The organism is Streptomyces sp. NPDC001920, assembly GCF_053594495.1.
The window spans coordinates 113811-344496 of the sequence record NZ_JBSFEP010000006.1; the positions used below are offsets into that span (position 1 = coordinate 113811).

At 69.7% G+C, this 230686-nt stretch carries 199 protein-coding genes, 7 tRNA genes and 8 pseudogenes (2 of these 214 only partly in view); 117 read left to right on the top strand and 97 right to left on the bottom strand.

From position 1 onward, the window contains the following. From ACWCPI_RS12020 to ACWCPI_RS12030, 3 genes are all read right to left on the bottom strand, one after another. A protein-coding gene (locus tag ACWCPI_RS12020) for an ATP-binding protein (protein ID WP_451038014.1) crosses the window boundary here: on the bottom strand, positions 1-558 show its 5' end (the start). It extends 1014 nt beyond the left edge of the window; 558 of the gene's 1572 nt are visible here — the first part of the coding sequence; it begins with the start codon at positions 556-558; its stop codon lies beyond the left edge, outside the window. Next, positions 555-1295, bottom strand: coding sequence for a response regulator transcription factor (locus ACWCPI_RS12025; RefSeq protein WP_451038015.1), 741 nt, complete (start codon positions 1293-1295; stop codon positions 555-557). Before ACWCPI_RS12025 ends, ACWCPI_RS12020 begins: the two co-directional genes overlap by 4 nt. A 174-nt stretch (positions 1296-1469) precedes the next feature. Beyond that, complete coding sequence (locus tag ACWCPI_RS12030; protein WP_451038225.1) at positions 1470-1736, bottom strand: ATP-binding protein; 267 nt, start codon at positions 1734-1736, stop codon at positions 1470-1472. Between ACWCPI_RS12030 and ACWCPI_RS12035 the strand changes: the two are divergent. From ACWCPI_RS12035 to ACWCPI_RS12050, 4 genes and pseudogenes are all read left to right on the top strand, one after another. Continuing rightward, positions 1719-2411: pseudogene (locus ACWCPI_RS12035) on the top strand (DUF5753 domain-containing protein); the annotation flags it as partial. The gene ACWCPI_RS12030 and the pseudogene ACWCPI_RS12035 overlap by 18 nt on opposite strands. Positions 2412-2416: 5 nt before the next feature. Then, the gene (locus ACWCPI_RS12040) at positions 2417-2605 is read left to right on the top strand and encodes a DUF397 domain-containing protein (RefSeq protein WP_451038016.1); all 189 of its coding nucleotides are present in this window, start codon (positions 2417-2419) and stop codon (positions 2603-2605) included. 152 nt (positions 2606-2757) lie between these two features. Further along, complete coding sequence (locus ACWCPI_RS12045; protein WP_451038017.1) at positions 2758-2925, top strand: hypothetical protein; 168 nt, start codon at positions 2758-2760, stop codon at positions 2923-2925. Positions 2926-2928: 3 nt separating this feature from the next. Beyond that, positions 2929-3111, top strand: a complete 183-nt coding sequence (locus ACWCPI_RS12050) for a DUF397 domain-containing protein (protein ID WP_451038018.1) — start codon at positions 2929-2931, stop codon at positions 3109-3111. Here the strand turns inward: ACWCPI_RS12050 and ACWCPI_RS12055 are convergent. From ACWCPI_RS12055 to ACWCPI_RS12090, 8 genes and pseudogenes are all read right to left on the bottom strand, one after another. Continuing rightward, positions 3102-3509: an antibiotic biosynthesis monooxygenase family protein gene (locus ACWCPI_RS12055; protein ID WP_451038019.1), complete on the bottom strand. Its 408-nt coding sequence runs from the start codon at positions 3507-3509 to the stop codon at positions 3102-3104. The genes ACWCPI_RS12050 and ACWCPI_RS12055 overlap by 10 nt on opposite strands. Positions 3510-3591: 82 nt before the next feature. Next, a pseudogene (locus tag ACWCPI_RS12060) lies at positions 3592-3822 on the bottom strand (DUF1266 domain-containing protein); the annotation flags it as partial. 33 nt (positions 3823-3855) lie between these two features. Continuing rightward, positions 3856-4068: a bacteriocin immunity protein gene (locus tag ACWCPI_RS12065; protein WP_451038020.1), complete on the bottom strand. Its 213-nt coding sequence runs from the start codon at positions 4066-4068 to the stop codon at positions 3856-3858. A gap of 28 nt (positions 4069-4096) precedes the next feature. Beyond that, the gene (locus tag ACWCPI_RS12070; RefSeq protein WP_451038021.1) at positions 4097-8890 is read right to left on the bottom strand and encodes a putative T7SS-secreted protein; all 4794 of its coding nucleotides are present in this window, start codon (positions 8888-8890) and stop codon (positions 4097-4099) included. Next, positions 8890-9492, bottom strand: a complete 603-nt coding sequence (locus ACWCPI_RS12075; protein WP_451038022.1) for a hypothetical protein — start codon at positions 9490-9492, stop codon at positions 8890-8892. Before ACWCPI_RS12075 ends, ACWCPI_RS12070 begins: the two co-directional genes overlap by 1 nt. Then, positions 9489-9938, bottom strand: coding sequence for an SseB family protein (locus tag ACWCPI_RS12080; RefSeq protein WP_451038023.1), 450 nt, complete (start codon positions 9936-9938; stop codon positions 9489-9491). Before ACWCPI_RS12080 ends, ACWCPI_RS12075 begins: the two co-directional genes overlap by 4 nt. A 318-nt stretch (positions 9939-10256) precedes the next feature. Then, a complete protein-coding gene (locus tag ACWCPI_RS12085) occupies positions 10257-11135 on the bottom strand; it encodes a DUF2797 domain-containing protein (protein WP_451038024.1) in 879 nt (292 codons plus the stop codon). Between the two features lie 73 nt (positions 11136-11208). After that, on the bottom strand, positions 11209-11613 hold the full coding sequence (locus tag ACWCPI_RS12090) for an HGxxPAAW family protein (protein WP_451038025.1): 405 nt from the start codon (positions 11611-11613) through the stop codon (positions 11209-11211). A gap of 79 nt (positions 11614-11692) precedes the next feature. Between ACWCPI_RS12090 and ACWCPI_RS12095 the strand changes: the two genes are divergently transcribed. After that, positions 11693-12178 (top strand): MarR family transcriptional regulator, encoded by a 486-nt coding sequence (locus ACWCPI_RS12095; protein ID WP_451038026.1) that lies wholly within the window; start codon positions 11693-11695, stop codon positions 12176-12178. Positions 12179-12224: 46 nt separating this feature from the next. Here ACWCPI_RS12095 and ACWCPI_RS12100 read toward each other — a convergent pair whose 3' ends face one another. After that, complete coding sequence (locus ACWCPI_RS12100; RefSeq protein WP_451038027.1) at positions 12225-12629, bottom strand: winged helix-turn-helix transcriptional regulator; 405 nt, start codon at positions 12627-12629, stop codon at positions 12225-12227. A 97-nt stretch (positions 12630-12726) separates the two neighbouring features. Here ACWCPI_RS12100 and ACWCPI_RS12105 point away from each other — a divergent pair, with 97 nt between their 5' ends. Further along, positions 12727-13590: an NAD(P)H-binding protein gene (locus ACWCPI_RS12105; protein WP_451038217.1), complete on the top strand. Its 864-nt coding sequence runs from the start codon at positions 12727-12729 to the stop codon at positions 13588-13590. Positions 13591-13763: 173 nt separating this feature from the next. Beyond that, positions 13764-16664 carry a SpoIIE family protein phosphatase gene (locus ACWCPI_RS12110; RefSeq protein ID WP_451038028.1) on the top strand — a complete coding sequence of 967 codons (2901 nt, stop codon included), beginning with the start codon at positions 13764-13766 and terminating at the stop codon, positions 16662-16664. A gap of 61 nt (positions 16665-16725) precedes the next feature. Here the strand turns inward: ACWCPI_RS12110 and ACWCPI_RS12115 are convergent, their stop codons facing one another. The 5 genes and pseudogenes from ACWCPI_RS12115 to ACWCPI_RS12135 all read right to left on the bottom strand — a co-directional run bounded on the left by ACWCPI_RS12115 (position 16726) and on the right by ACWCPI_RS12135 (position 20628). Then, entirely contained in the window at positions 16726-18003 is a 1278-nt protein-coding gene (locus ACWCPI_RS12115) for a hypothetical protein (protein WP_451038029.1), read from the bottom strand. Between the two features lie 139 nt (positions 18004-18142). Continuing rightward, positions 18143-18463, bottom strand: a pseudogene (locus tag ACWCPI_RS12120) (MOSC domain-containing protein); the annotation flags it as partial. Positions 18464-18665: 202 nt separating this feature from the next. Next, complete coding sequence (locus ACWCPI_RS12125) at positions 18666-20093, bottom strand: FG-GAP repeat protein (RefSeq protein ID WP_451038030.1); 1428 nt, start codon at positions 20091-20093, stop codon at positions 18666-18668. 155 nt (positions 20094-20248) lie between these two features. Continuing rightward, positions 20249-20321 (bottom strand) — tRNA-Arg (locus tag ACWCPI_RS12130). 216 nt (positions 20322-20537) lie between these two features. Next, positions 20538-20628: transfer RNA gene (locus tag ACWCPI_RS12135), tRNA-Ser, on the bottom strand. A 209-nt stretch (positions 20629-20837) separates the two neighbouring features. Here ACWCPI_RS12135 and ACWCPI_RS12140 point away from each other — a divergent pair. Beyond that, entirely contained in the window at positions 20838-21344 is a 507-nt protein-coding gene (locus ACWCPI_RS12140; protein ID WP_451038031.1) for an SSI family serine proteinase inhibitor, read from the top strand. 299 nt (positions 21345-21643) lie between these two features. After that, positions 21644-26344 (top strand): PAS domain-containing protein, encoded by a 4701-nt coding sequence (locus ACWCPI_RS12145; RefSeq protein ID WP_451038032.1) that lies wholly within the window; start codon positions 21644-21646, stop codon positions 26342-26344. 45 nt (positions 26345-26389) lie between these two features. Here ACWCPI_RS12145 and ACWCPI_RS12150 read toward each other — a convergent pair whose 3' ends face one another. Next, positions 26390-26968, bottom strand: a complete 579-nt coding sequence (locus ACWCPI_RS12150) for a TetR family transcriptional regulator (RefSeq protein WP_388803155.1) — start codon at positions 26966-26968, stop codon at positions 26390-26392. A gap of 153 nt (positions 26969-27121) precedes the next feature. On the opposite strand from ACWCPI_RS12150, the gene ACWCPI_RS12155 reads away from it, so the two are divergent. Then, positions 27122-28327: an MFS transporter gene (locus tag ACWCPI_RS12155; protein ID WP_451038033.1), complete on the top strand. Its 1206-nt coding sequence runs from the start codon at positions 27122-27124 to the stop codon at positions 28325-28327. A 290-nt stretch (positions 28328-28617) separates the two neighbouring features. Continuing rightward, the gene (locus ACWCPI_RS12160; protein ID WP_451038034.1) at positions 28618-30084 is read left to right on the top strand and encodes an FG-GAP and VCBS repeat-containing protein; all 1467 of its coding nucleotides are present in this window, start codon (positions 28618-28620) and stop codon (positions 30082-30084) included. Positions 30085-30211: 127 nt separating this feature from the next. Here ACWCPI_RS12160 and ACWCPI_RS12165 read toward each other — a convergent pair whose 3' ends face one another. From ACWCPI_RS12165 to ACWCPI_RS12190, 6 genes and pseudogenes are all read right to left on the bottom strand, one after another. Then, positions 30212-31888 carry a long-chain fatty acid--CoA ligase gene (locus tag ACWCPI_RS12165; protein ID WP_451038218.1) on the bottom strand — a complete coding sequence of 559 codons (1677 nt, stop codon included), beginning with the start codon at positions 31886-31888 and terminating at the stop codon, positions 30212-30214. A 128-nt stretch (positions 31889-32016) separates the two neighbouring features. Continuing rightward, positions 32017-32577: a SigE family RNA polymerase sigma factor gene (locus tag ACWCPI_RS12170; RefSeq protein ID WP_451038035.1), complete on the bottom strand. Its 561-nt coding sequence runs from the start codon at positions 32575-32577 to the stop codon at positions 32017-32019. A gap of 412 nt (positions 32578-32989) precedes the next feature. Then, positions 32990-34156: a lipid-transfer protein gene (locus ACWCPI_RS12175; protein ID WP_451038036.1), complete on the bottom strand. Its 1167-nt coding sequence runs from the start codon at positions 34154-34156 to the stop codon at positions 32990-32992. A gap of 212 nt (positions 34157-34368) precedes the next feature. Continuing rightward, positions 34369-34746, bottom strand: a pseudogene (locus ACWCPI_RS12180) (MaoC/PaaZ C-terminal domain-containing protein); the annotation flags it as partial. Continuing rightward, entirely contained in the window at positions 34743-35744 is a 1002-nt protein-coding gene (locus tag ACWCPI_RS12185; protein ID WP_451038037.1) for a bifunctional MaoC family dehydratase N-terminal/OB-fold nucleic acid binding domain-containing protein, read from the bottom strand. The pseudogene ACWCPI_RS12180 and the gene ACWCPI_RS12185, both read right to left, overlap by 4 nt. 287 nt (positions 35745-36031) lie before the next feature. Further along, positions 36032-36358: a hypothetical protein gene (locus ACWCPI_RS12190; protein WP_451038038.1), complete on the bottom strand. Its 327-nt coding sequence runs from the start codon at positions 36356-36358 to the stop codon at positions 36032-36034. 376 nt (positions 36359-36734) lie between these two features. Between ACWCPI_RS12190 and ACWCPI_RS12195 the strand changes: the two genes are divergently transcribed. The 4 genes and pseudogenes from ACWCPI_RS12195 to ACWCPI_RS12210 all read left to right on the top strand — a co-directional run bounded on the left by ACWCPI_RS12195 (position 36735) and on the right by ACWCPI_RS12210 (position 39058). Continuing rightward, positions 36735-37601, top strand: a complete 867-nt coding sequence (locus ACWCPI_RS12195) for a bifunctional DNA primase/polymerase (protein ID WP_451038039.1) — start codon at positions 36735-36737, stop codon at positions 37599-37601. Between the two features lie 102 nt (positions 37602-37703). Next, positions 37704-38135, top strand: a complete 432-nt coding sequence (locus ACWCPI_RS12200) for a hypothetical protein (RefSeq protein ID WP_451038040.1) — start codon at positions 37704-37706, stop codon at positions 38133-38135. Between the two features lie 69 nt (positions 38136-38204). Then, positions 38205-38583, top strand: a pseudogene (locus ACWCPI_RS12205) (hypothetical protein). Positions 38584-38686: 103 nt separating this feature from the next. Continuing rightward, positions 38687-39058, top strand: coding sequence for an amphi-Trp domain-containing protein (locus ACWCPI_RS12210; RefSeq protein ID WP_451038041.1), 372 nt, complete (start codon positions 38687-38689; stop codon positions 39056-39058). Positions 39059-39275: 217 nt separating this feature from the next. Here ACWCPI_RS12210 and ACWCPI_RS12215 read toward each other — a convergent pair whose 3' ends face one another. The 4 genes and pseudogenes from ACWCPI_RS12215 to ACWCPI_RS12230 form a co-directional block, all read right to left on the bottom strand. Continuing rightward, positions 39276-39707 (bottom strand): hypothetical protein, encoded by a 432-nt coding sequence (locus tag ACWCPI_RS12215; protein ID WP_451038042.1) that lies wholly within the window; start codon positions 39705-39707, stop codon positions 39276-39278. Positions 39708-40058: 351 nt separating this feature from the next. Beyond that, positions 40059-40448 (bottom strand): hypothetical protein, encoded by a 390-nt coding sequence (locus ACWCPI_RS12220; RefSeq protein ID WP_041670841.1) that lies wholly within the window; start codon positions 40446-40448, stop codon positions 40059-40061. A 125-nt stretch (positions 40449-40573) separates the two neighbouring features. Next, positions 40574-40972 (bottom strand): annotated as a pseudogene (locus tag ACWCPI_RS12225) (tyrosine-type recombinase/integrase); the annotation flags it as partial. Then, a pseudogene (locus tag ACWCPI_RS12230) lies at positions 40966-41303 on the bottom strand (helix-turn-helix domain-containing protein); the annotation flags it as partial. The pseudogenes ACWCPI_RS12225 and ACWCPI_RS12230, both read right to left, overlap by 7 nt. A gap of 56 nt (positions 41304-41359) precedes the next feature. On the opposite strand from ACWCPI_RS12230, the gene ACWCPI_RS12235 reads away from it, so the two are divergent. Next, positions 41360-42070 carry a hypothetical protein gene (locus ACWCPI_RS12235; RefSeq protein ID WP_451038043.1) on the top strand — a complete coding sequence of 237 codons (711 nt, stop codon included), beginning with the start codon at positions 41360-41362 and terminating at the stop codon, positions 42068-42070. 941 nt (positions 42071-43011) lie between these two features. On the opposite strand, the gene ACWCPI_RS12240 is transcribed toward ACWCPI_RS12235, so the two are convergent. The 3 genes from ACWCPI_RS12240 to ACWCPI_RS12250 all read right to left on the bottom strand — a co-directional run bounded on the left by ACWCPI_RS12240 (position 43012) and on the right by ACWCPI_RS12250 (position 45254). Continuing rightward, positions 43012-43096 (bottom strand) — tRNA-Ser (locus tag ACWCPI_RS12240). 301 nt (positions 43097-43397) lie between these two features. After that, the gene (locus ACWCPI_RS12245) at positions 43398-44315 is read right to left on the bottom strand and encodes a diacylglycerol/lipid kinase family protein (protein WP_451038044.1); all 918 of its coding nucleotides are present in this window, start codon (positions 44313-44315) and stop codon (positions 43398-43400) included. Between the two features lie 252 nt (positions 44316-44567). Then, positions 44568-45254, bottom strand: coding sequence for an HdeD family acid-resistance protein (locus tag ACWCPI_RS12250; RefSeq protein WP_451038045.1), 687 nt, complete (start codon positions 45252-45254; stop codon positions 44568-44570). Positions 45255-45573: 319 nt separating this feature from the next. Here ACWCPI_RS12250 and ACWCPI_RS12255 point away from each other — a divergent pair, with 319 nt between their 5' ends. Continuing rightward, the gene (locus ACWCPI_RS12255; RefSeq protein ID WP_451038046.1) at positions 45574-46809 is read left to right on the top strand and encodes a SpoIIE family protein phosphatase; all 1236 of its coding nucleotides are present in this window, start codon (positions 45574-45576) and stop codon (positions 46807-46809) included. 307 nt (positions 46810-47116) lie between these two features. On the opposite strand, the gene ACWCPI_RS12260 is transcribed toward ACWCPI_RS12255, so the two are convergent. Further along, entirely contained in the window at positions 47117-48634 is a 1518-nt protein-coding gene (locus tag ACWCPI_RS12260; protein ID WP_451038047.1) for a trypsin-like peptidase domain-containing protein, read from the bottom strand. Between the two features lie 280 nt (positions 48635-48914). Between ACWCPI_RS12260 and ACWCPI_RS12265 the strand changes: the two genes are divergently transcribed. The 3 genes from ACWCPI_RS12265 to ACWCPI_RS12275 all read left to right on the top strand — a co-directional run bounded on the left by ACWCPI_RS12265 (position 48915) and on the right by ACWCPI_RS12275 (position 51778). Further along, positions 48915-49742, top strand: coding sequence for a glycerophosphodiester phosphodiesterase (locus ACWCPI_RS12265; protein WP_451038048.1), 828 nt, complete (start codon positions 48915-48917; stop codon positions 49740-49742). A gap of 214 nt (positions 49743-49956) precedes the next feature. Beyond that, positions 49957-50595 carry an ATP-binding protein gene (locus tag ACWCPI_RS12270; protein WP_451038049.1) on the top strand — a complete coding sequence of 213 codons (639 nt, stop codon included), beginning with the start codon at positions 49957-49959 and terminating at the stop codon, positions 50593-50595. Between the two features lie 193 nt (positions 50596-50788). Next, entirely contained in the window at positions 50789-51778 is a 990-nt protein-coding gene (locus tag ACWCPI_RS12275) for a DUF5926 family protein (protein ID WP_451038050.1), read from the top strand. 241 nt (positions 51779-52019) lie between these two features. Here ACWCPI_RS12275 and ACWCPI_RS12280 read toward each other — a convergent pair whose 3' ends face one another. Further along, a complete protein-coding gene (locus tag ACWCPI_RS12280; protein ID WP_451038051.1) occupies positions 52020-52637 on the bottom strand; it encodes a hypothetical protein in 618 nt (205 codons plus the stop codon). Between the two features lie 56 nt (positions 52638-52693). Continuing rightward, positions 52694-53353, bottom strand: coding sequence for a bifunctional DNA primase/polymerase (locus tag ACWCPI_RS12285; RefSeq protein ID WP_019757995.1), 660 nt, complete (start codon positions 53351-53353; stop codon positions 52694-52696). Between the two features lie 503 nt (positions 53354-53856). On the opposite strand from ACWCPI_RS12285, the gene ACWCPI_RS12290 reads away from it, so the two are divergent. The 5 genes from ACWCPI_RS12290 to ACWCPI_RS12310 all read left to right on the top strand — a co-directional run bounded on the left by ACWCPI_RS12290 (position 53857) and on the right by ACWCPI_RS12310 (position 61439). After that, positions 53857-55362 carry a PP2C family protein-serine/threonine phosphatase gene (locus ACWCPI_RS12290; RefSeq protein WP_451038052.1) on the top strand — a complete coding sequence of 502 codons (1506 nt, stop codon included), beginning with the start codon at positions 53857-53859 and terminating at the stop codon, positions 55360-55362. Positions 55363-55526: 164 nt separating this feature from the next. Continuing rightward, complete coding sequence (locus ACWCPI_RS12295; RefSeq protein WP_451038053.1) at positions 55527-56993, top strand: aminopeptidase P family protein; 1467 nt, start codon at positions 55527-55529, stop codon at positions 56991-56993. Between the two features lie 103 nt (positions 56994-57096). Next, a complete protein-coding gene (gene pdxR, locus ACWCPI_RS12300) occupies positions 57097-58443 on the top strand; it encodes a MocR-like pyridoxine biosynthesis transcription factor PdxR (RefSeq protein WP_451038054.1) in 1347 nt (448 codons plus the stop codon). Positions 58444-58511: 68 nt separating this feature from the next. Next, complete coding sequence (locus ACWCPI_RS12305; RefSeq protein ID WP_451038055.1) at positions 58512-59741, top strand: MFS transporter; 1230 nt, start codon at positions 58512-58514, stop codon at positions 59739-59741. Positions 59742-60137: 396 nt separating this feature from the next. Further along, positions 60138-61439, top strand: a complete 1302-nt coding sequence (locus ACWCPI_RS12310) for a phospholipase D-like domain-containing protein (protein ID WP_451038056.1) — start codon at positions 60138-60140, stop codon at positions 61437-61439. A gap of 13 nt (positions 61440-61452) precedes the next feature. On the opposite strand, the gene ACWCPI_RS12315 is transcribed toward ACWCPI_RS12310, so the two are convergent. After that, a complete protein-coding gene (locus ACWCPI_RS12315) occupies positions 61453-61902 on the bottom strand; it encodes an ATP-binding protein (protein ID WP_388803215.1) in 450 nt (149 codons plus the stop codon). A 260-nt stretch (positions 61903-62162) separates the two neighbouring features. Between ACWCPI_RS12315 and ACWCPI_RS12320 the strand changes: the two genes are divergently transcribed. The 9 genes from ACWCPI_RS12320 (at position 62163) to ACWCPI_RS12360 (ending at position 72273) form a co-directional block, all read left to right on the top strand. Further along, a complete protein-coding gene (locus ACWCPI_RS12320; protein ID WP_451038057.1) occupies positions 62163-62996 on the top strand; it encodes a hypothetical protein in 834 nt (277 codons plus the stop codon). A gap of 185 nt (positions 62997-63181) precedes the next feature. Further along, positions 63182-63919 carry a YcnI family copper-binding membrane protein gene (locus tag ACWCPI_RS12325; RefSeq protein WP_451038058.1) on the top strand — a complete coding sequence of 246 codons (738 nt, stop codon included), beginning with the start codon at positions 63182-63184 and terminating at the stop codon, positions 63917-63919. A 75-nt stretch (positions 63920-63994) separates the two neighbouring features. Continuing rightward, on the top strand, positions 63995-64648 hold the full coding sequence (locus ACWCPI_RS12330) for an SCO family protein (RefSeq protein WP_451038059.1): 654 nt from the start codon (positions 63995-63997) through the stop codon (positions 64646-64648). Continuing rightward, positions 64645-65091 carry a copper chaperone PCu(A)C gene (locus ACWCPI_RS12335; RefSeq protein WP_451038060.1) on the top strand — a complete coding sequence of 149 codons (447 nt, stop codon included), beginning with the start codon at positions 64645-64647 and terminating at the stop codon, positions 65089-65091. Before ACWCPI_RS12330 ends, ACWCPI_RS12335 begins: the two co-directional genes overlap by 4 nt. 13 nt (positions 65092-65104) lie before the next feature. Beyond that, positions 65105-67276 carry a copper resistance CopC/CopD family protein gene (locus tag ACWCPI_RS12340; protein ID WP_451038061.1) on the top strand — a complete coding sequence of 724 codons (2172 nt, stop codon included), beginning with the start codon at positions 65105-65107 and terminating at the stop codon, positions 67274-67276. Positions 67277-67284: 8 nt separating this feature from the next. Next, complete coding sequence (gene efeB, locus ACWCPI_RS12345) at positions 67285-68628, top strand: iron uptake transporter deferrochelatase/peroxidase subunit (RefSeq protein WP_451038062.1); 1344 nt, start codon at positions 67285-67287, stop codon at positions 68626-68628. A gap of 79 nt (positions 68629-68707) precedes the next feature. Further along, positions 68708-69640, top strand: a complete 933-nt coding sequence (pheA, locus tag ACWCPI_RS12350) for a prephenate dehydratase (protein WP_451038063.1) — start codon at positions 68708-68710, stop codon at positions 69638-69640. A 555-nt stretch (positions 69641-70195) separates the two neighbouring features. Beyond that, on the top strand, positions 70196-71473 hold the full coding sequence (gene serS, locus ACWCPI_RS12355; RefSeq protein ID WP_451038064.1) for a serine--tRNA ligase: 1278 nt from the start codon (positions 70196-70198) through the stop codon (positions 71471-71473). Next, on the top strand, positions 71470-72273 hold the full coding sequence (locus tag ACWCPI_RS12360; protein WP_451038065.1) for an HAD family hydrolase: 804 nt from the start codon (positions 71470-71472) through the stop codon (positions 72271-72273). Before serS ends, ACWCPI_RS12360 begins: the two co-directional genes overlap by 4 nt. 125 nt (positions 72274-72398) lie before the next feature. Here the strand turns inward: ACWCPI_RS12360 and ACWCPI_RS12365 are convergent. From ACWCPI_RS12365 to ACWCPI_RS12390, 6 genes and pseudogenes are all read right to left on the bottom strand, one after another. After that, positions 72399-72486, bottom strand: a tRNA-Ser gene (locus ACWCPI_RS12365). A gap of 328 nt (positions 72487-72814) precedes the next feature. Next, positions 72815-73056: pseudogene (locus ACWCPI_RS12370) on the bottom strand (SGM_3592 family protein). A 112-nt stretch (positions 73057-73168) separates the two neighbouring features. Further along, entirely contained in the window at positions 73169-73888 is a 720-nt protein-coding gene (locus tag ACWCPI_RS12375; RefSeq protein WP_451038066.1) for an ABC transporter permease subunit, read from the bottom strand. Positions 73889-73898: 10 nt separating this feature from the next. Next, on the bottom strand, positions 73899-74810 hold the full coding sequence (locus tag ACWCPI_RS12380; protein WP_451038067.1) for an ABC transporter ATP-binding protein: 912 nt from the start codon (positions 74808-74810) through the stop codon (positions 73899-73901). After that, a complete protein-coding gene (locus ACWCPI_RS12385; protein ID WP_451038068.1) occupies positions 74807-75724 on the bottom strand; it encodes an ABC transporter permease in 918 nt (305 codons plus the stop codon). The genes ACWCPI_RS12380 and ACWCPI_RS12385 overlap by 4 nt, the downstream gene beginning before the upstream one ends. Then, positions 75714-76691, bottom strand: coding sequence for an ABC transporter ATP-binding protein (locus ACWCPI_RS12390; protein ID WP_451038219.1), 978 nt, complete (start codon positions 76689-76691; stop codon positions 75714-75716). Before ACWCPI_RS12390 ends, ACWCPI_RS12385 begins: the two co-directional genes overlap by 11 nt. 271 nt (positions 76692-76962) lie before the next feature. Between ACWCPI_RS12390 and ACWCPI_RS12395 the strand changes: the two genes are divergently transcribed. From ACWCPI_RS12395 to ACWCPI_RS12425, 7 genes are all read left to right on the top strand, one after another. Next, complete coding sequence (locus tag ACWCPI_RS12395; protein WP_451038069.1) at positions 76963-77814, top strand: M24 family metallopeptidase; 852 nt, start codon at positions 76963-76965, stop codon at positions 77812-77814. Positions 77815-77822: 8 nt separating this feature from the next. Beyond that, a complete protein-coding gene (locus tag ACWCPI_RS12400) occupies positions 77823-79580 on the top strand; it encodes an SDR family oxidoreductase (protein WP_451038070.1) in 1758 nt (585 codons plus the stop codon). Positions 79581-79860: 280 nt separating this feature from the next. After that, positions 79861-80838 (top strand): MerR family transcriptional regulator, encoded by a 978-nt coding sequence (locus tag ACWCPI_RS12405; protein ID WP_451038220.1) that lies wholly within the window; start codon positions 79861-79863, stop codon positions 80836-80838. Between the two features lie 123 nt (positions 80839-80961). Continuing rightward, on the top strand, positions 80962-81510 hold the full coding sequence (locus ACWCPI_RS12410; RefSeq protein ID WP_451038071.1) for an RNA 2'-phosphotransferase: 549 nt from the start codon (positions 80962-80964) through the stop codon (positions 81508-81510). 25 nt (positions 81511-81535) lie between these two features. Beyond that, complete coding sequence (locus tag ACWCPI_RS12415) at positions 81536-81982, top strand: hypothetical protein (RefSeq protein WP_451038072.1); 447 nt, start codon at positions 81536-81538, stop codon at positions 81980-81982. 41 nt (positions 81983-82023) lie between these two features. Next, positions 82024-82926 (top strand): LLM class flavin-dependent oxidoreductase, encoded by a 903-nt coding sequence (locus tag ACWCPI_RS12420; protein ID WP_451038073.1) that lies wholly within the window; start codon positions 82024-82026, stop codon positions 82924-82926. 119 nt (positions 82927-83045) lie between these two features. After that, the gene (locus ACWCPI_RS12425) at positions 83046-83933 is read left to right on the top strand and encodes an HAD hydrolase family protein (RefSeq protein WP_451038074.1); all 888 of its coding nucleotides are present in this window, start codon (positions 83046-83048) and stop codon (positions 83931-83933) included. A 22-nt stretch (positions 83934-83955) separates the two neighbouring features. Here the strand turns inward: ACWCPI_RS12425 and ACWCPI_RS12430 are convergent, their stop codons facing one another. The 4 genes from ACWCPI_RS12430 to ACWCPI_RS12445 all read right to left on the bottom strand — a co-directional run bounded on the left by ACWCPI_RS12430 (position 83956) and on the right by ACWCPI_RS12445 (position 91275). Next, entirely contained in the window at positions 83956-85032 is a 1077-nt protein-coding gene (locus tag ACWCPI_RS12430; protein WP_451038075.1) for a M23 family metallopeptidase, read from the bottom strand. Between the two features lie 100 nt (positions 85033-85132). Continuing rightward, positions 85133-88663, bottom strand: a complete 3531-nt coding sequence (cydD, locus tag ACWCPI_RS12435) for a thiol reductant ABC exporter subunit CydD (protein ID WP_451038076.1) — start codon at positions 88661-88663, stop codon at positions 85133-85135. Positions 88664-88726: 63 nt separating this feature from the next. Continuing rightward, on the bottom strand, positions 88727-89746 hold the full coding sequence (cydB, locus tag ACWCPI_RS12440; protein ID WP_451038077.1) for a cytochrome d ubiquinol oxidase subunit II: 1020 nt from the start codon (positions 89744-89746) through the stop codon (positions 88727-88729). Between the two features lie 20 nt (positions 89747-89766). Further along, a complete protein-coding gene (locus ACWCPI_RS12445; protein WP_451038078.1) occupies positions 89767-91275 on the bottom strand; it encodes a cytochrome ubiquinol oxidase subunit I in 1509 nt (502 codons plus the stop codon). A gap of 142 nt (positions 91276-91417) precedes the next feature. Between ACWCPI_RS12445 and ACWCPI_RS12450 the strand changes: the two genes are divergently transcribed. Continuing rightward, complete coding sequence (locus ACWCPI_RS12450; protein ID WP_451038079.1) at positions 91418-91810, top strand: cyclophilin-like fold protein; 393 nt, start codon at positions 91418-91420, stop codon at positions 91808-91810. Positions 91811-91875: 65 nt separating this feature from the next. Here ACWCPI_RS12450 and hisC read toward each other — a convergent pair whose 3' ends face one another. Then, entirely contained in the window at positions 91876-92955 is a 1080-nt protein-coding gene (hisC, locus tag ACWCPI_RS12455; RefSeq protein ID WP_451038080.1) for a histidinol-phosphate transaminase, read from the bottom strand. 427 nt (positions 92956-93382) lie between these two features. Here hisC and ACWCPI_RS12460 point away from each other — a divergent pair, with 427 nt between their 5' ends. The 3 genes from ACWCPI_RS12460 to ACWCPI_RS12470 all read left to right on the top strand — a co-directional run bounded on the left by ACWCPI_RS12460 (position 93383) and on the right by ACWCPI_RS12470 (position 96967). Then, positions 93383-94495, top strand: coding sequence for a LacI family DNA-binding transcriptional regulator (locus ACWCPI_RS12460; protein WP_451038081.1), 1113 nt, complete (start codon positions 93383-93385; stop codon positions 94493-94495). Positions 94496-94825: 330 nt separating this feature from the next. Next, positions 94826-95902, top strand: a complete 1077-nt coding sequence (locus ACWCPI_RS12465) for a metallophosphoesterase (RefSeq protein WP_451038082.1) — start codon at positions 94826-94828, stop codon at positions 95900-95902. A 192-nt stretch (positions 95903-96094) separates the two neighbouring features. Beyond that, positions 96095-96967, top strand: coding sequence for a hypothetical protein (locus tag ACWCPI_RS12470; protein WP_451038083.1), 873 nt, complete (start codon positions 96095-96097; stop codon positions 96965-96967). 111 nt (positions 96968-97078) lie between these two features. Here ACWCPI_RS12470 and ACWCPI_RS12475 read toward each other — a convergent pair whose 3' ends face one another. Both ACWCPI_RS12475 and thiC read right to left on the bottom strand, forming a co-directional pair. Further along, positions 97079-98182 (bottom strand): hypothetical protein, encoded by a 1104-nt coding sequence (locus ACWCPI_RS12475; protein ID WP_451038084.1) that lies wholly within the window; start codon positions 98180-98182, stop codon positions 97079-97081. Positions 98183-98319: 137 nt separating this feature from the next. Then, positions 98320-100104: a phosphomethylpyrimidine synthase ThiC gene (gene thiC / locus ACWCPI_RS12480; RefSeq protein ID WP_388803300.1), complete on the bottom strand. Its 1785-nt coding sequence runs from the start codon at positions 100102-100104 to the stop codon at positions 98320-98322. Positions 100105-100579: 475 nt separating this feature from the next. Here thiC and ACWCPI_RS12485 point away from each other — a divergent pair, with 475 nt between their 5' ends. Continuing rightward, positions 100580-102316 carry a YibE/F family protein gene (locus ACWCPI_RS12485; RefSeq protein WP_451038085.1) on the top strand — a complete coding sequence of 579 codons (1737 nt, stop codon included), beginning with the start codon at positions 100580-100582 and terminating at the stop codon, positions 102314-102316. 216 nt (positions 102317-102532) lie between these two features. On the opposite strand, the gene ACWCPI_RS12490 is transcribed toward ACWCPI_RS12485, so the two are convergent. The 4 genes from ACWCPI_RS12490 to ACWCPI_RS12505 all read right to left on the bottom strand — a co-directional run bounded on the left by ACWCPI_RS12490 (position 102533) and on the right by ACWCPI_RS12505 (position 104819). After that, a complete protein-coding gene (locus ACWCPI_RS12490; RefSeq protein ID WP_356582019.1) occupies positions 102533-102970 on the bottom strand; it encodes an SsgA family sporulation/cell division regulator in 438 nt (145 codons plus the stop codon). Between the two features lie 97 nt (positions 102971-103067). Continuing rightward, positions 103068-103865, bottom strand: a complete 798-nt coding sequence (locus ACWCPI_RS12495; RefSeq protein ID WP_451038086.1) for an IclR family transcriptional regulator — start codon at positions 103863-103865, stop codon at positions 103068-103070. 261 nt (positions 103866-104126) lie between these two features. Continuing rightward, on the bottom strand, positions 104127-104339 hold the full coding sequence (locus ACWCPI_RS12500) for a DUF5326 family protein (protein WP_388803309.1): 213 nt from the start codon (positions 104337-104339) through the stop codon (positions 104127-104129). A gap of 162 nt (positions 104340-104501) precedes the next feature. Continuing rightward, entirely contained in the window at positions 104502-104819 is a 318-nt protein-coding gene (locus ACWCPI_RS12505; RefSeq protein ID WP_019755167.1) for a cupin domain-containing protein, read from the bottom strand. A gap of 61 nt (positions 104820-104880) precedes the next feature. On the opposite strand from ACWCPI_RS12505, the gene ACWCPI_RS12510 reads away from it, so the two are divergent. The 5 genes from ACWCPI_RS12510 (at position 104881) to ACWCPI_RS12530 (ending at position 108685) form a co-directional block, all read left to right on the top strand. Next, positions 104881-105258, top strand: coding sequence for a phage holin family protein (locus ACWCPI_RS12510; protein ID WP_451038087.1), 378 nt, complete (start codon positions 104881-104883; stop codon positions 105256-105258). A 7-nt stretch (positions 105259-105265) separates the two neighbouring features. Further along, positions 105266-105757: a low molecular weight protein-tyrosine-phosphatase gene (locus ACWCPI_RS12515; RefSeq protein WP_451038088.1), complete on the top strand. Its 492-nt coding sequence runs from the start codon at positions 105266-105268 to the stop codon at positions 105755-105757. Beyond that, complete coding sequence (locus ACWCPI_RS12520) at positions 105754-106911, top strand: cystathionine gamma-lyase (RefSeq protein ID WP_451038089.1); 1158 nt, start codon at positions 105754-105756, stop codon at positions 106909-106911. The genes ACWCPI_RS12515 and ACWCPI_RS12520 overlap by 4 nt, the downstream gene beginning before the upstream one ends. A 230-nt stretch (positions 106912-107141) precedes the next feature. After that, positions 107142-108047, top strand: a complete 906-nt coding sequence (locus ACWCPI_RS12525; protein WP_451038090.1) for a LysR family transcriptional regulator — start codon at positions 107142-107144, stop codon at positions 108045-108047. A 155-nt stretch (positions 108048-108202) separates the two neighbouring features. Further along, positions 108203-108685, top strand: a complete 483-nt coding sequence (locus tag ACWCPI_RS12530; protein WP_388803324.1) for an NUDIX domain-containing protein — start codon at positions 108203-108205, stop codon at positions 108683-108685. 15 nt (positions 108686-108700) lie between these two features. Here the strand turns inward: ACWCPI_RS12530 and ACWCPI_RS12535 are convergent, their stop codons facing one another. Together ACWCPI_RS12535 and ACWCPI_RS12540 are read right to left on the bottom strand one after the other, a co-directional pair. After that, a complete protein-coding gene (locus ACWCPI_RS12535) occupies positions 108701-110473 on the bottom strand; it encodes a globin domain-containing protein (protein ID WP_451038091.1) in 1773 nt (590 codons plus the stop codon). 395 nt (positions 110474-110868) lie between these two features. After that, positions 110869-111501 carry an HAD family hydrolase gene (locus ACWCPI_RS12540; RefSeq protein ID WP_451038092.1) on the bottom strand — a complete coding sequence of 211 codons (633 nt, stop codon included), beginning with the start codon at positions 111499-111501 and terminating at the stop codon, positions 110869-110871. 169 nt (positions 111502-111670) lie between these two features. On the opposite strand from ACWCPI_RS12540, the gene ACWCPI_RS12545 reads away from it, so the two are divergent. Further along, positions 111671-112537, top strand: coding sequence for a GNAT family N-acetyltransferase (locus ACWCPI_RS12545; protein ID WP_451038093.1), 867 nt, complete (start codon positions 111671-111673; stop codon positions 112535-112537). 103 nt (positions 112538-112640) lie between these two features. Here the strand turns inward: ACWCPI_RS12545 and ACWCPI_RS12550 are convergent, their stop codons facing one another. After that, positions 112641-113063 carry a GlcG/HbpS family heme-binding protein gene (locus tag ACWCPI_RS12550; RefSeq protein ID WP_451038094.1) on the bottom strand — a complete coding sequence of 141 codons (423 nt, stop codon included), beginning with the start codon at positions 113061-113063 and terminating at the stop codon, positions 112641-112643. Between the two features lie 89 nt (positions 113064-113152). Next, positions 113153-114364, bottom strand: a complete 1212-nt coding sequence (locus ACWCPI_RS12555) for an MFS transporter (protein ID WP_451038095.1) — start codon at positions 114362-114364, stop codon at positions 113153-113155. Between the two features lie 139 nt (positions 114365-114503). On the opposite strand from ACWCPI_RS12555, the gene ACWCPI_RS12560 reads away from it, so the two are divergent. Both ACWCPI_RS12560 and ACWCPI_RS12565 read left to right on the top strand, forming a co-directional pair. Beyond that, complete coding sequence (locus ACWCPI_RS12560; RefSeq protein WP_451038096.1) at positions 114504-114962, top strand: MarR family winged helix-turn-helix transcriptional regulator; 459 nt, start codon at positions 114504-114506, stop codon at positions 114960-114962. A 9-nt stretch (positions 114963-114971) separates the two neighbouring features. Further along, entirely contained in the window at positions 114972-115424 is a 453-nt protein-coding gene (locus ACWCPI_RS12565) for an N-acetyltransferase family protein (protein WP_451038097.1), read from the top strand. A 46-nt stretch (positions 115425-115470) separates the two neighbouring features. On the opposite strand, the gene ACWCPI_RS12570 is transcribed toward ACWCPI_RS12565, so the two are convergent. Next, positions 115471-116862, bottom strand: coding sequence for a serine hydrolase domain-containing protein (locus ACWCPI_RS12570; protein ID WP_451038098.1), 1392 nt, complete (start codon positions 116860-116862; stop codon positions 115471-115473). 61 nt (positions 116863-116923) lie between these two features. Then, the gene (gene dnaB, locus ACWCPI_RS12575) at positions 116924-118402 is read right to left on the bottom strand and encodes a replicative DNA helicase (RefSeq protein WP_388803347.1); all 1479 of its coding nucleotides are present in this window, start codon (positions 118400-118402) and stop codon (positions 116924-116926) included. A gap of 453 nt (positions 118403-118855) precedes the next feature. Here dnaB and ACWCPI_RS12580 point away from each other — a divergent pair, with 453 nt between their 5' ends. Continuing rightward, positions 118856-120199 (top strand): MATE family efflux transporter, encoded by a 1344-nt coding sequence (locus ACWCPI_RS12580; RefSeq protein WP_451038099.1) that lies wholly within the window; start codon positions 118856-118858, stop codon positions 120197-120199. A 143-nt stretch (positions 120200-120342) separates the two neighbouring features. Here ACWCPI_RS12580 and rplI read toward each other — a convergent pair whose 3' ends face one another. The 4 genes from rplI to rpsF all read right to left on the bottom strand — a co-directional run bounded on the left by rplI (position 120343) and on the right by rpsF (position 122086). Then, positions 120343-120789 (bottom strand): 50S ribosomal protein L9, encoded by a 447-nt coding sequence (gene rplI / locus ACWCPI_RS12585; protein WP_019760035.1) that lies wholly within the window; start codon positions 120787-120789, stop codon positions 120343-120345. Between the two features lie 18 nt (positions 120790-120807). Continuing rightward, positions 120808-121044: a 30S ribosomal protein S18 gene (gene rpsR / locus ACWCPI_RS12590; RefSeq protein ID WP_003949403.1), complete on the bottom strand. Its 237-nt coding sequence runs from the start codon at positions 121042-121044 to the stop codon at positions 120808-120810. An 80-nt stretch (positions 121045-121124) separates the two neighbouring features. Next, positions 121125-121718, bottom strand: a complete 594-nt coding sequence (locus tag ACWCPI_RS12595) for a single-stranded DNA-binding protein (protein WP_451038100.1) — start codon at positions 121716-121718, stop codon at positions 121125-121127. 77 nt (positions 121719-121795) lie between these two features. Next, positions 121796-122086, bottom strand: a complete 291-nt coding sequence (rpsF, locus tag ACWCPI_RS12600) for a 30S ribosomal protein S6 (protein WP_003991486.1) — start codon at positions 122084-122086, stop codon at positions 121796-121798. Between the two features lie 286 nt (positions 122087-122372). On the opposite strand from rpsF, the gene ACWCPI_RS12605 reads away from it, so the two are divergent. The 3 genes from ACWCPI_RS12605 to ACWCPI_RS12615 all read left to right on the top strand — a co-directional run bounded on the left by ACWCPI_RS12605 (position 122373) and on the right by ACWCPI_RS12615 (position 125150). After that, a complete protein-coding gene (locus ACWCPI_RS12605; protein ID WP_451038101.1) occupies positions 122373-122684 on the top strand; it encodes a hypothetical protein in 312 nt (103 codons plus the stop codon). Between the two features lie 217 nt (positions 122685-122901). Next, positions 122902-124020: a lipid II:glycine glycyltransferase FemX gene (locus tag ACWCPI_RS12610; protein ID WP_388803358.1), complete on the top strand. Its 1119-nt coding sequence runs from the start codon at positions 122902-122904 to the stop codon at positions 124018-124020. 98 nt (positions 124021-124118) lie between these two features. After that, positions 124119-125150 carry an alanine racemase gene (locus ACWCPI_RS12615; RefSeq protein ID WP_451038102.1) on the top strand — a complete coding sequence of 344 codons (1032 nt, stop codon included), beginning with the start codon at positions 124119-124121 and terminating at the stop codon, positions 125148-125150. A gap of 116 nt (positions 125151-125266) precedes the next feature. On the opposite strand, the gene ACWCPI_RS12620 is transcribed toward ACWCPI_RS12615, so the two are convergent. Both ACWCPI_RS12620 and ACWCPI_RS12625 read right to left on the bottom strand, forming a co-directional pair. Continuing rightward, the gene (locus ACWCPI_RS12620; protein ID WP_451038103.1) at positions 125267-126766 is read right to left on the bottom strand and encodes a glycosyltransferase family 87 protein; all 1500 of its coding nucleotides are present in this window, start codon (positions 126764-126766) and stop codon (positions 125267-125269) included. A gap of 193 nt (positions 126767-126959) precedes the next feature. Then, positions 126960-129653, bottom strand: coding sequence for a transglycosylase domain-containing protein (locus ACWCPI_RS12625; RefSeq protein WP_451038104.1), 2694 nt, complete (start codon positions 129651-129653; stop codon positions 126960-126962). Between the two features lie 352 nt (positions 129654-130005). Between ACWCPI_RS12625 and ACWCPI_RS12630 the strand changes: the two genes are divergently transcribed. The 4 genes from ACWCPI_RS12630 (at position 130006) to ACWCPI_RS12645 (ending at position 133773) form a co-directional block, all read left to right on the top strand. Next, complete coding sequence (locus ACWCPI_RS12630; RefSeq protein WP_388803370.1) at positions 130006-130689, top strand: PadR family transcriptional regulator; 684 nt, start codon at positions 130006-130008, stop codon at positions 130687-130689. 44 nt (positions 130690-130733) lie between these two features. Further along, entirely contained in the window at positions 130734-131816 is a 1083-nt protein-coding gene (locus tag ACWCPI_RS12635) for an inositol-3-phosphate synthase (RefSeq protein WP_451038105.1), read from the top strand. Between the two features lie 89 nt (positions 131817-131905). Further along, positions 131906-133168 carry an MFS transporter gene (locus ACWCPI_RS12640; RefSeq protein WP_451038106.1) on the top strand — a complete coding sequence of 421 codons (1263 nt, stop codon included), beginning with the start codon at positions 131906-131908 and terminating at the stop codon, positions 133166-133168. A 122-nt stretch (positions 133169-133290) separates the two neighbouring features. Next, positions 133291-133773, top strand: coding sequence for an LppU/SCO3897 family protein (locus ACWCPI_RS12645; protein WP_451038107.1), 483 nt, complete (start codon positions 133291-133293; stop codon positions 133771-133773). Positions 133774-133875: 102 nt separating this feature from the next. On the opposite strand, the gene ACWCPI_RS12650 is transcribed toward ACWCPI_RS12645, so the two are convergent. Beyond that, a complete protein-coding gene (locus ACWCPI_RS12650; RefSeq protein ID WP_451038108.1) occupies positions 133876-135342 on the bottom strand; it encodes a CCA tRNA nucleotidyltransferase in 1467 nt (488 codons plus the stop codon). 270 nt (positions 135343-135612) lie between these two features. On the opposite strand from ACWCPI_RS12650, the gene ACWCPI_RS12655 reads away from it, so the two are divergent. The 7 genes from ACWCPI_RS12655 to trxA all read left to right on the top strand — a co-directional run bounded on the left by ACWCPI_RS12655 (position 135613) and on the right by trxA (position 145651). After that, a complete protein-coding gene (locus tag ACWCPI_RS12655) occupies positions 135613-138021 on the top strand; it encodes a DUF6049 family protein (RefSeq protein ID WP_451038109.1) in 2409 nt (802 codons plus the stop codon). A gap of 45 nt (positions 138022-138066) precedes the next feature. After that, positions 138067-140316, top strand: coding sequence for a murein biosynthesis integral membrane protein MurJ (murJ, locus tag ACWCPI_RS12660; protein ID WP_451038110.1), 2250 nt, complete (start codon positions 138067-138069; stop codon positions 140314-140316). A gap of 137 nt (positions 140317-140453) precedes the next feature. After that, positions 140454-142154, top strand: coding sequence for a protein kinase family protein (locus ACWCPI_RS12665; RefSeq protein WP_451038111.1), 1701 nt, complete (start codon positions 140454-140456; stop codon positions 142152-142154). Between the two features lie 312 nt (positions 142155-142466). Continuing rightward, entirely contained in the window at positions 142467-143204 is a 738-nt protein-coding gene (sigM, locus tag ACWCPI_RS12670) for an RNA polymerase sigma factor SigM (RefSeq protein WP_451038112.1), read from the top strand. Further along, positions 143201-144127, top strand: coding sequence for an anti-sigma factor family protein (locus ACWCPI_RS12675; RefSeq protein WP_451038113.1), 927 nt, complete (start codon positions 143201-143203; stop codon positions 144125-144127). Before sigM ends, ACWCPI_RS12675 begins: the two co-directional genes overlap by 4 nt. A 169-nt stretch (positions 144128-144296) precedes the next feature. Continuing rightward, positions 144297-145265: a thioredoxin-disulfide reductase gene (gene trxB, locus ACWCPI_RS12680; protein ID WP_451038114.1), complete on the top strand. Its 969-nt coding sequence runs from the start codon at positions 144297-144299 to the stop codon at positions 145263-145265. 53 nt (positions 145266-145318) lie between these two features. Further along, entirely contained in the window at positions 145319-145651 is a 333-nt protein-coding gene (trxA, locus tag ACWCPI_RS12685; RefSeq protein ID WP_007492540.1) for a thioredoxin, read from the top strand. Between the two features lie 109 nt (positions 145652-145760). Here trxA and ACWCPI_RS12690 read toward each other — a convergent pair whose 3' ends face one another. The 9 genes from ACWCPI_RS12690 to rpmH all read right to left on the bottom strand — a co-directional run bounded on the left by ACWCPI_RS12690 (position 145761) and on the right by rpmH (position 152686). Continuing rightward, positions 145761-146378, bottom strand: a complete 618-nt coding sequence (locus ACWCPI_RS12690) for a GNAT family N-acetyltransferase (protein WP_451038115.1) — start codon at positions 146376-146378, stop codon at positions 145761-145763. 319 nt (positions 146379-146697) lie between these two features. Then, on the bottom strand, positions 146698-147795 hold the full coding sequence (locus ACWCPI_RS12695; RefSeq protein WP_451038116.1) for a ParB/RepB/Spo0J family partition protein: 1098 nt from the start codon (positions 147793-147795) through the stop codon (positions 146698-146700). Then, on the bottom strand, positions 147792-148865 hold the full coding sequence (locus tag ACWCPI_RS12700; RefSeq protein WP_451038221.1) for an AAA family ATPase: 1074 nt from the start codon (positions 148863-148865) through the stop codon (positions 147792-147794). Before ACWCPI_RS12700 ends, ACWCPI_RS12695 begins: the two co-directional genes overlap by 4 nt. Before the next feature lie 298 nt (positions 148866-149163). Further along, on the bottom strand, positions 149164-149880 hold the full coding sequence (rsmG, locus tag ACWCPI_RS12705) for a 16S rRNA (guanine(527)-N(7))-methyltransferase RsmG (RefSeq protein ID WP_451038117.1): 717 nt from the start codon (positions 149878-149880) through the stop codon (positions 149164-149166). Between the two features lie 125 nt (positions 149881-150005). Next, positions 150006-150518 carry a Jag family protein gene (locus tag ACWCPI_RS12710; RefSeq protein ID WP_388803412.1) on the bottom strand — a complete coding sequence of 171 codons (513 nt, stop codon included), beginning with the start codon at positions 150516-150518 and terminating at the stop codon, positions 150006-150008. Positions 150519-150533: 15 nt separating this feature from the next. Continuing rightward, positions 150534-151802, bottom strand: a complete 1269-nt coding sequence (gene yidC / locus ACWCPI_RS12715; RefSeq protein ID WP_451038118.1) for a membrane protein insertase YidC — start codon at positions 151800-151802, stop codon at positions 150534-150536. 3 nt (positions 151803-151805) lie between these two features. Beyond that, positions 151806-152159 carry a membrane protein insertion efficiency factor YidD gene (yidD, locus tag ACWCPI_RS12720; protein WP_019758624.1) on the bottom strand — a complete coding sequence of 118 codons (354 nt, stop codon included), beginning with the start codon at positions 152157-152159 and terminating at the stop codon, positions 151806-151808. Continuing rightward, entirely contained in the window at positions 152156-152527 is a 372-nt protein-coding gene (gene rnpA / locus ACWCPI_RS12725; protein ID WP_007492554.1) for a ribonuclease P protein component, read from the bottom strand. Before rnpA ends, yidD begins: the two co-directional genes overlap by 4 nt. Positions 152528-152548: 21 nt before the next feature. Then, positions 152549-152686 (bottom strand): 50S ribosomal protein L34, encoded by a 138-nt coding sequence (gene rpmH / locus ACWCPI_RS12730; RefSeq protein WP_003956500.1) that lies wholly within the window; start codon positions 152684-152686, stop codon positions 152549-152551. 383 nt (positions 152687-153069) lie between these two features. On the opposite strand from rpmH, the gene dnaA reads away from it, so the two are divergent. From dnaA to ACWCPI_RS12755, 5 genes are all read left to right on the top strand, one after another. Continuing rightward, the gene (gene dnaA / locus ACWCPI_RS12735; RefSeq protein ID WP_451038119.1) at positions 153070-155004 is read left to right on the top strand and encodes a chromosomal replication initiator protein DnaA; all 1935 of its coding nucleotides are present in this window, start codon (positions 153070-153072) and stop codon (positions 155002-155004) included. 868 nt (positions 155005-155872) lie between these two features. Then, a complete protein-coding gene (gene dnaN, locus ACWCPI_RS12740; RefSeq protein ID WP_388804570.1) occupies positions 155873-157003 on the top strand; it encodes a DNA polymerase III subunit beta in 1131 nt (376 codons plus the stop codon). A gap of 187 nt (positions 157004-157190) precedes the next feature. Next, a complete protein-coding gene (gnd, locus tag ACWCPI_RS12745) occupies positions 157191-158066 on the top strand; it encodes a phosphogluconate dehydrogenase (NAD(+)-dependent, decarboxylating) (protein WP_451038120.1) in 876 nt (291 codons plus the stop codon). Between the two features lie 137 nt (positions 158067-158203). Further along, positions 158204-159325 (top strand): DNA replication/repair protein RecF, encoded by a 1122-nt coding sequence (recF, locus tag ACWCPI_RS12750; RefSeq protein WP_451038121.1) that lies wholly within the window; start codon positions 158204-158206, stop codon positions 159323-159325. Continuing rightward, positions 159322-159870 carry a DUF721 domain-containing protein gene (locus ACWCPI_RS12755; RefSeq protein ID WP_451038122.1) on the top strand — a complete coding sequence of 183 codons (549 nt, stop codon included), beginning with the start codon at positions 159322-159324 and terminating at the stop codon, positions 159868-159870. The genes recF and ACWCPI_RS12755 overlap by 4 nt, the downstream gene beginning before the upstream one ends. A 209-nt stretch (positions 159871-160079) precedes the next feature. Here the strand turns inward: ACWCPI_RS12755 and ACWCPI_RS12760 are convergent, their stop codons facing one another. Next, on the bottom strand, positions 160080-160463 hold the full coding sequence (locus ACWCPI_RS12760; RefSeq protein WP_451038123.1) for a hypothetical protein: 384 nt from the start codon (positions 160461-160463) through the stop codon (positions 160080-160082). Between the two features lie 606 nt (positions 160464-161069). On the opposite strand from ACWCPI_RS12760, the gene gyrB reads away from it, so the two are divergent. From gyrB to ACWCPI_RS12795, 7 genes are all read left to right on the top strand, one after another. Further along, positions 161070-163142 carry a DNA topoisomerase (ATP-hydrolyzing) subunit B gene (gene gyrB / locus ACWCPI_RS12765; protein ID WP_388803432.1) on the top strand — a complete coding sequence of 691 codons (2073 nt, stop codon included), beginning with the start codon at positions 161070-161072 and terminating at the stop codon, positions 163140-163142. A gap of 42 nt (positions 163143-163184) precedes the next feature. Further along, positions 163185-165782 carry a DNA gyrase subunit A gene (gyrA, locus tag ACWCPI_RS12770; RefSeq protein ID WP_451038124.1) on the top strand — a complete coding sequence of 866 codons (2598 nt, stop codon included), beginning with the start codon at positions 163185-163187 and terminating at the stop codon, positions 165780-165782. A gap of 18 nt (positions 165783-165800) precedes the next feature. Continuing rightward, entirely contained in the window at positions 165801-166589 is a 789-nt protein-coding gene (locus ACWCPI_RS12775) for a DUF3566 domain-containing protein (RefSeq protein WP_451038125.1), read from the top strand. A gap of 124 nt (positions 166590-166713) precedes the next feature. Then, a tRNA-Ile gene (locus ACWCPI_RS12780) sits at positions 166714-166790 on the top strand. Between the two features lie 145 nt (positions 166791-166935). Next, positions 166936-167268 (top strand): hypothetical protein, encoded by a 333-nt coding sequence (locus ACWCPI_RS12785; RefSeq protein ID WP_451038126.1) that lies wholly within the window; start codon positions 166936-166938, stop codon positions 167266-167268. 229 nt (positions 167269-167497) lie between these two features. Continuing rightward, entirely contained in the window at positions 167498-168928 is a 1431-nt protein-coding gene (locus ACWCPI_RS12790; protein WP_451038127.1) for a PA14 domain-containing protein, read from the top strand. 143 nt (positions 168929-169071) lie between these two features. Continuing rightward, positions 169072-169827, top strand: a complete 756-nt coding sequence (locus ACWCPI_RS12795) for an AAA family ATPase (RefSeq protein ID WP_451038128.1) — start codon at positions 169072-169074, stop codon at positions 169825-169827. Between the two features lie 233 nt (positions 169828-170060). Here the strand turns inward: ACWCPI_RS12795 and ACWCPI_RS12800 are convergent, their stop codons facing one another. Beyond that, positions 170061-170441 (bottom strand): DUF6344 domain-containing protein, encoded by a 381-nt coding sequence (locus tag ACWCPI_RS12800; protein WP_388803447.1) that lies wholly within the window; start codon positions 170439-170441, stop codon positions 170061-170063. A gap of 347 nt (positions 170442-170788) precedes the next feature. On the opposite strand from ACWCPI_RS12800, the gene ACWCPI_RS12805 reads away from it, so the two are divergent. Beyond that, positions 170789-170917, top strand: coding sequence for a DLW-39 family protein (locus ACWCPI_RS12805; RefSeq protein WP_003999697.1), 129 nt, complete (start codon positions 170789-170791; stop codon positions 170915-170917). 346 nt (positions 170918-171263) lie between these two features. After that, entirely contained in the window at positions 171264-172556 is a 1293-nt protein-coding gene (locus ACWCPI_RS12810) for a hypothetical protein (RefSeq protein WP_451038129.1), read from the top strand. Between the two features lie 129 nt (positions 172557-172685). Here the strand turns inward: ACWCPI_RS12810 and ACWCPI_RS12815 are convergent, their stop codons facing one another. Together ACWCPI_RS12815 and ACWCPI_RS12820 are read right to left on the bottom strand one after the other, a co-directional pair. Beyond that, positions 172686-174575, bottom strand: a complete 1890-nt coding sequence (locus ACWCPI_RS12815; RefSeq protein ID WP_451038130.1) for a protein kinase domain-containing protein — start codon at positions 174573-174575, stop codon at positions 172686-172688. A 291-nt stretch (positions 174576-174866) separates the two neighbouring features. Next, positions 174867-175415, bottom strand: coding sequence for a helix-turn-helix domain-containing protein (locus ACWCPI_RS12820; protein WP_019753195.1), 549 nt, complete (start codon positions 175413-175415; stop codon positions 174867-174869). Between the two features lie 182 nt (positions 175416-175597). Here ACWCPI_RS12820 and ACWCPI_RS12825 point away from each other — a divergent pair. The 4 genes from ACWCPI_RS12825 (at position 175598) to ACWCPI_RS12840 (ending at position 177793) form a co-directional block, all read left to right on the top strand. After that, a tRNA-Ala gene (locus tag ACWCPI_RS12825) sits at positions 175598-175670 on the top strand. A gap of 407 nt (positions 175671-176077) precedes the next feature. Continuing rightward, the gene (locus ACWCPI_RS12830; protein ID WP_388803457.1) at positions 176078-176251 is read left to right on the top strand and encodes a hypothetical protein; all 174 of its coding nucleotides are present in this window, start codon (positions 176078-176080) and stop codon (positions 176249-176251) included. Between the two features lie 38 nt (positions 176252-176289). Continuing rightward, positions 176290-176895 (top strand): RNA polymerase sigma factor, encoded by a 606-nt coding sequence (locus ACWCPI_RS12835; RefSeq protein ID WP_451038131.1) that lies wholly within the window; start codon positions 176290-176292, stop codon positions 176893-176895. Continuing rightward, positions 176879-177793 (top strand): hypothetical protein, encoded by a 915-nt coding sequence (locus ACWCPI_RS12840; RefSeq protein WP_451038132.1) that lies wholly within the window; start codon positions 176879-176881, stop codon positions 177791-177793. Before ACWCPI_RS12835 ends, ACWCPI_RS12840 begins: the two co-directional genes overlap by 17 nt. Before the next feature lie 105 nt (positions 177794-177898). On the opposite strand, the gene ACWCPI_RS12845 is transcribed toward ACWCPI_RS12840, so the two are convergent. Next, the gene (locus ACWCPI_RS12845; protein ID WP_451038133.1) at positions 177899-178609 is read right to left on the bottom strand and encodes a DUF5324 family protein; all 711 of its coding nucleotides are present in this window, start codon (positions 178607-178609) and stop codon (positions 177899-177901) included. A gap of 328 nt (positions 178610-178937) precedes the next feature. On the opposite strand from ACWCPI_RS12845, the gene ACWCPI_RS12850 reads away from it, so the two are divergent. Both ACWCPI_RS12850 and ACWCPI_RS12855 read left to right on the top strand, forming a co-directional pair. After that, complete coding sequence (locus ACWCPI_RS12850; protein WP_388803470.1) at positions 178938-179471, top strand: peptidylprolyl isomerase; 534 nt, start codon at positions 178938-178940, stop codon at positions 179469-179471. A 121-nt stretch (positions 179472-179592) separates the two neighbouring features. Beyond that, entirely contained in the window at positions 179593-180480 is an 888-nt protein-coding gene (locus tag ACWCPI_RS12855; protein WP_451038134.1) for a rhomboid family intramembrane serine protease, read from the top strand. 304 nt (positions 180481-180784) lie between these two features. Here ACWCPI_RS12855 and crgA read toward each other — a convergent pair whose 3' ends face one another. Further along, the gene (gene crgA / locus ACWCPI_RS12860) at positions 180785-181039 is read right to left on the bottom strand and encodes a cell division protein CrgA (RefSeq protein ID WP_019756195.1); all 255 of its coding nucleotides are present in this window, start codon (positions 181037-181039) and stop codon (positions 180785-180787) included. 142 nt (positions 181040-181181) lie between these two features. On the opposite strand from crgA, the gene ACWCPI_RS12865 reads away from it, so the two are divergent. From ACWCPI_RS12865 to ACWCPI_RS12890, 6 genes are read left to right on the top strand one after another with little or no spacing between them, the layout of a single operon-like run. After that, positions 181182-181958, top strand: a complete 777-nt coding sequence (locus tag ACWCPI_RS12865; protein ID WP_451038135.1) for a DUF881 domain-containing protein — start codon at positions 181182-181184, stop codon at positions 181956-181958. Between the two features lie 18 nt (positions 181959-181976). Then, complete coding sequence (locus ACWCPI_RS12870) at positions 181977-182690, top strand: class E sortase (RefSeq protein WP_451038136.1); 714 nt, start codon at positions 181977-181979, stop codon at positions 182688-182690. Between the two features lie 17 nt (positions 182691-182707). Beyond that, positions 182708-182905, top strand: a complete 198-nt coding sequence (locus ACWCPI_RS12875) for a hypothetical protein (RefSeq protein ID WP_451038226.1) — start codon at positions 182708-182710, stop codon at positions 182903-182905. Continuing rightward, on the top strand, positions 182902-183540 hold the full coding sequence (locus tag ACWCPI_RS12880; protein WP_451038137.1) for an aminodeoxychorismate/anthranilate synthase component II: 639 nt from the start codon (positions 182902-182904) through the stop codon (positions 183538-183540). Before ACWCPI_RS12875 ends, ACWCPI_RS12880 begins: the two co-directional genes overlap by 4 nt. Next, positions 183537-184715 (top strand): class E sortase, encoded by a 1179-nt coding sequence (locus tag ACWCPI_RS12885; protein WP_451038138.1) that lies wholly within the window; start codon positions 183537-183539, stop codon positions 184713-184715. The genes ACWCPI_RS12880 and ACWCPI_RS12885 overlap by 4 nt, the downstream gene beginning before the upstream one ends. A gap of 13 nt (positions 184716-184728) precedes the next feature. Beyond that, a complete protein-coding gene (locus ACWCPI_RS12890) occupies positions 184729-185502 on the top strand; it encodes a class E sortase (protein ID WP_451038139.1) in 774 nt (257 codons plus the stop codon). A gap of 204 nt (positions 185503-185706) precedes the next feature. On the opposite strand, the gene pknB is transcribed toward ACWCPI_RS12890, so the two are convergent. The 6 genes from pknB to ACWCPI_RS12920 all read right to left on the bottom strand — a co-directional run bounded on the left by pknB (position 185707) and on the right by ACWCPI_RS12920 (position 193938). Continuing rightward, the gene (gene pknB / locus ACWCPI_RS12895; protein ID WP_451038140.1) at positions 185707-187743 is read right to left on the bottom strand and encodes a Stk1 family PASTA domain-containing Ser/Thr kinase; all 2037 of its coding nucleotides are present in this window, start codon (positions 187741-187743) and stop codon (positions 185707-185709) included. Between the two features lie 169 nt (positions 187744-187912). Further along, complete coding sequence (locus tag ACWCPI_RS12900) at positions 187913-189385, bottom strand: peptidoglycan D,D-transpeptidase FtsI family protein (protein ID WP_451038141.1); 1473 nt, start codon at positions 189383-189385, stop codon at positions 187913-187915. Further along, the gene (locus ACWCPI_RS12905; protein WP_451038142.1) at positions 189382-190833 is read right to left on the bottom strand and encodes an FtsW/RodA/SpoVE family cell cycle protein; all 1452 of its coding nucleotides are present in this window, start codon (positions 190831-190833) and stop codon (positions 189382-189384) included. The genes ACWCPI_RS12900 and ACWCPI_RS12905 overlap by 4 nt, the downstream gene beginning before the upstream one ends. A gap of 27 nt (positions 190834-190860) precedes the next feature. Next, the gene (locus tag ACWCPI_RS12910; RefSeq protein WP_451038222.1) at positions 190861-192438 is read right to left on the bottom strand and encodes a Stp1/IreP family PP2C-type Ser/Thr phosphatase; all 1578 of its coding nucleotides are present in this window, start codon (positions 192436-192438) and stop codon (positions 190861-190863) included. 98 nt (positions 192439-192536) lie between these two features. Continuing rightward, complete coding sequence (locus tag ACWCPI_RS12915) at positions 192537-193049, bottom strand: FHA domain-containing protein FhaB/FipA (RefSeq protein WP_451038143.1); 513 nt, start codon at positions 193047-193049, stop codon at positions 192537-192539. Positions 193050-193059: 10 nt separating this feature from the next. After that, complete coding sequence (locus ACWCPI_RS12920) at positions 193060-193938, bottom strand: FhaA domain-containing protein (protein WP_451038144.1); 879 nt, start codon at positions 193936-193938, stop codon at positions 193060-193062. Positions 193939-194435: 497 nt separating this feature from the next. On the opposite strand from ACWCPI_RS12920, the gene ACWCPI_RS12925 reads away from it, so the two are divergent. Then, positions 194436-194519 (top strand) — tRNA-Leu (locus ACWCPI_RS12925). Positions 194520-194828: 309 nt separating this feature from the next. On the opposite strand, the gene ACWCPI_RS12930 is transcribed toward ACWCPI_RS12925, so the two are convergent. The 4 genes from ACWCPI_RS12930 to ACWCPI_RS12945 all read right to left on the bottom strand — a co-directional run bounded on the left by ACWCPI_RS12930 (position 194829) and on the right by ACWCPI_RS12945 (position 198198). Further along, positions 194829-195593 carry a ribosome-inactivating family protein gene (locus ACWCPI_RS12930; RefSeq protein WP_451038145.1) on the bottom strand — a complete coding sequence of 255 codons (765 nt, stop codon included), beginning with the start codon at positions 195591-195593 and terminating at the stop codon, positions 194829-194831. A 145-nt stretch (positions 195594-195738) separates the two neighbouring features. Beyond that, entirely contained in the window at positions 195739-196578 is an 840-nt protein-coding gene (locus ACWCPI_RS12935; protein WP_451038146.1) for a WD40 repeat domain-containing protein, read from the bottom strand. Positions 196579-196954: 376 nt separating this feature from the next. Beyond that, positions 196955-197317 carry a DUF1304 domain-containing protein gene (locus ACWCPI_RS12940; protein ID WP_451038147.1) on the bottom strand — a complete coding sequence of 121 codons (363 nt, stop codon included), beginning with the start codon at positions 197315-197317 and terminating at the stop codon, positions 196955-196957. A 230-nt stretch (positions 197318-197547) separates the two neighbouring features. Beyond that, positions 197548-198198 carry an FMN-dependent NADH-azoreductase gene (locus tag ACWCPI_RS12945; protein ID WP_451038148.1) on the bottom strand — a complete coding sequence of 217 codons (651 nt, stop codon included), beginning with the start codon at positions 198196-198198 and terminating at the stop codon, positions 197548-197550. 139 nt (positions 198199-198337) lie between these two features. On the opposite strand from ACWCPI_RS12945, the gene ACWCPI_RS12950 reads away from it, so the two are divergent. The 4 genes from ACWCPI_RS12950 to ACWCPI_RS12965 all read left to right on the top strand — a co-directional run bounded on the left by ACWCPI_RS12950 (position 198338) and on the right by ACWCPI_RS12965 (position 202221). Next, entirely contained in the window at positions 198338-198700 is a 363-nt protein-coding gene (locus ACWCPI_RS12950) for a winged helix-turn-helix transcriptional regulator (RefSeq protein WP_451038149.1), read from the top strand. 228 nt (positions 198701-198928) lie between these two features. Then, positions 198929-200353: a DUF2252 domain-containing protein gene (locus ACWCPI_RS12955; protein ID WP_451038150.1), complete on the top strand. Its 1425-nt coding sequence runs from the start codon at positions 198929-198931 to the stop codon at positions 200351-200353. A gap of 275 nt (positions 200354-200628) precedes the next feature. Then, positions 200629-201531, top strand: a complete 903-nt coding sequence (locus ACWCPI_RS12960; RefSeq protein ID WP_451038151.1) for a hypothetical protein — start codon at positions 200629-200631, stop codon at positions 201529-201531. A 342-nt stretch (positions 201532-201873) separates the two neighbouring features. Then, the gene (locus ACWCPI_RS12965) at positions 201874-202221 is read left to right on the top strand and encodes a rhodanese-like domain-containing protein (RefSeq protein WP_451038152.1); all 348 of its coding nucleotides are present in this window, start codon (positions 201874-201876) and stop codon (positions 202219-202221) included. A 56-nt stretch (positions 202222-202277) separates the two neighbouring features. Here ACWCPI_RS12965 and ACWCPI_RS12970 read toward each other — a convergent pair whose 3' ends face one another. Then, positions 202278-203411: an acyl-CoA dehydrogenase family protein gene (locus ACWCPI_RS12970; RefSeq protein WP_451038153.1), complete on the bottom strand. Its 1134-nt coding sequence runs from the start codon at positions 203409-203411 to the stop codon at positions 202278-202280. Positions 203412-203656: 245 nt separating this feature from the next. Here ACWCPI_RS12970 and ACWCPI_RS12975 point away from each other — a divergent pair, with 245 nt between their 5' ends. Genes ACWCPI_RS12975 through ACWCPI_RS12985 form a run of 3 tightly spaced genes read left to right on the top strand, consistent with a single transcriptional unit; the run spans position 203657 to position 206399 of the window. Beyond that, positions 203657-204442 (top strand): DUF5819 family protein, encoded by a 786-nt coding sequence (locus ACWCPI_RS12975; RefSeq protein WP_451038154.1) that lies wholly within the window; start codon positions 203657-203659, stop codon positions 204440-204442. Then, positions 204439-205665, top strand: coding sequence for an HTTM domain-containing protein (locus tag ACWCPI_RS12980; protein ID WP_451038155.1), 1227 nt, complete (start codon positions 204439-204441; stop codon positions 205663-205665). Before ACWCPI_RS12975 ends, ACWCPI_RS12980 begins: the two co-directional genes overlap by 4 nt. Next, positions 205662-206399: a TrmH family RNA methyltransferase gene (locus tag ACWCPI_RS12985; protein WP_451038156.1), complete on the top strand. Its 738-nt coding sequence runs from the start codon at positions 205662-205664 to the stop codon at positions 206397-206399. Before ACWCPI_RS12980 ends, ACWCPI_RS12985 begins: the two co-directional genes overlap by 4 nt. Here ACWCPI_RS12985 and paaN read toward each other — a convergent pair. Then, positions 206396-208090, bottom strand: a complete 1695-nt coding sequence (gene paaN, locus ACWCPI_RS12990; protein ID WP_451038157.1) for a phenylacetic acid degradation protein PaaN — start codon at positions 208088-208090, stop codon at positions 206396-206398. The genes ACWCPI_RS12985 and paaN overlap by 4 nt on opposite strands. A 160-nt stretch (positions 208091-208250) precedes the next feature. Here paaN and ACWCPI_RS12995 point away from each other — a divergent pair, with 160 nt between their 5' ends. Continuing rightward, on the top strand, positions 208251-209777 hold the full coding sequence (locus tag ACWCPI_RS12995) for a 3-hydroxyacyl-CoA dehydrogenase (protein ID WP_451038158.1): 1527 nt from the start codon (positions 208251-208253) through the stop codon (positions 209775-209777). A 19-nt stretch (positions 209778-209796) separates the two neighbouring features. Further along, on the top strand, positions 209797-210387 hold the full coding sequence (locus ACWCPI_RS13000; RefSeq protein WP_388803548.1) for a TetR/AcrR family transcriptional regulator: 591 nt from the start codon (positions 209797-209799) through the stop codon (positions 210385-210387). A gap of 155 nt (positions 210388-210542) precedes the next feature. Here the strand turns inward: ACWCPI_RS13000 and ACWCPI_RS13005 are convergent, their stop codons facing one another. Continuing rightward, positions 210543-211028, bottom strand: coding sequence for an Lrp/AsnC family transcriptional regulator (locus ACWCPI_RS13005; protein ID WP_451038223.1), 486 nt, complete (start codon positions 211026-211028; stop codon positions 210543-210545). Positions 211029-211218: 190 nt separating this feature from the next. On the opposite strand from ACWCPI_RS13005, the gene pdhA (ACWCPI_RS13010) reads away from it, so the two are divergent. From pdhA (ACWCPI_RS13010) to ACWCPI_RS13035, 6 genes are all read left to right on the top strand, one after another. Beyond that, positions 211219-212355 (top strand): pyruvate dehydrogenase (acetyl-transferring) E1 component subunit alpha, encoded by a 1137-nt coding sequence (gene pdhA, locus ACWCPI_RS13010; protein WP_451038159.1) that lies wholly within the window; start codon positions 211219-211221, stop codon positions 212353-212355. Next, a complete protein-coding gene (locus ACWCPI_RS13015; RefSeq protein ID WP_451038160.1) occupies positions 212352-213356 on the top strand; it encodes an alpha-ketoacid dehydrogenase subunit beta in 1005 nt (334 codons plus the stop codon). Before pdhA (ACWCPI_RS13010) ends, ACWCPI_RS13015 begins: the two co-directional genes overlap by 4 nt. Next, positions 213356-214753 (top strand): dihydrolipoamide acetyltransferase family protein, encoded by a 1398-nt coding sequence (locus ACWCPI_RS13020; protein WP_451038161.1) that lies wholly within the window; start codon positions 213356-213358, stop codon positions 214751-214753. The genes ACWCPI_RS13015 and ACWCPI_RS13020 overlap by 1 nt, the downstream gene beginning before the upstream one ends. A gap of 113 nt (positions 214754-214866) precedes the next feature. Then, positions 214867-215802 carry an NTP transferase domain-containing protein gene (locus tag ACWCPI_RS13025; RefSeq protein ID WP_451038162.1) on the top strand — a complete coding sequence of 312 codons (936 nt, stop codon included), beginning with the start codon at positions 214867-214869 and terminating at the stop codon, positions 215800-215802. After that, entirely contained in the window at positions 215799-217169 is a 1371-nt protein-coding gene (locus ACWCPI_RS13030) for a molybdopterin molybdotransferase MoeA (protein WP_451038163.1), read from the top strand. Before ACWCPI_RS13025 ends, ACWCPI_RS13030 begins: the two co-directional genes overlap by 4 nt. Continuing rightward, the gene (locus tag ACWCPI_RS13035) at positions 217166-218275 is read left to right on the top strand and encodes a potassium channel family protein (RefSeq protein WP_451038164.1); all 1110 of its coding nucleotides are present in this window, start codon (positions 217166-217168) and stop codon (positions 218273-218275) included. Before ACWCPI_RS13030 ends, ACWCPI_RS13035 begins: the two co-directional genes overlap by 4 nt. A 34-nt stretch (positions 218276-218309) precedes the next feature. Here ACWCPI_RS13035 and ACWCPI_RS13040 read toward each other — a convergent pair whose 3' ends face one another. Further along, entirely contained in the window at positions 218310-219158 is an 849-nt protein-coding gene (locus ACWCPI_RS13040; RefSeq protein ID WP_451038165.1) for an ABC transporter permease, read from the bottom strand. Then, positions 219155-220168, bottom strand: a complete 1014-nt coding sequence (locus ACWCPI_RS13045) for an ATP-binding cassette domain-containing protein (protein WP_451038166.1) — start codon at positions 220166-220168, stop codon at positions 219155-219157. The genes ACWCPI_RS13040 and ACWCPI_RS13045 overlap by 4 nt, the downstream gene beginning before the upstream one ends. A gap of 204 nt (positions 220169-220372) precedes the next feature. Between ACWCPI_RS13045 and ACWCPI_RS13050 the strand changes: the two genes are divergently transcribed. Next, the gene (locus ACWCPI_RS13050; RefSeq protein ID WP_451038167.1) at positions 220373-221359 is read left to right on the top strand and encodes an NAD(P)H-quinone oxidoreductase; all 987 of its coding nucleotides are present in this window, start codon (positions 220373-220375) and stop codon (positions 221357-221359) included. 28 nt (positions 221360-221387) lie between these two features. Here the strand turns inward: ACWCPI_RS13050 and ACWCPI_RS13055 are convergent, their stop codons facing one another. Further along, a complete protein-coding gene (locus ACWCPI_RS13055; protein ID WP_451038168.1) occupies positions 221388-221981 on the bottom strand; it encodes a hypothetical protein in 594 nt (197 codons plus the stop codon). 656 nt (positions 221982-222637) lie between these two features. Between ACWCPI_RS13055 and ACWCPI_RS13060 the strand changes: the two genes are divergently transcribed. Beyond that, complete coding sequence (locus ACWCPI_RS13060) at positions 222638-223180, top strand: bacterial proteasome activator family protein (RefSeq protein ID WP_388803585.1); 543 nt, start codon at positions 222638-222640, stop codon at positions 223178-223180. A 66-nt stretch (positions 223181-223246) separates the two neighbouring features. Here ACWCPI_RS13060 and ACWCPI_RS13065 read toward each other — a convergent pair whose 3' ends face one another. Then, positions 223247-224893: a protein kinase domain-containing protein gene (locus ACWCPI_RS13065; protein WP_451038169.1), complete on the bottom strand. Its 1647-nt coding sequence runs from the start codon at positions 224891-224893 to the stop codon at positions 223247-223249. 352 nt (positions 224894-225245) lie between these two features. Between ACWCPI_RS13065 and ACWCPI_RS13070 the strand changes: the two genes are divergently transcribed. The 4 genes from ACWCPI_RS13070 to ACWCPI_RS13085 form a co-directional block, all read left to right on the top strand. Next, positions 225246-226805 (top strand): protein kinase domain-containing protein, encoded by a 1560-nt coding sequence (locus tag ACWCPI_RS13070; RefSeq protein WP_451038170.1) that lies wholly within the window; start codon positions 225246-225248, stop codon positions 226803-226805. Between the two features lie 473 nt (positions 226806-227278). Next, positions 227279-228457: a pyruvate dehydrogenase (acetyl-transferring) E1 component subunit alpha gene (pdhA, locus tag ACWCPI_RS13075; protein ID WP_451038171.1), complete on the top strand. Its 1179-nt coding sequence runs from the start codon at positions 227279-227281 to the stop codon at positions 228455-228457. Between the two features lies 1 nt (position 228458). Continuing rightward, entirely contained in the window at positions 228459-229439 is a 981-nt protein-coding gene (locus tag ACWCPI_RS13080) for an alpha-ketoacid dehydrogenase subunit beta (RefSeq protein WP_451038172.1), read from the top strand. Between the two features lie 10 nt (positions 229440-229449). Further along, positions 229450-230686, top strand: the 5' portion of a protein-coding gene (locus tag ACWCPI_RS13085; protein ID WP_451038173.1) for a dihydrolipoamide acetyltransferase family protein. It continues 176 nt past the right edge of the window; 1237 of the gene's 1413 nt are visible here — the first part of the coding sequence; its start codon is at positions 229450-229452; its stop codon lies off the right edge, out of view.

Consider the following 230686-nt stretch of genomic DNA (forward strand, 5'->3'; position numbering starts at 1 on the left):
GATCTCCACGAGGACGAGGGTGTGGAGGGTGTTGGTGACCGTCTCGGTCGGGAGGGCCACGTAGTAGCCGCCCTCGAAGCCGTGGACGTACGTCACGCGGTACTCACCGAGGCCGGGCAGTGTCACGGTGTGGGGGCCGCCGTCCGTGGGAACGGCGGAGAGCACGTCCTTCACGGCGTCGTCGAGCTCGGCGGCCCGGCCCTCGAAGCCACTGGCCTCGTCGGACTGCCGCTCCGCCATGACGGCCCTGGTGACCTTGCCGTCCGCGCCGACCTCGGCCGCGACGGTCTTCTCCTGCACGGGCCCCTTGGTGACGAAGCCCTCGATGCGGTCCTCCGTCGCCGGGGGCGCGTCCCCGCCGCCCGGTTTGAAGGGCACCGACAGACGCTTGCCGGCGTCCTCGACCTGCCCGTCCAACTGGTCGTTCAGGTGCTGGCGCAGGGCGAGGGCGGTCACCGTCCCGATCACCGCGCACACCACGGCGATCAGCACCACGGACGCGACGACGAGCCGCGTCCGCAGGGTCCGCGGCTGTCCCGCCCGCCGCCGCCCGCTCATGATGCGGCAGGCTTGATCAGGTAACCGGCACCGCGCCGGGTGTGGATCATCGGCTCCCGGCCGGCGTCGATCTTCCGGCGCAGATAGGAGATGTACAGCTCGACGACATTGGCCTGCCCGCCGAAGTCGTACGACCACACACGGTCGAGTATCTGGGCCTTGCTCAGCACCCGCCGCGGGTTGCGCATGAGGAACCTCAGCAACTCGAACTCGGTGGCGGTGAGATGGATGTTCTCCCCGGCCCGCGCCACCTCGTGACTGTCCTCGTCGAGGCTCAGATCCCCGACCACCAGCACGGAGTCCGACCGCCGGTCGGCGGCCCCGGACCGCCGGATGAGCCCCCGCAGCCGGGCCACGACCTCCTCCAGGCTGAACGGCTTGGTGACGTAGTCGTCCCCACCGGCCGTGAGCCCGGCGATACGGTCCTCCACGGCGTCCTTGGCGGTGAGGAAGAGGACGGGAACGTCCGGCACCTCACGGCGCAGCCGCCCCAGGACGGCCAGCCCGTCCATGTCCGGCAGCATCATGTCCAGGACGACCGCGTCGGGCCGGAACTCCCGCGCGGCCCGGACGGCTCCCGTGCCGTCCCCCGCACTCCGTATCTGCCATCCCTCATAGCGCAGGGCCATGGACAGCAGCTCGGTGATCGACAGCTCGTCGTCCACCACCAGCACCCGCACGGGGCTCCCGTCCGGCCTGAGCAGTTCGGTGCGCCCGTGGGGCGAGGTCGTGGTCATGGTCCCCACGGTGTCGGCGCCCTCTGAGAACACGCTTTCCGCAGCCTGTGATTTGCCTGAGAAACGCATAGGGGGTTCTCAGGGGGTGGTTGGGGGTCGGGGCGTCGCGGGGTCGAGGAGTCGTGGGATCGGGGGTCCTTGCCGCGGCAGCAACCGGACACGCGGCTCAGCACGCTATGCGTGCAGGCCCCTCGGGACGTCGAGTTCGAGTTCCGCCCAGACCGTCTTGCCCACGGTGAGCTTCTCGACCGCCCATCGGTCGGCGTACGTGCGGACGAGCAGGAGCCCACGGCCGAACTGGTCGTCGAGGTCGGCGGTGCGGGTGGCCGGGAGCCGCTCGCCCCTCGGGTCGCTGACGGCCACCCGGAGCGCGGTACCGGTGAGGGACGTCTCGACCCGGAACAGACGGTCCCGCAGGCAGCCGTCAGGGCACTGTGCCACCTCTACGGTGAACACGACGAGGCCGCGATCGGAAATCTGCTGGCGCTGGCGAAGGCGGACCGCGAGCGGCGCAAGGCGCACGGCTGGTGGAACCAGTACCCACAGCTGCAGGGGATGGTCGAGTACGTCGCGCTTGAGGACAGCGCAACCAACATTCGCACCTGGCAACAGGCCACGGTCCCCGGCCTGTTGCAGACGGCCGACTATGCGCGAGCACTCGCCGTCGGCAACGGCCACTGGGAGGACCCGGACGAGATCGAGCCGTTCGTCGAGTCCCGCATGGCCAGGCAGGCTCGACTGGACGGCGAAAACCCTCTGGAACTCTGGGCGGTCGTCCACGAGGCGGCCCTGCGTCAGCTGGTCGGTGGGCGGGACGTCATGCGGGCCCAGTTGGAGCACCTGCTGGACGCGGTACGGCGACCGAATGTGAAACTGCAGGTACTGCCGCATCTCGCGGGCGCCCATCCGGGCATGAACGGGGCCTTCACCATCGTGTCGTTCGCTGAGCCCGGCGCGCTGGACGTGGTCCACGTGGATACCACCTCGTCAACTGTCTGGTTGGAGAGCAATACTGATGCCGACCACCACAGGGGGCTCTTCGAGCGCATCACGCGACTGAGCCTCGCTCAGCGCAACTCGGTCAAACTGATCGACGAAATCCTGAAGGAGATGTAGTCGGCATGCCCGGATACGAGTTCATCAAGTCCAGCTACAGCGGCGGCAACGCCGGCCAGGAGTGCGTCGAGGTCGCCCGCAACATACCCGGCACCATCGCCGTCCAGGACTCCAAGGCCACGGACGGGCCGGTACTCCGACTCACGCCGGGGTCCTGGACGGCCTTCCTCCGCGTGGTCTCACCTCACCGCTGAGGCACCTTCCGGCCAGTTGCCTGCGGACACAGCAACAACCGGGAGGCTCACCCGCCCGCCGCGCCAACCCTCGATGTCGAGAGGCCCAGTTGAAGGCGAGCAGTGCCTACCGCCAGGTGGGTCACCGATGGCTTTGCCGTGCTGTCGCCTCAATGCAGCGCACCACACACGGCAGCGCTCCCGCCCGGCTGCCGCTGTCGGACATCACAGACTCAACAGACAGCACGCCGAGGATCACCTTCTCAGGCACGTCGGTGAGCCTCCTCAGCAAACTGAGCGATTCCGTCGCCCTGATCGAACCCATCCGCAAGGAGCTGTGAGCCGTGCCGAACTTCGAGTTCGTGAAGTCCAGTTACAGCAGCGGTAATGGCGAGTGCGTGGAAGGCGCCCGCAACGTCCCCGGCACCATCGCCGTCCGAGACTCCAAGGACCCGGACGGACCGATACTCCGGCTCGCGCCGGGCAGCTGGACGGCCTTCCTTCGCTCGGTCTCACATCACCGCTGAACGCCATCCGGCGAGACCGCCTCGCAGGGCCCGACGGTCGGGGCGCCCCTCCGATCGAACCCATTGCTGTGCTCGACCTTGGCGATGTGCAGCGAGTAGCGCTCGTACCAGTGCGCACGCCCCTGCGCCTTGGCCACGCGATGCTCAGCATGGTCGCGCCACTGCTCGATGCCGGCGAGGTCCCGGAAGTAGGCGACGGTGATCGAGAGACCGCCCGGGGAGCGGGCAGAGTCCTCTCCGAGGAACCCGGGAATCTCCTTGACCAGTTCGCCCATGCGCTGGGCGGTCGCACCGTATCCGCCGTCCCCCTCGGTGCGGATGGAGGTGAACACAACGGCGTAGTACGGAGGTTCATGGGCGGGAACAGGGACGACGGGTGTAATGCAGTGATCGCTCATGTCACCGAGGGTCGGTGTCCGCGCCCCACAGCGTCCAGCTTCCTTGCCAAAAGGAATCCCGCAGGGACCCAACTCTTTACCGTCACCACCCACTCCGCCTGACGTGCAACCCTGCGGATTCTGGAATGCGCACGACAGGGACTACCGGAAGGGGATGTTGAGCCTCGTACCAGCTGCCGAACTGTTCGTTGTCGAACTGTAGGCAGCGGCCGAGGATGAAGCCGGCGGAGAAGTCCTGCCAGGGCTCGTAGCAGAGGGCCGCATGCTGCCCGGCCTCGATGACGGCGGCCCCTGCCTCCGGCAGGGTGCAGTAGCGGGTGCTGAACTGACGTACTGGCGGAACGCTTTACAACTCAATGGGACGATAAGCTAGGGCCCTGTCCACCACTTCTTCAGCCGTAAGTTTGGGCGTGTTGTAGTAGATCAGATCCGTAACGCGTGGATGCAATACGCTCAGCTTCAATTCCTCGACGATACGATCTTCCTCATCCTCGGGGAGATTTGCATCAATGAGCTGTTGGACCATGTGAATCAATTCTTCGCGTGACTTCTTTGACATTGCGCACCTTTCCTTCCAGAGGCGAGACCTAGCCACTCCCGAAATGATAGCTACCGTCAAGTATCTCTTTATGGTACCTCGGTGTGACCACAACTAGATTGTCGAGATCATACACGCCACCGCCGTGCTGAATGGGATATACGTGATGCAGAACATACCTCCCCTGTCCGTGGTGCTGGGATGCCGGAGCGAAGGGGGCCTTACCGTTCGACATTGCGGTTTGCCCCGAATTATCAAATTGTCTGGCGAGCTCCTCATGCCGAGAAACTTCTTCCCAGAAGGCTTCCCGGAACTTATTAAAGCTCTCGAACTCTCGTCCTTGCAGCTCTCTGGCAACCTGTCCGGGGATCTTTCCCGCATTCCCCTCTGACCCTCTGAGCCATTGCCCACTTACGTCTGGCAATGAACTGCCACCGGTCGCCACGCCAGGAGAATTCCTTAGCTGCTTTGCGCTTTTGGGGCCTTCTATCTCGCACGGAGTGAGACCCAAGGGATCCGCCCACGCATGCGGATTTGCTACATACGTCGCGGGGTTGGGGGCGGGCGCAAGACCGAGTGGGTCGAGGGTGAGGTAGCGCGCGGTTTCAGGGTCGTAGTGGCGGAAGTAGTTGTAGTGGAGGCCCGTTTCAGGGTCGTAGTACTGACCAGGGAAGCGTAGGGGCGTGTAGGCCCTTGCGGTGCGATTCCAGGCTGTGGTGCCCCAGAGGGTGGTGCGGGTGTGCCAGGCGATGACGCCGTGTTCGTCGACCAGTTCGGTGGGGGTGCCGATCAGGTCGGTGACGATGGCGTAGAAGCGGGAGTCGATCTCCTCCTGCGAGGCGTCGGAGGCGAGGGCCGGCGTCGTCTTGCGTTCGGTCTGTGTCAGGGGGTGCAGGCCGTGGTGGTCCCAGGTGAGGGTGACGGCCGGACCGTTGGTACCGGGGGTGTCCGTGGTTTGTTCACACAGGGTCGTGCCGTCCCAGGTGAAGTCGACCTGCTCCAGGAGCGTCTCGCTGTCGGTGGCCAGGCGCTGCTTGGCGATGCGCCGTCCGAGGGGGTCGTACCGGTAACGCCAAGTGGTGCCATCCGGAGTGACCACGGACGTGAGGCGGTCCTCGGCGTCCCAGATATAGCGCCAGGTACCCGGCCTGCGGGACAGGCGGGTCTTCTGGCGCAGGATGATGCGGCCGGCCTCGTCGTGTTCGTAACGGACGTTGCCCGCGCGGGTGATGCGGGTGCCGGTGTAGGTGCGGTCACCTGTCGCCTCCTGGCCCGGCATGGAGGTCGGCCAAGTGGCGTGAGTCTGGTTGCCCGCCGCGTCGTAGGCATAGGACTCCGCCCAGTTTGCGGCGTGTACGGCGGTGACGCGGCCCGCTGCGTCCAGGTCGAAGCGGCGGCTGCCGTTGAGGTGGTCGTCGATGCCGGTGAGGTTGCCGTCGGCGCGGTAGGTGTAGGCGCGGCGCTGCAGGCGCTGGTGGGCAGGACCGGTGAGTTCCTGCTTCGTCAGGCGACCCAGGGGGTCGTAAGCGCTGGTGAGGGTCAGGGTGTCGCCGATGTGGCGGGTCAGTTCGCGGCCTGCCGCGTCGTGGGTGAAGGTGAGGGTGTGGCCTGCGGTGGTCAGTGCGGTGCGGTTGCCCGCCGCGTCGTAGGTCCATGTGCTGGTTGCGCCGGTCGGGGTCGTGCGGCCGGTACGGCGGCCCAGTACGTCGTACGTGTAGGTGAGGGTGCGGCCGTTGACCGTCTCGGATGTCAGGCGGCCTGCCTCGTCCCGCTGCAACGTCAGGACGGCGTCCTGGTTGGTTGCCTGGGCCAGGCCACCGGTCACGTCGTACGTGTAGGTGGTGACGGCTCCGGCCGCGTCCTTGCGCACCACACGACCCAGCACGTCACGCTCGAAGCGAATGGTCTGGCCCAGGGCCGTGACAGTGGCAGCCAGCTGGCCTGCCTCATCGTGCTCGTAGGCCACGGTGCGGTCGTCGAAGTCCGTCTCCGCGACCAGGCGGCCCGCCGGGTCGTATGCGTAACTCCAGGTCAGGCCCTGTGGGTTCGTGACCTGGGTGAGGCGCAGTTCGGTGTCATGGTCGAACGTGTAGCGCACGCCGTCCGGGCCGGTGCGGGCCGCCAGCAGGTCGAAGTGGGTGTACTCGTAGCGGGAGACCGCGCCCATGGCGTCGGTGTGGCTGGTGCAGTTGCCTTCGCCGTCGTACGTCCAGGACTCCGTGCTGCCGTCCGGGGCGGTGCGGCGGGCCGGTTTGCCCTCGACCGTCCACTCCAGGCGGGTGACCGCGCCGAGCGGATCCGTGATCGTCGTCGGGCGGCCGAAGGCGTCGCGGTCGTAGCGGGTGACGGCGCCCAGTGGGTCCGTGATCTCCACAGGCAGGCCCGCGGTGTTGCAGCGGACCGTCGTGGTCGCGCCCGTCGCGTCCGTGATCGACGCCAGATTGCCGAGATCGTCGTACGTGAAGCGGGTTGTGGCCCTGGAGGAGTCGGTTACCGCCGTGCGGTTGCCGAACTCGTCGAACTGCTGGCTGACGTGTGTGCCGTCCGGACTGGATATGGAGACGGGCAAGCCCTGGTCGTCGTAGCCGATGCTGGTGTAGCGGCCGTCGGGGCGGACGACCATGATCGGGCGGCCCGCCTTGTCGTAGGCGTAGCTCGTGGTGCGGCCGAGCGGGTCGGTGATCGTCAGGGGGCGGTCGTAGCGGTCGTACGTCCTGCGGGTCGTCGCCCCGTCGGGGCCGGTCTCGGCCACCACGTGGAGGTCGCCGTCGACCTGGTAGCGCGTGCTGTGGCCAAGGGAGTTGGTCGCGGTGATGGTCCGGTGGCCGGTGTCGGGATCGATGTCGCCGTAGACGAACGTGTTCCGAAGGTGGCCCGCTTCGCCCGACTGGGAGGTGCAGCGGCCCTGGTCGTCGTAGACGTAGCTGTACGACGAGTCGTTGGTGTCGGTCCAGGCGGTGATGCGGCCCAGCTCGTCGTTGGTGAACCGGGTCGGTGTGCCGGAGGAGTTCGTCACCGCCGACAGGTGGCCGTGGTCGTCGTAGCCGAAGCGGACCAGTTCCTGGTCGCCGCCGTCCGGGGCGGCGTGGGCGAGGTACAGGGCGGTGATTCGGTCCTCAGCCCGCTCGATCTTCAGGTGGTAGCCGGCCGAGTGCACGATCGCTGTGGGGGTGCCCTCGTGGTCGTACTGGAAGGTGAGCCACTGCCCCGAGCGGTCGGTGATCTGCTCCAGCAGGGCGATGCCGTCACCGTCGCCGCCCGGCGCCGCGAAGTACCAGGCGCGGCCGGATTCGGGGTCGGTGACGGCGTAGTCGCCATGGGCGTCGATCGTGAGGGGATGGCGGTCGCCGTCCAGGGGCAGCACCGGGGCCCCGGGCGCGGGGTGGGGGTAGGCCAGCAGGGAACCGTCCTCACGGACGAAGATCAGGCCCTCGGCGTCGATCTCCAGGCGCTGGTCCGCCGTAGACGTCCACTTGGGGCCGAACCAGCGGCCTGCTTCGTACGACGACTCGAACTGCCGCGAGAACACCAGCGGCAGCTTGGCGGGCAGGGACACGTCGGTCTGCGGCAGCGACATCCGGCCGGTGGCCAGGTCGATCGGGTCGCCGCCGAACAGCCTGCACCACAGCTTGCGGGAGAAGTTCCGCATCGCCCCGCTCACACCAGTGCGCGCGGCGTTGGTCGCCGCGCCCTTGGCGGCCCCGCGTGCCGCCCCCCGAGCCGCGCCGCCCGCCCCCTTGCCCCCGATCAGATTGGACGCCAGGTACCCCGCGGCGTCCCCCGGGTCGCTGCTCCAGCCGCTGCCGATGATGGCCTTCGGCAGGCGCTCGGGATGGGCGGCCGTGCCCACCAGGCCGGCCAGCAGCATGTTGGAGTTCTTCCACCAGTCGCCGGGGTGGGTGATGTTGTACGGATCCATCGGGTTGACGGTGCGGACCAGCTTCACCATGTCCGCGGCGCCCTTGAGGAGCCCGCCCACCACGTGGGCCTGGTTCAGCTGCGCGCCCACGACGGCGTCCACGGCGTCGGCCTTCAACCGGTCGGTGAACTCCGGCTTCGGTGGGGCTTTCTCCAGAGCGGCGGCGACCCGGCGCTGTGCGTCACGGGCGGCGTCCGTGCGCTGGCGGCGTGCCTCGGCCAGGATCTCCTCGGCCTCCCGTCGGCCGGCCGCCCCCGGGTCGGTGAAGGCACCGGGCTCGGTCGGTCTGCGGCCGGGGTTCTGTCCCGCGGCCAAGGCCGCGTTGTACTGGTCGGCGGCCTGGTTGTACGCCTTCACCTGCGCGTTGTGCGCGTCCACCGCCTGCCGGCTGATCTGCTGCGCGCTGCGGTGGGCGTCGATCGCCAGCTGTGCCTGGCCCTGCGCCCAGCGCACCGTGTCCGCGTACGCCTCCAGCGCCCCGGCCGCGCCCTCGCAGGCGTCTGCGGCCGTCAGCCACTGCTTGGGATGCATGTCGAACTTCTCGCGGAAGGCGTCCGCGGCCTGACCCTGCCAGCCCTCGCCGTCCAGCGAGCGCATCCCCTGGCCGACGTTCTCGAAGGCACGGCTGAAGTCGCGCAGATGCCGGGCCCTGGTCTCCAGCGCCTGCGGGCTGCCGTGGACCAGTTCCTTGGGGTCCTCGCTCTCCCCCAGCGCCCGCTCGGCGACATCACCGCCCAGCCGGTTGTTCACCCCCTCCCCGAAGTCCCGCACGCCCTCGGCCGCCCGGTCCGCGCCGACCGCCGACAGGCCGTCCGCGGCCTTGTCCGTGCCCCAGTTGACGGCCTCGCCGACGCCCTCCGTCACGCCGTCGACGGCACTGTCCAGGCCGTCGCCGACGTCGTTGAACAAGTCCCCCAGGCCCATCAGCGCTCGGCCTCCCCGGACATGGAGGTCTGTGCAGGGCCGTCCCACTGCCAGTCCGTCCTGGGGTCGAAAAGCGCGTCCGGGGTCACCGTGGAGGTCTCCACGTCCTGCGCGGCCTGGTCCCACGCTTCCCGAGCCGCCGCGTCGCCCTCCCGTACGGATTCCGCGCTCCAGTCGGGGTTCATGCCATGGGAGACGGGATTGTCCTTCAACGTGTCCGACCAGGAACGCCCCTCGACCTCCTCCTTGGACAGGTAGGGGTTGCCCGCCGCCGCAGTCCACACCGTCTTCAAGGTGTCGGAGACGTACTGCTCCTGGTCGTGGTACAGCCCCGCGGAGAGGTTCAGCCGCCCGGCGAACTCGTTGGCGTCCTGCATCAACGAGCGAACCCCCCAGCCCCACCGCTCGCAGAAGTCCGCGAAGACCTGGCGCAGGCTCCCGTCCCCCACCTCCAGGCCGGCCAGCTCCAGATCGTCGAAGCCCCGCCCCAGGTTGGCCTCGATGTCGAAGCCCAACTCCTTCAGCTCGTCCATCGCCTGGTTGATGCCCCGGGTGATCCGGGCCAGCGCCTCGGGATCGACCTGGTAGCCACCGCCGCTCACGCGTCCGCCCCCCGTCCGTCCGCCCTTGGCCCGTCCGCCCCTCGTCCGCCCGTGCCCTGCACACCCGTGGGCACCGCCACCGCCTCCGGCACGATTCCCGCCGCTGGCGGCAGGACCATCCCCGCGGTACTGCCGGCGTCGACCGCGATGCCGACCGGCACGTCCACTCGGGGGATCACGCGATCCAACAGCCATGCGCCGTGCACCGGGACACGCTCGTCGATCGTCTCGCCCCGCGCCTCGGCGAAGCGTGACAGCGCCGCGTCGTCCGTGAACGCGAACAGCCAACGGACACCGCCCGACTCGACCGACAACAGCGAGTCGTCCACCACCGGCACCAGCACCTCGCTGCGTCTGAACTCCCCGACCAGCGCGGGCAGGTGGCTCTGCCCGGTAGCCGCCAGATCCGTCAGTCGCGTCCGCAGTTGTGAGGCATCGGTGCTCATGTCATCCCCCGTCGCACAGCTCACCGTTGATCGCACAAGCGAACGATGACGTTACTCGGGTGAGTGCGAGGGGTGCCAGTTATCGCGTTTCGGCCAGCGTTGGCCGAGTTGGGCACGGTGATCGGTGGCTGCGGGGCCGCCGTTGGGGAGAATGACGGCCCGGCGCGGGGCGGGTGCTCCTGGAAACCGTCCTGGGGACAATGGCCGGTTCACGGCCTGGACGGGCACGTACAAGCCGCCGTACGGCCGCGTCCGCGACGGTCAGGGCGACAGCCGCTGCCGACGAGCCGCTCCGCTGCCGAGGCGTCGACGGCCCTGTCAGAAAAGCCCGTCCTGCACCCCTGCGTCCGCTTGCCTGAACTCCCTCACCGGGACCTTCAGTTCCTCGCCCCCACCCGGCGCCACCAGCTCCCACCCCGTCATCAACCTCGTATCGACGACGACCACCCCACCGCCCGTCTCCACATGCAGGTCCGGCCCCGCGGCGGCCGCCAACCGTCCGCTCACCGCGCCGCCCGCGACCAACTCGGTGACCTCCCCCAAGGCGTTCGGCAGGTCAGTGAGCCCGAACGTCTCACTGTGGTCGACCGGGCGGCAGGGCTCGGGCGTGAGGGAGTTCGGCCAGGCGGGCAGGGCCACCGCCCGGCCGTGCAGTTCCTCGATCTCGGCCGCCCGCTCGGCCGCCGAGAGCGGCAGCGCCGCCCGCACCGCGCGCTTGTCGGCGTACGGAATCCGGTCCGGCACGCGCAGGGCCGCCCGCAGCAGTTCCTCGGTGCGCCGTGCGGCCATCAGCGGGCCGGTGCCCAGCCAGGTGAAGCAGACCGCCCCCTGCTCCAGCAGCCGGGCCGAGCCACGCTCAAGGGCGGTGATGCCGACCTTGGTCATGCCGGGGCCGAACCACGCCAGATACACGTGGTACGGGCGTGGGTCGTCGGCGATCGTGTCCGCGGCCACCGAGTGCGCCCGGTCCAGCCGCGCGCACTCCTCGCACCGCGCGCCCGTGCTGCGCCCCGGAACGACCGCTCGCACCGGACACGCATGCCCCCGCGCTCCCACACATGTCCGCACGCCCCCTTCCGCGACCCCGAAGGCCACGCGTTTCCCCCAGGTCAGCGCCGAGCGCCGGCCTCCCTCCCATGCCAGCACGGGGCCGGCCGCCGACCATCGCAGTCCCGAGCATCTCCACGCCTGTGCCATCGCTCTTCGAGACTAGAGGCAGGCACTGACACCGACAGGGGCGTCACCGCGGCTTCCGCGAGCGTCGGCGCCCTCAACGACCGGCCTCGGCGGCGGCGCGCTCCGGCTGACCGTGCCCGGCCGACGGGGCCACCCCGGCCACCACCCCGGCCACCACCTCGGCCGGCACCGTCACGGGGGCACGCCGCCCACGCCCCGCGAGCCGGCACCCCCAGCAGTCCGGATGTCCGGCCCGTGCGGTCAGGTCGCGCGTGCCCATCCGCCACTCACCGCGCGGCCGCACACCCGGAGGCTTGCCCCACCCGGACAGATGCAGGGTCCAGGTGACGAGCACGCTCGCCGCCACGATCGCGAGCCCGCCCCCTATGAGTACGGCCGAGACCGTGCAGACCCCCGCCCCCAGCACGGTGGCTCCGATGCTCGCGATCGCGGTTCCGGTCCACCCCGCGACCGTGTGCCCCTCGTCATACTGGCTCACGATGCTCTCCTCCCGAGAATCCCTCACTTCGTAAGAAGTTTAGGCGCTAAATCTCTCACAAGCTAAGGTAATAAGGAAGATGCAAGCCACGCCGCGCCCCACCGCCACCCCGGCCCAGGCGCTGGAGGCGATGGACTCCCTCATCGCGGCCCACCTGCTCGGCCAGCAGGAGATGGCCCAGCGGCTGGGCCTGAACATCACCGACCTGCTCTGTTTCGCCTGCGTCCTGAAAGCCGGCGAGAACCTGCTGACGGCGGGCGAGCTCGCCGAGCACGCGCACGTCACGACCGGCGCCATGACCGGCATCCTCAACCGCCTGGAGCGGGCCGGTTACGTCACCCGGCGACCGGATCCGGCCGACCGCCGCCGCGTCCGCGTGGCCGCCGTCCCGGCCGCGGTCGCCCGCGCCGAGGAGCTGTACGGCCCGTACTACGCCCGTCTGAACGAGGTGTTCGCCTCGTACTCCGCCGACGAGATCGCCGTACTCACGGACTGGTTCACCCGCACGACCGGTCTCGCCCAAGGCTACATCGACGAACTCCGCGAAAAGGACAGGACGGCCTGACCTCGCCGGGCCCGCCCCGCCAACGGCCCCGGCCGAGCCCGCCCCGTCAACGGCCCCGGCCGCGCCCGTCCTGCCGGGCGTCGTAGGCCACCCGTGCCGCGTCCACCCGGTCCAGGTTCACCGACCACTCGGAGAGCGCCGCGAACAACGGCGCGAGACTGCGCCCCAGTTCGCTGATCTCGTACTCCACACGCGGTGGGACCTCGGCGTGATACGTGCGCACGACCAGCCCGTCCCGCTCCAACTGCCGCAGCCGCTGCGTCAGCACCTTCGGCGTGATCGTGGCGATACGGCGTTCCAGTTCGACGAAGCGCTGCCTGCCGTACTCGTGCAGCGCCCACAGGATCGGTGTGGTCCAGCGGCTGAAGACTATGTCGACGACGGGGGCGATCGGGCAGGCGGTCGCGGGGGCACCCCCACGCGGGCCCTGCTTCACTGTGTCCTCGGTCACTTCCGGCCCCCTACGTCAATACTTTCCTCTAGGTACCTACTACCCCAGCAACAGTAGCGTCACCGTACGAGATCCGAACTCGGAACGGAGACCGATGATGATCGTGGTGACCGGAGCAACGGGCAACGTGGGACGGCCACTTGTACAGGCACTCGTAGAAGCGGGGGAGCGGGTGACCGCCGTGTCCCGCCGCATCTGCGCGCAGGACGTGCCGGCAGAAGCCGGCCACCACCAGGCCGACCTCGGCGAACCCGAGCACCTGAAGCCCGCGCTCGACGGAGCCGACGCGCTGTTCCTGCTGACCTCCGGCGACTTCATGGCGGCGGGCGGCGACCTCGGGCCCGTCATGGACGTCGTACGGGGCGCGGGCGTCCGGCGTGTGGTGCTGCTGTCGTCCCAAGGGGTCGGCACCGGTGACCTCCCTCCCGTCCTGGAGGACGCCGTACGGGCGTCGGGTCTGGACTGGACGATCCTGCGCTCGGGCGGCTTCCACTCCAACGCCCTCCAGTGGGCCGACATGATCCGCGCGCGCGGGGAAGTGGCCGCGCCCTTCGGCGACGTGGCCCTGCCCACCGTCGATCCGGCCGACATCGCGCAGGTCGCTGCCGTCGCCCTGCGCGAGCCCGGTCACGACGGCCGGATCCACGAACTGACAGGCCCTGCGCCCGTCTCACCCCGGCAGCAGGCGGCCGCGATCGAGGCGGTGCTCGGTACGGCGGTGCGGTTCGTGGAGCTGAGTCGCGCGCAGGCCCGGGAGCGGATGCTGGGCGTCATGCCCGAGCCCGTCGTCGAGAGCACTCTCGACATGCTGGGTGCGCCCGCGGCCGCGTTGCGGCGGGTCGGTCCGGACCTGGAGCGCCTCCTCGGGCGGCCGGGACGTACCTTCGCGCAGTGGGCGGCGCGCCATGCCGGCGCCTTCGAGCGGCAGAGGGTGGAGCCTGCCCCACCCTCGTCGCGGTAGACCACCCAGGCGCCCTGAGCGGCGCCGGGCCGCTACCGGCTCCGCACGGCCGTCCGGGGGCAACTCCGGCTCGGCATCCCACCGTTGCCTTCGAGGTCAACGGCCTGACGGAGGGAGGTGAGGATCTTGCGAACCACCGATCAGGTGCCGACCGTGACGGTACAGTCCACGACATGAACGCTCGGCTGACGCTGCTCGGCGCGGTGGCCCCCGGTGTCGCGGAGAGCGAGGTCTTCCGGCTGGCCCTGCAGCACGCGGTGGGCGAGCTGGGCGCTCTCGGCGGCATGATCCACCTTCGTGGACCGCTGTCCGCGCTGCGACTGGTCTCGTCGGTCGGGCTGCCTTCCGCGCTCACCCGCCCCTGGGAGATCATCGAGCAGGAGGTCCCGCTCGCCCCGGCCCGCGCGCTGCACGAGGGCAACGGCCTCTGGGTGCCGCTGGCCTCCACCCGGCCCGACTGCCCCGCCGCCGGACTGCCCGGCACCGGCCTCGCGGTGCTGCCGATGTACAACGGCGCCCGCGGCACCGGCGCCCTGACCATCCTGATGGGTGACGGAGGCGAACCGCCCCGCGGGCAATGGGAGTTCCTCCGTGCCGTCGTCGCCTGGACCGAGGAACGCATGGCCCAGGCGCCGCCACCGGCCCGCCCGGCGCGGCCGGGCCCGCCCGAGCGGCACGGCGAGCGCCTGCGCCGGGCGTTGCGGGAGGTACGCGTCGGCTCCTGGGACTGGGACATCCGCACGGGCGACCTGATCTGGGACGAGCCCGCCCTGGAGCTCTACGGCACCCGGCCGCAGGACCACACCGGCAAGATCGGCGACTGGATGCGGTGCGTCCACCCCGACGACCTCGCGCCGACGCTCGCGGCGGTCGACCGGGCGATCCGCGGCGGCGGCGTCTTCGAGGCCGAGTACCGGGTGCGCAAGCTGGACGGCACCTGGGGCTGGACACAGGCCCGCGGCAGAGCGACGTACGACGACACCGGCGAGCCCTGCCGGATGATCGGCGTCGGCTGGGACAGCAACGAGCCGCGGTCCGCCCGTGACGCGCTCAGCCGGGCCCTGCGCCATATGAGCGACGGCTTCCTCGCGATGGACGACGACTGGCGGATCACCTTCGCCAACCTGGAGGCCGAACGCACCCTGGGCTACTCCGAGAAGGAGCTGATCGGCCGCCTGCTGTGGGACCTGCCCGCCGCCGAGCAGGTACCCGGCCTGGAGATCCGGTGCCGGCAGGCCGCCGCCGCGGAGAAGTCGGTCAGCTTCGACGTACGGCTGCCCAACGGCCGCCTGTGCCACCTCCGGCTCGTCCCCGGCCCCGACGGCCGCACGATCTACTTCACGGACGTCACCGAGAAGCGGCGCCTGGAGGAGGACCGCCGCTCCGCCGAACGGGCCGCGTCCGAACGGGCCACCCGGATAGCGGAGTTGACGACCGCCCTGGCCAAGGCGACGACCTCGAAGGACGTGGTGGACGCGGTGGCCCGCCGGGTGCTGCCGCCGTTCGAGGCGACCGGCCTGGTGGTGCAGGCCCTGGAGGGCGACCGCCTCCACACCGTCGGATCCGTCGGCCACTCGGACGACGTCCTGGCCCTGATCGACGGCCGCGAGCAGACGGCGTACCACCCCATGTGGGACGCGATACTGGTCGGCGAGCCGTTGTTCCTGTCCTCCCGCGAGGAGTTCGCCGCGCGCTGCCCCGCGGTGTCCGACCTGCCCGCCTACGACGGACAACAGGCCTGGGCGTTCCTCCCGCTGACCGCCTCGGGGCACACCTTCGGCGTCTGCGCGGTCACCTTCGACCACCCCCGCCGCCTCACCGACGAGGAGCGCACCCTGCTGACCGCGACCAGCGCCCTGGTCGCGCAGGCCCTGGAACGCGCCCGCCTCTTCGACGCCGAACACACCCGCTCCCGCGAGCTCCAGCGCAGCCTGCTCCCGCGGGACCTGCCCGACCTCCCCGCCTGCACGACCGCCGCCCGCTATCTGCCGGCTGGGCCGGGCATGGACGTGGGCGGTGACTGGTACGACATCATCCCGCTCTCGGGCGGTCAGGTGGCCCTGGTCGTCGGCGACGTCATGGGCCACGGGCTGCCGGAGGCCGCGACGATGGGCCGGCTGCGCACCGCGGTCCACACCCTGGCCGACCTCGAACTCCCTCCCGACGAAATCATGAGCCGTCTCAACGACATCGTCGGCGCCATGGGCGAGGAGTCGTACGTGACGTGCCTGTACGCGCTGTACGACTCCACGACCCGCGTCTGCTCCATGGCGCGCGCGGGCCACCCGCCCCCCGCCCTGCTCCACCCCGACGGCACCGTGGTCTTCCCGTCCCTGTCGGCCGACCCGCCCCTGGGCGCGGCGGAGCCCCCCTTCGAGACCACGGAGGTCCCCGTCCCCGAAGGCAGTGTGCTGGTGCTGTACACCGACGGCCTCGTGGAGTCGTCGAAGCGTGAGATGGACGAGGGCATGGCACAGCTCGCCGACGTCCTGCGCGCCTCCCACGCGGACGGCACGGCGAAGGACCTGGAGCGGCTGTGCGAGCGGGTCACCTCCGCGCTCCTCCCCGCCGACCACCAGGCGGCCGACGACGCGGCCTTCCTGCTGGCCCGCCTGCACGCGCTGCCCACCGCCCGTATGGCGTCCTGGTCCCTGCCCGAGGACCCCAGGGCGGCGGGCCGGGCGCGCGAACTGATCCGTGAGCAGCTCGCGGCCTGGGGCCTGCAGGACCTGACCCCCACGACCGAACTGCTGGCGAGCGAGCTGATCGGCAACGTCGTCCGCCACGCCAGGGGCCCGCTTCGGCTACGGCTGCTGCACGGCGCCGACCTGATCTGCGAGGTGTTCGACGGCAGCCTGACGATGCCGCGCATCCGCCGGGCGACGGAGACGGACGAGGGCGGCCGGGGGCTTCAGCTGGTGTCCGCACTGTCACAGCGGTGGGGGACGCGGTACACGCCGACCGGCAAGTGCATCTGGACCGAACAGGCCCTGCAGGCACCGGAGTCGGCGCGGGCGGACCGGACGCCCTCGGCCGGCCTGCTGGAGCTGATGTTCCTGGACCAGGGTTCGTAGGTACGGCGACGCGGAGGCCCTGGACGGCTGGCGCACCCGCTCCAGGGCCTCGGCACGACGGTCAGGAACCGTCGGCGCGGACGGCGTAGACGTACCGCCTGCCGGTGTACTCACTGACGTTCCAGATGACGGACTCGGCGAAGGCCCAGCCGGAGGCACCGCTGCTGTGGTAGCTGAGGTCCTCGCAACCCACGGCCAGGTCGCACACGACGCTCGCGGTCGAGCCGCCGGTGTTGAAGGTGCGCAGGGTGCCCTTGGCGCTGGGCCCGTTGCTGACCGCGAGGTAGTGCTTGTCCTTGCGGGAGACGACACCCTGGATCTTCTCCTGGGCGACGGTCATGGCCTGCTTGGCGTTGAGCGAGGCCAGGCGCCGGTCGGTGTAGTCGAGTTCCCAGCGGACCACCTTGGGCGTCGTGGTGAGCTCCACGGTTCCGTTGAAGTCGCCGTCGCCGTAGTCGACGGTGCCGGACTTGGAGTACTCGCTGATCACCAGGCTGTCGGGGGTGCTGGCGCGGTCGAGCCCGATGGTCGTGTAGCGCAGGTACTTCCCGGCGTTGTCGTAGGCGTGGCTCTGCGGCAGGACGTACTGGTAGCCGTAGCCGTAGTAGGCCCCGTCGGTGTGCAGACCGCACACGTCCTTCTCCGCGGTGGCGACCTTGAAGAGGGTGTTCAGGTCGAACACCCGCAGCCCCTTGAACGTGTCGACGACGTACAGCAGGTTGCCGTACCACATGATGCCGCCGGCGTGCTTGCGGACGGGGTTGAAGGAGTAGGCGCCGGTGCTGGTCCGGGCGGGCTCGACGAGCAGCACATGCCGGTAGGTGGGCGCGCTGGGGTTGTTGTAGTCGACGAAGGTGAGCCGCATGCCCTTGTCGAGCGTGTACTCGTCCGGGGGGAGATTGTCGGGGTTGGTCTCGAAGTACCAGGAGACGAGGATGACCTTGTTGCTGCCGCCCTCCGGGTAGAGCCCGTTGCCGTAGGCGTCGGCGCTGGTGGTGACGCCCTGCGGGATCCAGTAGTCGACGCTCTGGTCGTCGGCGTCGAAGGCGAACCCGGCCTGGAAAGCCTCGGCCGTGCTGGGGGCGCTGGTGAGCCTGGGGGCGTTGCGGTTGGTGTCGGCGACGACGGCGGTCGCGTCCACCTTGGGGAGCCTGGTCGCCAAGCCGGCGTTGAGGGCGGCGAATTCACCGTGGCTGTTGGAGGAGCGGCTGGTGAGGGAGAAGTGGCCCGGGTCGAGCGTCGCCGCATGGGCGGGAGTTGCGGCGAGCAGACCGCCCGTGGCTGCGGCGAAGGGGGCGGTGGCTATGCCCTTGATGATGGTTCTTCGTGACATGGTCATGCGCGAAAGCTAGAGCCATTCGAACACAAGCCACAAATACGTTTGTTCGCATGCAGGTTGGGGGGCGACCGGCCCGACGTCCGGTCGCCCCGCTCACGGAAGGCGGCCCGAGCGGGCCCCGCACTCGATCCGGACGGGCCTACGCGCCCGAACGCCTGCGAGCGATGTCCCTGATCTCCTCCGGGAGCGCCTCCGCGGCCAACAGCGCGGGAAGCAGCTCCGATTCGAGGGTCATGGCACGGAAGGTGAGCGCGACGGTCACGTCGTGATCGGGCCGATGCACGATCCGGACGGGGTCGGCGGCACGGATGTCACCGGGTTCGATCACCCGCAGATACGTGCCCGGCAGGGCGGCCCGGGTGAACCGCTTGATCCACCCGTCCTGCTCCAGCCACCCCTGGAACGTGCCGCACGGGATCGGCGGGCACGACACCTCCAGCACCACGTCGTCCCCGATGCGTCAACGCTCCTCGTGGCGACACGTTTTTTCACGCCACCCCGGTACGACGAGCCTCGCCTCCCGTCACGCCGGTATGGCAGCCGCTCGACCGCGGAGGACGAGAACGACAAGCCCTGTGGATCACCTCCCCAGGGCTTGCGGCGTCGGTGCGCCGGCCGCGGAGCGCAGGGGTCCTCCCGTCGCGCTCCTGCCGGTGCCCGGCTCAGTCGAGCATCGACTCCCCGAACCGCGATCCGTTCGCGAGGCCGTAGTCGCCGGAGGTGAAGACCTTGGAACCGGAACCGGTGAGGCCCGAAGAGGTGCCCGGCAGGGACCACAGGGCTCCGCTGCGGGCGTTCTCGAAGGACGCGGTGACGGCAAGGTCCGCCTTGCCGTTGCGGTTGTAGTCGACGAGCCGGACCCTGGCGCCGAAGAGGTCGTCGGTCTCGGGGCCGCCCGGCACCGCGGTGGTGTCCTGGGAGACGCGCACGACCCCGGACATCGACACTCCGGAGGCGGAGCCGCGGAACACCGTCACGTCGCCGGCGTTCTTGACGCTGCCGAGGTCCTCGCCGTTGGCGCCGACCACCAGCTCGGCCCGCCCGTCACCGGTGATGTCGCCGAACGCCAGGGAGCAGCCGAAGCCGTCGGAGTCCTCGTTCGCGCCGGGCACGCCCGTGCTGTTCTGGTGGATGACCACCGGAGCACCCACACCCGCCTCGCTGCCGTACCGCACGGTGACGTAGCCGGCACCGCCGCTCGGGTCGGCGGCGGAGTACAGCTCCGGCCAGGTGAGGGACGCCGCCATGTCGTCGTAGCCGTCCCCGTTGACGTCGCCGAGGGCGACGGCCGTGCCGCCGCCGGTCACCCGCGCTCCCGGCTGCGGCCTGCCCGTCGCGCCGTAGAAGACGTCGACGGCCGGCCGGTCGTTGCCGTAGTCGCTTCCGGTGACGGCCAGGTCGTCCTTGCCGTCACCGTCGATGTCACCCACGGCCGCCTCGCTGTTGCCGAGCTGTCCGCCGGGCCCGGTCAGGCCGGTGTACGTCGGTGCGGGCCGGCTCCCTCGGGCGAGACCCCCGGCGTACACGGCGACGGAATCCGAGTCGATCACGGCGAGGTCCGCGCCGCTGTCCCCGGTGAAGTCCCCCACGGCGACGTCCCAGCCGTGGCCCTGCCACTGGTGCGGGTCGGCCACCACGGTCGTGGTGCTGCTGGTGAACGGCCGGGTGCCGCCCCAGAGGATGGTCACGCTGCCCTGGCCGTCGTTGCTGCCCACGTCTTCGCCGTCGGCGCCCACGACGAGGTCCGCGTATCCGTCCGCGTCCAGGTCCCCGCTGGCGATCGATATCCCGAAGTGGTCGCCTTCCTCAGGCGTCCCCGGCACCCCGGACGAACTCTGGGTGAGCCCGACCTTCTTGGTGGTCAGACCGGTGGCGGAGCCGAAAGCCACGACCACGCCGCCCGCGGCCGAGGCACCGTCGACGCTCTTGTAGGGCGCGCCGATCGCCAGGTCGCGGTGGCCGTCACCGTTGAAGTCGTCGGCGTACTTGGCGGCGGCGACTGCCGGTGCCGCGGTGACAGCCGTCAGCAGGCCACCGGCCAGCGCGACGGCGGTCGCGGTGGCGACGACGGTGCGGAGCTGCAAAGACATGGCGGTGTTTCTCCCCGGAACGCGTTTCGGACGGTTCGTAGACAACGCGAATGACCGAAGGGTTGTACGAGACGGGCGTGACACCTCCCTCGATGTCCGCCGCACGTCCCAGAAACGCAAGAGGCCCCGGATCTCTCCGGGGCCTCTCACCTGTGTGCACTCGGCAGGATTCGAACCTGCAACCTTCTGATCCGTAGTCAGATGCTCTATCCGTTAAGCTACGAGTGCTTGTTCTGTTTTTTCGCCGCTCCCGGCCCTTTCGGCCCGCTCGCGGCGACAGGAAGAACATTACATGACCGGCGCCGCCATGTGAAATCCGTTTGGCACACCCCTTGCGACCTGCGGAAATGCCCCTGAAGGGCTGGATGTGGCGGGAGCGGCAGGAAGGGGCCGGAGGGAACGACGAAGCCCCGGTCCAGGGAACCGGGGCTTCGTGACTCAGCGCGGAGGCGGAGGGATTTGAACCCTCGATGGGCTTTAAGGCCCAAACCGCATTAGCAGTGCGGCGCCATAGACCGGACTAGGCGACGCCTCCAGCACAGCCGCTCGCGCGAGCGCGATCGGTGCGTGCAGATGATGACACAGTCGAGCGGGGTGTCACCAATCGACGTCCACGGTACTAGGCAGGCGGGCCGCAGGGCAAAGCCCTTCCCGGCGTGCTGCGAGGTCTTCGGGACGGAAGGAACGGGTTCGAGGCGGGGCCGCGGGCCGCAACGTCCGCGGGTGTGCGGCGTTGGTCAGGTCATGTTGCAGGTCAGTCGTTCCGCCACGGACGGGCGTCTTCGGCGGGTGCTCCTCGTCGCCGTCTCCCTCGTCGCCGCCGCTTCCGCCTCCGTCACGCCCGCCTCGGCGTACGCCCCCACCGCGCCGCTTCCTCTCACGCCCCCGTCCCTCCGCGACCCCCATCGCTCCGGCGACCACCTCACCATCACCGTCCGCGACGCCGGTGACGGCTTCGACGGGACGTACGAGCTGCACTGCCACCCCGGTGGCGGCACCCACCCGGACCCCTCCGGCGCCTGTGCCGCGCTCGACCGCGGCACCCGGTGGGGCAAGGACGCCTTCGCCCCCGTACCGAAGGACAGTCTGTGCACCATGCAGTACGGGGGGCCGGCCACCGCCCATGTCACCGGGACCTGGGCAGGGCGACCGGTGGACGCCCGGTACGACCGCGGTGACGGGTGTCAGATCGGCCGGTGGGACCGGCTCGTGCCGGTGCTGCCCGATCTGCGGCGGGAGGGGCGGCCGTAGCCCCGGCGCGGGAAGCAGGGGCTCCGGTACGCCCTCGTACAGGTTTCCAAAGGGGAAGCACCGGCTCCGTAAATGTCCCGCGAAGGTCTCGCGAAAGCGGAAGGCAGCTGGCGGGACGCCGGAAGCACGTCTGTACAGGCGGTCATACGTTCTGGGTCACTTCGTCGTGCGACCTCCCTCTCATCCGGCGTCGCGAGCGCAACCCCAGCCCTTAGACTCCCTCGCGTGACACGCTGCGGGCCGGTTGGCAAGATGGCCCGAGCGGTCGGCAAGGTGCGGTAACAGGGAGGAAGCGTCTCGTGAGCAGCAGGCCATCCCGAGGCGCTGCTCGCCTCGCAGCCATACTCGACGCGCTGCCCGACGCGTTGGTGCTGGTCAACGCCAATGGGACCGTCGTCAACGCCAACACCATCGCCCTGGAGACCTTCGAGGCGCCCGGGACCGCTCTGGTCGGGCGCGGGCTGCTCGATCTGCTGCCGCACTTCGACTCCAAGCTCATCCCGGGGTCCATGCGGCGCCCCGACCACATGGACCCGCAGGGACGGACCAAGCCGACCCGGATGATGGCCCGGCGCACGGACGGCGGCGAGTTCCCGGTCGAGGTCACGTCCGCGAATCTGGAGAACGGCCAGCAGGCCTACGACGGCTACGGCTACACCGGTGACGAGTTGCTCATGCTCGTCGTACGGGACCTCTCCGGGACCGTGGACACCGAGGCCGAGCTGGCCCGTTCGCAGCGGCAGACCGAGATGATCCTGCGGGCGGCCTCCGAGGGCGTCGTGGGCACCGACACCGACGGACGGATCGTCCTGGTCAATCCGGCCGCCGCTCAAATACTGGGCTATCGGGCCAGTGACCTGGGCGGACGCGAGCTGCACACGCTCGTGCTCCACTCGCGGGCCGACGGCTCGCCCTTCCCGTACGAGGAGTCCGCGCTCGCCGACACCCTGCGCTCCGGGCGCAAGCACCGGGTCCGCGGGCAGGTGCTGTGGTCCAAGGGCGGCGACAAGGTGTCCGTCGACCTGACGACCGCGCCCGTGCGCGACGGCGATCAGCTCGTCGGCGCCGTCATGACCTTCACCGACCGGCGGCCCTACGACGCTCTCGCCGAGGAGAAGGACACCGCGCGGAAGCGTCACGAGGAGGAGCTGGAGCGCCTCACCGAGGAGCACGCCTCCGAGCTGACCGCCCTGCGGCAGAAGCACGTGACCGAGATCGAGGAGCTCCAGGAGCGGCACCAGGAGGAGCTCGCCGCCGGTGAGGAGCGGTACGCCGCGCTCGGGGAGCGGGAGAAGGACCGGTACGAGGCGCTGGCGGGGCGGCACGAGCAGCTGCTGACCCTGCTCGGGAGCTCGCTGCGCGGTCCCCTCGACGAGCTGCGCCGGGAGCTGGCCGCGCTCGCCGCGGACGACGCCGGGCAGTTGTGGCCCGAGGCCAACCAGGTGCTGCACCACCTGTCGGCCGGCTACTCGCGGATCACGACGCTGATCGACAACGTCCTGCAGTACCAGCGGCTCGACTCCGGTGGCGAAGCGGTCTCCCGTACGAAGGTGATGCTCGACGCCGTCGTCGCCGCGGGCGTCGAGGGGGCCGTCGAGCTGATCGGGCCGGGGCGGGTGCAGTTCGCCGTGCACGCGCCGCCCATCGAGGCCGAGGTCGACCCGCAGCGCCTCGCGACCGCGCTCGCGCATCTGGTCGCGGATGTCGCCGGTGTCGACGCGACCGGCAACTCGCCCGTGTCGGCGGGCGGTTACCTGGACAACACCGTCGTCGTCGCGGCGGCGCAGCGCGGCGAGGTCGTACGCATCGAGGTGCGCGGGCCGTACGCCGGCGGAGACCCGGTGCACGAGCCGATCGTGCGCGGGATCGTGCGGGCCCACGGCGGGGTGCTCCAGACGCACGAGGTGCCCGGGATGAGCGGCAGCGCGTACGTCCTGGAGGTGCCGATCGGCGGTGGGGCCGGAGCCGTTGCCGCCGCCCCCGACGAGGCCGCCGCGGCTGTGACCGGTGACCCGGCCGATGACGGGGCCGCCGGCGCCGTGGCCGTCGTGGCTGCCGAGCAGGGTGCCGGGGGCGGGCGGCGACGCGCCCGGCGGTCCTCCGTCGACGCGTTCCTCGACGGCGACACGCCCGGCGCCGAAGGCGAGGAGGGCGGCACGGTGACCGCCGACGCCGAGGGCACCGCGCCCACCGGTCGGCGGCGCAGGCGCGCGGCCGTGTCGGAGCTCCCGCAGGGTGCGGGTGACGGCGGGGAGGCCTCCGGCGGGACCGGAAGGCGACGCGGACGGCCGGCCGAGGACGCGGCGGACGGTGTCGCCGAAGGCGCCGTCGTCACCGCCGCCGAGCATGCCGCGGGGGCCGCGGCCGTCGGCAACGGGCTGGGCGGGACCGTACCGCCGCAGGGAGTACCCGCGCCCACCGGGCGACGCGCCCGGCGTGACGGCGGGGAGCAGCACGCGTTGCCGCCCGCACTTCCCGCGGCCGGTGACGGCGTCCAGTCGGCTCCCGGGGCCGGTACGGCCGAGGGCGCTCAGCAGAACGGCGGTCCGCAGCCGACCGGGCGGCGTCGACGTGCCCTGGCCGCGGCGTCCGAGCGTGGTGCCGCGCAGGCTGAGGACGCGGGAGCCCGCAAGGTCTTCGCGCTGCCGCCCGCCGACGCGGACCGTGCCGCCGCGGGTGGAGCGGAGGGACCGGGCGGCGCCGGGGCGGCTGCGGCTGCGGCACCGGGCTCGGTGACGACTCCGGCGGTGCCTGTCGATCCGGCTGCCGCGGCCGCGGCCGTACCGATCGTTCCGGGGCAGGCTCCGGGGCCGGTTCCCGGGCAGAATCCGGTTCCGGTTCCGGTTCCGGTTCCTGTTCCGGTCGGTGCTCCGGTCGCGGGGCAGGAGCCGGCTCCTGTGCCGCCTCAGGCGGAGGTTCCTGGGCAAGTCGAGGTTGCGGGGCAGGCCCAGGTTGCAGGGCAGACCCAGATTCCGGGACAGACCCAGGTTCCGGGACAGGCCCAGGTTCCAGGACAGATTCAGATTCCGGGGCAGACCCAGGTTCCGGGACAGGCCCAGATTCCGGGACAGGCCCAGATTCCGGGACAGGCCCAGATTCCGGGACAGGCCCAGATTCCGGGACAGGCCCAGATTCCAGGGCAGGCCCAGATTCCGGGGCAAGGTGCGCCCGGTGGCGTGGTCGTCGACGAGGGGCGGCACGATGCCGTGCCCCACGACCAGGCCGCGGACCACACCCCGCCGCAGCCGCATCCGACGAGTGCGCCGACCGGACGTAGGCGGCGCGCCGTGGCCCAGCCGCCGGAAGCCGCCGGGACGCCCGCGCAAGGAGTGCAGGGAGTACAGGGAGTACAGGGCCAGGTGGCTCCCGAGCAGCCGGTGCCGGTGCCTCAGCCGGTCCCCGGTCAGCCCGCCTCGGTGCAGCCGGTTCCCGACGCGCCCCTTCCCGCCGGGGCGACCCCCGGGCAGGGTGTCCCCACGCAGGGCACCCCACCGCAGGGTGTCCCGGCACAGGGCACCCCGGCTCAGGGCGTCCCCGCGCCGCAGCCGTGGCCCGCTGCCGACGACACTTCCGGAGCCGGGGCCGCCGTGACGGTGAACGGCGCCGCCGCCCCCGTGCCGCCGCAGCCGAACGCCCCCCAGCAGGCCACGCCCCCTCCCGCGGCGCAGCCCGCATCCGGCACCCCTGCTCCGGGCACCCCGCTGCCCCCCGAGACGCCGGCGCAGGCGCCCGCCGCCCCGCAGCGTGCGGCTCAGCCCCTTCCCGCCGAGGCCGCGGCTCCTGCCGCGCCGGCCGCTCCTGCCGCCGCTGTCGACCCGAACTCGACGCAGGGTCGGGCGATCAGTGTGCGGACGTTGGGGCAGGGGGTGCCGTTCACGCGGCAGGCGGCTCAGGTGCAGCAGGCCGCCCAGCCGTCGGCCACGCCGCCCCCGCACCAGACGAGCGGCGGTGGCCGGCGCCGCAAGCTGGGTACGCCGCCGGACCCCGCCGCGCGGGCGGGTGCCTCGACGGAGCAGGCGGCGCGGCCGCATCCGCCGGCCGAGCAGCCGGTGCCCGCACAGCCCGTTCCGGCGGCGCCGCAGCCGTCGCTCGGCGGACAGCCCCAGGCCTCGTCGGCCGGTCAGTCGCGGCTGTCACCGATGACCGAGGGCGCCGGACGGTCGTACGCCATAGGCGCCCCCGACGAGAACGCCGCCGAGGGCCCCGAACCGCTGGACGGTCCGGGCGGGGCCGTCGAGGTCGCCGACACCCCGCGTCCGCAGCCGATGGACGACGAGCTGCCGCCGGAGCCGCTGGACAACCCGCGGCGGCTGCTGGTGTGGCCGGCGCCGGACGTGACGACCCAGCAGGCGCTCAGCGACCGCGGCTACCGGCCGGTCATCGTGCACTCGCGGGAGGAGGTCGACGCCCAGATCGCGGCGTTCCCGGCCGCGCTGTTCGTGGACCCGTTGACGGGGCCGATCACGCGGACCGCGTTGCAGTCGCTGCGGCAGGCGGCCGTCGCGGCCGAGGTGCCGGTGATGGTGACGGCCGGGCTCGGACAGGCGTCGCGGGAGGCGGCGTACGGCGCCGACCCCGCCGTACTGCTGAAGGCGCTGGCGCCCCGGGACAGCGAGCAGCACCCGCCGCGCGTGCTGCTCATCGAGGAGCACGCGGAGATCGCGTTGGCGCTGACCGCGACGCTGGAGCGGCGCGGGATGCAGGTGGCGCGGGCCGCGAGCGACGCCGACGCGGTGGTGCTGGCGGGTGACTTCCGGCCGAACCTGGTCGTGATGGACCTGATGCAGGTGCACCGGCGCCGGGCCGGAATCGTGGACTGGCTGCGCGCGAACGGGCAGCTCAACCGCACCCCGCTCGTCGTCTACACGGCCGCCGTCGACCAGGCCGACCTGCCGCGGCTGGCCTCCGGCGAGACGGTGCTGTTCCTGGCGGAGCGGTCCACCAGCGGCGAGGTGCAGTCGAGGATCGTCGACCTGCTGTCGCGGATCGGGACCAACTGACGGAGGCGGGCGCGCGGTCGGCCCGCCTCGCGCGCTCGCCCCTTCTCAGCGCGCGACGAGCCTGCGTGCCGCCTCCTTGACGGAGGCGCGCAGGCGTTCGCGGTCGTCGTCCTCACCGCCCACCAGGATGCGGCTCATCTGCGGTACGACGGTGGCCCAGTTGGCCATCGCGACCAGCAGGAACAGCAGGTCCTGGGCCGGGATCGCGTCGGTGACCACACCCCGGTCCTGGCCGTCCCGGACGGCGGCGACCTTGTGGGCGTAGTGGGCCTGCCGCTCGGTCTCGTCGGGGAGTTCGGCGGTGCCGTACTGGATGCCCTCCCAGTAGAGGAGGCGCAGCAGCTCGGGGTGGGCGGCGTGGTAGTCCATCAGCCGGTCGAGCCAGCCCTCGATGTCGTCCGTGTCGACGGGGACGGCCGCCGCGAGGTCGACCATGCACCGGCCGAGGACCTTGGAGAACAGCTCCGCCTTGTTGCCGTAATAGGCGTAGATCAGCTGCTTGTTGGCCTTCGCCTCGGCCGCGATGCGGTCGACGCGGGCACCCGCGATGCCGTACCGGGCGAACTCGGCCACGGCCGCGTCGAAGATCCGGGCCTTGGTGGCCTCGGGGTCCCTTACTCCCATGGGTCAAGGGTAGCCGGGCAGGTAACCAACTGTTTGGTTGACGGGAAGGGGTGAAGAGCGCACACTGGTCGGGCATTCTCCAACCAACTAGTTAGTTACTAGAGCGGACTCAAAGGGGTCACTCCTCTCATGTCGTCGTCGATGCCGTCAGCGATGCCGTCAGCACACACAAACCCGCAGGCCGGGCCGGCACGTCGGCCCACGGATCCGTCCGGCGGCGTATCCCGCCTCTTCCTCCCCCTGATCGCGCTGTGCTCCGCGGTCACGGCCGCCAACATCTATCTCGCGGCCCCCCTGCTCGCCGACATCGCCGCGGACTTCGGCACCGAGCCCTCGGCCGTCGCCTGGATCGCCTCGGTCGCGCAGTTCGGTTACGCCGCCGGCCTGCTCTTCTTCGCCCCGCTCGGCGACCGGGTGAGCCGGCGCCCGCTGGTCGCCGGCCTGTCGCTGGCCACGACGGCGGCCCTGGCCGTGGCTGCCGCGGCGTCCGGTACCACCGCGCTCGCGGCCGCGGTCCTCGTCGCCTCCGCCGCCACCGTCGTCCCGCAGCTCCTCGTCCCGCTGGTCGCCGAACGCGCCCCCGCCGACCGCCGCGCCCGCCATGTCGCGGCCGTCATCGCCGGGCTCTTCACCGGCATCGTCGCGGCCCGTGTCCTCGGCGGTCTGGCCGGACAGGCCTTCGGCTGGCGATGGGTGTTCGCCGGGGCGGCCGCCCTCACCGCCGTGCTCGGTCTGCTGACCTCGACGGTCCTGCCCGCCGAACGCCCTCGCCGCACCGGCGGCCTCTTCTCGGGCCTCACCTCGATGCCGGGCCTGGTGCGCCGCTCACCCGACCTGTGGCGCGCCTGCGTACGGCAGGCCGGCATGTACGGCGCCTGGAGCGCCCTGTGGACGACCCTGACCCTGCTGCTGACGGGTGAGCCGTACGGCCTGTCGACCGCCACCGCCGGGCTCTTCGGCCTGTTCGGCCTGGCGGCGAGCCTCGTCGCCCCGCTCGCGGGCGGCCTGGTCGACCGCTTCGGCGCCGCACGTGTCGTACGGTCCGCGTATCTGCTCGCCGCCGTCTCCGTACCGCTGTTCTGGCTGGGCGGGCAGGTGATGGGCGCCCTGTTCGTTGCCGCCGTCGCCGTCCACGCCGCGCTCGTCGCCTCCCACGTCGCCAACCAGACCCTCGCCCTGACGACCACGACCTCCCCCGCGACCGCCAACAGCGCGTACGTCGTCGCCGGTTTCGCGGGCGGCGCCACCGCCTCGGCCCTGGCGGGGGTGGCTTTCAGCCACTGGGCGTGGGGTGGGGTGTGCGCGGTGGCGGGCGTCTGGCTGGTCTTCGGCTGGGTGACCACGGCCGTGCGGCGGTGATGCGGGCGGGGGTGGCGGGGGCACGGGAGAGGTGCGGGCGGGCAGGGCAGAGGTGCGGGCGGGCACGGCGGTGGTGCCGACGGGCACGGCAGAGGTGCGTGTACGGCGATGGTGTCGGCGGGCAGAGGTGCGTGTACGGCGATGGTGTCGGCGGGCACGGCGGATGTGCCGGTGTCGTGGAAAGTCCCGTCACCCGTACAACCGTCGCCCCCTGCCACAGGTCTCTTTCAGGCCACACCGCCCCACCCACGCCCTCACGGGCCAAGCGCAGGGAACGCCGTATGTCCCGTATGCCCAGACGCATCCGACTCGCCCTCGCCACCACCGTCGGCCTGGCGCTGACCGGTGGCCTGATCGCCGCCACCACCGGACCGGCCGGTGCCGCCACGGCCTCCGCGGCCTCGGCCACCACTGCCGGAGGCGGGCCGGGCGGTGACTTCAACGGGGACGGCTACCGTGACATCGCCATCGGCGTCCCCGACGGGACCGACGGCTATACGAACGCAGGCTGGGTCGCCGTCGTCTACGGCACGTCCGCCGGGATCGACCCCGCCAAGCGCAAGATCCTCACGCAGTCCGGGAGCGTCAACCCGGGATCGCCCGAGGGCAACGACCAGTTCGGGGCGGCGTTCTCCGTGGCCGACTTCGACGGCGACGGCTACAGCGACCTCGCGGTCGGCGCCCCCGGTGAGACGTACAGCCCGAACGCGAACCAGGGCTCGGTCACCCTGTACTGGGGCGGTCCGGGCGGGCTCGGCTCCTCCGCGGCCATGGTCAAGGACCCGGTGGCCAAGGACGGCAACGAGTTCGGCAGCGCCCTCACCGCGGGCGACTTCGACGGCGACGGGCACACCGACCTGGCCGCCTACAACGGTCTGCTGTCCACCGTCTCGGTCCTCAAGGGCCCCTTCAGCCGCTCGGGCGCCTGGACCTCCGCCGCGACCGTGACCCTGCCGACGTCCTCGGCGTACGCCACCGGCTTCCTGTCCACCGGGAACGTCTCCGGCGACGCCGCGGACGACCTCGTCGTGCAGTACCGGGCGCTGCGCGGCGGCACCCAGAGCGCCTGGTACTTCGAGGGGTCGGCATCCGGAGCCGGACTGGTGCGCAAGGCGATGCTGCCGCACACGCACACCTCCGCGATCGGGGACATCGACGGCGACGGCTACGACGACATCGTGGTGGCCGACGCCTACGAGTCGTTGGCGCTCGGAGGCGCCCTCTGCGTCCTCTACGGCGGCACGGACGGACCCACCGCGCCCGTTCCGCTCACCCAGAACTCGCCCGGCGTGCCGGGTGCTTCGGAGAGCGGGGACCGGTTCGGGGCGTCCCTGTCCGTCGCCGACGTGACCGGCGACGGCTACGCGGACGTCGCCGTCGGCGTCCCCGCCGAGGACCTCGGCAGCCTCACCGACGCGGGGTCGATCGTCCTGCTGCGCGGCTCGGCGACCGGCGTCGCCGGCAGCGGCCACCAGACCGTCAGCCAGAACACCTCCGGCGTCCCCGGCACCGCCGAGAGCAAGGACCGCTTCGGCTCCTACGTCCTGCTGTCGGACATCGACGGCAACGGCAGGGCCGACCTCACCGCGGCCGCGATCGGCGAGGTGCCCCCGAGCCCGAGCACGGGTGCCGGCGCGGTGTGGCGGCTGCGCGGCACGTCGGCCGGCTTCGGCAGCACCGGGGCGCTGAGCTTCGGCAGCTCGGCGGTCGGACGGGCGGGGTCCGACGCCCCCTTCGCCCAGGCGCTGGGCGGCTGAGGGCGACGCGGGGCGAGTGAGGCAGCAGAACGCCGGGCCAGGGTGGCTTCCCCTGGCCCGGCGTACGACGTTCTCCTGACCGCGGCCGTCAGTACCGCTCCTTGCGCCGCACGGTCACACGGGCGCCTCAGAGCCGGGTGACGTCCAGGTCGCCCTCCGCGTACTGTCGGCGCAGCACCTTCTTGTCGAACTTGCCGACGCTCGTCTTCGGGACCGCCTCGATGACCGTCCAGCGCTCCGGCAGCTGCCACTTGGCGATCTTGCCCTCGTCGGCGAGGAAGGCGCGCAGGGTCTCGAAGTCCGCGGAGGCGCCCTCCTTGAGGACGACCGTGGCCAGCGGACGCTCGCCCCACTTGTCGTCGGGGACCGCGACCACGGCGGCCTCGGCGACGGCCGGGTGGGACATCAGGGCGTTCTCCAGCTCGACCGAGGAGATCCACTCGCCGCCGGACTTGATGACGTCCTTGGCGCGGTCGGTGAGGGTGAGGAAGCCGTCGGGGGAGATGATGCCGACGTCACCGGTCTTCAGCCAGCCGTCCTCGCTGAACTTGTCGGCGGGACGCAGCGGTTCGGCGTCGGGCCCGTTGTAGTAGGCGCCTGCGATCCAGGGGCCGCGCACCTCCAGCTCGCCGGCCGCCTCGCCGTCCCACGGGAGGCGCTCACCGCCGGGGCCGGTGAGACGGGCCTGGACGCCCGCCGGGAAACGGCCCTGGGTGAGCCGGTACGCGAACTCCTCCTCCGTACCGGCCACATGGGCCGGTGGACGGGCGATCGTGCCGAGCGGGGAGGTCTCCGTCATGCCCCAGGCGTGGCAGACCCGCATGCCGAGCTTGTCGAAGGCCGCCATGAGCGCGGGCGGACAGGCCGAGCCGCCGATCGTGACCTGGCCGAGGGTGGAGACGTCCCGGGGCCTGGCGGTGAGCTCGGCGAGCAGACCCTGCCAGATGGTGGGCACGGCGGCCGCGTGGGTCGGCTTCTCGCCCTCGATCATCTCGGCGAGGGGCGCGGGCTGCAGGAAGCGGTCCGGCATCAGCATGTTGACGCCGGTCATGAAGGTGGCGTGCGGCAGGCCCCAGGCGTTCACATGGAACTGGGGGACCACGATGAGCGAGGTGTCCTGGTCGGTCAGACCCATCGACTGAGCCATGTTCACCTGCATGGAGTGCAGGTAGACCGAACGGTGGGAGTAGACGACACCCTTGGGGTCGCCGGTGGTGCCGGAGGTGTAGCACATGGCGGCGGCCTGGCGCTCGTCCAGCTCCGGCCAGTCGTACGCCGTCGGCTTGCCGGCGATCAGCTCCTCGTACTCGTGCACCCGCGCGGTGGCGCCCGCGAGCAGGGAACGGTCACCGGGCCCCGACACCACCACGTGCTCGACCGTCTTGAGGTGCGGGAGCAGCGGGGCGAGCAGGGGCAGGAGCGAACCGTTGGCGATGACGACCCGGTCCGCCGCGTGGTTGACGATCCAGGCGAGCTGCTCGGCGGGGAGGCGGAGGTTGAGGGTGTGCAGGACCGCGCCCATGGAGGGGATCGCGAAGTAGGCCTCGACGTGCTCGGCGTTGTTCCACATCAAGGTCGCGACCCGCTCGTCGCCGGACACGCCCAGGTCCTCACGCAGAGCGTGCGCCAGCTGCGCTGCCCGGGCACCGACCTCGGCGAAGGAACGACGGTGCGGCTCCGCCTCGCCGGTCCAGGTGGTGACCTGCGATGTTCCGTGGATCGTGGACCCATGGCTCAGGATCCTGGAGATCAGCAGCGGTACGTCCTGCATGGTGCTCAGCACGGCGTCCTCCCGGGGCGACATTGCCAACGCGGTGGTAAGGGTTGCGCAGATTCTGCGCGCATACCGCGCGGTATGTCACTAGGCACGGGCGATCGATCATGTCACGTTGCGTTCATGCGGCCGTGCCGGTAACGGGCCGCACCTCCTCGCTAGCGGACCAGCCCCAGCTCAGGGTCCTCGCGCAGCTTCCCCAGCGCTCGTGAGACGGCCGACTTCACCGTACCGACGGACACCCCGAGCACCTCGGCCGTCTGGACCTCGCTGAGGTCCTCGTAGTACCGCAGGACCACCATCGCCCGCTGCCGCGCCGGCAACCGCATGATCGCGCGCCACATCGCGTCGTGCAGCGCCTGCTGTTCCGCCGGGTCGTCGTCGCGGCCGGGCAGGGGCTCAGGCTCGGGCAACTCGTCGCAGGCGAACTCGTCGACTCTGCGCTTGCGCCACTGGGAGGTCCGCGTGTTCAGCAGCGCCCTGCGCACATAGCCGTCGAGCGCACGGTGGTCCTGGATGCGCTCCCAGGCGACGTATGTCTTGGCCAGCGCTGTCTGCAGCAGGTCCTCCGCGTCACTGGGGTTCGCGGTCAGCGACCGTGCGGTACGCAGCAGCACTGGCTGGCGAGCCCGCACGTACGACGTGAAGGAGGGGTACGTCGCGTTCGGAAGGGACCGCGTCGCGGCGTCGGAGGCGCTGGTGCAGACGGGTGTGGTCATGGCTCCACGCTATGAGCGGCCCCTGCTTCGGCGGATCGGCCGCAAGTGCCGAAGCGACGTCCGCCTCAGGTTGTAGGGGTGGGGCTCACTCCACCTCCTGAAGGTGGACGAGGGAGTGACATCTCCTGCGGGATCACCCCTGGGGGTCGGCCTCCTGCGGGCGGCTCACATCAGCCTCCCGCGGCCTGCTCCCACCAGCCCCCGCAGCCTGCCCGGGACGGTCGCCTGCGGCCACCAATCCCCACAGCCTGCCCGGGACGGTCGCCTGCGGCCACCAACCCCCACAGCCTGCCCGGGCCGGTCGCCTGTGGTCCAAGCTGGGCCGGTCGCCTGCGGTTCAAGCCGGGCCAGCCGCCCGCAGCAACCCGTGTCAGTCACCCCTGGCCGGTCCGGGCCCCCTGGCCGACCCACGTCAGCCGCCCGCAGCAAGCACCAGCCCCGATGTGGGCACGCCCGTGCCCGCCGTCACCAGCACGCGCTCGGCCCCGGGTATCTGGTTCACGGACGTACCCCGCACCTGCCTGACTCCCTCCGCGATTCCGTTCATCCCGTGCAGATACGCCTCCCCCAGCTGCCCTCCGTGCGTGTTGATGGGCAACCGCTCCTCGCGCACGAAGTCGCCGCCCTCCCCCTTTCCGCAGAACCCGAACTCCTCCAGCTGCATCAGCACGTACGGCGTGAAGTGGTCGTACAGGATCCCCACGTCGATCTCCCCCGGCCCCAGCCCCGCCGTCCGCCACAGCTGCCGTGCCACCACGGCCACCTCCGGCAGGCCGGTGAGGTCGTCCCGGTAGAAGCTCGTCATCTGCTCCTGCCCTCGGGCCGCGCCCTGGGCCGCGGCGGCTATGACCGCGGGTCGGTGCGGCAGGCCGCGCGCCCGGTCGACGGATGTGATGACGAGCGCCTGGCCTCCGTCCGTCTCCTGGCAGCAGTCCAGCAGCCGCAGCGGCTCGACGATCCAGCGCGAGGCCGCGTGGTCGTCGAGGGTGATCGGTCTGCCGTGGAAGTACGCGGCCGGGTTGGTCGCCGCGTACGCCCGGTCCATCACGGCCACATGCCCGAAGACCTCCGGCTTCAGCCCGTAGGTATGCAGATAGCGCTGGGCCGCCATCGCCACCCAGGAAGCCGGCGTGAGCAACCCGAACGGCAGCGACCACCCGAGCGCCACGCCCTCCGCCGACGGCTCCCGGTGCTGCACCCCCGAGCCGAACCGCCGCCCCGACCGCTCGTTGAACGCCCGGTAGCAGACCACGACCTCCGCCACACCCGTCGCCACGGCGAGCGCCGCCTGCTGAACGGTCGCGCAGGCCGCGCCGCCGCCGTAGTGGACGCGGGAGAAGAAGGACAGCTCACCCATGCCGCAGGCCTGGGCCACGGTGATCTCCGGGCTGGTGTCCATCGTGAAGGTCACCAGCCCGTCCACGTCCCCCGGCCTCAGTCCCGCGTCGTCCAAGGCCGCCCGCACCGCCTCCACGGCCAGCCGAAGCTCACTGCGTCCGGAGTCCTTGGAGAACTCGGTGGCCCCGACACCCACGATCGCCGCCCGCCCGGCCAGGGCGTCCCGCCGCCGGGCACTCATGCCGGGCCTGCCGATGGCGCGCTGGGGGCTTCCGGCGGTCCGGTGGTCGCCGTGCCCGGCGGTGGGGTCGGCGCCACTGGTGGAGGGGTCACCGCCCTGTCCGACGGTGGGATCGGCGCCGCCGGTGGGACGGTCACCTCCCTGTCCGCCCTGTCCGTCCGTGCGGTCGGCGCCGGTTCCCGTTCCGGTTCGGGTTCGGGTGCGGGTTCCGGTGGCACGGTCACCGTCACCGTGCCGGTCACGTGTCTGCCGATGTCGTTCGCGCCGATCACTCTCACCGTCGCCGTGTCACCGTCGATCTGCTCGATCGTGCCCCGCAACACCATCGTGTCCCCCGGGTGGTTGGGCGCCCCGAGCCGTATGGCCACCCTGCGCAGGACGGACGTCGGTCCGAAGTGGTCGGTGATGTAGCGGCCGACCAGGCCGTTGGTCGTCAGGATGTTCATGAAGATGTCGGGGGAGCCCTTCTTCCGGGCCAACTCGGCGTCGTGGTGCACGTCCTGGTAGTCCCGTGAGGCGATGGCTCCGGCGACGATCAGCGTGCGGGTGATCGGGATCTCCAGAGGGGGCAGTTCGTCACCGGCGTTCACGCGACCTCCTCCCGCCCGCGGAAGACCGGCAGCACCAACTCGTCGTCGTACGCCTGGAATTCCAGTCGCACCGGCATGCCGATCCGCACCTTGTCGTACGGCACCCCCACCACGTTGCTGATCATTCGTACGCCCTCGGCCAGCTCGATCAGCGCGACCGCGTAGGGCGGGTCGAAGGCCGGGAAGGGCGGATGGTGCATCACGACGTACGAGTAGACGGCTCCCTCACCGCTCGCCTCGACCGTGTCCCAGTCCGGGCTGCCGCAGGCGTTGCAGCCTGGCAGCCAGGGGTGGCGCGGGGTGCCGCAGCCGGTGCAGCGCTGGATGAGCAGGGTGTGCCGCCGGACGCCCTCCCAGAAGCCGGCGTTGTCACGGTTGACGACGGGGCGCGGGCGGGACGGTGTCTGGCGCGCGCCCGACCGCCCGGCCTGACGGACGGGTGCGTACTTGAGAATCCGGAAGCGGTGGGTGCCCGCCAGGTCGGAGCCGGTGCGGACGTCCATACGGGTCGTGACGAAGTAGCCGGTGCCGAGCTTCGTCGTCTTCTTCTCCGACACCGACTCGATCACCGAGTCGAAGGTGATCTCGTCCCCCGGCCGCAGCGGCCGTAAGTACTCCTGCTCGCAGTCGGTGGCGACCACCGAGGTGTAGCCCGCCTCGTCGAGCAGGTCGAGCAACTCCTCGTACGCATGCGCCCGGTCCGTGTGACCGCGGAGCCCGGCCATGGTCCACGCCTGGAGCATGGTGGGCGGTGCGACGGCGTCCGGCCCCTCGTACGCCGGGTTGGTGTCGCCCATCGCCTCGCACCAGTGCCGGATCATGGGCGCGTTCACCGGGTCCCGGCCCGCGCGGGCCACGGCGGCGGACCGCCCCTCGTAGACCTTCAGACGCTCCCCGAACTCGTCGCGTGCCGCCACCTCATGGCTCACCACCGGCTCGTAGCTCACCGTCGCCCCCTCGTCCCGTCGGCCTCGTAGTCCCACAGCGCCACAGCGCATCGCACTGACACTTCTGGTACACCGCGGCCACCGATCCGGTTCCCACGACTTTCCGGGGAGTTCCACGAGGCACGGGCGCAACGCTCGGGAATCGGGGCCCGTGGAGGTTTCTGACTGTCCGTCAGACGATACGCACTGTCAAGCCCGCCGAACCGCTCGCGGGCGCGCCGAAAACGCCTGCGCGGCGGCACCGAAGTACCGCCGCGCAGACGCACTGCACCCCACAACGCACACCCACACACTTCCGAGGGGGCCGGTGCTGAGCACGGGGCACCGACCCCCTCAGCTCACCACCACAGCGGCGTGAAGTTGACCGCCGCGTTGTCGTTGCCCTGGTTGACGGCCGTGAACGCCGAGCCGTTGACCTGTGCGGTGTTGCTCTGGTTCGAGGCGCCGGAGCCGGTCGCCTGCTGCTGGGTGGTGGACGAGGTGCCGAAGTTGTCGCCGCCGACCCCGCTGCCGACGAGGCCCTGGGCGGCGTTCGTGACGGCCGCGCTGGATCCGTCGTCCGCGAAGGCGCCGTTGTCCGCCGCCGCGACGCCGGCGAAGAGGGCGGCGGCCAGCGGGAGGGCGGAGACGGCGGCGATGACGCGGGCGGTACGGATGCTTGCCATGTTGTTCCTCCAGAACAGGTGCGCCCAGGCTCCCCGCCGGACGCATAGGTGGTGCATGAAGTACTGCTCGTTCCCAGGCAGTTGGCCGACCGCCCGGTGTCCTGCACGACGTCGCGAGATCAACGTTGCCCACCGAATCCCTGGCGAACCACCCCGGAAGCCTCCATTCCCCCTGAAGCGTGATGACAAGTCGATAAACCCCTTTCGTCACTTCCAGGGCTCGAACCAGGGCAGTACGGTCAGCTCACCCCCCAAGCCCCACAAGAGGGGAAGCGTTTCTGCACACGTCCGGCCAACCCGCACGGACCGACGAGCCACCCGCCGCCGCCCGACCATTCCCCTTTCTTTTTTCGAACGTACGTACGAAAATAGAGTCATGGCCACCACCGACCGGCAGGCCACGACGCTGGCCCTCGCACACGCCCTGTCAGCCGCCGAACGCGGCCTGGCCGTCATCCCGCTGTCCCGGACGAAGCTCCCGGCGCTGCGCTCCCCCCACCGCGACGACCCCGGTCCCACGCCCTGCCACGGCGAGTGCGGCCGCTTCGGGCACGGCGTCTACGACGCCTCCACCGACCCCGTCCGCATCCGTGAACTGTTCGCCGCCGCCCCGTGGGCGACGGGTTACGGCATCGCCTGCGGCCTGCCCCCACACCACCTGATCGGCATCGACCTCGACACCAAGTCCGGTACGGACTCCTCGGCCGCCCTGCGTGAACTCGCGCTGCGCCACCTGTTCACGATCCCGCCCACCGTCGTCGTCCTGACCCCCAGTGGCGGTCGCCATCTCTGGCTCACCGGCCCACCCGACGTCGTCGTCCCCAACTCGGCGGGCCGCCTCGCGCCCGGCATCGACATCCGGGGCGCCGGCGGCTACCTGGTCGGGCCCGGCTCGCGCACCGACCACGGCGTCTACGGCACCGCTCCCGGCACGTCCCACATCGCGCCCGCGCCCTGCCCGCGCGCCCTCCTGCGCCTTCTGCTCCCCCCGCCCCGCACGCACCACCCCACGCCCCCGTCGGCCGACGGGCATGGACAGGGACTCGTCCAGTTCGTGCTCGCCGCCCACGAGGGCCAGCGCAACACCCGTCTGTTCTGGGCGGCCTGCCGCGCCTACGAGGACGGCATCGGCCCCGCCCTGGTCGCGCCCCTCGTCGAGGCCGCCCTCAACACCGGCCTGACCGAACGCGAGGCCCGCGCGACGATCGCGTCGGCGGCACGGCTGACCGGGCACCGCCCCTGACACACGGACATCGGCACGGCGGGCCACGAAACCGCGAACAGCGGCACAGCAAGCCCAGAAATTCACGGGAGCTCGATGCACCACCGCCCTAGAGTGCCGACCATGTCGTTGACCCGCGTCGTCCTCACCTCCGGCCGCTCACTCGACCTGTCCGAGCTGCGGCTCTCCTCGACGTACGGCGGGATGCTGGAGGGCTACCCGTGCAAACCGGTCAACGACATGAAGATCAAGGGCCTCGTCCACACCGCTGAGCGCGCCCACCCCACCACTCCGGTCCACCTCGTCCCGCCGCCGCGCGAGTACCCCGACCAGTACGCGGGCGCCTTCGGCCCGGTCGAGGTCCTGCCCGCGGTGGCCTGCGTCGGCGCCTTCCGCTCCACGGCCCTCGAACGAGACCACGACCCGGTGCTCTACCGCTCCGCCCTCACGATCGTCTGGTTCCAGCCCACCGCGCACGTGCCGTCCGGCTGTGACGCGGAGGAGGCGCTGCGGGAGGTTGCGTGGGAGGACCTGGCGCGGGACTACGAGTTGTAGTCCGCCGAGGCGGCGCACGGCGAGGAACCCGCGGCACACAGAAACGGCTTGTAGCGGAGGGGAGCCCCGGTGCCAGGGTCGGGCCATGAGCGCTCCCGACGTGAGCTGACGGGCTGGCCGTTCGACCTGACATGGGCTTTGTTCGAGTACCACCTAGCCCGGTTGCGGCCCGAGGGCTTCCTGTGGGAACCGGCACCGCACTGCTGGACGGTGCGCCGGGCCGCCGACGGCAGACGGGTGCCGGACCGGGCGGAGACCGAGTCCGACCCTGGCGGCGCTGTTCCGGCTCGACGAGGCGGACCTGGAGCCCACGGCACCGTTCCCCTGGCCGAACGACCCCGCATACAGCGTCGCCCCCGTGATCGGCAGGGTGAACGCGGAGCTGATGAAGAACGCGGCGGAGATCGGCCAGTTGCGTCTGTTGCGGGTCCTGCAGCCGGGTCGGTGAGTGCCCTGGCGAGATGAGCGACATGGGCGAGATGTCCGATAGGGCACATGGCGCCAGAATGGGCACTGTCGGCTCTTGCTGCCGCCCCGGATCGGAGAACGCCATGTCGGACCTCAAGCTCGAACAGAAACGCTCGCTGTCCCGCGAGGAGGCGGCCGACCGGCTTGAGGCCCTGGCAGCCGCGTTGCGGCGGGGCGGGAAAGCGGAACTGAAACTCGATCCCTGGAAGCTCAGCCTGCAGATCCCCAGCGATCTTCACAGCGAGATCGAGGTCGAGGTCGGCGACGGGGAGATCGAGCTGGAGATCGAGTTCAAGTGGCCGACCGGTCCGACTCCCCGGGCAACGCCGTCGCAGGACGAGGAGCAGGACACCCCGAAGGCCGCAAGCGGACGGAAGAGCGGTTCCCCTGCTCCCGCACGCACCCGCTCCGGCACGGGCAGAGGCGTGAAGCGCACCACCGCGAAGAAGTCCTGACCCGGGGCGCGATCTCGGCACGGGACGGGTGTGGGGGCAAGCCGGTCAGGCGAGGGACGACCTGATCCGGTCGATGCGCGCAGAACCTCATCTCTGTTCTTCGCGCTCTTGATCCAGGTGGGTAGCCGCGCGACGAGCGTCATCCGCTTGCCCTGTGCGCCCCATGGAGCCCGCTCGCGCAACGGTGGACGGGGCGCCGCGCGCGCGTGCCGGTCGACTACCGGCTCAAGGTGCACAGCTTGTAGTCGTCCAGTTCCCCTATGTACGCCCAGAGCTTGGGAGACCGCACAGTTCCCCCCGCTTCGTACCCTGCGGACACGTCTGAGCTGGAGAACCGGATCGTTATTTCAGTTCTCGGCGTGGACTCGTCCGACGGTGTCCAGACCATCGTGTCCCACGACCCGTCTCCGGATTTCCATGGGGAGCCCTCCCGCCCGGGGCCGCCTGCCGTCCAGTACAGGAATTCACCGCAGATCTTCGTGGCGGTGAAGACTCCGTTCGCGGCGAAGGTGATGCTGCCGCCCGCCTCGTCCCGCCAGGTGCCGACGAGGTGGCCGTCGGTCACGACTTGGGGTGTGCCCGGCGGCTGCGGGGGATCGTGGATCGCGGCAGCGAGGCTGTAGCAACCGGAGAGCAGTGCGGACAGCACGCCAACCGCCAGTGAGGCACCGAGTGCTCTGCCAAGCCGAGCGATCCCCATCCCGATTCCCCCAGCCCTCTCACGCTTCCGCCACCCTGCCATAGGATTTGAACGCGTTCAAGACCTACTCCGACGGACGTGCCAACGGCCCCTGACCGATTCAGCTGGTCAGGGGCCGCGCACATGCGGTGGGTGTGGGATTTGAACCCACGGTGACTCGCGCCACGAAGGGTTTCAAGACATCTCGGCGATCATGGGCGCCTTCCCTCCGCCGCAGGTCAGACGGGTACGAGCGCCCCGGCGGAGCCGTCCTCATCTTCGTCGTGCCCGCTACTGCCCCAGGCGCTCGGTCGCGCCCGCTCAGCCGCCAGTCACGGCGGGAACGATCACGGCGGCGACAGCCGACAGCAGCCCTCCTACGGCGAGAGCGCCATTGAACTTCTCTTTGGCCGTTGGAAACACGGAGCGACTCACGTTCCCGATCTTGCTGCGCAGAACGATCATCTTGATCTTCTGCCACCTATGCTGACGTTTCGAGCACCCCATCAACACGCCATAAGCGTTGTTGCGGCAGTAGGTCTGCCCGTCTCGGTTCACCGCTCCGCACCAGACCGGCACCTGGAAGGCGGCATAGGTCGAGACGCCGAGTGAGAGAGCCACGATCACAGGCAAGGACCATTGCTGGCTCCAGGCAACGACCAAGGCAGCAGCCACCATGTATCCCCAGTACAGACGCACCACTTTCCCCATGAGCACGCAGAGTATCGGTGCATATGCGCAGGGCATAGACGTGAATTGGACACTGCGGCACAGCACAACGCCCCTGACCGTGCTTCTGGCCAGGGGCGTCACATGTGCAGGGCGTCTCAGAGGGGCTATTGGACTTCGGGAGAGCCGATCCCGTCTTGCCCAGCAAGCCACGCATCTGCCGCTTCGGCAACTTGGTCATCCCGACCGGCGACCGGCCGGGCGTAGTGCCGAGTCGTGACGCTCGCGTTCGAGTGGCCGAGCCGGTGAGCTGCGGTCATGACGCCGTAGCGGTCGGCGACCCGCGTGCCATGTGAGGCCCGAAGGTCGTGCGGGGTCACGTCGGTGAGCCCGGCTGCCGAGAGGGCAGGGTCGAAGTACGCCTTGCGCCACTGGTTGTAGCGCAGTGGCTTGCCGCCGGGTGTTGTGAACAGGAGTGCGTCATCCCCGCCGGACAGAGTCTCCAGGTGCCGGCCGAGTCGCTTCGCGAGCGACGGGCCGACGCGAAGAAGCCGCTTCTGGGGACTAAGGTGCCGTCCACGATCAGCACGGTGTCCTTGTGGAACCGCGTGCGCTGCCGCAACCCGAGCAACGGTGCGAGGTGGTCAATGATGCGGTCGGCGGCGGACTTCGAGATGCCGAACAGCGGGGCAAGCTGTCGCAAAGTCAGGTTCGTCCGCCACTAGGCGACGACGAGGAGAACGCGGTCCTCCAGAGGGAGGCCCCACGGCCGACCTTGCGGACCGGGTCCGCCCCCTCTCGCCGAAGCGCATTGATCAACTTGCGGAACTGATGCGGCCTCAGTCCGGAGAACGGGGCTGTCCAGGACGGCTCCGACGCCGTGATCACACCAGACACACCACGACCATCTCACCCGCGGTCAGCAGTCATCCGGCAGCCCCTAGAGTGAGCGGATGGTCGAAGCTGATGCGCGGGATGTGCGGGCGGGGCTGCCTGCGCACGCGATCGAGGTCGGCATCGAGCCTTTGGCCCGGCCGACGCGGAACTCGGTGGGCGGCTGGCCCTTCCTCGACGAGGACCAGGAGTGGCCGGTGTGTTTCTGCGGCGAGCGGATGGTCCTGTTCTTCCAGCTCGATATCCCCCCGGACCTGGAACCTTTCGGCGGAGATCACCTGTTGGTCTTTCAGTGCCGCGCGCACAACGACGCATCCGACCCGCAGTTGACTGACGGCCGGCTCGTGCCCCGGTATTGGGACGCTCCACAGCCGCCCTATCCGGGTCCGTTCTGGAGCCTGCTGCTCCAGCGCCACGCGACGCTACCCGCGGCGGATTCCGAACCATCCCTGTACGCCCTACCGCTGACCCTGCGCCCCTTCGTGGACAACCCCAACGCGCGAGGGCTGGGGGCCCAGACATTCAAAGTGGGCGGTACGCCGTCCTGGGCGCAAGACCCCGAGTTCTACCGATGCGCGTGCGGCGCCGATCTGGTGTACCTCTGCCAGGTACCGGAGGGTATGGAATTCGCCGTCCACCCGGGCCAACCAGAGCAGCCCTACAGCATCGGTGCCGACACCTACGGGCTCTTCCTCAGCAACGAGGTCTATCTGCTGGCTTGCCCTTCCCACTGCGACCCGGCTGCACTCTGGCCGGTGAACCAGAACTGAACCTCGGCATCGCCGACCTACCCGGCGGACGAGCATGCCAGTCAACGCCCGTAGATCATTTACTGGACTGCGCTTAGGGAGCAAAGGCGTGTCGGCCGTCATGCCAGCCCTCCAGACTTCTATGACCATCCAGGGAGTTCGGGACACAGAGGTGTTAGACAAGTGGCACCGCCAGATCAGCCTGCAAGGAGGGCGACGACCATAACGAGCAAGACGTACACGTGATGCGCGGCGGCCACGACCTCAGCCTGCGTCAGGCACGCCACACATTCGAGGCGCTCGGTGCGGCAACCAGTACTGCGCACAGTTTGTCCGCTCTGCTGCCTGACATTCGCCCGGACAGTGGAATGCCCCACGGAGCGGGTTGCCCCCACTCGTGGTCTGGGGGAGGCCTGCGCCACTAGCGCACCAGATCGAGCGGGGAACACCGGGGAATCACGGTGAAAGCTGCCGAGGCCGGCGCGACCCCGTCCAGGCAGTTCGGCCAGGTCAGCGCCCGAACCGGCCCCAAATGATCGCAGCTTCCCGAGCTGAGAGTCCAGCCTCGCCGTCCAGCCGGTGCCGAGTGGCAAGCTGCCCTGGTGTGAGGTGTCATGAGAGGGATGGCTTGGGAAACCTCTTCTGGCACATCTCTGATGTCGAAAGGGACGGGATGTCCGTGCCTGTCCTGTTGCTGAGCCAAGATCCCCCGAGATTCACGCAACGGCACCACCGCCATCCTGCCCGCGCCAGCGCTACGCCAACACCGTGGCCCGTCTCCAAGTCCACAGCGCGACCGGTATGACTGTCACCGACCGATCCTCACGGAGCTGCGGATCGGAGGGGGCGTGCCCCATCCGTGCCCGATCGTGCGGGAAGTCACGGGGAACCACGGTGGTGAGAAGGTACCGCGCAGCGCAACGGCCCCTGACCGATTCAGCTGGTCAGGGGCCGTTCACCTGCGGTGGGTGTGGGATTTGAACCCACGGTGACTCGCGCCACGACGGTTTTCAAGACCGTTCCCTTAGGCCGCTCGGGCAACCCACCTCGCCCCGGCCCACCAGGGGCGGAGCGGGTACAGCGTACCGGCCCGGCGCGGTTCGCGGAGGGCATGGTCCACACGGGGTCCGCAGGCGCTGATTCCATGCTCGCCTGCCGGGGCCCCATGGCAGGCGAGTAGTGGCCGCGTTCTCCCGTTCGCCTGTGCGCGAGCTCGTCAGGCAAGCGGTTCGGGCGGTGCACCGGCCACCCGGTGAGGCCAAGGCCGCCCTGCCGACAGTGACAAGCCCTTCCTCTCCACTGCGAACGCGGAGACGCAGCCAGATCCCGGCCGGCAGCCGCAGCCGTCTCAAAGCAGCCTTCCATGGCGCACTGCGTGCTCCGGCGGGATCCCCGGCCGGTCCTTCGGCAGCAGCACACGCAGGGCGCCCGGCCGGATTGCGCACACGACGGGGAGAGGAAGCCGCACCGCTTCGCCGTCGACGCCCGCGTCCAGGTGTCGCACGTCACCGTGCAGTGTGACGCCGGGAGCCGACCAGACGACAGCTCCTTCGCCCACCGGGCCGGCACCGCGCTTGTGCTGTCGCAGTTCGTCGCGCAGGTGCCGCAGAAGATCCGGGGGTGCCTGCGTCGGCCGCTTGAGGACAACGGCGCCCAGCTGTCCCGTGGTGAGGGAGAAGCGGCGCCCCAGCCAGCGCGGTGTGGCCAGGTGGTAGGGGTTGTTGGAGATCAGCACCACCTGCGGGAACTCGACGGTCCCCGTGGGGGTGTCCACCCGGGCCTCGACCCACTGCTTGCCCTTGAGATAGTCGGGCGCCACCGTGGCGAACGCGCGCGGCTTGTCCTCCCGGTAGCCAGGCTCCAGCAGGGCGTCGGCGTACATGCCGAAAGAGACGTTGTTGACGAAGACACGTGAGCCGAGCACCCCCAGGTCCACCTGCGTGGGTTCACCGTCGACCAGGGCGTCCAGCGCCCGCCCCGGATCGCGGAGGTCGAGGCCGAGGTCCCGGGCGAAGTGGTTCCGGGTGCCCGCCGGGACCACGACCAGCGGCCGCCCCTCGTCGGCGGCCACCGCGGCGACCGCCGACACGGTGCCGTCGCCGCCCGCCACCCCCAGCACCTGCGCCCCGTCCCGCACAGCGCCCCTCGCAAGTGACGCAGCGTCCCGCTCCGCGCCGGTCATCCAGACCTGGGCTCCCATGTCCTCGGCCCGCTGCACGAGGCCGTAACGAGCGGTCTTGCCGCCGCCCGAGCGCGGGTTCGTCACGACCACCACCCGGGCATGTGTCCGAGCACCAGCCATCAGCACACCCACTCTCACCGTTCCGGGCAGTCTGCGACCATCCGAGTGACGCAGGAAGGCATCGCCGCCTCCTGACGGCGCGGCGGCGGTACGAGCAGCGCCGACCGGGGCACCTCTGTGCGCTGCGGACAGCCGGGCAGATGCCCTCTGCCGCGGACGTCTGTCCCGTACGGCGGACGCCTGCGGCAGCGGGGCGGCCGGAGTCTCCCGACGCGATCAGTGCTGCAGGTGCGGTTGGGAGCGGAACGCAGGCCGCCGCTTGGCAGTGGTCCCGGAAGCGAGATGGCCGACATCGATGCGCATCCTGATGGCGTGGAACACCTCGACGACCCCCAAGACGATGGCCATGATGCCCGCGGCCAGGGTCAGCGCGCCGACCGAGTCGAACGGCGACACGATCAGTACGACGCCCGCCAGCATGCCGATGATCCCGGTGAACAGCATCCATCCCCGCGCCGGCGTGTCCGGGGCGGAGGCGGCCGTAGCCGTCACCATGGTCCCGCGCAGCAGCCAGCTGAAACCGATCCACAGGGCGAGCAGCAGGATCGACTGCATCGTGTCGCGGAAGCAGATCAGCCCGAGCAGGACCAAGAGCGCACCCGTGACGAAATGCAGCGCCCGAAGATGCCCGGGGATGTGCGTGCCGAAGGCGGCGGCCAGTTGGAAGACACCGATGACCAGCAGATAGATACCGAAGAGCACACCGACGACCCGCAGCGTCTCTCCCGGCCAGGCAAGGACCATGACGCCAAGGGCGATGGCAGCCAGGCCCGCGGTGAGCAGGATCTGCCAGCCCATGTTCCCCAAGGCCACCAGGCTTCCGCCCAAGGAGGCGTCTCGTGGCTCGGTGCCGTACGGGTGCGCAGTGCCCGTGCCTGAGCCCGAATCGGAGGAGGAGGTCATACCAACTCACCCTTCCGGAAACAGCGGAAGCGGATCGTTCCCCTCCATCGTCACCCGCCCGGCTCCGTATCGCCTGGCGAGGACGGAGGTGGTCATATGAAACCTGCTGTGTCGGTGCGGTAGCCCGGAGTGCCGCTTCGCACGATCGCTCGGCCGTTGACGCTTTCGCTTCCAGTCGGCGTGTCTGAGGCTCAACCTCGCCCGTGCGGGCCGATCGGGGTCGCGACGCAGGTCGGAGGAAGGCGGACGAGCGCGGACCCCGGATCCCCCGTAGATTGACAGAGCAGGCAGCCGCGCTCGTCAACCGGGAGAGCGCGCGATGACAGCGGACATCGACTTCACGGCGTTCTTCGACGCCACCCCAAGCCCGTACCTGGTGCTGGACACGGACCTGGTGATTCGCTACGTCAACCCGGCATGCCTGAGGACCGTCGGCCGGACCGAGGATGAGTTGGTCGGGAAGTACTTCTTCGACGCCCTGCCGGAAAACCCAGGAATCCACGACGAAGCAGAACGGAACCTGAAGGCGTCACTGCTCCGGCTTCTGGACACCGGGGAGCCGGAAACCGCGGTGCTGGAGCGGTACGACCTTCCGCGCCCCGACCAGCCGGACGGGTTCGAGGAGCGATGGTGGTCCGTGATCCACACCCCGCTCGCGGGACCTGACGGCAAAGTGAAATGGATCATCCAACAGGTAGAGGACGTCACCGCCTTCGTTCACTCACCCCGGACACGGCAGTGCAGCGAGGGGTTGACCGAGCAGGCGAAGGGCCCGGCAGCCGAGTTGTACGCGCGGGCCCGCGAGCTGGACCGGCTGAACCAGGAACTGCGACAGGCCCACGCCCGCGAACAGCAGGTCGCCGTCACCCTGCAGGAAGCCATGCTCTCCGTCCCCGACCTGGACCGGCACAGCAACATCGCCGTGCGCTACCTGTCGGCGACCGCGTCACTGAACGTGTGCGGCGACTGGTACGACGTCGTCGACCTGCCACCTGACCGCTACGCCGTGGCGGTCGGAGACGTCGTCGGCCACGGTCTGCCCGCCGCAGCCGTCATGGGCATGCTCCGCAGCGCCCTGAGCGCCGTCATCCGCGCCATCCCCAGCCCCGCCCAGGCCCTGGAAATCCTCGGCCTGTACGCCCGCTCCGTGGACGGCGCGATGGCCGCCACCGCGGTCAAGGTCCTCATCGACACGCGCAGCAAGCTGATCGTCTACAGCAACGCCGGGCACCCACCGCCGGTCCTGCTCCACTCCGACGGGACCTGCGAACTGCTGGACAAGGCCACCGATCCGCCACTGGGCGCACGCGAGCACCATGTTCCCCGCCCCCAGGCCGGGGTCGGCTACGCCCAGGGAGACACCCTCGTGCTGTACACCGACGGCCTCATCGAGCGCCGCGACGAGGACATCGACACCGGCATCGAGCGCCTGAGCACAGCCCTGGCCCAGGACCAGGCCCTCTCCCCAGACCTGCTGGCCGACGCACTGCTGGCCCGGCTCGATGTCGCCGATGGCGCCCCCGACGACATCGCCCTTGTCATCATCCGCCTTTGACCTGCGCGTCTTCGGGACAGTGACCGGAGGCACTCCGGCCGGGGCAAGAACGGGCGCTCAGGCTGGACCCCGTTGCTTCCTGCTCGCCCTTGGTCGCCTGGTCCCCACGCACTGATCCACTACGCGACAGGGCCGGCTTGCGCGGGGTGTGTGGTGCGCACGGGGTTCAGCGGCCCCGCGGAATCGAGGGCCGTGCGGCCGGGAGGCGAGCGGTCGGGCGGGTGCCGTAGGGGGCCGGCGGGCGCAGGGCACGCGCGCGTACGGGGCGGTCCTGTCGGTACCCGGCGTACGCGCGCGTGCCGTGGCGTCAGCTGTCGCCCGTGCGGGCGCCCAGGGTGAGTTCGATCGTGCGGGACTTGCCGTCCCGCTCGTAGGTGAGCGTGACCTTGTCGCCGGGCTTGTGGGTCCAGATCTCGCCGATCAGGGTCGGGCCGGAGTCGATCACCCGGTCGTCGAGCTGGGTGATGACGTCGCCCGGCTTGAGACCGGCCTTGTCGGCGGGGCCGCCCGCCTCGACCGCGTCCGATCCACCGGCTCCCTGCTCGGTGATCTTGGCGCCGTCGCTGCTGTCCTCCAGGGAGACGGAGGCACCGATCTTCGCGTACACCGGCTTGCCGGTCTTGATCAGTTCCTGGGCGACGTACTTGGCCTGGTTGATCGGGATGGCGAAGCCGAGGCCGATCGAGCCGGACTGGCTGGTGCCGCCGAGGCCGTTGGCGGCGGACTGGATCGCGGAGTTGATGCCGATGACGTTGCCCTGCGCGTCCAGCAACGGGCCGCCGGAGTTTCCGGGGTTGATCGAGGCGTCCGTCTGCAGGGCGCTCATGTAGGAGGCGTTGCTGCCGGTGCCGTCGCTGGAGGCCACGGGGCGGTTCTTGGCGCTGATGATGCCGGTGGTGACCGTGTCGGAGAGGCCGAAGGGGGCGCCGATCGCGATCGTGGAGTCGCCGACCGCCACCTTGTCGGAGTCGCCCAGGGTGAGCGGCTTGAGGTCGGAGGGGGCGCTCTTGAGCTTGATGACCGCCACGTCGTAGCCCTGCGCGTGCCCGACGACCTCGGCGTCGTACTTCTTCCCGCTCGGGAACGTCGCCGTGAGCTTGCCGCCGTCGACCGCGTCGGCCACCACGTGGTTGTTGGTGACGATGTGGCCCTCGGTGTCGAAGACGAAGCCGGTGCCGGTGCCACCCTCGCCGCTGCTGCTCTCGGCCTGGATCGTGACCGTGCTGGGCAGCGCCTTGGCGGCCACGCCCGCCACGGTGCCCGGGTCGCGCTTGACGGAGCCGCCGCTGTCGGAGGCGGAGACGGTCGTCGAGGAGGTGCTGTCGTCGTTCTTGGCCAGGGTGTAGCCGAGGCCACCGCCCAGCCCGCCGGCGACCAGCGCGGCGATGAGGACCGCGGCGAGCAGACCACCGCGCCCGCGGCCGGACTTCGGCGCCGGCTGCTGGTAGGTGCTGCCCCAGCCTGAGCCGGCACCCCCGCCCATGCCCGCACCGCCTGCGACGGCACCGTGGTCGGCGTACGTCGGCATGGCGGCGGGCGGCGGGGGCGGCCAGGAGGCGTCGGGGGCCGAGCCCTGGTGGGCGGGCGGCTGAGTTCCGTTCGATGCGGTCGGAGCGGCGTACGGTGGGGCGCCGTGCCCGCCCGCCGGGGCGCCTTCGGGACTCGCCGGGGCGCTGTCGGGCACCGGCGGGAGCTGAGCGGTCGGGGCGGCACCGCCCTCGGGAACCGGGCGCTCCTGGGACGCCGGAGCAGCGGGAGCATCCACCGGCACGGGGGGTGCGGACGGGGCCGGGGGTACCGCGGCGCCCTCGTTCTCGGTGCTCACAGCTTCTCTCCTCGATCCACGGCTGTTGTCTTCGGTCGCACTCGGTCACGCCCGTTCACGCTTGCCATTTTCTTCTGCGGCGGTCGGCGCGTTTCAGCTGTGCCTGCCATTTATGTATGCCGTCAGCTTTTCCCACGGGCCGTCAGAGCACCATAAGCGGTCGCTGTGCGTCCGCGGCCAATCTTTATATCGGTTATCTGCGACTAAACGGGCACAATCCCAGCGCCCTCGCGACTCCTCCGGTCGCACGTCTACCCCCATGCGGTGGCACCATGACGCGGTGACCCAAGCACGGCAGCACCAGATCCGAGTCGTCGCCCACCGCGGAGCCTCCGAAGACGCTCCCGAGCACACCCTGGCCGCGTACAAGAAGGCGATCGAGGACGGCGCGGACGCCCTTGAGTGCGACGTACGCCTCACCGCGGACGGCCACCTCGTGTGCGTCCACGACCGACGCGTCAACCGTACGTCCAACGGGCGCGGCGCGGTCTCCGCCCTGGAACTCGCCGAACTCGCCGCGCTGGACTTCGGCTCCCGCAAGAACCGCGACTCCTGGATCAACCGCACCGAGGAGCCCGACTGGGAGGTCCGGCCGGAGGACCCCGAGGACACCTCCGTCCTCACCCTGGAGCGGCTGCTGGAGCTCGTCGCCGACGCCGGGCGGCGGGTGGAGATGGCCATCGAGACCAAGCACCCGACCCGGTGGGCGGGGCAGGTCGAGGAGCGGCTGCTGGTCCTGCTGAAGCGTTTCGGACTGGACGCCCCCGCCTCGCCCGAGGAGTCGGCGGTGCGCGTGATGAGCTTCTCGGCGCGCTCGCTGCATCGCGTACGCGCCGCCTCGCCGACCCTGCCGACGGTCTACCTGATGCAGTTCGTCTCGCCGAGGCTGCGGGACGGACGACTGCCCGCGGGCGTCCACATCGCGGGTCCCTCGATCCGGATCGTGCGCAACCACCCGACCTACGTGGAGCGCCTGAAGCGCGCGGGTCACCAGGTGCACGTGTGGACCGTGAACGAGCCGCAGGACGTCGACCTCTGCGCCGAGCTCGGCGTCGACGCCATCATCACCAACCGCCCGCGCGCGGTGCTGCGCCGGCTCGGACGCTGACACCCGCCGACGGCTGTCGCGGCGGGCAGTGAGGCGGGCCGTGGGCGGGAACAGCACACAGGGAAACCCCTAAAACCTCATCAATCCCTGCGCAATCTATTGACCCCGCGGCCCCATCAGCCTCATCCTCCACTCTCAGCCACACCATCGAGTTCCAGCCATCTCGATTACGGGGAGTGCTCCGGCGCGTTCGCTGCGTATTCGATCGTTGTGAATGCGTCGCCGGACCTTGAATGGCCGGTTTCCGGTACAGGCCAATGGGGCATCCACACCGTGGCGTGGGGCAAAGGAGGTCTCGGGGGTGGCGTTGGTGGTGGCACAGGAGGTGCCCACGTCGTCGAGCATGGCCGTACCCCATGGCCCTGCGGGCGTGGGGGAAGCGAGACACCGTATGCGCACTCAGTTGCGCAGGGGCGGGGTGGCGGAATCGGTCATCGACGATGCCGTACTGATTCTTTCCGAACTCTTGAGCAACGCTTGCAAACACGGCCGGCCGCTGGGCGACGCGCTCGCCGGGGACGGCGACGTCCGGGCCGCATGGCGCGTGGACGCGAGCGGCAGGCTCACCGTGGAGGTGACGGACGGAGGCGGACCAACCCGCCCTGCTCCGGCCACGCCCTCGGTCACCGCGCACGGCGGCCGTGGGCTGAACATCGTCACCGCCCTCGCGGACGACTGGGGTGTCCGGGACGACGCCCGGGGCGAGGTCACCGTGTGGGTCGTGGTCCACGACGACGTTCATGATCCGGATGCCGGGCACCGCCGCGACGACTTCGCTACGCGCGTCGCAGCACCGGCCGTCGCCGCGATATCGGGCCTCGACTTCGCCGACGCCTTCGACGACCTGGACTGAGCGCACCGGTTCCCTCGTCCGCGTTTCCGGTGGCAGACACGGGTGTGCGGCGACCCGGCGGGCGCGCGGCCCGTGTTCCACACCGGTCCGGCTCCGGCACGAGACGCGGGTTGTCCACAGGCTCCCGTCCGTGCTGACGCGAACGGCTAGGCTCGCGCCGTACGAGACGAGCCGTAACCGGGAGACACCCACGATGGCCAAGAAGCGACCCCAGACCAAGGCCAAGCGCCCGCAGCTCAGCGATGCAGCCCGCGCGGGTGCCGCTGACGGGAACTTTCCGGTGGTCGGCGCGCGTGAGCCCTGCCCCTGCGGCAGCGGCCGCCGCTACAAGGCCTGCCACGGCAGGGCCGCCGCGCAGGCGGTGACCGAGCTGGTGCAGCGACCGTTCGAGGGGCTGCCGAGCGAGTGCGACTGGGTGGCCCTGCGTGAACTGGTGCCCGCGGCCACCGTCGAACTGGCCCTGAAGGGCGGCCTTCCCGAGGGCGTCCCGTCCGTCACCCTCGCCACCGTCCTGCCGATGGCCTGGCCCGCCCTGCGACGCGACGACGGCTCGGTCCTGCTCGGCCTGCAGAACGACACGGCGTCCGGCGACATCAGCCGCGACCTCGCCGATACCCTGCAGCAGGCTCTCGCCGCCCAGCCCGGTACACCGATCCAGGGCCGCCGCGCCCCGGCCGACGGCCCGCGACTGCAGGATCTGCTGGACCCCGAAGGCGCGTTCGAGCCAGTTGTGCACTCGGGCTTCGAGTTCTGGGTCCCGGACGCGGAGAACGCCACTGCGGAGGTCGCCGCCTCGCTGGAGCGGGCCAACGCCGCGGCCATCCCGACCGTGAAGCTGACCGGCGTGGACGCCGCCTACTGGTGCGAGACGCCGGAGAAGAACCACCTGCGCTGGGTCATGCCGCATCCCGAGGAGCAGCTTCTGGACGCCCTGGCGCGACTGCACGCGGCGGGCAGGTCCAGCCTCGGTGAAGGCACCCGGCTCGTCGGCTCCTTCCGCGCTCACGGCCTCACGGTGCCGGTCTGGGACCTGCCGAGCGGCGTCTCGGCGGAGGACGTGGAGAAGCCGGCGGCCGAGTTCGCCGAGCGCCTCGCCGCGGCACTGGCCACGGACGCTCCGCTGACCACGGACGAGCGGCGCGCGCGTGGCGGCCTGACCAACCGGCAGGTCACGCTCAGCTGAGGAGCGGCGCGGAGCGGGGTTCGGCTGACCGACCGTTCAGCCGAACCGGCCGCGCGGGAGAGGTGAGTCCGATCACAACTCCCCTGTGGAGCAAGGGAATCCGTGACTGGAAAGGCGGGATCGAATTTGCGAACCGCCGATCTCTTGTTACCGTTCCATTAGCCCGGTTGCTGGTGCATCCCCCGTCGCCAGCAACCGGGTCTTTCCATGTGCGTGGTTGTTTACGGAACGACGCCGGATGTCAACCACCCGTGGCAGCCCCGGAATTGTCCGGCTCGGAGTTGCTCGCCGAGCGCAGCAGCAGCGGCCCGGTACCGGCCCGCGTCGCGAACTCGGCGACCGCCGTGTAGGCGTCCGGCTTCCCCCGGGTGCGCTGCCGGGGCGTCTCACACGTCGCCGGCTCGTCCTCGGCGCTACCGGCACACCGCATCTGCACCGTGCGCCCCTCTGGCCCCATGAGGCTCAGCACGGAGTCCAGCGCACCGCCGGTCGCGTTGCGGAAGTAGGTGCGTGCCCAGGTCTCCTTGCCCTGGGTGAGGACGCAGGTCTGTGCCTCGATGCCCTCGGGCGAGGTGAGTTCGGGGCCGCAGCGGGCGGCGGTGGCCAGGCCCAGGCCGAGCAGCAGCGGGGAGTCGCCGGGCTCGGCGGAGGGCGCCTTGGCGTCGACGGCGGGGGAGGGACGGGCCGAAGGGCGCTCGGCCTTGCGTGACGTATGGCCCTGGGTGCGCTCCTCCTTGCCCACGGATCCTGCGGACGCCACGGCCAGCGGCAGCGCGACCGCGCACACCACGACCCCGGTGAGGGCAAGCAGACGAACTTTTCCAGAGCCCGGGCGGCGGGTCTCAGCGTGACGCGGCATACAGCGGAAGATAACGACCACGCGTGCGTGCGCCCTTCCGCGCGCGCCGGAGACCCCTACAACTCGGGTGCGCTCACACCCGTACGAGTGAGGGCCTCGACCACCGCGTCCACCACGGCCTCCACATCCGGCACCCAAGGTGAGGCCGAACCGGGCAGCGGGGCGCGCTGCCAGCTGATGGCGCCTTGGCCCGTCTCGGACGGGGGCAGGGCGAGATAGCCGCCCTCACCGTGGAAGCGGAGGGAACCAGGGACGAAGTCCTTGGCGTACAGCAGTTCGCCGAGCTGCTCCATCGAGTACGGCTTCACCAGGATCGCCCAGCGCGAGGGCGAGGCGACGACCGGGCCGAGGCGCATGCCCATCCGGTCGAGCGCGGTGAGCGCGTGCGCGGCCGGCAGGGCGGGGAGGCTGACCGCGCAGGGAGCCGTGCCGCCGGTGGCGAGGATGATCGGCGCCGTGGGGCGGTTGGTCCACCACCAGCGCACCATGCGCTCGTCGGTGGTCGCCGCGAGGAGAGCGGGGTCGAAGGGGTGCGCGCCGGGCACCGTGCACTCCGGGTCGGGACAGCCGCAGCGGGAGTGTCCCTGCGGGTGGGTCGTCACGCCCGGGAGTACGGGCCAGCGCCATTGCGTCGCGTAGGTCAGGGCCGCGCTGATCAACTCAGGCTTGCCGTCGCCACGCAGGAGCCTGCGTCGCCTTCCGAGGATCTCGCGCATGAGCGCTCGTTCCTTTCCGTTGCACCGCTGGCAACACCGTGGTCCACATCACATCATGTGTCGATCACTTCACTGTGCGTACCTGTTGGCGCATCACACCCCTGCCACGAGCAAGGGAAACCCCTATGGGCCGAGCGTCGGCTGCTTCCGCGGCAGCCTCGTCCATACTGCGTCTATCAAAAGCATGGGCGTGGCGTGGGGTGGCGAAGTCTGGCGTTTTGCCGTCCCCCGTATTTCTCGTCGCCTCCGCCGCGGGAGGATGGGGCACGGTCGTCGGTGGCTAAGACGCCCGGGTCCGTCACCAGGTTCCGGGTGGTCGTCAACCACCCCTGGCCTTCACCGAGTACGTACCCATCACGACCGTTGTGACGCTCCGTGGAGCGAAACCAGTCGACCGCAATACCCCGTTCCCTGAGGCAGTTTTAAGCCAACTTTGCCTTTACGCAAGAGGTCCGAGACGACTACTCCGGTCACCCACGGACACCAGGAATCCCAGCAGGACAATGCTGGACATCCCCTCACGAGTGCGTGTACATGTGGAGACACTGCTGGCGGCGCAGAATGACATGGGGGTTTGCGATGCTTCTGAGCAATACGCACCGGTCGGAAAGCCGGACGCCATGAACGCCCCTCACCCTTCGAAAGTGGCCGGAATCGATTCGGCGGTTCCCTCGCCCGCACACACTGTCGCGCCCGCGCCCGCGACCACCTCGTCGGTCCCCGCGCCGAACGCTCCCGGAGCCCTCCTCCAGGACCGGCTCGCCGGCTGGGTCTCCGATCTCACGACCCTTCACGAACTCACCGAACGCCTGGCCCGCACCGACTCCCTCGCCGAAGCCCTGCAGGAACTCCTACGCGCCGGTTCCGCCCTCGTGGGCGCCCGGCGCGGTCTCGTCGTGCTGGAACCGGCCGACGGACTCGGTCCCGACACGACCATCGGGCTCGGCCTCGCCCGCGCCGACCTCGGGCACATCGAGACCGTCCCGCGCAGCGCGACATCGTACGGAAGGATCCTGGACGGGCTGCCGGGCGGTGACACCGAGATCGCCCAGCCCGATCTGCTCTCCGAGGACGGCCTCGACCCCCGCCACCGCGAGGTGGCCGCACGCCTCGGCTACGCCGCGAGCTACACCCTCCCCCTGTCCGCCGAGGGCGCCGGCCGCCTCGGCGCCGCCGTCTGGCTGTACGACGAGCCCGCCGAACCGGCGGAACGCCGCCGCCACCTCGTCGGCCTGTACGTCCGCTATGCCACCGAGCACCTGGCGCGGCTCCTCGACGTCGAGCGCACGCGCGCGTGCATGAAGACGATGGCCGAGGAACTGCTCCCCTCCCGGCTGCCGCGCATGGCCGGCGTCCAGCTGGCCGCCCGGCACCGCAGCGGGCCGCGCGGAGGCGGCGACTGGTACGACGCGCTGCCGCTGCCGGACGCCGCGCTCGGCCTGGCCGTCGGCTCGGTGACCGGCTCCGGCCCCAGCGCGGTGGCCGCGATGGGGCGACTCAGGGCCAGCCTGCGGGCGTACGCCGTCATGGAGGGCGAGGATCCGGTCGCGGTCCTGTCCGACCTGGAACTGCTGCTCAGACTCACCGAACCCGCCCGCTCCGCCACCGCCCTGTTCGCCTACTGCGAGCCCTCCCTGCGCAAGCTCACGCTCGCCGGGGCCGGACACACCCCACCGCTGCTGATCGGGGAGCGGCGCACGGAGTTCGTGGAGACGTCCGTGTCCGCGCCGCTGGGCATGCTGGCCTGCTGGGAGGCGCCGAGCGTGGAGCTGACGGCGGAGGCCGGAGAGACGGTTCTGCTCTACACCGACGGACTGCTGCACCGCACCGGCGACGCCACGGACCGCGCGTTCGCCCGCCTGCACGCGGCGGCTGCCGGGGTACCGAGGGCGGTCCGGCACGACCCCGACGCCGTCGTCGACCACGTCCTGCGGACCGTGCTGCCGAACGGGCTGGACCAGGCGGACAGCGAGGAGGACATCGTGCTGCTGGCCGCGCGCTTCGAGTAGCGGCCCTCGGCAACGCACCCCGGCCACGCACCCCGGCCACGCACCCATAACAGGCCCGTGACCCGCGCCATAGCAGCGGCGGGCAACCGGTCCTTCGCCCCTGGGCCCTCTCCTGTACGACCGTACGATGGAGAGGGTCCAGTGCCGTATCGAGGAGGATGACCGTGGCCGACGAGCTCACCCCGGAGAACCCGGAGACCCCGGACGAGTCCGAGGAGCCGATCAAGCAGCGCAAGAACGGCCTGTACCCGGGCGTGTCCGACGAGCTCGCCGAGAACATGAAGTCCGGCTGGGCCGACACGGAGCTGCACGACCTGCAGCCGATCCCCCAGGCCGCCCAGACCGCCGCGCGGCGTGCCGCGCTGTCGGCGCGGTTCCCGGGTGAGCGTCTGGTGATCCCCGCGGGCAACCTGAAGGTCCGCTCGAACGACACCGAGTACCCGTTCCGGGCGTCGGTCGAGTACGCGTACCTCACCGGCAACCAGACCGAGGACGGCGTCCTCGTCCTGGAACCCAAGGGCACGGGCCACGAGGCCACGATCTACCTGCTGCCGCGCTCCGACCGCGAGAACGGCGAGTTCTGGCTCTCCGGCCAGGGCGAGCTGTGGGTCGGCCGCCGGCACTCGCTCACCGAGGCGGAGAAGCTGTACGGCATCCCCGCGTCCGACGTGCGCGAGCTGGCGGACAAGCTGCGCGAGGCGACGGGTCCGGTGCGTGTGGTCCGTGGCTACGACGCCGGCATCGAGGCCGCGCTGACCGACAAGGTCACCGCCGAGCGGGACGAGGAGCTGCGGGTCTTCCTCTCCGAGGCACGTCTGGTCAAGGACGACTTCGAGATCGGTGAGCTGCAGAAGGCCGTCGACTCGACCGTGCGGGGCTTCGAGGACGTGGTGAAGGTCCTCGACAAGGCCGAGGCGACCTCCGAGCGCTACATCGAGGGCACCTTCTTCCTCCGCGCGCGCGTCGAGGGCAACGACGTCGGTTACGGCTCCATCTGCGCCGCCGGCCCGCACGCCTGCACGCTGCACTGGGTGCGCAACGACGGCCCCGTGCGCTCGGGTGACCTGCTGCTGCTCGACGCGGGCGTCGAGACGCACACGTACTACACCGCCGACGTCACGCGCACGCTGCCGATCAACGGCCGCTACAGCGAGATCCAGAAGAAGATCTACGACGCCGTGTACGACGCCCAGGAGGCCGGTATCGCGGCCGTGAAGCCGGGCGCGAAGTACCGGGACTTCCATGACGCGGCGCAGCGGGTGCTCGCCGAGCGGCTCGTCGAGTGGGGGCTCGTCGAGGGGCCGGTGGAGCGGGTGCTGGAGCTCGGCCTGCAGCGCCGCTGGACGCTGCACGGCACGGGGCACATGCTCGGCATGGACGTGCACGACTGTGCGGCCGCGCGCGTGGAGTCGTACGTCGACGGCACACTGGAGGCGGGCATGGTGCTGACCGTGGAACCGGGTCTGTACTTCCAGGCCGATGACCTGACGGTGCCGGAGGAGTACCGGGGGATCGGCGTGCGCATCGAGGACGACATCCTGGTGACGGACGAGGGCAACCGGAACCTGAGCGCCGGGCTGCCTCGGCGGTCGGACGAGGTCGAGAGCTGGATGGCTTCTCTCAAGGGCTGATCCTGGATCGACGGCCGGGTACCCGCAGGGGTGCCCGGCCGTCGTCGTGGTCCGAGGGTGCTGGGGGGCGGTCGAGCGCTCCTCGCGCCCCAGAGGGGGTTGTGTGGACCTGCACCTGGAGACCGACGCCGTCGAAGGGCGTCGTGCGGGGCTTGAGCGGGCCCTGCGGGATGCCGTGCGGGGCGGGCGGCTCGCGCCCGGGGAGCGGCTGCCCGCCACCCGCCAGCTCGCCGCCGAGCTCGGCGTCTCGCGGAACACCGTCAAGGCCGCCTACGACCAGCTCGTCGCCGAGGGGTATCTGACCGCTCGCCAGGGGTCGGGGACCCGGGTCGCCGCGCTGCCACCCGCCGACGACGCCGGGCCGCCCGAGGCCGCCGCACGCGCGCGTGCGCCGCGCTTCGATCTGCGGCCCGGGAGTCCGGACGTGGGGGCGTTTCCGGCGGCCGCCTGGTTGCGGGCGATGCGGCGGGCGATCGCGACGGCGCCGTCACTGGCGTACGACTACGGCGATCCGCGGGGGCGGATCGAACTGCGGACCGCGCTGTCGGGGTACCTGGGGCGGGCGCGTGGAGTGATCGCGCCACCGGAGCGGATCGTGATCACCTCCGGTTACGTGCAGGGGCTGGCCTTGCTCACGCGAGTGCTGGACGGCGGCGTCGTCGCCATGGAGGACCCCGGGCTGCCGTTCCATCGGGACGTGGTGCGCCGGAACGGGGGCGTGGTGGTGCCCGTGCGGGTCGACGCGAAGGGTGCCCGCGCGCAGGAGTGGCGTGACTGCGCGGCGGTCGTCGTCACACCCGCGCACCAGTACCCGACCGGCGTGACGCTCCACCCCGAGCGGCGCCGGGCGCTCACCGACTGGGCACGCGCGCGTGGCGGGCTGCTCGTCGAGGACGACTACGACGGCGAGTTCCGGTACGACCGCCAACCTGTGGGCGCGCTGCAGGGCATGGCGCCGGGGCAGGTCGTGTACATGGGGACGGCCTCGAAGACGCTCGGGCCCGCGCTGCGGCTCGGGTGGATGGTGCTGCCGCCGCAGCTGCTCGACGCGGTGGCCGACGCCAAGCTGCACAGCGACCATCACACCGAGTCCATCGGCCAGTTGGCGCTGGCGGAGCTGATCGACAGCCATGCCTACGACCGGCATGTGCGGGCCTGCCGGCTGCGCTACCGGCGGCGCCGGGATCAGCTTCTGCACCGGCTGGGGGCGCGCCGACGGGTCCGGGGGATCGCGGCCGGGCTGCACGCGCTGGTGGAGGTCGACGACGAGGCGCGGGTGCTGGCGCGGGCGGAGGAGGAAGGGCTCGCCCTGGGGCATCTGAGCGAGCACTGGCATGCGCCGGGCGCCGAAGGACGCCCGCAGGGGCTCGTCGTGGGGTACGGGACGCCTCGGCAGCGGGTGTACCCGGAGGCGTTGGAGGTGCTGGGGAGGGTGTTGGAAGGAACCTGAACTGGACCACTGAAACGCATGGTGATTGGGCCTGCCGAAGGGCCCACCGGGTCCCTAGCGTCGGTGGCATGACATCCCGCGCCCTGCCACCCGCCGGTCCGCAACGCGTCCTCGCCCTGGCCCAGTTGAGCAATTCGGTCGGAGACGGCGCCTTCTACACGACGTCGGCCCTGTACTTCACCCAGGTCGTCGGTCTCGCTCCCGCGCGCGTGGGTCTCGGGCTCACGGTCGGCTGGGCGGTCGGCTCCCTGGTCGGGGTTCCGCTGGGACGGCTCGCCGACCGGCGCGGGCCGCGTGGAACGGCGGTGCTGCTGGCCCTGGCGACGGGGCTCGCGGTGGCGTCCTTCACGGTCGTACGGGGGTTCGTGCCGTTCGTGCCGGCCGTGTGCGCGTACGCCGCCGCGCAGTCCGGGCTCGCGGCGGCCCGGCAGGCGCTGCTGGCGGGGCTGGTGCCCTCCGGGGAGCGGACCGGGTTGCTGGCGCATCTTCAGTCGACGCTCAACGCCGGCCTGGCGGTGGGCGCGGGGCTGGGCGGGCTCGCGTTGCACGCCGGGACACGGACGGCGTATCTGGCGGTGTTCACGCTGGACGCGGTCAGCTTCCTCGTGTGCGCGGGGCTGCTGCTCCGGCTGCCCGCCGTGACGCCGGTGCCGAGCCGGCGGCAGGCGGGGCTCGGTGCGCTGCGAGACCGGCCGTACGCGCTGGTCGCGCTGCTCAACACCGTGTTGCTGCTGCGGCTTCCGCTGCTCAGTCTCGTCCTGCCGCTGTGGATCACCCGGCGGACGGACGCCCCGGCCTGGCTGGTCTCCGCGCTGTTCGTCCTGAACACCGGTGCGGTGGTGCTCTTCCAGGTCAGGGCCGCGCGCGGCGTCACGGGCCTGGCCACGGCCACGCGCGCGGTGCGCCGTGCGGGCTGGGTGATGCTGGCCGCGTGCGTGGTGTTCGCGTGGTCCGCGGGGGCCTCCCTGTGGGTGGCCGTCGGGGTGTTGCTGCTGGGGTCGGTGCTTCAAGTGGTCGCCGAGATGGGGCAGTCGGCGGGTTCGTGGCAGCTGTCGTTCGAACTGGCCCCGGAAGGGCGCGTAGGCGAGTACCAGGGCCTGTTCGGGACCGGCGTCACGGTCGCCCGCACCCTCGGCCCGCTCCTGCTGACGACTTTGCTGGTGGAGTGGGGGACACCGGGCTGGCTGCTGCTGGGCGGGGCGATGCTGGCGGCGTCGTACGCGATGGGACCGGCGGCGCGCCGTGCCGCCGGTCGCCGGACGGCGGAGCGGGCCGGGCAGCCGGAGCTCGTGCCGTGACGGGCGGCGAGCCGGTGAACATCGCCCGTGCGGGCAGCCCCGCTCTCCCCCGTGTACTTCACGCGCGCGTGCGTATCGGTGTCGGGAGCGGCCGACGGCTGTGCGCCCGCCGCGTCCGGACCCGCCCGCTCCTCCCTGGCGGCACGCGCGCGTGCCGTGGCGAGCGCGTTCGACGTCCGCCCGAGGCACGCTGATCCGTTCCGTGCCTGGCCTCCGCGCCCCGGCGGCCCCGTCCTTCGCGGCCACCGAGGAGCGCGGGAAGCGCCTGCGCCCGTCGGGGGCCTCACCCGTAGGGATCAGCGAGTTACCCCGAACGCGTCTCTTCCGGTGGCTTCCCGGCTCTCCTGGGCAAAGAGAACTGGTCACTTCCCCGCCCCGCCCAGGAGTGCGAAGACGATGACCCGTTCGCCTGTCCGCCCGCGCCCGACCCGGATCACGCATCGGGTGCTGCCCGCGGTGACCACCGTCCTGGCACTGGTGGGCGCGCTCCTCCTGGGCGGGGCGACACCCGCGGCGGCCCTGACCAAGCCGGTCGTCAACGGGCCCGTGTTCAACGACCCGCTGGGCACCGCGGCCCAGCGCAAGGCGATCTTCACCCAGCTCGTCCGGCTGATCGACGCCACACCGGCAGGGGCGCGGATCCGTGGCTCCATGCACGAGTTCGCCGACCAGGAGGTCGCCACCGCGTTGATCGCCGCCCACGGGCGTGGCGTCGACGTCCGGCTCGTCCTGGACGACTCGACCTATGTGGGGCCCGACGGCACGGAGTTCGGCAACGTCCCCTACCGGACGCTCCGGGCCGCGCTCGGCACCGACACCGGCGCCCGCTCCTGGGTGGTCGTCTGCGACGACCGGTTCGAGGACCCCGACGGGGTGGACGACGTGCAGCGCGGCTGCCTGGCCGTGGCGCCGCCCCGGCCCGCCTACAACCACAACAAGTTCTTCGTCTTCTCCCGGATCGGGCCCTTCGACGACGGCACCAGCTACTCCAGGGTCGTCTTCCAGACGTCCTCGAACCTCTCCGACTGGTACAAGGTCGAGTCCTTCAACGACGCCGTCACCTTCACCGACCGCAGGGTGTACGACGCCTACGTCTCGTACCACGACCGGCTCCGCCGGGGACGCACCCTCGCGGGCGGCGACAACGACGCGTACTTCTCCACCCCGACCGGCTCGACCTACCGCGGCTTCTTCTTCCCGCGCGGCGACACGTCGTACCACAACCCCGCCACCGACACCGTCGTCAACATCCTCGACGAGGTCGGGTGCACCTACACCGGCGCGGACGGGCTGAGCCACCGGACCGGCATCCGCATCCTGACGCACAGCTTCTTCGGCTCCCGCCGCCAGGTCGCGGACAAACTGGCGCAGTTGCGCGGCCGGGGCTGCTGGATCGACGTCGTGTACGCCGACAGCGACTCCGCGATCACCAGCCGGCTGGACGCCGCCGGGATCCGGCACCGCCGATGCCGCATCCCCAACGGGCCGGGGATCGACGTCCGTCCGCACAACAAGCAGATCCTGCTCAACGGCGACTACAACGGCAGCACCACCTGGCGGGTCTACACGGGCAGCGCCAACCTGACCGGGTCGTCGTTGCGCTCGGCGGACGAGGCGATCGTGCGGATCACCAGCGCGTCGTACCACGCGAGGTATCTGAGCACCTTCCACCGGATCCGCTCCGCCTGCGGCGGCTGACGCCTCCGAGCCACTACACCGCCATCAGCGGTGCGCCCTCTCTCCACTTGAGGATCTTGTCGAAGCTCACCACCGCCCCGCCCAGCCCCGGCTTGTTGCCGATCTGGACGTGGTCGGCGAGTTCCTCGATGAGGCAGAGCCCCCGGCCGTGCTCCGCCTCGGCGGGCACCGGGTGGGGTGTGAGGGGCGGGGCGGTGAAGCCGGGGCCCGAGTCGGCGACCTCGATGTGGCACTTCTCGCCGTCCAGATAGGCCGTGACGCGGTAGGCCTGGGGGGAGCCGTCGGGTGCCGTGTCGCCGCCGTGCTCGACGGCGTTCGCGCAGGCCTCGCTGAGGGCAACGGAGAGGTCGTACGACACATCGGGGTCGACCCCCGCGGTCTCCATCGTGCCGATCAGCAACCGCCGGGCGAGCGGCACGCTCGCGGCTTCCCGCCGCAGATGGAGTGACCACCAGATGCTCATGCTCCAGCCTCCTGGCCGCGGCTCGACATACCGATACGTATTGCCGCGAGTGCCCGGCTGTAAGCACATCATTGACGTGATGCCGCCCATATGGTCGATGCGCCCACGCATGAATCGGTGTATGTGGGGCGGCCCACACCACAGGGTCACCTTCCGGTCGTACGGACCTCTATACCCTCTCTTCCCCCTGAACAGCTCGTACGTCGTCTTGCGGACCTGCCGTACGGCCGTCATGGGGCCAGTGCGATGATGAGCCCGCCATGACTGCCCCCCACCCGAACACGGTGCGCTCCGGAAGCGATCTCCGGATACTGCGGGCCGCGGTGTTCGCCGCGGTCTGCGTCGTGCTGGCCGCGGTGGGCCATGTGCTGGGCTCCTGCGCCACGATCCCGCTGTGGACACTGGGCGCGGGGTTCCTGGGGGTCCTCCTGGTCACCGTGCCGTTCACGGGGCGCGAGCGCTCGCTGGCGGGGATCGGGGGACTGCTCGCGGTCGGCCAGACGGTCCTGCACACACTCTTCGGGCTCGGGCAGCACGGGGCGAACACCGGGGTCTCCGCGTCGGCCTCGGCCTCCCTGTCCGACGCCGCGCTCGTGGAGCAGGCCGCGCGACTCGTCTGCGGGACCACCGCGGCGGCGATCAGCCCCGCCCAGGCCCAGCGGATCCTCACCGAGGCGCGGCTCCAGCCGGTCACGGGGACACACGCCTCACACCGGGCGGCGGACACCATGTCCACCGTCCCGGACTCCTACACCTCGCTCCTGCCGTCCCTGCCCATGGTGCTCGCGCACCTGCTCGCGGCGGTCGCAGCGGGGTGGCTGCTGCGCCGCGGGGACCTGGCGCTGCTGCGGATCGCCGAGATGCCGGCGCTGTCAGCGCACACGGTCGCCGAGGGGGCGTTCGTACGATCCCTGCGCGGGGCGCTCGCGCTGGTGCGCGCCCTGCGCGCCGGGCTGCCGAGCGCGCCCGAGGTGGGCCCGCGCGCCCCGCGCAGCGAGTGGTTCGGCCCGCCCGAGCCCCGCACCCTCGCCCTTCAGCACACGGTGATCAGGCGCGGCCCTCCGGCCGGCGCCGCACTCGTACTCGCCGCCTGACGCGACGCGACCAGCACTCCACTTCGTGGGGTCGAGGGGCCGCCGTCGCGCGGCACGCGCGCGTACCCGCGTCTCGATCGTGGAACGGCCCTTTCCCGCCTTTTCCGCATGATCGGGCACGTCCGCGCACGCGTACTCCTCTTCACCACCGGAATCCAGATCTCAGTCACAGTGGAGTGCTCAGCATGAAGGCCTTTCGTCTCGCCGCCGCAGGAACCCTCGCCGGCTCGGCCGTTCTCGCCTTGTCCGTCCCCGCTTTCGCCCACGTCAGCGTGCAGCCCGAGGGCACGGCCGCCAAGGGCGGTTACGCGGTCGTCGACTTCAAGGTGCCCAACGAGCGGGACAACGCCTCGACCACGAAGCTCGAGGTGACCTTCCCGACGGATCACCCGCTGGCCTCCGTGATGCCGCAGCCGGTCCCCGGCTGGAAGGCCGACGTCACCAAGGACACCTTGGACAAGCCGCTGGAGATGCACGGCAAGAAGATCACCGAGGCCGTCACCAAGGTCACCTGGACCGCCGACGGCAAGGGCATCGAGCCCGGCTTCTTCCAGAAGTTCCCCGTCTCCGTCGGCACCCTGCCCGAGGACACCGACCAGCTCGTCTTCAAGGCGATCCAGACGTACTCCAACAAGGAGGTCGTGCGCTGGATCGAGGTGCCGCAGGAGGGCCAGGAGGAGCCCGACAACCCGGCGCCGGTCCTCGAACTGTCCGCCGCCGAGGAGGGCCACCACGGCTCGTCCTCCTCCGGCAAGGCCGCCGACTCGAAGGACGCCGAGGCCGCCTCCGCCAAGACCGACGCCGCCGAGCCCGCCGACACCAGCGACACCACCGCCCGCGTCCTCGGCGTGGTCGGCATCGTCGTGGGCGCGCTGGGCGTGGCGTACGGCGTGCTCGCAGGCCGTCGGCGCACCGACGCCTGACCCTTACGGTTCACGGCGCGCGCCGGGGCACACCCCCGGCGCGTGCCGGAGCTCTCACCACTGGGACATCTTTCTATGCGCACGAAGACCCTCGCCGCGGCCGCCCTGCTCGCCGCCGCCACCCTCACCCTCTCCGCCTGCGGCAACGGCGACGACGGCAAGCAGCCCGTCACCGTGGTCTCCGAGGAGCCGAACTCCGACAAGGCCGCCATCGTCCTCGACAAGCCGTTCGAGAAGCCGGACCTCGTCCTCACCGACACCCACGGCAAGAAGTACGACCTCCGCAAGGAGACCGAGGGCAAGCCGACGCTGATCTACTTCGGCTACACCAACTGCCCCGACGTCTGCCCGCTGACGATGAACAACATCGCCGTCGCCAAGAAGCAGCTGCCCAAGGCCGAACAGGACGAGCTGCGCGTCGTGTTCGTCACCACCGACCCGGAACGCGACACCGCCTCCGCGCTCGGCAAGTGGCTCAAGGGCATCGACCCGCAGGTCGTCGGCCTGACCGGATCCTTCGACACCATCCAGGCCGGGGCCCGCACCCTGGGCATCTCCATCGACCCGCCGCACAAGGACAAGAGCGGCAAGACGGTCTCCACCCACGGCACCCAGGTCGTCGCCTTCTCGCCGAGGACCGACGCCGGATACGTGCTCTACACCGAGGCCGCCGAGGTCGGCGACTACACCGAGGACCTCCCCAAGCTGATCAAGGGGGAGAAGCCGTGAGGCGTCTCGCCCCCGTGACCCTGGTGACGGCCGCGGCCCTGGTCCTGGCGGGATGCGGTTCCGGTGACTCGGGCGCCGAGCTGTCCGTCAGCGGCGCCTACATGCCGCAGCCGGTCTCCGACTCCATGGCGGCCGGCTTCCTGACGATCACCAACGACGGCGACGCGAAGGACGAACTGACCTCCGTCACCAGCGACGTCGGCGACGTGACCACCCACGAGACCGTCGACTCCTCGATGCAGGAGGTCAAGGACATCGACGTCCCCGCACACGGACAGCTCGTGTTCGAAAGCGGCGGCAGCCACCTGATGTTCGAGAGGCTGAAGCGGAAGCCGAAGCAGGGCGGGAAAGTGACGGTGAAGCTCCACTTCGCCGAGTCCGGCACGGTCACCGTCGAGATGCCGGTGAAGTCCGCGACGTACACCCCGAAGACCGGACACTGAGGGAGAGATCGCCTTGACCCAGACCATCGTCCCCCGCGTCCGGACCCTGGTGCTGCTGCTCCTGGCCGCCGCCGGACTGTTGCTCACCGGTGCCGCACCGGTCTCCGCGCACGCCGCGCTGACCGGCAGCGACCCACGCCAGGGGGCGGTGGTGGACAAGGCGCCGGAACAGGTCTCGCTGACCTTCTCCGAGAAGGTGGCCCTCTCCGACGACTCCCTGCGCGTCCTCGATCCCAAGGGCAAGCGCATCGACCGCGGCGACCCGGCCAACCTCAGCGGCACCACGTACGCCGTGAAGCTGCACAGCGGCCTGCCCGACGGCACGTACACCGTCACCTACCAGGTGGTGTCCGAGGACAGCCATCCCGTCGCCGGCGCCTACACCTTCTCCATCGGCGCCCCCTCCCAGACCACCGTCTCCGTCTCCGATCAGGAGGCGGGCGGCGGACTCGTCGGCCGGATCTACGGCTTCGGGCGGTACGTGTCCTACGCCGGTTTCATCGTCCTGGTCGGCGGCGCCGCCTTCGTGCTGGCCTGCTGGCAGCGCGGATCGGGCGTGCGGGCGCTGCAACGGCTCGTCGTCTCCGGATGGCTGGCCCTGACCGCCGCCACGCTCGCCCTGCTGCTCCTGCGCGGCTCGTACACCACCACCTCCGAAGTCGGCGACGTCTTCGACCTGGAGCTGCTCGGGCAGGTCCTCCAGACCAAGACGGGCGCGGCGCTGGTGTCCCGGCTGCTGCTGCTCGCCGCGGCGGCACTGTTCATCGCCGTCCTGTTCGGGGCGTACGACAAGCGCGAGGAAGAGGAGAAGCGGGACCTGACCTTCGGGCTCGCGATCGGCGGGACCGTCGTGGCGGCGGGGCTCGCGGCGAGCTGGGCGATGTCCGAGCACGCCTCGACCGGGCTGCAGGCCGGCATCGCGATGCCGGTCGACATCGTCCACCTGCTGGCGGTCGCCGCCTGGCTCGGTGGGCTCAGTGCGCTGCTCGTCGCCCTCTACCGGGCGCCCGCGGACACGCCCGTCGAGGCGTGCGCCGTACGCCGGTTCTCGTACGTCGCGTTCGGCAGCGTGCTGACGCTGGTCGCGACCGGCGTCTACCAGTCCTGGCGGCAGCTCGGGTCCTGGTCGGCGTTCACCGGTACGCGGTACGGGCAGCTGCTGCTGCTCAAGATCGGGCTCGTGGCCCTGCTCGTCGGGATCGCGTGGATCTCGCGGCGGTGGACGGCACGGCTGGCGGAGACGGTGGTGCCGAGCCCACGGGAGGCGGCGGGCGCCGACGGGGGCGGAGACGAGGTCGGGGCCGGGAACGCGGTCGGGGCCGGGGACGAGGTCGAGGCCGAGAACGCGGTCGGGGCCGGGGACGAGCAGGAGACCCGCGAGCGGGAGAAGGCGGTCGACGACGGCGGGGAGAGCCCGGCCGGCGTCGGCCGGGAGAAGGTGGGTGCGGGCGAGAAGCAGCACGCCGCCGCCCGTTCCAGCACCTCGGCCGCCGCCTCTGCCTCTGCCTCTGCCTCTGCCCGGAAAACCGCCTCGGCCTCAGCCGAGAAACCCACCGCGTCCGCCTCCGCCGAGCCAACCGCGTCCGCCGGCGCGAACGACGAGGACTCCGAGCGTGCCGCCCAGCTCGCCCGGCAGCGGGACGCCATCGACGCGGCACGGCTGAAGCGGCAGCGGGACGCCGACCCCAGCCGGTTCGGACTGCGCCGCTCCGTGCTCGCCGAGGCGGGCGTCGCCGTCGTCCTGCTCGCCGTCACCACCATGCTGACGTCCACCGAGCCGGGGCGTACGGAGGAGGAGGCCAAGGCGGCCGCCTCGTCCGCTGCCGCCGACGCGTCGTCGTCGGGGGCGCTGACCCTGGACATGTCCTTCGACACCGGCGGCGAGGACGGCAAGGGCGTCGTACGGATCGACCTCGATCCCGCGCGCGTGGGCGGCAACGAGATGCACGTCTACGTCCAGCGGCCCAACGGCCGCGCCTTCGACATCCCGGAGGTGAAGATCGCCTTCACCCTGGAGGCCCAGGACATCGGGCCGCTGCCCGTCGTCCCCGACCACATCGCCACCGGACACTGGTCGGCGAGCGGAGTGCAGATCCCCATGGCGGGCGAGTGGAAGATCGCCGTGACCGTGCGCACCTCCGACATCGACCAGACCACCGTCTCCAAGAACGCGCAGATCGGCTGAACCTCACCATGGCTGACCAGTCCATTCCGAAGGCCCGCGCCTCGCGGACCGCCGGAACCGAGCAAACCCCCGGGGCGGCACTCGACGGCGGCGTCCACGAAGGCGCCTCCGCCGACACGGGCGCCGCCGGCAAGGAGGGCCTTTCGCGGCGGCGGCTGCTCGGAACCGCCGGTGCCACCGGGCTGGTGCTCGGCGCGGCCGGTGGAGCGGTGGGGTACGCGGCACGGCCGGCCGAGGCGACACCACTCGCCTCGGTGGGTGCCGGTCAGGTGATGTTTCACGGGAAACATCAGCCCGGCATCCTCCAGGGCCTCCAGTCGCGCGGCCACCTCGTCGCCTTCGACCTGGCGGCGGGCGCCGGCCGCAAGGAGGCGGCCGCGCTGCTGCGCCGCTGGTCGGAGACGGCCCAGCGGCTGATGGCGGGCGAGGCGGCCAAGCAGGACGACACGGATGTCGCCCGGGACGCGGGCCCGTCGTCGCTGACGATCACCTTCGGGTTCGGGCACAGCTTCTTCGGGCGGACCGGCCTGGACAAGCAGCGCCCGGTCTCCCTGGACCCGCTGCCCGACTTCTCCTCCGACCAGCTCGACAGGACGCGCAGCAACGGCGACCTGTGGGTGCAGATCGGCGCGAACGACGCCCTGGTGGCCTTCCACGCCCTGCGCGCCGTCCAGAAGGACGCGGGCCGAGCCGCCAAGGTGCGGTGGCAGATGAACGGCTTCAACAGGTCGCCGGGTGCCACCGCGCACCCCATGACGGCCCGCAACCTCATGGGCCAGATGGACGGCACCCGCAATCCCAAGCCGACGGACGCCGACTTCGACGAGCGCATCTTCGTGCCGGAGTCCGGTTCGAACGACCCGGCCTGGATGGCGAACGGCTCCTACGCCGTCGTACGCCGTATCCGCATGCTCCTCGACGACTGGGAACAGCTCTCCGTCAAGGAGCAGGAGGACGTCATCGGGCGCCGCAAGTCCGACGGGGCGCCGCTGTCCGGGGGCACCGAGACGACCGAGATGGACCTGGAGAAGACCGACAAGGCCGGGAATCTGGTCGTGCCGATCAACGCGCACGCCCGTATCACCAGGCCCGACCAGAACGGCGGGGCGGCGATGCTGCGACGCCCGTTCTCGTACCACGACGGCATCGGCACGGACGGCGTGCCCGACGCGGGGCTGCTGTTCATCTGCTGGCAGGCCGACCCGCTGCGTGGCTTCGTCACCGTCCAGCGCAAGCTCGACCGCGGTGACGCCCTGTCGAAGTTCATCCGGCACGAGGCGAGCGGCCTGTTCGCGGTGCCGGGAGGCGCGGCGGAGGGCGAGTACGTGGGACAGCGGCTGCTGGAGGGGTGACATCGGCGCAGGTTCACCCCTTGCGGCGGCCGGGTGAGATCGGTACGCCGTGTCACGCAAGGCCCATTAGGGTGAGGTCATGCCAGCGAGCTACGCCTACCTGGGCCCCGAGGGCACCTTCACCGAAGTCGCCCTGCGCACGCTTCCCGAGGCCGCGACCCGGGAGCTGATCCCCTACGTGTCCGTGCAGTCCGCGCTCGACGCGGTGCGCGTCGGCGAGGCCGAGGCCGCGTTCGTGCCGATCGAGAACTCCGTCGAGGGCGGTATCACCACCACACTCGACGAGCTGGTCGCGGGCGCCCCGCTGATGATCTACCGCGAGGTGCTGCTCTCGATCACCTTCGCGTTGCTGGTCAGGCCCGGCACGAAGCTGTCGGACATCAAGACCGTCTCCGCGCACCCGGCCGCCCAGCCGCAGGTGCGCAACTGGCTGAAGAAGAACCTCCCGGACGCCCACTGGGAGTCGGCCGCCTCGAACGCGGACGCCGCGCGCCTGGTGCAGGAGGGCCAGTACGACGCCGCCTTCGCCGGGGAGTTCGCCGCCGCCCGGTACGGCCTTGAGGCCCTGGAGACCGGGATCCACGACGCCGAGAACGCCCAGACCCGGTTCGTGCTGGTGGGCCGGCCCGCGCGGCCCGCGGCACCGACCGGCGCGGACAAGACCTCCGTCGTGCTCTGGCAGCGCGACGACCACCCCGGCGGCCTGCGCGACCTTCTCGGCGAGTTCGCCACACGCGGCATAAACCTGATGCTGCTGCAGTCCCGGCCGACCGGTGCGGGCATCGGCAACTACTGCTTCTGCATCGACGCCGAGGGGCACATCTCCGACCGGAGGGTGGCCGAGGCGTTGACCGGGCTGAAGCGGATCTGTCTGGAGGTGCGGTTCCTGGGCTCGTATCCGCGCGCCGACATGAAGCCGGGGGATGTCCAGCCGCCGCGTCCCGGGACGTCGGACGAGGAGTTCGTGTCGGCGGCGGACTGGGTGGCGCGGTGCCAGGACGGACGGTTCTGAGGGGCGTCGGCCGCTGCTCCGGGCACTGGATTTCCGCCAGTGCTACCAGCTGGTTGTCGTTATCCACAGGGGTTATCCACAGGTCCTCTTCTCGACCTGGGGACAAGTCGACAAGCGAGCACGAGGCTGTCGACAAATCTCCCTCTACGTCCCTTCGGTGTCCACCATCAGGCAAGTCACCCTTCGTCCACTCTTTTCCTTTGCGCAATCCTTTGGAGCGACCGCTTTCCACTCGAACGTGGCTGCGGGAAGGGTTTGTCCTGGGAATCCTCGACTTGCCGGACCTGTTGCGGAGTGATCAATTCCGGCATCCACAGTCCATCCACACAGCCTGTGGATAACTTTTCGGAGGCTGGGGATTCCTGTGGACAACGGAGTCCCAAGTCCCGTTCTCCACAAGGGAATCCAGTCAACCGGACGCCTCGCGCCTGCCCCGTTCCAGGGAGTGAGACGCCTGATATTGACACGAGGTGCAATTCCTCCATAACGGTACGTAAGGCGCTCTTCGAAATAGCGAGTCGTGGGCTGTCACCCCGCCCCGGTAGCCTTGAGCGCGTGATTGACCTTCGCCTGCTCCGTGAGGACCCCGACCGAGTGCGCGCCTCGCAGCGCGCCCGTGGAGAGGACGTCGCGCTCGTCGACGCCCTCCTGTCTGCCGACGAGCGGCGCAGGTCTTCCGGCGTCCGCTTCGACGAGCTGCGCGCCGAGCAGAAGCAGCTCGGCAAGCTCATCCCCAAGGCCGCCGCAGACGAGAAGGCCGAGCTGCTGAAGAAGGCGAGCCAGCTCGCCGCCGACGTCAAGGCGGCCGACGCCGAGCGCGACGCGGCCGACGCCGAGACCCAGGAGCTGCTGCTCCAGCTCGGCAACCTCGTGCACCCCGACGTCCCGGTCGGCGGCGAGGAGGACTTCGTCACGCTGGAGACGCACGGTGAGATCCGCGATTTCGCCGCCGAGGGCTTCGAGCCGAAGGACCACCTGGAGCTCGGCACGCTCCTCGGCGCGATCGACGTCGAGCGCGGCGCGAAGGTCTCCGGCTCCCGCTTCTACTTCCTCACCGGCGTCGGCGCCCTGCTGGAGCTGGCCCTGGTGAACGCCGCGATGGCACAGGCGACGGCGGCCGGCTTCACGCCGATGCTGACCCCGGCGCTGGTCCGCCCCCAGTCGATGGCGGGCACCGGCTTCCTCGGTCAGGCCGCGCAGGACGTCTACCACCTCGACAAGGACGACCTCTACCTGGTCGGCACGTCCGAGGTCGCGCTGGCGGCGTACCACATGGACGAGATCCTCGACGCCGAGAAGCTGCCGCTGCGTTACGCGGGCTTCTCGCCCTGCTTCCGCCGCGAGGCCGGCTCGCACGGCAAGGACACGCGGGGCATCTTCCGCGTGCACCAGTTCGACAAGGTCGAGATGTTCTCCTACGTCGCTCCCGAGGACTCGCAGGCCGAGCACCAGCGCCTGCTGGAGTGGGAGAAGCAGTGGCTGACCTCGCTGGAGCTGCCGTTCCGGGTCATCGACGTCGCCTCGGCCGACCTCGGCTCCTCGGCGGCCCGCAAGTTCGACTGCGAGGCGTGGATCCCGACGCAGGGCAAGTACCGCGAGCTCACCTCCACCTCGGACTGCACCGAGTTCCAGTCCCGCCGCCTGTCGATCCGCTTCCGTGACGGCAAGCAGGTCAAGCCGCTGGCCACGCTCAACGGCACGCTGTGCGCCGTCCCGCGCACGATCGTGGCGATCCTGGAGAACCACCAGCAGGCCGACGGCTCCGTCCGGGTCCCCGAGGTGCTGCGCCCGTACCTGGGCGGCCGGGAGGTCCTGGAGCCGGTCGCCAAGTGAGCGCCGGTTTCCCGTACAGGCTGATCGCGACCGACCTCGACGGGACGCTCCTGCGTTCCGACGGGTCGATCTCGCCGCGCACGCGTGACGCCCTCGCCGCGGTCACCGCGGCGGGCGCCGCGCACATCGTCGTGACGGGCCGGGCGGCCCCCTGGACCCGGCCCATCCTCGACGACCTCGGCTACCAGGGCCTCGCCGTCTGCGGGCAGGGCGCACAGGTGTACGACGCCGGGGCGCACCGTCTGCTGACCTCGGTGACCCTGGACCGCCAGCTGGCGGGAGTGGCGCTGGCCAAGATCGAGGCGGAGGTCGGGCCGCTCTTCCTGGCGGCGAGCCGCGACGGCCTGGAGGGCGAGGTCCTGGTGGGCCCCGGTTACGCGGTCACGGGCGCCCTGCCGTCGACTCCGTTCACGGACGCGTCGGACCTGTGGACGGCCCCGCTGAACAAGATCTACATCCAGCATCCGAAGCTGTCGGACGACGAGTTGGCGCGGGTCGCACGGCAGGCGGCGGGTGGCTTCGTGACGGTGGCGATGGCCGGTGAGGGCATCGTCGAACTGCTCCCCCTGGGTCTGTCGAAGGCGACGGGTCTGTCCCTGGCGGCCCGCCGCCTGGGCATGAAGGCAGCCGACACCATCGCCTTCGGCGACATGCCCAACGACATCCCGATGTTCGCCTGGGCGTCCCACGGGGTGGCCATGGCCAACGCCCATGAGGAACTCAGGGCGGTGGCGGACGAGGTGACGTCGTCCAACGAGGAGGACGGCATCGCGGTCGTCCTGGAGCGGTTGCTCGGCTGACGTCGGCGGGCAGGCGGGGTCGTCCGTGACGGATGGCCGCCGCACCGGGCTGTGGTGAGGTGGCGTCGGTGCCGGAGGCGTCGACGCGGCCCCGCACCCGGGCCGGTCCTTGTGGCAACGTCTTGCGGAGGATGCACGAATCGAACGTGCGCGGGCTTTTCAGACCCGACCACGGTTTAGCAAACCGGTGCCTTACCACTCGGCCAATCCTCCGGGTGGGCGGCCCACGCGAGAGCGACATCGCGTGCTCGAAGCGGCCGCCCCGGGCAGCTCCCCGGGCGATGCGAACTCGACGGAGGGGTAGCGATTACTCCGGAGCCCGCCGCCGGCTGCCCTGTCGGGAGCTCGGCGTACTGCCGTGCATGGACATCGCCGCACTCCTCTCCCAGAACGTGGCGCCGAACTCTGCGTCCGGCGATGTGGACACAACCACTGTGCCTGTCCGCCGAGTTGGACGCCACCCAATAAAAGGGACGACCGGTGCTTCGCGGGACGCGCGCGTACAGCCCGGCACAGCCCGGGCGCCCACTCCGGTACGGCCTTACCGGCGGCGCCACTTGCGTCGGCGCCCCCTGCTGAAGAACCACCCCGCCGGCGGTTCGTCGGAGCGCCACGGCTGCGGCTCGGGGCGTCACGGCGCCAGCGGGCGGCCAGCATGCGAGCGCGGGCGGACGGCTCCGTGGTGTCGGCCCCGCGTATGAAGTCGTCGTCCAGGACCAGGCCGCCCCAGGCGTCGTCCCCGGGCCCCTCGCGATCCTCGTGCTGTGACGTCCCGCCTGCCATGGCGCCCTCCCGTCGTGCGGTGCGTCCCTTCGCCCAGTGTGCTCGGGCCGAGGTGAAGCCCCCGTCAAGAGCGGGCCCGGTGAGGGGCCCGCCGCTTCTCACCGCCTGCGGTTCACTCCTCTCCGGCGAGCGTCAGCGACCGCAGCTTCTGCCCGGCGTACCAGGTGGCGAGCACGGTGACCACCGCCAGCAGCACCGTCGCCGTGGGCAGCGCGACGTCCGAGGTCACCATGTTCCCGCCGGCGACCTTCTGCGCCACCGCCAGCGACCACTGCTGGACGCTGAGGGTGCGCGCACCCGACACCAGGGAGCCGAACAGGGCCTCCCAGACGAGCGCGTAGACGAGTCCGAAGACCACCGCGTGCCGGGACACGGTGCCGAGCAGCAGGAAGATCGCGGCGTAGGCGATGGACGCGACCAGTGCGGCGACCGTGTAGGCGACAGCGATCTGCTGGCCGTTGCCGTTGAGGATGAAACCGGCGATGAAGGTGGGCAGTGCCGAGAACACCATCGTCACGGCGATCGCCACGATCAGCTTGGTGAAGATGATCGTCGGCCGCTTCACCGGCTTGGACAGCAGGTACACCACCGAGCCGTCGTCGATCTCCGGCCCGATCGCGCCGGTACCGGCGATGACGCCGATGATCGGCACCATGGTGGCCAGGGCGAGGCCGCCCAGCAGGTCGGACGCCGTCTGGTCGTCCGCCCCGGCGAGGCCGCGTACGGCCACGGCGATCACGATCAGCAGCAGGGGCAGGGCACCGAGGATGAGGGCCCGGCGCCGGCCGAGCAGAGCCCGGTAGGTGAGGCGGGCGACTGTGGGGTCGTACATCTTCGGCCTCCTACGCCGCGACCAGATACGAGAAGACGGACTCCAGGGACTCGTCCGAAGGCGAGACCGTGAGCAGGCGGATGCCGTGGTCGCGCGCCACCTTGGGAAGCAGGGTGGTGAAGCGGCCGAAGTCGATTGCCTGGATGTGCAGCACGCCCTCGGCGAGGTCGACCTCGATACCGGACGTCGACGGATCCGCGATCAGCGCGGCCGCGAGCGTGCGGTCGTCGCTGGAACGCACCAGGTAGCGGTGCGGGCGGTCGGTCATCAGGCGGCGGATCTTGCGGAAGTCACCGCTCGCCGCATGCCGTCCGGCGACCACGACCTCGATGTGCCAGGCGAGTTGCTCGACCTCTTCGAGGATGTGCGACGAGAACAGCACCGTGCGGCCCTCGTCGCCCATGCGTCGCAGCAGGTCCATGAGCTGCATGCGCTGGCGTGGGTCCATGCCGTTGAAGGGCTCGTCGAGCAGGAGCAGCGAGGGGTCGTGGACGAGGGCGCTGGCCATTTTCACACGCTGGCGCATGCCCTTGGAGTACGTGGAGATCTTGCGGTCCTGCGCGTACTCCATCTCGACCGTGGCCAGCGCCTTCTGCGCCGCCTTGGCGTTCAGGCCGTGCAACTCGGCGTTGGCGACGACGAATTCGCGGCCGGTGAGGAAGTCGTACATCGCCTCGCGCTCGGGTACGACGCCGATGTGCTTGTAGATGGTCTCGTTGCGCCAGACCGGCTGTCCGTCGAGGGTGACGGTTCCGGTGGAGGGGGCGAGGAAGCCGCCCATCATGTTGATGAGGGTGGACTTTCCGGCGCCGTTGGGGCCGAGGAGGCCGGTGACGCCGGGGCCGATCGTCATGGTGATGTCGTTGACGGCGACCACGTTGCCGAACCAGCGGGAGACATGGTCGATGGAGAGCGTGGTCACAGTCCGGCCTTTCGGTAGCGGCGCATCAGCAGGCCGTAGGAGGCGGCGATGAGGCCCAGGGTCACGAGGACGTAGACCGCGCCTTCGCCGTTGCTCGGGCCCACTCCGCCCGGGAAGGCGGACGTGGCGCCCAGGAAGGCGGACTGCACGCCGTCGATGAGCGTGACCGGTGAGAAGAGCCCGATCCAGGGGATGGCGTCCGCGCTGTTCTGCACCTCGGCGATGGCCTGGAGAGTGGTGACGGATCCGTAGGAGATGGTCAGGACGGCGATCACGGCCGCGATGCCGAACCCGCGGCGCGGGGTGACCGACGCGATGACCAGGCCGATGCCCGCGAAGAGCAGCGAGAGCAGTGCCACGGAGACGAGTCCCTGTGCGAATCCCTTGGTCTGGTCGGCGAAGTCCAGCTTGGCCAGCAGTGCGCCCACGTAGAGGACCAGCAGCGGGGCCCCGGTCAGGAGGAACAGGGCGGAGGCCAGTGCCGCGAACTTGGCGCGTACGTAGTCGGCGGTCTCGATGGGCCGTGAGAAGTACAGCGGTACGGTCTTGAAGCGCAGGTCCCGGGAGACCGACTGGGGTGCCTGCGAGGCGACGTAGAGGCTGATGACGGCCTGCATGACGATCGCGTAGCGCGTGTAGTCGACGGGCAGGTCATTGGCCTTGGTGGCGACCGCGACGGCGACCATGATGGCCGCGGGTACGCACATCACCACGAACAGCAGCATCGGCAGCACCTTGGACTTGACCGAGCGACCCAGGCCGTAGGCACCGCGCAGGGACTGCGAGTAGAGGGAGCGGGTGGCGTAGGAGCGGCCGAGGCGGGGGCCGTCGTAGGTGCGGTAGCCGATGTTGTGGATGCGGGTCTGGTCGCCCGACGTCGTGACGGGTGTCCGCATGGGCTGCTCAGTTGCCATGGCCGACCGCCTCCTTCCGCTGTGCGTCGGTGCTGTGCTCGCGGTCCTTGAAGACCTCCGCGATGTGGTGCCTGCGCTGCTCCATGCGCACCAGGCCGAGGCCGAGGTCGGCGACCACGTCCCGCACCAGGTCGTAGGTCTCGTCGCCCTGCGCGGTGAGCAGCAGGATGTGCCCGGCGCCCGGGAGGCCGCCGCTGCCGTCGAGGACCTCCACCCCGCGCGCGTGGAGCGCGTCGCGCACCGCTCGGGTGCCGTCGGGGTGGTCGTCGGTGTCGGTGACCTCGATGGCGAGGGTCGTGGTGGTCTGGGTGAAGTCGGTGGTGGAGCTGGAGCGCAGGAGCTTGCCGCCGTCGATGACGACGACGTGGTCGCAGGTGCGTTCCAGTTCGCCCAGCAGGTGCGAGGTGACCAGGACCGAGATGCCGAAGTCGGTGTGGATGCGGCGGATCAGGCCGAGCATCTCGTCGCGGCCGACCGGGTCGAGGCCGTTGGTCGGCTCGTCCAGGAAGACCAGCTGGGGGTCGTGGACCAGGGCCTGCGCCAGTTTCACGCGCTGTTTCATGCCGGTCGAGTAGCCGCCGATGGGGCGGTAGCGCTCCTCGTACAGCCCGACGTGGCGCAGTGTGTCCGCGGTGCGCTCGCGCGCGGCGGTGGGCGGCAGGCCGGACATGCGGGCCATGTGCACGACGAACTCGGTGGCCGAGACGTCGGGCGGCAGGCAGTCGTGCTCGGGCATGTACCCCACACGCTCCCTGATGGCGGCGCCCTTGGTGGCGACGTCGAGGCCGAGCACTTCGGCACGGCCCTCGGTGGCGGGGGACAGACCCAGCAGGATCTTGATCATGGTGGACTTGCCGGCTCCATTGGCTCCGACGAGTCCGGTCACCCCGGGCCCGATGTCCATGGTCAGCCGGTCAAGCGCGGTCACCCTGGGGAACCGCTTGCTCAGGCTTTCGGTCGCGATCACAGTCACGCTTCGAAGGTAGTGACGCCTGCCACGCCGGTCGTCACCCCGCAGAGCTGTCTTGGGATCAGACTCCAGACGTACGGAGCCCTAGGGGTCACCCTGAGGTCTCACAAGGCCGGCCCCGCCCGTGCCTCGCCTCCTGGTTTCCACATCACGGTGGTTTTCCACAGCCCGGGGCATCGCTATTGACGCAGCCTCTAACAACTGTCACATTCGCCAGTGTCAAGTTACGGGCACGTACCGCAGTCGATGTGGACAGGTGGGCGGTGGCATGACTACGGCGGTGGCAGGGGAGCGGTCGGCGGACTCCGCGGAACTGCAAGGGTTCAGACGGGTCCAGCGGCTGGCGTACGAGTGCGCCGAGGCCGTCGCGGCGCGGCTGGAGCCGGGCATCACCGAGCGTGAGGCGGCGCGGATGCAGCGCGCATGGCTGCGTGAGCGCGGAGTACGGGACTGGTTCCATCTGCCCTTCGCCTGGTTCGGCGACCGCACGGCGTTCGTGAACTTCCGGATCCCGCTGCAGTTCTTCCCCACCGACCGCCGGCTGGAGCCCGGGATGCCGTTCATCCTGGACATGGCCCCCGTGTACGACGGTCACACGGCCGACATCGGCTACTCCGGCTCGCTCGGCATCAATCCCGTCCAGGACAAGCTGATGGCCGACCTGGAGGCACACCGGGAACTGATCCTGCGCGAGGTGCGTGAGCGGCGCCCGCTGCGGGAGATCTACGAAGACGTGGACCGCCTCATGGTCCGCCAGGGCTATGCCAACCGGCACCGGGCCTATCCCTTCGGTGTGATCGCGCACAAGGTCGACCGGGTCCGGCAACGCCGCTGGTCACCGCATCTGTTCGGGTTCGGCACGCAGTCCCTGAAGGGCCTGGCGGCCGACGCGCTGCACGGCCACCGCGAGGGCTGGTCGCCGCTGTGGTCGCCGTACCGCTTCTCCGACCACCCGCCGCAGCCCGGCCTGTGGGCGGTCGAACCGCACCTCGGCTTCCGGGGGACGGGTGCGAAGTTCGAGGAGATCCTGGTGGTCACCGACTCCGCGGACCCCGAGGAGAGCGCCTTCTGGCTGGACGACGATCTGCCGCATGTGCGGCGCTGGGCGGAGGAGAAGTGACGGTTCCGGTGACTGTTCAGGGCGCGCGCGAGCGCTGGGTGCGGACCGGCGGGGTGGAGCTGTGCGTCGCCGAGCTGGGCGAGGTCGGGCAGCCGACGGTGATCCTGGTGCACGGCTATCCGGACAGCAAGGAGGTGTGGTCCGAGGTCGCACCGCGGCTGGCGGATCGCTTCCATGTCGTGCTGTACGACGTCCGGGGCCACGGCCGGTCGACGGCACCGAAGCCGCTGCGCGGCGGGTTCACGCTGGAGAAACTGACGGACGACTTCCTGGCGGTAGCGGACGCGGTCAGTCCGGACCGGCCCGTGCATCTGGTGGGACACGACTGGGGCTCGGTGCAGGCCTGGGAGTTCACGACGCTCAAGCGCACCGAGGGCCGGATCGCCTCCTTCACGTCGATGTCCGGGCCGTCCCTGGACCACTTCGGCCATTGGATCAGCCGGCGTCTGAAGCACCCCACCCCTGGCCGGATCGGCCAACTCCTCGGCCAGGGCGCCAAGTCGTGGTACGTGTACCTGCTGCACACACCCGTCCTGCCCGAGCTGGCCTGGCGGGGCCCTCTCGGCAAGCGCTGGCCGCGCATCCTGGAGCGGCTGGAGAAGGTCCCCGGCGGTGACTACCCGACCTCGTCGCTGCCGACGGACGCGGCCCACGGGGCCTGGCTCTACCGGGACAACGTCCGGGCCAGGCTGCGCCGTCCACGCAGTGACGCGTACGCGCACGCGCCCGTGCAGCTCATCACGCCCGTCGGGGACGCGTTCCTGTCCGAGCGGCTCTACGACGACCTGGAGAGTTGGGTCCCGCAGCTGACCCGGCGCACGCTCCCGGCGAAGCACTGGATCCCGCGCTCCCGCCCCGACCGACTGGCCTCCTGGATCACCGAGTTCGTGACGTCCGTGGAGGGCGGCCGGCCGGAGGGAGTGACGGCGACCGGGAAGTACGCCGACCGCTTCGGCGGGCAACTCGTCCTGGTCACCGGTGCCGGCAGCGGCATCGGACGGGCGACGGCGTACGCGTTCGCGGAGGCCGGCGCGCGTGTGGTGGCCGTGGACCGGGATGCGGAGAGCGCGGCCCGCACCGCCGAGATGTCCCGTCTGATCGGTGCCCCCGAGGCCTGGGCGGAGACCGTCGACGTCTCCGACGAGCAGGCCATGGAGAAGCTCGCCGCGAAGGTCGCCACCGACTACGGCGTCGTCGACGTCCTGGTGAACAACGCCGGGATCGGCCTGGGAGGCTCCTTCTTCGACACCACGACGCAGGACTGGAAGAAGGTCCTCGACGTCAACCTGTGGGGCGTCATCCATGGCTGTCGGCTGTTCGGGAAGCAGATGGCCGAGCGGGGACAGGGCGGCCACATCGTCAACACCGCGTCCGCGGCGGCTTTCCAGCCCTCTCGCGCGCTGCCCGCCTACAGCACCTCCAAGGCGGCGGTGCTGATGCTGAGCGAATGCCTGCGCGCGGAGCTGGCCGGGCAGGCCATCGGGGTCACCGCGATATGCCCGGGCTTCGTCAACACCAACATCACCTCGACCGCGCGCTTCGCCGGTGTCGACGCGGAGGAGGAGAAGCGGCGGCAGAAGAAGTCCGCGCGGCTGTACGGGCTGCGGAACTATCCGCCGGAGAAGGTGGCCGACGCGATCCTGCGGGCGGTGGTGCGGGGTGAGGCCGTCGTTCCGGTGACGCCGGAGGCGCGCGGGGCGTATCTCCTGTCGAGGTTCGCCCCCAAGGCGCTGCGGGCGCTCGCACGGCTGGAACCACCTCTGTGAACGCCGTCGCGCCACGCCGTGTGACCGTCTGCCCGTGCCGTCCGGACCTGCCCGTTGAACCCCCGTCGGCGGGCGGGCCGGCACCCGGGTCCCGCAGGACGCCAGCGGTACCGAGGGCGGCGACGTGAAGGGGGAGCGGGCCGGGCGCGGGCGCGGCGACCAGCCGACCGGCTCGACCGGCAAGGTCGGTGGCGCCGGCCGTGAGGCCGTGGAACCCGCGACCGGCGCGGTGGGCGAGGGGGGTGGCGCCCGCCGCCGGGCCGTCGAACCCGCCACCGACATGGCCGACAAAGCCGGTGACGTCCGGCCCCGGGCCGGGGAGCCGGCCTCGCCCACCTATCGGATCGAGGATCTCGCGCACCTCAGTGGTGCCACCGTCCGCACCATCCGCGCCTACCAGGACCGCGGCCTGCTCCCCCGCCCGGAGCGCCGGGGCCGCGCCAACCTCTACTCGGACATCCACCTGGCCCGCCTACGCCAGATCGCCGACCTCCTCGACCGCGGTTACACCCTGGCTTCCATCAAGGAGCTTCTGGAGGCCTGGGACGCCGGCCGGGGTCTGGGCGGAGTGCTCGGACTCGTCGCCGAGGTCGACGGACCGTGGACCGACGAGGAGGCGGTACGTATGTCACGCGCCGAGCTGGACGAGTGCTTCGGCGGTACCCCGGACGAGGCCGCGGTGGCCGATGCCGTGGAGCTCGGGGTCCTGGAACCGGTCCCCGGTGACGACGACTTCTACGTCGTCCCGAGTCCTCAAGAGCTGGCGGTCGCCGTGGAGTTGCATGCCGCCGGCGTGCCGCTGTCCGCGATCGCCGGGCATCTAAGGGAGTTGAGGGGTCAGATGGAGCACATCGCCTCCCGTTTCCTGGAGTTCACCACCGAACACGTCTTCGCCCGCTACCTCGACGGACCGCACCGCCCGACGGACGCCGACGCGGCCGAAGCAGCCTCCCTCGTGCGCCGGCTGCGGCCGCTCGCACAGCAGACGGTGGACGCTGAACTCGCCCGCGCGATGAGGCGGTTGGCGGTACGTCATCTGCGGCGACGGCTGGGTGCGGACGACAACCCGGACACTGCGACCGCGACCAGAAACGTACTCGTTCCGGAAGACACAATGCAGGCCGTGGAACGCCTGGTTGGCTCCGAGAGGGCGCCCGAGTTCGTCGCACTGGCCGCTGAACGCGAGGTCCGAGCACGAGGCTTGGACCGGCTCGCCGCAAGTCACCGATCATCAGCTGATCTTGACGAAACCCCTTGAGGTGAGCGCTCGTTGTCCACAGAATCGCCAATTCCCCTGTGGATAACCACACTTGGTTGTGGACCAAACATCGGGGAGTGAAATCGTTCGCGTGATTCCCGCCGTTCCCGGCAGGCTGGTGGCATGGACGAAAGACGCACCGTGAAGGTGTCGAAGTACCTCTCGAAACACCTGCGGCACCAGCCCGAGCGCATCGGGCTGACACTGGACGAGGCCGGCTGGGTGGAGATCGACACCCTGATCGCCGCCGCGGCCGCGCACGGCTTCCGGTTCACCCGGGAAGAGCTGGACCACGTGGTGGCCGCCAACGACAAGAAGCGCTTCGCCGTCGAGGGGACGCGGATCCGCGCCAGCCAGGGCCACAGCGTCGAGGTCGACCTGGGACTGCCCCCGGCGACCCCGCCGCCCTACCTGTACCACGGCACCGTGGCCCGCAATCTGGACGCGATTCGCAGCGCGGGTCTCAGGCCCATGAGCAGGCACGATGTGCATCTGTCCGCGGACCGCGAGACCGCGACGCGGGTCGGCGCGCGGCGCGGGCGCCCGGTGGTGCTCTCCGTGGACTCCGGCGCCATGCACCGCGACGGGCATGTCTTCCATGTCAGCGCGAACGGGGTGTGGCTGACGAGGGCCGTCCCGCCGGAGTACCTGCGCTTTCCTGCCCCGCACTGACGTTCCTTCCGGCATGATCGGTGGTATGGACCAATTACCGAGCACCGAGGCCGCCGTCAACGCCCTGCATGTCCTCGCCGCCGAGTACGCACGCGAGATCGAGGTGAGCCATGACATCGGCGCCGACCAGACCTCCCGCCGCACGGCGGCAGGCGTCGGTGTCACCACGGACCAGGACGGCTCCCTGCCCCATGAGGCTTACGTCGAACTGGGCGGCTCACCCCGGGTGAGCGTGCGGCTCTACCCGGACGACGACGCGCTCATCACCGTCGAAGACGTCGAGTGCCCCGACATCCTGCGCGACGACGTGCCCGCCTTCCTCCGCTCGCTCTACGACGGCCTGGCCCACGTGAAGGCCCGCCGCTTCCCACCGGGCTACTTCCTGATCGTGCCGCTGCCCGGCGACCGCACACATCGGGAGTTCATGCCGATGCCCCACCTCACCCCGTGGCTGAGCAGCCGCGTGCGGTGACCGTTTCACGTGAAACCCGCTAGGCCGCTTAGGCTCGACATATGAGTCTGCGTCTGAGCACCGTGATCCTCCCCTACCGCCGCTGGTCAGAGGGGGGTCGCGAGGCATGGCAGCGCGCGGAGCAGCTCGGCTTCCACGCCGCGTACACCTACGACCACCTGTCCTGGCGCACGTTCCGAGACGGCCCGTGGTTCGGAGCCGTACCGACTTTGACCGCCGCCGCTGCCGTCACCGAACAGCTGCGCCTGGGCACTCTGGTGACCTCTCCGAACTTCCGGCACCCGGTGCCCTACGCCAAGGAGCTCATCTCCCTCGACGACATCTCCGGCGGCCGCCTCACGCTCGGCGTCGGTGCGGGCGGCTCCGGGTTCGACGCGACCGTACTCGGCCAGGACCCCTGGACGCCGCGCGAGCGGGCCGACCGGTTCGCCGAGTTCGTCCAGCTTCTGGACCGGCTGCTGACGGAGGACTCGGTGTCGTACGAGGGCGACTTCTACTCGGCGCACGAGGCGCGCAACATCCCTGGCTGTGTGCAGCGTCCCCGGCTCCCCTTCGCGATCGCCGCGACCGGCCCACGCGGGCTGCGGCTCGCGGCACGCTACGGCCAGGCGTGGGTGACCACGGGCGACCCCAAGCTGTTCGAGAACGGCACTCGGGAGCAGTCGGTTCAGGCCATTCGCGGGCAGGCCGAGAAGCTGGCCGACGCCTGTGCCGAGATCGGCCGGGAGGCAGACCGGCTCGACAAGATTTTGCTCACCGGGTTCACCCCCGATCGCGGCCGTCCGCTGGAGTCGCTGGACGCGTTCGTCGACTTCGCGGGGCGCCACCAGGAGCTGGGATTCACCGAGATCGTGGTGCACTGGCCGATCCCCGACTCGGACTTCGCGGCCGACGAGAAGGTCTTCGAGCAGATCGCCATGGAGGCGCCGGCGCAGCTGCGCTGAGCGCGGGCAGCACGGCGCCGGTGAGGGCCGTGCCAGATGGTGTCAGTGATGTTCCCAGAGGCGGTATCTCCTCACCTCCCGCCTCAGATGTGCGGAGTCCTGCACGGCCGTGCAGGCATATGCGGGAGAATGACCCGGTGACCTCAGCGACTCGACAGCCACAGACCCCGGCCGCCGCTGTCCGCCCGCGGCTTATCGCCACCGACCTGGACGGCACCCTGCTGCGGGACGACAAGTCGGTCTCCCCGCGCACCGTCGCCGCACTGGCCGCCGCCGAGGAGGCGGGCATCGAGGTCTTCTTCGTCACCGGCCGCCCGGCACGGTGGATGGACGTCGTCAGCGACCACGTCCACGGGCACGGCCTGGCGATCTGCGGCAACGGCGCCGCGGTGGTCGACCTGCACGGGGGCCCCGGCGCCCACCGCTTCGTGAAGGTGCGGGAACTGGCACGGCCGAACGCGCTGGACGCCGTGGGGCTGCTGCGGGACGCGGCGCCGGGCACGATGTACGCGGTGGAGCAGACGTACGGCTTCTACCAGGAGCCGGACTATCCCAAGCTGCACATGGAGATACCGGATCAGCTGGCGCCCGCCGAGGACCTCCTGGGGCCGGACGCCCCCGGTGCCGACGAGCCGGTCCTCAAGATCCTCGCGTTCCATCCCACCCTCGACCCCGACGCCTTCCTCACCCTCGCCCGCCTCGCCATCGGTGACCGCGCCAATGTGACCCGCTCCAGCCCGAGCGCCCTGCTGGAGATCAGCGGCCCCGGCGTCTCCAAGGCCAGCACGCTCGCCCTGTGCTGCGCCGAGCGCGGTATCTCGCACGAGGAGGTCGTGGCCTTCGGGGACATGCCGAACGACGTGGAGATGCTGACGTGGGCGGGCCAGTCCTACGCGATGGGCAACGCGCACCCGGATGTCATCACCGCCGCCTCGGGCCGGACGGTCGCCAACAACGAGGACGGCGTGGCGGTCGTCATCGAACAGCTGCTGGCCCAGCGGCCGTAGCAGGGGCCCGGGGGCGGCCAGGTTATCCGAGCTGCACTCCCCGATCCATCATCCACGGCACCGGATCCACCGCCGAGCCCATCTCCGGGGTGACCCGAGCCTCGAAGTGCAGGTGCGGTCCGGTGGAGTTGCCGGTCGTACCCGACTGGCCGATCCACTGACCGGTGTCGACCCGCTCGTCCTGGTCCACGGCGACCGCGGCCAGGTGGGCGTACTGCGTGTAGTAACCGTCGGCGTGCCGGACGACGATCTCCATGCCGAAAGCGCCCCCGCAGGCCACCTTGACCACGCGTCCGTCCCCGACCGCCCGCACCGGCGTGCCGATGGGCACCGCGAAATCCTGCCCGGTGTGCCGGTTGGCCCACCGCTGTCCCCCGCTGCCGAACGCAGCGGACAGCGCGTACGACTCCACCGGGGCCACCCATGCGGTCGTGAAGTCCGTCTTCGGCTGGTCGAGCCGGATGGCACCCCGGCAGGAACCGGCGGCCACGGAGGCGTCGGCCCGCCCCTGCAACTGCCGGCGCGCCGCTTCGAGCTTCTGCTCGATGCCGTCCTTCAGCACGGCGAGTTCGGCGTTGCGCTTGTCCAGACTCCGCCAGGCGGCCGCGGCCTTGGCCTCGTCCGCGGCGAGCCGGGCCTCGGCACGGCGGCTCTTGTCGATGGCGTTGTCGACGACCAGGCTCGTCTGCGAGAAGGCACGCTGACCGCGCATCATCTCGTCGGGGCTCTTCGCGAGGATGATCTGCGCGGTGAGCGGCATCCCGCCGCCGCTGCGGTACTGGGCGCGGGCGATCCGGCCCAGATCCTCGCGCAGCACACCGATCGCCCGGCGCTCCCGCTGGAGCAACGCCTCGGCCAGCCGCGCCTTGGCCCGCTGCGCCTCGGCTTCCTGCCGCGCCGTCTCATACCGCCGGGTTGCCAGGGCGGCGTCCTCGTACAGTCGCACCACCTGTGTGCTGAGGGCGGAGTCGTCGCCCATCCCGTGATGTCCGGGCGGGCCCTCGCCGTCACCGACAGCGGAGGCCGGCCGCACCAGGGACGCCAGGAGCGCGCACAGCAGTGCCGGAACGAGCAGGGCGCGGCGGCGTTGTGAACACATGTCAGCGATCGTGACCCGAGAGAGCGGCCATGGCCCTGTTCGGGTCGTACGCCTGGGGGAAGGGTTGCTGCGGACGGGTCAATACGCGTGTTGACGCCCGCTACGAGGCGGCCACCAGCAGATCCGCCTCCGCCTCCCGCCGGACCATCGCCCGCAGCGGCCCGTCCGCGGCGACCAGCTCCGCGAACGGCCCCCGCTGCACCACACGTCCCTCGTCCAGGACGACCACCTCGTCCACGGCCTCCAGCCCGGCCAGTCGGTGGGTGATGAGCAGCGTCGTGCGGCCCTCGGTTGCGGCCAGCAGGTCGGCGGTGAGGGCGTCCGCGGTGGGCAGGTCGAGATGCTCGGCGGGCTCGTCGAGGACCAGGACGGGGAAGTCGGCCAGCAAGGCGCGGGCCAGGGCGAGCCGCTGCCGCTGCCCGCCGGACAGCCGGGCCCCGTGCTCGCCCACCAGCGTGTCCAGACCGTCGGGCAGGCCGTCGGCCCAGTCGAGGAGACGGGCGCGCCGCAGGGCGTCGCGCAGTATCTTCTCGGTGGCGTCCTTCCTGGCGAGGAGCAGGTTCTCACGCACCGAGCTGTCGAAGAGGTGCGCGTCCTGGGCGCACAGGCCGACGAACCGCCGTACGGCGTCGCCGTCCAGCGTGTACGCGTCGACGCCGTCCAGCGTGTACGAGCCCTCGCCCGCGTCCAGGAAGCGGAGCAGCACCTGTGCCAGCGTGGTCTTGCCGGACCCGGACGGTCCGACCACCGCGATCCGGCGGCCCTCCTCCAGGGTGAGGTCGAGGCCGGCGAGCGCGTCCCGGTCCTGCCCGGCGTGCCGGGCGGTCAGGCCGCGGACGGTCATCGGGAAGGGGGAGGCGGGCGCCTGCCGGGGCCGCTGCGGTTCCCGGACGGGCTCGGGGGCGTCCAGCACCTCGTACACCCGCTCGGCGCTCCTGCGCACCCGCTGCCGGTACTGCACGGCGAGCGGCAGGCCGAGGACGGCCTCGAAGGCGGCCAACGGGGTGAGGACGACGACGGCCATCGTCACGCCGCCGAGCCGCCCGTCGGCAACCGCCTGGGCGCCGACGAGGGCGGTGAGCGCCACCGTGATCCCGGAGATCAGCGCGGTGAGTCCGTCGCCGAGCGCGGTGGCGGTGGCGGCCCGCGCGGCGATCCGGGTGAGCGCCTTGTCGGCTCTCCGCGCCTCGGCCGTGCGGCCGGGCAGGGCGCCGGCGACAGTCAGCTCGGCGGTGCCGGTGAGCAGATCCGTCACGCGGGTCGCCAGTACGCCGCGGGCGGGCGCAAGCCTGCGCTCGGCGCGCCGGGCGACGGCGCCCGTGACGATCGGGACGCCGATCCCGGCCGCCAGCAGTCCCACGGCGAGCACGGCACCGGCCTCCGGCAGCAGCCAGGCGGTGAAACCGACGGCCCCGCCGGACACGAGGGCCGCGGACGTGGCGGGCAGCAGCCACCGCAGCCAGTAGTCCTGCAGCGCGTCCACATCGCTGACCAGGCGCGAGAGCAGATCACCGCGACGGGCGCGGTGCAGCCCCGCGGGTGCCAGCCGCTCCAGCCGCCGGTAGACGGCGACCCGCGTGTCGGCCAGCATCCGCAGCACCGCGTCATGCGACACCAGTCGCTCGGCGTACCGGAACACGGCCCGCCCGATACCGAAGGCGCGCGTCGCGGTGACGGCCACCATCAGGTACAGCACGGGCGGTTGCTGCGAAGCCCGTGAGATGAGCCAGCCGGAGGTGGCCATGAGCCCGACGGCACTGCCGAGCGCGAGGCTCCCGAGGAGCAGCGCCAGGGCCAGACGGCCACGCCGGGGGCCGGACATGGCACGGACCCTGGCGAGGACACCGCGTGGGTTCTTCACGAGCGGCGCGGCATCGGCGTCGGCCACAGCAGCATCGGTTTCGGTCGGCGCTCCGGCGTCGTACGCTTCACGCTCACCGCCCGCACGGGCAACGACTCCCGCGGGAGAACCCTCCCCATGAGCGGGCTCCGCGGCTTCCGCGAGCCGCACCACTCGGTCCGCCACCCCCAGCAGCGCGGGCCGATGCACCACCAGCAGCACGGTCCTCCCGACCGCCAGCCTGCCCACGGCCTCCACGACCTCGCCCTCGGTGGCGCCGTCGAGCGCGGCCGTCGGCTCGTCGAGCAGCAGGACGGGACGGTCGGCAAGGAACGCCCGGGCCAACGCCAGCCGCTGCCGCTGCCCCGCGGACAGCCCCGCCCCGTCCTCACCCAGCACCGTCTCGATGCCTTGGGGCAGCGCGTCCACGAACTCCAGGGCCCCGGCATCCCCCAGCGCACGGCGTACGGCGGCGTCATCCGCGTCGGAACGTGCCAGCCGTACGTTCTCGGCGATCGTCCCGGCGTACAGGTGCGGTCGCTGCGGCACCCAGGCGATCCGCGAGCGCCACTCCTCCAGGTCGAGGTCGGTGAGATCGACTCCCCCGACCAGGACGCTCCCCTCGGTAGGCCGCACGAACCCCAGCAGCACGTTCAGCAGTGTCGACTTGCCCGCGCCGCTCGGACCGACGAGCGCGACCGTCTCCCCGGGCTGGACGGCGAACGACACGTCCGACACGGCGTCGGCGGCTCGGCTTGGGTATCGGACCGAGACTCCCTCGAACGACACCGCCCCCGTCCGCACCGCGACGCCACCGGGCTTCGGTGCCGGAGTCTCCAGCACCTCGAAGATCTCCTCGGCCGCAGCCAGCCCCTCGGCCGCCGCGTGGTACTGCGCACCCACCTGCCGCAGCGGCAGATACGCCTCCGGCGCCAGGACGAGGACGACCAAGCCGTCGTAGAGGTGCATCTCGCCGTGGACGAGCCGCATGCCGATCGTCACGGCGACCAGGGCAACCGAGAGCGTGGAGAGCAGTTCCAGGGCGAAGGAGGAGATGAAGGCGATCCGCAGGGTCCGCATGGTCGCCCTGCGGTACTCGCCGGTGATACGCCGGATCGACTCGGCCTGGGCTTTGGCCCGCCCGAACACCTTCAGGGTCGGCAGCCCGGCCACGACGTCCAGGAAGTGCCCGGACAGCCGCGACAGCAGCCGCCACTGGCGGTCCATCCGGGACTGCGTGGCCCAGCCGATCAGCATCATGAAGACCGGGATGAGCGGCAGGGTGCCGACGATGATGGCCGCCGACACCCAGTCCTCGGTCACGATCCGTGCCAGCACCGCCACCGGCACGACCACCGCGAGGCCCAGTTGCGGCAGATAGCGCGAGAAGTAGTCGTCGAGGGCGTCGACACCCCGCGTGGCAAGGGCGACCAGCGAACCGGTCCGCTGTCCACTCAGCCAACCCGGCCCCAGCTCGGCCGCCCGCTCCAGCAACCGCCCTCGCAGCTCCGATTTCACGGCCGCGCTCGCGCGATGGGCGGCCAGCTCGGTGAGCCAGGCGACCAGAGCACGCCCGGCCGCGACAGCCCCCAGCAACAGCAGGGGAGTGCGCAGTTCAGCGGCGGAGAACCCCTGCTGGAAAGCACCGACCACCACCTCGGCGATCAGCATCGCCTGGGCGATGACCAGCCCCGCCCCGAGAGCGCCCAGGCCGACGACCGCCAGCAGGAAGAGGCGGGTGGCGCGGGCGTATCGGAGGAGACGAGGATCGATCGGTTTCACGTGAAACATGCCCTTCGGTCCAGGGCGGGGTGTTTCACGTGAAACAGCGTGAAACACCCCGCCGCGAGGAGCTCAGTGCTTGGCTCCCGAAGCGGACTCCACAGCAATGTGCTGTGTGCCGATCCGCTTGCGGAACACCCAGTACGTCCAGCCCTGGTAGAGCATCACGATCGGCGTGGCGATCGCCGCGCACCAGGTCATGATCTTCAGGGTGTACGGGCTCGACGAGGCGTTGGTGACCGTGAGGCTCCAGTCGTCATTGAGCGAGGACGGCATGACGTTCGGGAAGAGCGTCAGGAAGAGCATCGCCACAGCGGCCACGATGGTGACCCCGGAGAAGGCGAACGACCAGCCCTCGCGCCCTGCCTGGTTGGCCACCAGGGCCGCCACCAGGCCGGCCACGGCCACGACGAGCGCGACCAGGCTCTTGCCGTCGCCGCTCTCGATCTGCGTCCACAGCAGGAAGACCAGCGCCAGCACCGCGGTGAGGAGACCGACGCGCATCGCCAGCACCCGTGCCCGCTCCCGGATCTCCCCCACGGTCTTGAGCGCGGTGAACACCGCCCCGTGGAAGGTGAACAGCGTCAGCGTCACCAGGCCGCCGATGAGCGCGTACGGGTTGAGCAGGTCCAGGACGCTGCCCACGTACTCGTGGTCCTGATCAAGCTTCACACCGCGCGCGATGTTGGCGAAGGCCACGCCCCACAGAAACGCGGGGATCAGCGAGCACCAGAAGATCGCGTGCTCCCAGTTGCGCTGCCAGTTCTCCTCGGGCCGCTTCACCCGGTACTCGAAGGCGACGCCCCGGACGATCAGGCAGACCAGGATGAGCAGCAGGGGCAGATAGAAGCCGGAGAACAGGGTGGCGTACCACTCTGGGAAGGCGGCGAAGGTGGCGCCGCCCGCGGTGAGCAGCCACACCTCGTTGCCGTCCCAGACGGGCCCGATGGTGTTGATCAGCACCCGCCGCTCGGGCCGGTTGCGGGCCAGCACCTTGGTCAGGACCCCGACCCCGAAGTCGAAGCCCTCCAGGAAGAAGTAGCCGATCCACAGGACGGCGATCAGGACGAACCAGACGTCGTGAAGTTCCATGACTGTGCAGCTCCCTCGGCCTAGTACGAGAAGGCCATCGGCTTGTCGGCGTCACGGGAGTCGCCGCCGATCTTCGTGGGCGGGTTCAGGTCGGCCTCGGTCAGCTCGGGCGGGCCGGCCTTGACGTACTTCGCGAGGAGCTTGACCTCGACGACGGCCAGGACGGCGTAGAGCGCGGTGAAGACGATCATCGAGGTGAGGACCTCGCCCTGGGAGACGCCGGGGGAGACCGCGTCACGGGTGCGCAGTACGCCGTAGACGACCCATGGCTGGCGGCCCATCTCGGTGAAGATCCAGCCCCACGAGTTGGCGATCAGCGGGAACGCCATGGTCCAGATCGCGATGCGCCAGTACCACTTGGTCAACTTCGGGCCGAGCGCCTTCCCCGGGAGCAGGACCAGATGGGGCACCTCGTCGTCACCGACCCTCAGGTGCTGCGGCAGCATGAACCTCTTCCGGGTCAGCCAGAGTCCGATCAGACCGATGGTGAACGACGCCATGCCGAAGCCGATCATCCAACGGAAACCCCAGTAGGCGACGGGGATGTTGGGCCGGTAGTCGCCCGGGCCGTACTTCTCCTGCTCGGCCTTGTTGACGTCGTTGATGCCGGGGACGTACGAGGAGAAGTCGTCCTTGGCCAGGAAGGACAGCAGACCCGGGATCTCGATCGCGACCTTGTTGTGGCCCTTGTCGACGTCGCCGACGGCGAAGACCGAGAAGGGTGCCGGCTTCTCTCCGTCCCACAGCGCCTCCGCCGCAGCCATCTTCATCGGCTGCTGCTCGTACATGATCTTGCCGAGGACGTCCCCGCTGATCGCGGTGAGCATGCCGCCGATGACGACGGTGACCAGGCCGAGCCGCAGCGAGGTCTTCATGTCTTGGATGTGCTTCTTGCGGAGCAGGTGGTAGGCGGAGATGCCGACCATGAACGCGCCACCGGTGAGGAAGGCCGCCGAGAGGGTGTGGAAGGCCTGGGCGAGCGCGGTGTTCTGCGTCAGCACGAGCCAGAAGTCGGTCAGCTCGGCCCGCCCCTTCGCCTCGTTGATCCGGTAGCCGACGGGGTGCTGCATCCACGAGTTGGCGGCGAGGATGAAGTACGCCGACAGGATCGTGCCGATGGAGACCATCCACATGCAGGCCAGGTGGATCTTCTTCGGCAGTTTGTCCCAGCCGAAGATCCACAGACCGATGAAGGTGGACTCGAAGAAGAAGGCGATCAGGGCCTCGAAGGCGAGAGGAGCGCCGAAGACGTCACCGACGAAGCGGGAGTAGTCGGACCAGTTCATGCCGAACTGGAACTCCTGCACGATGCCGGTGACCACACCCATCGCGATGTTGATCAGGAAGAGCTTGCCCCAGAACTTCGTCGCTCTGAGGTACTTCTCCTTCTCCGTTCGCACCCAGGCGGTCTGCAGGCCGGCCATGAGGGCGGCCAAAGAGATCGTCAGGGGGACGAACAGAAAGTGATAGACGGTGGTGATGCCGAATTGCCAGCGCGCCAGCGTCTCCGGCGCCAGAGCCAGGTCCACGTCGCCGCTCCTTACCTACGCTTGTGAAAGCGTTCACATTCACAAGCAATTATGCAGCACAGCCGTTCGCACTTTGAAGGGGGGTCCCCTCATGCATCTCGACCCCTTGGCGGGCACTTCAACATATTGTTGAATCAGCAGCATGCAGCCACAGAAGCCCCTACAGATACGGATCTCCTGGCCCGCGGGACACGTCACCGCGGCCCTCGACGACACCCCGACCACTCAGGCCCTCGCCAAGGCGCTGCCCCTCGTCTCCACCGCCCGCACCTGGGGCGAGGAGGTCTACTTCGACACAGGCGTCGCTGTTCCACGTGAAACCGACGCCCGGCAGGTCGTCGAACCCGGCACGGTCGCCTTCTGGACGGACGGCGACGCACTCGCCCTCCCCTACGGGCCGACGCCGATCTCGCGGGGCGCCGAGTGCCGCCTCGCGAGTCCGTGCAACGTCCTGGGTCACCTCGACGGCGACCCCCGTCTGCTGGCCACGGTCCGCGACGGTGACCCCGTGCGCGTGGAGCTCATGGACAGCTGACGTCTCACGCAGCCGGCGGGCCCCGGGCACCCCGGCATGGGGAACCCAGAGGCCCTGGCGGCGCCTCACAGCTCCTTGCGGAACCCTTCCGCCACCTTCAGGAAGATGTCGTTCGCCTCGGCTTCCCCGATCGTCACCCGCACACCCTCGCCCGGGAACGGTCGGATCACCACGCCCGCCTGCTCACAGGCTTGCGCGAAGGGGACCGTGCGCTCCCCCAGGCGCAGCCACACGAAGTTGGCCTGCGTCTCGGGCACCGTCCAGCCCTGAGCGCGCAGCCCGTCGACCACGCGGTTGCGTTCGCACACCAATGAACCGACCCGGCCGAGCAGTTCGTCCTCGGCACGCAGCGAGGCGATGGCCGCGTCCTGCGCGAGCTGGCTCACACCGAACGGCACGGCCGTCTTGCGCAGCGCCGCCGCGACCGGCTCCTGGGCGACCGCGAATCCGACACGGAGGCCCGCGAGCCCGTACGCCTTGGAGAACGTCCGCAGGACACAGACGTTCGGCCGCTCACGGTAGATCTCCACACCGTCCGGCACCTCGGGGTCGCGGATGAACTCGCGGTACGCCTCGTCGAGGACCACCAGCACATCGCCGGGCACCCGGTCGAGGAACCGCTCCAGTTCGGCCCGCTTCACCACCGTGCCCGTGGGGTTGTTGGGGTTGCAGACGAAAATGAGCCTGGTCCGCTCGGTGATGGCGGCGGCCATCGCGTCGAGGTCGTGCACATCACCCGGAGTCAGGGGCACCTGCACAGACGTGGCACCACTGATCTGCGTGATGATCGGGTACGCCTCGAAGGACCGCCAGGCGTAGATGACCTCGTCCCCGGGCCCGGCGGTGGACTGGATCAGCTGCTGGGCGACGCCGACGGAGCCGGTGCCGGTGGCCAGGTGGGAGGCCGGCACCCCGAAGCGATCGGACAACTCGTTCATCAGCCCGGTGCACATCATGTCCGGGTAGCGGTTGAACGAGGAGGCGGCCGTGGTCACGGACTCCAGCACGCCCGGGAGCGGCGGATAGGGGTTCTCGTTGGAGGACAGCTTGTAGGCCACCGGGCCACCGGCCGCGGCAGGCTTGCCCGGCTTGTAGGTGGGGATACCCTCCAGCTCGGCGCGCAGCCTGGGGCTCGTCTCGCTCACCGCAGTCCTCCTCGTGACCACTGGCGGCCCATCATCACCGCCGGCTCCAATGCTCCTTACCTTATGAGGATTCGCCGCCGATGCGTACAGGTGCGCCATCTCATCTGCGGACCTCTTTTGTCACACCAGCATCAAGGGCATCACCGTACGAAGTTGTACGAATTAGGGGGCGCGTCACACATATATCTATGCGCCGGTGGCTCGCGCCGTGGCGCGCATCCCCCGTGCAGGTGAGTTGAGACCTCTTCGAAACATCGCGCACTTGGCAGGCTCATGCGTGCCGACAAGACACGTCTTACCCTTGGATCGTTCAACTCCCTTGCAATCCATGGACTTTGTGGCTTGATGACCTTGCAGAAACGTGCCTGTCAACGCGTGCATATGCGTCCGCACTACCCCACCGCATGAGCCCTACTATCGGCTCGCCATGACAGCAGCAGGGAAGCACCAGGTGAGCCGCGCGGAAACCTCACGTCGAGGCAACCGGCCCGGGCGGGCGGGGATCAGAGACGTGGCCGCCGCCGCCGGGGTCTCCATCACAACCGTCTCCGACGCCCTCAACGGCAAGGGCAGGCTCCCGGACGCCACCCGACGCCATGTCCGGGAGGTCGCCGACCGCCTGGGCTACCGGCCGTCGGCCGCCGCCCGCACCCTCCGTACCGGCAAGTCGGGCCTCATCGGCCTGACCGTGACGACCTACGGGGATGAACCTTTCACCTTCACCGAGTTCGCGTACTTCGCCGAGATGGCCAGGGCGGCCACCTCTGCCGCGCTCGCCCGCGGCTACGCCCTGGTGATCCTCCCCGCGACCTCACGCCATGACGTCTGGTCGAACGTCGCCCTCGACGGCACGGTCGTCATCGACCCGTCCGACCAGGATCCGGTCGTCAGCGAGCTGGTCCGGCAGGGCCTGCCGGTGGTCTCCGACGGCCGCCCGGCCGGGTCGCTGCCGGTCACCGCCTGGGTCGACAACGACCACGAGGCCGCCGTCCTCGGCATCCTCGACCATCTGGCCGACGCGGGCGCCCGCCGGATCGGCCTGCTGACGGGCACGACGACGGACACGTACACCCACCTGTCCACCACCGCCTATCTGCGCTGGTGCGAGCGGGTCGGCCAGGACCCGGTGTACGAGGCCTACCCGGCGCACGATCCGTGCGCGGGCGCCGTCGCCGCCGACCGGCTGCTCGCCCGCCCCGACCGCCCCGACGCCGTCTACGGCCTGTTCGACCCGAACGGCACCGATCTGCTCGCCGCCGCCCGCCGCTACGGCCTGCGCGTCCCGGACGACCTGCTGCTGGTGTGCTGCAGCGAGTCGACCGTGTATGCCAACACCGAGCCCCCCATCACCACGCTCTCCCTGAAGCCACGCCGTATCGGCACGGCCGTGGTCCAGCTCCTCATCGACGCCATCGAGGGCGTCGAGGGGGACCAGCCGGTCGAACAGGTGATACCGACCGAGATGATCGTGCGTACCTCGTCCCAGCGACGACCCCCGCGTACGACGGTCAGCCCGCCCCGGTCGCCCGAGGAGCGGTAGGAGCGGGGCGCGAAGGCGGCGCAAGCGGGTGGCGAAAGCGACGGACACGGGGGCGGGGAAACGGCAGGAGCAGGTCACGGGAGGTCGCACAGCAGGTCCGGGGACGGCGGGAACAGGTCGGGAAGCGACACGGAACACCGTCGCCGGACAGCGAAAGACCTGCCCAATCGGGGCGAAAGCCGCGACGAACAGCAGTCCTGCTCCGATTCACTACCCCTGGGTCATCACATGGCGCGATCGGCATTCCTATGATGGGCCCACGACACCGCGGGCCGCTGCGACCAGGCAGTCCGATGCGGTGCAGCTGCGGCGCGATGGTGGAGGGGTCTGATGACTCAGGGGGCCGGTCAGGGACCCGAGGTGGAGCGGACGGCGACGTTGCGCGACTTCCGGGTGCCCGCTTACGTCCACGAGACCGGTCCGTACGCCCACAGCACACACCCCGGCGACGTCGCCCCGCACCTCGACGAGACCTACCCGGAGGGCTACACGCCCACCCAGCGCGACCTGCCCGTCATCAACCGGGGTGACACCCTTCAGGTCCAGGTCGACCCCGCCGCCGCGCCGGCCCCGCGGTCGGTCGGCGGCCCCGGCCCGCTGTTCGTCGTCGGTGACGTGCACGGCTATCTCGACGAGCTGGTGGCCGCCCTCCAGGAGAAGGGCCTCGTCGACTCCGCGGGCAACTGGTGCGCCGGCACCGCCAGGCTGTGGTTCCTCGGCGACTTCACCGACCGCGGACCCGACGGCATCGGCGTCATCGACCTCGTGATGCGGCTGTCCGCGGAGGCCGCCGCGGCCGGCGGTTACTGCAAGGCGCTGATGGGCAACCACGAGCTGCTGCTGATCGGCGCCAAGCGGTTCGGCGACACCCCCGTCAACTCCGGCGCGGGCACCGCCACCTTCCAGGCGGCCTGGCTGCTCAACGGCGGCCAGAAGACCGACATGGACCGCCTCCAGGACCACCACCTGCAGTGGATGTCCCGCCTGGACGCCATGGAGCAGGTCGACGGCCATCTGCTCGTCCACTCGGACACCACCGCCTATCTCGACTACGGCGACTCGATCGAGGCGGTCAACGACACCGTCCGCGAGACGCTCACACGCAACGACGCCGACGAGGTCTGGGACCTCTTCCGCAAGTTCACCAAGCGCTTCTCCTTCCGCGACGAGGGCGGCGCCGACCATGTGCGTTCCCTGCTCGATACGTACGGCGGCACCCGGATCGTTCACGGTCACAGTCCCATTCCGTACCTGTTGGGCGAGGTGGGTTCCGAGGAGGGCGAGGACAGCGGCGGGCCCTCGGTCGCGGGTCCGCACGTCTACGCCGACGGCCTCGCCATCGCCATGGACGGCGGCGTGACCATGGCCGGAAAGCTGCTGGTCCAGCAACTTCCCCTGGATATCTGAGGGTTCGCGGGCAAGCATCGCCCCTGGACGTCGTCACGGGGGACGGTGCAGGCCGGGGCCCAATTTTGGCAAACCCCCTGTCACCGTGTGCCGTGACCGCTCTACCATCGCCTTATCCGTAGCAGGCTCCCCTCCGTTTCTGCCCGACGGCTCGTTGGCATGCGAGCCCCAAGCCCTACGGAGCATCGGGGGATGCACATGAACAGCGTTCCGCAGCACCTGCACAGCGAGGACCGCCAGGAATACGAGCGGATCCTCGATGAGGCGCTGCGCTCCGCACCACACCGCCCGGAACTGACCGCTGTCGGACAGCGGCTCAACACCGAACAGCTGCGCACCATGGCGCTCAACGCCACCGCACTCATCACGGCGGCCGCGGCGACCGAGTACCAGCACTACGTGAAGGTCCGCGAGGAACTGCGTCAACCGGCGCCGTCCACCCCGTCGTCCACCCGTGAGTCCGGCTCCACCGAGTCGGGCGGCGGCGCGATGGGGCTCGCCACCACCATGGGAGAGGTCTCCGAGACCGCGGGGCCCGGCGTCGTCGCCGTCCTCGCCGTCCTGGCACCCGTCCTCGCCGGCACCGCCGCGGCGATCTTCCTGCTCGTCGGCTACATCCTGAAGATGCTCAGCCCCGAGCCGGCGTTCGCCCAGACGATGCTCACCACCGGATGGGTCTTCGGTGCCCTGGCCGCGGCCGCCATCCTGGTCGCCGCCGTCGGACTCCTGCTCACCGCCCTGCGCAACCGTCCCGCGTTCGACGGCGGGCCGTACGGCGAACTGAGCGAGGAGGTGGCCCGGGCCAAGGAAGCCTGGCGTGAAGCCCTGCTGGAGCGCGGCATCGTGCCGTTCCTTCGGGAGGCCCTCACCGATCCCGGCACGGCGTCGGCGCTGCACCACACGCCGCCGCCGTCGACGCCGGCCGGCCGTATGCCGAACCTCGGCTACGACCGCCCCGGCTTCAGCAGCCCGGGTGACGGATCCACTTCAGGTCCGCGCCCGAGCTTCACCAGCCCGGACTACACGAGCCCGGACTTCGGGGGGCCGGAACACCAGCCGGAGTGACGTCGACCGCGGTGACACCACCGGAGCGACGCGAGCCGGACTGCCCCTCGGCTTGCGCCCCCGACCAGGGAGCGCAAGCCGAAGACCCGGGGGTAAGCCCCTCGGCCGGCACTACAGACGGCGCAGGCACTGCGCTTCCACCCGTTCGACCAGGGTCCGGCTGAAGGCGTGCACGAGGGACAGATGGAACAGAGCCGGTGCCAGGGGCGCCCATCGATGCACGCGGTCAGCCCGCAGCAGGTACTTGACCACGGAGGCCGGCCGGAAGGGCACGTACTCGATGGTCTCGTGCTCCCACCGGTCCGCGACGCCCCGGCTCATCCGCGTCCGGAGATCCGTGCTCTTCAGCTCCTTCAGCCGGGCGTGGAAGTGTCCGCTCCAGTGGCGTTTGTCGATGTCCAGGACGAACGCCAGCAGTTCGAGCGTGTACTCGTGGGGCTCTACGGCCAGTTCCTCGCGCATGCCCCGGCGCGCCACCGCGTGCAGATCCGGTGCGCTTCTGCCTGAGGAGTCGATGTGGCGTGACAGACCCTCGTTGACGGAGGAGTTCCACACGCCCGGTGCCATGCGCACCCGGTCGCTGCGCCGGCTGACCACCAGCATGTCGTCGGCGGTGACCACGGCGATGTTGACGGCGAAGCTGCACTGGAGGAAGTCCGGTGACCGCAGCGGCTTCTCCGGGTCCAGATACCGGGAGCGGGGAGTCGTGCCGTCGGGCAGCCGACGGTCGAGCTGCTGGGCGGCCAGGAACGTGTAGTAGTCCGTGGGGCGAAGCCGCAGATGGACTTCGGGCGTCTCGTCGAGAGGGGTACGGGAGATGTCGACCGACTCGACCGCGTACCGCGGCCCGTTCCACAACGGGGTGCGGCCCTCGGCCCGCAGTCGCTCGCTCTCCTCGGCGACCTCCGCACGCCAGTCGGCCATGTCGGGCGGCAACTCCACCTCGCCGTCGAGCACATGGACGTACACCGCCTCCGGGGGTATCGGCTTGTCGCCGTCCCCCTCGACGATCAGCGCGGACGTCTGCAGCGGCCCCAGAGAGAAGGTGCTCCAGGCGGGCCCGGACTCCTCCTTGCGCCCGAGACTGCGCAGCGCACTGGCCGACCGTTTGCGCAGCCGGTACCAGACGTTCTGCAGGGGCTGTTGGAACAGCACCGCGAACAGCATGCCGATGAAAGCGCCGACCACTCCGTTGGTGACATCGATCCCACTCACACGAAAGACCCTAGGGATCTTGGTCGCATCGAGCGGCGTAGTGCCCGTTCCGTTACGGGGACGGGTGGGCGGGCGACTTGCGCGTGCGGCGGGCAGGGGCGCCGCGGAGCGGGTTCCCCTGCCCGGCCGGTACTCGCTCAGTCCGCGATCGGCAAGTACACCCGGTTGCCCGCCGCCGCGAACTCCTCCGACTTCCGCGCCATGCCGTCCTCGATCTCCTGCCGGGAACCGCCGTGCTCGCGGCGGATGTCCTGGGAGATCTTCATCGAGCAGAACTTCGGCCCGCACATGGAGCAGAAGTGAGCCGTCTTGGCGGGCTCGGCCGGCAGGGTCTCGTCGTGGAACTCCCGGGCGGTGTCCGGGTCGAGGGCCAGGTTGAACTGGTCCTCCCACCGGAACTCGAAGCGGGCGTCGGACAGCGCGTCGTCCCACTCCTGGGCGCCCGGGTGCCCCTTGGCGAGGTCGGCCGCGTGGGCGGCGATCTTGTAGGTGATGACGCCGGTCTTGACGTCGTCACGGTTGGGCAGGCCCAGGTGCTCCTTGGGCGTGACGTAGCAGAGCATGGCCGTGCCCCACCAGGCGATCATCGCGGCACCGATGCCGGAGGTGATGTGGTCGTACGCCGGCGCGACGTCCGTGGTCAGCGGGCCGAGCGTATAGAACGGAGCTTCATCGCAGATCTCCTGCTGAAGGTCGATGTTCTCCTTGATCTTGTGCATCGGGACATGTCCCGGGCCCTCGATCATGGTCTGTACGTTGAAACGCTTGGCGATCGTGTTGAGTTCCCCGAGCGTCTTCAACTCCGCGAACTGCGCCTCGTCGTTGGCGTCCGCGATCGAGCCCGGCCGCAGGCCGTCGCCGAGCGAGTACGTGACGTCGTACGCCGCGAGGATCTCGCACAGCTCCTCGAAGTTCTCGTACAGGAAGCTCTCCTTGTGGTGTGCGAGGCACCACGCGGCCATGATCGAGCCGCCACGGGAGACGATGCCGGTCTTGCGGTTGGCGGTGAGCGGCACGTACGGCAGGCGCACGCCCGCGTGGACCGTCATGTAGTCCACGCCCTGCTCGGCCTGCTCGATGACCGTGTCCTTGTAGATCTCCCAGGTCAGTTCCTCCGCGCGGCCGTCGACCTTCTCCAGCGCCTGGTAGAGCGGCACCGTGCCGATCGGGACGGGGGAGTTGCGCAGCACCCATTCGCGCGTGGTGTGGATGTTGCGGCCGGTGGACAGGTCCATGACCGTGTCGGCACCCCAGCGGGTCGCCCAGGTCATCTTCTCCACCTCCTCCTCGATGGAGGAGGTGACCGCGGAGTTGCCGATGTTGGCGTTGACCTTGACCAGGAACCGCTTGCCGATGATCATCGGCTCGATCTCCGGGTGGTTGACGTTGGCCGGCAGCACCGCCCGGCCCGCCGCGATCTCGTCGCGCACCACCTCGGGAGAAACGTTCTCCCTGATGGCTACGAACTCCATCTCGGGAGTGATCTCGCCACGGCGCGCGTAGGCGAGCTGCGTCACCGCCTTGCCGTCCCGGCTACGACGCGGCTGACGTGGCCGGCCGGGGAAGACGGCGTCGAGGTTGCGCAGGCCACCGCGCGGCGAGGTGTGCTTGATCCCGTCGTCCTCGGGACGGACGGGACGGCCCGCGTACTCCTCCGTGTCGCCGCGGGCGATGATCCAGTTCTCCCGCAACGGAGGCAGCCCCCTGCGGACATCCGTCTCGGCGAGTGGATCGGTGTACGGGCCCGACGTGTCGTACAACGTGACCGACTGCCCGTTGGTGAGGTGCACCTGGCGGACCGGCACCCGCAGATCGGGGCGTGAGCCCTCGACGTACGCCTTGTGCCAGCCGATGGACTTCCCGGCCTCCTGGGACTTCTCGTCCTGAACGGAGGCAGGCGTGCGCGCGTCCTTGATGGTCATGAGACCTACTCCCTACGCCGGCATTACCCGGTAACAGGTTCGGCGGTCGACGCAGCGGTATCCGTCTGCCGATGTTTCGTGTGAAACATCACTCGCGATGGGTGATGTTTCATGTGAAACATCGCTGGGACGGAGGTCAGCGCCCTCTCAGCCCGGTGCTCCGAGCTCCCGCGTGTACAAAGGTGGCTCCACGCTAGCGTCAATTCGGGCGCGGTGAACAGAGGGCCCTCCTCGTTCTTGCGATGATCGGTCGGTGACCACGACGCATGAACCTCCGTACCCACCGCCCGAGCCGCACCGCGGCTCCGGCTCCGGAAACGGCCCCGCGCGGGGCAACGGCCTTACGGACGGCCGGGGTTCGGCAATGCCCCGAGGCAGATACGACGGTGAGTACGGCCGTGGTTCCGGCGATGGGTCCGGCGATCACGCGGCTGGATCCGACGGCTGGCACGAGCACGGCCGGGGTTCCGGTGGGGTGCAGGAGCACGGGAGCGGAGGCGGGATCGGCGCCGGACGCGGGATCGGCGCCGGCGGCGGGTACGAGCGGGGGTCCGGGGCGGGTGGCGCACCGGGTTACGGTCCCGCCTATCGCAGCGCGCCGGGGCGCGGGCCGGCCGAGGAAGGGCCTGGTCACGGCCCTGCTGAGGGCTACGGGGACGACTTCGGCGGTGGGCGCGGTCATGGGCCCGGCCCCGGTGGGGGCCACGGAGACGACTTCGGTGGCGGTCATGGGGACGACTTCAGGGGTGGTCATGGGGACGACTTCGGGGGTCGGGGGCACGGGCACGGACCCGGCTCCGGTGGCGCGCACGGTGGCGGTGGCGGTGGCAGTGGCCAGGGTGGAGGCGGGGGCGGAGGCGGCCATGGGCACTCGCACAGTCACGCCCACGGCCCCGCGGCGCCCGTCTCCCAGCATCTGCGCAAGGTCATCGCGGCGGTCCTGATCCCGTTCGCCGCGGCAGTGATGGTGGGGCTCGTCGTGCTGTGGCCGGGCGGCGCCCCGCCGCACGAGCGGACCGGCGTCGGCTTCGACCGGCAGACGCAGCAAGCCACGGTCACCCAGGTGGTCGAGGTGAGCTGCAAGGAAGCAGGCGCCTCGGGGGTGCCCCCGACCGGTGACACCTCCACGGCCGAGGGCTCCTCCGCCGTGCAGCAGGAGAACGGCACCTGCAAGAGGGCGACGATCCGCGTCGACACCGGCAAGGACAAGGGCCGGACGTTCACGGAGATCGTGCAGCCCGACCAGTCACGGCAGTTGAGCGAGGGCCAGGAGGTCGTGGTCGCCTACGAACCCTCGGCGCCCAAGGACCTGCAGTACTCGGTCACCGACGTGAACCGGCGTGTGCCGTTGTCCGTGCTCGCCGGCATCTTCGCGGTCGCCGTCGTGATCGTCGGGCGGATGCGTGGTGTCATGGCGCTGATCTCGCTGGCCATCAGCTTCATGGTGCTGAACTTCTTCATCCTGCCGGCGATCCTTCAGGGCTCCAACCCGCTGGTCGTGGCGGTGGTCGGGTCGAGCGCCATCATGCTCATCGCCCTGTACCTGTGCCACGGCCTGTCGGCCCGGACATCCGTCGCGGTGCTCGGCACGCTCATCTCGCTGTTGCTGATCGGCTTCCTCGGCTCGGTGTTCATCGACTGGGCGGCGCTCACGGGCAACACCGACGACAACACCGGACTGATCCACGGCCTGTACCCGTCGATCGACATGAGTGGTCTGCTGCTCGCCGGAATCATCATCGGCTCGCTCGGTGTCCTCGACGACGTGACGGTCACCCAGACGTCCGCCGTCTGGGAGCTCCACGAGGCCAACCCCACGATGGGCTGGCGCGGGCTGTACCAGGCGGGTATCCGGATCGGCCGCGACCACATCGCGTCCGTGGTCAACACACTCGTCCTCGCCTACGCGGGCGCCGCGCTGCCGCTGCTGCTGCTCTTCTCGATCGCGCAGAGCGGCGTCGGCACGGTCGCCAACAGCGAGCTGGTGGCGGAGGAGATCGTGCGGACGCTGGTGGGCTCGATCGGGCTGGTCGCGTCGGTACCCGTCACCACGGCTCTCGCGGCGCTGGTGGTTTCCGCCGACCGACCGGAGAAGAGGGCGGTGCCCGCGGGTGCCCGCCCCGCTCCGGCGGGTACGCCCGCGGCTCCTGAACAGCCGGCTGCGGGCCCGCCTGCCCCACGCGGCGGACGGGGTCGTCGGCGCAAGCGATGAGGGGGACGGACGCCGGTCTCGTGCGACCGCCCGTACGGGGGCGTGCGGAGTGCACCCCGCGGAGGAAGGGTGTCCGGCCCCGCCCGTGGAGCTGGTGAGCGCCAGCCGCGCCCGCGGCCTCCGCCGGACCCGAGCACCGGCGGCACAGGCTCCCGTCGGCAGCACATCAAGCGCCCGGCGAAGCGTTACGTCACGCGCGCCCACGACCCTGAAGCCTCAGCCCGCGCTCTGCTCCTCCGCCAGGATGCGGTCCAGAGCCTCGTCGAGGTGGGCGTCGAAGTCGGCCAACGCACCCTCCTGCCCGAGTGGCACCAGTTTGTCCGTGCGGTCGAGGAAAGCCACGAGCGGCGCCACGGAGGAGCGGAACAAGGCTTGGTCGGCGCCCACCTGAAGCCTGATCAGCACGTCACCCAAGGTCTCGGCGCCGGCCGGTGAAACCCGTACGTCGCCCTCCCCACAAGGCCGGCCGACCCCGTCGACCAGCAGCTCACGGCCGAACGCCCATGTCACCGGGGCGTCTCCGGGCAGGTGGAAGGTCAGCCGTACGGCATAGGGATCACAGGTCTCGTAGCGCAGCTCCACCGGGATGCGGAAAGAGAGCTCCTCGGAGACGAGGAAGCTCATCATGACCTCTGCCTGTACGGACTCTCGCATCGCCTACCCCGTCGTTTGCCGTCGACTGGCCGGGAACGGACCCCGACACTGGTGGAATCTTGCTGAACGTACACGAGAGATCACAAGGAGTGAGTTTTCAGATACTGATAGAGATCGCGAGTGACCCCAGAAGCCGCCCGATTTCGTCCTGCAGTTGCCGCGCCGCCGACAGCAGCCGGTCGGCCTGGTGAACGGGCAGCGAGATGGCCATCGTGGCGGCCGTGGTGCCCACGGTGATCGGGATCGCCGCGCACACCGTGCCCAGTGCGTACTCCTGGCGTTCGGTCACCGGTTGCGGGCTTCGTGCCTGGTCGAGCCGTCGGAGCAGGGTGCGGCTGTCGCGCACCGTGTACGGGGTGATGGACTGCACGGGGTGGCGGTCGAGGTGGTCCCGGCGGGCGTCCTCGTCCAGCTGGGACAGCAGGCACTGGCCGATGGCGTGCGCGTGGGCGGTCTCACGGAAGTCGGCCCATTCCTCGACGGCAGGGTTGCCCGGAGTGTCGGAGACGCACATGACCTCGATCTCGCCGTCCCGGTACAGGGCGTAGTAGACGGGGACGCCGATGGCGTCGCGGCAGTGGGCGAGTGCGTCGGCGACCGTGCTGCGACGTTTCTGCTTGGCCGCGCTGCTGCTCAGCCGTACGGCCGCGTCACCGAGGAAGAACAGCCCTTTGTCACGGTGCAGATAGCCCTCGTGCACCAGAGTGCGCAGCAGGTGGTAGGCGGTGGGCAGCGCCAGGCCCGTCTCGCGGGCAAGTTGCTTGGCGGGAGCCCCGTACTCGTGTTCAGCGACGCATTCCAGCAGGCGCATCGCCCGCTGGACGGATCCGATGAGCGTCCCCGACTGCGGCTGCTCGGAAGGGACGGGGGACGCCTGCCGCGGTACCTGGGGCACCGAGGAACCCGGCCGTCCGACGGATGCGTGGGGGTCTGAGGGTGCGGTGTCAACCGTGGCCAAGGGTCACTCCCGAAGCGCGAGGGGGGAGCCCGTGCCGGGGGAACACGGGTGGGGGTGCACGCCAGTTCGCGGGGTGCCCCCCGCGTCGATTTCCGGACTCTATTCGCCTGCCACCGCCAGCAGACGTGCTGCCCGGGAAACTTCCCCCGCCCGAGGGAACCGGCAATTCCTGTTACCGCTTCCCTCGCCCCACGCCTCTCACCAGTCGCTGCGCGACGAGGAGCTGGAGGTGAACTTCCGTACGACGTAGATGAGTCCACCGACCAGCGCCACGAAGAGCAGCACCTTGAAGAGCAGTCCGATGACGAATCCGACGACGCTGGCGATCAGCCCGCCGAACACGACCAGAGCGATGACCGGCACCGCGATCCACTTCACCCACCACGGCAGTCCCGCGAAGATCTCACGCATCGCCCTCGTCCTCATCTCTCCGCCCGTCACGGTGCGGGTCCCGATCCTGGGGAACCTGCTGATTCCCTGCACTCGATGCTAGGGCGGCCACGTGCCCCGGCGGGGGCCTCGCGGCCCTTGTCCTCCCCTGATCGATCCCCTAGGGAACCCTGAGGGCGGAGGTCAGCTCTCGGGTGGAGAGAACACCACGAGCACCCGCAGGTCCTCGCTGATGTGGTGGAACTTGTGGGCGACTCCGGCCGGGACGTACACCACACTGCCGCGTGCCACCTGGGTGGTCTCCATGCCGACGGTGATCTGGGCGCGGCCGCTCACAACGAAGTAGACCTCGTCCTGGTTGTGCGGCTTCTGTGGATCATGCTCGCCGGCGTTGAGCGCGTACAGACCGACCGACATGTTCCGCTCGCGCAGAAACTGCAGGTAGGCACCCTCGTTGGCGGCGCGCTCCGCCTCCAGTTCGTCCAGCCGGAATGCCTTCATCGCCCTCGTCCGCCCTCATCACCAGTGCTCATGGCCGATCTCGTCTGCCACGATCAGACACATGAAGAATTTCGTAGTCAAGACGATCGCCAACGCGGGCGCCCTGGCGGTCGCCGTCTGGCTGCTCGACAAGATCACCCTCACCGGTGACAGCACGGGCAAGAAGGCCGGCACCCTGATACTCGTCGCGCTGATCTTCGGCTTGGTGAACTTCCTGGTCAAGCCCATAGTGAAGCTTTTCAGCCTGCCGCTGCTCATCCTGACGCTCGGCCTGTTCACGCTGGTCGTCAATGCCTTGATGCTGCTGCTGACCTCGTGGCTCGCCGACACGTTCGACCTGAGCTTCCACGTCGACGGCTTCTGGACGGCGGTACTCGGTGGCCTGATCATCTCGATCGTCTCCTGGGCCCTCCACATGATCCTTCCCGACGGGGACTGAGCATCCGATGACCTACCGCGTCTGCTTCGTCTGCACCGGCAACATCTGCCGCTCGCCGATGGCCGAATCCGTCTTCCGCGCGCGCGTGGCCGAAGCCGGGCTGGACGGCCTGGTCGAGGTCGACAGCGCCGGCACCGGCGGCTGGCACGAGGGCGACCCGGCCGACCCGCGCACCGTCTCCGTCTTGGAGGAGCACGGTTACGACAGCGGTCACACGGCCCGGCAGTTCCGGTCTTCCTGGTTCGCCCGTCTCGACCTCGTCATCGCACTCGACTCCGGTCACCTCAGGGCCCTGCGCCGACTCGCGCCCACCCCCGAGGACGCGGCGAAGGTGCGGCTGCTGCGTTCCTACGACCCCGCCGCGGGCGACGAGCTGGACGTGCCCGACCCGTACTACGGCGGCCGGGACGGCTTCGAGGAGTGCCTGCAGATGGTGGAGGCCGCAAGCACGGGCCTGCTCACAGCGGTTCGCGAGCAGACGGGGGGACGGGCGGCATGAGCGGCACCCGTCCGCAAGGACTCCCCGCCGACGGCGACGGCGACGGCACGCGCGCGGTGCGGGCCGGGCTGCCCGAGCCGGTCAAGTACGAGCCGACCCTCCCGGGCCCGGTGTTCGCCGCCCACTACCACCTGCCGGGCGAGCCCACGGGGCCGTACACCTACGGCCGCGACGAGAACCCGACCTGGACCCACCTGGAGCACGCCATCGGCGAGCTGGAGGCGCCGGGGGAGGACGGCGTCGAGACGCTGGTCTTCGCGTCGGGCATGGCCGCGACCTCGTCGGTGCTCTTCTCCCAGCTGCGCGCCGGCGACGCGGTCGTCCTGCCCGGCGACGGCTACCAGGCGCTGCCTCTGGTGCGGGCGCAGCTGGAGTCGTACGGCATCGAGGTGCGCACGGCGCCGACCGGCGGGGACGCCCAGCTCGACGTCCTGGACGGCGCGAAGCTGCTGTGGATCGAGACTCCGTCGAACCCCGGGCTCGACGTGTGCGACGTCCGGCGGCTCGTCGAGGCAGCACACGCGGGTGGCGCCCGGGTCGCCGTGGACAACACGCTCGCCACGCCGCTCGGGCAGCGCCCGCTGGAGCTCGGCGCCGACTTCTCGGTGGCCAGCGGCACCAAGCAGCTGACGGGACACGGCGACGTGCTGCTCGGATACGTCACCGGCCGCGACGCCGAGGCCATGGCGGCCGTACGGCGCTGGCGCAAGATCGTCGGGGCGATCCCCGGCCCCATGGAGGCCTGGCTCGCGCACCGTTCGCTCGCCACGCTCCAGCTCCGCGCGGAGCGGCAGAACGCCAACGCCCTCGCGGTCGCCGAAGTGCTGCGGGACTGGCCGGAGGAGCTCGGGGTGCGCTATCCGGGGCTGCCCGACGATCCTTCGCACGCCGTCGCCTCGCGGCAGATGCGGCGCTACGGGTGCGTGGTGTCCTTCACGCTGCCCACACGCGCGCGTGCCGAGCGTTTCCTCGATGCCCTCCGGCTCGTCGACGACGCGACCAGCTTCGGCGGGGTCCGGTCCACGGCGGAACGGCGGGGGCGCTGGGGCGGCGACGCCGTACCGGAGGGGTTCGTTCGGATGTCGATCGGAGCCGAGGATCCCGAGGACCTGGTTGCCGACGTCCGGCGTGCTCTGGGCGAATCGGCGCGGTGACCGGTCGCTCAGCGAGTCCGCGGCCCTGCTCACGAGGGGGCCGGACGGTCCGAGCCTCCCCCCTCGTGGCTCGGACCGCCCTCGGTTCCGCGCGCGAAGAACCGCGCGAACAAGGCTAGTTGACTGTCTGTCAGTGTCCAATCACAGTAGCGACAGCGACCTATCGACTTATTTATAGTTGGACCCTGCTCTGGGGGTGGAGAGAAGGGCGGGGAAGGGGAGGCTGTCGCATGGATCTGGCCTTGCTGCGCACCTTTGTGACCGTGCACCGGGCCGGTTCCTTCACCCGCGCCGCCGCGTTGCTCGGGCTGTCACAACCGGCCGTCACCTCGCAGATCCGTACTCTGGAGCGGCAGTTGGGCCGCCCCCTGTTCCTGCGGCAGGCCCGCGGAGTGACGCCGACGACCATCGGCGACGAACTCGCCCACAAGGCAGCGCCCCATCTCGATGCCCTGGTGGAGATCGCCGAGACCGGGCTCGACGACGAGTCGTCCTTACGATCCCTGCACCTCGCCGGCCCTCCCGAGTTCACCGCCGAGCGGGCACTGCCCGCGCTCACCGAGCTGACCAGCGAGGAGGGACCGCACTTCGCTCTGCGCGCGTCCTTCGGCAACGCCGAGGAGGTCCTTGAAGGGCTGGCCGCCGGACATCACGATCTGGCCATCAGCACGGCCCGTCCTCGTGGTGCTCTTCTCACGGCGACTCCGCTCTGCGACGAGGAGCATGTCCTCGTGGCCGCTCCCCTCTGGGCCGAGCGCATCGGCCCGGGGACCCCGGGCCGCGACGGGGCGAACGCACTCAAGGAAGTCCCGGTGGTGGAGGTGCACGAGTCCCTGCCCTTCGTCTCGCGTTACTGGGCTTCGGTCTACGACTCCCGTCCGGCCGCTCCGGGGGCCGTGATCGTCCCCGATCTGCGCGCAGTGCTCGCCTGCGCGGCCGCGGGAGCCGGGCTGGCGGTACTGCCCCGCTATCTGTGCGCGGCCGCCCTGGAACGCGGCGAGGTCGTCGCCCTGCACGATCCGCCGGTGCCCCCGCTGCGGACGTACTTCCTCGTGGTCCGCACCGGCACGCTGGCGATGCCGCACATCACGCGAGCTCATGAATGGCTTTTGCGCGCAGCCTCCACCTGGGTCTGACGGGCATCTCCGCGGCTACGGTGTCGCGATCGCGGACCTCGCCCGGCAGTCCTCGCGGACGCGCCTGATCAGGGCATCCGTACCTGTCACACTCTGATCTCGACCGATGACGTTCGCGATGTTTCACGTGGAACCAGCCGGGCCACATTTCTCCCATGACCGTCCGACCCGTGGTCAAGCGCACCGCTCGAGCCGTCCTTCTGGACGGCGACGATCTGATTCTGATCAAGCGCACCAAGCCCGGCATGGATCCGTACTGGCTGACTCCCGGTGGCGGGGTCGAGCCCACGGACACCACTGTCGTCGAGGCGCTGCACCGGGAGGTGTACGAGGAACTGGGCGCCAAGATCGTTGACGTGGTGCCCTGCTTCGTCGACACCGTCGAGCACATAGGCGAGGACGGCGGGGCGACCGGTGTGAAGGTGCAGCATTTCTTCGTCTGCCGACTGGAATCGATGGACCCGTCCCTGCGGCACGGGCCCGAGGTGGACGAGCCCATCGGCGAGTACGAGATCGTGCGGGTGCCGTTCACCCGGGTCGGGATCGCCTCGGTCCATCTGGTGCCGCTGTCACTGCGGCACTACCTGGACGGGAACATCGAGGGCGTTCGCGCCATGCACGCCCCCGACCTGGGCTGACGGCCGCCGACAGGGTCAGTCACCGGCGGCGGCCACCAGTTCCTCCAACGAGTCATGGCGTATGCGCTCGAACGGGATGCCGATGTCCGTCAGCGCGTCCACACCACTGCGGATCATGCCGGGCGGGCCGGAGACGAACGCGTCGTACTCGGTCCAGGGGCCGTACTCACGTACGGCGTCGGGAAGCTTCAGCAGTCCGTGCCGGTCCACCACCGGGTGGACCTCCAGCCAGGGGTGGGACTGCTTGATCCTGAGCAAGGTGTCGATGTCGTAGAGGTCGTGGTCGCTGCGGGCGCCGTAGAAGACCTCGACCGGTCGCCGGCGACCGTGTTCGGCGACGTCTTCGACCAGGGCCTTGATGGGAGCTATGCCGGTGCCGCCGCCGAGGCAGAGCATTCCACTGTCTGCGGTGTGGTCCACGGTCATCGAACCGGTCGGCGGGCCGAGGCGGATGATGTCCCCCGGCCGCGCACGGTGCACCAGCGCGTTGGAGACCCACCCGGCGGGCACGGCCTTCACATGGAACGTCAGCAGCCCGTCGGAGCGAGGCGCGCAGGCGAAGGAGTAGTGCCGCCAGATCCGCGGCCACCAGGGCGTCTCCACGCTGGTGTACTGCCCTGCGAGGAAGGGGTAGGGCTGGTCGGGACGGACGGTGACGACCGCTATGTCCGAGGTTCTCAGGTCGTGCGAAACGACCTCCGCGTACCACCAGGCCGGTGCGCGCAGTTCGTCAGCCGCCGCCGCGTCGATCATGACCTGCGAGATCGTCGTGTACGTCCGGACCCAGGCAGCCTCCGTCTCACCGTCCCAGACGCCGACGGCGTACTTGCTCAGCGCTCCGATGAGGCATTCACCGACGGCCGGATAGTGCTCGGCCCGAGTGCCGTACTTGCGGTGGCCGCGGCCGAGGTTCTGCAGGTATTCGACGAGGACGGGTTTGTCGTCGATGTGCTCGGCCGCTGTGAGCAGAGCCTTGAGCAGCCGGTCGCGCTGGGTGTCCATCGCGGCCGGGAACAGCGAGCGAAGGTCGGGGTGGCGTACGAAGAGCAGCGCGTAGAAGTACGAGGTGACCTTGTCGGCGACAGGGGTGATCTCGGCCATCGTCCGACGGACCAGGATGGCGTCCGGGGACGCGGATCGGGCCGGGGCGGGGCGTTGGGCCGGAACCCGCGCCTGAGGTGAGAGCGAGGAGAGGGAGGTGAGAGCCGACATCGGCTCTCTGGCTGACGCGGCCTGAGAATGGGCGGCGAAGGGCGCGGCCTGACCTGCGGGCGAGATGGGGGCAGGGGCCGGAACAGGCGGGGCGTGTCCTGCGGGCGAGGTGCCGCCAGGGGCCGCGGGAGAGGGCGCGTGACCTGGGGTCGAGGGCGTGACGGAGGTAGGCGGCGCGTGGCCTGGGACCGGCGCGGGCCCGGGAGGGGGCGGCGCTTGGTCCAGGGGCGCGACGGAGGGGGCCGTCGACGGCGCGGGTGAGAGGTGGCCCGGTGTGTCGCTCGGGATGCCCGCGGCCGGTGCGGTGCCGACCTCCGTGGGCGCTTCCTGTACCGGGCTGGACGACGCGGCGGGCTGATCGTCGGCCGGGGTCGCCTCGACGGTGCCGTCGCCCGCCGTCGCCCTGCCGCGCGGGCGCATCGCTGCCAGGCGGCTGCCCTCAGCCGTCTCCTGTTCGCTGCCTTGAGTGGTCGCCGGCTGCTTGCGCGGCGTGAACCAGCCGCCCCCGCCGTCGGAAGAGCCGTTGTCGGCCGACGTGGTGGTCGGAGCGTCCATGGTGTGCCTCGCCTCGAACATCTTTCGGTCGGTCTGCGCACTTCCTCGATGGGAAGGTGCCTGTTCCCCCGCGACGGCTTGCTTTCTCCCCGTTCGTTTCCGCGACCAATACGGCCACATTCAACTCGTATCCACACCCGGAACGGACAAGTAAGGCGAGAGTGTGACATTGGCCGCAGTACTCCCACCGCAGCATCCCACCGCCTGTGGGCGCTCGGACCGCATACCCGGGAATGCGGGTCTTCGATCTCTCCGTCCCATTAGGCTGCATTGCCTTGCGCTCTCGCGCTCGCGCCAGGTCTGCATCACAGCTCGGACACGAACCGGAGTCGACACTACCGGCCGCTGCTCCGATCACAAGTCCCCCCTTCCTCTCTCACGAATGGGGCGTGGGAGCGAACGAGCATTTCCTTCAACTACCGTCCGTGGCGTACCAATTCATAGGCTTCCCACAGATCCATCCCCTTGTAGGAGTGGGTCGCGAGTCCGGCAACATGGCTGTCCGCGTTGACCGCGACGGACACCGGCACCGCTCCGAACAGATCCTTGTCCGACAGCGAATCCCCATAGGCGACGCAGTCGGCACGCGCTACTCCGAACTCCGCACAGAGCCGGTCGGCTATGCGGACCTTGGCAGCCGCGCTGAGCACGCCCGTCGGGTCGACGGGCTCTGTGAACGGCACGGCTGGAAAGCGGGAGCCGTGCGCCGCGTGCGCGCCCCAGCCCGTCAACCGCTCTACGAAGAAGGAGGGGGAGAGCGACACGACGGCGCAGTAGTCGCCCCGCCCCCTGATTTCCGCCCAGACGTCACGGATACGTGCCAGCCACGGTGCGCCCTCAAATGCGGATGCCACATGAGCCTCGGTGAGATTCGCCCACAGCGCGTGCACCCGCGTCGCGTACTCAGGAGGCCCGATCAGCCCGGCCGAGATCTCCCGGTCCAACGCGACGGTCTCCGCTTCCAGCCCGAGTTGCCGTGAGATTTCCACGGGGGCGGAGGTCCCGTGCAGAAGAGTGCCATCAAGGTCGAAGAGGTGAAGTCTCGCCATGAGCCATGAGGCTAATGCGAGGTGCCGTCATCGCCGTTCGCCCATGTTTCACGTGAAACACCGCCATCGTTCGCCAGGTTGTGCGGTGGACCACGACATGGCCAAAAGCCCGTACGTCTCTGCGGAAACCGCTGGACGGCCAGGGCAGTAGTCAGACAGCCTGACCTGCGTGCCGACTCCTTCCCTTGCCGCTCTGCCGATCCGCCGTCTGACGCCACGCGACCTCACCGCCTGCGCCGACTTGTCCGAGAACCGGGGATGGCCCCGGGAGGAACACAAATGGCAGTTTCTGCTCACAGCCGGGACGGGCTATGGCATCGACGACCCCGACGGTGGGCTCGTGAGCGCCTGTGTGGTCACGGAGTACGGGCCTCAGGGCCGCCCCCAGCTCGGAGCCATCGGCATGGTCCTGGTCGCCGAGCGGCACTCCCGTCGAGGGGTCGGGCGCCGGCTGATGGAGCACGTCATCTCCGGCATGGGCCCGACACCCCTGACCCTGCACGCGACACCCAACGGTCGACCGCTCTACGAAAATCTCGGCTTCAAGGCCATCGGCCGGGCGGAGATGCTGCGTGGGCATTTCACGCCCGGGGCCTGGGCGCCCCAGGTCTCCACGCGTGCGGCCACCGCCGAGGACCTCACCGCGATCCTGCGGCTCGACGAGGAGGTGTTCGGAGTCGATCGCACCCACATCATCACGCGGCTACCCGCATTCGCCGACCAACTGCGCGTCGCCGAGGAGAACGGCCGGATCATCGGCTACGCCGGCGCCTGGCCCAACATGGACACGCAGGTCGTCGGCCCCTTGATCGCCCGGGACACGGAGACCTCGAAGGCGCTCATCGCCTCCCTCGCCGCCCACACCGACCGTCCCCTGCGTACGGACATCGATGTACGCCACGAGGAACTGCTGACCTGGACGAAGCAACACGGTCTGGCCTCCCTCGCATTCAACGCGGTCATGGCGTACGGCGTCTCGGAACTGCCCGGCGACTGGTCGCGACGATTCGCTCCGCTGACGGTGGCGGCAGGCTGAGGCACCGGGCCAGGGGCTGAGGCGCTCGGTCCGAGGCTGAGATCCGCATGACGAAACGCCGGTCCCGACGGGACCGGTGTTTCGTCGTCGCCATGGGCCTCACTCAGGCGAGGACCTCGATCGCGGCGATCGCGAACTGGTGGTCCTGCTCCGGCGCCCCGCCGCCGACTCCGATCGCCCCGACCAGCCGGCCGTCGCGGTGGATCGGTACACCGCCCGCGATGAACAGCAGCGGCCGATCGAGCGCCGTGGGCAGGGTGTGGAAGAGCCCTCCGGGCTGTACGGCGTCGACGAGATCGGCGGTGGGGGCGGCGAGCTGCAGCGCCGTGTACGCCTTGCGGGTGCTCGTCTCGCCGGAGATGAGCACAGCTCGGTCGTCCCGCCGGAAGGCGAGCAGATGGCCTCCGGCATCCAGGACCGTGACGCTGACCGTCGCCCCCGCGGCCTCGGCGGCCCGGTGGCCGGCGGCGACGAGAGCATCGGCGTCCTGGATGGTCAGGGGTGCGACGGCGGTGACGGTGCTCATGGTCTTTCTCCTTGCGATGGGGGTGCTGAGGTGGATCTCATGAAGCCGAAGCGCCGCGGGGGCGGCCCTGACCCCGCGGCCGGGTCGGTTCAGTGGTGTACGGCAGTTCGCTGCTCGGCGGGCGCGGTGCCGGTGACGACGGTGCTCGGGGACACCCCGCCGCGGCGCTCCAGGGCGGCCGAGAGGAAGGCGAGCAACAGCGCGGCCGCGGCGAGGGCGGCGCCGACCCAGTTCGGGGACGTGTAGCCGTAGCCGGCCGCGATGACGAGGCCGCCGAGCCAGGCCGCGAGGGCGTTGCCGAGATTGAAGGCGCCGATGTTCACTGCCGAGGCCAACGTCGGGGCGCCGTGGGCCTGGTCCAGGACGCGCTTCTGCAGCGGAGGGACGGTGGCGAAGCCCAGGGCGCCGATCAGCGCGATGGTCACGGCTGCGAGGACCTTGTTCTGAGCGGTGAGCGTGAAGAGCGCGAGCACGAGGGCGAGAGCGCCCAGAGAGACGTAGAGCATGGGCATCAGCGCCCGGTCGGCGTACTTGCCGCCAACGAGGTTGCCGCCGACCATGCCGAGGCCGAAGAGGACCAGCAGCCAGGTGACGGAACCGTCGGCGAATCCGGTGACATGGGTCATCATCGGCGCGATGTAGGTGATGGCCGCGAAGACGCCGCCGAAGCCGAGGACCGTCATCGCCATGGCGAGCAGCACCTGGGCGTTCTTGAAGGCCGCCAGTTCGTGGCGAAGGTGCACGCCTTGGGCCTTGGCCATGTCGGGGACGAGCTTGGCGATGCCGACCAGCCCGACGACGCCGAGGGCGGCGACGATCCCGAAGGTGGCGCGCCAGCCGACGGTCTGCCCGACGAACGTCCCCAGCGGAACACCGACGACATTGGCGAGGGTCAGTCCGGTGAACATCATCGCGATGGCTCCGGCCTTCTTGTCCGGGGCGACCAGGTCGGCCGCGACGACCGAACCGATACCGAAGAAGGCTCCGTGAGCGAGCGAGGCGACGACACGACCGATCAGCATCGCGGTGAAGCCCGGGGCCAGAGCCGACAGCAGGTTGCCGAGGATGAACAGGCCCATCAGGAGCATCAGCATCCGCTTGCGGGAGACCTTGGTGCCGAGCACGGTCATCAGCGGTGCGCCCAGAACCACGCCGAGCGCGTAGCCGGTCACGAGCAGTCCGGCGGTGGGGATAGAGACCCCGAAGTCGCCCGCGACCTCGGGCAACAGACCCATGATCACGAACTCTGTCGTCCCGATTCCGAAGGCCCCGACAGCGAGGGCCAGAAGCGCCAGAGGCATGAGGGGGAACACCTTCCCAGAAGATTGCAGGAGCGCTTAACGAGTGACGACAATACTTGCACACGCGGCATACTCGCAAGCGCAGGCATTCTGCTCCTGCACACACAAGACATCGACCATCCCGTGAAGGGCAGACACCATGACCACCACGGAATCCGCGCTGACCGCGCTCGCCCAGGGCTGGTGCGCCCTCTCCCTGCTGCACGGCAGGATCGAGGCGCACATCGAACGCGCCCTGCAGACCGGGCACGACCTCAGCGTGCGCGAGTACTCCCTGCTCGACGTCCTCAGCCGACAGCACAGCGGCGAAGGCGGCCACCTGCAGATGAAGCAGGTCGCCGACGCCGTCGTCCTCAGCCAGAGCGCCACCACCCGCCTCGTCACCCGCCTGGAGGACCGCGGCCTGCTCTCCCGCTACCTCTGCCCCACCGACCGCCGCGGCATCTACACCGACGTCACCGAAGCCGGACTCGCCCTCCTCGAAGAAGCCCGGCCCACCAACGACACGGCCCTGCGCCAGGCCCTCGACGAAGCCGCCAAGAACCCCGAACTCGCCCCCCTGGTCAGGGCTGTCGAGTCACTCCCGGCGCCCGCATAGGGTGCGAGCATGGGAGATCTTGAGATACGAGCCGCCGTAGCCGATGACATCTCTGCGATCGTCGGCATGCTCGCCGACGATCCATTGGGCGCCCAGCGTGAATCACCGGACGACCTGACCCCGTACCTGGCCGCACTGGAGCGCCTCACCAGCGATCCGAACCAGCACCTGGTCGTCGCCGTACGCGAGAGCCGTGTCGTCGGCACGCTGCAGCTCACCGTCATTCCCGGGCTGTCCCGGCGCGGCTCCACGAGGTCCATCATCGAAGCCGTACGCATCCACGCCGACGAGCGGGGCAGCGGCCTGGGCACGCTGCTCATCGAGTGGGCAATCGAGGAATCCCGACGGCAGGGCTGCCAGTTGGTGCAGCTGACCTCGGACAAGACCCGCACGGACGCCCACCGCTTCTATGAGCGTCTCGGCTTCACGGCCTCACATGTGGGCTTCAAACTCCAGCTCTGACAGAGACAAGCGCCTGTTTCACGTGAAACAGGCGCTCACCACGTCGTCAGAACGAACCGCTCCCCCGCCAACCGTCGGGATCCACACCGCCCGGAACGGCAGTTCCCTCGTCATACGGCTGACGCGTGAAGACGAACGACCCGAGGTCCAGATGGTCCACCGCCCCGTCGGGGCGCCGTACGGCCTTCAGGAGCTCACCGGCGTAGTACCCCTCCAGCCCGGTCCAGGTGCCATCACCGTTGGCACGGAATCGCGACCGGCGGCCCTTGCCGGACAACGGCTCCAGCGAGACGAGCCCATCAGCGGTCAGCCGCAGGGCGAAGGCATGCGTTCCCCAGTACCACTGACCGGCCAACTCCAGTTCCCCCGCGTCGACGTTCCGCATCGGCCGCCAAGGCTCAGGCATCCGTGGCTCGGCCTCGGCGACGATCCGGACGAGGTCGGCGGCGACAAGGGACACCAGCGGACCAGAGGTGCAGTTGGCCAGCACCACGGCCGCCACATCGTCCTCCACGCTGATGGTCAGGCTCGCCAGGAACCCCGGCAACGATCCGCCGTGCCCCACCAGGAGCCGGCCCTCCCGGTGCTGGACCTGCATACCGAGGCCGTACGCCGCTCCGTCCACCACGTCCGTGGCCTCAGGCGGCGCCGCCGGTGTCCGCATCTCCCGTACGGACGCGGCACTCAACACGCGGTCATCGCCCCTGGAAAGGAAGACAGCGAACCGCGCCAGATCCGCGGTTGTCGACCACAGTTGGCCGGCCGGCTCCATCCGGCCCAGATCCTCGACGGGCTCGGGAAGCATCACATCGGCCCAGGGGTGCACGGCCCAGCCACCCGCATGCGGTGCCTGCGGACGTGTACTCGTACGGTCCAGGCCCAGAGGTTCGAGCACTTCCCGCCGAAGTACGTCCCCCCAGGGAGCGTCCCTCAGCTTCTCCACCAGTGCGCCCAGCAGCGTGTAGCCGGGGTTCGAGTAGTGGAAACGGCGCCCCGACGGATGCAGGAAGGGCTGCTCACCGAGCACGTCCGACAGCTCGGGCCGCAGTGATCCGGGCGTCCTCTCCCACCAGGGCCCCGGTGACTCGGCCGCCAAACCCGCGGTGTGCGCGAGCAGTTCGGCGATGGTCGCCTCCCCCGCCCCCGTGCCCGGAAGGTGCTTCTCCAGCGGATCACCGAGGTCGAGCAGACCCTCGTCGCGCAGGCGGAGGACGAGAACAGCGGTGAAGGTCTTGGTGATCGAACCGATGCGGTACTGCACGTGTTCATCCGGCCCATGTCCGTCCACCGAGGTACGCGAACCGTGCCACACGGCCCTCCCGCCTCGCACGACCGAGGCGACCAGCGAGGGCGCGCGCCCTTCGGCCTGCGCCACGGCGATGCGGTGCAGCAGTGCGCGGCGGGTGCCGGGCAGCAACTCTTCCTGAGATGTCGTCATGCCCACAGTCCATCCTGTGGGCAGCCGGGAGTCGAGCGCATAACCCCCGGGTGCGGCCGTATCAGGTCTGCGCCATGTCCACGAACCGCGAGTAGTGGCCCTGGAAGGCGACCGTGATGGTCGCGGTCGGACCGTTACGGTGCTTGGCCACGATCAGGTCGGCCTCACCCGCACGGGGCGACTCCTTCTCGTAGGCGTCCTCGCGATGCAGCAGGATGACCATGTCGGCGTCCTGCTCGATGGAGCCGGACTCACGCAGGTCGGAGACCATGGGCTTCTTGTCCGTACGCTGCTCGGGACCACGGTTCAGCTGAGAGAGGGCGATGACCGGGATCTCCAGCTCCTTGGCGAGCAGCTTGAGGTTACGGGACATGTCCGAGACCTCCTGCTGACGGCTTTCGGCGCGCTTGGAGCCGCCGGACTGCATCAGCTGGAGGTAGTCGATGACGACGAGCTTGAGGTCGTTGCGCTGCTTCAGCCGACGGCACTTGGCCCGGATCTCCATCATCGACAGGTTCGGAGAGTCGTCGATGTAGAGCGGGGCGGCCGAGACATCGGGCATCCGGCGGGCCAGCCGCGTCCAGTCCTCGTCGGTCATCGTGCCCGAGCGCATGTGGTGCAGCGCGACCCGCGCCTCTGCGGACAGCAGACGCATCGCGATCTCGTTACGGCCCATTTCCAGGGAGAAGATGACGCTCGGCAGGTTGTTCTTGATCGACGCGGCTCTGGCGAAGTCCAGCGCGAGCGTCGACTTACCCATGGCCGGACGGGCGGCGATGACGATCATCTGGCCCGGGTGCAGTCCGTTGGTGAGCGAGTCGAAGTCCGTGAACCCCGTGGGAACCCCGGTCATCTCCCCGCTTCGGGAGCCGATCGCCTCGATCTCGTCGAGCGCGCCCTCCATGATGTCGCCGAGCGGCAGATAGTCCTCACTGGTGCGTTGCTCGGTGACCGCGTAGATCTCGGCCTGTGCCCGATTGACGATCTCGTCGACGTCGTCGTCAGCCGCATATCCCATCTGCGTGATACGGGTGCCCGCCTCGACCAGGCGGCGCAGCACGGCACGCTCATGCACGATCTCCGCGTAGTACTCGGCGTTCGCCGCGGTCGGCACCGTCTGGACGAGGGTGTGGAGATACGCGGCCCCGCCCACCTTGTTGATCTCACCGCGCTTGGTGAGTTCGGCGGCGATGGTGATGGGGTCGGCCGGCTCGCCCTTGGCGTAGACGTCGAGGATCGCCTGGAAGATCGTCTCGTGGGCGGGCTTGTAGAAGTCGTGGCCCTTGAGGACCTCGACGACATCGGCGATGGCGTCCTTGGAGAGGAGCATGCCACCGAGGACGGACTGCTCAGCGTCGAGATCCTGCGGTGGTACCCGCTCGAAGGCGGAACCGCCGCCATCCCAGTCTCCGGTGTCCCGGCCGCGATCGTGCTGTTCGTCACGGCCCCGGCCGCTGTCGCCGCGGCGGCGGGAGGCGGGCAGACGATCGCTGGGACCGCTGTCGGCCCACGGATCGTCCAAGGGCTCGGAAATGCTCACCGAGCCACCTCCTCCCGTCCGCAGAGCGGACCTCGCCGTGCCCCTCAGTTCTACGGCACGCCACTGACAAATAAGAGGCCCAACTCCGGTTCTGGCTCGCCGGTTTTGTGCCGGTTTCCCGGCCGACGGACGGAGTGGGCGCCGGACCACGGTAGGCCCGCGGGCACCGTCAGCCAATCTGGTTATCCACAGGCCATGTGGACGACGGCCCCGATGCTGTGGAGAACTCCGCAAAACCTGTGCACGACACGGTGGACAGCCCTGTGAACAAGCTTCGAGTGATTCGCAGACAGCTGGGTTGACCTGCATCTTTACCGTCCACCGGCTGTGCAGAAGAAAAACTTCCCCAGTCGGGCCAAGATCGGCTCGAACAGTGCGCAGACACACACAGCCCATGACGGCCAGTAAGGGTCAGTACTTCATTGTATCTCTTACCTGTGGACGATTAGATTGATGGCCATGACACAGGCTCCCGCGACGCCCAAGGCCGCACGACGACAGCACGACCGAGAGATCGTCGCACTGGCCGTCCCGGCCTTCGGCGCACTGGTCGCCGAGCCCCTCTTCGTCATCGTCGACAGCGCGATTGTCGGCCATCTGGGCACCGCACAGCTCGCCGGCCTGGGGGTCGCCTCGGCCCTTCTCCTCACAGCCGTCAGCATCTTTGTCTTCCTCGCCTACGCCACTACAGCGGCTGTAGCCCGCCGTGTCGGCGCCGGTGACCTCCAAGCCGCCATCCGCCAGGGAATGGACGGCATCTGGCTGGCCCTCCTCCTCGGCGCCGGCGTCATCGCGGTCGTCCTGCCGATGGCACCGTTCCTCGTCGAACTCTTCGGCGCCTCGGACACCGCCGCCCCCTACGCGACCACCTATCTACGGATCTCGGCACTCGGCATCCCCGCCATGCTGGTAGTGCTCGCCGCCACCGGCGTTCTGCGTGGCCTGCAGGACACCAAGACCCCTCTCTACGTCGCGATCGCGGGCTTCATCGCCAACGCCGCCCTCAACGCAGGTCTCGTCTATGGCGCCGACCTCGGCATTGCGGGCTCCGCCTGGGGGACCGTCATCGCCCAGTGGGGCATGGCCGCGGCGTATCTCGTGGTCGTGGTCCGCGGCGCCCGCGAGCACGGTGCCTCTCTGCGTCCCGACGCAGCCGGCATAAGAGCCTCGGCGCAAGCCGGGGTGCCCCTTCTGGTCCGCACCCTCTCCCTGCGGGCGATTCTCCTGATTGCCACAGCGGTCACAGCCCGGCTCGGGGACGCCGACATCGCGGCGCACCAGATCATCCTGTCGCTGTGGAACCTGCTCGCCTTCGCACTGGATGCCATCGCCATCGCCGGGCAGGCCATCATCGGGAGGTACCTCGGTGCAGGTGACGCCCAGGGCGCCCGAGCCGCCTGCCGACGCATGGTGGAGTGGGGCATCGCCGCCGGCGTTCTGCTCGGCCTGCTCGTGGTGATCGCCCGACCACTCTTCCTGCCGTTGTTCACCAGCGACACGACCGTCCAGGACACTGCCCTGCCTGCACTACTCGTGGTGGCACTCTCCCAGCCGATCTGCGGAGTCGTCTTCGTCTTGGACGGCGTTCTGATGGGAGCGGGCGACGGCCCCTACCTGGCGTGGGCCATGGTGCTCACACTCGCTGTATTCGCTCCCGTAGCGCTGCTCATCCCAGCGGCGGGCGGCGGCCTCACCGCGGTCTGGGCGGCCATGACACTGATGATGACGGTGCGCATGCTGACGCTCTGGCTGCGCACCCGTTCAGGTCGTTGGATCGTCACGGGCGCCACGCGGTGACGGTTTCACGTGAAACACGCTGTTTCACGTGAAACCGGGACCGGGCTTCCTTCCCGGCCCGGCCAGGAGAGGACCGCACAGCAGAGGGGCCGTACCCCAGCGGGTACGGCCCCTCTGCTCAGCTGTTCAGCCGAGCGCAGCCGTCAGGCCGCGATGACCTCGATGTTGACCTTGGCGGCAACCTCGGGGTGCAGACGCACGGACGTCTCGTGGGCGCCCAGGGTCTTGATCGGCGCGCCGAGCTCGATGCGGCGCTTGTCGACCTCGGGGCCACCAGCAGCCTTGATCGCGGAAGCGATGTCGGCCGGGGTGACGGAACCGAAGAGACGACCGGCGTCGCCGGAGCGGACGGCCAGACGAACCTTGACCGCCTCGAGCTGGCCCTTGATCTGGTTGGCCTGCTCGATGGTCTGGATCTCGTGGATCTTGCGAGCACGACGGATCTGCTCGACGTCCTTCTCGCCACCCTTGGTCCAACGGATAGCGAACTTCCGCGGGATCAGGTAGTTGCGAGCGTAACCGTCCTTGACGTCGACGACGTCGCCCGCGGCACCGAGGCCGGAGACCTCGTGGGTGAGGATGATCTTCATGTGTCAGTCACCCTTCCCTTAGCGCGCGGTGGAGGTGTAGGGCAGCAGCGCCATCTCACGGCTGTTCTTGACGGCCGTGGCGACGTCACGCTGGTGCTGCGTGCAGTTGCCGGTCACGCGGCGGGCACGGATCTTGCCGCGGTCGGAAATGAACTTCCGCAGCATGTTCGTGTCCTTGTAGTCCACGTACGTGACCTTGTCCTTGCAGAAAGCGCAGACCTTCTTCTTAGGCTTGCGCACAGGCGGCTTCGCCATGGTGTTTCTCCTGTGTGATCAAGAAGTTTGGGTACGACCCGCCCTTGACCCGGACCGGCCTCGAAGGCCGACCCGAAGGCCTAGAAGGGGGGCTCGTCCGAGTAGCCGCCACCGCCGCCACCGCCGCCGGAGCCACCGCCCCAGCCGCCGCCACCGCCCTGCTGGCCACCGGCGGGAGCGCCGGTCGCCCACGGGTCGTCAGCGGGAGCGCCGCCGCCCTGCTGGCCGCCACCGGGGCCACCGCCCCAGCCGCCGCCACCCTGGCCGCCACCGCCACCGCCGCCGTAGCCGCCGCCCTGGCCACCGCGGCCGCTGGTCTTGGTGACCTTGGCCGTGGCGTTGCGCAGGCTGGCGCCGACTTCCTCGACGTCCAGCTCGTAGACCGTGCGCTTGACGCCCTCACGGTCCTCGTAGGACCGCTGCTTCAGCCGGCCCTGCACGATGACGCGCATGCCTCGCTGAAGCGACTCCGCGACGTTCTCCGCCGCCTGACGCCAGACCGAGCAGGTCAGGAAGAGGCTCTCGCCGTCCTTCCACTCGTTGGTCTGGCGGTCGAAGGTGCGGGGGGTGGACGCGACACGGAACTTCGCGACCGCCGCACCGGAAGGGGTGAAGCGCAGCTCGGGGTCATCGACAAGATTGCCGACGACCGTGATGACGGTCTCGCCTGCCATGGGGGAACCTCTCGGCGGGTTTGCTCTGGCTGCTTGGTTGCTGCTGCTCGGATCCCGAGATCAACTGAGCCGGAAGCTCAGTGGGTCTCGGGGCGGAGGACCTTGGTCCGGAGGACCGACTCGTTCAGGTTCATCTGGCGGTCGAGCTCCTTGACGACCGCAGGCTCGGCCTGCAGGTCGATGACCGAGTAGATGCCCTCGGGCTTCTTCTTGATCTCGTACGCGAGACGACGACGACCCCAGGTGTCGACCTTCTCGACCTTTCCGCCGCCGTCACGGACGACAGAGAGGAAGTTCTCGATCAGCGGGGAGACAGCGCGCTCCTCGACGTCGGGGTCGAGGATGACCATCACCTCGTAGTGACGCATGTGGAACCCACCTCCTTTGGACTCAGCGGCCACGGTCGTTCCGTGGCAGGAGGGTTGTGATGCGTACGCAACGGTATCGGCCGCCACTGACAACGGGGTCCGGCTGGCGGTTTCCCCTGCGTGGACTGGGCGGACACCCTGGCATGGCCTGGGCAGACACCGGTGCAGACGGTACAGAGTACCCGCACACGTGCTTCCGGTTGAAATCAGCCCGGGAAGCCCGTCAGTCTGTACACATCGGGTGTGTATGGCGCTACGATGCGCCGTCTTCCGCAGGAGGTGCCCTATGGCACAGGCATTGCGACCCAACACCGTCGGCGGCCTTTTCGCCACGGACGGAAAGCGCCACCCCCTCCAGGACACGCTGCTGGTCGTGACCCTGGTCCTGGGTATCACGGCTTTCGTCACGGCGATGTTCCACGACCTGCACCTGCTCAGCTCCTGGACCGGCCTGGTGGGCATCCTCACCGGCGCGTACGGACAGTGGATCTCGGAGACGACCCGCGGGCGCTTCGGCCTGATCATCGGCCTGGGCGCCTCGGCCGTCGGCTTCTTCCTCGGCATGGCGCACGGTGGCCTCTTCGGCGGGGTCTTCTGACGCCAGGGACACCGTCCCTCCCCGCCTCGGCGGCCGGGGGTCGTCCTCCGAACACCGGTAGAACACCACATAGAACACGATCGAACGCCTCGGCGGCCCATGAGCCGGGGCGAAGCATCCGTACGCCCAGTCGAGGCGCGCCCGAGGCGCAGTAGGCTTCCGCGAGAGCCGGAGCCCCTGAACCCATGGGGACACACCAGCCCGAGGAGCGCCCCGAATGAGCCTGACCCTGAGGACGATCAGTCGCGAGCAGCATCTGGCATACATCCAGAGCCTGCCGTCGGCGAGCCACATGCAGGTCCCGGCCTGGGCGGACGTCAAGGCGGAGTGGCGCTCGGAGAGCCTCGGCTGGTTCGACAAGAGCGGTGAGCTCGTCGGCGTGGGCCTCGTCCTCTACCGTCAGCTGCCCAAGATCAAGCGCTACCTCGCCTATCTGCCCGAAGGCCCGGTCATCAACTGGTTCACGCCAAATCTGACCGACTGGCTGGAACCGATGCTGGCGCACCTCAAGCACCAGGGCGCCTTCTCCGTGAAGATGGGCCCGCCGGTGATCATCCGCCGCTGGGAGGCCACCTCCATCAAGGCGGGTATCCAGAACCCCGATGTGAAGCGGCTGCGCGACATCGAGGCCGACTTCATCGAGCCGCGCGCCTTCGAGGTCGCCGACAAGCTCCGTCGCATGGGCTGGCAGCAGGGCGAGGACGGCGGTGCCGGTTTCGGCGATGTCCAGCCGCGCTACGTCTACCAGGTGCCCCTGGCGAACCGGTCGCTGGAAGAGGTCCACAAGAACTTCAACCAGCTGTGGCGCCGCAACATCAAGAAGGCCGAGAAGGCCGGCGTCGAGGTCGTCCAGGGCGGCTACGAGGACCTCGCGGAATGGCAGCGGCTCTACGAGATCACGGCGGTGCGTGACCACTTCCGGCCGCGCCCGCTGTCGTACTTCCAGCGCATGTGGACGGCTCTCAACACCGAGGACCCCAACCGTATGCGGCTGTACTTCGCCCGCCACAACGGTGTGAACCTCTCGGCGGCGACCATGCTGATCGTCGGCGGCCACGTCTGGTACTCCTACGGCGCCTCCGACAACATCGGCCGTGAGGTCCGGCCCTCGAACGCGATGCAGTGGCGGATGCTGCGCGACGCCTACGCCCTCGGCGCGACCGTCTACGACCTGCGCGGCATCTCCGACTCGCTGGACGAGACCGACCACCTCTTCGGTCTGATCCAGTTCAAGGTGGGCACCGGTGGTCAGGCCGCCGAGTACCTCGGCGAGTGGGACTTCCCGCTGAACAAGCTTCTCCACAAGGCGCTCGACATCTACATGTCGCGTCGCTGACCTCGCGATCCCCTCTTCGATACCGTCACATGCTGCACCGTCGATAGCTTCCATATCTCTGATACACCGCAGCCACGAGAAAGGTTCCAGGTCCGGCCATGGCGCTCACGCTCTACGTCGACACCGCGCGCTGGCGGGCGCACCACAAGCACGTCCAGGAGCAGTTCCCGGGGCTCGTCCCGGTCTGCAAGGGCAACGGCTACGGCTTCGGGCACGAGCGGCTGGCGGAGGAGGCCACGCGCCTGGGCTCCGACGTGCTCGCCGTCGGCACGACCTACGAGGCCGCGCGCATCAAGGACTGGTTCAGCGGTGATCTGCTGGTACTGACGCCGTACCGGCGCGGTGAGGAGCCGGTGCCGCTGCCCGACCGGGTGATCCGCTCGGTGTCGTCGGTGGACGGCGTCTACGGTCTCGTCGGCGCTCGCGTGGTCATCGAGGTGATGTCCTCGATGAAGCGGCACGGCGTCAGCGAGCGCGACCTGCCGCAGCTGCACGCCGCCATAGAGAACGTCCGCCTTGAGGGCTTCGCCATCCACCTGCCCCTGGACCGCACCGACGGCTCGGACGCCGTCGAGGAGGTCATCGGCTGGATGGACCGTCTGCGTGCCGCGCGACTGCCGCTGCACACGATGTTCGTCAGTCACCTCAAGGCCGACGAACTCGCCCGTCTGCAGCAGCAGTTCCCGCAGACCCGCTTCCGCGCCCGTATCGGCACGCGGCTGTGGCTCGGGGATCATGACGCCACCGAGTACCGCGGGGCCGTCCTGGACGTCACGCGCGTCGCCAAGGGCGACCGCTTCGGCTACCGGCAGCAGAAGGCGGCCTCGGACGGCTTCCTGGTGGTCGTGGCAGGCGGTACGTCCCATGGGGTGGGCCTGGAGGCCCCCAAGGCCCTGCACGGCGTCATGCCGCGCGCCAAGGGCGTTGCCCGGGCCGGCCTCGCCACCGTGAACCGGAACCTTTCTCCCTTCGTGTGGGGCGGCAAGCAGCGCTGGTTCGCGGAGCCGCCCCACATGCAGGTCTCGATCCTGTTCATCCCGTCGGACGCGCCCGAGCCGAAGGTCGGCGACGAGTTGGTCGCCCATCTGCGGCACACCACCACCCAGTTCGACCGGATCGTCGACCGCTGAACGATCACCGCTCCACAGCCCCGTAACCGGTGACTCGACAACCCCGGGAACGGGAAGAGGCCGTACACGGCTCCTCGTGTACGGCCTTCCTCATGTGCCGGCTGCGTTCCGTTCGCTCAGAGCGAACTTCCTGTGGCCCCGCCTTTACCCCATGCCACCTGCGGCCCCTCGAAGTGGACCGCATGCCGCGGAGGATGAGCCGCAGGGCCGAGTACGAACACATCCTCCGCCCGATCGAGCACGCCACCTGAAGGGTCGTCGTCACCGGCCCGGCGCACCGGATCCCGCTCGGGCATCAGGATGTCCCGCACCACGACTGCGCACATGTACAGCGTCCCCAGCAGGTGCACGCCGACGGCCCAGTGGTAGCCGTCCGGCGGCAGTCCCTTGTGGGCGTCCCCGCTGGTCGTATAGGCGAGGTACATCCAGATGCCCAGGAAGTACGCGACCTCGCAGGCCTGCCAGATGAGGAAGTCCCGCCATCTCGGCCGGGCCAGCACGGCCAGGGGAACCAGCCACAGGACGTACTGCGGCGAGTAGACCTTGTTGGTGAGGATGAACGCCGCGACGATCAGGAAGGCCAGCTGGGCGAAGCGCGGACGGCGGGGCGCGGTGAGCGTGAGCGCTGCGACGCCCACACAGCACAGCAGCATCAGCAGCGTCGCGAGGGTGTTCACGGTCTCCGTGCTCAACGGGTCGCTGGAGTTCTGGGCCAGGATGAGCCAGAAGGATCCGAAGTCGACGCCCCGCTCCTGACTGAACCGGTAGAACTGCGACCACCCGTCCCAGGCGAGGAGCATCACCGGAAGGTTCACGACCAGCCAGGCGAAGACGGTGCCACCCAGGGCCTTTCCGAAGTCACGCCACTTGCCCGCACGCCAGCACAGAATGAACAAGGGGCCGATCAGGAAGACCGGATAGAGCTTCGCGGCCGTGGCGAGCCCCAGCAGGACACCGAAGGCCAGCGAGCGGCCTCGCGACCACATCAGCATCGCGGCGGCCGTCAGAGCGACGGCCAGCAGGTCCCAGTTGATGGTCGCCGTCAGTGCGAAGGCGGGCGCCAGGGCAACCAGCAGACCGTCCCAGGGTCGCCTGGCATGGGTGCGGGTCACACAGACGGCGATGGCGGCCGCGCACACCATCAGCATCCCGGCATTGACCATCCAGTACCACTGCTGCTGGTCCTGCATACTGCCGCTGCCAGTCGTCAGCCAGGAGGCGACCTCCATGAACACACCGGTCAGCACCGGGTATTCGAGGTACTCCATGTCACCGGGGAGCTTGTCGAAGTACGGCACAAGTCCATCAGCGAAGCCACGGCCCTGGTAGAGGTGCGGGATGTCCGAGTAGCAGGCATGCGTGTACTGCGAGCTGGCGCCGAAGAACCAGGCACCGTCGTAGCAGGGTGCCTTCTGTACCAGGCCGAGGGCGAACATGCCGATGGTCACGAGCGCGATGATCCGCACGGGGGTCCACCAGGAGGTCCCGAGCAGCGCACGCCGTCCGATGGGGCCGCCGATCAGCTCGCTTCCGCTCGCGGCGACCTCGTCCTCCTTGGTCGGCCGCACCCGGTCCGGCTCGTGCGCGCTCGTGGGCGTCGTTTCTGCACTGGGCATGGGGGACATCCTGCCGTACCAGTCTGAGAACGGTGCGAGGACGACCTGGTGCGGGGGCCGAGTGTTTCACGTGAAACCGACGTTTCACGTGAAACAGCCCGCCGCCCCGGGCACAGCCAGGACAAAGGCCGGTGGCCGGCACCCACGTCATGGGTACCGGCCACCGGCCTTCGCTCATCAGGTGAGCCGTCGGTCAGCCTGACGGTCCACCAAAAATGCCGCCATTGCCGTTGCCATTGCCGTTGTTGTTGCCTTCCGTTTCCGTCGTCGTAGGCGTCGGCGTCGAGGTCACGCCCCCGTCCGTACCACCGTTGTCGGAACCGCCGATCTCATTGCACTGGAAACCGAAACAGGTCTCGGTCGGTGTGGGGGTCGGCGAGGTCAGCGACTCACTGGGCGTCGGGCTCGGCGTCGGACTGGCCTCCTCCGTCTCGCTGGGCGTGGGAATGGGCGTCGGGGTCGGGATGTCGTTGATGACCTCACCGATGGGGGCCGGCGTCGGGAACGGCAGCGGCTTGGTGTTCTTCAGCGCCTGTTCCATGTAGTCGTGCCAGATCTCGGCCGGGAACGACGCACCGTGGATCTTCTCCTGACCACCCGTTCCGAACATCTTCAGGAACTCGCGGTTCTGGTTCTTCTCGTTGTCGTCCAGCCGGAACATGGCGATCGACGTGGAAAGCTGCGGGGTGTAGCCCACGAACCAGGCGGACCGGTTGCCGTCGGTGGTACCCGTCTTGCCGGCCACCTCGCGGTCGGACAGCTGGGCGCTGGTACCCGTGCCCTTCTCGACCACGGTCTTCAGGACGTCCGTGACGTTGTCGGCGACCGCCTCGGTGAAAGCATCCTTGGTCTGCGTCTTGTGGGTGAAGACCGTGCCGTCCTTGTCCTTCACCTGCTTGACGGAGAAGGGATCACGCTGCTTTCCGCTGGTCGCGAAGGTGGCGTAGGCACCGGCCATACGGATCGCACTGGGCTGCGAGGTGCCGATGGAGAAGGACGGGTAGTCAGCGCCGGCCAGGCTGGTCTTCAGGATGCCCGCGTCGATGGCCGCCTCCTTGACCTTGTCCAGCCCGACATCCATGCCGAGTTGCACGAAGGCGGAGTTCACGGACTCCCTCATCGCCTCACGCAGGTCGATCCGGTAGGCCGGGGGAGTGCCGTACGACTGATCACCGTCGTTGACCTGGTTCCACTCCTCGCCCTTCTCGTTCCGCCAGATGTTGCCCTGGTAGTCCTTGATCTTCAGCTTGTTCTTGCCGCTGTACAGGCTCTTCGGGGAGACCTTGGTGCGCTCGTCCTGTGCCTGGATCGCCTCGAGATCCGGGTCGCGCACACCCCACTTCATGGCGGCCGCCAGCACGAACGGCTTGAACGTCGAACCGACCTGCGCACCGGTCACGTCAGCGTTGTTGGTGAAGTGCTTCGTCGCGTCCGTGCCGCCGTAGATGGCCTTGATGGCCCCGGTCGCCGGATCCACCGAAGCCCCACCGAACTGGACGTGGGTGTCGGTCTCCGGCCGCTGCTTGGGCTTGATGTTGGCCTTGTAGACCTTCGTGACCGCCTTCTCGAGCTGGTCGACCTTCTTCTTTTCGAAGGTCGTGTAGATCGAGAGGCCGCCCTCGCGCAGCTTCTCCTCGGTGATCCCGGTCTTGTCGCTGTTGTTGACCAGGTAACCGTTGGCGAGGTCGACGAGGTAACCGACCTGGCCGCTCAACGCGGTGTTGAAGCGCGGGTTCTTCACATCGGGCAGCTTGGTGTACTTGGCTCGCGCATCGGGGCTCAGATGCCCGTACTCGACCATCTTGTTGAGGGTGTCCTGCATCTGCCCGAGGGCCCGCTTGCTGTTGGCCTTGGCCGTGGCCGCGGGGTCGATGGACGTCGAACCCGCCGGGTCGTAGTACGTGGCGCCCTTGAGCATGGCCGCCAGGAAGGCGCACTCGCCTTCGTTCAGCTCTATGGCGTCCTTGTCGAAGTATGCGCGGGCCGCGGCCTGGATCCCGTAGGCGTTGCGCCCGTAATAGGCGGAGTTCAGGTAGCCGGCCATGATCTCGTCCTTCGTCAGCTTGGCGCCGACCTTGACCGAGATGAAGATCTCCTTGAACTTGCGGGAGAGCGTCTGCGACTGGTCTCCCAGCCTGGCGTTCTTCACATACTGCTGGGTGATGGTGGAGCCGCCCTGTGTCTGGCCACCGGTGGCCATGTTGAACACGGCTCGGGCAATGCCCTTCGGGTCGATACCGCTGTCGCTGCGGAAGGTCTTGTTCTCCTGCGAGATCACCGCGTTCTGCATGGCCTTGGGGATCTGCGCCAGGTTGACGATCTGCCGGTTGGTCTCGCCACCGGTGGAGACCATCTCGGAACCGTCGGACCAGTAGTAGACGTTGTTCTGCGCCTCGGCGGTCTCGTCGATCTTGGGAATGCCCACCATGGCGTACCCGATGCCCGCCACAGCCACCAGGCTGCCCATGAAGGCGATGAACAGACCAGCCACGAGCTTCCACGACGGCAACCAGCGCGCGACGCCGTACTTGCCCGACCGCGGATAGTCGACGAACCGCTTCTTTCCAGGGGGCGCGGACCGCCCCCGGCCCCGCCCGGGACCGTTCGGCCCGCCCGGAACGGCACGGCGGCCGCCGCGTTCCGGTTCGGCCGCTCTGCGGCGGCCGCCACCGCTTCTCTGGGCAGCGCGACGTGCCTCGGCGCGACCGCCGTACTGACGTTCCTCGCCTCCCGAACCGCTGTAACCCGACCCGTACGAGTCGGAAGGAGATCCGGTGGCGCCTCGCGGTGCCGCGCGGCGGCCGGAGGACGAGCCGGTCTGACCGCGTCGGGCAGCGGCACGTCCGCCTCCCTGCGGCTGCGGCGGTTTGCGACGGTGCTCGCTCATCGAACGACTACTCCTCGGGCAGGCGCACCCCTGGGCGCCTGGCAACGGCGGCTGTTTTCCGGTCCCCCCGAAGTACGGATGCGGTCGGTTCCGCATTCACCCGTACTGCACCAAGGACGACGACGCTCTCAGGTGTCACTCGGTTCCCGGTGGTGTGCATGGCGCACAGACTACGCACCGTCAAAGTCCACCTAGCCCCGAACTTCACCCCAAATAGGGCAAGTCGCCCCACATGAATCGTTGATGTGATCCCGTTCACCGTTCCCCCACTTGTCGCCTCCGGAAGGCCGTTCTATCGTCTTGATGTATCGAGTCGATACATCAGCGCGAGATAAGACGAGGAGGCGAGGGGATGAGCCGACGTTCCGGGATCCTCGAGTTCGCCGTTCTCGGACTGCTCCGCGAGTCCCCGATGCACGGCTATGAGCTGCGCAAACGACTCAATACATCGCTGGGCGTGTTCCGTGCGTTCAGCTACGGCACGCTCTATCCCTGCCTCAAGACGCTGGTCGCCAACGGCTGGTTGATCGAGGAACCGGGGAACACCGCCGAGGACGCCCTCGCCGCACCACTCGCGGGGCGTCGCGCCAAGATCGTCTATCGGTTGACGGCTGAAGGTAAGGAGCACTTCGAGGAGCTGCTGTCACAGACCGGCCCCGACGCGTACGAGGACGAGCACTTCGCTGCCCGATTTGCCTTCTTCGGACGCACACCCCAGGACGTACGCATGCGCGTGCTGGAGGGCCGTCGCAGCCGGCTGGAGGAGCGCCTGGAGAAGATGCGCGCCTCCCTCGCCCGTACGCGGGAGCGCCTCGACGACTACACGCTTGAGCTCCAGCGCCACGGGATGGAGTCCGTGGAGCGCGAAGTGCGCTGGCTGAACGAGCTCATCGAGAGCGAGCGGGCCGGGCGGGACCTGAAGGGTTCCGCTTCCGGGGGGTCCGCTCAGCAGGACACCACATCTGGAGAGCCGGGCGATCTGCCCCGTCCCGGGGGCACCCCCGGGACGGATTCGCCCGGCGACACCGCCACGTGAGAGCCCGATCAGGGCCTCACTCGTACACACAGGGAGCAACCGGAATGGGTTCGGTTCGCGTAGCCGTCGTCGGCGTCGGCAACTGCGCCGCGTCGCTGGTTCAGGGAGTCGAGTACTACAAGGACGCCGACCCGGCGTCCAAGGTCCCCGGCCTGATGCACGTGCAGTTCGGCGACTACCACGTCCGTGACGTCGAGTTCGTCGCCGCCTTCGATGTCGACGCGAAGAAGGTCGGCCTCGACCTCGCGGACGCGATCGGCGCCAGCGAGAACAACACCATCAAGATCTGCGACGTGCCGCGCACCGGTGTGACCGTCCAGCGCGGCCACACCCTCGACGGTCTCGGCAAGTACTACCGCGAGACCATCGAGGAGTCCGCCGAGGCCCCGGTCGACGTCGTCCAGGTCCTCAAGGACAAGCAGGTCGACGTCCTCGTCTGCTACCTGCCCGTGGGCTCCGAGGACGCGGCGAAGTTCTACGCCCAGTGCGCCATCGACGCCAAGGTCGCCTTCGTCAACGCTCTGCCGGTCTTCATCGCCGGTACGAAGGAGTGGGCGGACAAGTTCACCGAGGCGGGCGTGCCGATCGTCGGCGACGACATCAAGTCCCAGGTCGGTGCCACGATCACGCACCGCGTCATGGCGAAGCTGTTCGAGGACCGCGGCGTCATCCTGGACCGCACGATGCAGCTGAACGTCGGCGGCAACATGGACTTCAAGAACATGCTGGAGCGCGACCGCCTGGAGTCCAAGAAGATCTCCAAGACGCAGGCCGTCACCTCCCAGATCCCCGACCGGGAGCTCGGCGAGAAGAACGTCCACATCGGCCCGTCCGACTACGTCGCCTGGCTCGACGACCGCAAGTGGGCGTACGTCCGCCTGGAGGGTCGCGCCTTCGGTGACGTCCCGCTGAACCTGGAGTACAAGCTCGAGGTCTGGGACTCCCCGAACTCCGCCGGCGTCATCATCGACGCCCTGCGCGCCGCGAAGATCGCCAAGGACCGCGGCATCGGCGGCCCGATCCTGTCGGCGTCGAGCTACTTCATGAAGTCCCCGCCGGTCCAGTACTTCGACGACGAGGCCCGCGAGAACGTCGAGAAGTTCATCAAGGGTGAAGTCGAGCGCTGAGGCTCGCTCAGAAACGCTCCTGCCAGAGCTGTTGAGGGTCCCCGGGTTGTACCGCCCGGGGACCCTCCCCGTATGTGAGGCTGGGCCCCATGTCCGTCGTACGCGACCTGCGGGTCCTGCTGCGCTTCCGGGACTTCCGGCGCCTGCTCGTCGTACGCCTGTTCTCGCAGGGTGCCGACGGCGTCTACCAGACCGCGCTCGCCACGTACGTCGTCTTCTCCCCGGAGAAACAGACCTCGGCCGCCGCGATCGCTTCCGCGATGGCCGTACTGCTCCTGCCGTACTCCCTGGTGGGGCCCTTCTCCGGAGTCCTGCTGGACCGCTGGCGACGCCGCCAGGTCCTGCTGTACGGCAGCCTTCTGCGTACGGTACTGGCCTCGGCGACGGCCCTCCTGATCATCAGCCAGGTACCGGACTGGCTCTTCTACGTCTCGGCGCTGTGCGTCACCGCCGTCAACCGCTTCGTCCTGTCCGGCCTCTCAGCCGCACTCCCGCGTGTCGTCGACGACGAGCGACTCATGATCGCCAACTCCCTTTCCCCGACCGCCGGAACACTCGCCGCCACCGCGGGTGCCGGACTGGCCTTCGTCGTGCGGCTGGTGGCCTGGGACTCCGATGCCGCCGTGGTGCTTCTGGGGGCCGTCCTGTACCTGTGCGCCGGCCTGGCGTCACTGCGCATGGCACGGGGACTGCTCGGCCCGGAACCGTCATTGGTACAGCCACGGGTCGCGGCAGCGCTCTCCGGTACGGTGCGCGACCTGGCCGCGGGTGTACGCCATCTCGCCACTCCGCCGCGTCGGCAGGCCGCGTGGGCACTGTTCGCGATGACCCTGATGCGCTTCTGCTACGGCGCCCTGCTGGTCATGCTGCTGATGCTCTGCCGGTACGCCTTCTCGTCGCAGGCGGATGACGGACTCGCCCTGCTGGGGCTGGCGTTGGGGGCCTCCGCCGCCGGATTCTTCGCGGCTGCAGTGTTGACACCGTGGGTGGCGGGACGGTTGGGGCCCGACCGATGGATCGTCGCGTGTGCGGGCCTCGCGGCGCTGCTGGTGCCCGCCCTCGGCCTGCCGTTCGCTCCAACTCCCATGCTGCTGGCGGCGTTCGTACTCGGCCTGACGACGCAGGGGGCGAAGATCGCGACGGACACCGTCGTGCAAACCTCCGTCGAGGACGGCTTCCGCGGCCGGATCTTTTCGGTCTACGACGTGCTGTTCAACGTCGCCTTCGTCGGCGCGGCCGGAGTCGCCGCCCTGATACTGCCGCCGGACGGCCGCTCGGCCCCGCTCTTGGTCACAGTCTCCGTTATCTACGCAGCAGTTGCTGCGACTATGGCCCGATTTGGACGCCAGTAAGTGTCACATCAATGACACAGAGTCCCCTTCGGCCATGGGGTTGTCAGTGGCTGCCGATAACTTACGTGCGTCTTATCTCGCGCATTGTTCGCGTTGCGCACCCATGTTCTAGGGGGACCCCCGTGACAACTCCGCCGCCCCAAGGCAACCCGTTCGCCCAGGGCCAGAATCCGTACGCCCAGGGCCAGCCGCCGCAGGGCCAGGCTCCGCATCCGCAGCAGCCGGGTCAGCCCGGGTTCCCCCAGCAGGGAGCGCCGTATGCGCCTGTTCCGCCGCAGCCCGAACGCAAGTGGACCTTCAAGAAGATCAAGAACATCATCGTGGCGGTGGTCGTCGCCGGCGTGGTCATCGGAGGCTTCATAGCCAGCCGGGACGACGCCAGCACTGCACAGGTCGGCGACTGCATGAGCATCGGCAACCCCGAGAGCATCACCGACCCGGACCTCGAAGTCGTGGACTGCAGCGACTCGAAGGCCGCCTACAAGGTGGCCGAGAAGCAGGACGGCACCTCCGCCAACTGCGACCGTACGAAGTACGCCGAGTACACGGAGACCCGCAAGGGAGACTCCTTCACCCTGTGCCTTGAGGAGTACTCGTCCAAGTAGGCCTCAGCCAGACGCACCGAGGGGCGATGTTTCACGTGAAACATCGCCCCTCGGCGTCCCCCAGGCACGTTTCACGTGAAACATGGCCACGGAGCCCGGGTCTCAGCCCTGCTCAGCCCACCACTCCTTGAGCGCCTCCACTGCGGCCTCGTGCTCCAGCGGCCCATGCTCCAGCCGCAGCTCCAGCATGTGCTTGTAGGCGCGACCGATGGCCGGCCCCGGTCCGACACCGAGGATCTCCATGATCTGGTTGCCGTCGAGGTCGGGGCGGATGGCATCCAGCTCCTCCTGCTCCTGGAGCTGAGCGATGCGCTCCTCCAGGCCGTCGTAGGCGCGAGACAGTGCGGCCGCCTTGCGCTTGTTGCGCGTGGTGCAGTCCGAGCGGGTCAGCTTGTGGAGGCGACCCAGGAGCGGGCCCGCGTCACGGACGTAGCGGCGCACGGCGGAGTCCGTCCACTCGCCGGTGCCGTAGCCATGGAATCGGAGGTGGAGCTCGACCAGACGTGAGACGTCCTTCACCAGCTCATTGGAGTACTTGAGCGCGATCATGCGCTTCTTGGTCATCTTCGCGCCGACCACCTCGTGGTGGTGGAACGAGACCCTGCCGTCCTTCTCGAAGCGGCGCGTCCGGGGCTTACCGATGTCGTGCAGCAGCGCAGCCAGACGCAGGGTCAGGTCGGGCCCGTTCTCCTCCAGCGCCATCGCCTGCTCCAGGACGATCAGCGTGTGCTCGTAGACGTCCTTGTGCCGGTGATGCTCGTCGCTCTCCAGCTGCAGGGCCGGGAGCTCGGGCAGCACATACTCGGCGAGTCCGGTGTCGACCAACAAGGTCAGGCCCTTGCGCGGGTTGGCGGAGAGGACCAGCTTGTTCAGCTCGTCTCGCACACGTTCCGCGGAGACGATCTCGATGCGCCCGGCCATGGCCCTCATGGCCGTCACCACCTCGGGCGCCACCTCGAAGTCGAGCTGTGCCGCAAAACGCGCCGCACGCAGCATGCGCAGCGGATCGTCCGAGAAGGACTCCTCCGGGGTGCCCGGAGTCCGCAGCACTCGCGCCGAGAGGTCCTCCAGCCCGCCGTGCGGATCGATGAACTTTTTCTCCGGCAGCGCGACGGCCATCGCGTTCACGGTGAAGTCACGCCGTACGAGGTCCTGCTCGATGGAGTCGCCGTACGACACCTCGGGCTTGCGTGAGGTGCGGTCGTAGGCCTCCGACCGGTAGGTCGTCACCTCGATCTGGAAGTCTCGATCAGCGCCTTCGCCACGGGCGCTCTTCTGCGCACCGACCGTGCCGAAGGCGATCCCGACCTCCCACACGGCGTCGGCCCACGGGCGCACGATCTTCAGTACGTCCTCGGGGCGGGCGTCGGTCGTGAAGTCCAGGTCATTGCCGAGTCGGCCGAGCAACGCGTCCCGGACCGATCCGCCGACCAGGGCGAGCGAGAACCCGGCCTCCTGGAAGCGGCGGGCGAGGTCGTCGGCGACAGGGACGACCCGCAGCAGTTCACTCACCGCACGGTGCTGCACCTGGCTCAGGACACGGGGCTTTTCTTCGTTGGCGTTCGGCACAACAGAAGAGGGTACGTGGCCCCGGCGACCATGAGCGCCTCCATTAAATGTGCACACCATGACCAGGGACAGCTCCGTCCATACAGGCACAAGGGGCGGCCCTCGCGACGCACTGAAGCGCTCCCCATATACCCGCACATAGAGGACAGACCCGGCTCGGTGATCCGATCTTGTGGAGCACTCCGCGGCACTTCCCCTCAGCGCGCATCGTTACCATGCCTGGACGCACATTCCGACGACCACTGACGACGACGAGGGACGGGCGAGCGCGTGGCCGAGGCGGCAGACTTCCAGGGGACCAGTCCCTCACCTGCCCGCCGGTGGCTACGGCGGACAGGAGCACTGTTCGCCGGGGTGCCACTGCTGGCCGGCCTGCTACAGCTGCCCGCCGCCGCGCCGTCGCACGCCGCCGAGCAGGACTCCCTGCAGGCCGCTCCCGGCTCGGGCTCGGTGTCCGTGGCTGTGGACTCGCTCACTCCTGCCGTCCCCACTGAGGGCGACACCCTGACCGTGTCCGGCACGGTGACCAACGAAGGCAAGCAGACGGTCACCGACGCGCAGGTGGACCTACGCCTGGGCCCCGCCCTGAACACACGCTCCGACGTCGACACGGTCGCCCGGCGCAGCGCCTACCAGGACGGCCTCGACGGTGCCGCGGTGGGCGGCAAGTACGTCAAGGAGTTCGCGAAGCTCACCCCGGGCGTCGCACACCGCTTCAGCATCTCCGTGCCGGTCGACAAGCTGGACCTCGGCAGGGACGGTGTCTACCAGTTCGCCGTCTCCCTGTCCGGCGAGACCTCCGCCCAGCCGTGGGACCGCGTGCTCGGCATCCAGCGGACCTTCCTGCCGTGGCAGCCCGACGGAGCGGACACGAAGACCAGGACGACGGTTCTGTGGCCCCTGGTCTCCACCGCGCACATGACGGCGCAGACGGGATCGAACGAGGCGCAGACTCCGGTCTTCAGCGACGACGAGCTCGCCGAGGAGATCGCGCCCGGCGGACGTCTGGAGCAGCTGGTGTCGCTGGGCAAGGAACTCGACGTCACGTGGGTGATCGATCCCGACCTGCTGGCCTCCGTGGACGCGATGACGGAGAGCTACCGCATCCAGGGCAAGGGTGAATCGACCACGCCGGGGAACCGTCAGGCGGTCGCCAAGCAGTGGCTGGCCGAGCTGCAGGAGGCGGTGCAGGACAAGGAAGTCGTCGCCCTGCCGTTCGGTGACCCCGATCTGGCGTCCCTCGCGCACAACGGGACGAGCGTGACCGGCTCGCTGAGCCACCTGAAACTGGCCACCGACGTCGCCGCCGACACCGTCGACTCGATCCTCCATGTGCAGCCGACCACCGACTTCGCCTGGCCCGTGAACGGCGCCATCGACCCGTCCATCGTCAAGGTCGCCACCTCCGGCGGCGCGGACAAGGTGATCGCCCGCAACGACAGCCTGGTGGAGACGCGCGGCCTGCCCTACACGCCCTCCGCGGCCCGCCCCATCGGCGGGGGTACGACGGCGGTCGTCACGGACGCCCGGATGTCGACCGTGTTCCAGGGCGACCTGACACGGGCGTCCAGCTCGACCCTCGCCGTGCAGAGGTTCCTGGCCCAGAGCCTTGCCCTGAATCTCCAGTCGGACAAGCAGCGCAGCATCGTCGTCGCTCCGCAGCGGATGCCGACGGCCAGCCAGGCTCAGGCCATGGCTGAGGCGGTGACGGCGCTCCAGGGCGGCTCGTGGTCCCAGTCCCAGGACCTCACGGCCGCCGCCGCGGCCAAGCCCGACCCCGGCGCCACCACGAAGGTGCCGGCGGCATCGAGGTACCCCTCCTCGCTGCGCAAGCAGGAGCTGTCGCGCTCGGCCTTCGAGCAGATCGAGAGCACCCAGGGCAAGCTCGACAAGTTCAAGGTGATCCTTTCCGACGAGTCCCGGGTGGTGACCCCCTTCGGCCGGGCCATGAACCGGGAGATGTCGACGTCGTGGCGCGGCCGATCCGGACAGGCCGCCGACTACCGCAACGCCGTCGAGGCATACCTCGACTCCCTGGCCGGCCAGGTCACGTTGATCGACAAGTCGGAGACCAAGCTCTCCGGACGCAGTGCGATGATCCCCGTGACCGTGCAGAACAACCTGGTACAGGGCGTCGAGCACTTGGTACTGCGCCTCACCTCGACGAGCCCGAGGCGGCTCGAGATCGGTGGCGACGACTTCTTTGAACAGCAGGTCACCGTGTCCGGCGGCCACAGCCAGACCGTGAAGTTCACCACGTCCGCTCAGGCCAACGGCCAGGCCGAGGTGATCGCCCAGCTCTACACGGAGGACGGCCAGAAGTACGGCTCCCCCGTCAGGTTCGACGTGCGGGTCACGGAGTTCACCGCCACCGTGATGCTGGTCATCGGCGGCGGTTTCCTCCTGCTGGTCCTCGCCGGGTTCCGGATGTACACGCAGCGCAAGCGCGCTGCGGCCCGCGACGTCGAGGAGGACGACGCCCGGGAACCGAACGAGGCGGACGGCGACGCGGAGAACTCGAACGGTCCCGATGAGCGTCTCACCCCGCAAGACCTCCTCGATGAGGAGTCCGGCACCGGAACCCGGGAAGACGCCCCGGAGCAGCCGAGTGACCTGACCCCGGACACCGCAGCGGAAAACGCCGACCCGTCCGGCACGGGTGAGAGAGTGGACCGTTGAGCGATGTCGTGGCCGGTCGGCCCGGGACGATGAGGTGGGGTAACCATGAACGCGCCGTACGACGGTGACCGCGGCCAGGCCGCGGGCAGCTCGGGGCACCCCGAGGGCCCGCCGCCCGAGCCGGGCCAGGTGCCGCCGCAGCCCCCCGCGGACATGTACCTCCAGGACGCCTACGACCAGGACCCCTACCGCGCCCAGGACCTCACCGCGCAGGACCCGGTCGCCGAGGCGCTGTACGACCGCGCCGCCCACCCTCCGCCCGCTCCGGGCTCGTACCAGCCGCAACAGCCGCTGTACGGCCAGCCGCCCCAGTCGCCCTACGCGCCCGACCCGCACGTATGGGCCCAGACCCCGGCCCCCGAGCCGGACGGCCCGTCGCAGTATCTGCCGTACGGCGACAACCCCCGCTCGACCCAGTACGTGGGTGTCGACGACCTTGTCACGCGCCCTTCCGCAGAGAGCCACGAGCACGACGCCTTCGCTCACCTCTTCCGCGACCAGCAGCAGGCCGGCGGCCATCCGCAGTACCAGCCACCGACGGTCCCAGGTCCGTCCCCGGCGCCCACCGACGTTGCGCCGCAGACACCGACGACGCCTCCTCCTGCTGCGGCCGAGGCCCCCGCACCGGCAGCCGCCCCCGCACCGGCGCCCGCCGCCAAGAAGGGCGGGAAGGCCGGCGGCCTGCTGAAGTCGAGCGCGGTGATGGCGGCGGGCACGATGGTGTCCCGGCTCACCGGGTTCGTCCGCTCCATGATGATCGTCTCGGCGCTGGGTCTCGGCCTGCTCGGCGACTCTTTCCAGGTCGCCTACACGCTGCCGACGATGATCTACATCCTGACCGTCGGCGGCGGTCTCAACTCCGTCTTCGTGCCCCAGCTCGTGCGCGCCATGAAGGACGACGAGGACGGCGGCGAGGCGTACGCGAACCGTCTGCTGACCTTGGTGATGGTGGCGCTCGCAGTGCTCACCGCCCTCGCGATGCTCGGCGCGCCACTCCTGGTCAGCGCGTTGTCCGCCCCGGTCGCCCGGGACCCCGCCGCCAACGAGGTGGCGATCACCTTCACCCGCTACTTCCTGCCTTCGATCTTCTTCATGGGCGTCCACGTGGTGATGGGGCAGATCCTCAACGCGCGCGGCCGGTTCGGCGCGATGATGTGGACACCGGTCCTGAACAACATCGTCATCATCGTGACGCTAGGGATGTTCCTGTGGGTGTACGGCACCGCTGAGCACTCCGGCATGCAGGTCACCAACATCCCACCGGAGGGCCAGCGGCTCCTCGGGGTCGGAATCCTGCTCGGCCTGGTCGTCCAGGCCCTCGCCATGATCCCTTACCTGCGCGAGACCGGCTTCCGGCTGCGGCTGCGCTTCGACTGGAAGGGCCACGGCCTGGGCAAGGCCGCCATGCTCGCCAAGTGGACCATCCTGTTCGTCCTCGCCAACCAGGCGGGCGCGCTGGTGGTCACCCAGCTGTCCACCTCCGCGGGCATCCGCTCCGCCGTCGACGGCACCGGCTACGCCGCCTACGCCAACGCCCAGCTGATCTGGGGCCTCCCGCAGGCCATCATCACCGTCTCGCTGATGGCCGCCCTGCTGCCCCGCATCTCGCGTTCGGCCGCGGAGGACGACCCGGGCGCCGTGCGGGACGACATCTCCCAGGGCCTGCGCACGACCGCGGTCGCGATCGTGCCGCTGGCCTTCGGCTTCCTGTCGCTGGGCATCCCGATGTGCACGCTGATGTTCGGCTCGTCGGGTACGAGCGAGGCCACCAACATGGGCTTCATGCTGATGGCCTTCGGTCTCGGCCTGATCCCGTACTCCGTGCAGTACGTCGTCCTGCGCGCGTTCTACGCCTACGAGGACACCCGGACCCCCTTCTACAACACCGTCATCGTGGCGGCCGGCAACGCCGCCGCGTCCGCCGTCTGCTACCTGGTTCTTCCGGCCCGGTGGGCCGTGGTCGGCATGGCCGCCTCGTACGGCCTGGCCTACGCGATCGGCGTCGGCGTCGCCTGGCGGCGACTGCGCATGAAGCTGGGCGGTGACCTGGACGGCGCCAGGGTGAGGCGGACGTACACCCGGCTCTGCCTGGCCTCGGTACCGGCCGCGCTGCTGAGCGGTGCCGCCTGCTACGGGATCGCCCAGATGCTCGGTCAGGGAGTCATCGGCTCTTTCGCCGCTCTGCTGGGCGGTGGAGCCGTGCTGCTCGGAGTCTTCTTCGTCGCCGCCCGCCGCATGCACATCGAGGAGCTGAACTCGCTGGTCGGCATGGTGCGCGGGCGCCTGGGTCGCTGAAGTGGGGGTACGCGCACAACCATCGTCCGCCACCGTGTGTCGTGCATAGCGGCGGTCTGTGGGCACAATTGGGTTCGGCGTCGGACGGCGCGCACTGAGTCGGACAGCGCGCAACGGATGGGGAGGCAGGAACGACGGTGGCGGAACGGAGCACGGCTGCCGTCGACGTGGCAGACAACAGCGGTGACGAGCCGCTGACCGCTCAGGCGGACCAGTCCACGGCCGACGGGGTGGCCAAGAATCGGGAGCGGGACACGGACACCGACGAGGCACAGGGGAGTGGCGGGACCGAGGGTCCCGGAAAGGCCTCACCACCCGAACTGCACAGCGGCCACAAGCTCGCCAGACGCTACCGGCTGGAGGAGTGCGTCACCCGTCTGGACGGGTTCAGCAGCTGGCGTGCGGTCGACGAGAAGCTTCGTCGTGCCGTAGGCGTCCATGTCCTGCCCGCCGACCATGCCCGGGCCCGCTCCGTGCTGGCCGCGGCCCGTTCCTCAGCACTGCTCGGCGACCCCCGCTTCGTCCAGGTTCTGGACGCCGTCGAGGAGAACGACCTCGTCTACGTCGTTCATGAGTGGCTCCCCGACGCCACCGAACTGACCACGCTGCTCGCCTCCGGCCCGCTGGAGGTGTACGACGCCTACCAGATGGTCACCCAGGTGTCCGCAGCGATGGCCGCCGCCCACCGCGAGGGCCTGGCCCACCTCCGCCTCAACCCGAACGCCGTACTGCGCACGTCCTCCGGTCAGTGGCGCATCCGCGGTCTCGCGGTGAACGCCGCCCTTCGCGGCATCAGCTCCGAGACCCCGCAGCGCACCGACACGGAGGCCATCGGCGCTCTGCTGTACGCCGCGCTGACCCAGCGCTGGCCGTACGAGAGCGACGCCTACGGTCTGTCCGGCCTGCCCAAGGACGTCGGTCTGATCGCCCCCGACCAGGTGAGGGCCGGCGTTCACCGCGGCCTGTCCGAACTGACCATGCGTGCGCTGGTCAACAACGGCGCGACCGCCTCCCGTCACGAGTCCGCCTGCACGACGCCGGAGGAACTGGTGAAGGCGGTCGGCGAGATGCCCCGGATCCGTCCGCCGGAGCCCGCGTTCACGGCGCCGCCGGACTACCAGCGCACCACGTACCAGCAGGGCACGTACGGCCGGCAGGCACCGCACCCGGGCGTCACCCAGCCGGTGCCGACCCCGCCGCCCCCGCTGCAGAGTCGCACCGGCAAGGCACTCAAGTGGGCTGTATCGGCCCTCCTCATCGCTGCCCTGGGGCTCGGCAGTTGGCAGCTGGCGGACGCGCTCATGGACCAGGGCACCAAGTCGGACGACCCCGGCCGGACGCAGACGACGGACGGCGACGACAAGAACGTGAAGAAGCCGACGGCCGGCAAGCCGATCGCCATACAGGCCGCCCGTGACTTCGACCCGTTCGGCACCGACGGCTCGGAGTATCCGGAGAACGTGGACAAGGTCTACGACGCGGACGTCAATTCGTACTGGCAGACCAGCTACTACGCAGGCGCCAAGTTCGGGAATCTGAAGCGGGGTGTCGGAGTCATCCTCGATCTCGGCAAGGTCCAGCAGGTCGGCAAGGTGAGCGTCACCTTCATGGGGAACACCTCCGTCGAGCTGCGTGCCGCATCCGGCGACACCGGTGCGATGCCGACGGTGTTCGACAGCTACACCAAGGTCGCCGAGGGTTCCGGCTCGACGGTGACGCTCAAGCCGGGCAAGGCTCTGAAGTCCCGGTACCTGCTGATGTGGCTGACCGAGGTGCCCATACAGGCGGACGACGGCAAGTTCCGCGGCAGGGTCCAGGACATCAAGGTGACCAGCTGACGTTCCACCCGACAGGGTCGGCCCGCCGTTCAGGCCATGGCCGACCCTCGTCCTGGGTGACGTAGCGCCGATTCTCTTCCGCCCCCGCTCGACTCGGTTCGCTCTTGCCTGGGCGGTCGAGTCACATGCACACATAAGTGATGTTGGAATCCGAGACAGCCCGGGACTCAGCATCCGGACAAGATCCCCTTCCCGGTGAGAGTCCCGTACGGCTGTCTCGATCCGGCCCGCTGTGTGGCATTCTGTCGCTCAGGCTTACGAGTTGGGTTGACAGCATCGCGGTTGCCTCCCTCAGGGAGTCAGGGGATAAGTGTGGATAGCGGATCGAGCCGAGCCGATCTGTCGGACGCCGATCTTCTGGCGCGCCATGTCGCGGGGGACACGGACGCCTTCGGCGAGCTCGTGCGCCGTCATCGCGACCGGCTGTGGGCCGTGGCCCTCCGGACGCTGGGCGACCGCGAGGAGGCCGCTGACGCCGTCCAGGACGCTCTTGTCTCCGCCTACCGGGCCGCCCACACCTTCCGTGGCCAGTCGGCCGTCACGACGTGGCTGCACCGGATCACGGTGAACGCCTGCCTCGACCGCGCCCGGAAGGCGGCCTCCCGGAAGACCTCCCCCGTCGACGACACCGAGCGCCTTGAGCAACTGCTGGAGCCGCACGAGGCCGCCTCGGCCCCCGCGGAGCGCAACGATCTGCACCGGCAGCTGCTGGAGGCCCTCGGCACGCTCCCGGCAGATCAGCGGGCGGCTCTCGTCCTGGTGGACATGCAGGGATATCCGGTTGCGGAGGCCGCCCGCGTGCTGGAGGTGCCCACCGGCACGATCAAGAGTCGATGCGCACGTGGCAGAGCCAGACTTCTGCCTCTCCTCACCCACCTACGGCCGGAGAGCGCCCGAGAAGGCGAGGACACCGGCCAGAGGCGGAACCGGACGCAGGGGGCATCCGTCCCACCGGCAGCGGGTCCGCCTGCCCCAGGGCAAGCCACGGATTCCCGCGATACCGGGCCGAGTGATTCAGCCGCAGTGAAGGGCGGAGGTGGGCGAGCGTGACATCCACGACAGACACGGCCGGGCACCCGGACGTCGCCGAGATCTCCGACCTCACCGAGGGCCTTCTTTCCCCGTCCAGGACCGCAGACGTACGGCGGCATCTGGACGAGTGCGAACTGTGCGCCGATGTCCATGCATCGCTGGAGGAGATCCGGGGACTGCTCGGCACGCTGCCGGGTCCGTCGCCCATGCCGACCGACGTCGCGGAACGCATCGACGCCGCCCTCGCAGCGGAGGCTCTGCTCAACGCCACGGCGTCCGAGGAGGCCGCCTCGTCCCAGCCTGCCGACACAGCCGGTTCAGCGGCTGGCACTGACGACAGCGCACATGTTTCACGTGAAACATCGGTGACGGCAGACCGTCCGACGGGCCGTCCCCGTTCCTCCACCACCGGCCCGGGCCGAAAGGGGCGCAAGAAGGCCGGACGACGCAAGGTCGCCGTACTGAGCGCCGCCTTCACGGCCGCCGCCCTGGGCCTCGGCTCCGTGTTGCTGACCTCGCTCATGAACGGCTCAGGTCCTGGCCCCTCAGCGGGCGGCGGCCAGACCGGCGCCGACACCTTCTCCGCAGCCAAGCTGGAGAAGCAGGTCACCGACCTCCTCGCCAAGAGCGACAGTTCCGTCGGTAGCCCTCGTAAGCCGGAGCGCAGCATGGGCGTGGAAGGTGGGCCCGACACCAAGCGTCCCCAGGTCTTCCGCGATATCCCCGTGCCCGACTGCGTCCGCAAGGGCATCGGCCGCAGTGACGCGGCGATCGCCACCGAGGAAGGCGTCTACAAGGGGAAGGACGCTCTGCTCGTGGTGATGTCCGAAGCCATGGATGACAGCCGGGTCAATGTCTACATCGTGGACGCGACCTGTGTGAAGGAGCCGTCGTCCACCACGGCCAAGGTCCTTCTGAAGGACTCCTACACACGTCGCTGAGAATCCCGCGGTTTCTCTTCCTCATGGCTGGCACCCCCTACGGTGTGGAGCCGCCGTGTGCCCGGACACAGTGGGAATGCACGCCCCTTAGGATCCGTTGGGTGGGGTGAGAGTTCTGAAAGGGGCTCCCCCGGTCCGACGACGCAGTCCAGAGACGAGGAAACAAGCCGTGAGCGACGTCCGTAACGTGATCATCATCGGCTCCGGGCCCGCCGGGTATACGGCGGCGCTCTACACCGCGCGCGCGTCGCTGAAGCCGCTGGTCTTCGAAGGCGCCGTCACGGCTGGTGGTGCGCTCATGAACACCACCGACGTGGAGAACTTCCCGGGCTTCCAGGACGGCATCATGGGCCCCGAGCTCATGGACAACATGCGCGCCCAGGCCGAACGCTTCGGAGCAGAGCTCGTCCCGGACGACATCGTCAACGTCGACCTGAGCGGTGACATCAAGACCGTCACCGACACCGCGGGCACGGTTCACCGCGCCAAGGCCGTCATCGTCGCCACGGGCTCGCAGCACCGCAAGCTCGGCCTGCCCAACGAGGACGCCCTCTCCGGTCGCGGAGTCTCCTGGTGCGCCACCTGCGACGGCTTCTTCTTCAAGGATCAGGACATCGCCGTCATCGGCGGTGGCGACACCGCGATGGAGGAGGCCACCTTCCTCTCCCGCTTCGCCAAGTCCGTCACCGTCGTCCACCGCCGTGACACCCTGCGCGCCTCCAAGGCGATGCAGGACCGCGCCTTCGCCGACCCGAAGATCAAGTTCATCTGGGACAGCGAGGTCGCCGAGGTCCAGGGCGACCAGAAGCTCTCGGGGCTGAAGCTGCGCAACGTCAAGACCGGTGAGCTCTCGGACCTGGCCGTCACGGGCCTGTTCATCGCGATCGGCCATGACCCGCGCACCGAGCTGTTCAAGGGCCAGCTGGACCTGGACGAGGAGGGCTACCTCAAGGTCAGCGCCCCCTCCACCCGCACCAACGTGACCGGTGTCTTCGGCGCGGGCGACGTGGTCGACCACACCTACCGCCAGGCGATCACCGCGGCCGGTACCGGCTGCTCCGCCGCTCTCGACGCCGAGCGTTTCCTCGCGGCCCTCGCGGACGAGGAGAAGCCCGAGCCCGAGAAGACCCCTGCCTGACCCTCCCCTCACACCTCACCAGCCCCACGCACCACACAGTTAAGGAGCCCGCCGTGGCCGGCACCCTGAAGAACGTGACCGATGACTCCTTCGAGCAGGACGTCCTCAAGAGCGACAAGCCCGTCCTGGTGGACTTCTGGGCCGCCTGGTGCGGACCGTGCCGCCAGATCGCGCCGTCCCTTGAGGCGATCGCCGCCGAGTATGGCGACAAGATCGAGATCGTCAAGCTCAACATCGATGAGAACCCGGGTACGGCCGCCAAGTACGGCGTCATGTCCATCCCGACGCTGAACGTCTACCAGAACGGTGAGGTCGCCAAGACCATCGTCGGCGCCAAGCCGAAGGCCGCGATCGTTCGGGACCTTGAGGACTTCATCGCCGAGTGATGTTTCACGTGAAACACGAATGGGCCAACCCGTGAGGGTTGGCCCATTTCACGTGGAGGAGCACCCTGCCGCATTCCAGAGATGCCCTTCAGCGAGCGAGTAGCTCACTTCACAGCGGCCTGAGCGCGGGCTCCTTCTGAACGGCCCCCAGCAACCGGTCGATCGCCATCTCCACGTCTTCCTTCCAGGACAGCGTCGTTCTCAGCTCCAGTCGCAGACGCGGAAACGTGGGGTGGGGGCGGACCGTCTTGAACCCCACGGCCAGAAGATGGTCCGCGGGTAGCACACAGGCCGGCTCCTTCCAGCGAGCGTCCCCGAAGGCCTCGATCGCTTTGAAGCCTCGCCGCAGCAGGTCCTTGGCGACCGTCTGGACCATCACACGACCGAGCCCCTGGCCCTGGTAGCCCGGCATGATGAAGGCCGTCATCAACTGAACCGCGTCCGCTGACACAGGACTCGTAGGGAACGCCGTCGAGCGGGGAACGTACGCCGGAGGCGCGTAGAGCACGAAGCCCACCGGGACATCGTCGACGTAGACGACCCGCCCGCAAGAGCCCCAGTCCAGCAGTACGGCGGAGATCCACGCTTCCTTCTCCAGCGCGGACGTGCCTGCTTTTACCGCGGCTTCACCGCTGACCGGGTCCAGTTCCCAGAAGACACACGAGCGGCAGCGCTTGGGAAGGCACTGGAGGTTGTCCAGCGTGAGCGGTACGAGCCGACGCCCCATGAAGGCTGTTCCTCGCTTCCTTCGCCCGCGGCAGCGCGAGCAGCTGTCAGGGCGCTCCGTTCTCTGAGCAGGCTGCCGACGAAGCCGCCGACCGCGCCCAGCCCGAGACCCGCGCTCACCAGTCCGGTGCGGCTCACCATTCGCATGGACCCCGCCTCCCCTAAGAGGTCTGCCAAGTGGATGCGCCATACCCGAACGCATCGTATCCACCTTGTGATTCCATCGATACCGTCAGAAAGCAAAAGAGCGGGCCGTGTTCCGGACACACCGGACACGGCCCGCACGGGGAACGGCCGGAGGTACAACCCGGCCGACCGCCTCAGACCTCGGTCTCCTCCACGGCATCGCCCTGAAGGCTCTTCTGCAAGGCGAGCTTCTCGCCGGGTGCCAGCGTGCTGAGGATGCGCTCAAGGTCCTCGGGAGAGGCGAACTCGACCGTGATCTTGCCCTTCTTCTGGCCCAGCTCGACCTTCACCCGCGTCTCGAAGCGATCCGAGAGCCGGGTCGCAAGGTCGGACAGCGCCGGCGAAGGCACGGAGCCGGCCCTCGGCCCCCTGGAACGCTGGGTCTTCTGCGGGCGGGAGCCCATCAGAGTCACGATCTCTTCGACGGACCGGACGGAGAGCCCCTCGGCCACCACACGGTAGGCCAGCCGCTCCTGTTCCTCCGGGTCCTCGACAGAGAGCAGCGCCCGTGCATGGCCGGCGGAGAGCACACCGGCCGCCACCCGGTTCTGAACCTTCGGGGAGAGCTTCAGCAGACGCAGCGTGTTGGAGACCTGCGGCCGGGACCGGCCGATGCGGTCGGCCAGCTGGTCATGCGTGCAATTGAAGTCCTTCAGCAGCTGATCGTAGGCCGCTGCCTCTTCGATCGGGTTCAGCTGAGCACGGTGCAGATTCTCCAGGAGCGCGTCCAGAAGGAGCTTCTCGTCGTCAGTGGCCCGTACGATCGCCGGAATGGCTTCGAGGCCGGCCGCGCGGCAGGCCCGCCAGCGCCGCTCGCCCATGATGAGCTCGTACCGCGAGGGACCGAGCTGCCGTACGACGATCGGCTGGAGGAGGCCGACCTCCTTGATGGACGTGACGAGTTCCTGCAGAGCGTCCTCGTCGAAGATCTCACGAGGCTGCCGCGGGTTCGGCGTGATCTCCTCAAGGGGGATCTCCGCGAAGTGAGCACCCAGGACAGACGCGGACATCTCCACGGAACCGTGCGACGACAGCTCGTCGGTTTCATGTGAAACAGGCGGCAGCGTGGCCACCTTGGCCGCGGCAACTCCGCGATCGGTCAGCACCGGGACGGCGGCCGGCGATGAGGAAGCGGAGCCGCCCACCGCAGACGGCGTGACCGTCTTTTCCGTCGGTGCAGCGGGGATCAGCGCGCCGAGACCACGGCCCAAACCCCTCCGTCGCTCGCTCACTGAATTCCCTCCACCATGCTCGGGTTGCTCTGGGCGCCGATATGGGCGTGCGTCGGGTCGTAACTGACGCCGACACCCTTCAGCGCGATCTCTCGTGCCGCCTCAAGATAAGACAGGGCACCGCTCGATCCTGGATCGTAGGTCAGCACCGTCTGTCCGTAGCTCGGCGCCTCGGAGATACGGACCGAGCGGGGAATGCTCGTCCGCAGCACCTCGTCGCCGAAGTGGTTGCGTACCTCGTCCGCGACCTGGGAGGCAAGTCGCGTCCGGCCGTCGTACATGGTGAGAAGAATCGTCGAGACGTGCAGGGCGGGGTTGAGGTGCCCCCGCACCAGGTCGACGTTACGCAGCAGCTGACCCAGGCCCTCCAGCGCGTAGTACTCGCACTGGATCGGGATGAGGACCTCCTGCCCGGCCACCAGCGCGTTGACCGTGAGCAGACCGAGCGAGGGCGGACAGTCGATGAGGATGTAGTCCAGCGGCTGTTCGTACGCCTGAATCGCCCGCTGAAGTCGGCTCTCACGCGCCACCAGGGACACCAGCTCGATCTCCGCACCGGCGAGATCGATCGTGGCAGGGGCACAGAAGAGACCCTCGACATCCGGGACCGGCTGAACGACTTCTGCGAGCGGCCTGCTCTCGACCAACACGTCGTAGATGGAAGGGACTTCGGCGTGGTGGTCGATCCCCAGGGCAGTGGACGCATTGCCCTGCGGGTCGAGGTCGATGACCAGCACACGGCTGCCATGAAGAGCCAGCGACGCGGCAAGGTTGACGGTCGTCGTCGTCTTGCCCACGCCTCCCTTCTGGTTGGCGACCACAATGACGCGGGTCTGCTCGGGCCGTGGTAGACCCTCGCCGGCGCGGCCTAGAGCTTCCACCGCCATTTGGGCAGCACGACCGATGGGAGTGTCGTCCATCGGGGGCGGTGTTTCACGTGAAACATCGTCCCCCAGCGACTCGGTTCGGGGACCGGGGACCGGATCGGTCATCGGTCCCGCGATGTTGGCGTCGGACCGCAAGGATTCACTCTCCTCGACTTCAGGCTCGCAATGAACAGAGCCTCCCATGTCTTCGGGGTCGTGAACCAGTGAGGCCTGGTGTTCTGTGGAGAAATCCACCTCTGTGGACAACTCCGTGCCCCTCAGGGAGGACGGAGGGTCATTGGGCACACCCTCCCCAAGGGCACCGAGAGGCTTGCGGTCCCGGGGTTCGGCCGCAGCGCGGCCGCGACTGATGATGCCGTGCAGCAGTGAGCGACGTTTCACGTGAAACACGATGCACAGCAGCGGTGGTCGAACTGTCGCGACACTCCGGCCCACACGGGTTTGGCAGCTTGTGTGGAGTACGTCTCGTCGTCAGGACGGATCAGCGGCGACGACGCGCCCGTCCCGTGCGAGCCGCCTTGGCCCTCTTGGCCGCGAAACGCACACCGCCCGGACTTTCCCCGACCTCGACCCTCACGACCGTCGACAGCGGATCCACCACGCCCTCACCGACATGCAGGATCGACGTCTCCACGGCACCGAGCTTGCTCAGGGCGGTGCCCGCACTCTTCAGCTCCTCCTCCGCCGTGTCGCCCTTGAGAGCGAGCATCTCGCCATAGGGGCGCAGCAGCGGGATCCCCCACGTGGCCAGCCGGTCCAGCGGTGCCACCGCACGCGCGGTCACCACATGCACCGGCGGCAGCTTCCCCATGACCTCCTCGGCCCGCCCACGGACGACCGTCACATGGTCCAGCCCCAGCAGCTCCACGACCTCCGTGAGGAAGTTCGTACGCCGCAGCAGAGGCTCCAGCAGCGTGATCTTCAGGTCTTCCCGGACCAGCGCCAGAGGAATGCCGGGCAGGCCGGCGCCAGAGCCGACGTCGCACACTGTCACACCCTCGGGAACGACCTCGGAGAGCACAGCGCAGTTCAGCAGATGCCGCTCCCACAGGCGGGGAACCTCGCGTGGACCGATCAGGCCGCGCTGCACACCCGCCTCGGCAAGCAGTTCGGCGTAACGGACCGCATCAGCGAACCGATCGCCGAACACCTCACGTGCCTGTTCGGGCACAGGGGGAAGCTCCGCTGCCTCCGTCACGAGGGGACCGTCCTTCCGTACCGCGCGGCGCACCCGGCGCCGACACCGAAACCACCAGAACTATCAGGCTGACAAAGTTCGGCCCCGCCTGCGGGCAGACGGGGCCGGGAAAACGAACGAGCCGATCAGGCAGGCAGCACAACGACGAACCGCTGGGGCTCCTCGCCCTCGGACTCGCTGCGCAGCCCAGCGGACTTGACCGCGTCGTGCACGACCTTGCGCTCGAACGGCGTCATCGGCTTCAGCTTCACGGGCTCACCGGTGCTCTTGACCTCGGCCGCGGCCTTGGCGCCCAGCTCGGACAGCTCAGCGCGCTTCTTGGCCCGGTAGCCCGCGATGTCCAGCATCAGCCGGCTACGGTCCCCGGTCTCCCGGTGCACAGCCAGGCGCGTGAGCTCCTGCAGCGCCTCCAGCACCTCGCCGTCACGCCCGACCAGCTTCTGCAGGTCTCGGCTGCCCGCGTCGCTGATGATCGAGACAGCGGCGCGGTCGGCCTCGACGTCCATGTCGATATCGCCGTCGAGATCGGCGATGTCGAGCAGACCCTCGAGGTAGTCCGCCGCGATCTCGCCCTCCTGCTCCAGGCGGGTCAGGGTGTCTGCACCCTCAGCGGCGGCGGAGGTGGTGCCTTCCGTCACGGGATGGGCTCCTTCTTACTTCTTGGACGGGGACTTGGGACGCTGCGGACCGCCCTTGCGCTGCCCGGACTGGGCCTTGCTGCGGGTTCCGCCGCCGGGCTTCTGAGCCGCCTTCTTGGCAGCACCGGGCTTGGCGTCGTCGGGCTCGTCGGCCTTCTGCAGCGACGTCGCCTCACCAGCCGGCTTCGTGGTGCCGGACTGACGCTGGGACTTGCTCTGCCGCTTGGGCTGCTGGCGCTTGGGGGTGCCGGCGGTGGTCGGCGTACCGTCCTCAGCCACGGTGGCGACAGCACCCTCGCTCTTCACCACGGTGCCGTCGGGCTGGGCGGCCAAGCCCGCCTTGCTCAGACCGTTGATGAACTTGCGCTCGTACTCGTTGCGGTCGCGCCCCTTGACCACGATGGCCTTGATGTAGACCCTGTCCCGACGCCGGCCGACCTTGCCGCGGTGCGTGACGTGCTTGGTGAGACGCTCCAGGTACGCGGCCTGGGCCTTGGAACCCGGGGTGGGGTTGTTGTGGATCACGTACATCTGCTGACCCATGGTCCACACGTTGGTGGTCAGCCAGTAGACGAGGACACCGACCGGGAAGTTGATACCGAAGACGGCGAACATGATCGGGAAGATGTACATCAGCATCTTCTGCTGCTGCATGAACGGCGTCTTCACCGTGGTGTCGACGTTCTTCGTCATCAGCTGGCGCTGCGTGTAGAACTGCGACGCAGACATCAGGATGATCATGATCGCGGTGACCACACGGACATCCGTGAGCGAGGCACCGAGTTCGGCGACCTTGCTGGAGCTGTCCGTGAACTTCGCCGCAAGAGGAGCGCCGAAGATGTGTGCCTGACGGGCGCTCGCCAAGAGCTGCTCGTCGATGACACCGACCGTCTTGCCCGTCGCGATGCTGTTGAGCACGTGGTACAGAGCGAAGAAGAACGGCGACTGCGCCAGGATGGGAAGGCACGAGGAGAGCGGGTTGGTACCCGTCTCCTTGTACAGCTTCATCATCTCTTCGGACTGACGCTGCTTGTCGTTCTTGTAGCGCTCCTGGATCTTCTTCATCTCGGGCTGGAGCGTCTGCATCGCCCGGGTCGCCTTGATCTGCTTCACGAAGAGCGGGATCAGGCAGATACGGATCAGAATCACCAGAGACACGATGGACAGGCCCCAGGCCCACCCGGTGTTATCGCCGAAGAGGGCGCCGTACACCTTGTGGAACTGGACGATGACCCAGGAAACGGGTGTCGTGATGAAGCTGAAGAGGCTGGCAATCGTGTCCACTAATCATGCTCCTTGGGCATGGGACGGGGTCTCTGCGGCCGGGCTCGAAGGAACATTCTCCTCGGTGGCCGTTTCGGCGGCGGAGGGCCCGCCCTTGCGTGCGCGCCACGCGTTGCGCAGCATCTCGTGCCACCGCGGGCGCTTGCGCGGCGGGACATGGTCCACACCGCCCAGCGACCACGGGTTGCACCGCAGGATGCGCCAGGCGGTGAGCGCCGTGCCCTTGATCGCACCGTGCCGGTCGATCGCCGTAAAGCCGTAGTGGGAACACGACGGGTAGTACTTGCACACCGGCCCGAGCAGCGGACTGATCGTCCACTGGTACAGCTTGATCAGAGCCAGTAGTGGGTACTTCATCGCGCGCCCCCTCCCAGCAGCCGCTGCAGAGCGGCATCCAGGTCTCGGGCCAGCTGTGCATGGTCGGCGTCGCCCGCACCGGGCAGCGCTCGTACGACTACCAGGCTACCGGGGGGCAGCCGGTCGACTCGGTCCCGCATCAGATGGCGAAGCCTGCGCTTCACCTTGTTACGGACGACCGCGCCGCCCACAGCCTTGCTCACGACGAAACCCGCACGCGTCGGGGGAGCGCTCTCCCCAGGCGCGTGCGGGTCCGTGGCACCGCTACGAAGATGGACGACGAGGTGCTGGCGTCCTGCCCTGCGTCCTCGTCGTACCGCGGTCGCGAAGTCCTCGCGCCGCCTCAGCCGGTTCTCGGTGGGCAGCACGACGGCATGACCTGACCGGGATCAGGCGGACAGACGGGCGCGACCCTTGCTACGGCGGGACGCGAGAATCGCGCGGCCGGCACGGGTGCGCATACGCAGCCGGAAGCCGTGGGTCTTCGCGCGACGACGGTTGTTCGGCTGGAAGGTGCGCTTGCTCACTCGGGGGCTCCAGAAAGAAATCGGTGTTTGCGGGGTGCCGTCCTGGCTGTCACCGTGCGCCCACGAGTAGCTCGCGTTACGCCCGAGTGCACCGCTGACCGATCACCTTGCATGATCTGTGCCCATCGGAGGCAGGCGGCAGCAGCCATCGACAACTCGACCTGGTTACGGTACGCGCGGCTGCGCCATCCGGTCAAACCAAGGGTCATGGAGGGACACTATCCACAGGCTGGGGACAACAACTTGAACCGCACCGGTCGCCCTGACTACCGTGACTGGACTCCGATTCGTTCCCTTGTCCCCTTGATTCTTGCTCCACCCGAAGTGAATCCCGACCCGTCCCACCATCACACGTACGTGGGACCCGTGAGAGAGCGTGCCCTGTGGCTGACGTACCTGCCGATCTTGCCGCAGTGTGGCCACGAGTACTGGAGCAGCTCCTCGGCGAGGGCCGCGGGCAGGGTGTGGAAGCCAAGGACGAACACTGGATCCGGCGCTGCCAGCCCCTGGCCCTGGTCGCCGACACCGCCCTGCTCGCCGTACCGAACGAGTTCGCGAAGGGCGTACTGGAGGGCCGCCTGGCCCCAGTCGTCAGTGAGACCCTGAGCCGCGAATGCGGTCGCCCGATCCGCATCGCGATCACCGTCGACGACTCCGCCGGCGAGCCCCCGGCGCCCCCGGCCCCGCCGCAGTCCCGCTACGAGGAGCCCGAGCTCCCCTCGTACGAGAGCTACGGCCGCCACCGCGCGGACGACCAGCAGCGGCCCGGCACTCCCACCGACCCTCTGCCCACCGCCCGCCCGGCCTACCCGAGCGAGTACCAGCGTCCCGAGCCCGCCCCGGGGAGCTGGCCGCGCCCGACGCAGGACGAGTACGGCTGGCAGCAGCAACGACTCGGCTTCCCCGAGCGCGACCCCTACGCGTCGCCGTCGCAGGAGTCCTACGCACAGGACTCCTACGGCCCCCCGTCCCAGGACTACCGCCCGCAGCCGATGGAACGGCCGTCGTACGACGGACACCGCACCGACTACGAGCCGCACCGTCCCGAGTACGAGCCGCACCGGTCCGACTACGACCAGCACCGCCCGGACTACGACCAGCAGCGGCCCGACTACGACAAGCCGCGCGCCGACTACGACCAGGGCGCCCGGCGCGACCTGCCCGAGCCGCCCTCCGGCTCCGGCCATGTGCACCGCGGCGGCCCCGTCGGCGCCAACCTGCCCACCACCGGCGCCCCCGGCCCGCTCGCCGCGCAGCCCGCGCCGGCGCCCGGCCCCGGCGAGCCGACCGCGCGACTGAACCCGAAGTACCTCTTCGACACGTTCGTCATCGGCGCCTCCAACCGCTTCGCCCACGCGGCCGCGGTCGCCGTCGCCGAAGCACCGGCGAAGGCATACAACCCCCTGTTCATCTACGGGGAGTCAGGGCTCGGCAAGACGCACCTGCTGCACGCGATCGGGCACTACGCGCGCAGCCTGTATCCCGGCACGCGCGTGCGCTACGTGAGCTCCGAGGAGTTCACCAACGAGTTCATCAACTCCATCCGCGACGGCAAGGGCGACAGCTTCCGCAAGCGGTACCGCGAGATGGACATCCTGCTCGTCGACGACATCCAGTTCCTCGCGGACAAGGAGTCGACGCAGGAGGAGTTCTTCCACACCTTCAACACGCTCCACAACGCCAACAAGCAGATCGTTCTCTCCAGCGACCGGCCGCCCAAGCAGCTGGTCACGCTGGAGGACCGGCTGCGGAACCGTTTCGAGTGGGGCCTGATCACCGACGTCCAGCCGCCCGAGCTGGAGACCCGGATCGCGATCCTGCGCAAGAAGGCGGTGCAGGAACAGCTCAACGCCCCGCCCGAGGTACTGGAGTTCATCGCCTCCCGCATCTCGCGCAACATCCGTGAGCTGGAGGGCGCACTGATCCGGGTGACCGCGTTCGCCTCGCTCAACCGGCAGCCGGTGGACCTGGGCCTCACAGAGATCGTCCTGAAGGACCTGATCCCCGGAGGGGAGGACTCCGCCCCGGAGATCACCTCGACGGCCATCATGGGCGCGACCGCCGACTACTTCGGGCTCACGGTCGAGGACCTGTGCGGCACCTCGCGAGGACGCGCCCTGGTGACCGCCCGGCAGATCGCCATGTACCTGTGCCGTGAGCTGACCGACCTCTCACTGCCGAAGATCGGCGCGCTCTTCGGCGGCCGCGACCACACGACCGTCATGCACGCGGACCGCAAGATCCGCAATCTGATGGCCGAGCGGCGCTCCATCTACAACCAGGTCACCGAGCTCACGAACCGCATCAAGAACGGCTGACCGCCACCGTCGTACGCCGCTGAGGGCGCCTCGGGAGGACTCCCGGGGCGCCCTTTCGTCATCCGCGACCCGTACGTACGGACACCCACTGTTCGATTAACTGCAGGGTTACGGCCGCTCTCCACAGATTTGGTGACTTTCTCCCGTCCACATCCTGGGGACCGGGGAGTTGTCCAGACTGTGTCCACAGGCCGGCCTGTTGAAGGACCATCAGACCAGGTCAGCCACTTGTGGATTCGTGGACGAACGATCTCCACAGACTGTGGACAGCGAAAAGATCCACAGGCTGTGCATCGAGTTGTCCACCGGCAACCCACAGGCTGGGGCCAGTTGTCCCCAGTGATCCCCAGCTTCTCCACATGGCTGTCCACTGTTCGGCAACCCGACGCGCCTGCTCACCGGGTCGAGTGAAAGGCGTCACATGAAGGTGCCGGACTGCCCTGTGGGAAAGCTGGGTAAACCTGGGGACGGCGCTGGGGAGAAGTCGCCTCAGGCTGTGCATGGGGTGTGCAGAACTTTCTGTTCTCCACAGAGACACCCGGTTGTCCACTGCTTCCGCCCACAGGGCCGGTGGACAAAATCTCCGCTCTGACCTGGGCAAACGAGGTTATCCACGGTATCCACAGGCCCTACTACTACTCCCGACTAGAGAGAGCGGGGAATTCGTTTCGAAGGGGGTCCTGTGCACAACTCGCTGTCCGGCTCCCGGCTGCCCCTCGTCACGACTTGACCCCGAGAGGCACCTACTGTCAGTGGGGTGCGTCAGACTGTTCCCGGTGTCCTTCCCCGCATCGGGGCCGACGACACCGAGACAGACGACGAAGCCAGGCAGGCCGAGAAGCGCCGGCAACAGCAGGAGGCGGCAACAGTGAAGATCCGGGTGGAACGCGACGTACTCGCGGAGGCCGTGGCCTGGGCGGCGCGCAGCCTCCCGGCCCGTCCGCCGGCGCCTGTCCTCGCCGGCCTCCTCCTCAAGGCCGACGACGGTCAGCTGAGCCTGTCCAGCTTCGACTACGAGGTCTCCGCACGTGTGAGCGTCGACGCCGAGGTCGAGGAGGAGGGCACGGTCCTCGTCTCCGGCCGCCTCCTCGCGGACATCTCCCGCGCGCTCCCCAACCGCCCGGTGGAGATCTCCACAGACGGTGTACGGGCGACCGTGGTCTGTGGCTCCTCGCGGTTCACACTCCACACCCTGCCTGTGGAGGAGTACCCGTCCCTTCCGCAGATGCCGAACGCGACCGGGACGGTCCCGGGCGAGGTCTTCGCCTCCGCCGTGCAGCAGGTGGCCATCGCCGCCGGCCGTGACGACACGCTGCCCGTCCTGACCGGTGTGCGCATCGAGATCGAGGGCGACACCGTCACGCTTGCGTCCACCGACCGCTACCGCTTCGCGGTTCGCGAGTTCCTGTGGAAGCCGGAGAACCCGGAGGCCTCCGCGGTCGCCCTGGTCCCGGCCAAGACGCTCCTGGACACCGCCAAGGCGCTGACCAGCGGTGACAGCGTCACGCTGGCGCTGTCCGGCTCGGGTGCGGGCGAGGGACTGATCGGTTTCGAGGGCGCGGGCCGCCGTACGACGACCCGGCTGCTGGAGGGCGACCTCCCGAAGTACCGCACGCTGTTCCCGACGGAGTTCAACAGCGTCGCCGTGATCGAGACCGCCCCCTTCGTGGAGGCCGTCAAGCGTGTGGCCCTGGTCGCCGAGCGCAACACCCCGGTGCGGCTGAGCTTCGAGCAGGGGGTGCTGATCCTGGAGGCCGGCTCCAGCGACGACGCACAGGCTGTGGAAAGGGTGGACGCCCAGCTGGAGGGCGACGACATCTCGATCGCCTTCAACCCGACGTTCCTGCTGGACGGCCTGAGCGCCATCGACTCCCCGGTGGCCCAGCTGTCGTTCACGACGTCCACCAAGCCCGCACTGCTCAGCGGCAAGCCGGCGCTGGACGCGGAGGCGGACGAGGCCTACAAGTACCTGATCATGCCGGTGCGGCTGAGCGGCTGAGCCGCCGGAGATCGCCGCGAGTTGTCCACAGGCCGGGGAGGAACTGGCCCGGCCTGTGGGAAAACCCGCAGGTGAGCGTGTACGTATGAGCGCGTATGCCCACAGCTGTGCGCGGACGTCCGGGTTTAGGCTCGTACGTGGGTACGAAGGTGCCTCACACGCCACAGCAACCTAAGGAACACAACTGATGGAGCTCGGTCTCGTCGGCCTCGGCAAGATGGGCGGCAACATGCGCGAGCGGATCCGCCGCGCGGGCCACACCGTCGTCGGATACGACCGCAATCCGGACCTCGCGGATGTCCACAGCCTGGAAGAGCTTGTGGGCAAGCTTTCGGGCCCGCGTGTGGTCTGGGTGATGGTCCCGGCGGGTGCCGCGACCCAGTCGACGATCGATGAGCTGGCCGAGCTGCTGGAGCCCGGTGACGTCGTGGTGGACGGCGGGAACTCCCGCTGGACGGATGACGAGAAGCACGCCGAGGAGCTGGCGGCCAAGGGCATCGGCTTCGTCGACTGCGGTGTCTCCGGCGGCGTCTGGGGCCTGGAGAACGGTTACGCGCTGATGTACGGCGGTGACGCGGAGAACGTGGCCAAGGTGCAGCCGATCTTCGACGCCCTCAAGCCGGAGGGCGACTTCGGCTCGGTGCACGCCGGAAAGGTCGGCGCGGGCCACTTCGCGAAGATGGTCCACAACGGCATCGAGTACGCGATGATGCAGGCGTATGCCGAGGGCTGGGAGCTGCTGGAGAAGGTCGACTCCGTGACCGACGTCCGGGAGGTCTTCCGCTCCTGGCAGGAGGGCACGGTCATCCGCTCCTGGCTGCTGGACCTCGCGGTGAACGCCCTCGACGAGGACGAGCACCTGGACGGGCTCCGGGGTTATGCACAGGACTCGGGCGAGGGACGTTGGACTGTGGAAGCCGCCATCGACCACGCGGTGCCGCTGCCGGCGATCACCGCGTCGCTCTTCGCGCGGTTCGCCTCCCGCCAGGAGGACTCTCCGCAGATGAAGATGATCGCGGCGCTGCGGAACCAGTTCGGTGGCCACGCGGTCGAGAAGAAGTAGCCCGTCGCGCACGAACGCGGGCACGACAAGAAGTAGTCCACACCCTGGGGATGCCGATCTGGCACCCTGGGTGGCCCGGTTGTCCACAGCTGGGGACGGTTGAACCACACACGTTGGGGGAGGTCGGCGAAACGACCATGCACGTCACGCATCTGTCGCTGGCCGACTTCCGCTCGTACGCCCGGGTCGAAGTTCCGCTCGACTCGGGCGTCACGGCCTTCGTGGGGCCCAATGGGCAGGGCAAGACGAACCTCGTCGAGGCCGTCGGCTATCTCGCCACCCTCGGCAGCCATCGGGTGGCCTCCGACGCCCCTCTCGTCCGCATGGGCGCCGAGCGGGCGGTCATCAGGGCACAGGTGCGGCAGGGCGAGCGGCAGCAACTGGTCGAACTGGAGCTGAACCCCGGCAAGGCGAACCGTGCCCGCATCAACAGGTCCTCGCAGGTCAGACCGCGTGACGTGCTGGGAATCGTACGCACCGTCCTGTTCGCCCCGGAGGACCTCGCCCTGGTCAAGGGCGACCCGGGTGAGCGGCGCCGGTTCCTGGACGAGCTGATCACCGCCCGCTCCCCGCGCATGGCGGGCGTCCGCTCGGACTACGAGCGGGTGCTCAAGCAGCGCAACACCCTCCTGAAGTCGGCCGCGCTGGCCCGTCGCCACGGCGGCCGCACGATGGACCTGTCCACGCTCGATGTCTGGGATCAGCATCTCGCGCGCGCGGGCGCCGAGTTGCTCGCCCAGCGCCTCGATCTGATCGCGGCGCTCCAGCCGCTCGCCGACAAGGCGTACGAGCAACTGGCACCCGGTGGCGGCCCCGTCGCGCTGGACTACAAGCCGTCGGCCCCGGGCGAGGCACACACGCGTGAGGACCTCTTCGAGCAGCTGATGACGGCGCTCGCCGATGCCCGTAAGCAGGAGATCGAGCGGGGTGTCACCCTCGTGGGCCCGCATCGGGACGATGTGCTTCTCAGACTCGGTCAGCTGCCCGCCAAGGGATATGCCTCCCATGGTGAGTCCTGGTCGTACGCGCTGGCGTTGCGTCTGGCCTCGTACGACCTGCTGAGGGCGGAGGGCAATGAGCCGGTGCTGGTTCTCGACGATGTGTTCGCCGAACTGGACAGCCGCCGCCGTGAGCGCCTGGCCGAGCTGGTCGCGCCCGGTGAGCAGGTGCTGGTGACCGCCGCGGTCGATGACGACGTGCCGGACGTGCTGTCCGGAGTGCGGTACTCCGTGTCGGAGGGTGCGGTGGAGCGCGTATGAGCGAGAGCCCGGCCGAGGAGCCGCCGGTGAGCGCTCCGAAGACGCCCGAGCCCTCCGGGGTCGACCTCGCGCGTGTGGCGCTTCGGGCGGCCAAGGAGCAGGCACGGGCGCGTGGGGACGCGGCACGGCAGAAGAAGCAGGCGCGGCGCGGAGGGCTCCGCTCCGGCGCGCGGGCCGACGGACGCGACCCGATGGCGCTCGGCTCCGCCATCAACAGGCTCATCACCGAGCGCGGCTGGGAGACGCCGGCCGCGGTGGGCGGGGTGATGGGGCGCTGGCCGCAGATCGTGGGTGAGGACGTCGCCAAGCACTGTGTGCCGGAGAAGTACGACGAGGACGAGCGGGTCCTGGTCGTGCGGTGCGACTCGACGGCCTGGGCGACGAACCTGCGGCTGCTCGCGCCGACGCTGGTCGCCCGGCTCAACGAGGACCTCGGTCATGGTGCGGTGCGGCAGATCAGAGTGCAGGGTCCCGGTGGCCCCGCCCGCCGCTACGGACCGCTGCGAGCTCCGGGCAGCACGGGGCCCGGCGACACCTACGGGTAGGGCAGACCCCCGAAAATATTCTGGAATTCCAGGTCGTCAAGCGCCGGACGGCCGTTTCCGCAGCGGAGTTTTGCGTCGTGGCGGCGGGCCAGGGGAATTCTGGCAACGAACAGGGGGCCTGCGGCACACCAATTACAGGCCCCCCATGAGTGCTTAGCCGGAGCCGCCACCGCCCAAATCATTTGTGCAGCGTCGGGTCCGACAACTGGCTAGGCCAGTGCGGCACGCCATCCGCTGCAGAACTGAGGCGCTCCATCGGCTCCGTTACGGAGGCAGACCTTGATCTCGACCTTGGTCTCTTCCGCGATCGAGAAAATGCGTGACACCGAGCCCGAGGAGGAACCGGTGCTGGCCCCGTTGGCATCGTCCAGACGGTGGGTGGTGCCGTTGAACCGTATGTAGCCAGAGGCTCGCAGGCCATCGGCCTGGTGGTCAGTGACGGTGAACTTGTCCCCGTTGGGCCAGAAGGTGGCCCAGCCGCCCGGGTTGTCGTCCGTGGTCTTGACCGTAATGGGATCGCCGGCCGCCCAGGAGTTCGTCGCCGTACCCAGCACCAGAGCCGCCGAGCCGACGATGATTCCCGCCTTGACCACAGACGCCTTTCGAACCTTCACTTTACCTGCCGTTTCGTTAAACGTTGAGCTAAATTTCCGCAATCTCTTTACGGTGTTCCAACCGTAACAGGCTGCGATGGGCTGGCAAATTTATTTTTCAGGTGGGCCGTCTTTGAAGGCTCAGCTCGTCGGAGCGCCGCGGTTTGGACGGTGTCGCGTCGCGTGCCGCTAAATTAATATTGCGGCACTTATTCATGTCGGGGGTGAAATGTCCGCTTCCGGGGGTCGGGTGCGGGCCTTCGAGGCATGTGGACATAAGGGGTATTACGGTCCCGCTTCGGCTCGGTGGCGACTCAGTAGCTGAAGGTTGACAGTCCGAAGCGCTGAGTGCCGCTGTGAGCCTCTCGGAGCCCCGTTCCGCATATGGGGAGTCGGCCGAGGCCGGTTCAGGGCGGTACGTGCGGACTCAGGTACCGGCAAACCCCCATCACTGTCGGCGCTACCGGTAGACTGGAAGTAATCCCGCCCCAATCGTGGGGACCGTCCGGGAAAAGCTGAGCAACGCTGATCAAGGCTTACCAACGCAACATGCCGCAGCCGCTCCGGCACCCTCCCGCAAAGGGGGCACCTCAAGGAGCCCGGCTCGTGCTGTGCCAGAAAGGGCGCTTCGTGGCCGATTCCGGCAACCCCAACGAGAACATCCCGTCCACCGACGCCGCGGCGACCTCGTCGAACGGCGAGGTCACCGCCTCGTACGACGCCAGCGCCATCACCGTCCTCGAGGGTCTGGACGCGGTCCGCAAGCGGCCCGGTATGTACATCGGCTCGACCGGTGAGCGAGGGCTGCACCACCTCGTGTACGAGGTCGTCGACAACTCCGTCGACGAGGCGCTGGCCGGCCACGCGGACACCATCGACGTGACGATCCTCGCCGACGGCGGCGTCCGGGTCGTCGACAACGGCCGCGGCATCCCGGTGGGCATCGTCCCCTCCGAGAACAAGCCGGCCCTTGAGGTCGTGCTGACCGTGCTGCACGCGGGCGGCAAGTTCGGCGGCGGTGGCTACGCGGTCTCCGGTGGTCTGCACGGCGTGGGTGTCTCCGTCGTGAACGCGCTGTCCTCGAAGGTTGCCGTCGAGGTCAGGACCGACGGTCACCGCTGGACGCAGGACTACAAGATGGGCGTGCCCACGGCCCCGCTCGCCAAGCACGAGGCCACGGAGGAGACCGGCACGTCGGTCACGTTCTGGGCGGACGGCGACATCTTCGAGACCACCGACTACTCCTTCGAAACGCTCTCCCGGCGTTTCCAGGAGATGGCGTTCCTCAACAAGGGTTTGACGATCAAACTCACTGATGAGCGCGAGTCGGCGAAGGCCACGTTCGGAGCCGACGAGGCGGGCGCGGACGAGACCGCCGAGGTCAAGACCGTCACGTACCACTACGAAGGCGGCATCGTCGACTTCGTGAAGTACCTCAACTCCCGCAAGGGAGACGTGGTGCACCCGACGGTGATCGACCTCGAGGCCGAGGACAAGGACAGGAGCCTGTCCCTCGAAGTCGCGATGCAGTGGAACAGCGGTTACAGCGAGGGCGTGTACTCCTTCGCCAACATCATCCACACGCACGAGGGCGGTACGCACGAAGAGGGCTTCCGCGCGGCGCTGACCAACCTGGTCAACAAGTACGCGCGCGACAAGAAGCTGCTGCGCGAGAAGGACGACAACCTCACGGGTGACGACATCCGCGAGGGTCTGACCGCGATCATCTCGGTGAAGCTGAGCGAGCCGCAGTTCGAGGGCCAGACCAAGACCAAGCTGGGCAACACGGAGGCCAAGACCTTCGTGCAGAAGGCGGTCTACGAGCACCTCAACGACTGGCTGGACCGCAACCCGGTCGAGGCCGCGGACATCGTCCGCAAGGGCATCCAGGCGGCCACCGCGCGCGTGGCGGCCCGCAAGGCCCGTGACCTGACGCGTCGTAAGGGCCTGCTGGAGACGGCGTCCCTGCCGGGCAAGCTCTCCGACTGCCAGTCGAACGACCCCACCAAGTGCGAGATCTTCATCGTCGAGGGTGACTCCGCCGGCGGCTCGGCCAAGTCCGGCCGCAACCCGCAGTACCAGGCGATCCTCCCGATCCGAGGCAAGATCCTCAACGTCGAGAAGGCGCGGATCGACAAGATCCTGCAGAACCAGGAGATCCAGGCGCTGATCTCCGCCTTCGGCACCGGCGTGCACGAGGACTTCGACATCGAGAAGCTCCGCTATCACAAGATCATCCTGATGGCGGACGCCGACGTCGACGGCCAGCACATCAGCACCCTGCTGCTGACCTTCCTGTTCCGCTTCATGCGGCCGCTGGTCGAGGCCGGACACGTGTATCTCTCCCGCCCCCCGCTGTACAAGATCAAGTGGGGCCGGGACGACGTCGAGTACGCCTACTCGGACCGCGAGCGCGACGCGCTGATCGAGATGGGCCGCCAGCGCGGCAAGCGCGTCCGCGAGGACTCCATCCAGCGCTTCAAGGGTCTCGGCGAGATGAACGCCGAGGAACTGCGCGTCACCACGATGGACCAGGAGCACCGGGTCCTCGGGCAGGTCACCCTCGACGACGCCGCCCAGGCCGACGACCTGTTCTCGGTCCTCATGGGCGAGGACGTCGAGGCCCGCCGCCAGTTCATCCAGCGCAACGCCAAGGACGTCCGCTTCCTCGACATCTGAGTCGGTCTCAGCTGACCGCACCAGGAAGGATCTTCACCAGCAATGACCGACGAGAACACTCCCGTCACCCCTGAAGAGGGCGGCGAACTCGCGATGCGTGTCGAGCCCGTCGGGCTCGAGACGGAGATGCAGCGCTCGTACCTCGACTACGCGATGTCCGTCATCGTCTCGCGTGCGCTGCCGGACGTCCGCGACGGCCTCAAGCCCGTCCACCGCCGCGTCCTGTACGCCATGTACGACGGCGGCTACCGCCCCGAGCGCGGCTTCTACAAGTGCGCCCGCGTGGTCGGCGACGTCATGGGCAACTACCACCCCCACGGCGACAGTTCGATCTACGACGCCCTGGTGCGGCTCGCCCAGCCGTGGTCGATGCGGATGCCGCTGGTCGACTCCAACGGCAACTTCGGCTCTCCGGGCAACGACCCGGCGGCGGCCATGCGCTACACCGAGTGCAAGATGGCGCCGCTGTCGATGGAGATGGTCCGTGACATCGACGAGGAGACCGTCGACTTCACGGACAACTACGACGGCCGCTCCCAGGAGCCGACCGTCCTGCCGGCCCGCTTCCCGAACCTGCTGATCAACGGCTCGGCCGGTATCGCGGTCGGCATGGCCACCAACATCCCGCCGCACAACCTGCGCGAGGTCGCGGCCGGCGCCCAGTGGTACCTGGAGAACCCGGACGTCTCGCACGAGGAGCTGCTGGACGCGCTCATGGAGCGCATCAAGGGCCCCGACTTCCCGACGGGCGCCCTCGTCGTGGGCCGCAAGGGCATCGAGGAGGCGTACCGCACGGGCCGCGGCTCCATCACCATGCGCGCGGTCGTCGAGGTCGAGGAGATCCAGAACCGCCAGTGCCTGGTGGTCACGGAGCTGCCGTACCAGACCAACCCCGACAACCTCGCGCAGAAGATCGCCGACCTGGTGAAGGACGGCAAGATCGGCGGCATCGCCGACGTCCGCGACGAGTCGTCGTCCCGTACCGGCCAGCGCCTGGTCATCGTGCTGAAGCGCGACGCGGTCGCCAAGGTCGTCCTGAACAACCTCTACAAGCACACGGACCTGCAGACGAACTTCGGCGCCAACATGCTGGCGCTCGTCGACGGTGTCCCGCGCACGCTCTCCCTGGACGCGTTCATCCGCCACTGGGTGACGCACCAGATCGAGGTCATCGTCCGCCGCACGCGGTTCCGCCTGCGCAAGGCCGAGGAGCGCGCGCACATCCTGCGCGGCCTGCTGAAGGCCCTGGACGCCATCGACGAGGTCATCGCGCTGATCCGGCGCAGTGAGACCGTCGACGTCGCACGCACGGGCCTGATGGAGCTCCTGGAGATCGACGAGATCCAGGCCAACGCCATCCTCGAGATGCAGCTGCGCCGGCTCGCCGCCCTGGAGCGCCAGAAGATCGTCCAGGAGCACGACGAGCTGCAGGCGAAGATCAACGAGTACAACCAGATCCTCGCCTCCCCGGTCCGCCAGCGCGGCATCGTCAGCGAGGAGCTCGCGGCGATCGTCGAGAAGTACGGCGACGACCGCAAGACCAAGCTGATCCCCTACGACGGTGACATGTCCATCGAGGACCTCATCGCCGAAGAGGACATCGTGGTCACCGTCACGCGCGGCGGCTACGTCAAGCGCACCAAGACCGACGACTACCGGGCGCAGAAGCGCGGCGGCAAGGGCGTACGCGGCACGAAGCTCAAGGAAGACGACATCGTCGACCACTTCTTCGTCTCGACGACGCACCACTGGCTGCTGTTCTTCACCAACAAGGGCCGCGTCTACCGGGCGAAGGCGTACGAGCTTCCCGACGCCGGCCGGGACGCGCGCGGCCAGCACGTGGCGAACCTGCTGGCCTTCCAGCCGGACGAGGCGATCGCCGAGATCCTCGCGATCCGCGACTACGAGGCGGCGCCGTACCTCGTGCTCGCCACAAAGGCGGGTCTGGTGAAGAAGACGCCTCTGAAGGATTACGATTCACCCCGTTCCGGCGGCGTCATCGCGATCAACCTCCGTCAGATGGAGGACGGGTCGGACGACGAGCTGATCGGAGCCGAGCTGGTGTCGGCGGACGACGATCTGCTTCTGATCAGCAAGAAGGCACAGTCGATCCGGTTCACGGCCACGGACGAGTCGCTGCGCCCGATGGGACGTGCCACCTCCGGCGTCAAGGGCATGAGCTTCCGCGAGGGAGACGAGCTGCTCTCGATGAATGTTGTTCGAACCGGTACGTTCGTGTTCACTGCCACCGACGGCGGGTACGCGAAGCGGACTGCCGTCGACGAGTACCGCGTCCAGGGTCGCGGCGGCCTCGGTATCAAGGCCGCCAAGATCGTGGAGGACCGCGGCTCGCTCGTCGGCGCGCTGGTGGTCGAGGAGACCGACGAGATCCTCGCCATCACGCTGGGCGGCGGTGTGATTCGTACGCGAGTCAACGAGGTCAGGGAGACGGGCCGTGACACCATGGGCGTCCAACTGATCAACCTGGGCAAGCGCGATGCCGTGGTCGGCATCGCTCGTAACGCCGAGGCGGGGCGCGAGGCGGAGGAGGTCGACGGCGACGTGGTCGTCGACGAGACCGCCGAGGGCGCTGCCGAGACCATCGGCGAGGACGAGGGTGCGGCACCCTCGGCCGAGTAGCACGAGGAGTGAGTCATCGTGAGCGGAGCCACGGGCGCCGGATCGTCCGGTACCTCGACCGGTCCCACGGCCGGTAAGGAGACGGGCGGCGGCCGTGGCTCCGCCGCGCGTGCGACGGACACGCACACGACCCAGCTCAAAGCGATCAAGTCGCCCGCGAAGGACTCTTCCTCGTCCGACGCACCTGGATCCCAGGGGGGAACCGTGACGGACCGAGGTCCGCAGACCCAGCAGTACGCGGCCGGCGCGGGCGCCCAGCCGCAGGCCGCGCCCGCGGGGGCGCAGCAGCCGGCCTCCGCGCCGTCGCCGCTGCCGGGGGAACGCCAGCAGCAGCCCGCCGGGGGGCCCTACCACCCGCCGCAGGCCTACCAGACGGCCACTCCGGCGAGCGGGACGCGCATGCCGCGCACCGGGGCCGGGGCCCGTACGACGCCGCGCACCCGCAAGGCGCGCCTGCGGGTGGCCAAAGCCGACCCGTGGTCGGTGATGAAGGTCAGCTTCCTGCTCTCCATCGCCCTGGGCATCTGCACGATCGTCGCGGCCGCCGTCCTGTGGATGGTCATGGATGCGATGGGCGTCTTCTCCACGGTCGGCGGCACGATCTCCGAGGCGACCGGCTCCAACGAGTCGAACGGCTTCGACCTGCAGTCCTTCCTGTCGCTGCCGCACGTGCTGATGTTCACGTCGATCATCGCGGTGATCGACGTCGTCCTCGCCACGGCGCTGGCGACGCTCGGCGCGTTCATCTACAACCTCTCCGCCGGTTTCGTCGGCGGCGTCGAGCTGACGCTCGCGGAGGACGAGTGAGGCGGCCGCCCGCCGCTGAGCACGGCCTCGCCTGACGGTGCCCCGACAACCGATTTTGGGACTGCCCATGTCGTGCGCTAATCTTCAGGAGTCAGCGCGCGGGACACACACCGCAGAGCGCGGCGGGGCTATAGCTCAGTTGGTTAGAGCGCATCCCTGATAAGGATGAGGCCACAGGTTCAAATCCTGTTAGCCCCACCAGCGAAAAGACCCCTGGTTCACTTGGACCGGGGGTTTTTTCCATCTCCGGTTGACATCAATGGCCGGGGCCGCGCACCGCGCCCGCTCCACGGTGTGCGGGTCGACTGCGGACGGGATGGGCAGGGCGGGGACGGGGAGGGCACTGGTGGACCAGCAATGGCCTGAAGGGCCGATGGCCGATCCTGATGCGGCGAGGGACCGCTACAACGCGGACCTGCGGGCGTCGCGCTCGGCGATACGAGAACTGTTTCGCGTGGAACTCCCCATTGCACACGTGGGCGCGGCGCTCGCTGCGTTGGTGAGCGTGGTCGTAGGCGTGCTCTGGTCGCCCGCGGCAGGTGCCCTGATCGCGGGAGGCTTCTCTGCCCTGTTCATCGTGGCCATGGCTGTGGCGCTTCTGTCGGGCAGGCGAGGGTGGGGCGCGGTGCGCGCCGCGTACAAGTTCACCTTCGGCTGGGCGAACTGGATCACGCCTTAGCGGCCGGCAGGCCTGGTCAGGGGCGCCCGCGAGGGCTGAGAGCAGGAGCTGGCACCAGTGCGCGACACCCGACGGCCGCGGACAGGTACGGCGCCCGGGACACCGCCGTCTGCCGGTGCCCTTCATGAGCCGCGACGCCCGTGCGGAGACCGGTGATCTTCGTGCAACCTTCGCCGCACGTCGCGAGTCTCCAGGCTGTACGTCCTCCCGCACAGCGCGAAAGGCCCCCGTGCGCCAGAAGAGTCTCGTCGCCGCCCTGACCGGTGGCGCCCTGTCCGCCGTCGTCCTCGGCAGCCTGCTGGCCGCCGCCCCGCAGGCGGCTGCCGCCGACGTCACCTGCACGACCAACGTCTACAAGCGGACGTTCTACAGCAACACCTCGTTCTCCGGCACCCCGGTGAGGACCGACTGCGACAGTGCGGTCGACCAGTACTGGTCGGGCAGCCCGGTCTCCGGAGTGCCGACGAACAACTTCGGTGTCCGTTGGTCGGTGACCCGCGACTTCGGCTCCGGTGGCCCCTTCACGTTCACCGCCTCCGCCACCGACGGCGTCCGCGTCTACCTGGACGGTGTCCGCAAGATCGACCTGTGGCAGGGCACCGGTGACACCGCCCGCTCCAAGAGCGTCAACCTCACCGTCCCCTCCGGCAAGCACACCCTGCGCGTCGACTACGTGAACTGGTCCGGCGCCGCCAAGGTCAAGTACACGTACACGCCCCGGACGTCGGCCACGTACGACAAGACGAAGCCGCTGGCCCCCACCGGTGTGAAGACCGCCTACAGCACCACCACCCGCAAGACGACCGTCTCCTGGTCCGCCAACAAGGAGATGGACCTGGCGAGTTACTCCCTCTACCGGCGGCCCGTCGGCTCCAGCACCTGGACGAAGGTCACCACGACCACCGCCCGCAGCCACACCGACCCCCTGGTGAACCCCGACGACCGCACGCCCTACTACTACGAGGTCCGCGCCAAGGACAAGGCCGGCAACACCTCGTCGGGCAGCACGGACACCATCGTCCGTCCACTGCCGGTCGTCACCTCCCTGACCGGCACCTACGACAAGGCGACCGGCAAGGTCACCTTGAACTGGCCCCTCAACACCGAGCCCCACTTCGACCACTACACGGTGCTGAGCAACGACAAGGTGGAAGGCTCCTACGTCTGGGTCCCGCTCGGCACCACCAAGGGCAACACCTGGACCACCGGTCCCGTCACCGCCGACGGCGAGACCCGTCACTACCGCGTCCTCGTCACCAACGACGGCGGCACCACCACCTACAACCCGGCCTGGCTCGACGCCGGCGCCACCAACGAGCTCTGGCTCGACATCCCCGACGGCATTGCCCCTGGCTACGCCCCCGACCTGACCGTGGGCTCGTGCTCGAGCGGCATCCGCGCGACCGTCTCCGACAGCACGCCGGCTCCGATCCGTGACTTCATCGGCTTCGAGATCGAGCGTCGTCAGGCGGGGACGGAGACCTGGTCGGTCGTCCTGCACCAGGGCTTCGACCCGCGCCTCGACCCCGCCACGGCCAGCGTCTGCGACGCGGTGCCCGCTGACGGGAACTTCTACCAGTACCGGGCCCGCAGCTACGACGCCGCCGGGAACTACTCGCCGTACAGCGAGACCCGGGCCATGGCCCGTCCGGTCGGCTGACGGGCGCGGCCCGTCGCGATGAGCCCCTCGGCCGATCCCGGCCGGGGGGCTTCGACATCACCGGGGGAAGCCCTGCCGACCCCGCGAGGCCCGATCAACCCGGGGCGAGCTTGATTGTCAGTGCCGGGTGAGAGCCTGGCGGCATGATCGTCGAAAGGGCGTACGCGCATGTGGCCGACGGTGAACTGGAGGAAGGCGGCCAGTGGCCGTGGTCGGTGCCCTGTGTACGGCAGCTGCTGGAGGACGGCCTGAAGTTCCGCACGCCGGTCACGTTCCTGGTGGGGGAGAACGGCTCGGGCAAGTCGACCCTCGTCGAGGCGCTCGCGGAAGGCTTCGGGCTGGACTCCTGGGGCGGGTCCGCGGGCTACCGGTACGCCAGTTGGCGTGCGCCGTCGGCGCTGGGCGGGCGGATACGCTTCGAGGCGACGCCGGCCGGCCGCCGCATGCTGCGCGGGCCTCGTACGCGCCGCAGAGGTTTCTTCCTGCGGGCGGAGACCGCGCTGGACGCGCTGGGCCGGGAGCAGCAGACGGGAAGGCTGTCGGGGGCCGTGGACGAGATGAGCCACGGCGAAGGCTTTCTGATGGCCTTCCGTGAGCGGTTCCAGGAGCCTGGGCTGTACGTCCTGGACGAGCCCGAGGCCGCGTTGTCCTTCGCTTCCTGCCTTCAACTGGTCGGTGTGCTGCACGAACTGGGGCGTTCCGGTGCGCAGATCATCTGCGCCACGCACTCACCTGTACTGACGGCGCTGCCGGGCGCCGAGATCATCGAGGTGGGCGACCACGGAATGCGTCCCGCGGCTTGGCGGGACCTGGAGCTCGTGGACCACTGGCGGCGTTACCTCGACGATCCGTGGTCCTATCTCCGGCACATCGTCGGAGAGGGGGGCGGAGAGGGGTGAGGTGTCGCGCGGGCCGTCTTCGTACGTACTGCTGTGCATGAGGCGTACTGCGCATGAGCGGTGTTCTGCCGGCCGGTGTTCTGCCGACCCGTGTTCTGCTGTGCGGTGTCCTGCTGTGCGGTGTCGTACCGAGCGGTGCCTGTACGCAAGCTCGCTGTGACAGTGCGTTCTGGATAACGGCGCGGTAGGCGCAACAAGGGGTAAGGGTGACGGCTCGGCGTGAGCCGTCGGGTTCAGCGCTGGTGCGGGACGAGCGGCTGCCCTGGGGCGGCGGCTGAGACGCACTCGCCGGCCGCCGAGGTCGCCGTCGTGGTGGCTTCGTCGTCCGTGAGCGGGCGGTGACGGCAGCCGGGGGTCTTGCCGTGTGCCTCGGCGCGGATGCGCTGCTTCATCGTGGGGGGCAGGGATCTGGCGTAGGACCAGGCCCACTGGGGCATCGCCGGAACCGTCACCTGCGTGTTGCGGTCGGTGTCGTCGCTGCCGCTCTTGCGGGTCGTCTCGGTGTGCGGTACGGCCGCGGCCGAGGTGGTCGTGACGAAGCCGAGCGCCGTGAACAGCGCGAGGAAGGCGGTGACGATGGTGGTCCACAGGTTCATGACCTTGTTCCGGGCCATGGCCCCTCACTTTCGGGTTGGGCGATTTGCGTACTTTCCTCATGATGTGTATGGGGGCCGAGAAATCATGTACCGACGCCCGTGGCGCGTCGATCTTCAGATCAACACCACTCGGATGGGTGCAAGGAGCCTGAAAAGTCGAGGAAAGTGCGGGACGCGGGAGGAAAGGGAGCAAAGTCACCGTCTGTCGGGGTGTGATCACCCTCCGATCGGAGCGGTGGCCTCCGCTTCTACTGCGCTGTTCCGGACGGAAGTTGAGCCTCGACGCAGGTCACCGATCGATATCGGTCGGTGTGTATAGTCGGGCGCCAGAGGTCCCCTACGTCAAGGAAAGACGAGGTCGCGCGGTGAAGAAGCTTCTCCTGGTCGCACTGGCCGCCATCGGCGGGCTCCTCGTGTACCGCCAGATCCAGGCGGATCGCGCCGAGCAGGATCTGTGGACGGAGGCGACTGACTCCGTGCCCACGGGTTCGTGAGCCACGACAACGCAATCTGAAACAGACCCCGGCCGCCCTGCGGTCGGGGTTTTGTGTGCTTCGGGGCGCCTGCCCGCGACGCCGTGTCGTGGATTCGAGTTGCGGGACAGGACCGGAGGACCTAGAGCCGGGCGTTTCGGACGGTCGTACGGATTGTGCGGGTGAGGCAGGGCCGCGCTGGGCAGGATGGGCGACGGCCATGGTCCGAAGGAAAAGGGGGCGGCGCGTGATGGGGCGGCGGCGTACGGCACGGGGTCGCCGCTGGCGGGCGGCGCGGCGCGCTCACCACACGGTATGCGCTGAGGTGGCAGGCGGGCGCAGGGGCTCAGGCGTGCGAGGGGCCGTCGTGGTGGCTCTGCTCGTGTGGACGACGATCGCCCTGTCCGGCCCGTCCGCGCGGGCGGCGGGAACCCCCGGCCCTTATGCCTTCGCACCGGATGCCAGGTCCGTGCAAGGCACGACCGACACCGCGGCCGCCGCACAGCTCGAACCGGGCGCGACGTACAGGAGTTCCCTGCCGCCGACCGACGCGCCGATCGCCTACAGACTCGACCTCGACGCCACCTCGGACACCTACGTCTCCGTGACGGCGATCCCCGCCCCCGGCAGCACCGTCCAGGCGGGCGACGGCATCAAGGTGACCGTGGAGAACCCCGACGGCCGTTCCTGCTCCCTCGACAGGCAGACCTTCGGGGTCGTCCGCAGCCCGCGGCCGATCACGGCCTGGGGCGGACGCGAGATCTCCGCCGACCGGACCCTGTGCAGGAGTGCGGGCACCTACCACGTCATCGTCGAACGAGTCGGTACGGCGGCTGCCGCTTCGGACGCTTGGGGCCTGGAACTCTTCGTGACCGCGGAGCCGCCCCCGCGACGGACCGCCGTGCCGAGCGCCCCCGAAGCGTGGAACTCCGCCTCTCCCACACCCGTCACCGGCGACGGTGTGCGCCGCGAGGGAGGCGCGGGCTTCGCCTCGGCGGCATCCGTCGGCCACGGCGTGTGGACCTCCGACATCCAGCCGGGCCGGACGCTCTTCTACAAGGTCCCCCTCGACTGGGGACGGCAGCTGTCCGCCACCGCCGAACTGGGCAGCTCGAACAGCGGCGACAGCTCCGTCGTGGGAGCTCTCGGCCTGTCCCTCTACAACCCCGCACGGGGCATCGTCGACGACAAGAGCACCAGCTACGACGGTAGGCAGACGGCCGTGGCGCTCCCCCCGTTGCCGCCGGTCGCCTACGAGAACCGGTTCGCCGTCCCGGCCCGGTATCAGGGCATGCGCTTCGCCGGCTCCTACTACCTCGTGGTGCACCTGGCCGACGACGTGGCCGAGAAGCACGGCGACGGGCCGTTCGAACTGAGGCTGCGCGTGCGCGTGGACGGCGAGGAGCTGGCAGGGCCCGGCTACGCGGGGGAGTCGAAGCCCGCAGGGGTCTTCGAGGTGGCCGCGGGCGAGGAAGAGGCTGCCGCGGAAGGAAGGGGCGGCCTCGGGGTCGGCGGCGGTGGCGAGGACGGCGACACCACGATGACCGTGCTCGCGGTGAGCGGCATCGGAGCGGGGACTGCGGTGCTGTCGGTGCTGGGGGTGTGGGCGGTCGTGGCCCGGCGGAGGGTGGGGTCCGGTAGAGCCGGAGGCTGGGGCTGAGGGCCTGGGCTCGGAGGGCCGGTTTGCCGATTGGCGTCCGGACCGCGGGCGCCCTCGTGACCCTCGCGTCCTCGCGGGGCGGAGATGCCCGTGATTCGGGAGCTCGCGGCCCGGCGGGTCTTGGTCTGCTCAGATCCGGGCCAGGGCCCAGAAACCCACGGCGTAGCAGGCCAGCGCCAGCAGCAGAAGGGGAACCGCCACCTTGGCGGGTGGGCCGGGCCGGCGCGTGACGTGGCTGCTGCTCGCGCGGCGTGGGGCACGGTGACCGCCACCGCGCCGGCGTGGCTGCGCGATCGGTGGTGCCGGAGATGGAACCTGCGGGCTCTCAGCGGTGTACGAAGCAGTAGAGGCATCGACGCGCTGGTGTGGCGTCGGCGTCGAGGGCTCAGCCGGATGGCGCGGCCCGAACTGCTGGGGGGAGGACAGGACGTGCGTGGTGTCGTAGGGGGAGACGTGAGCGGGGTACTGCTGTGCGTCCTGGCGTGCCTGTGCCTCTGCGTACGCATGACCCGGCTGTCTCGGGCCGCGTGCGTTCGACGACTGCCCGGGTGCCTGTACCGGGTGGGCAGGGGGCGTGTGCGCCTGAGGGGTGGAGCCGGTGGCCTGAGGCGGCGGGAGGGGGAAGCTGCCGGTGTCCGACATGGGGAAGAACCCGCCGTCGTCGCCGGGGCGCGAAGAGGCGGAGGGCTCGTGGGCGGTGGGTGGCTGGTGGGGGGAGAGTGGCTGAGGTCCGTACCGGGGCGGCTGCGGGTCGGATGCGGGCCCGGAAGGTGTGACGTCCGACGCCGGCATCGAACCGGTCGGTCCTCGGCGCGGATCGCTCGGCACGGAGCCGGATCCGGAGGCGGAGCCGGCCCCGGTACCGGGCGGTACGGGCCCTGCACCCGCAGGTACGGATCCGTCTGCGACGCCTTCGGAGCCGTCCCCGGCCCATCCGGAACGTGCGCGCCCCGACGCATGTCCTGCACCCTCATGCCCCGCGGCCCCCGATCCGGAGCCCGCACCACCCGCGTCAGAGCCCATGCCCCCTGGCCCAGCCCCTGTGCGCCCCGCCGCGGATCCGGCGGTTCCTGCCTCCGAGCCGCCCGTGCCCGCCTGCCGGACGCCGCCTGCGGCCCCTGTCGCCCCGGGCGTCGGCTTGAGCGGCCCGTCAGGCCCGAACCCCTGCGGCAGCGGCCCGAGTTGGTCGAATATCTCGATCACCTCGTCGTCCGGACCCGGTTCCGGCAACAACTCGGCGGCCGAGGCGAGGGCCTTGCGCGCACCCGTGGCCGTACGGAAACGCGCGTGTGGCTCCGGCTGCAGAAGCGAGGCCACCACCTGCCACAGCGGTTCCGGAATGCCCTTGGGCGCACCAGGAGTTCCGTGCGTGGTGAAGTACTGGACGAGTGCCTTGGTGTCCGGCTTGGCCCCCTCCAGCAGATACAGCGCGACCAGCCCCACGGCGAACAGGTCGGCCGGGAAGTCCGGTTCCGCGCCCATCAGCTGCTCGGGGGCGAGATAACCGGGCGTGCCCACCACGAGGTTGGTCTCGGTCAGGCGGGGCTCGCCCAGCCGCATGGCGATGCCGAAGTCGGACAGCCGCAGGCGTGGGCGCGCGGTGCCCGTGGCTTCGAGGAGGACGTTGGCGGGTTTGATGTCACGGTGGACGACGCCCTCGGCGTGCACCGCGGCCAGCCCCGCGAGGAGCTGGTCGAGGAGTGTGCAGACGAAGGAGGGCGGCAAGGGACCGTAGTCCCCGATGAGATGGACCAGCGAACCGCCGGAGACAAGGTCCATGGTGAACAGGACCTTGTCGTCGTCGGCGGCCCAGCTGGCCGGCGCGAGCACATGGGGATGATCGATCCGCAGAGCCTGCTCACGGACGAACCGCAGCAGCGAGTGCGCATCGCTCTGCTGGAGCACCTTGGCGGCCACATACCGCCGACGGCGGTGGTCCCAGGCGCGCCAGACGGCGCCGACGCCTCCTCGTCCGATCGGATCGACCAGTTCGTAGCGGGCGGCGAAGACCTCACCCATGGCTGTGCGTCTCTCCTCCCCCTTCGGCTACCCCCTTGCTTCCCCCTCGACGAGCGATACGACTCCCCCTCGTAGCCCTCAGTGCCCTCACGGGCCCGGTCCAGGCCGACACCTCCGTGCCGACGCCTGCTTCCGCCCTGCCCGGGGGACACACGCCCCCGTCGTGCATCCCCCGCGAACGGCCGGACCTCCGGTGACCCTGCCGATGAACCGCACGACCCCCTCGTGCCGCTCACGGGCATGGCCCGAAGGCCGGCTGCCGAACCGCCTCGGGCGCAAGCGCCCGGAGGGTCAGTTCTGGTGCGACTGGTAGTGCGCGACCGCGTCGGAGGTGCGACCGGCGCCGTACACCCGGAGGAACTCTGCCAGTTCCGGGTGGCTGGGCGCGAGGCTGTCCGCGGCGTCGAGTATGTCCCCCGCTGCCGCCACCGAGCGCAGCAGCGACTGGATCTCGCGGACCACCCGCTTGACCGTGGGCGCCCCCGAACTGCTCGTCGTCTGCGTGGTGTTGCTGAGCACCGAACCCCCCTGCGACTTCTTGATCTCCTCCATGCGCTCGGTGGCCTCGGCCGCACTCACGCTGCCGTCCGCGACCTGCCCCGCCAGGTCCTGCAGCAGCTGCACCCGCTGGACCACGGCGGGATTACCGATCTTCGCGCGCTGGCCGCTCATCAGCTGCGACAGCATCGGTGCGGACAGCCCCAGTACCCCCGCGAGACGAGCCTGGTTGAGACCAAGATCGTCGATGAGCTTACGGAAGAGCGCCCCCAGCGGCTCCCCGTACCAGTTCCGCTGCAGTTCCCGCGCTCTTGCGGTGGCTTCCTGCTGTGCGGCGTCCATTGCGTCTCCCCATCGCTTCCCCTAAAACCGCGGTTCGCTGTAGCGAACCACGCCGAGCATCTTACGGAGAGTGGTCGTTCATCGGGACCCCCAATCTTTTTGCGAGATACGGGGGCCGACCCGGTACTCTTGTCTGCGGCGCCCGACGGATTGTGGTTCTTCCGGTCGGACGTTCCCTTTCCGGGGCCTTAGCTCAGTTGGTAGAGCGCTGTCTTTGCATGGCAGATGTCAGGGGTTCGACTCCCCTAGGCTCCACATTTCGAACCGGTCAGACGCCCCCGAGGCATCTGGCCGGTTCTCGTATGTCGCGGTGGCCGATGAGGCCCCTGTTGAGTGACGTGCGTCACGTGGCGCGAGATGTCGCCGTTGCAGTCGTTTGCGCAAATATCCCGTGCGCGGGACGGGTGCGAACGGCTTGCGCAGGTGACCGACGTGGCGCCAGGGTGGCCCGCCCCCGTGTACAGCCCTTGTGTGAACTGGCGTAAACGCAATCGGGTAATCAGAAGGATGCGCTCCGTTAAGAAAGTCTGTGCGGGACTTGCACACACAGCCCGTTGCAAACGTCATCGTGGGCGGAGGGCGTAGACAGGCGCCGTCCCGAGGCCGCCGGGGGTGCTGAGAGGCCTCGCCTGACATCAGGAAGGCACACCAGCACAGTGACCATGGACATTGCCGGCGAGGTGATCCTGGCAGCCCTCGCCCTTCGGGTCTTCGGCCGGGACACGGTCGTACTGCTGCGCCGACTGGCCGCAGCCGGCGTACGCGCGGGCATCAGCGAAATGCGACGCGACCTCCCCGAGACCGCCAAGGACGCACACCACGAGGGGCAGGCGTGAGCCAGGACCTGCCGAGCCAAGCATCCCGCGCACCGCGCATGAAAAAACTGCCGCCGGACTTCGAGGCCTTCCACCAGATGTACCGGCCGCTCTACGTCAACTGGGCCAAGTCCCGCCTGGGCAACTGGCACGATGCCGAGGAAGCGGTCGACGCCGCCTTCGAGCAACTGCTCAAGGCGTGGACCACCGTGCTGTCCAAGGAGAACCCCGCCGCGTACGCCTGGCGCGTGCTCAAGAACAGCACCATCGACCACTCCCGGACCCGCGACCGCCGCCCGGCACTCATAGGCGAAGCCTTCGAGACCGTGGCACTGGCCCAAGCCGTAGACCCCATCAGCCAGCTCGAGGAGAGCCTCAACCTCTACGCGGAGATCGGCCAACTGCCGCCACGTCAGATGGACGTCGCCCTCCTGCACTTCGGGCTCGACTACAGCGCGGTCGAAATAGCGGCCGCCCTCGGCATCACCCCGGCCGGCGTGCGCTCCACGATCCGACACGCCAAACGTCGCCTCCAGCACGCCTACGGCGTCAGGAAGAACCTCACAGACCCCCACCCCGACGACGACACCCCCCACACCAACGAGGACCGACAGGCCGAAGACGGACACGCCGAGGAAGGAAAAGCCGATGACATCGCCCATTGACGACCTGCTCGCCCGGGCCCGCCTCCACCGCCGGCCCTACCCCCAGGCAGCCATAGACGCCGCGGCCGTACGGCTGTCCGTCCGAGCCGCCGTCCTCCCCGGCACCCCCGCCACCTCAGGCCCCGCCTCGACCCGCACCCCCCGTCGACAAGCCCCCCCGACCCCACCGAGCCCAACCCCACCCCCCGACGAACGCTCCGCCGCCGATGACCTGCAAACCCTCTGCGAAACGGTCATCACCCACACCGACGCCCTCACCGACCTCGAAGAATTCCTCGCCCGAGCCCTCCCCGAACCCCCAGGCGCCCGCGTCCTCGGCTGCATGCTCCAACTCTGTGCCCGAGAGGAATCAGCCCGCTTCTGGTGGCAGTACGCCGCAGGTGCCGGCGACTCCGCGGCCAACTACTGCCTCTACCTCCACCACCGAGCCCTCGGCGAGCACGGCGTCGCCGACTGGTGGCAAACCCAACACGCCCGCTACACCCGCAGTGTCCGACCCACCGACGACACCCCCCATAACGACGGCACCGTTCTCATCGACACCACCATCCGCACCGACGACCCCACTCCCGAACCCGACGACGAGATCAGCACCACCCTCCGCGTGCTCCGCGCCCTCAAACCCGACAGCTCACCCGTCCCCGAGTCCGTCAACGCCGTCCTGCACTACGTCCCCGCCGCAGTCGCCTACGTCGACGACGACCTGGACCTCCCCCTGCCCGACCCCGACTTCACCGACCGGATACGAGCCCTCGCCGCACCCACCCCACCGAAAACCCCGCGAGCCGGTCACCGGCCCAGTCCTCTGCCGTCACGCCAGCGCACCCGCGTCCCGGCCCACCACACGATCGACGACCCACCCGAAGGCGCCTGCGAGCCCCAGGCCGAAAACCTCTGACGGACAAAGGCCGATGTTCCACGTGAAACATCGCCGTGGGGCGGGAGACCTCAAGTCTCCCGCCCCACGGCCCAGTTCGACGTACGACCTGCACCGGCCGTCACATCACTGGCCCTCGTCGCGCCGGGCAGCCTCCTCCTCAGCCTCCTTCGCCTGAACCTCCGGATCCAGAGCCGACTGGCTACCGTCCACCGACGCCAGCCGCGTCGACTCCGGCACCTCGGTCGCAGCAGGCGGTTCGACCAACCAGTCCGGGTTGGCCTGCTTGTCCCACCACTTCCAAGCAGCAAAAGCAGCGCCCGCGAGGGCTCCGAACACCGCCAGCCCCTTCACGGCACGACCCGCCTTCGCGCGCCGCTGATGCTTGCGGACCAGCTTCTGAATCTCCTTCGACGAGACCTGACCGCGCAGCGCGGCCAACGCCGCAGCACCACGCGCGGCGGCCTCGTCCCTGACAGGCCCAGCCGCGGCAACCGCCTGCTCGATCTTCGGCCGGGAGTAGACGGCGGCCTGCCGGGCAGCCTTGCGGGTGCGTGCAGCGGCCTCATGAGCGGCCTGGTCGACCTTCGGCGGCACATGCGCACGGGCCTGCTCCAGACGCGGTGCGACATACGTGCCGTACTGCATACGCGCCTGCGCACGGGCCTGCTCGGTGGCCTGTGTCACCACTGGCGCGAGCCGTACGCGTGCCTCCTGTGCATAGTGCGCGGCCCTGTCCTTGGCGGTGTCGGCGTAGGGCGCCACCACTTCCGCGGCGTGCAGCACGCTGTCCTTCGCCGAGCCGGTCGCGGCGCGCACGCTGTCGATGCGGGTCACGGGATCCTCCTCCTCGGTGGCGTACGGTATTTCGACTTTCCACCCTTTTACGGATCATGCCTGCAAGAACGCCCCGCGGCATGTGCGGGCAGGCATATGGGTGCCGATGGAACTTGATCGACTGCGATAAAAGGATCAATGCGGGGCAACACGGGCTTGTCGTCGACAATGCCACGGTTCGCCGCATCGCGCTCCCGTCACGGGACTACTCGACCGGTTTTCCGTAAACGATCTGCACGGTTGCGGCCCGGTAAACGGGTGCCGGGCGACGTACGCCGCCTTCCATGCGAGGATCAGGGGGTCACAGGAAGACAACGGAAGGCAGATCGTGGCTGAGCAGCTCTACGCCACCCTGAAGACCAACCACGGCGACATCGAGGTCCGGCTCCTCCCGAACCACGCGCCGATCACGGTCAAGAACTTCGTCGAACTCGCCAAGGGCGAGCGTGAGTGGACGAACCCCGCCACCGGTGAGAAGTCCACGGCCAAGCTCTACGACGGCACGGTCTTCCACCGGGTCATCAGCGGCTTCATGATCCAGGGCGGCGACCCCCTGGGCAACGGCACCGGCGGCCCGGGCTACCAGTTCCAGGACGAGTTCCACCCGGACCTCTCCTTCGACAAGCCCTACCTGCTCGCCATGGCCAACGCCGGCCCCGGCACCAACGGCTCGCAGTTCTTCATCACCGTCTCGCCGACGACCTGGCTGAACCGCAAGCACACCATCTTCGGCGAGGTCACCGACGCGGCCAGCCAGAAGGTCATCGACACCATCGCCACCACCCAGACCAACCCCCGCACCGACCGGCCTCTCAACGACGTCGTCATCGAGTCGGTCGTCGTCGAGACCCGCGAAGGCTAGGCACAACCCACAAGGGCTGGTCCGGCACCCCTCACAGGGAACCAAACGCCCCGCTCGTCCGTAAGGATGAGCGGGGTGGTGCATTTCCACACGCACCGCGTACGACAACCGAGGGGACCTCATGGACCAGCCGGCAGGCAGCCCGCAGGACGCCCAGAGCCTGCCCGTCTGCTACCGCCACCCGGACCGCGAGACCGGCATCCGCTGCACCCGCTGCGAACGCCCGATCTGCCCCGAATGCATGGTCAGCGCATCCGTCGGCTTCCAATGCCCCGACTGCGTCCGCAGCGGCTCCGGGACCGGACACGCCCCCGACGCAGCCCACCCCCGGACCATCGCCGGCGGCACCGTCACCGCCGACCCTCATCTGATCACCAAGATCCTCATCGGGATCAACGTCGCCGTCTTCATCGCCGTCCAGACCAGCACCTCGCTGCTGAACGACCTCGTCCTCCTCGGCGCCTGGCCACCCGCGCCCTTCACCCCCACCCAGGGCATCGCCGGAGGCGAGTGGTACCGCCTGGTGACCTCCGTATTCACCCACGAGGCCATCTGGCACATCGCCTTCAACATGCTCAGCCTCTGGTGGCTCGGCGGCCCCCTCGAAGCAGCCCTCGGCCGCGCCCGCTACCTCACCGTCTACCTCGTCTCGGGACTCGCGGGCAGCACCCTCGCCTACCTCCTGACCTCACCGGCCACCGCAACGCTCGGCGCCAGCGGCGCCGTCTTCGGTCTGTTCGGCGCCACCGCCGTCCTGATGCGACGACTCAACCAGGACATGCGGCCGATCATCGCCCTGCTGGCGATCAATCTGATCCTGACCTTCAGCCCAGGCTTCAACATCTCCTGGCAGGCCCACATCGGCGGCCTCGTCGCAGGTGTCATCACGGGGTACGCGATGGTCCACGCGCCGCGCCGGCACCGCGCCCTCGTGCAGTACGGCACCAGCGCTCTCGTACTGGTCGCCGTAGTCCTTCTGACCCTGCTCAGGACGGCTCAGCTCACCTGACGTACCCGGTTGTCCACAGCGTGTGGCGGATCGTGTGCACATCGCGCGCGAACAACTGTGCCCCCTGTCACTGACCAGTGTTTCCGCAGGTCAGGCAGGGGGCGAACAGGTTTTCGAGACAGGGTGTCGGCCGGTCGTTCCGTCACACCGGCGTCAACGCCCGATGGGTTATCCACAGATCGTCTTTCTTTTTCAACACTGTGGAAAACGGCTGTGGATAACTCAGTGGATAGCCCAGGGCAGAGCTAAGTTCACCCCGAAGTCGCCGCCGGTCGGGGCGACCGCTTCGAGGGCTGGTCGAGGGCTACTTCCACTGCGTGGAGACACCGAATCCGGCGGCGATGAAGCCGAAGCCCACGACGATGTTCCAGTTGCCGAGCGCGTCGATGGGCAGGGAACCATCGGTGACGTAGAAGACGACGATCCATGCCAGGCCGATGACGAACATGGCCAGCATCACGGGGGCGACCCATGTGCGGCTGTTCAGTTTGATGGCGGTCGCCTGCTTCGACGGCGGCGGCGTGTAGTCGGCCTTCTTGCGGATACGTGACTTCGGCACGAGGGTCTCTCCTGTCGATGCGCTGCGTGGCCGCGCAGGGAACTGGGGCTGGCTCCGGGGCAGCGTACAAGGGGACTCTGATTGCTCCCCCGGGCGTCCGTTAGCGTAGTGCTTCCGTGGCGTTGAAGGAGATAAGGGTACGTTGAGCAATTCTGCCGACTCCCCCGGGACGGGATCCAGTCCCGTCCGTGGCCGGTTCCGGCCGGTGCGGGTGCTGACCGCGGCCGTCTTCGCTCTCGCGGGGCTCATTTTCTTCACCAGCTTCAATACGGCCAAGGGCACCGATATCCGTACGGACGCCTCGCTGCTGAAGCTTTCGGACCTGATCCATGAGCGCAGCCATGAGAACGGCGAGCTCGATGAGTCCAATGCGGCATTGCGGGACGAGGTCGAGGCGCTGGCGGAGCGTGACGACGGAAGTACCAAGGCCGAGGACGACAAGCTGGCCGTGTTGGAGAAGCGGGCCGGTACGCAGAAGGTGACGGGCGAGGCGGTCTCCGTCACGTTGAACGACGCCCCGCCGGACGCGACGGCCAAGTTGCCCGGTTATCCGGAGCCGCAGCCCGACTACCTGGTCATTCACCAGCAGGATCTGCAGGCGGTGGTGAACGCGCTGTGGCAGGGCGGGGCCAAGGGCATCAAGGTCATGGATCAGCGGTTGATCTCGACCAGTGCGGTGCGTTGTGTGGGCAACACGTTGATTCTTCAGGGGCGCGTCTATTCACCGCCGTACAAGATCACGGCGGTGGGTGATCCCGAGAGGTTGCAGAAGGCGCTGGCGGCGTCGCCGTCGATCCAGAACTACATGGTCTACGTCAATGTCTACGGTCTCGGATGGAAAGTGACCGAGGACGGGACGGTGACGCTGCCGGGTTACTCGGGCACAGTGGATCTGCAGTACGCCAAGCCTGTGGAGTGAGCCTCTCTGGAGCTGCCGGTGCGGGTCGTCGTCAGGACCGTCAGCGAACTGTGCATCACCGTCGGCACCGTGATCGTGCTTTTCGTCGTCTATGTGCTCTTCTGGACGGGTGTGAAGGCCGACAGTGTCATGGACGACCAGATCGACCGGTTACAGGAGCGGTGGGCGCGGGGGGACGTGCGGCCGTCGGTCGCGCCGCCGGGGCGTGAAACCGGTTCTGTTGAGGGGTCCGAGCCGAGTCCTGCGAGGCCCGCCCCGTATGTCGCGGACGAGCCCTTTGCGATCATGTACATCCCGCGTCTTGGTTTCACGTGGAACAAGCCGGTTCTCGAAGGTACGGCCGAGAGCACGCTCAAGAAGGGCCTCGGGCACTACGCGCGCACGGCTCAGCTCGGGCAGAGGGGCAATTTCGCGGTTGCCGGTCACCGCCGTACGTACGGCGATCCGTTCAAGGACTTCCCGAGGCTGCGAGCCGGTGACGCGGTGGTGCTGACGGATGGGACGACCTGGTTCACCTATCGGATCGACAAAGGCCCCTACAAAACAGTGCCTGCCGACATTGAGGTGATCGACCCTGTGCCGCGTAAGTCGGGGTACACACGTGAGGGCCGATATCTGACCCTGACCACGTGTGATCCGGAGTGGGGCCACAGTCACCGGCTGATCGTGTGGGCCCATCTGGACTCCACACAGCCTGTGGAGGCCGGGAAACCGGAGGCGTTGCGCCGTTAGTCTGTTGGCTGTACGGCGTGAGTCTGGTGCCGTGGTGCGACGGAAGGGACGGCATGTACGGCTGGATCTGGCGGCATCTGCCGGGGAATGCGTGGGTGAGGGCGCTGATCTCGCTCGCTCTGATCGTGGCCGTGGTCTACGTGCTGTTCAACTACGTCTTCCCGTGGGCCGAGCCGCTGCTGCCCTTCAACGATGTGACGGTGGACGACCAGTGAGTGCGCGCATTCTCGTCGTGGACAACTACGACAGCTTCGTCTTCAACCTGGTCCAGTACCTGTACCAACTGGGTGCGGAGTGCGAGGTGGTGCGCAACGACGAGGTGTCGACGGCGCACGCCCAGGACGGCTTCGACGGGGTACTGCTGTCGCCGGGGCCGGGTACGCCGGAGGAGGCCGGGGTCTGCATCGAGATGGTGCGTCACTGTGCGTCGACCGGGGTGCCTGTGTTCGGCGTGTGTCTGGGGATGCAGTCGATGCAGGTGGCGTACGGCGGGGTGGTGGACCGCGCGCCGGAGCTGCTGCACGGCAAGACTTCGCTCGTCGAGCATGGGGGCAAGGGAGTTTTCGCCGGATTGCCGACTCCGTTCACCGCGACTCGCTATCACTCCCTCGCCGCGGAGCCGGAGACCGTGCCGGCTGAGCTGGAGGTGACGGCGCGCACGCAGGACGGCATCGTCATGGGCCTGCGGCACCGTGAACTCCCTGTGGAAGGCGTTCAGTTCCACCCTGAGTCCGTGCTGACCGAGCACGGGCACCGGATGCTGGCGAACTGGTTGGTGGAATGCGGTGACCAGGGTGCGGTGGCGAGGTCGGCGGGGCTCGCTCCGGTGGTGGGCAGGGCTACGGCGTGACCGCGCTGCGCCCCGAGCGTGAGTCCGGTGCCGCGTACGGGGAGTCCGTGTCGGATTCCTACGGTGGCGTCGGCGACCAGGGCACCTCGTACGGGCAGCCGTACGAGGGGTCGGGTGCGCGCGGGGACTGGTACGAGGGTGAGGGGTACGGCCCTCGGGGCGCCGAGGGTTACGGCGGCGAGGACTACGGTGCCGGGGGGTCGCCTGTGATGCAGGAGGGGTACGGGGAGCCGTACATGCCTCCTGCCGATGACGAGACGGTGGCGTTGCGGATACCGGATCCGCCGGCCGGGGCGTCCATATCGGCTTCTGCGGCCTCATCGGGCCGGCCGCCCACGGGAACCCCCACCGGTGGCCGTGCGGCCCGGAGGAAGGCCGCCAAGCGGCGCCATGGGCGCGGTGGAGGCGGTCGGCAGGCGTCGGAGGCCGCTGAGGCGGGTTCGGCGGCGTCCGGGGTTCCGCTGTCGCGTGTGGAGGCGCGTCGGCAGGCGCGGGCGCGCAAGCCCAGTCCGGCGGTGCTGGCGAGCAGGGCGATCGGTGAGGCGTTCATCACGACCGGTGTGCTGATGCTGCTGTTCGTGAGCTATCAGCTGTGGTGGACGAACGTGCGGGCGCATGCGCAGGCGGACAAGGAGGCGAGCAGCCTTCAGGAGGACTGGGCGAGCGGTAAGCGTGCCCCCGGGAGCTTCGAGCCCGGGCAGGGTTTCGCGCTTCTGCACATCCCGAAGCTGGACGTGGTCGTGCCGATCGCGGAGGGCATCAGCAACAAGAAGGTGCTCGACCGGGGAATGGTCGGTCATTACGGCGAGGGCAAGCTGAAGACGGCGATGCCCGATGCCAAGACCGGCAACTTCGGGCTCGCCGGGCATCGGAACACGCATGGTGAACCCTTCCGCTACATCAACCGGCTGACGCAGGGCGATGCGATCGTCGTGGAGACGCAGGACAAGTACTTCGTGTACAAGATGGCGTCGATCCTGCCGGTGACGTCGCCGAGCAACGTGAGTGTGTTGGATCCGGTTCCCCGGGACGCGGGTTTCACCAAGCCGGGGCGTTACATCACGCTCACCACCTGTACGCCGGAGTTCACCAGCAAGTACCGGATGATCGTCTGGGGCAAGATGGTCGAGGAACGGCCGCGCAGCAAGGGCAAGCCGGATGCGCTCGTCATTTAAGGGCAGATGAAAAGTGGCAGCGACCACAGACGGCACGGAACGGCACACGGCTGCCCCTGCGTCACGGCGTCCTCCGGCACGTCGTCGCATGGGCCGGGTCGCGATGGCGATCAGCGTCTTCGGCGAACTCCTCATCACAGCGGGCCTGGTGCTGGGCCTGTTCGTCGCCTACTCCCTGTGGTGGACGAACGTCCTGGCCGATCGTGCGGCGGACAAGCAGGCCGACAAGGTGCGTGATGTCTGGGCTCACGAGGACGACGGCTCAGGGGGCCCGGTCGCGTTCGACTCCAAGGACGGCATCGGTTTCCTTCATGTGCCCGCGATGGGCGACGACGAGATCCTGATCGAGAAGGGCACGACGGCGAAGATCCTCAACGACGGTGTGGCCGGCTACTACACCGATCCGGTGAAGGCGACCCTGCCGACGTCGGGCAAGAAGGGCAACTTCTCTCTCGCCGCCCATCGCGACGGGCACGGCGCCGAGTTCCACAACATCCACAAGATCGACAAGGGCGACCCGATCGTCTTCGAGACGAAGGACAAGTGGTACGTCTACAAGGCTTACGCCATCCTTCCCGAGACCTCGAAGTACAACGTGAAGGTGCTGTCCAAGATCCCGAAGGAGTCGGGGAAGACGAAGGCGGGCCACTACATCACGTTGACGACGTGCACGCCGGTGTACACGAGCCGGTACCGGTACGTGGTGTGGGGGGAGCTCGAGCGCGTGGAGAAGGTGGACGAGGAGCGGACGCCGCCGGATGAACTGCGCGGCCGACGCGGTGGCTGACAGAGGCGTCGGGTAGCTCTGTCGCCTGACGTGACGAAGGCCCGAAGTCGCAACTCTTCTTGCGACTTCGGGCCTTTTGATTGCGGTGCTTCGGGGTGTGCTCCTGCGCGCCACGGTTCCAGCTCGTCGTGGTGGACGGCGTTCCGGCGAACGCGTAGGCCCCGGCACCTCATCGGGTGCCGGGGCCTGGGAGCGAGTGCGCGGTCAGTCCTCCGTGCGGGCGGACGTTCCTGTCACGCCGCCGAAGATGCCACCGCCGCCGTTGTCACCGCCGCCGTTGTTGCCGCCGTTGTCTCCGCCGAAGCTCACAGTGGTCAGAGTGATCTGCGTGTTGGCAGGATCGTCGACCTGCTGGTTGCCCTTGGGGTCCTGGTCGGCGACGAGGGCGTTGTCGCTGGAGTCACTGCCGCCCGCGAACTGGATGTTCGTGAAGCCGCTCTGCTGCAGGATCTGCTTGGCCTGGCCCACCGTCTGACCGACGACGGTCGGCACCCGGGTCTTCTGCGGGGCCGCCTTGCCGATCTGGATGTTCACCGAGGAGTTCTTGTTGGCAGGGGTTCCCGCTTCCGGTGAGGTCGCGATGACCTTGCCGACCTGGTTCGGGTCCTGGGTCTCCACTTCGGTGCAGTTGCCGACCAGTTCGTTGGCCGTCATCTGGGCCTTCGCCTCGTCACAGGACTTGCCTAGAACGTCCGGGACGGTGGACTTCTCCTCCTCCACGGCGATGGTGAGGGTGATCGTGGAGCCCTTCTCGACCTCTTCGGCACGCTTGGGATCCTGGTCGAGGACGGTGTTCGCCTCGTCCGAGGAGGTTTCCCGCTTCTTCGTCTTGACCTCGAACTGGTAAGCGTCGTCTTCGAGTGTCTTCTTGGCCTCGTCCAGCTTCAGGCCGATGACGCTGGGCACCGAGACCTTCGGCGCGCCGGTCGAGACCACGATGTTCACCGAGGACTCCTTGTCGACCTTGAGGCCGGCGTCGGGGTCCTGGTCGCAGATCTTGCCCTTGGGCTGGTTCTCACACTCCTTGGGAGTGATCGTGCCCATCTTGAGGTCGCTGTTGGTGAGCAGTCCTCTGGCGGTCTTCTCGCTCTCGCCGACGAGGTTGGGCACCGCCACCTGGGTGTTGCTCGCGCTCTTGCCGTCGAAGATCCACTTGCCGATCAGGATCGCGCCGACCAGGACCAGCACCGCGGCGACGACCAGCAGGATCGTCGACGTGTTGGACTTCTTCTGGCGGCGTCGGTCCATGCGCTCGTCGTAGCCGTAGCCGCCGTCATCCGGGTTCATGGGCGGCAGCATCGACGTGGCGCCGGCGTCCTGGGCGCGCAGGGCCGTGGTCGGCTGGTCGTCGGGGTAGCCGCCGTAGCCCACCGAGCCCATCGCGGCCGTGGCGGCGACGGGCTGGCCGTCGAGGCAGGCCTCGATGTCGGCGCGCATCTCGTCGGCCGACTGGTAGCGGTAGTTGGGGTCCTTGACCAGGGCCTTCAGCACGATCGCGTCCATCTCGGGCGTGATCTCGGGGTCGAAGACCGACGGGGCCTGCGCCTCCTCGCGGACGTGCTGGTAGGCGACCGCGACCGGGGAGTCGCCCACGAAGGGCGGGCGGACGGTCAGCAGCTCGTAGAGCAGGCAGCCGGTGGAGTAGAGGTCGGACCGGGCGTCGACCTGCTCGCCCTTGGCCTGCTCCGGCGAGAGGTACTGGGCGGTGCCGATGACGGCGGCGGTCTGGGTCATCGTCATGCCGGAGTCGCCCATGGCGCGGGCGATGCCGAAGTCCATCACCTTGACCTGGCCGTTGCGCGTCAGCATGACGTTGGCCGGCTTGATGTCGCGGTGGACGATGCCGCTGCGGTGGGCGTACTCCAGGCCCTGGAGGATGCCGATCGTCATCTCCATGGCGCGCTCCGGCAGCAGCTTGCGGCCGGAGTGGAGCAGCTCGCGGAGCGTGGAGCCGTCTACGTACTCCATGACGATGTACGGGATCGACACGTTGTCGATGTAGTCCTCGCCCGTGTCGTAGACCGCGACGATCGCGGGATGGTTGAGCGAGGCGGCCGACTGGGCCTCCCGGCGGAACCGGGCCTGGAAGGACGGGTCGCGCGCGAGGTCCGCGCGCAGCGTCTTCACCGCCACGGTGCGGCCGAGACGGGTGTCATGCGCGAGGTATACCTCCGCCATGCCACCACGACCGAGCACCTGGCCCAGTTCGTACCGGCCGCCGAGGCGACGCGGCTCTTCCATAGCTACCTACCAGCCCTCTCCGTCGGTCCCGCCCTCACCCTTGTGGGTGTGGCGGTGGTCCGTCCGGGCATACCGTACCCGGCTCATCTTGTGTGACCTGGCCAAGCCCGTAACCCGATACAGGACCGGTATCGCAACGTGCACCGATGTGAAGGGGACGTGAGCGGGGTCACTTCTTGCTGTCGATGACCGCCTCCATGACGCTCTTGGCGATGGGTGCGGCGAGACCGCCGCCCGAGATGTCGTCGCGGACGGCGTTCTCGTCCTCGACCACCACGGCCACGGCCACCGGCGCGCTGTTGTCGACCTTGGCGTAGGAGATGAACCACGCGTAGGGGTTCTCGCTGTTGTCCACGCCGTGCTGGGCGGTGCCGGTCTTGCCGCCCACCTTGACGCCGTCGATGCGTGCCCGCTTGCCGGTGCCGTCCTCGACGACGGTCTCCATCATCGACTGCAGGATCTGCGCGTTCTCCGCCGACAGGGGCCTGCTCAGTTCCTCGGGGTCGGTCTTCTCGACGGCGTCGAGGTTCTGGGTCTGGAGTTCGTCGACCATGTACGGCTTCATCAGGACGCCGTTGTTGGCGACGGCCGAGGCGACCATGGCCATCTGCAGCGGGGTGGCCGCGGTGTTGAACTGGCCGATGGAGGACAGCGCGGTCTGCGAGGGGTTCATGTCGTCGGAGAAGACCGACGCGCTGGTGCGGACCGGGGTGAACTGCTCCTCGGTGAAGCCGAACTTCTTGGCTTCCTCCAGCATCTTGTCGTTGCCGAGGTCGGAGCCGATCTTTCCGAAGACGGTGTTGCAGGACCACTGCAGGGCGACCCGGAGCGTCGCGTTCTTGCAGGGGATGTCGCCCTCGTTCTTCAGCACGGTCGTGGTGCCCGGCATCGTCCACGGCAGCGGGGTCTTGGTCTTCTGGTCGGCGGCCGTGTACAGGCCGTTCTCCAGCGCCGCGGCCGCGGTGACCACCTTGAAGGTGGAGCCGGGCGGGTAGACCTCGCGCAGCGCCCGGTTGAGCATCGGGTCGTCCGGGTTGTTCTTCTTGTCGAGCTTCTTCCAGGCCTCGGCGTCGGAGTCGCCACTGCCGGCGATCGTGGAGGGGTCGTACGACGGGAACGACGCCAGCGCCAGGATCTTGCCGGTGGACGGCTCGATGGCGGCCACGGCGCCCTTGCCGCCCTGCCTCTTCAGGCCCTTGTACGCGGCCTTCTGCGCGGCGGCGTTGAGGGTCGTGACGACGTTGCCGCCCTCCTTCTCCTTGCCCGTGATCATGTCGAGCGTGTTGCGGAAGAAGAGCCGGTCGTCGGTGCCGGTGAGGATGCCGTCGTTGATGGACTCCAGCTGGTTGGCCCCGTAGGCCTGCGAGACGAAGCCGGTGACGGGCGCCCACATGGCGCCGTCCTTGTAGGTGCGCTTGAACTTGAAGTCGCCGCTGGTCGTCTCCTTGTGCCCGGTGATCGGGCTGCCGTCGACGATGATGTCGCCGCGTGGCGTGGCGTAGCGGGCGATGAGGACCCGGCGGTTGTCGGGGTCCTCCCGCAGGGTGTCGGCCTTGACGTACTGGAGCCAGTTGTCGCGGATGAGCAGGGCGAGGACGAGGAGGCCGCAGAAGACCGCGATCCGGCGCAGGGGCTTGTTCATGACGGACGGACCACCTGGGTCATCTCAGCGTCGGGGTTCGGTGCGGGGGCCGGTGCCGGGCGGCGGGCGGTGTCGCTGATGCGGATGAGTACGCCGATGAGCGCCCAGTTGGCGATGACGGAGGAACCGCCGTACGCCAGGAACGGCATCGTCATACCGGTGAGCGGGATGAGCCCCATGACGCCGCCGGCGACCACGAATACCTGGAGCGCGAAGGCGCCGGACAGGCCGATGGCGAGCAGCTTGCCGAAGGGGTCGCGGGCGGCGAGGGCGGTGCGCACGCCGCGTTCCACGATCAGGCCGTAGATCAGCAGGATCGCCATGACGCCGGCGAGGCCCAGTTCCTCGCCGAAGGTGGCGAGGATGAAGTCGGAGTTGGCGGCGAACCGGATGAGTTCGGAGTGGCCCTGGCCCCAGCCGGTGCCGAGGGTGCCGCCGGAACCGAAGGCCCACAGGGCCTGCATGGCCTGCTCGGAGTGGAGGATGCCGTCGGTGCTTCCCTCGCGGCTGAGCGTGTACTCCCGCATCGGGTCCAGCCAGGCCTGGACTCGGGTTTGGACGTGCGGTTCGAAGCTCGCCACACCCACGGCGCCGGCCGCGGACATCAGCAGACCGAAGACGATCCAGCTGGTCCGCTCGGTGGCGACGTACAGCATGATGACGAACATCCCGAAGAACAGCAGCGACGTACCGAGGTCGGTCTCGAAGACCAGGATGAGGATCGAGATCATCCAGACGACGATGATCGGACCGAGGTCGCGGCCGCGCGGCAGGTACAGGCCCATGAAGCGGCGGCTGGCGAGAGCGAGCGCGTCCCGCTTGACCATGAGGTAGCCGGCGAAGAAGACCGCGAGCACGATCTTGGCGAACTCACCGGGCTGGATGGTGAAGCTGCCGACCTGGATCCAGATCTTGGCGCCGTAGGTGAGTTCGGCCCCGAGGCCGGGAACGAGCGGGAGCAGCAGCAGGACCAGCGCGCCGACCATGGAGATGTAGGTGTAGCGCTGGAGCGTGCGGTGGTCCTTGAGGAAGACCAGCACCGCGATGAACAGGGCGATTCCCATCGCCGTGTAGATCAGCTGGTTGGTCGCCTTGCCGCCGGCCTGTCCGATCGACTGCAGCAGCTTCGACTGGTCCAGCCGCCAGATGGCCACCAGCCCCAGACCGTTCAGCAGTGTCGCGAGCGGCAGCAGCAGCGGGTCGGCGTACGGCGCGAACTTGCGGACGGCGAGATGGCCGACGCCGGCCAGCAGGCCGAGGCCCAGGCCGTAGCTGAGCAGCCCGGCGGGCACCTCGTCGCTGATGGCCAGGCCCACGTTGGCGTAGGCGAAGACCGGGATGACAACCGCGAACACCAGCAGCGCGAGCTCGGTGTTGCGCCGACTCGGTGCGCCGATCGCGCCGATCGTGGACGTGTGGTGCGTCGGCGAGTTCGTAGTACTGCTCATCGTGTGACGGGGCCTCTCACGGCTTGCCTACTGCGTGCCGCAGTTCGTGACGACCTTCTGCTCTTCCTCCGAGAGAGTGGGGCCGGGGCTTGGCGTCGCGGTCGGTGTCGGGGAGGTGGAGGAGGAGGGCGGGGTCGGGGACTTGGTGGCCGATGGGGTCGGTGTCGCCTTGGACGTGAGGGAGGTACGGGTGGTTCCCGTGGTGCCTCCGGCCTCGCCCTCGCCCGTGCGGGAGTTCTTGTCGCTCTGCGCGGCCTGCTGCTCCGAGCGCTTCTTGCAGGCGGACGCCTGCAGGGCGAGCTCGTCGATCTTCGCCTGGGCGTCCTTGAGGCCGCCTTCGGCGATGGTCTCCTTGACCAGCTTCTGCTGGTAGGGCGGCAGGTACTTGAGTTCGATCTCGGGGTGGTCCTTCTCCACCTTCGACAACGAGACCCAGGCCAGGTCCTGGCTGATCCCGCGGTACAGGGCGACATGTTCTTCGTTGGCGCCGACGTAGTACTGGGTCTGCGTCCAGCGCCAGCCGCCGTACAGGCCGCCGCCGATGACGGCGAGCGCGAGGGCTGTGTAGAAGGATCTCTTCAGCCACTTGCGGCCCGTGCCGGGCTTGACGAAGTCGTCGTCGGAGTAGTCGCCGAAACTGCCGGCCGGGATGTAACCGGTGGTGTCGCCGGAGCCGGGCGGGCCGAACTCGCCGCCTGCGCCGCCCTGGCCGGGCATCTGGCGGCCGAGACCGGAGGCGCGGCCGGCCGGGGTCTGCATGATGCCGTTGTCGTGCAGGTGGTTCTGGTTCTCGGCGACGGCGCCGACCACGACCGGGGTGTCGTGCAGCTGTCCGGCGAGGGTGTCGCCCGTGTCGAGGTCGAGGACGTCGGCGACGATGACGGTGATGTTGTCCGGGCCGCCGCCGCGCAGCGCGAGCTCGATCAGCTGCTGCACGGTCTCCTGGGGGCCCTGGTAGCTGGCGAGGGTGTCCTCCAGGGTCTGGTGGGACACCACTCCGGACAGGCCGTCGGAGCAGATCAGGTACCGGTCGCCGGCGCGGACCTCGCGGATGGACAGGTCGGGTTCGACGTGGTCGCCGCTGCCCAGCGCGCGCATCAGCAGGGAGCGCTGCGGGTGGGTGGTGGCTTCCTCCTCGGTGATGCGGCCTTCGTCGACGAGGCGCTGCACCCAGGTGTGGTCCTGCGTGATCTGCGTGAGGACGCCGTCGCGCAGCAGGTAGGCGCGGGAGTCGCCGACGTGGACGAGGCCGAGTCGCTGACCGGTCCACAGCAGGGCGGTGAGCGTGGTGCCCATGCCCTCCAGCTGGGGGTCGTCCTCGACCATGGAGCGCAGCTGGTCGTTGGCGCGCTGCACGGCCGTGCCGAGGGAGGTGAGGACGTCGGAGCCGGGGATGTCGTCGTCGAGGGCGACGATGGTGGAGATCGCCTCGGAGGAGGCGACCTCGCCCGCGGCCGCGCCGCCCATGCCGTCGGCGATGGCGAGCAGGCGGGGTCCGGCGTATCCGGAGTCCTCGTTGCCCTCCCGGATCATGCCTTTGTGCGATCCGGCGGCGAAGCGCAGTGACAGACTCATGCGCACCTCGCCTGTCGGCTCCGGGTACATCCGCACGGTGCCCACCCTCCGGTCGGGAGCGCGCCGGGGCCCGTGGTGTGGGCCACCGCTGCGTGCTCGCTCCGCTCGCGCCTATTCATGATGTAGCACTACTTCCGCAGCTCGATGACGGTCTTGCCGATGCGGATCGGCGCGCCCAGCGGAATCGGTGTGGGGGTCGTCAGCCGCGTTCGGTCGAGGTACGTGCCGTTGGTGGAGCCCAGGTCCTCGACGATCCACTGGCCGTCGCGGTCCGGGTAGATCCTGGCATGCCGGCTGGAGGCGTAGTCGTCGTCCAGCACGATCGTGCTGTCGTGCGCCCGGCCCAGGGTGATGGTCTGGGCCTGGAGCGCGACGGTGGTGCCGGAGAGGGTGCCCTCGGTCACAACCAGCTTGGAGGGTGCGTTACGGCGCTGCCGGCCGCCGCTCTGCTGGCCGCGCTGCTGCGGCGGGGCCGCCTGCCGGGCGGCCTGCTGCGGCCGGGCGGACTCGCGGCGCGAGCCGCGCTGAGTGACGCGCGTACCGAACAGGTCGCTGCGGATGACCTGCACGGCCACGATCACGAACAGCCACAGGACGGCCAGGAAACCCAGCCGCATGACCGTGAGGGTCAGCTCTGACATTGCCCCCGCTTCACCCTTCGGCTTGCCTATAGATAACGGTGGTGCTGCCCACGACGATCCGCGAGCCGTCGCGGAGCGTAGCGCGGGTGGTGTGCTGCCCGTCCACCACGATGCCGTTGGTGGAGCCGAGATCCTGGATCGTCGAGGGCGTTCCGGTCCGGATCTCGCAGTGCCGGCGGGAGACGCCGGGGTCGTCGATCCGCACGTCGGCCTCGGTGCTGCGGCCCAGCACCAGTGTCGCGCGGGAGATCTGGTGGCGGGTGCCGTTGATCTCGATCCAGTAGCGGGTGCGTCCGCCGGCCGCGGGGGCGGCGGGGCGCTGGCCGCCCGCGGGTTGCGGGTAGCCGTAACCGCCGGGGCGGCCGCCGGGGGGCGGCGCGGCCGGCATGGGAGGGGCTCCCGCGGGTGCGGCGGCCGGCGGGTAGCCGTAGCCGCCCGCGGCGGCGGGGCGCTGGGGGCCGCCGGGTCGTCCGGCCGGGGCGGCGGGCGCGGGTCCCTGGCTCTGCTGGTCGGTGGAGCCGGCGAGGGTGCGGCTGCGCACGCGGTACAGGCCGGTGTCGAGGTCGTCGGCCTTCTCCAGGTTGACCTTGATCGGGCCCATGAAGGTGTAGCGCTGCTGCTTGGCGTAGTCGCGGACCATGCCGGCGAGCTCGTCGCCGAGCTGGCCGGAGTAGGGGCTCAGGCGCTCGAAGTCCGGCGCGCTGAGTTCCACGATGAAGTCGTTGGGGACGACCGTGCGGTCGCGGTTCCAGATGGTCGCGTTGTTGTCGCACTCGCGCTGGAGCGCTCCCGCGATCTCCACGGGCTGGACCTCGGACTTGAACACCTTGGCGAAGGTGCCGTTGACCAGACCTTCGAGACGCTGCTCGAACTTCTTCAGGACTCCCATGGGGCACCTCCTCCGTCGTTGCCTACGTCCTGCATCCCGCCGGGCGGGTACTGCCTTACCTGGTACTGCTTACTGATCGTATCCACGCGCCGGTAAATCGGCTGGTTCCCCCTGTCGGCCCGGTCGACGGGTGTCGACGCCCACGAAGTTCCCTTCGGAGCTCCCGTTCGAACTCCTCGGGGACACAGTCTTGCCATGGATCGTAGAGGCGGCCGAAGACCAGTGTCCCGCACCTGACTGTGGAGCCCGACCGGCTCCTGGGGAGACGAGGGGTACCGGTACGAGGTTGATACGTGAACAGGTCGTCGTCGATACGAACGCCGGTGGCCGTCGGCGGGCCCGTGCTCGCACGCCGGTGCCGACTGCGCTGGTGGGCGGTCGCGGGGGCGTCTGCCCGCCGATAAGGGATGTGAACCCACCCTGGACGGCGTGCTAATGTTCTGGGTGTCGGAAGGCGCCAAGCCCCAAGGGGCAAGGGGCCGGAGGACACACCCAATGCGCGGGTGGCGGAATAGGCAGACGCGCTGGATTCAGGTTCCAGTGCCCGCAAGGGCGTGGGGGTTCAACTCCCCCCTCGCGCACAGAGAGAACCGATGGAACGGGTCTCTGCAGGTGACGGAAGTCACCGCAGGGGCCCGTTTCTCGTTGTGCTGGTTGCTGTGAGACATTCCACAGCCTGGTCAGGCCGCTCAACAGACCCCGGCGCGTGAGCTATCTCACGGGCGGGGAGTGGCTTCGGGTGCCGTGGTGACCTGATGCCGCAGATACGGCGGGACCCCGACTGTGGGTAGGAAGATGCCCCGGCGGGACAGGGGGGAGTGTCCCGCCGGGGCGGCTCGTGGTGGGTCGGTGCGGTTCGGGCAGCCGATGAGGGCATGGCTGATGCCGGTCTAGTCGCGCGGCAGCCCGACCTGCTGTGCGGTGACGAGGACGTCGGACCCGTTGTCCATGCCGTTCGCGATGCGGTCGGCGATGGGGCGGGACCGGGCGGCCTCGGTGATGGCGATGATGCAGCGGAGCATGCCGCGCGCCTGGGCGGTGCGGTCGGTGCCGCGGATGCCGAGGTCCCTGAGGCTGCTCTCCAGGCTCGACTCGCTCAGTTCCACGGCACGCAGGGGCTGGTTCGCGATGCGGGTCAGGGCGTCGTAGCCCTCCTTGCCGAGGAACCAGTTGTCGTCGGTGGCGCCCTCGTCGTGAGGCACGCCGGAGGCGAGGTTCAGGACGAAATCGTGCGGGGTGCCGCTGGAGAAGAACCGCATGATGTGGAAGTCGCCGAGCCGTACGACCGCGTGCACCACGGGGGTGTGGCGATCGCTGCTGATCACGACGTCGGCGAAGCTCCGGGTCTGCGTGGCGTCGGTGATGACGGCATTCGCCCCGGTGTCGACGTCGGGTGGGACGCGGCCGTCGGCCGAGGCCTCGGCGAGCTCGCGCAACTGGTCGAGCATGGCCAGATAGGTGCCCGAACCGCGGTTGATGTTCCAGCGGACCTGTGGGACGCCGATGTGTTCCTCGCCGGCGACGGTCTCGGCGTCGCTCGGCGCATCGTCCGCCGCCGTCGAGGCGGATGTGCCGGTGTCCCCGGACCCCAGCATGATCACCAGTACTCCGAGGAGGACGGACAAGGCGACCACGATGAGGACGCTCGTGGGCATGGTGCGCTCCGGTTGTTCGACGTGCAGCGATGTCACGATCGACGCTCACAGCCGGGAGGTTGTTTGGCAGGTCCCCTGTGCCGCCGCATACAACTCCGGAGGATCTAGCTCCTCCTTGTTTGTCAGTATGTGGGGCTTTCGCCGGTCAGGGGCAGACCCGTTGGTACGGCCGGTCCGGAACGTAGGTGCGCCACTGCGCCCGGGTCAGCTCCGCGTTCCCGGTACGGGAACAGACGAGCGTCACCGCTCCGTCAGGATCCACGACGTACCGCTGGAGGGGGACGTGCGCGCCGCCCGCGTACAGCGTTTCGCTGTCCGGGCCGAAGGCGAGGGTGTGGATGCTTTCACCGGGGGTGGGCAGAGGAGGGCCGAGAGGTTGCCGGGTGGCGATGTCCCAGAGTTGGACGGTGCCCGCGTCGCCGCCCACGGCGAGCGTGCTGCCGTCCGGACTGAATGCGAGAGCTGTGATCGTCTCGGCTGAGTCGGTGGACGGATCGACGGGCGCCGGAAAGACGTTCCTCAGGATGCCCGCTCGGTGCCGGAGGGCGCCGTCCCAGAGGGCCACCCGCCCTGTCCCGTCGCCGGCCGCCAGTCTGGAGCCGTCGGGAGCGAAGGCTATTTCCTCGATGCTGTCGTGCTGGACGAGGTCATGGGCGTGGGACCGGCCCGCTCGGACGACGCGGTTGTCGGTCACGAGGAGCCCGTCGTCCCGGCTGACGGCCAGATGACTGCCGGCCGGGCCGGGGAGGAGCGCCGTCCTCCGCCGCCGCATGGTGTCCCATGTCTCGTTGACGATGCCGTCGTCGGTCGATCGGGCGGTGAGGAGCGTACGGCCGCCCGGTCCCAGGGCGATCGCGTCCGTCGGCATCGCGGACGCCGTCGACAGGTCCACAGTGGTCTTCGCGTGTCCGGCGGTCACGTCCCACACCGTCAGACGCTGAGACAGCACGTCCCAGCCGGGGACGAAGACTCCGTACGCGAACATGCCTCCATCGGGGCTGAAGGACAGCAAAGGCTCGGAGATGTCCGAGGGGACCGTCGGTATGCCGGTGCGGAAGACGGGAGGTGACGGGGTCGGCAGGGTGCGCGGCAGACGGCCGTCGCGCGTGTTCCGCAGCTGGACGACGTAGCGCCGCTCTCGATGACGGACGAATCCCGGCCCTACGGTGCGCGGTTCGTACGTCCTTTGCCGGTCGGCGGGTGGGGTGGGACGTTCGAGGTCGCTGGTCGCTGGTCGCTGGTTGCCGGTGTGTGCTGGTCGCTGGTGTGTGCTGGGCGCTGTGAGGTGCCCGCCGGCTGGTGGGAGGTGGCGCCCCGCCCGGCTTGCGACCTGTCTGACGGGCGGGGCCGGCGGCGGCAGTTCAGCCCGCCGCGACGACCGCGGCGAGGGTCACGGCGGCGGGCAGGGCCTGGGCGAAGAGGATGCGGCGGTTGGCGGTGGCCGCGCCGTAGACACCCGCGACGACGATGCAGGACAGGAAGAAGATCTGGAGGTCTTGACCCGTCGGATCGTCGGCGATCAGACCCCAGACCAGGCCCGCGGCCAGGAAGCCGTTGTAGAGGCCCTGGTTGGCGGCCAGTGCCGCGGTCGAACGGGCCATCTCGGCGTCGAAGCCGGAGAAGCGGCGGCCCGGGCCGCGCTGCCACAGGAACATTTCCAGGACCAGGATGTAGGCGTGCAGCAGCGCCATGAGGGCGACGAGGACGACCGAGAGCAGATGCATGCGCTGATTGTGCCGGTGGGGTCTCAACGGTCGCCTCGCAGGCCCCTCGGTGCCGGGTCGGTCCCTCGCCACCGGGGTCCGGGCCCCGGTCCCGCGGGGCTGTCCTCGTTCCCGGCGGGCCACAGGCCCTCCGGCCCGGCAGGACCAGCACGTCCTGCCGGGCCCGTGGCGTGCGCCTGGACGTGCCGGCCGGGCTGGGCTGCGCCGCGAGACGCCGAGCCGCGGCGGTGTCAGGCCGCGAGCCGCTGCGCCAGCTGCTTCGCCTTCGTGGCGGCCTCGTCCAGGGCCCGTTCGCGGGACGCCTCGAAGAGCGGGACCAGGTCGGCCATCTGCGGGTTCGCCGGGGCCATCGTGAGCTCCGGAACGATGAAGTCGAGGTCGGTGCCGAGGAAGTCCCCGAGGACGGCCGACAGGTAGTTCTGCACGTACTCGTAACCCTCACGCGGGGTGCCGGGACCGTACGCGCCGCCACGGCTGGCGACGACGGTGACCGGGGTCCCCTTGACCGACTGGGCGTCGCCCGCCGTACGGCCGAACAGGACCACGTTGTCCAGCCACGCCTTCAGCGTCGACGGGATCGTCAGGTTGTACATCGGGGCGCCGATCAGCACGGCGTCCGCGCGCTCCAGTTCCTCGATCAGCTTCAGGCGCTCCGCGAAGGCGGCCGCCTGCTCGGGGCTGTGGGTGGCCGGATCGGAGAACCCGGCGGTGTGGGCGTGTGCGGTGATGTGCGGCACGGGGTCCGTGGCGAGATCGCGGTGGATCACCGTGCCCTCGGGGTGCTGGTCCTGCCAGGTGCGGCGGAAGGCGTCGGTGACGGCCCGGGAGGAGGAGGCGTCGCCGGCGAAGACCGAGGAGTCGATGTGCAGGAGCGTGGCCATGGCTGTCTCCGGAAGAGGAGGGAGCGGCACGGGCTTTCGCCCGCCGGAACCGCAGGGACTGAAAGTTCGTACTCGACTATGAATAACACAGTCACTTACTTTTTTTCACCCCCCAACGGTAAGGCAGTACGCTGAGGGCATGGCGGGTGAGCGGAGTCACGACCTAGGGGCGTGCCAGCGGGTCGACGAGGGCATCAACCGCGTCTTCCAGCTGTTCGGGAAGCGCTGGACCGGCCCCATCGTGTCCGTGCTCACCGCCGGGCCCGCGTACTTCGTCGCCCTGCGCCGCGCGATCCCCGGAATCAGCGAGCGCATGCTCTCCGACCGGCTCACCGAGCTCTCCGCCGCGGGGCTGGTGGTGCGCGAGGTGTACGAGGGGCCGCCGCTGCGGGTGGTGTACCGGTTGACCGAGGCGGGTGCCGCGCTGGAGCCCGCGTTGACCGAGTTGGGCCAATGGGCCAAGACGTATCTGGCGGACGGGGAGCGGCGTGAGGGTTGTTGAGGGGCGGGGGTTCACGCGAGGCACCGGGCGCCGGTGAGGCCGGGGCGAGGCCGATGAGGCGGGGCACGAGGCCGGTGAGGCTGGTGAGGCCGGTGATCAGGTCGGTCCTCGCGGGCGGTTTTCCACATCCGCTGAGTTGTCCACAGGGTCTGACGAGTTTCGGCCACCGGCTGTAACGTCGGCACGAGTTGATGTTCGTGTGTGAGTGAGCGGGGGAGGCGGTCGGTGATGGCCCGGACAGGTGGACAGGACAGGTCGAAGGCAGCGGCGGGCCGACTGCCCCGGGTGGGCGGTTTCGCAGAGTGGCCCGGCGGCGGGTCGCTCAAGGAGGAGGGCAAGGCGCTGCGCGAGCGGATCCCGCGCGCCGAGCACGCGGTCCTCGCCCTCGACGCCGACCGCCCCGATGCCGTGGCCGCCGTCGAGGAGTCCAACGTCGGCCGGCTCCCCGAACTCACGCCGATCAGGGTCGGCCGCATGGCGGCCACGCCCTTCGCCTTCCTGCGCGGCTCGGCGGGCCTCATGGCGTACGACCTCGCCCGCACTCCCATGACCCGGATCCGCGCACAGATCTGCGGCGACGCCCACGCGGCGAACTTCGGTCTGTACGGTGACGCGCGCGGTGGCCTCGTCATCGATCTGAACGACTTCGACGAGACGGTGAGGGGTCCCTGGGAGTGGGACCTCAAGCGGCTGGCCACGTCCCTCGTGCTCGCGGGCCGCGAGGCGGGCGCGGACGAGGACGCGTGCCGCAAGGCGGCGCACGACGCGGCCGGTGCCTACCGGCGCACGATGCGGTTTCTGGCCAAGCTGCCCGTGCTGGACGCGTGGAACGCGATCGCGGACGAGGAACTGGTCTCCCACACCGATGCCCATGACCTGCTCGGCACGCTGGAGCGGGTCGCGGAGAAGGCACGGGCCAACACCAGCGGTCGCTTCGCGGCGAAGTCGACGGAGCCGACCGAGGACGGCGGACGCCGGTTCGTCGACGCCCCGCCGGTTCTGCGCCGGGTCCCGGACGAGGAGGCCGCGGTGGTCGCGGCGTCGCTGGAGGAGTACCTCACCACGCTCTCCGAGGACCGCCTCCCCCTGCTGGCCCGTCACTCCGTGCACGACGTGGCGTTCCGCGTGGTGGGCACGGGCAGCGTCGGCACCCGCTCGTACGTCGTCCTGCTTCTGGACCACCGGGGCGAGTCCCTGGTCCTCCAGGTGAAGGAGGCCCGCCCCTCGGCCCTCGTCCCGCATCTGTCCACGGCCGGATTCGAGGCTCAGGAGGCGGAGCACGAAGGGCGGCGCGTGGTCCTCGGCCAAAAGCGCATGCAGGTCGTCAGCGACAACCTGCTGGGCTGGACGACGGTCGACGGGCTGCCCTTCCAAGTACGCCAGTTCCGCAACCGCAAGGGCAGCGTCGACCCGGCCGCGCTGGCCGCCGACCAGATAGACGACTACGCCCGCATGACCGGCGCCCTGCTGGCCCGCGCCCACTCCCACAGCGCCGACCCCCGCCTGATCTCCGGCTACTGCGGCAAGAACGAGGAGCTGGACGAGGCGATCGCCACCTTCGCCGTCAGCTACGCCGACCGCACGGAGGCGGACCACGGTGCCCTCGTGGCAGCGGTGCGGGCGGGGCGGATCGCGGCGGAGATGGGGGTGTGAGGGGTTGACTCCGCCCGGGGCACCCCGGGCCGAACCCGCACCGCTACTTCTCGCGCGAAGCGTCCGGCCACACCGTTCGCAAGGGTCGCCCGGTCGCCCGGTCGCCCGGTCGCCCGGTCGGGCAGTGGGGCAGTCGCAGGAGCCGCCCGGGCTCGGTGAGCTGCGATGTCCTCGGTGGGACGGGGGCCGGTGAGCGCCGTCCGGTGCCGTCCGGGCAGGACGTCGTGGCGGATCGGCTACGAAGGGCGGGGCAGGGTGTGGCCTACGCTGGTCGGGTGACGACCCCGGAAGCTGAGCAGTCCCAGGCCGAGCCCACTGGTGCGCAGACGCGCCGTGGTGCCGACGCGCCCGCCGGTGGAACCGAGCAGGACGGTGAGGCGAAGGTGACCGCCGAGGACGGCGCACCGCGGCCCGAGGCGCGGCTGGAGCGGGCCGTGCGGGCCGCCGAGCAGGCGTTGATCGAGTACGAGATCGCGGTGGAGACCTTCCGCGTCGAGGTGGAGAACTTCTCCCGGCTGCACCACCAGAAGCTCGGGCCGATGTACGCCCGCCTCGACGAGCTGGACGCCCGGATCGCCGAGGCCACGGCTGCCCGCACCGGTGACCCCGAGGACATCCGCAAGGCCGACGAGGCCCGCGCCCGGGTGATGCCGATGCCGGGCGTCGAGGAGCTCTTCCACGGCTGGATGGACGACGAGGGGCTGTTCCCGGAGGCCGCGGCGATGCTCACGGACCAGCCGGTGCAACCCCCGCAGCGGGTGCGCCCCAGCGAGGAGGCCCGCAAGCTCTACCGCGAGCTGGCCCGCAAGGCCCACCCCGATCTGGCCCAGGAAGAGGCCGAGCGGGCCCGGCGCGAGGAGTTCATCACCCGCGTCAACGCCGCCTACGCCCGTGGTGACGAGGCGCTGCTGCGGGAGCTGGCGGAGGAGTGGGCCGCGGGTCCCGCGCCCAAGGAGCAGGGCCCGACCCCCGCCGAGGAGCTCTACGCCCGCCTCGAATGGCTCGCCCAGCGCAAGGAGATGCTCGCCCTCGTCGCGAAGGATCTGGAGGAGAGCGCGATCGGCGCGATGCTCCGCCTCGCCCCCGAGGACCCCGACCGCCTCCTCGACGAGATCGCCGACCAGCTGCTGGCCCAGGTGGCGCAGAAGGAAGCGGAGCTGGCGGCGCTGCTCGGCTAGGGCGCGGAAACGCCCCCTGAGGGGTGCGGGGCCGTGTCCATGTGGTTCCGCCGCGACCGTTGCGCGGTTTCGCCGCGACCGTTGGGCGGTTGCGCCCCGGGGCGAGGTGCCGTCACACCGCGGGGCGCTGCCCGGTCGTGCCGGGGGGTGCTGCCCGGTCGTGCCGGGGAGCTGCCCGGTTTGCGCCGGGGTGGCTGCTTCGGGAGCGTCGCGGGGCGGTGTGAGGTTCGCAGCCGCGGGGCAGGCCGAGCCTCGACCGGGCATGCGTTCGCCGGGCGGCCGTAGGGTGTGCCCTCGCGGGAGACCGCAGCTGCCCCGCACCCGTCCGGTAGCGTCGGAGTCATGCATTTCGGATCAGGTGTTCCCACGGTCGAGGTCACGGACCTCAAGGACGACGACTTCCTTCTGGACGTCCGTGAGGCCGACGAATGGCAGGCGGGTCACGCCGAAGGCGCCCTGCACATTCCCATCAGCGAGTTCGTCGCCCGCTACGGCGAGCTGACCGAGGCCGCGCCGCAGGACGGCCGCGTTCATGTGATCTGCCGCTCCGGTGGCCGTTCGGCGCAGGTCGCGATGTACCTCGTCCAGCAGGGCGTCGACGCCGTGAACGTCGACGGCGGCATGCAGGTGTGGGCGGCGGCCGGGCGGCCCGTGGTGACCGACGAGGGCCGGCCGGGCTACGTGCTCTGAGCCGTTTCGCGCAACCGTGGCTCTGAGCCGCTTCGCCGAGCCCTCGGCGGCGATCCTCAGGCCAGGGGATGCGCCGCCAGCAGGTCCCCCAGCGCCTCCTCGTGTGCCGCCGCCGGGCCGAGCGCCAGTTCCAGGTGCTTGGCCCAGGCGTGGTACCGGTGCAGCGGATACTCGACGTCGGCGCCGAAGCCGCCGTGCAGATGCTGGGCGGTCTGCACGATCCGCCGTACGCCTTCCGAGGCCCAGATCTTGGCCACGGCCACGTCCCCGGAGACCGGCAGCGCCCCCGGTGCCCCCGAGGTGATCCGCCACGCGGCCTGCCACAGCGCGGCCTCCATCGCGCGCAGGTCGACATAGCGGTCGGCGCACTGCACGGCGACCGCCTGGAACGTGGCGATGGGGTGCCCGAACTGCTCCCGCTTGCTCGCGTACCCGGAAGTCATCTCCAGCACCCGCTCCCCCAGCCCGAGCGTCAGCGCGCAGATCCCCGTGGTCAGCAGCTCCCGCAGCCACTCCCAGGCGCCCTCGGCGTCCAGGACGTACCGCGCCGCCACCCGCACCGACTCCAGCCGCAGCTCCCCCAGCCGTTCCCCGCTCGTGGAGAACTGCTCGGTGAGCGCGGCCCCCTCAGCACCGGGCGGCACAAGCGCAAGGACGCTCCGGTCGGTGGCCGTACGGGCCGGGACGACGACGAGATCGGCCTCGTACGCCCAGGGAACCGCGGTCTGCACCCCGTCCAGCACCCAGGCGGAACCCTCCTGCCGAGCGGTCACCGCCAGCTCGGCCGGATCATGGCCGGTGCGGCCGTGCGCGGCGACCGTCAGCACGACCTCGCCGCGCCCCGCCGGCGCGAGCAGTTCGTCCTTCAGCTCCGGGCCGCCGTACGCCTGGACGGCGGCCGTCGCCGCGCTGCTCTCCAGGAGCGGCACCCGGGCCAGCACCTTCGCCGACTCGCGCAGCACCAGGCACAGGGCGATGGCGTCCAGGCCGGCCCCGCCGCGCTCCTCGGCCAGCAGCAGGCTCAGCAGGTCAGCGTCCGCGAGCCTGCCCCACAGCGGGCGGTCGAAGTCGTCGGCCACGGCACCCGGCGTGAGCGCGGGGGAGGGCACCGCGTCCGGCGCGACCCCCGCGAACACCCCGCGCGCCGCCTCGGCCGCCGCCTGCTGCTCCTCGGTGAAGGTGAAGTCCACGGTCCCTGCCCTTCCACACGCACGGCGATCTGACGGAGCGTCAAGATAGAACAGGTTCTAGAAGAAGGGAATGCTCCGCGTAGGCCCCCCGTAACCTCCCGTAAGACCCCCGTACGGTCCCGTGCGACCCCCGTAAGGTGTGGACAACGGCGGCCCGTCAGGGGGTGTGCCCGGCGGGTGGGCCTGAGTACCGTTCCCGTGCGAGCGCTGAGGGCAGACGAACCGGAATCAGGGAACGGGGCAGCATGGACGCGTACGACGCAGGCTCAGCCGCCCGTCGCGGCCCGGAAGAGGAGCCGCAGGACGCCCCTTTCTCCGCCGTGCCCGCGCCCGCCCCGCCGGCCCGTACCGGTGTGGCCGCCCTCTCCCTGCGGTACCAGATCGGCGCCGCCCTCGCGCTCGCGGTCGTGGCGATCACCGTGTGCGTCCACACCGGCATGGTCTTCCTGCACGTCGCTCCGCCGAACACGGTCACCAAGCGGCACGGCAAGGCGATCGACGACTGGATATACCCGGAGTTCGAGCAGAACTGGAAGCTGTTCGCCCCCAACCCGCTGCAGCAGAACATCTCGGTGCAGGTCCGCGCCGAGGTCGTCGGCGGCGACGGCGGCACCCGCAGGACCGGCTGGTACGACCTGTCCGCCCAGGACGGCCGGGCCATCGACGGCAATCTGCTGCCCAGCCACACCGAGCAGAACGAGCTGCGTCGGGCCTGGGACTTCTTCGTCGCCACCCACGACGCCCAGAACCGACCGGTGGGGCTGCGCGGCGCGCTGTCCGAGACGTATCTGCGACGCATAGCGGAGCTGCGCCTGGACCGTGAGGACGCGGCCGGCGCCGGGGGCGTCGTCGAACGCGTCCAGTTCCGCTCCCGCACCACCAACGTGCCCCCGCCGAAGTGGAGCGACGAGCGGGTCTCGGACAAGCCGACCTATCGCGTGCTGCCGTGGTGGTGGGTCGACAAGAAGGAGGAGAGCGCCGGCGCGGCCGGAGCCGCGAGCGCGCACGGCGTCCAGGGGGGCGCACGGTGAACCGCCTCACCCTCGTGATCTCCTCCGGTATCGCCCGGGTCACCGAGGCCGCCCTCGGCCCGTACCAGACGGCCGTGATCCGCATCGGCTTCGCCGCGACCTGGCTGCTGTTCCTGCTGCGCGAGTTCCCGCACCGCCACGAGCTGTACGGCCCCGACGGTCCCTGGAACACGGACCTGGCCCAGCAGCTGATCGGGTCGAACGGTGCCTTCACCGCCCTGGTGTGGTCGAGCGACGGAACCTGGTTCGAGTCCGTCTACGCCTTCGCCGTCCTGACCAGCGTTCTGCTGCTGCTGGGCTGGCGTACCCGCACGATGTCCGTGCTGTTCATGGTCGGTGTGCTCTCGCTGCAGAACCGGTCCATCTTCATGGGCGACGGCGGCGACAACGTCCTGCACCTGATGTGCGTCTACCTCGTGTTCACCCGCTGCGGTCAGGTGTGGTCGCTGGACGAGCGCCGGGTGCGGCGCACGCGGGAGGCACGCGCGCGCGGCGAGCGCGTCCCGCCGGACCGGGCCGGCCCGGCGCTGTGGAGTGTCCTCGGGCTGGTGCTGGCCGCGGTGACCGCCGCGGGCCGGCTCGACGGCGACCCGACCGTGCCGGTGATCCTGTGGGCCGTCTGGCTGGGCCTGGGCGTGTGGTGGATCGTGGGCCGGCGCGCGCGGACCGACCAGCCCCGCATCCTGCTCGACGTCATCGGCAACGTCGTCCACAACGGGGCCCTGCTCGTGATCATGGCCGAGGCATGCCTGATCTATGCCACCGCCGGCTGGTACAAGATCCAGGGCTCCCGCTGGCAGGACGGCACCGCCGTCTACTACCCGCTGCACCTCGACTACTTCTCGCCCTGGCCGGCCCTCGCCGAGCTGCTGTCCTCCAGCGGCACCATGGTGATGCTCATCACCTATGCCACGGTGCTCGTGCAGGTGGCCTTCCCGTTCACCCTTTTCAACCGGCGGGTCAAGAACGTCCTGCTGGCAGCCATGATCACCGAGCACGCCGTGATCGCGGTCGTCCTCGGGCTGCCGTTCTTCTCGCTGGCGATGATCGCGGCGGACGCGGTGTTCCTGCCGACGTCGTTCCTGCGCCGCCTGGGCGTGGGGGCGGCACACGCGCGCGAACGGCTGGCACGGCTGGTCCGGCGCGGCGGCGCACCGGAGGCGCTCCCCGACCCGCACACGCCGGAGAACCCCGAGCACGCGCACGTAGGCTTCCCGGCATGACCGTGACCTCCTGGCACCGGCTCGCCGAGACCGCTGTCCTGCTCGACGGCTTCCATGCCCTCAAGCACGCCCTGCGCTTCGGCGCCGAGGTCCCGCTGGCGGTCGCCGTGGACCGGGACGGCACGCTCGCCCTCGCCGAGGAACTGGCGCCGGACGTGCGGCAGACGCTGGAGGCGCTCCTGACGGAGGTCTCCGAGCCTGCCTACACCTCCCTCGTTCCGCGGCCGCACCCCACCGCGGTGGCCGCCCTGGCGGTACGTCCGCCTCGCGCGGCCAACCTGGAGAGGCTGGCGCACGCCCCCCGCACCGCCCCCGTGGTGGTCCTCGACCACCCGCGCAACCTCGGCAACGCGGGCGCCGTGATCCGCCTGGCCGCCGGTTTCGGCGCGACCGGCGTCGTCACCACCGGCACCCTCGACCCCTGGCACCCGACCGTCGTACGCGGCGGGGCCGGCCTGCACTTCGCGACCGCCGTCGAGCGGCTGGACGTGGCCGAGCTGCCGCCCGGGCCGCTCTACGCGCTCGACCCCGAGGGCGACGACATCCGGGCCGTCAAGCTCCCGGACGACGCCGTCCTCGCGTTCGGGTCGGAGCGCAGCGGCCTGTCCGCCGAACTACGCGCGCGCGCCGACCACTTGGTGTCCCTGCCGATGCGCCCCCAGGTCTCCAGCTACAACCTGGCGACGAGCGTGGCCATGACGCTTTACCACTGGAGCCTCGACAAGGCGTTCTAGGCCTCCCGGCGCACCTCGACGACCCGGAACCGGTTGGCGACGAACGCCCCGTCGCACAGCGCCGAGTTGGCCGCCGGGTTGCCGCCCGACCCGTGGAAGTCGGAGAACGCGGCCGTCTGGTTGACGTACACCCCACCGGTCAGGTTCAAGGACAGCTGGGCCGCCTCCTCCAGGCACACCTCCTGGATCGCCTGCTCGACCTCCTCGTCGGTGGTGTAGGCGCCGACCGTCATCGCGCCCTTCTCGCGGACCGTCCGCCGCAGCAGCTCCACCGCGTCGGCCGCCGAGTCGATCGCGACGGCGAAGGAGACAGGGCCGAAGCACTCGCTCATGTACGCGGCCTCGTCGTCCGGCTTGGCGCCGTCCAGCTTCACCATCACGGGCGTACGGACCACCGCGCCCGGGAACTCCGGGTTGCCGATCTCCCGCGAGGCCAGGGCGACTTCGCCGAGGCCGGCCGCGGCCTCCAGGCGGGCCTTGACGTCCGGGTTGACGATCGCGCCCAGCAGGGCGTTCGCGCGGGCGTCGTCGCCGAGCAGGCCGTCGACCGAGCGGGCGAGGTCCGCGACCACCTCGTCATAGGTCTTCGGACCCTGCTCGGTGCGGATGCCGTCGCGGGGGATGAGCAGGTTCTGCGGGGTGGTGCACATCTGGCCGCTGTACAGGGACAGCGAGAAGGCCAGGTTGGACAGCATCCCCTTGTAGTCGTCGGTGGAGTGGACGATCACCGTGTTGACGCCGGCCTTCTCGGTGTAGACCTGGGCCTGGCGGGCGTTGGCCTCCAGCCAGTCGCCGAAGGTGGTCGAGCCGGTGTAGTCGATGATCCGGATCTCGGGGCGGGTGGCCAGAGTCTTGGCGATGCCCTCCCCCGGGCGCTCGGCGGCCAGCGCCACCAGGTTCGGGTCGAAACCCGCCTCGGCGAGCACCTGCCGGGCGACCTGCACGGTGAGCGCGAGCGGCAGCACCGCGCGCGGGTGGGGCTTGACCAGGACCGCGTTGCCGGTGGCGAGGGAGGCGAACAGGCCCGGGTAGCCGTTCCAGGTCGGGAAGGTGTTGCAGCCGATGACCAGGGCGATCCCGCGCGGCACCGGCGTGAACTGCTTGGTCAGCGCCAGCGGGTCGCGCTTGCCCTGCGGCTTGGTCCACTCGGCCGTGTCGGGGGTGCGGACCTGCTCCACGTACGCGTACGCCACCGCTTCCAGGCCGCGGTCCTGCGCGTGCGGGCCGCCGGCCTGGAACGCCATCATGAAGGCCTGGCCGGAGGTGTGCATGACCGCATGCGCGAACTCGTGCGTGCGGTCGCTGATCCGCTTGAGGATCTCCAGGCAGACCACCGCCCGCATCTCCGCGCCCGCGTCCCGCCACGCGCGCTGACCGGCCTTCATGGCGGGCAGCAGCACGTCGATGTCGGCGTGCGGGTACTCGACGCCCAGTTCGATGCCGTACGGGGAGACCTCGCCGCCCACCCAGTCGTCGGTGCCGGCCTGGCCGAGGTCGAGGCGGCTGCCGAGCAGGGCGTCGAAGGCCGCCTTGCCCGCCGCCGCGTCCAGGCTGCCGTGCTCACCGTAGGCCTTGGGGTGCTCCGGGTGCGGAGACCAGTACGCGCGCGTGCGGATCGCTTCCAGCGCCTGGTCGAGTGTGGGCCGGTGCTTGGCGATCAGCTCGTGGGTGGTCATCTCGGCGGTGGCCATGCGGGACCAACTCCTCGTTTCCAGAGCTCGCCGTCGAGCTCTTGGCCTGGGCAGAAACATGGGCGGGAACAGCCAGTCAGAGCTAGAGTAACCGAACGATCGGTCGGTTCAAGGGGGTCCGCCGCATCTGTGGAAAACCCCGTGCGGGAGGATCGCGCACATGACAGCACTCGACCTCAGCAGCCCCGTGGCCGTCGTCGGCACCGGCACCATGGGCCAGGGCATCGCCCAGGTCGCGTTGGTCGCCGGCCATCCCGTACGGCTGTACGACGCCGTACCCGGGCGGGCCCAGGACGCGGCCGACGCGATCGGCGCGCGCCTGGACCGGCTCGTCGAGAAGGACCGCCTCACCGGCGCCGAGCGCGACGCGGCCCGCGCCCGACTGCGGCCCGCCGGCTCGCTCGCCGACCTCGCGGACTGCGCCCTCGTCGTCGAGGCCGTGCTGGAGCGCCTCGACATCAAGCAGGAACTGTTCCGCGAGCTGGAAGGCGTCGTCGGCGAGGACTGCCTGCTCGCCACCAACACCTCGTCCCTGTCCGTCACGGCCATCGGCGGCGCCCTCGCCAACCCCGGCCGCTTCGTCGGCCTGCACTTCTTCAACCCCGCCCCGCTGCTGCCGCTGGTCGAGGTCGTCTCCGGGTTCGCCACCGACGTCACGTCGGCCACGCGCGCGTACGAGACGGCCCGCGCCTGGGGCAAGACGCCGGTCGCCTGCGCCGACACCCCCGGCTTCATCGTCAACCGCATCGCCCGGCCCTTCTACGCGGAGGCCTTCGCGGTCTACGAGGCGCAAGGGGCGGACCCGGCCACGATCGACGCCGTCCTGCGCGAGTGCGGCGGCTTCAAGATGGGCGCCTTCGAGCTCACCGACCTCATCGGGCAGGACGTCAACGAGTCCGTCACGCACTCGGTGTGGCAGTCGTTCTTCCAGGACGTGCGCTTCACGCCCTCGCTCGCCCAGCGCCGCCTGGTCGAGTCCGGCCGGCTGGGCCGCAAGAGCGGGCGCGGCTGGTACGACTACTCCGCCGAGAGCGGGACCGCCGAGCGCGACGAGCCGCACACCGCGGAGAAGCAGCGGCCGCCCGCCTACGTCGTCGTCGAGGGCGACCTCGGCCCCGCCTCCGAGCTGCTCACACTGATCCGCGAGGCGGGCATCCAGGTCCGCGAGGAGGAAGAGGACCACGGCACCCGCCTGGTGCTGCCCGGCGGCGGCCAGCTCGCGCTCGCCGACGGGCAGACCTCGGTGGAGTTCCGGGACGTCGTGTACTTCGACCTCGCCCTCGACTACCGCCGGGCCACCCGGATCGCCCTGTCCGCCTCCCAGGACACCTCGTCGCAGACCCTCGCCGAGGCCACCGGGCTCTTCCAGGCGCTCGGCAAGGACGTCAGCGTCATCGGTGACGTCCCCGGCATGATCGTCGCCCGCACGGTCGCCCGGATCATCGACCTCGCGCACGACGCCGTCGCCAAGGGCGTGGCCACCGAGGAGGACGTCGACACCGCGATGCGGCTCGGCGTCAACTACCCGCTCGGCCCCTTCGAATGGAGCCGCAGGCTCGGCCGCAACTGGGCCTACGCTCTCCTCGACGACCTGCACCTGCGCGACCCCTCGGGGCGGTACGCGCCGTCCCTCGCGCTGTACCGCCACGCGTACGCCTCCGACAAGCGCGAGGGCGGCACCTCATGACCCGGGAGGGCTGCACCGTATGACCACCGCCAAGCGCGACACGTACACGCCCGAGACGCTGCTCTCCGTCGCCGTGCGGGTCTTCAACGAGCGCGGCTACGACGGCACCTCCATGGAGCACCTCTCCAAGGCCGCCGGCATCTCCAAGTCGTCGATCTATCACCACGTCACGGGCAAGGAGGAGCTGCTGCGCCGCGCCGTCAGCCGGGCGCTCGACGGGCTCTTCGGGATCCTCGACGAGGAGCACGCGCGCGAGGGGCACGCCGCCGACCGCCTGGAGTACGTCGTGCGGCGCATGGTCGAGGTGCTCATAACCGAGCTGCCCTATGTGACGCTGCTGCTGCGGGTGCGCGGCAACACCGAGACCGAACGGTGGGCGCTGGAGCGGCGCCGCGACTTCGACCACCGGGTCGCCGCACTGCTGAAGGCGGCTGCCGCCGACGGCGAGGTGCGGGCCGACGTGGAGGTGCGGCTGGCCACCCGGCTCGTCTTCGGGATGATCAACTCGATCGTGGAGTGGTACCGGCCGGACGGCCGCGGCGTGAGCGAACGCGAGGTCGCCGACACCGTGGTGCGGCTGGTCTTCGGGGGACTACGGCAGGAGGACTGACCGTTGCAGCGGCTCGGGCCGCCGCCTGATGTACGCGCGCGTGGCCGGCTGAGTACGGGGCCGGATGCCCGTGGGCGCCCCGTCCGGTGAGCTGTGACGCATGAGCGAGGACGTGGCCATGGCGATGGCCTCCGGCTGACGGCCGGGGCGCCCGCTCAGCCCTGCGGCTCCAGGTCCTCCTCCTCGAACACCAGCAGCGTGCGCGTGCTGAGCACCTCGGGGATCGCCTGCAGCCGGGTCAGGACCAACTCGCGCAGCGCCCTGTTGTCGGAGGTGTGCACCAGGAGCAGCACATCGAAGTCGCCGCCGACCAGCGCGATGTGCGAGGCGCCCGGGAGCTGGGTGAGCTGCTCGCGCACCGTGCGCCAGGAGTTCTGCACGATCTTCAAGGTGATGTAGGCGGACGTTCCCTGACCGGCGCGTTCATGATTGACGCGGGCCCCGAAGCCGCGGATGACGCCGTCCTCGATGAGGCGGTTGATGCGGGCGTAGGCGTTGGCGCGCGAGACATGCACCCGCTCGGCGACCGACCTTATCGACGCGCGGCCGTCCGCCTGGAGCATCTGGAGGATGTCCAGATCGATGGCGTCGAGCGGACGAGGCGGCGCCGCGGGTGCGCCGTCGCCCGGGCTGTCGGCCATTTGTTCAGGCGCCATGTCCCCCCACCTTCCTCCCGTGGACGTACTGCGTTCATTGGAGGCTGTGGAGAACCGTTTGTCCACAGCCTGAGGGGGCCTGTAGCCAAAATGTGCCGACGACCGAACAATCGGTAGGTGAGGCGCGTCACTGCCGTCGCGCCTCCCGTAGCCGCTCCCACGAGGAGGTGCCGTCATGACGGTCATGGAGCAGCGAGGCGCGTACCGGCCATCGCCGCCGCCCGCCTGGCAGCCCCGCATGGACCCCGCGCCGCTGCTGCCGGACGCGGAGCCTTACCGCGTCCTCGGCACCGAGGCCGCCGCCAAGGCCGACCCGGACCTGCTGCGCCGGCTGTACGCCGAGTTGGTGCGCGGACGGAGGTACAACGCGCAGGCGACCGCCCTGACCAAGCAGGGCCGCCTCGCCGTCTACCCGTCCAGCACCGGCCAGGAGGCATGCGAGGTCGCCGCAGCGCTGGCCCTGAAGGAGCGCGACTGGCTCTTCCCGAGCTACCGCGACACCCTCGCGGCCGTCGCCCGGGGCGTGGACCCCGTGGAGGCGCTGACCCTGCTGCGCGGTGACTGGCACACCGGCTACGACCCCCACGAGCACCGCGTGGCCCCCCTGTGCACGCCGCTCGCCACCCAGTTGCCGCACGCCGTCGGCCTCGCCCACGCCGCCCGCATCAAGGGCGACGACGTGGTCGCGCTGGCCATGGTCGGCGACGGCGGCACCAGCGAGGGCGACTTCCACGAGGCGCTGAACTTCGCCGCCGTGTGGCAGGCCCCGGTCGTCTTCCTGGTCCAGAACAACGGCTTCGCGATCTCCGTCCCGCTCGCCAAGCAGACCGCGGCCCCGTCACTGGCCCACAAGGCCGTCGGCTACGGGATGCCCGGCCGGCTGGTCGACGGCAACGACGTGGTCGCCGTGCACGAGGTGATCGGCGACGCCGTGCGGCATGCCCGCGCGGGCGGCGGACCGACGCTCATCGAGGCGATCACCTACCGCATCGACGCCCACACCAACGCCGACGACGCGACCCGCTACCGCGGCGACTCCGAGGTCGAGACCTGGCGCGGACACGACCCGATCGCGCTCCTCGAACACGAGCTGACCGAGCGGGGCCTGCTCGACGAGGCCGGGAAGCAGGCCGCGCGGGACGCCGCCGAGACGATGGCCGCGGATCTGCGCGAGCGGATGAACGCGGACCCGGCGCTCGACCCGATGGACCTGTTCGCCCACGTGTATGCCGAGCCCACGCCGCAACTGCTGGAACAGCAGGCCCAGTTGCGGGCGGAGCTCGAGGCCGAGTCGGAAGGGTCGCACCGATGACCACCGTCGCCGTCAAGCCGGCCACCATGGCGCAGGCCCTCACGCGCGCGATGCGCGACGCCATGGCCGCCGACCCCACCGTCCATGTCATGGGCGAGGACGTCGGCACCCTCGGCGGAGTCTTCCGGGTCACCGACGGGCTGGCCAAGGAGTTCGGCGAGGACCGCTGCACGGACACGCCGCTGGCCGAGGCGGGCATCCTGGGCACGGCGGTGGGCATGGCCATGTACGGGCTGCGTCCCGTGGTGGAGATGCAGTTCGACGCGTTCGCCTACCCGGCGTTCGAGCAGCTCATCTCGCACGTCGCGCGCATGCGCAACCGCACCCGCGGCAAGATGCCGCTCCCGATCACCGTGCGCGTCCCCTACGGCGGCGGCATCGGCGGTGTCGAGCACCACAGCGACTCCTCCGAGGCGTACTACATGGCGACTCCGGGGCTCCATGTCGTCACGCCCGCGACCGTCGCCGACGCCTACGGACTGCTGCGCGCCGCCATCGCCTCCGACGACCCGGTCGTCTTCCTGGAGCCCAAGCGGCTGTACTGGTCGAAGGACACCTGGAACCCGCAGGACCCGCAGAGCGTTGAACCGATCGGCCGCGCGGTGGTGCGGCGCTCGGGGACGAGCGCCACGCTCATCACGTACGGACCGTCCGTGCCCGTCTGCCTCGAAGCCGCCGAGGCGGCGCGCGAGGAGGGGTGGGATCTGGAAGTCGTCGACCTGCGCTCGCTGGTGCCGTTCGACGACGAGACGGTCAGCGCCTCGGTGCGGCGGACCGGGCGGGCGGTCGTCGTGCACGAGTCGGGCGGGTTCGGCGGCCCGGGAGGGGAGATCGCGGCCAGGGTCACCGAGCGCTGCTTCCACCACCTGGAGGCACCGGTGCTGCGGGTGGCCGGGTTCGACATCCCCTACCCGCCGCCGATGCTGGAGCGTCACCACCTGCCCGGCGTGGACCGCATCCTGGACGCCGTGGGGCGTCTGCAGTGGGAGGCCGAGAGCTGATGGCACAGGTGCTGGAGTTCAAGCTCCCCGACCTCGGGGAGGGGCTCACCGAGGCGGAGATCGTCCGCTGGCTGGTGGAGGTCGGTGACGTCGTCACCGTGGACCAGCCGGTCGTCGAGGTCGAGACGGCCAAGGCGATGGTCGAGGTTCCCTGCCCCTACGGCGGCGTGGTCACGGCCCGCTTCGGCGACGAGGGCACGGAACTGCCCGTCGGGGCGCCGCTGATCACGGTGGCGGTAGGAGCACCGGACTCCGGCGGTGCTGTCGGGCGGCAGGCCGAGGAACCGGCCGCCCCCGGCGGCAAGACCGAGGGTTCCGGGAACGTCCTGGTGGGTTACGGCACGTCCGAGGCCCCCTCGCGGCGGCGCAGGGTGCGGCCGACGGCTCCGCAGCGGCGGGAGCAGGCCGTTCGTGGGCCCTCCGCCGCGTCCGCCGGCGCGACCCCGGCCGCGCCTCACAACGGCGGCCACGAGGGCCCGGTGCCGGTGATCTCCCCGCTCGTCCGCCGCCTCGCCCGTGAGAACGGCCTGGACCTGCGGGAACTGCACGGTTCCGGACCGGACGGGCTGATCCTGCGGGCCGATGTGGAGTACGCGCTGCGGGCCGCCTCCGCGCAGGGACGGGTGGCGGCGCCCACGGCCGCCCGGGGAACGGCATCCGCGGTGACTCCCGCGGCAGCTCCTCCCGCCCGTGCCAAGACCGGCCCGGCCGGCATCCGCACCCCCCTCAAGGGCGTCCGAGGTGCCGTCGCCGACAAGCTGTCGCGCAGCCGGCGGGAGATCCCCGACGCGACCTGCTGGGTGGACGCCGACGCGACCGAGCTGATGAGGGCGCGGACGGCCATGAACGCCGCCGGTGGGCCGAAGATCTCCCTGCTCGCTCTGCTGGCCCGCATCTGCACCGCCGCCCTGGCCCGGTTCCCCGAGCTGAACTCCACGGTCGACATGGAGGCCAGGGAGGTCGTCCAGCTCGACCACGTGCACCTCGGGTTCGCGGCCCAGACCGAGCGGGGGCTCGTCGTCCCGGTCGTGCGAGACGCACACGCGCGGGACGCGGAGTCGCTGACCGCCGAGTTCGCCCGGCTGACCGAGGCGGCACGCGCGGGCACCCTCACACCGGCGGAACTCACCGGCGGAACCTTCACGTTGAACAACTACGGAGTGTTCGGCGTCGACGGCTCCACGCCGATCATCAACCACCCCGAGGCCGCGATGCTCGGCGTCGGCCGCATCATCCCCAAGCCCTGGGTCCACGAGGGTGAGCTGGCCGTCCGGCAGGTCGTCGAGCTGGCGCTCACCTTCGACCACCGTGTCTGCGACGGCGGTACCGCGGGCGGCTTCCTGAGGTACGTGGCGGACTGCGTGGAACAGCCGGCGGTGCTGCTGCGCACCTTGTGAGCGAGCCGTCAGGGCCGGAACTGCTCGCATCGCGCTCCCGGTGAGCGAGCCGAAACGGCCTCCGGTTGCCCCACCGCGTTCCCTGTGATCGTGGAGACACGCATACTCGGGGGGTGACCGCGTACCAACCGCCCAGCATGCAGGGCGCCGCCGAGGCCGTGCACGACGGCCCGTACGACGCCGTCGTGCTCGCCGGCGGTGCCGCGCGGCGGCTCGGCGGCGCGGACAAACCCGGGCTGCGCGTGGGCGGGCGGGCGTTGCTCGACCGGGTGCTCACCGCCTGCGCCGACGCCGGCACCACGGTCGTCGTCGCCGATCCCCGCTCCACCGCGCGACCGGTGACCTGGGCGCGCGAGGACCCACCCGGCGGTGGTCCCCTCGCCGCGCTCGACGCCGGGCTGCGGCACACCCGGGCGGAGTGGATCGTGGTCCTCTCCGCCGATCTGCCGTTCCTCGACGAGGGCACGGTACGGCGGCTGCTGGCCGCCCTGCGCACGGGTGGCGCCGACGGCGCGCTGCTCACCGACGCCGACGGCCGCGACCAGCCCCTCGTCGCCGCCTACCGAGCGTCCGCGCTGCGCCGCGAACTGGCCGCGCTCGGCCGGCGGCACGACGGCCTCACCGGCCTCCCCCTGCGCCGGCTGACCGGCGCCCTCGAACTCACCCGCGTCCCCGATCCCGTCGCGTCCTTCGACTGCGACACCTGGGACGACATCGCCACCGCCAGGGCACGCATCAGGGAGCATGGGCACGTGTTGGATGAATGGATTTCCGCAGTCAAGGACGAACTGGGCATCGACCTCGACGTCGACACCAAGGTCCTGCTGGACCTCGCTCGCGACGCCGCCCACGGCGTGGCACGGCCGGCAGCACCGCTGACCACCTTCCTCGTCGGCTACGCCGCGGCCCGGGCCGAGGGCGGAGAGGGAGGCCCCGAAGCCGTCGCCGAGGCCTCCCGCAAGGCCACCGCCCTCGCCCTGCGCTGGGCGGAGGAAGCGGCCGCCGCGAAGTCCGAGGCCGTGTCCGACGCCCGCCCGGACGCCGGATGACCGCCCGTGGCATCCAGGCGGAGGGGGACGCCGAGGACTTCGACGTCGAGGAGGTGCTCGCCCTGGTGAAGGAACGCAACGGCCACCACACCCCCGGCGATCCCGTGCCCGCCCCCGCCTCGCCCGCCCCCAGCTCGCCGGACCAGCACCGCCATCACCACGCGACCCCCTGGCCCCGCGCCCGTGAGATCGCCGCCCAGGCCGCCCGCGCCGGCACCCGGGCAGCCCGCCGCGCTCCGGTCCGCGTGCCCCTCGACGCAGCCCTCGGCCTCACCCTGGCCGCCCCCCTCACCGCCCTCACCGACCTGCCCTCCTTCGACACCTCGGCGATGGACGGCTGGGCCGTCGCGGGACCCGGCCCCTGGGCCGTACGCGAGGAGGGCGTGCTGGCCGGGCACGGCGAGCCGGAGGCGCTCACCGACGGCGAGGCCGTCCGTATCGCCACCGGCGCCCGCATCCCTCCGGAGACCAACGCCGTGCTGCGTTCCGAGCACGGACGCTCGGACAGCCAGGGGCGTCTGCACGCCACCCGGGAGGTCCAGCCCGGTCAGGACATCCGCCCACGCGGCCAGGAGTGCCGTCGCGGTGACCATCTGCTCGCCGTGGGCACCGTTGTGACCCCGGCCGTGCTCGGCCTCGCCGCGGCCGCCGGATACGACACCCTCACCGTCGTACCCCGCCCCCGCGTCGAAGTCCTCGTCCTCGGCGACGAGTTGCTGACCGAAGGGCTTCCGCACGACGGGCTGATCCGAGACGCCCTCGGCCCGATGCTGCCGCCCTGGCTGCGTGCCCTGGGCGCCGAGGTCACCGCCGTGCGCCGGCTCGGCGACGACGCCAAGGCCCTGCACAAGGCCCTCACCGGCTCCGACGCCGACCTCGTCGTCACCACGGGCGGCACCGCGGCTGGGCCCGTCGACCACGTCCACCCCATCCTGGAACGCATCGGCGCCGAACTTCTCGTGGACGGCGTCAAGGTGCGGCCCGGCCACCCCATGCTGCTGGCGCGGATCAAGGAGGACCAGCACCTCGTCGGCCTGCCCGGCAACCCCTTGGCCGCGGTCTCCGGCCTGCTCACCCTGGCCGAGCCGCTGCTGCGCACCCTCGCCGTCCGCCCCGCCCCGGAGTCGTACACGCTGCCCCTGAAGGAGGCGGCGCACGGGCATCCGTACGACACCCGGCTCATCCCCGTGGTGCTGCGCGGTGACCATGCCGTGCCGTTGCACTACCACGGTCCCGCCATGCTGCGGGGGATGGCGGCGGCCGACGCCGTCGCCGTCGTACCGCCGGGCGGTGCGCGCGCGGGTCAGGAGACGGAACTGCTGGATCTGCCCTGGGCGAGTGCCGGCATCGAGGTGTGTTTCACGTGAAACTTCCGGGCCAGGACGCGATCGCCCGCCAGGCTGACGAACGGGTCGCGACCTATCGGGTGAGGCTCCCGAAGAAGATCGTGGAGCATCCGTTCCGCCAGGTCGCCAAGCGGGTCACGATGGCGCTCACGCTGCTCGTGCTGGCGGCTCTGATCGTCTACGCCGACAACGACGGTTACAACGACAACTCCGACGGTTCCGTCGATCTCCTCGACGCCTTCTACTACGCGACCGTCAGTCTCTCCACCACCGGATACGGCGACATCACCCCGGTCAGTGACGCCGCCCGGCTCACCAACATCTTCGTCATCACGCCCATGCGGGTGCTGTTCCTGATCATCCTGGTCGGCACCACACTTGAGGTCCTCACCGAACGGACTCGGGAGGAGTGGCGTCTGACCCGCTGGAGGTCCACCTTGCGCGACCACACCGTCGTCATCGGCTTCGGCACGAAGGGGCGTTCGGCGATCCAGACCGTCTGCGCGACCGGCCTGCCGAAGGACCAGGTCGTCGTGGTCGACCCGAGCTCGAAGGTGATCGACGCGGCGGTCGCCGACGGCTATGCGGGCGTCACGGGCGACGCGACGCGCAGCGAGGTCCTGAAGCGGGCCGAGGTGCACAAGGCACGGAAGATCATCATCGCGACCCAGCGCGACGACACCGCCGTCCTGGTGACGCTGACGGCCCGGCAGCTCAATCACGGCGCGAAGATCGTGGCCGCGGTGCGTGAGGAGGAGAACGCCCCGCTGCTGAAGCAGTCCGGCGCCGACGCGGTCATCACCAGCGCCAGCGCGGCCGGACGGCTGCTCGGCCTCTCCGTGCTCAGCCCCGCCGCCGGCATGGTCCTGGAGGACCTGATCCAGCAGGGCAGCGGACTGGACATCGTCGAACGGCCCGTCATAAAGGCCGAGGTGGGCAAGAGCCCGCGGCAGACGGAGGACCTGGTGATCAGTGTCGTACGCGGGCACCGGGTGCTCGGATACGACGATCCGGACGTCGGGAGACTGGAGTTGACGGACCGGCTCATCACCATTGTGCGGGCGACGCCGGGCAGCCAGGTCGCACCCGACGACAGGCGTCTGCCCCCGGGGATGAGGCCCGTCTGAGCCTCCCCCCGGGGGCCTGTGACGGCCTGTCCGACTACTTGCGGTTGTAGAGCCGCATCGTGATCGGCCCGAAGACCACGACGAACAGCCCTGCCCAGCCCAGCGACCAGGCGACCTCGTCGGCGGGCCAGTCGCCCGCCATGAGGCCGCGTACGGCCGAGGAGAGATGGGTGATCGGGCTGTTGTTGACGAAGGCCTGGAGCCAGCCCGGCATGGTCTTCGGGTCGACGAAGACGTTGGACAGGAAGGTGAGCGGGAAGATCACCATCATGCTGACGCCCATCACGGACTTCTCGGAGCGCAGCATCAGCCCGAACATCGTCCAGATCCACGAGAACGCGAACGAGAAGGCCACCAGCAGCGCGATCCCGGCGAGCACACCGCCGACCCCGCCGTCCGGCCGGTAGCCGAGGATGATGCCGACGGTGAGCATCACCACGGACGCGATCGTGTAGCGCAGGGCGTCGCCCAGCAGGTATCCGACCATGGTCGACGGCCGCCAGATGGGCAGCGTCCGGAAGCGGTCGAAGACGCCCTTCTCGATGTCGGTGTTCACCGAGACACCGGTGTACATCGTGATCATCACGACCGACATCACCAGGATGCCCGGCAGCAGGAACTGGATGTACTCCTTCGGGGAGCCGGCGAGGGCGCCCCCGAACAGGTACGTGTACATCAGCACCATCATGATCGGGAACGCGGTGACGTCGAAGAGCTGCTCCGGCACGTGCTTGATCTTGAGGATCGCCCGCCAGCCGAACGTCATGGAGGCCGACCAGGCGCTGGGCCGCGGCGGCCGCTCCCCGGAGACCAGCAGCGCGGCGAGCGACTCGGCGCTGACGGGGGCGAGTTCCTGGTTCTCGGTCTGCGTCACCGTGCTCATGCCGCCACCTCGTCCTTGTCGTCCTTGGTCTCCTGGGTGTCGTGTCCGGTGAGGGCGAGGAAGACCTCGTCCAGGCTGGGCTGGCCCAGGGAGAAGTTGTCGACGGTGATGCCGCTGCGGGCCAGTTCGCCGAGCGCGCGGGCGGCCTGCTCCGCCGCGCCCTGTCCGTCGGCCGTTCCGGAGCCGACACGCGCCGTGAGTGCCACCGGGTCGGGCTCCAGCTGTACGTCCGCGTCCAGGGTCAGCCGCAGCACACGCTCGGCCTCCGGCCGCTGCGCGGCGTCCCGCAGCCGCAGATGCACCGAACCGGCGCCGACGGACGCCTTCAACTCGCCCTTGGTGCCCTCGGCGATGACCTTGCCGTGGTCGATGACGGCGATGCGGGACGCCAGGTGGTCGGCCTCGTCCAGGTACTGCGTGGTGAGCAGCACGGTGGTGCCCTGCGCGACGACCGCGCGGACGATGTCCCACACCTGGTTGCGGCTGCGCGGGTCGAGGCCGGTGGTCGGCTCGTCGAGGAAGAGCAGGTCGGGGGTGTTGAGGATGGAGGCGGCGATGTCGATACGGCGTCGCATGCCGCCGGAGTAGTTCTTGACCTGCTTCCCGGCCGCGTCCGTCAGCCCGAAGGCCTCCAGGAGCTGTGCGGCACGCAGTCGCGCCGACTGCTTGCCGTGTCCGAGGAGCCGGCCCAGCAGGACCAGGTTCTCGGTGCCGGTGAGGTCCTCGTCCACGGAGGCGTACTGTCCGGTGAGGCTCACCCGGCCGCGTACCTCGTCGGCCTCGCGGACGACGTCGTGGCCGAAGACGTGCGCCTCGCCGCCGTCCGGTCGCAGCAGGGTGGCGAGCATCTTCACCGTGGTCGTCTTGCCCGCGCCGTTGGGGCCGAGGACCCCGTAGACCGTCCCGGCCGGAACCGCGAGGTCCACGCCGTCGACGGCCCGTGTCTCACCGAATGTCTTCACCAGGCCCGCGGTCTCGATGGCGAGACCGGACGTCGTCCGCGTGCTCATGTGTCGGTTCCTTCCGAGTGGCCTTCCGTGTTCTTGGACTACGCATGGGGAGACCTTCACGGTCGCGCAAACTCATCGCTGCCGCACAGGCTTTTTCCAGGGCCCGCCGAGGGACCGAGGGAGAGGGGAGCTCACGGCGAGCTGCCGGGCCCGGCGACGGAGTACGCGGTCGGCAGGCGAGGGCCGAGGAGTACCGTCCGTCCCATGCATGCGATCACGATTCCCGAACCTGGTGGGCCCGAGGCACTGGTGTGGGACGAGGTCCCCGACCCCACGCCCGGCGAGGGCGAAGTGCTGGTCGAGGTGGTGGCCGGGGCCGTCAACCGTGCCGACGTCCTGCAGCGACAGGGCTTCTACGACCCGCCGCCCGGTACCTCCCCGTACCCCGGGCTGGAGTGTTCCGGCCGCATCGCGGAACTCGGTCCCGGTGTCGGCGGCTGGGCCGTCGGGGACGAGGTGTGCGCGCTGCTCGCGGGCGGCGGCTACGCCGAGAAGGTCGTCGTGCCGGCCGGCCAGCTGCTGCCGGTGCCCGAGGGCGTGAGCCTGACGCAGGCCGCCGCCCTGCCCGAAGTGGTCTGCACGGTCTGGTCGAACGTCTTCATGGTCGCCCACCTCCGGCCCGGCGAGACCCTGCTGGTGCACGGCGGCTCCAGCGGCATCGGCACCATGGCGATCCAGCTGGCGAAGGCCGTCGGCGCCAAGGTCGCCGTCACCGCGGGCAGTGCCGAGAAGCTCGACCGGTGTGCCGAGCTGGGCGCGGACATCCTGATCAACTACCGGGAGCAGGACTTCGTGGCCGAGGTGAAGAAGGCCACGGACGGCGCCGGGGCCGACGTCATCCTCGACAACATGGGCGCCAAGTACCTCGACCGCAACGTCAAGGCTCTCGCCGTCAACGGCCGGCTCGCGATCATCGGCATGCAGGGCGGGGTCAAGGGCGAGCTCAACATCGGTGCGCTGCTGGCCAAGCGCGGTGCCATCAGCGCGACCTCGCTGCGCGCTCGCCCGCTCACCGAGAAGGCGGCGATCGTCGCCGCCGTACGCGAGCATGTGTGGCCCCTGCTGGCCGGCGGCCACGTACGTCCCGTCGTCGACCGTGAGATCCCGATGAACGACGCGGCCGAGGCGCACCGGGTGGTGGAGGAGAGCGGGCATGTCGGGAAGGTGCTCCTCGTGGCGCCGCGGGGCTGAGTCCTGAGCGGCCGCCCCGACGGGGCCGTCACCACTGCTCCCGCCGCAGCCGCAGACCGACGAAGGCGAGCCCCAGACCGAGCCCGATGAGCACCAGCCCGCTGCCGAGGGGCAGGACCTCAAGCACGGGCTCGGCGGGTCCCTCGGCGTGCGGGACGGGCTGCCCGCCGGATCGGCTCGGCGGGGCGGAGGGCGCCGCGGAGGCGTCGTCGGCGGCATCCGGGTCCCCGGAATCGCTCCCGTCCGCCTCCCCCTCGGCCTCCGTCGAGCCGTCGCCGTCCCCGCCCTCCTCGTCGCGTTCGTCCCGTTCGCGGCCGCCGGGCTCGTCGGCCGCCGTTTCCTCGTCCTCCAACGGCCCCCTCGGCCGTCCGGGCCGCTCCCTTCCCTCACCGGGCCGGCTCCCGGCGCGGGAGGGCTTGTCGGACGGGGCGGGAGGCGAGGTGACGGGGCCGTGTGCGGGCGCGGCGGACGACGCGTCGGACGCCGGGGACTCGCGTCCCTGCTTGGCGTCCCTGTCCTGACCGGTCTCACGGTCCTGGCCGCCCGCACCGGCCTGGCTGCTTTCACCGGCTGCACCGACGGCTTCTGCGGTTTCGACACCGGCGTGACCGGTTTCCCCCACGGGGCCGGGCTCCCCGGACCACCCGGGAGCCGCAGCCGCGGTGGAGGACGCGGAGTGGCTCGCGGACCCGTCAGCGACGGCGGCGGAGGAGGAGGCCGCGGAGCCGGGGGAGTCCGAGACCGCCTCCGCGGAGGAACCCGTGGGCGATCCCGAGGGAGCCGAGGGCACCCTCGACGTGGCAGTGGAGCCGGAATGGGCGGCGGAACCGGGCGACGCCCCGAGTGCGGCCCCGGAGCGCGGGCCGTCGAGCCCCCATGACGTCCCCGTGCCGCACGTCCCCACGACCAACCCGGCCACCAACCCGACCAGCACCCCCGCCGCCCGCGCGACCCGCGGCGCCCCGTGTCCCGCCCGGCGGCGGTGCACAGCGCCCTGGGCACCACAAGCGGCGCGTGGCCGTTCCTGTCCCACTCCCAGCCATGGAGTCATGGGACAAGCCTCACAGTCACCAATGAACCCGGCATTCCAGACTCCGCCACCCGACCGAATCCCCGAAGCGCGGCCGCGGCGGTGCCACCGGCCCGGAACGGACGGGAACGGACAGGAACGGACGGCTCCACCGGGGCGGCGAAGAAAGTCCTGCGGTGCAAACGGTGGATCTTGCCCCGGCGGGGGCACCACGATGATGAGCTGTACGGGTGCGAGAGAATGGCGGCATGGAGATGCCGAGGAACGACAGGCCGTCCGAGAACCCCCAGATCCTGGTCGTGGGCCAGGACGGGATGGCGCTCACCGGCGGCAACGCAGACGAGGACTCCCGCGAGATCCCCGTGACGGAGCAGGTGGAACAGCCGGCGAAGGTCATGCGGATCGGCAGCATGATCAAGCAGCTGCTGGAGGAGGTGCGCGTCGCGCCCCTGGACGAGGCGAGCCGGGTCCGGCTGAAGGAGATCCACGCCAGCTCGGTGAAGGAGCTGGAGGACGGCCTGGCGCCGGAACTCGTCGAGGAACTGGAGCGGCTTTCCCTGCCGTTCACGGACGAGGCGACCCCGAGCGACGCGGAACTGCGTATCGCGCAGGCTCAGTTGGTCGGCTGGCTGGAGGGCCTCTTCCACGGCATCCAGACCACGCTCTTCGCCCAGCAGATGGCCGCTCGCGCCCAGTTGGAGCAGATGCGCCGCGCCCTCCCGCCGGGCGTCGGCGGCCACGAGGACGGCGAACACCGCCAGGCGGGCCGCACGGGCGGCCCGTACCTGTAACCACCCGTTCCGGACGGATCGAGGGCCCGGCAGCCGACGCTGCCGGGCCCTTTCACCTGGTGGCCGTCACTCCGGATTGCCCGTGGAGACCTCGAACGTCATCTCCGGCGGATCGTCAGGATCGAAGTTCGCGCGCACCTCGGGCGTGTGCTTCAGCACGGTGCCTTGGCCGAAGGTGTTCTCGTTCTTGTCGATCTTCTCGTAGTCCCACCCGGCGGCCTTGAGGCAGGCTTCGACCGACGGCCAGTACTTGTAGGTGAAGTCCGGCATCTGCACCTGGTCCGGGTCGGTGTACGACTCCGTCGGCTCGGTGCACACGGTCGTCTTGACCGTCTTCGAGCTGTCCCCTTCCCGGTACCCCGGCGCCTTCGTCGCCGCGGCCGTCGCCGTCGAATCGCCGCCCTTGCCCGGGTCGTCCCCGCTCCCGCCGTCCTTCAGCGACAGCGCCACGATCAGACCGCCCACGACGGCGAGGGACACGATGATCGAGCCGATGACGACGGGCCGGTTGTTCTTGTTGCCGCCCGAAGGTCCCTGCGGCTGGGGGGAGATGGTGTACGGCGGCGGGGTCGCGTGGCCCGGCTGAGGTGCGTACGAGCCGGGCGGCGGTGTCTGGTAGCCGGGCTGCTGCGGGTATCCGTACGAGGGCGAGGGCATCGACGGAGGCGGCGTGCCGTACGGGTTCGGAGCCGGGGTCGACTGGTTCGGGGGGTACGGCGTCTGGACCGGGCCCGAGGGCGGGGGCGTCTGCCCGACCGGCGGGAACACCGAGGCGCCGACGCCCTGGCCGCTCTGCGTCTGCGCGCCCGGCACGATGCTCGGCGGGGCCGCCTGGAAGGACGCGGCCACGCGCAGGCACTCGTCGCGCATGGCCTCGGCGCTCGGGAAGCGCTCGTTCGGATTCTTCTTCAGCGCGCGGGCCACCAGCGCGTCCACGGCCGGGGGCAGCGCCCGGTTGATCGAGGACGGAGCCACCGGCTCCTCCTGCACATGCGCGTACGCGATGGCCAGCGGCGAGTCCGCGTCGAACGGCAGCCGCCCGGTGACGAGTTGGAACAGCATGATGCCGACCGAGTACAGGTCCGAGCGGGCGTCCACGGCCCGGCCCAGTGCCTGCTCCGGCGAGAGGTACTGCGGGGTGCCGACCACCATGCCGGTCTGGGTCATCGACGTCACACCGGACTGCATGGCCCGCGCGATGCCGAAGTCCATCACCTTGACGACGCCGCGCTTGTTCATCATCACGTTGCCCGGCTTGATGTCCCGGTGGACCAGGCCCATCTCGTGGCTGATCTCCAGGGCCGCGAGCACGTCCGCGGTGATCTTCAACGCCTTGTCGGCGGGCATCGCGCCGAGCTGCCGTACGTCCTCGTCGAAGACCGAGCTGAGCGGCCGGCCCTCGATGTACTCCATGACGATGTACGGCGTCGTCATTCCGTCGACGGTGTCCTCGCCGGTGTCGAAGACGGAGACGATGTTGGTGTGCGTGAGCTTCGCCACGGCCTGGGCCTCGCGGCGGAACCGCTCGCGGAACGCCTGCTCGCGGCCCAGCTCGGTGTGCAGGGTCTTGACCGCGACCTGCCGGTCGAGCACGGAGTCGTACGCGAGGTGCACCGAGGCCATGCCGCCCTCGCCGAGCAAGTCGCGCAGCTGGTAGCGGCCGCCCGCGAGTGCCTGCCCCGCGTACCGGCCCTGCGCGCCGTCCTGGCTCATGTTCTGCGTCCCCCGTAGCCTCTCGGGCGCCTGCGATCGCGGTGGATCGGGTGATCCGAGTGATCCAATGTGCTAATCCCCGGCCAAGTCTGCCCCACGGCACCGACAGGTCAAGCACGGTGCCCGTTCCGTGACCGTACGCGAAAGAAGCACCGCGGAAGCGTTACCGGGGCGGTACGGCCAGTACACAGAATTTGCACGAGGAGACGGGGTACCGGTTTGATGGCCGGTCCGTCTCCGTCCGGTCGGGGCGACCGTCTCGGGCCGACGGCTTGCGCGGAGGCTGTAGCGTGGCCGACGGAGACCGTAACAACACCGCGCGCACCGCGGGCAGAAACGACGGCGAGGACCGATGGCACAGCAGCAGCGCGCTCAGGGCCCGTCCGACCCCGAGGCGGCTGGCGGCGGTATGTCAGACGCGCCGGAAATGTGGGGTAATGGCGGACTTGTCGGGGACGGCCGGTATCGGCTGACCCGCAGACTCGGCCGGGGCGGCATGGCCGAGGTGTTCGCGGCCGAGGACGTGCGCCTCGGACGCACCGTGGCGGTGAAGTTGCTGCGCTCCGACCTCGCCGAGGACCCGGTGTCCAAGGCCCGCTTCACGCGCGAGGCGCAGTCGGTCGCCGGGCTCAACCACCACGCGATCGTCGCCGTGTACGACTCCGGCGAGGACTTCGTGAACGGCCACAGCGTGCCGTACATCGTGATGGAGATCGTCGAGGGCCGGACCATCCGCGACCTCCTGATCAACGCCGAGGCGCCCGGTCCCGAGCAGGCCCTGATCATCGTCTCCGGTGTCCTGGAGGCGCTCGCCTACTCCCATCAGCACGGCATCGTGCACCGCGACATCAAGCCGGCCAACGTCATCATCACCAACAACGGCGCCGTGAAGGTGATGGACTTCGGCATCGCCCGCGCCCTGCACGGCGCGCAGTCGACGATGACGCAGACCGGCATGGTCATGGGCACGCCCCAGTACCTGTCGCCCGAGCAGGCGCTCGGCAAGGCGGTCGACCACCGCTCCGACCTGTACGCGACCGGCTGCCTGCTCTACGAACTGCTCGCCCTGCGTCCGCCGTTCACCGGCGAGACCCCGCTGTCGGTGGTCTACCAGCACGTCCAGGACATCCCGACCCCGCCGTCCGAGGTCTCCGACGCCTCGCCGCCGGAACTCGACGGCCTTGTCATGCGCTCGCTCGCCAAGGAGCCGGACGACCGGTTCCAGACGGCCGAGGAGATGCGCGGCCTCGTCCAGTACGGCCTGCAGATGCTGTACGACCAGGGCGGCCACACCGGCACCTGGAACACCGGCCCGGTGACGATGCACGAGGGCCGGCACACCCCGGCGTCGGGCTTCGCCCACACCGCCGTGATGGGGCACCCCGGGGACCCCGGCTCCGGTACGACGCAGATCCCGCAGCCGATCCTGCCGTCCGGTTACGGCGGCGGGGACGACGGCGGTTTCGAGGGGCACGGCAACAGGGGCAGCGGCCGCGGCAAGCTCTGGATCCTGGCCGTCCTCGCGGTGATCGCGATCGCGGCGGGCGTCGCGCTGGCGTTGAACAAGGACAACGACAAGGACCCCGGCAAGGGAACCACCCAGACGCCGACCGTCTCGCAGACCAAGGACGAGGACAAGGCGACCGAGGACCCGACCGACGATCCGACCCAGAACCCGACCGACGAGTTCACGGACGACGGCGGCGACACAGGCACCGACCCGGAGTACACGGAGTCGTACCCGCCCACCGACACGCCGTCGCAGCCCGAGACGCAGGAGCCGACGGAGGAGCCGACGACGCCCGAGCCGACGGAGGAGCCGACGACGCCCGAGCCGACGGAGGAGCCCACCGAGCAGCCCACCGACCCGGCGACGCTGCCGACGGATCCCACGGGCGGCGGCGCCGGCTGACCCGCCGGGACCCGCGTCCCACCGAGAACACCCCCACGCGCGCGTGTGAGCCCGAACGGGTACACACGCGCGCGTGTCGTTGGCCGGAATGCATACGGCCGTCTCAGCCGCCACGGCGGCCTCCACGGAAACCCCGGTCGTCGGTCCGGCTCCGATCTCGCCCCCCGGCAACTCTTCCCGTGACCTGGGTCACCGATATAACGTGCCGTTGTTCCGGCCCCCTGCAAGGCTGTGACCAGGACTTGTTCCGGACTTTCGCGATTTACTTGGAAATCCAAGCAAAAACGCAGGTCAGGAGGGGTTTCACAGAAATGTGGAGCACTGGGTAACGTGCCTGTTGCAGGGCGCTCGCCGGGGCACCTGTCACGCCTGTCCCCCAACGAGCCGCACCCACCCTGTGCGTCCGTAGGGCTTCAGGTGAGCCGCACTGGCACCCGGCGAACCCGGGTAGCCGGACCGACGGAGGAGCACACGTGACCGTGGAGAGCACTGCCGCGCGAAAGCCGCGACGCAGCGCCGGTACCAAGAGCACGGCCGGCAAGCGCACGACCGCAAGGAAATCGCCAGGCACCGACCCCGAGCTCGTTCAGCTGCTGACGCCCGAGGGCGAGCGCGTCAAGAACGCCGAGTTCGACAAGTACGTGGCCGGCATCACCCCCGAAGAGCTCCGCGGCCTCTACCGCGACATGGTGCTCACCCGCCGCTTCGACGCCGAGGCCACCTCCCTGCAGCGCCAGGGCGAACTGGGCCTGTGGGCGTCGCTGCTCGGCCAGGAGGCCGCCCAGATCGGCTCCGGCCGGGCCACCCGGGAGGACGACTACGTCTTCCCGACCTACCGTGAGCACGGTGTCGCCTGGTGCCGCGGGGTCGACCCCACCAACCTGCTCGGCATGTTCCGCGGAGTGAACAACGGCGGCTGGGACCCCAACAGCAACAACTTCCAGCTCTACACGATCGTCATCGGCTCCCAGACGCTGCACGCCACGGGTTACGCGATGGGCGTCGCCAAGGACGGCACCGACAGCGCGGTGATCGCGTACTTCGGCGACGGCGCCTCCAGCCAGGGCGACGTCGCGGAATCGTTCACCTTCTCCGCGGTCTACAACGCCCCCGTGGTGTTCTTCTGCCAGAACAACCAGTGGGCGATCTCCGAGCCGACCGAGAAGCAGACCCGCGTGCCGCTCTACCAGCGCGCGCAGGGCTTCGGCTTCCCCGGCGTCCGCGTCGACGGCAACGACGTCCTGGCCTGCCTCGCCGTGACGAAGTGGGCGTTGGAGCGCGCCCGCGCCGGCGAGGGCCCGACGCTGGTCGAGGCGTACACGTACCGCATGGGCGCCCACACCACCTCCGACGACCCCACCCGCTACCGGGGTGACGAGGAGCGGGTGGCCTGGGAGGCGAAGGACCCGATCCTGCGCCTGCGCCGGTACCTGGAGGCTTCAAACCACGCGGACGAGGGATTCTTCGCGGAACTGGAGACCGAGAGCGAGGCGTTGGGCAAACGAGTGCGCGAGGCGGTCCGCGCCATGCCGGACCCGGACCACTTCGCGATCTTCGAGAACGTGTACGCGGACGGGCACGCGCTCGTCGACGAGGAGCGCGCCCAGTTCGCCGCCTACCAGGCGTCGTTCGCGGACGTGGAGGGGGTCTGACATGGCAGCGGACAAGATGGCTCTGGCCAAGGCGATCAACGAGTCGCTGCGGCGCGCCCTGGACTCCGACCCCAAGGTCCTGATCATGGGTGAGGACGTCGGCAAGCTCGGCGGCGTCTTCCGGGTGACGGACGGCCTGCAGAAGGACTTCGGCGAGAGCCGCGTCATCGACACCCCGCTGGCCGAGTCGGGCATCGTGGGCACGGCGATCGGCCTCGCCCTGCGCGGCTACCGCCCGGTGGTGGAGATCCAGTTCGACGGCTTCGTCTTCCCCGCCTACGACCAGATCGTCACCCAGCTCGCGAAGATGCACGCCCGCTCGCTGGGCAAGGTCAAACTCCCGGTCGTCGTCCGTATCCCCTACGGCGGCGGCATCGGCGCGGTCGAGCACCACTCGGAGTCCCCCGAGGCGCTCTTCGCGCACGTGGCGGGCCTGAAGGTCGTCAGCCCGTCGAACGCGTCGGACGCGTACTGGATGATGCAGCAGGCCATCCAGAGCGACGACCCGGTGATCTTCTTCGAGCCCAAGCGGCGCTACTGGGACAAGGGCGAGGTCAACACCGAGGCCATCCCGGGCCCGCTGCACAAGGCGAAGGTCGTCCGCGAGGGCGGTGACCTCACGCTGGCCGCGTACGGCCCGATGGTGAAGCTCTGCCAGGAGGTCGCCGACGCGGCCGCCGAGGAGGGCCGGAACCTGGAGGTCCTGGACCTGCGCTCGGTCTCCCCGATCGACTTCGACTCCATCCAGGCGTCGGTGGAGAAGACCCGCCGCCTGGTCGTGGTCCACGAGGCGCCGGTGTTCTTCGGTTCGGGCGCGGAGATCGCCGCCCGGATCACGGAGCGCTGCTTCTACCACCTGGAGGCCCCGGTGCTGCGGGTGGGCGGTTACCACGCCCCGTATCCGCCGGCGCGTCTGGAGGAGGAGTACCTGCCGGGACTGGACCGGGTGCTCGACGCCGTCGACCGTGCCCTGGCGTACTGAGGAGAGGGTCGTGACGACGATGACTGAAGCGTCCGTGCGTGAGTTCAAGATGCCCGACGTGGGCGAGGGACTCACCGAGGCCGAGATCCTCAAGTGGTACGTCCAGCCGGGCGACACGGTCACCGACGGTCAGGTGGTGTGCGAGGTCGAGACGGCCAAGGCGGCCGTCGAGCTGCCCATCCCGTACGACGGGGTGGTCCGTGCGCTGCACTTCCCCGAGGGCACGACGGTGGACGTCGGTACGGCGATCATCGCGGTGGACGTGGCGGGTGGGGCGGCGCCCGCCGCTCCCGCGCCGGCCGCCTCGGCGCCCGCCCCGCAGCCCGAGGCCCCGCAGGAGGAGCCCAAGCCGGAGGGCCGCCAGCCGGTGCTGGTGGGCTATGGCGTGGCCACCTCCTCGACGAAGCGCCGCCCCCGCAAGGGAGCGGAGCCCGCGCGTCAGGCGGCCCCGGCCGCCGCGCAGGCCCCGCAGCCGGAGCTGAACGGCCACGGCCGCACCGGGGTGGTCACGCCTCCCAGGCCGCTGGCCAAGCCGCCGGTGCGCAAGCTGGCGAAGGATCTGGGCGTCGACCTGGCCACGGTCACCCCGACCGGTCCCGACGGCATCATCACCCGCGAGGACGTCCACGCCGCGGTGGCCCCGCAGGCCCCGGCCGCCGAGCCGGTGCCGCAGGCCGCTCCCGCCCCGGTCGCCCCCGCGCCGGTGGTCGGCCACGACACGGCCCGGGAGACCCGTGTCCCCGTCAAGGGCGTCCGCAAGGCCACCGCGGCCGCGATGGTCGGCTCGGCGTTCACGGCGCCGCACGTCACGGAGTTCGTGACGGTGGACGTGACCCGCACCATGAAGCTGGTCGAGGAGCTCAAGGGCGACAAGGAGTTCGCGGGCCTGCGCGTGAACCCCCTGCTGCTGATCGCCAAGGCCCTCCTGGTCGCGATCAAGCGCAACCCGGACGTCAACGCGTCCTGGGACGAGGCCAACCAGGAGATCGTGCAGAAGCACTACGTCAACCTGGGCATCGCCGCGGCGACCCCGCGCGGCCTGATCGTCCCGAACATCAAGGACGCCCACGCCAAGACGCTCCCGCAGCTGGCCGAAGCACTCGGCGAGCTGGTGTCGACGGCCCGGGAAGGCAGGACCAGCCCGGCCGCGATGCAGGGCGGCACGGTGACCATCACCAACGTCGGCGTCTTCGGTGTCGACACCGGCACCCCGATCCTCAACCCCGGGGAGTCCGCGATCCTCGCGG

Excerpts from the sequence above, each read along its gene's own strand:
- ACWCPI_RS12025 (WP_451038015.1), bottom strand. The coding sequence starts at position 1,295 with ATGACCACGACCTCGCCCCACGGGCGCACCGAACTGCTCAGGCCGGAC.
- ACWCPI_RS12040 (WP_451038016.1), top strand. The coding sequence starts at position 2,417 with ATGCCCGGATACGAGTTCATCAAGTCCAGCTACAGCGGCGGCAACGCC.
- ACWCPI_RS12045 (WP_451038017.1), top strand. The coding sequence starts at position 2,758 with ATGCAGCGCACCACACACGGCAGCGCTCCCGCCCGGCTGCCGCTGTCG.
- ACWCPI_RS12055 (WP_451038019.1), bottom strand. The coding sequence starts at position 3,509 with ATGAGCGATCACTGCATTACACCCGTCGTCCCTGTTCCCGCCCATGAA.
- ACWCPI_RS12065 (WP_451038020.1), bottom strand. The coding sequence starts at position 4,068 with ATGTCAAAGAAGTCACGCGAAGAATTGATTCACATGGTCCAACAGCTC.
- ACWCPI_RS12070 (WP_451038021.1), bottom strand. The coding sequence starts at position 8,890 with ATGGGCCTGGGGGACTTGTTCAACGACGTCGGCGACGGCCTGGACAGT.
- ACWCPI_RS12080 (WP_451038023.1), bottom strand. The coding sequence starts at position 9,938 with ATGAGCACCGATGCCTCACAACTGCGGACGCGACTGACGGATCTGGCG.
- ACWCPI_RS12085 (WP_451038024.1), bottom strand. The coding sequence starts at position 11,135 with ATGGCACAGGCGTGGAGATGCTCGGGACTGCGATGGTCGGCGGCCGGC.
- ACWCPI_RS12095 (WP_451038026.1), top strand. The coding sequence starts at position 11,693 with ATGCAAGCCACGCCGCGCCCCACCGCCACCCCGGCCCAGGCGCTGGAG.
- ACWCPI_RS12105 (WP_451038217.1), top strand. The coding sequence starts at position 12,727 with ATGATCGTGGTGACCGGAGCAACGGGCAACGTGGGACGGCCACTTGTA.
- ACWCPI_RS12110 (WP_451038028.1), top strand. The coding sequence starts at position 13,764 with ATGAACGCTCGGCTGACGCTGCTCGGCGCGGTGGCCCCCGGTGTCGCG.
- ACWCPI_RS12115 (WP_451038029.1), bottom strand. The coding sequence starts at position 18,003 with ATGACCATGTCACGAAGAACCATCATCAAGGGCATAGCCACCGCCCCC.
- ACWCPI_RS12125 (WP_451038030.1), bottom strand. The coding sequence starts at position 20,093 with ATGTCTTTGCAGCTCCGCACCGTCGTCGCCACCGCGACCGCCGTCGCG.
- ACWCPI_RS12140 (WP_451038031.1), top strand. The coding sequence starts at position 20,838 with ATGTTGCAGGTCAGTCGTTCCGCCACGGACGGGCGTCTTCGGCGGGTG.
- ACWCPI_RS12150 (WP_388803155.1), bottom strand. The coding sequence starts at position 26,968 with ATGGGAGTAAGGGACCCCGAGGCCACCAAGGCCCGGATCTTCGACGCG.
- ACWCPI_RS12155 (WP_451038033.1), top strand. The coding sequence starts at position 27,122 with ATGCCGTCAGCACACACAAACCCGCAGGCCGGGCCGGCACGTCGGCCC.
- ACWCPI_RS12160 (WP_451038034.1), top strand. The coding sequence starts at position 28,618 with ATGCCCAGACGCATCCGACTCGCCCTCGCCACCACCGTCGGCCTGGCG.
- ACWCPI_RS12165 (WP_451038218.1), bottom strand. The coding sequence starts at position 31,888 with ATGTCGCCCCGGGAGGACGCCGTGCTGAGCACCATGCAGGACGTACCG.
- ACWCPI_RS12170 (WP_451038035.1), bottom strand. The coding sequence starts at position 32,577 with ATGACCACACCCGTCTGCACCAGCGCCTCCGACGCCGCGACGCGGTCC.
- ACWCPI_RS12175 (WP_451038036.1), bottom strand. The coding sequence starts at position 34,156 with ATGAGTGCCCGGCGGCGGGACGCCCTGGCCGGGCGGGCGGCGATCGTG.
- ACWCPI_RS12185 (WP_451038037.1), bottom strand. The coding sequence starts at position 35,744 with ATGCGCTGTGGCGCTGTGGGACTACGAGGCCGACGGGACGAGGGGGCG.
- ACWCPI_RS12190 (WP_451038038.1), bottom strand. The coding sequence starts at position 36,358 with ATGGCAAGCATCCGTACCGCCCGCGTCATCGCCGCCGTCTCCGCCCTC.
- ACWCPI_RS12195 (WP_451038039.1), top strand. The coding sequence starts at position 36,735 with ATGGCCACCACCGACCGGCAGGCCACGACGCTGGCCCTCGCACACGCC.
- ACWCPI_RS12200 (WP_451038040.1), top strand. The coding sequence starts at position 37,704 with ATGTCGTTGACCCGCGTCGTCCTCACCTCCGGCCGCTCACTCGACCTG.
- ACWCPI_RS12210 (WP_451038041.1), top strand. The coding sequence starts at position 38,687 with ATGTCGGACCTCAAGCTCGAACAGAAACGCTCGCTGTCCCGCGAGGAG.
- ACWCPI_RS12220 (WP_041670841.1), bottom strand. The coding sequence starts at position 40,448 with ATGGGGAAAGTGGTGCGTCTGTACTGGGGATACATGGTGGCTGCTGCC.
- ACWCPI_RS12235 (WP_451038043.1), top strand. The coding sequence starts at position 41,360 with ATGGTCGAAGCTGATGCGCGGGATGTGCGGGCGGGGCTGCCTGCGCAC.
- ACWCPI_RS12250 (WP_451038045.1), bottom strand. The coding sequence starts at position 45,254 with ATGACCTCCTCCTCCGATTCGGGCTCAGGCACGGGCACTGCGCACCCG.
- ACWCPI_RS12255 (WP_451038046.1), top strand. The coding sequence starts at position 45,574 with ATGACAGCGGACATCGACTTCACGGCGTTCTTCGACGCCACCCCAAGC.
- ACWCPI_RS12270 (WP_451038049.1), top strand. The coding sequence starts at position 49,957 with ATGCGTCGCCGGACCTTGAATGGCCGGTTTCCGGTACAGGCCAATGGG.
- ACWCPI_RS12275 (WP_451038050.1), top strand. The coding sequence starts at position 50,789 with ATGGCCAAGAAGCGACCCCAGACCAAGGCCAAGCGCCCGCAGCTCAGC.
- ACWCPI_RS12280 (WP_451038051.1), bottom strand. The coding sequence starts at position 52,637 with ATGCCGCGTCACGCTGAGACCCGCCGCCCGGGCTCTGGAAAAGTTCGT.
- ACWCPI_RS12285 (WP_019757995.1), bottom strand. The coding sequence starts at position 53,353 with ATGCGCGAGATCCTCGGAAGGCGACGCAGGCTCCTGCGTGGCGACGGC.
- ACWCPI_RS12290 (WP_451038052.1), top strand. The coding sequence starts at position 53,857 with ATGCTGGACATCCCCTCACGAGTGCGTGTACATGTGGAGACACTGCTG.
- ACWCPI_RS12305 (WP_451038055.1), top strand. The coding sequence starts at position 58,512 with ATGACATCCCGCGCCCTGCCACCCGCCGGTCCGCAACGCGTCCTCGCC.
- ACWCPI_RS12310 (WP_451038056.1), top strand. The coding sequence starts at position 60,138 with ATGACCCGTTCGCCTGTCCGCCCGCGCCCGACCCGGATCACGCATCGG.
- ACWCPI_RS12315 (WP_388803215.1), bottom strand. The coding sequence starts at position 61,902 with ATGAGCATCTGGTGGTCACTCCATCTGCGGCGGGAAGCCGCGAGCGTG.
- ACWCPI_RS12320 (WP_451038057.1), top strand. The coding sequence starts at position 62,163 with ATGACTGCCCCCCACCCGAACACGGTGCGCTCCGGAAGCGATCTCCGG.
- ACWCPI_RS12325 (WP_451038058.1), top strand. The coding sequence starts at position 63,182 with ATGAAGGCCTTTCGTCTCGCCGCCGCAGGAACCCTCGCCGGCTCGGCC.
- ACWCPI_RS12330 (WP_451038059.1), top strand. The coding sequence starts at position 63,995 with ATGCGCACGAAGACCCTCGCCGCGGCCGCCCTGCTCGCCGCCGCCACC.
- efeB (WP_451038062.1), top strand. The coding sequence starts at position 67,285 with ATGGCTGACCAGTCCATTCCGAAGGCCCGCGCCTCGCGGACCGCCGGA.
- pheA (WP_451038063.1), top strand. The coding sequence starts at position 68,708 with ATGCCAGCGAGCTACGCCTACCTGGGCCCCGAGGGCACCTTCACCGAA.
- ACWCPI_RS12375 (WP_451038066.1), bottom strand. The coding sequence starts at position 73,888 with ATGTACGACCCCACAGTCGCCCGCCTCACCTACCGGGCTCTGCTCGGC.
- ACWCPI_RS12385 (WP_451038068.1), bottom strand. The coding sequence starts at position 75,724 with ATGGCAACTGAGCAGCCCATGCGGACACCCGTCACGACGTCGGGCGAC.
- ACWCPI_RS12395 (WP_451038069.1), top strand. The coding sequence starts at position 76,963 with ATGACTACGGCGGTGGCAGGGGAGCGGTCGGCGGACTCCGCGGAACTG.
- ACWCPI_RS12405 (WP_451038220.1), top strand. The coding sequence starts at position 79,861 with ATGGCCGACAAAGCCGGTGACGTCCGGCCCCGGGCCGGGGAGCCGGCC.
- ACWCPI_RS12410 (WP_451038071.1), top strand. The coding sequence starts at position 80,962 with ATGGACGAAAGACGCACCGTGAAGGTGTCGAAGTACCTCTCGAAACAC.
- ACWCPI_RS12415 (WP_451038072.1), top strand. The coding sequence starts at position 81,536 with ATGGACCAATTACCGAGCACCGAGGCCGCCGTCAACGCCCTGCATGTC.
- ACWCPI_RS12420 (WP_451038073.1), top strand. The coding sequence starts at position 82,024 with ATGAGTCTGCGTCTGAGCACCGTGATCCTCCCCTACCGCCGCTGGTCA.
- ACWCPI_RS12425 (WP_451038074.1), top strand. The coding sequence starts at position 83,046 with ATGCGGGAGAATGACCCGGTGACCTCAGCGACTCGACAGCCACAGACC.
- ACWCPI_RS12430 (WP_451038075.1), bottom strand. The coding sequence starts at position 85,032 with ATGTGTTCACAACGCCGCCGCGCCCTGCTCGTTCCGGCACTGCTGTGC.
- cydD (WP_451038076.1), bottom strand. The coding sequence starts at position 88,663 with ATGTTTCACGTGAAACCGATCGATCCTCGTCTCCTCCGATACGCCCGC.
- cydB (WP_451038077.1), bottom strand. The coding sequence starts at position 89,746 with ATGGAACTTCACGACGTCTGGTTCGTCCTGATCGCCGTCCTGTGGATC.
- ACWCPI_RS12450 (WP_451038079.1), top strand. The coding sequence starts at position 91,418 with ATGCAGCCACAGAAGCCCCTACAGATACGGATCTCCTGGCCCGCGGGA.
- ACWCPI_RS12460 (WP_451038081.1), top strand. The coding sequence starts at position 93,383 with ATGACAGCAGCAGGGAAGCACCAGGTGAGCCGCGCGGAAACCTCACGT.
- ACWCPI_RS12465 (WP_451038082.1), top strand. The coding sequence starts at position 94,826 with ATGACTCAGGGGGCCGGTCAGGGACCCGAGGTGGAGCGGACGGCGACG.
- ACWCPI_RS12470 (WP_451038083.1), top strand. The coding sequence starts at position 96,095 with ATGCACATGAACAGCGTTCCGCAGCACCTGCACAGCGAGGACCGCCAG.
- thiC (WP_388803300.1), bottom strand. The coding sequence starts at position 100,104 with ATGACCATCAAGGACGCGCGCACGCCTGCCTCCGTTCAGGACGAGAAG.
- ACWCPI_RS12490 (WP_356582019.1), bottom strand. The coding sequence starts at position 102,970 with ATGCGAGAGTCCGTACAGGCAGAGGTCATGATGAGCTTCCTCGTCTCC.
- ACWCPI_RS12500 (WP_388803309.1), bottom strand. The coding sequence starts at position 104,339 with ATGCGTGAGATCTTCGCGGGACTGCCGTGGTGGGTGAAGTGGATCGCG.
- ACWCPI_RS12505 (WP_019755167.1), bottom strand. The coding sequence starts at position 104,819 with ATGAAGGCATTCCGGCTGGACGAACTGGAGGCGGAGCGCGCCGCCAAC.
- ACWCPI_RS12510 (WP_451038087.1), top strand. The coding sequence starts at position 104,881 with ATGAAGAATTTCGTAGTCAAGACGATCGCCAACGCGGGCGCCCTGGCG.
- ACWCPI_RS12515 (WP_451038088.1), top strand. The coding sequence starts at position 105,266 with ATGACCTACCGCGTCTGCTTCGTCTGCACCGGCAACATCTGCCGCTCG.
- ACWCPI_RS12520 (WP_451038089.1), top strand. The coding sequence starts at position 105,754 with ATGAGCGGCACCCGTCCGCAAGGACTCCCCGCCGACGGCGACGGCGAC.
- ACWCPI_RS12525 (WP_451038090.1), top strand. The coding sequence starts at position 107,142 with ATGGATCTGGCCTTGCTGCGCACCTTTGTGACCGTGCACCGGGCCGGT.
- ACWCPI_RS12530 (WP_388803324.1), top strand. The coding sequence starts at position 108,203 with ATGACCGTCCGACCCGTGGTCAAGCGCACCGCTCGAGCCGTCCTTCTG.
- ACWCPI_RS12535 (WP_451038091.1), bottom strand. The coding sequence starts at position 110,473 with ATGTTCGAGGCGAGGCACACCATGGACGCTCCGACCACCACGTCGGCC.
- ACWCPI_RS12540 (WP_451038092.1), bottom strand. The coding sequence starts at position 111,501 with ATGGCGAGACTTCACCTCTTCGACCTTGATGGCACTCTTCTGCACGGG.
- ACWCPI_RS12550 (WP_451038094.1), bottom strand. The coding sequence starts at position 113,063 with ATGAGCACCGTCACCGCCGTCGCACCCCTGACCATCCAGGACGCCGAT.
- ACWCPI_RS12555 (WP_451038095.1), bottom strand. The coding sequence starts at position 114,364 with ATGCCTCTGGCGCTTCTGGCCCTCGCTGTCGGGGCCTTCGGAATCGGG.
- ACWCPI_RS12560 (WP_451038096.1), top strand. The coding sequence starts at position 114,504 with ATGACCACCACGGAATCCGCGCTGACCGCGCTCGCCCAGGGCTGGTGC.
- ACWCPI_RS12565 (WP_451038097.1), top strand. The coding sequence starts at position 114,972 with ATGGGAGATCTTGAGATACGAGCCGCCGTAGCCGATGACATCTCTGCG.
- ACWCPI_RS12570 (WP_451038098.1), bottom strand. The coding sequence starts at position 116,862 with ATGACGACATCTCAGGAAGAGTTGCTGCCCGGCACCCGCCGCGCACTG.
- ACWCPI_RS12580 (WP_451038099.1), top strand. The coding sequence starts at position 118,856 with ATGGCCATGACACAGGCTCCCGCGACGCCCAAGGCCGCACGACGACAG.
- rplI (WP_019760035.1), bottom strand. The coding sequence starts at position 120,789 with ATGAAGATCATCCTCACCCACGAGGTCTCCGGCCTCGGTGCCGCGGGC.
- rpsR (WP_003949403.1), bottom strand. The coding sequence starts at position 121,044 with ATGGCGAAGCCGCCTGTGCGCAAGCCTAAGAAGAAGGTCTGCGCTTTC.
- ACWCPI_RS12595 (WP_451038100.1), bottom strand. The coding sequence starts at position 121,718 with ATGGCAGGCGAGACCGTCATCACGGTCGTCGGCAATCTTGTCGATGAC.
- rpsF (WP_003991486.1), bottom strand. The coding sequence starts at position 122,086 with ATGCGTCACTACGAGGTGATGGTCATCCTCGACCCCGACGTCGAGGAG.
- ACWCPI_RS12605 (WP_451038101.1), top strand. The coding sequence starts at position 122,373 with ATGGCACAGGCATTGCGACCCAACACCGTCGGCGGCCTTTTCGCCACG.
- ACWCPI_RS12610 (WP_388803358.1), top strand. The coding sequence starts at position 122,902 with ATGAGCCTGACCCTGAGGACGATCAGTCGCGAGCAGCATCTGGCATAC.
- ACWCPI_RS12615 (WP_451038102.1), top strand. The coding sequence starts at position 124,119 with ATGGCGCTCACGCTCTACGTCGACACCGCGCGCTGGCGGGCGCACCAC.
- ACWCPI_RS12620 (WP_451038103.1), bottom strand. The coding sequence starts at position 126,766 with ATGCCCAGTGCAGAAACGACGCCCACGAGCGCGCACGAGCCGGACCGG.
- ACWCPI_RS12625 (WP_451038104.1), bottom strand. The coding sequence starts at position 129,653 with ATGAGCGAGCACCGTCGCAAACCGCCGCAGCCGCAGGGAGGCGGACGT.
- ACWCPI_RS12630 (WP_388803370.1), top strand. The coding sequence starts at position 130,006 with ATGAGCCGACGTTCCGGGATCCTCGAGTTCGCCGTTCTCGGACTGCTC.
- ACWCPI_RS12635 (WP_451038105.1), top strand. The coding sequence starts at position 130,734 with ATGGGTTCGGTTCGCGTAGCCGTCGTCGGCGTCGGCAACTGCGCCGCG.
- ACWCPI_RS12640 (WP_451038106.1), top strand. The coding sequence starts at position 131,906 with ATGTCCGTCGTACGCGACCTGCGGGTCCTGCTGCGCTTCCGGGACTTC.
- murJ (WP_451038110.1), top strand. The coding sequence starts at position 138,067 with ATGAACGCGCCGTACGACGGTGACCGCGGCCAGGCCGCGGGCAGCTCG.
- ACWCPI_RS12690 (WP_451038115.1), bottom strand. The coding sequence starts at position 146,378 with ATGGGGCGTCGGCTCGTACCGCTCACGCTGGACAACCTCCAGTGCCTT.
- ACWCPI_RS12700 (WP_451038221.1), bottom strand. The coding sequence starts at position 148,865 with ATGGGAGGCTCTGTTCATTGCGAGCCTGAAGTCGAGGAGAGTGAATCC.
- yidD (WP_019758624.1), bottom strand. The coding sequence starts at position 152,159 with ATGAAGTACCCACTACTGGCTCTGATCAAGCTGTACCAGTGGACGATC.
- gnd (WP_451038120.1), top strand. The coding sequence starts at position 157,191 with ATGGAGCTCGGTCTCGTCGGCCTCGGCAAGATGGGCGGCAACATGCGC.
- recF (WP_451038121.1), top strand. The coding sequence starts at position 158,204 with ATGCACGTCACGCATCTGTCGCTGGCCGACTTCCGCTCGTACGCCCGG.
- ACWCPI_RS12755 (WP_451038122.1), top strand. The coding sequence starts at position 159,322 with ATGAGCGAGAGCCCGGCCGAGGAGCCGCCGGTGAGCGCTCCGAAGACG.
- gyrA (WP_451038124.1), top strand. The coding sequence starts at position 163,185 with ATGACCGACGAGAACACTCCCGTCACCCCTGAAGAGGGCGGCGAACTC.
- ACWCPI_RS12795 (WP_451038128.1), top strand. The coding sequence starts at position 169,072 with ATGATCGTCGAAAGGGCGTACGCGCATGTGGCCGACGGTGAACTGGAG.
- ACWCPI_RS12800 (WP_388803447.1), bottom strand. The coding sequence starts at position 170,441 with ATGGCCCGGAACAAGGTCATGAACCTGTGGACCACCATCGTCACCGCC.
- ACWCPI_RS12815 (WP_451038130.1), bottom strand. The coding sequence starts at position 174,575 with ATGGGTGAGGTCTTCGCCGCCCGCTACGAACTGGTCGATCCGATCGGA.
- ACWCPI_RS12820 (WP_019753195.1), bottom strand. The coding sequence starts at position 175,415 with ATGGACGCCGCACAGCAGGAAGCCACCGCAAGAGCGCGGGAACTGCAG.
- ACWCPI_RS12830 (WP_388803457.1), top strand. The coding sequence starts at position 176,078 with ATGGACATTGCCGGCGAGGTGATCCTGGCAGCCCTCGCCCTTCGGGTC.
- ACWCPI_RS12835 (WP_451038131.1), top strand. The coding sequence starts at position 176,290 with ATGAAAAAACTGCCGCCGGACTTCGAGGCCTTCCACCAGATGTACCGG.
- ACWCPI_RS12840 (WP_451038132.1), top strand. The coding sequence starts at position 176,879 with ATGACATCGCCCATTGACGACCTGCTCGCCCGGGCCCGCCTCCACCGC.
- ACWCPI_RS12855 (WP_451038134.1), top strand. The coding sequence starts at position 179,593 with ATGGACCAGCCGGCAGGCAGCCCGCAGGACGCCCAGAGCCTGCCCGTC.
- pknB (WP_451038140.1), bottom strand. The coding sequence starts at position 187,743 with ATGGAAGAGCCGCGTCGCCTCGGCGGCCGGTACGAACTGGGCCAGGTG.
- ACWCPI_RS12900 (WP_451038141.1), bottom strand. The coding sequence starts at position 189,385 with ATGAACAAGCCCCTGCGCCGGATCGCGGTCTTCTGCGGCCTCCTCGTC.
- ACWCPI_RS12905 (WP_451038142.1), bottom strand. The coding sequence starts at position 190,833 with ATGAGCAGTACTACGAACTCGCCGACGCACCACACGTCCACGATCGGC.
- ACWCPI_RS12910 (WP_451038222.1), bottom strand. The coding sequence starts at position 192,438 with ATGTACCCGGAGCCGACAGGCGAGGTGCGCATGAGTCTGTCACTGCGC.
- ACWCPI_RS12915 (WP_451038143.1), bottom strand. The coding sequence starts at position 193,049 with ATGTCAGAGCTGACCCTCACGGTCATGCGGCTGGGTTTCCTGGCCGTC.
- ACWCPI_RS12920 (WP_451038144.1), bottom strand. The coding sequence starts at position 193,938 with ATGGGAGTCCTGAAGAAGTTCGAGCAGCGTCTCGAAGGTCTGGTCAAC.
- ACWCPI_RS12930 (WP_451038145.1), bottom strand. The coding sequence starts at position 195,593 with ATGCCCACGAGCGTCCTCATCGTGGTCGCCTTGTCCGTCCTCCTCGGA.
- ACWCPI_RS12935 (WP_451038146.1), bottom strand. The coding sequence starts at position 196,578 with ATGTTCGCGTACGGAGTCTTCGTCCCCGGCTGGGACGTGCTGTCTCAG.
- ACWCPI_RS12940 (WP_451038147.1), bottom strand. The coding sequence starts at position 197,317 with ATGCATCTGCTCTCGGTCGTCCTCGTCGCCCTCATGGCGCTGCTGCAC.
- ACWCPI_RS12945 (WP_451038148.1), bottom strand. The coding sequence starts at position 198,198 with ATGGCCACGCTCCTGCACATCGACTCCTCGGTCTTCGCCGGCGACGCC.
- ACWCPI_RS12950 (WP_451038149.1), top strand. The coding sequence starts at position 198,338 with ATGGCGGGTGAGCGGAGTCACGACCTAGGGGCGTGCCAGCGGGTCGAC.
- ACWCPI_RS12955 (WP_451038150.1), top strand. The coding sequence starts at position 198,929 with ATGGCCCGGACAGGTGGACAGGACAGGTCGAAGGCAGCGGCGGGCCGA.
- ACWCPI_RS12965 (WP_451038152.1), top strand. The coding sequence starts at position 201,874 with ATGCATTTCGGATCAGGTGTTCCCACGGTCGAGGTCACGGACCTCAAG.
- ACWCPI_RS12975 (WP_451038154.1), top strand. The coding sequence starts at position 203,657 with ATGGACGCGTACGACGCAGGCTCAGCCGCCCGTCGCGGCCCGGAAGAG.
- ACWCPI_RS12985 (WP_451038156.1), top strand. The coding sequence starts at position 205,662 with ATGACCGTGACCTCCTGGCACCGGCTCGCCGAGACCGCTGTCCTGCTC.
- paaN (WP_451038157.1), bottom strand. The coding sequence starts at position 208,090 with ATGGCCACCGCCGAGATGACCACCCACGAGCTGATCGCCAAGCACCGG.
- ACWCPI_RS12995 (WP_451038158.1), top strand. The coding sequence starts at position 208,251 with ATGACAGCACTCGACCTCAGCAGCCCCGTGGCCGTCGTCGGCACCGGC.
- ACWCPI_RS13000 (WP_388803548.1), top strand. The coding sequence starts at position 209,797 with ATGACCACCGCCAAGCGCGACACGTACACGCCCGAGACGCTGCTCTCC.
- ACWCPI_RS13005 (WP_451038223.1), bottom strand. The coding sequence starts at position 211,028 with ATGGCCGACAGCCCGGGCGACGGCGCACCCGCGGCGCCGCCTCGTCCG.
- pdhA (WP_451038159.1), top strand. The coding sequence starts at position 211,219 with ATGACGGTCATGGAGCAGCGAGGCGCGTACCGGCCATCGCCGCCGCCC.
- ACWCPI_RS13015 (WP_451038160.1), top strand. The coding sequence starts at position 212,352 with ATGACCACCGTCGCCGTCAAGCCGGCCACCATGGCGCAGGCCCTCACG.
- ACWCPI_RS13020 (WP_451038161.1), top strand. The coding sequence starts at position 213,356 with ATGGCACAGGTGCTGGAGTTCAAGCTCCCCGACCTCGGGGAGGGGCTC.
- ACWCPI_RS13030 (WP_451038163.1), top strand. The coding sequence starts at position 215,799 with ATGACCGCCCGTGGCATCCAGGCGGAGGGGGACGCCGAGGACTTCGAC.
- ACWCPI_RS13040 (WP_451038165.1), bottom strand. The coding sequence starts at position 219,158 with ATGAGCACGGTGACGCAGACCGAGAACCAGGAACTCGCCCCCGTCAGC.
- ACWCPI_RS13045 (WP_451038166.1), bottom strand. The coding sequence starts at position 220,168 with ATGAGCACGCGGACGACGTCCGGTCTCGCCATCGAGACCGCGGGCCTG.
- ACWCPI_RS13050 (WP_451038167.1), top strand. The coding sequence starts at position 220,373 with ATGCATGCGATCACGATTCCCGAACCTGGTGGGCCCGAGGCACTGGTG.
- ACWCPI_RS13060 (WP_388803585.1), top strand. The coding sequence starts at position 222,638 with ATGGAGATGCCGAGGAACGACAGGCCGTCCGAGAACCCCCAGATCCTG.
- ACWCPI_RS13065 (WP_451038169.1), bottom strand. The coding sequence starts at position 224,893 with ATGAGCCAGGACGGCGCGCAGGGCCGGTACGCGGGGCAGGCACTCGCG.
- ACWCPI_RS13070 (WP_451038170.1), top strand. The coding sequence starts at position 225,246 with ATGGCACAGCAGCAGCGCGCTCAGGGCCCGTCCGACCCCGAGGCGGCT.
- ACWCPI_RS13080 (WP_451038172.1), top strand. The coding sequence starts at position 228,459 with ATGGCAGCGGACAAGATGGCTCTGGCCAAGGCGATCAACGAGTCGCTG.